The 230,686-nt window shown below is 71.3% G+C and carries 189 protein-coding genes, 3 tRNA genes and 5 pseudogenes (2 of these 197 running past the window's edge); 84 read left to right on the forward strand and 113 right to left on the reverse strand.

Features of this window, described 5'->3' with window-relative positions:
* The 7 genes from ACFY3J_RS01380 to ACFY3J_RS01410 form a co-directional block, all read right to left on the reverse strand.
* Positions 1-4,357: the 5' portion of a ribonuclease E/G gene (locus tag ACFY3J_RS01380; RefSeq protein WP_390839761.1), read on the reverse strand. 209 nt of this gene lie to the left of the window's left edge; 4,357 of the gene's 4,566 nt are visible here — the first part of the coding sequence; it begins with the start codon at positions 4,355-4,357; its stop codon lies off the left edge, out of view.
* A 275-nt stretch (positions 4,358-4,632) separates the two neighbouring features.
* Complete coding sequence (locus ACFY3J_RS01385) at positions 4,633-5,418, reverse strand: TIGR03936 family radical SAM-associated protein (RefSeq protein WP_225075130.1); 786 nt, start codon at positions 5,416-5,418, stop codon at positions 4,633-4,635.
* 140 nt (positions 5,419-5,558) lie between these two features.
* Entirely contained in the window at positions 5,559-6,650 is a 1,092-nt protein-coding gene (locus ACFY3J_RS01390; RefSeq protein WP_390839763.1) for a hypothetical protein, read from the reverse strand.
* Positions 6,651-6,809: 159 nt separating this feature from the next.
* Positions 6,810-7,217 carry a hypothetical protein gene (locus tag ACFY3J_RS01395; protein WP_141360942.1) on the reverse strand — a complete coding sequence of 136 codons (408 nt, stop codon included), beginning with the start codon at positions 7,215-7,217 and terminating at the stop codon, positions 6,810-6,812.
* A 419-nt stretch (positions 7,218-7,636) separates the two neighbouring features.
* A complete protein-coding gene (locus ACFY3J_RS01400; protein WP_390839765.1) occupies positions 7,637-8,767 on the reverse strand; it encodes a catalase family protein in 1,131 nt (376 codons plus the stop codon).
* 57 nt (positions 8,768-8,824) lie between these two features.
* Positions 8,825-10,171, reverse strand: coding sequence for a Dyp-type peroxidase (locus ACFY3J_RS01405; RefSeq protein ID WP_390839766.1), 1,347 nt, complete (start codon positions 10,169-10,171; stop codon positions 8,825-8,827).
* Positions 10,172-10,280: 109 nt separating this feature from the next.
* Entirely contained in the window at positions 10,281-10,733 is a 453-nt protein-coding gene (locus tag ACFY3J_RS01410) for a hypothetical protein (protein ID WP_384173035.1), read from the reverse strand.
* 559 nt (positions 10,734-11,292) lie between these two features.
* On the opposite strand from ACFY3J_RS01410, the gene ACFY3J_RS01415 reads away from it, so the two are divergent.
* Entirely contained in the window at positions 11,293-11,970 is a 678-nt protein-coding gene (locus ACFY3J_RS01415) for a GAP family protein (RefSeq protein ID WP_390839768.1), read from the forward strand.
* A 542-nt stretch (positions 11,971-12,512) separates the two neighbouring features.
* Positions 12,513-12,806: a hypothetical protein gene (locus tag ACFY3J_RS01420; protein WP_390839770.1), complete on the forward strand. Its 294-nt coding sequence runs from the start codon at positions 12,513-12,515 to the stop codon at positions 12,804-12,806.
* Positions 12,807-13,097: 291 nt separating this feature from the next.
* On the opposite strand, the gene ACFY3J_RS01425 is transcribed toward ACFY3J_RS01420, so the two are convergent.
* The 11 genes from ACFY3J_RS01425 to ACFY3J_RS01475 form a co-directional block, all read right to left on the reverse strand.
* Positions 13,098-15,077, reverse strand: coding sequence for a TIGR03960 family B12-binding radical SAM protein (locus ACFY3J_RS01425; protein WP_390839772.1), 1,980 nt, complete (start codon positions 15,075-15,077; stop codon positions 13,098-13,100).
* Positions 15,078-15,171: 94 nt separating this feature from the next.
* The gene (locus tag ACFY3J_RS01430) at positions 15,172-16,686 is read right to left on the reverse strand and encodes a CHAD domain-containing protein (RefSeq protein ID WP_390839773.1); all 1,515 of its coding nucleotides are present in this window, start codon (positions 16,684-16,686) and stop codon (positions 15,172-15,174) included.
* A 60-nt stretch (positions 16,687-16,746) separates the two neighbouring features.
* On the reverse strand, positions 16,747-17,946 hold the full coding sequence (gene rodA / locus ACFY3J_RS01435; protein ID WP_384173023.1) for a rod shape-determining protein RodA: 1,200 nt from the start codon (positions 17,944-17,946) through the stop codon (positions 16,747-16,749).
* Positions 17,943-20,270: a penicillin-binding protein 2 gene (gene mrdA, locus ACFY3J_RS01440; RefSeq protein ID WP_384173020.1), complete on the reverse strand. Its 2,328-nt coding sequence runs from the start codon at positions 20,268-20,270 to the stop codon at positions 17,943-17,945. Before mrdA ends, rodA begins: the two co-directional genes overlap by 4 nt.
* 71 nt (positions 20,271-20,341) lie before the next feature.
* Positions 20,342-21,019, reverse strand: coding sequence for a rod shape-determining protein MreD (gene mreD, locus ACFY3J_RS01445; RefSeq protein WP_384173017.1), 678 nt, complete (start codon positions 21,017-21,019; stop codon positions 20,342-20,344).
* Between the two features lie 14 nt (positions 21,020-21,033).
* The gene (gene mreC / locus ACFY3J_RS01450) at positions 21,034-21,975 is read right to left on the reverse strand and encodes a rod shape-determining protein MreC (protein ID WP_390839776.1); all 942 of its coding nucleotides are present in this window, start codon (positions 21,973-21,975) and stop codon (positions 21,034-21,036) included.
* Between the two features lie 162 nt (positions 21,976-22,137).
* Positions 22,138-23,157 carry a rod shape-determining protein gene (locus tag ACFY3J_RS01455; RefSeq protein ID WP_384174076.1) on the reverse strand — a complete coding sequence of 340 codons (1,020 nt, stop codon included), beginning with the start codon at positions 23,155-23,157 and terminating at the stop codon, positions 22,138-22,140.
* A 314-nt stretch (positions 23,158-23,471) separates the two neighbouring features.
* Positions 23,472-23,885 (reverse strand): nucleoside-diphosphate kinase, encoded by a 414-nt coding sequence (gene ndk, locus ACFY3J_RS01460; protein ID WP_225075143.1) that lies wholly within the window; start codon positions 23,883-23,885, stop codon positions 23,472-23,474.
* 64 nt (positions 23,886-23,949) lie between these two features.
* Positions 23,950-24,312 (reverse strand): DUF4233 domain-containing protein, encoded by a 363-nt coding sequence (locus ACFY3J_RS01465; protein ID WP_384173011.1) that lies wholly within the window; start codon positions 24,310-24,312, stop codon positions 23,950-23,952.
* 6 nt (positions 24,313-24,318) lie between these two features.
* Positions 24,319-25,866, reverse strand: a complete 1,548-nt coding sequence (locus ACFY3J_RS01470; protein WP_390839779.1) for a bifunctional folylpolyglutamate synthase/dihydrofolate synthase — start codon at positions 25,864-25,866, stop codon at positions 24,319-24,321.
* A gap of 79 nt (positions 25,867-25,945) precedes the next feature.
* Entirely contained in the window at positions 25,946-28,576 is a 2,631-nt protein-coding gene (locus ACFY3J_RS01475; protein ID WP_390839781.1) for a valine--tRNA ligase, read from the reverse strand.
* A 137-nt stretch (positions 28,577-28,713) separates the two neighbouring features.
* Here ACFY3J_RS01475 and ACFY3J_RS01480 point away from each other — a divergent pair, with 137 nt between their 5' ends.
* Positions 28,714-29,682 carry a hypothetical protein gene (locus ACFY3J_RS01480; RefSeq protein WP_384173002.1) on the forward strand — a complete coding sequence of 323 codons (969 nt, stop codon included), beginning with the start codon at positions 28,714-28,716 and terminating at the stop codon, positions 29,680-29,682.
* Between the two features lie 90 nt (positions 29,683-29,772).
* On the opposite strand, the gene clpX is transcribed toward ACFY3J_RS01480, so the two are convergent.
* The 5 genes from clpX to ACFY3J_RS01505 form a co-directional block, all read right to left on the reverse strand.
* A complete protein-coding gene (gene clpX / locus ACFY3J_RS01485; RefSeq protein WP_100566838.1) occupies positions 29,773-31,059 on the reverse strand; it encodes an ATP-dependent Clp protease ATP-binding subunit ClpX in 1,287 nt (428 codons plus the stop codon).
* 159 nt (positions 31,060-31,218) lie between these two features.
* The gene (locus tag ACFY3J_RS01490) at positions 31,219-31,899 is read right to left on the reverse strand and encodes an ATP-dependent Clp protease proteolytic subunit (protein ID WP_361408447.1); all 681 of its coding nucleotides are present in this window, start codon (positions 31,897-31,899) and stop codon (positions 31,219-31,221) included.
* A gap of 131 nt (positions 31,900-32,030) precedes the next feature.
* The gene (locus ACFY3J_RS01495; RefSeq protein ID WP_172633231.1) at positions 32,031-32,636 is read right to left on the reverse strand and encodes an ATP-dependent Clp protease proteolytic subunit; all 606 of its coding nucleotides are present in this window, start codon (positions 32,634-32,636) and stop codon (positions 32,031-32,033) included.
* A gap of 247 nt (positions 32,637-32,883) precedes the next feature.
* Positions 32,884-34,260 (reverse strand): trigger factor, encoded by a 1,377-nt coding sequence (gene tig, locus ACFY3J_RS01500; RefSeq protein WP_384172998.1) that lies wholly within the window; start codon positions 34,258-34,260, stop codon positions 32,884-32,886.
* Positions 34,261-34,453: 193 nt separating this feature from the next.
* A tRNA-Pro gene (locus tag ACFY3J_RS01505) sits at positions 34,454-34,530 on the reverse strand.
* Positions 34,531-34,726: 196 nt separating this feature from the next.
* On the opposite strand from ACFY3J_RS01505, the gene ACFY3J_RS01510 reads away from it, so the two are divergent.
* Positions 34,727-34,800, forward strand: a tRNA-Gly gene (locus tag ACFY3J_RS01510).
* A 66-nt stretch (positions 34,801-34,866) separates the two neighbouring features.
* Here ACFY3J_RS01510 and ACFY3J_RS01515 read toward each other — a convergent pair.
* Positions 34,867-35,514 (reverse strand): tyrosine-type recombinase/integrase, encoded by a 648-nt coding sequence (locus ACFY3J_RS01515; protein ID WP_390839783.1) that lies wholly within the window; start codon positions 35,512-35,514, stop codon positions 34,867-34,869.
* Between the two features lie 181 nt (positions 35,515-35,695).
* Here ACFY3J_RS01515 and ACFY3J_RS01520 point away from each other — a divergent pair, with 181 nt between their 5' ends.
* Positions 35,696-37,252, forward strand: coding sequence for an alpha/beta hydrolase (locus ACFY3J_RS01520; protein WP_390839785.1), 1,557 nt, complete (start codon positions 35,696-35,698; stop codon positions 37,250-37,252).
* A 281-nt stretch (positions 37,253-37,533) separates the two neighbouring features.
* On the opposite strand, the gene ACFY3J_RS01525 is transcribed toward ACFY3J_RS01520, so the two are convergent.
* A complete protein-coding gene (locus ACFY3J_RS01525) occupies positions 37,534-37,728 on the reverse strand; it encodes a hypothetical protein (RefSeq protein ID WP_365417378.1) in 195 nt (64 codons plus the stop codon).
* A 487-nt stretch (positions 37,729-38,215) separates the two neighbouring features.
* Between ACFY3J_RS01525 and ACFY3J_RS01530 the strand changes: the two genes are divergently transcribed.
* Positions 38,216-39,400, forward strand: coding sequence for an acyltransferase family protein (locus tag ACFY3J_RS01530; protein WP_384172988.1), 1,185 nt, complete (start codon positions 38,216-38,218; stop codon positions 39,398-39,400).
* On the opposite strand, the gene ACFY3J_RS01535 is transcribed toward ACFY3J_RS01530, so the two are convergent.
* Positions 39,390-39,842: an HD domain-containing protein gene (locus tag ACFY3J_RS01535; protein WP_384174073.1), complete on the reverse strand. Its 453-nt coding sequence runs from the start codon at positions 39,840-39,842 to the stop codon at positions 39,390-39,392. The genes ACFY3J_RS01530 and ACFY3J_RS01535 overlap by 11 nt on opposite strands.
* A gap of 42 nt (positions 39,843-39,884) precedes the next feature.
* Entirely contained in the window at positions 39,885-41,063 is a 1,179-nt protein-coding gene (locus ACFY3J_RS01540; RefSeq protein ID WP_384172985.1) for a PP2C family protein-serine/threonine phosphatase, read from the reverse strand.
* A 162-nt stretch (positions 41,064-41,225) separates the two neighbouring features.
* Between ACFY3J_RS01540 and ACFY3J_RS01545 the strand changes: the two genes are divergently transcribed.
* On the forward strand, positions 41,226-42,467 hold the full coding sequence (locus tag ACFY3J_RS01545) for a GNAT family N-acetyltransferase (RefSeq protein ID WP_384172982.1): 1,242 nt from the start codon (positions 41,226-41,228) through the stop codon (positions 42,465-42,467).
* Positions 42,468-42,477: 10 nt separating this feature from the next.
* On the opposite strand, the gene ACFY3J_RS01550 is transcribed toward ACFY3J_RS01545, so the two are convergent.
* Both ACFY3J_RS01550 and ACFY3J_RS01555 read right to left on the reverse strand, forming a co-directional pair.
* Complete coding sequence (locus ACFY3J_RS01550; protein ID WP_384172979.1) at positions 42,478-43,299, reverse strand: Fpg/Nei family DNA glycosylase; 822 nt, start codon at positions 43,297-43,299, stop codon at positions 42,478-42,480.
* A 362-nt stretch (positions 43,300-43,661) separates the two neighbouring features.
* Positions 43,662-44,147, reverse strand: a complete 486-nt coding sequence (locus ACFY3J_RS01555; protein ID WP_384172976.1) for a ribose-5-phosphate isomerase — start codon at positions 44,145-44,147, stop codon at positions 43,662-43,664.
* Between the two features lie 218 nt (positions 44,148-44,365).
* On the opposite strand from ACFY3J_RS01555, the gene ACFY3J_RS01560 reads away from it, so the two are divergent.
* Entirely contained in the window at positions 44,366-45,841 is a 1,476-nt protein-coding gene (locus tag ACFY3J_RS01560) for an amino acid permease (protein ID WP_384172973.1), read from the forward strand.
* 207 nt (positions 45,842-46,048) lie between these two features.
* On the opposite strand, the gene ACFY3J_RS01565 is transcribed toward ACFY3J_RS01560, so the two are convergent.
* Positions 46,049-46,630 carry a biotin transporter BioY gene (locus ACFY3J_RS01565; protein ID WP_384172970.1) on the reverse strand — a complete coding sequence of 194 codons (582 nt, stop codon included), beginning with the start codon at positions 46,628-46,630 and terminating at the stop codon, positions 46,049-46,051.
* A 406-nt stretch (positions 46,631-47,036) separates the two neighbouring features.
* On the opposite strand from ACFY3J_RS01565, the gene ACFY3J_RS01570 reads away from it, so the two are divergent.
* Both ACFY3J_RS01570 and ACFY3J_RS01575 read left to right on the forward strand, forming a co-directional pair.
* Positions 47,037-48,458, forward strand: a complete 1,422-nt coding sequence (locus tag ACFY3J_RS01570; protein WP_384172967.1) for an amino acid permease — start codon at positions 47,037-47,039, stop codon at positions 48,456-48,458.
* A 258-nt stretch (positions 48,459-48,716) separates the two neighbouring features.
* Complete coding sequence (locus tag ACFY3J_RS01575; RefSeq protein ID WP_384172964.1) at positions 48,717-48,938, forward strand: hypothetical protein; 222 nt, start codon at positions 48,717-48,719, stop codon at positions 48,936-48,938.
* A gap of 9 nt (positions 48,939-48,947) precedes the next feature.
* Here the strand turns inward: ACFY3J_RS01575 and ACFY3J_RS01580 are convergent, their stop codons facing one another.
* On the reverse strand, positions 48,948-49,622 hold the full coding sequence (locus tag ACFY3J_RS01580) for a DsbA family protein (RefSeq protein ID WP_390839789.1): 675 nt from the start codon (positions 49,620-49,622) through the stop codon (positions 48,948-48,950).
* A gap of 135 nt (positions 49,623-49,757) precedes the next feature.
* On the opposite strand from ACFY3J_RS01580, the gene pepN (ACFY3J_RS01585) reads away from it, so the two are divergent.
* Entirely contained in the window at positions 49,758-52,373 is a 2,616-nt protein-coding gene (gene pepN / locus ACFY3J_RS01585) for an aminopeptidase N (protein ID WP_390839791.1), read from the forward strand.
* Between the two features lie 203 nt (positions 52,374-52,576).
* Positions 52,577-53,638: a hypothetical protein gene (locus ACFY3J_RS01590; RefSeq protein ID WP_390839792.1), complete on the forward strand. Its 1,062-nt coding sequence runs from the start codon at positions 52,577-52,579 to the stop codon at positions 53,636-53,638.
* A gap of 137 nt (positions 53,639-53,775) precedes the next feature.
* Here the strand turns inward: ACFY3J_RS01590 and ACFY3J_RS01595 are convergent, their stop codons facing one another.
* A complete protein-coding gene (locus tag ACFY3J_RS01595) occupies positions 53,776-54,222 on the reverse strand; it encodes an NUDIX hydrolase (RefSeq protein WP_384172952.1) in 447 nt (148 codons plus the stop codon).
* Between the two features lie 318 nt (positions 54,223-54,540).
* On the opposite strand from ACFY3J_RS01595, the gene ACFY3J_RS01600 reads away from it, so the two are divergent.
* A complete protein-coding gene (locus ACFY3J_RS01600; protein WP_390839794.1) occupies positions 54,541-57,867 on the forward strand; it encodes a S8 family serine peptidase in 3,327 nt (1,108 codons plus the stop codon).
* A 220-nt stretch (positions 57,868-58,087) separates the two neighbouring features.
* Positions 58,088-59,104 carry an aspartate-semialdehyde dehydrogenase gene (locus ACFY3J_RS01605; RefSeq protein ID WP_384172946.1) on the forward strand — a complete coding sequence of 339 codons (1,017 nt, stop codon included), beginning with the start codon at positions 58,088-58,090 and terminating at the stop codon, positions 59,102-59,104.
* Here ACFY3J_RS01605 and ACFY3J_RS01610 read toward each other — a convergent pair.
* The gene (locus ACFY3J_RS01610) at positions 59,101-59,613 is read right to left on the reverse strand and encodes a DUF1203 domain-containing protein (protein ID WP_384172943.1); all 513 of its coding nucleotides are present in this window, start codon (positions 59,611-59,613) and stop codon (positions 59,101-59,103) included. The two genes, ACFY3J_RS01605 and ACFY3J_RS01610, sit on opposite strands and share 4 nt — an antisense overlap.
* Positions 59,614-59,725: 112 nt before the next feature.
* On the opposite strand from ACFY3J_RS01610, the gene pepN (ACFY3J_RS01615) reads away from it, so the two are divergent.
* The gene (pepN, locus tag ACFY3J_RS01615) at positions 59,726-62,308 is read left to right on the forward strand and encodes an aminopeptidase N (protein WP_384172940.1); all 2,583 of its coding nucleotides are present in this window, start codon (positions 59,726-59,728) and stop codon (positions 62,306-62,308) included.
* A 102-nt stretch (positions 62,309-62,410) separates the two neighbouring features.
* Here pepN (ACFY3J_RS01615) and ACFY3J_RS01620 read toward each other — a convergent pair.
* The 3 genes and pseudogenes from ACFY3J_RS01620 to ACFY3J_RS01630 form a co-directional block, all read right to left on the reverse strand.
* A pseudogene (locus ACFY3J_RS01620) lies at positions 62,411-63,321 on the reverse strand (LysR family transcriptional regulator).
* Positions 63,322-63,379: 58 nt separating this feature from the next.
* The gene (locus tag ACFY3J_RS01625; RefSeq protein ID WP_390839796.1) at positions 63,380-64,339 is read right to left on the reverse strand and encodes a DMT family transporter; all 960 of its coding nucleotides are present in this window, start codon (positions 64,337-64,339) and stop codon (positions 63,380-63,382) included.
* 36 nt (positions 64,340-64,375) lie between these two features.
* Positions 64,376-65,341 carry an EamA family transporter gene (locus ACFY3J_RS01630; protein WP_384172933.1) on the reverse strand — a complete coding sequence of 322 codons (966 nt, stop codon included), beginning with the start codon at positions 65,339-65,341 and terminating at the stop codon, positions 64,376-64,378.
* A gap of 78 nt (positions 65,342-65,419) precedes the next feature.
* Here ACFY3J_RS01630 and ACFY3J_RS01635 point away from each other — a divergent pair, with 78 nt between their 5' ends.
* Positions 65,420-65,947, forward strand: coding sequence for a MarR family winged helix-turn-helix transcriptional regulator (locus ACFY3J_RS01635; protein ID WP_384172930.1), 528 nt, complete (start codon positions 65,420-65,422; stop codon positions 65,945-65,947).
* A gap of 162 nt (positions 65,948-66,109) precedes the next feature.
* Here ACFY3J_RS01635 and ACFY3J_RS01640 read toward each other — a convergent pair whose 3' ends face one another.
* The 3 genes from ACFY3J_RS01640 to ACFY3J_RS01650 all read right to left on the reverse strand — a co-directional run bounded on the left by ACFY3J_RS01640 (position 66,110) and on the right by ACFY3J_RS01650 (position 69,025).
* Positions 66,110-66,379 carry a hypothetical protein gene (locus ACFY3J_RS01640; protein ID WP_384172927.1) on the reverse strand — a complete coding sequence of 90 codons (270 nt, stop codon included), beginning with the start codon at positions 66,377-66,379 and terminating at the stop codon, positions 66,110-66,112.
* A gap of 87 nt (positions 66,380-66,466) precedes the next feature.
* Positions 66,467-68,761 (reverse strand): 4-alpha-glucanotransferase, encoded by a 2,295-nt coding sequence (gene malQ, locus ACFY3J_RS01645; protein WP_390839799.1) that lies wholly within the window; start codon positions 68,759-68,761, stop codon positions 66,467-66,469.
* Positions 68,762-69,025, reverse strand: coding sequence for a hypothetical protein (locus tag ACFY3J_RS01650; RefSeq protein ID WP_384172921.1), 264 nt, complete (start codon positions 69,023-69,025; stop codon positions 68,762-68,764). It lies immediately after the preceding gene.
* Between the two features lie 257 nt (positions 69,026-69,282).
* Between ACFY3J_RS01650 and ACFY3J_RS01655 the strand changes: the two genes are divergently transcribed.
* The 4 genes from ACFY3J_RS01655 to ACFY3J_RS01670 all read left to right on the forward strand — a co-directional run bounded on the left by ACFY3J_RS01655 (position 69,283) and on the right by ACFY3J_RS01670 (position 74,965).
* Complete coding sequence (locus ACFY3J_RS01655; RefSeq protein ID WP_390839993.1) at positions 69,283-72,300, forward strand: beta-N-acetylglucosaminidase domain-containing protein; 3,018 nt, start codon at positions 69,283-69,285, stop codon at positions 72,298-72,300.
* A 93-nt stretch (positions 72,301-72,393) separates the two neighbouring features.
* Positions 72,394-72,927 (forward strand): PadR family transcriptional regulator, encoded by a 534-nt coding sequence (locus ACFY3J_RS01660; protein ID WP_384172918.1) that lies wholly within the window; start codon positions 72,394-72,396, stop codon positions 72,925-72,927.
* Positions 72,924-73,613, forward strand: coding sequence for an ABC transporter ATP-binding protein (locus ACFY3J_RS01665; RefSeq protein WP_384172915.1), 690 nt, complete (start codon positions 72,924-72,926; stop codon positions 73,611-73,613). Before ACFY3J_RS01660 ends, ACFY3J_RS01665 begins: the two co-directional genes overlap by 4 nt.
* The gene (locus ACFY3J_RS01670) at positions 73,610-74,965 is read left to right on the forward strand and encodes an ABC transporter permease (RefSeq protein WP_390839802.1); all 1,356 of its coding nucleotides are present in this window, start codon (positions 73,610-73,612) and stop codon (positions 74,963-74,965) included. Before ACFY3J_RS01665 ends, ACFY3J_RS01670 begins: the two co-directional genes overlap by 4 nt.
* Before the next feature lie 290 nt (positions 74,966-75,255).
* On the opposite strand, the gene ACFY3J_RS01675 is transcribed toward ACFY3J_RS01670, so the two are convergent.
* Positions 75,256-75,792, reverse strand: coding sequence for an HNH endonuclease (locus ACFY3J_RS01675; protein ID WP_141360845.1), 537 nt, complete (start codon positions 75,790-75,792; stop codon positions 75,256-75,258).
* 312 nt (positions 75,793-76,104) lie between these two features.
* Here ACFY3J_RS01675 and ACFY3J_RS01680 point away from each other — a divergent pair, with 312 nt between their 5' ends.
* From ACFY3J_RS01680 to ACFY3J_RS01770, 19 genes are all read left to right on the forward strand, one after another.
* Positions 76,105-77,220, forward strand: coding sequence for a mechanosensitive ion channel family protein (locus ACFY3J_RS01680; RefSeq protein ID WP_384172909.1), 1,116 nt, complete (start codon positions 76,105-76,107; stop codon positions 77,218-77,220).
* Between the two features lie 212 nt (positions 77,221-77,432).
* Positions 77,433-77,591 (forward strand): hypothetical protein, encoded by a 159-nt coding sequence (locus ACFY3J_RS01685; protein ID WP_384172906.1) that lies wholly within the window; start codon positions 77,433-77,435, stop codon positions 77,589-77,591.
* A gap of 89 nt (positions 77,592-77,680) precedes the next feature.
* The gene (locus tag ACFY3J_RS01690) at positions 77,681-78,892 is read left to right on the forward strand and encodes an ROK family protein (protein ID WP_390839804.1); all 1,212 of its coding nucleotides are present in this window, start codon (positions 77,681-77,683) and stop codon (positions 78,890-78,892) included.
* Between the two features lie 70 nt (positions 78,893-78,962).
* Positions 78,963-80,300, forward strand: a complete 1,338-nt coding sequence (locus ACFY3J_RS01695; protein ID WP_390839806.1) for an ABC transporter substrate-binding protein — start codon at positions 78,963-78,965, stop codon at positions 80,298-80,300.
* 6 nt (positions 80,301-80,306) lie between these two features.
* Positions 80,307-81,248 (forward strand): carbohydrate ABC transporter permease, encoded by a 942-nt coding sequence (locus ACFY3J_RS01700; RefSeq protein ID WP_384172898.1) that lies wholly within the window; start codon positions 80,307-80,309, stop codon positions 81,246-81,248.
* Positions 81,249-81,250: 2 nt separating this feature from the next.
* The gene (locus ACFY3J_RS01705) at positions 81,251-82,144 is read left to right on the forward strand and encodes a carbohydrate ABC transporter permease (protein ID WP_384172895.1); all 894 of its coding nucleotides are present in this window, start codon (positions 81,251-81,253) and stop codon (positions 82,142-82,144) included.
* A gap of 5 nt (positions 82,145-82,149) precedes the next feature.
* A complete protein-coding gene (locus ACFY3J_RS01710) occupies positions 82,150-83,415 on the forward strand; it encodes a 6-phospho-beta-glucosidase (RefSeq protein ID WP_390839809.1) in 1,266 nt (421 codons plus the stop codon).
* Positions 83,406-84,377: an N-acetylglucosamine kinase gene (locus tag ACFY3J_RS01715; RefSeq protein WP_390839812.1), complete on the forward strand. Its 972-nt coding sequence runs from the start codon at positions 83,406-83,408 to the stop codon at positions 84,375-84,377. Before ACFY3J_RS01710 ends, ACFY3J_RS01715 begins: the two co-directional genes overlap by 10 nt.
* A 199-nt stretch (positions 84,378-84,576) precedes the next feature.
* Positions 84,577-86,025 (forward strand): hypothetical protein, encoded by a 1,449-nt coding sequence (locus ACFY3J_RS01720; protein WP_390839813.1) that lies wholly within the window; start codon positions 84,577-84,579, stop codon positions 86,023-86,025.
* Between the two features lie 35 nt (positions 86,026-86,060).
* Positions 86,061-87,077 carry a glutamate ABC transporter substrate-binding protein gene (locus tag ACFY3J_RS01725; RefSeq protein ID WP_384172883.1) on the forward strand — a complete coding sequence of 339 codons (1,017 nt, stop codon included), beginning with the start codon at positions 86,061-86,063 and terminating at the stop codon, positions 87,075-87,077.
* Between the two features lie 80 nt (positions 87,078-87,157).
* On the forward strand, positions 87,158-88,465 hold the full coding sequence (locus ACFY3J_RS01730; protein ID WP_384172881.1) for a hypothetical protein: 1,308 nt from the start codon (positions 87,158-87,160) through the stop codon (positions 88,463-88,465).
* A gap of 8 nt (positions 88,466-88,473) precedes the next feature.
* On the forward strand, positions 88,474-91,005 hold the full coding sequence (locus tag ACFY3J_RS01735; protein WP_390839816.1) for a tetratricopeptide repeat protein: 2,532 nt from the start codon (positions 88,474-88,476) through the stop codon (positions 91,003-91,005).
* A 3-nt stretch (positions 91,006-91,008) separates the two neighbouring features.
* Positions 91,009-92,679, forward strand: coding sequence for a PP2C family serine/threonine-protein phosphatase (locus tag ACFY3J_RS01740; RefSeq protein ID WP_390839818.1), 1,671 nt, complete (start codon positions 91,009-91,011; stop codon positions 92,677-92,679).
* Positions 92,680-92,815: 136 nt separating this feature from the next.
* Positions 92,816-94,162 carry a VWA domain-containing protein gene (locus ACFY3J_RS01745; RefSeq protein WP_384172875.1) on the forward strand — a complete coding sequence of 449 codons (1,347 nt, stop codon included), beginning with the start codon at positions 92,816-92,818 and terminating at the stop codon, positions 94,160-94,162.
* 93 nt (positions 94,163-94,255) lie between these two features.
* Complete coding sequence (locus tag ACFY3J_RS01750) at positions 94,256-95,551, forward strand: FHA domain-containing protein (RefSeq protein ID WP_390839820.1); 1,296 nt, start codon at positions 94,256-94,258, stop codon at positions 95,549-95,551.
* Positions 95,552-95,652: 101 nt separating this feature from the next.
* The gene (locus ACFY3J_RS01755) at positions 95,653-96,057 is read left to right on the forward strand and encodes a globin (protein ID WP_365427293.1); all 405 of its coding nucleotides are present in this window, start codon (positions 95,653-95,655) and stop codon (positions 96,055-96,057) included.
* Between the two features lie 180 nt (positions 96,058-96,237).
* Positions 96,238-99,492, forward strand: a complete 3,255-nt coding sequence (locus ACFY3J_RS01760) for an FtsX-like permease family protein (RefSeq protein WP_384174064.1) — start codon at positions 96,238-96,240, stop codon at positions 99,490-99,492.
* Position 99,493: 1 nt separating this feature from the next.
* Positions 99,494-102,244, forward strand: coding sequence for an ABC transporter permease (locus tag ACFY3J_RS01765; protein ID WP_384174061.1), 2,751 nt, complete (start codon positions 99,494-99,496; stop codon positions 102,242-102,244).
* A gap of 58 nt (positions 102,245-102,302) precedes the next feature.
* Positions 102,303-103,262 (forward strand): ABC transporter ATP-binding protein, encoded by a 960-nt coding sequence (locus tag ACFY3J_RS01770; RefSeq protein ID WP_384172869.1) that lies wholly within the window; start codon positions 102,303-102,305, stop codon positions 103,260-103,262.
* Positions 103,263-103,272: 10 nt separating this feature from the next.
* On the opposite strand, the gene ACFY3J_RS01775 is transcribed toward ACFY3J_RS01770, so the two are convergent.
* The 8 genes from ACFY3J_RS01775 to ACFY3J_RS01810 form a co-directional block, all read right to left on the reverse strand.
* A complete protein-coding gene (locus ACFY3J_RS01775) occupies positions 103,273-103,998 on the reverse strand; it encodes a hypothetical protein (RefSeq protein ID WP_384172866.1) in 726 nt (241 codons plus the stop codon).
* Positions 103,995-104,441, reverse strand: a complete 447-nt coding sequence (locus ACFY3J_RS01780) for an acyl-CoA thioesterase (RefSeq protein ID WP_384172863.1) — start codon at positions 104,439-104,441, stop codon at positions 103,995-103,997. Before ACFY3J_RS01780 ends, ACFY3J_RS01775 begins: the two co-directional genes overlap by 4 nt.
* A gap of 9 nt (positions 104,442-104,450) precedes the next feature.
* On the reverse strand, positions 104,451-106,115 hold the full coding sequence (gene ettA, locus ACFY3J_RS01785; RefSeq protein WP_384172860.1) for an energy-dependent translational throttle protein EttA: 1,665 nt from the start codon (positions 106,113-106,115) through the stop codon (positions 104,451-104,453).
* Positions 106,116-106,369: 254 nt separating this feature from the next.
* Positions 106,370-106,687 (reverse strand): hypothetical protein, encoded by a 318-nt coding sequence (locus tag ACFY3J_RS01790; RefSeq protein ID WP_384172857.1) that lies wholly within the window; start codon positions 106,685-106,687, stop codon positions 106,370-106,372.
* 61 nt (positions 106,688-106,748) lie between these two features.
* On the reverse strand, positions 106,749-108,155 hold the full coding sequence (locus ACFY3J_RS01795; RefSeq protein ID WP_390839823.1) for a Cys-Gln thioester bond-forming surface protein: 1,407 nt from the start codon (positions 108,153-108,155) through the stop codon (positions 106,749-106,751).
* A 305-nt stretch (positions 108,156-108,460) separates the two neighbouring features.
* The gene (locus ACFY3J_RS01800) at positions 108,461-108,940 is read right to left on the reverse strand and encodes a single-stranded DNA-binding protein (protein ID WP_390839825.1); all 480 of its coding nucleotides are present in this window, start codon (positions 108,938-108,940) and stop codon (positions 108,461-108,463) included.
* 207 nt (positions 108,941-109,147) lie between these two features.
* Positions 109,148-111,226 (reverse strand): GTPase, encoded by a 2,079-nt coding sequence (locus ACFY3J_RS01805; protein WP_384172848.1) that lies wholly within the window; start codon positions 111,224-111,226, stop codon positions 109,148-109,150.
* A gap of 3 nt (positions 111,227-111,229) precedes the next feature.
* Positions 111,230-112,843, reverse strand: a complete 1,614-nt coding sequence (locus ACFY3J_RS01810; protein ID WP_384172845.1) for a dynamin family protein — start codon at positions 112,841-112,843, stop codon at positions 111,230-111,232.
* 321 nt (positions 112,844-113,164) lie between these two features.
* Here ACFY3J_RS01810 and ACFY3J_RS01815 point away from each other — a divergent pair.
* Positions 113,165-113,240, forward strand: a tRNA-Arg gene (locus ACFY3J_RS01815).
* 176 nt (positions 113,241-113,416) lie between these two features.
* On the opposite strand, the gene ACFY3J_RS01820 is transcribed toward ACFY3J_RS01815, so the two are convergent.
* The 11 genes from ACFY3J_RS01820 to ACFY3J_RS01870 form a co-directional block, all read right to left on the reverse strand.
* A complete protein-coding gene (locus ACFY3J_RS01820; protein WP_390839827.1) occupies positions 113,417-114,811 on the reverse strand; it encodes a tyrosine-type recombinase/integrase in 1,395 nt (464 codons plus the stop codon).
* Positions 114,811-115,008 (reverse strand): helix-turn-helix domain-containing protein, encoded by a 198-nt coding sequence (locus tag ACFY3J_RS01825; protein WP_362347845.1) that lies wholly within the window; start codon positions 115,006-115,008, stop codon positions 114,811-114,813. Before ACFY3J_RS01825 ends, ACFY3J_RS01820 begins: the two co-directional genes overlap by 1 nt.
* A complete protein-coding gene (gene repSA / locus ACFY3J_RS01830) occupies positions 115,005-116,372 on the reverse strand; it encodes a replication initiator protein RepSA (RefSeq protein WP_390839829.1) in 1,368 nt (455 codons plus the stop codon). Before repSA ends, ACFY3J_RS01825 begins: the two co-directional genes overlap by 4 nt.
* Positions 116,373-116,499: 127 nt before the next feature.
* Positions 116,500-116,817, reverse strand: a complete 318-nt coding sequence (locus tag ACFY3J_RS01835; RefSeq protein WP_390839831.1) for a SpdD-like protein — start codon at positions 116,815-116,817, stop codon at positions 116,500-116,502.
* 25 nt (positions 116,818-116,842) lie between these two features.
* A complete protein-coding gene (locus tag ACFY3J_RS01840) occupies positions 116,843-116,998 on the reverse strand; it encodes a hypothetical protein (protein ID WP_390839833.1) in 156 nt (51 codons plus the stop codon).
* 12 nt (positions 116,999-117,010) lie between these two features.
* Entirely contained in the window at positions 117,011-117,202 is a 192-nt protein-coding gene (locus ACFY3J_RS01845; protein WP_390839835.1) for a mobile element transfer protein, read from the reverse strand.
* 19 nt (positions 117,203-117,221) lie between these two features.
* Positions 117,222-117,911: a DUF2637 domain-containing protein gene (locus ACFY3J_RS01850; RefSeq protein ID WP_390839836.1), complete on the reverse strand. Its 690-nt coding sequence runs from the start codon at positions 117,909-117,911 to the stop codon at positions 117,222-117,224.
* On the reverse strand, positions 117,911-118,114 hold the full coding sequence (locus ACFY3J_RS01855) for a hypothetical protein (protein ID WP_390839838.1): 204 nt from the start codon (positions 118,112-118,114) through the stop codon (positions 117,911-117,913). Before ACFY3J_RS01855 ends, ACFY3J_RS01850 begins: the two co-directional genes overlap by 1 nt.
* Positions 118,115-118,197: 83 nt before the next feature.
* Positions 118,198-119,550, reverse strand: coding sequence for an FtsK/SpoIIIE domain-containing protein (locus ACFY3J_RS01860; RefSeq protein ID WP_390839840.1), 1,353 nt, complete (start codon positions 119,548-119,550; stop codon positions 118,198-118,200).
* A gap of 2 nt (positions 119,551-119,552) precedes the next feature.
* Complete coding sequence (locus tag ACFY3J_RS01865; protein ID WP_390839842.1) at positions 119,553-119,909, reverse strand: hypothetical protein; 357 nt, start codon at positions 119,907-119,909, stop codon at positions 119,553-119,555.
* A gap of 138 nt (positions 119,910-120,047) precedes the next feature.
* Positions 120,048-120,827 carry a GntR family transcriptional regulator gene (locus tag ACFY3J_RS01870; protein ID WP_390839844.1) on the reverse strand — a complete coding sequence of 260 codons (780 nt, stop codon included), beginning with the start codon at positions 120,825-120,827 and terminating at the stop codon, positions 120,048-120,050.
* 18 nt (positions 120,828-120,845) lie between these two features.
* Here ACFY3J_RS01870 and ACFY3J_RS01875 point away from each other — a divergent pair, with 18 nt between their 5' ends.
* The 6 genes from ACFY3J_RS01875 to ACFY3J_RS01900 all read left to right on the forward strand — a co-directional run bounded on the left by ACFY3J_RS01875 (position 120,846) and on the right by ACFY3J_RS01900 (position 124,909).
* Positions 120,846-121,310, forward strand: coding sequence for an NUDIX hydrolase (locus ACFY3J_RS01875; RefSeq protein ID WP_390839846.1), 465 nt, complete (start codon positions 120,846-120,848; stop codon positions 121,308-121,310).
* A 367-nt stretch (positions 121,311-121,677) separates the two neighbouring features.
* Positions 121,678-122,061 (forward strand): hypothetical protein, encoded by a 384-nt coding sequence (locus ACFY3J_RS01880; protein ID WP_390839848.1) that lies wholly within the window; start codon positions 121,678-121,680, stop codon positions 122,059-122,061.
* 210 nt (positions 122,062-122,271) lie between these two features.
* A complete protein-coding gene (locus ACFY3J_RS01885; RefSeq protein ID WP_376505601.1) occupies positions 122,272-122,574 on the forward strand; it encodes a hypothetical protein in 303 nt (100 codons plus the stop codon).
* A gap of 257 nt (positions 122,575-122,831) precedes the next feature.
* The gene (locus tag ACFY3J_RS01890; protein ID WP_390839850.1) at positions 122,832-123,377 is read left to right on the forward strand and encodes a YrhB domain-containing protein; all 546 of its coding nucleotides are present in this window, start codon (positions 122,832-122,834) and stop codon (positions 123,375-123,377) included.
* Positions 123,378-123,696: 319 nt separating this feature from the next.
* Entirely contained in the window at positions 123,697-124,173 is a 477-nt protein-coding gene (locus ACFY3J_RS01895; RefSeq protein ID WP_390839852.1) for a hypothetical protein, read from the forward strand.
* Between the two features lie 535 nt (positions 124,174-124,708).
* On the forward strand, positions 124,709-124,909 hold the full coding sequence (locus ACFY3J_RS01900; protein ID WP_390839854.1) for a dehydrogenase: 201 nt from the start codon (positions 124,709-124,711) through the stop codon (positions 124,907-124,909).
* Positions 124,910-125,065: 156 nt separating this feature from the next.
* Here ACFY3J_RS01900 and ACFY3J_RS01905 read toward each other — a convergent pair whose 3' ends face one another.
* Positions 125,066-125,506: a hypothetical protein gene (locus tag ACFY3J_RS01905; protein WP_390839855.1), complete on the reverse strand. Its 441-nt coding sequence runs from the start codon at positions 125,504-125,506 to the stop codon at positions 125,066-125,068.
* Between the two features lie 258 nt (positions 125,507-125,764).
* Between ACFY3J_RS01905 and ACFY3J_RS01910 the strand changes: the two genes are divergently transcribed.
* Positions 125,765-126,253: a hypothetical protein gene (locus ACFY3J_RS01910; protein ID WP_390839856.1), complete on the forward strand. Its 489-nt coding sequence runs from the start codon at positions 125,765-125,767 to the stop codon at positions 126,251-126,253.
* A gap of 502 nt (positions 126,254-126,755) precedes the next feature.
* Here the strand turns inward: ACFY3J_RS01910 and ACFY3J_RS01915 are convergent.
* The 4 genes from ACFY3J_RS01915 to ACFY3J_RS01930 form a co-directional block, all read right to left on the reverse strand.
* Positions 126,756-127,058 carry a hypothetical protein gene (locus ACFY3J_RS01915; RefSeq protein ID WP_390839858.1) on the reverse strand — a complete coding sequence of 101 codons (303 nt, stop codon included), beginning with the start codon at positions 127,056-127,058 and terminating at the stop codon, positions 126,756-126,758.
* A complete protein-coding gene (locus ACFY3J_RS01920; protein ID WP_390839860.1) occupies positions 127,055-127,786 on the reverse strand; it encodes a GntR family transcriptional regulator in 732 nt (243 codons plus the stop codon). Before ACFY3J_RS01920 ends, ACFY3J_RS01915 begins: the two co-directional genes overlap by 4 nt.
* A 7-nt stretch (positions 127,787-127,793) precedes the next feature.
* Positions 127,794-128,018 carry a hypothetical protein gene (locus ACFY3J_RS01925; RefSeq protein WP_390839862.1) on the reverse strand — a complete coding sequence of 75 codons (225 nt, stop codon included), beginning with the start codon at positions 128,016-128,018 and terminating at the stop codon, positions 127,794-127,796.
* Positions 128,019-128,541: 523 nt separating this feature from the next.
* Positions 128,542-128,820 carry a hypothetical protein gene (locus tag ACFY3J_RS01930; protein WP_390839864.1) on the reverse strand — a complete coding sequence of 93 codons (279 nt, stop codon included), beginning with the start codon at positions 128,818-128,820 and terminating at the stop codon, positions 128,542-128,544.
* Positions 128,821-128,899: 79 nt separating this feature from the next.
* Here ACFY3J_RS01930 and ACFY3J_RS01935 point away from each other — a divergent pair, with 79 nt between their 5' ends.
* Both ACFY3J_RS01935 and ACFY3J_RS01940 read left to right on the forward strand, forming a co-directional pair.
* The gene (locus ACFY3J_RS01935; RefSeq protein WP_390839865.1) at positions 128,900-129,655 is read left to right on the forward strand and encodes a GntR family transcriptional regulator; all 756 of its coding nucleotides are present in this window, start codon (positions 128,900-128,902) and stop codon (positions 129,653-129,655) included.
* A gap of 31 nt (positions 129,656-129,686) precedes the next feature.
* Positions 129,687-129,884, forward strand: a complete 198-nt coding sequence (locus tag ACFY3J_RS01940; protein WP_161243597.1) for a hypothetical protein — start codon at positions 129,687-129,689, stop codon at positions 129,882-129,884.
* 363 nt (positions 129,885-130,247) lie between these two features.
* Here ACFY3J_RS01940 and ACFY3J_RS01945 read toward each other — a convergent pair whose 3' ends face one another.
* The 3 genes from ACFY3J_RS01945 to ACFY3J_RS01955 form a co-directional block, all read right to left on the reverse strand.
* Positions 130,248-130,559 carry a hypothetical protein gene (locus tag ACFY3J_RS01945; RefSeq protein WP_390839866.1) on the reverse strand — a complete coding sequence of 104 codons (312 nt, stop codon included), beginning with the start codon at positions 130,557-130,559 and terminating at the stop codon, positions 130,248-130,250.
* A gap of 42 nt (positions 130,560-130,601) precedes the next feature.
* A complete protein-coding gene (locus tag ACFY3J_RS01950; protein ID WP_384172840.1) occupies positions 130,602-130,832 on the reverse strand; it encodes a hypothetical protein in 231 nt (76 codons plus the stop codon).
* Positions 130,833-130,976: 144 nt separating this feature from the next.
* A complete protein-coding gene (locus ACFY3J_RS01955) occupies positions 130,977-132,374 on the reverse strand; it encodes a VanZ family protein (protein WP_390839868.1) in 1,398 nt (465 codons plus the stop codon).
* 1,136 nt (positions 132,375-133,510) lie between these two features.
* Between ACFY3J_RS01955 and ACFY3J_RS01960 the strand changes: the two are divergent.
* The 4 genes and pseudogenes from ACFY3J_RS01960 to ACFY3J_RS01975 form a co-directional block, all read left to right on the forward strand.
* Positions 133,511-133,603, forward strand: a pseudogene (locus ACFY3J_RS01960) (GntR family transcriptional regulator); the annotation flags it as partial.
* 164 nt (positions 133,604-133,767) lie between these two features.
* Complete coding sequence (locus tag ACFY3J_RS01965) at positions 133,768-134,148, forward strand: antibiotic biosynthesis monooxygenase family protein (RefSeq protein WP_384172834.1); 381 nt, start codon at positions 133,768-133,770, stop codon at positions 134,146-134,148.
* Between the two features lie 304 nt (positions 134,149-134,452).
* The gene (locus ACFY3J_RS01970; protein WP_384172831.1) at positions 134,453-134,977 is read left to right on the forward strand and encodes a GNAT family N-acetyltransferase; all 525 of its coding nucleotides are present in this window, start codon (positions 134,453-134,455) and stop codon (positions 134,975-134,977) included.
* A 753-nt stretch (positions 134,978-135,730) separates the two neighbouring features.
* Positions 135,731-136,198 (forward strand): annotated as a pseudogene (locus ACFY3J_RS01975) (GntR family transcriptional regulator); the annotation flags it as partial.
* Between the two features lie 123 nt (positions 136,199-136,321).
* Here ACFY3J_RS01975 and ACFY3J_RS01980 read toward each other — a convergent pair.
* From ACFY3J_RS01980 to ACFY3J_RS02045, 14 genes are all read right to left on the reverse strand, one after another.
* Positions 136,322-137,626 carry an NAD(P)/FAD-dependent oxidoreductase gene (locus tag ACFY3J_RS01980; protein ID WP_384172825.1) on the reverse strand — a complete coding sequence of 435 codons (1,305 nt, stop codon included), beginning with the start codon at positions 137,624-137,626 and terminating at the stop codon, positions 136,322-136,324.
* 133 nt (positions 137,627-137,759) lie between these two features.
* Positions 137,760-138,743 carry an LLM class flavin-dependent oxidoreductase gene (locus ACFY3J_RS01985; RefSeq protein WP_384172822.1) on the reverse strand — a complete coding sequence of 328 codons (984 nt, stop codon included), beginning with the start codon at positions 138,741-138,743 and terminating at the stop codon, positions 137,760-137,762.
* 7 nt (positions 138,744-138,750) lie between these two features.
* Positions 138,751-138,918 (reverse strand): hypothetical protein, encoded by a 168-nt coding sequence (locus ACFY3J_RS01990; protein WP_384172819.1) that lies wholly within the window; start codon positions 138,916-138,918, stop codon positions 138,751-138,753.
* Between the two features lie 5 nt (positions 138,919-138,923).
* Entirely contained in the window at positions 138,924-141,791 is a 2,868-nt protein-coding gene (gene lanM / locus ACFY3J_RS01995; protein WP_390839871.1) for a type 2 lanthipeptide synthetase LanM, read from the reverse strand.
* A complete protein-coding gene (locus ACFY3J_RS02000) occupies positions 141,788-143,980 on the reverse strand; it encodes a peptidase domain-containing ABC transporter (protein WP_384172813.1) in 2,193 nt (730 codons plus the stop codon). The genes lanM and ACFY3J_RS02000 overlap by 4 nt, the downstream gene beginning before the upstream one ends.
* Positions 143,981-143,982: 2 nt before the next feature.
* Entirely contained in the window at positions 143,983-147,003 is a 3,021-nt protein-coding gene (locus tag ACFY3J_RS02005; RefSeq protein WP_390839873.1) for a type 2 lanthipeptide synthetase LanM family protein, read from the reverse strand.
* Between the two features lie 114 nt (positions 147,004-147,117).
* Entirely contained in the window at positions 147,118-147,279 is a 162-nt protein-coding gene (locus ACFY3J_RS02010; RefSeq protein ID WP_376542505.1) for a class II lanthipeptide, LchA2/BrtA2 family, read from the reverse strand.
* Between the two features lie 26 nt (positions 147,280-147,305).
* The gene (locus tag ACFY3J_RS02015) at positions 147,306-147,470 is read right to left on the reverse strand and encodes a plantaricin C family lantibiotic (RefSeq protein ID WP_384172807.1); all 165 of its coding nucleotides are present in this window, start codon (positions 147,468-147,470) and stop codon (positions 147,306-147,308) included.
* Between the two features lie 209 nt (positions 147,471-147,679).
* Positions 147,680-147,841 carry a class II lanthipeptide, LchA2/BrtA2 family gene (locus tag ACFY3J_RS02020; RefSeq protein WP_376542507.1) on the reverse strand — a complete coding sequence of 54 codons (162 nt, stop codon included), beginning with the start codon at positions 147,839-147,841 and terminating at the stop codon, positions 147,680-147,682.
* 28 nt (positions 147,842-147,869) lie between these two features.
* Positions 147,870-148,034, reverse strand: coding sequence for a plantaricin C family lantibiotic (locus ACFY3J_RS02025; protein WP_376542509.1), 165 nt, complete (start codon positions 148,032-148,034; stop codon positions 147,870-147,872).
* Positions 148,035-148,308: 274 nt separating this feature from the next.
* Positions 148,309-149,076: an ABC transporter permease gene (locus tag ACFY3J_RS02030; protein ID WP_384172802.1), complete on the reverse strand. Its 768-nt coding sequence runs from the start codon at positions 149,074-149,076 to the stop codon at positions 148,309-148,311.
* A complete protein-coding gene (locus tag ACFY3J_RS02035; protein ID WP_390839876.1) occupies positions 149,073-150,008 on the reverse strand; it encodes an ATP-binding cassette domain-containing protein in 936 nt (311 codons plus the stop codon). The genes ACFY3J_RS02030 and ACFY3J_RS02035 overlap by 4 nt, the downstream gene beginning before the upstream one ends.
* 119 nt (positions 150,009-150,127) lie before the next feature.
* A complete protein-coding gene (locus tag ACFY3J_RS02040; protein ID WP_384172796.1) occupies positions 150,128-150,454 on the reverse strand; it encodes a winged helix-turn-helix domain-containing protein in 327 nt (108 codons plus the stop codon).
* Positions 150,454-150,960, reverse strand: coding sequence for a hypothetical protein (locus ACFY3J_RS02045; RefSeq protein WP_384172793.1), 507 nt, complete (start codon positions 150,958-150,960; stop codon positions 150,454-150,456). Before ACFY3J_RS02045 ends, ACFY3J_RS02040 begins: the two co-directional genes overlap by 1 nt.
* A 127-nt stretch (positions 150,961-151,087) precedes the next feature.
* Here ACFY3J_RS02045 and ACFY3J_RS02050 point away from each other — a divergent pair, with 127 nt between their 5' ends.
* The 4 genes from ACFY3J_RS02050 to ACFY3J_RS02065 all read left to right on the forward strand — a co-directional run bounded on the left by ACFY3J_RS02050 (position 151,088) and on the right by ACFY3J_RS02065 (position 157,443).
* Complete coding sequence (locus ACFY3J_RS02050; protein WP_384172790.1) at positions 151,088-152,059, forward strand: ABC transporter ATP-binding protein; 972 nt, start codon at positions 151,088-151,090, stop codon at positions 152,057-152,059.
* The gene (locus ACFY3J_RS02055; RefSeq protein WP_384172787.1) at positions 152,056-153,231 is read left to right on the forward strand and encodes an ABC transporter permease; all 1,176 of its coding nucleotides are present in this window, start codon (positions 152,056-152,058) and stop codon (positions 153,229-153,231) included. Before ACFY3J_RS02050 ends, ACFY3J_RS02055 begins: the two co-directional genes overlap by 4 nt.
* A 138-nt stretch (positions 153,232-153,369) precedes the next feature.
* Entirely contained in the window at positions 153,370-154,686 is a 1,317-nt protein-coding gene (locus ACFY3J_RS02060) for a cation:proton antiporter (protein WP_384172784.1), read from the forward strand.
* Between the two features lie 690 nt (positions 154,687-155,376).
* Positions 155,377-157,443, forward strand: coding sequence for a hypothetical protein (locus ACFY3J_RS02065; RefSeq protein WP_390839879.1), 2,067 nt, complete (start codon positions 155,377-155,379; stop codon positions 157,441-157,443).
* Between the two features lie 95 nt (positions 157,444-157,538).
* On the opposite strand, the gene ACFY3J_RS02070 is transcribed toward ACFY3J_RS02065, so the two are convergent.
* The gene (locus ACFY3J_RS02070; RefSeq protein WP_390839995.1) at positions 157,539-160,343 is read right to left on the reverse strand and encodes a SpoIIE family protein phosphatase; all 2,805 of its coding nucleotides are present in this window, start codon (positions 160,341-160,343) and stop codon (positions 157,539-157,541) included.
* A gap of 13 nt (positions 160,344-160,356) precedes the next feature.
* Here ACFY3J_RS02070 and ACFY3J_RS02075 point away from each other — a divergent pair, with 13 nt between their 5' ends.
* Complete coding sequence (locus ACFY3J_RS02075; RefSeq protein WP_384172778.1) at positions 160,357-161,178, forward strand: IclR family transcriptional regulator; 822 nt, start codon at positions 160,357-160,359, stop codon at positions 161,176-161,178.
* 16 nt (positions 161,179-161,194) lie between these two features.
* On the opposite strand, the gene ACFY3J_RS02080 is transcribed toward ACFY3J_RS02075, so the two are convergent.
* The 12 genes and pseudogenes from ACFY3J_RS02080 to ACFY3J_RS02135 form a co-directional block, all read right to left on the reverse strand.
* Positions 161,195-161,704 (reverse strand): hypothetical protein, encoded by a 510-nt coding sequence (locus tag ACFY3J_RS02080; RefSeq protein ID WP_384172775.1) that lies wholly within the window; start codon positions 161,702-161,704, stop codon positions 161,195-161,197.
* Between the two features lie 150 nt (positions 161,705-161,854).
* Positions 161,855-162,136 (reverse strand): hypothetical protein, encoded by a 282-nt coding sequence (locus ACFY3J_RS02085; RefSeq protein ID WP_390839881.1) that lies wholly within the window; start codon positions 162,134-162,136, stop codon positions 161,855-161,857.
* Positions 162,137-162,341: 205 nt separating this feature from the next.
* A complete protein-coding gene (locus ACFY3J_RS02090; RefSeq protein ID WP_384172769.1) occupies positions 162,342-162,581 on the reverse strand; it encodes a chaplin in 240 nt (79 codons plus the stop codon).
* 1,349 nt (positions 162,582-163,930) lie between these two features.
* A complete protein-coding gene (locus ACFY3J_RS02095; protein WP_384172766.1) occupies positions 163,931-164,575 on the reverse strand; it encodes a chaplin in 645 nt (214 codons plus the stop codon).
* 130 nt (positions 164,576-164,705) lie between these two features.
* Positions 164,706-164,933 carry a chaplin gene (locus ACFY3J_RS02100; protein ID WP_384172763.1) on the reverse strand — a complete coding sequence of 76 codons (228 nt, stop codon included), beginning with the start codon at positions 164,931-164,933 and terminating at the stop codon, positions 164,706-164,708.
* Positions 164,934-165,187: 254 nt separating this feature from the next.
* Positions 165,188-165,580 carry a rodlin gene (locus ACFY3J_RS02105; RefSeq protein WP_384172761.1) on the reverse strand — a complete coding sequence of 131 codons (393 nt, stop codon included), beginning with the start codon at positions 165,578-165,580 and terminating at the stop codon, positions 165,188-165,190.
* A gap of 393 nt (positions 165,581-165,973) precedes the next feature.
* Positions 165,974-166,837: an ABC transporter permease gene (locus ACFY3J_RS02110; protein WP_384172758.1), complete on the reverse strand. Its 864-nt coding sequence runs from the start codon at positions 166,835-166,837 to the stop codon at positions 165,974-165,976.
* Positions 166,834-169,485 (reverse strand): CocE/NonD family hydrolase, encoded by a 2,652-nt coding sequence (locus ACFY3J_RS02115; RefSeq protein WP_390839884.1) that lies wholly within the window; start codon positions 169,483-169,485, stop codon positions 166,834-166,836. The genes ACFY3J_RS02110 and ACFY3J_RS02115 overlap by 4 nt, the downstream gene beginning before the upstream one ends.
* A 121-nt stretch (positions 169,486-169,606) precedes the next feature.
* Positions 169,607-171,025, reverse strand: coding sequence for an APC family permease (locus ACFY3J_RS02120; RefSeq protein ID WP_390839886.1), 1,419 nt, complete (start codon positions 171,023-171,025; stop codon positions 169,607-169,609).
* 314 nt (positions 171,026-171,339) lie between these two features.
* Complete coding sequence (gene mmsA / locus ACFY3J_RS02125; protein ID WP_384172749.1) at positions 171,340-172,842, reverse strand: CoA-acylating methylmalonate-semialdehyde dehydrogenase; 1,503 nt, start codon at positions 172,840-172,842, stop codon at positions 171,340-171,342.
* Positions 172,843-172,856: 14 nt separating this feature from the next.
* Positions 172,857-173,051 (reverse strand): annotated as a pseudogene (locus ACFY3J_RS02130) (3D-(3,5/4)-trihydroxycyclohexane-1,2-dione acylhydrolase (decyclizing)); the annotation flags it as partial.
* A gap of 50 nt (positions 173,052-173,101) precedes the next feature.
* A pseudogene (locus tag ACFY3J_RS02135) lies at positions 173,102-173,233 on the reverse strand (5-deoxy-glucuronate isomerase); the annotation flags it as partial.
* Positions 173,234-173,696: 463 nt separating this feature from the next.
* On the opposite strand from ACFY3J_RS02135, the gene ACFY3J_RS02140 reads away from it, so the two are divergent.
* Positions 173,697-173,897 (forward strand): helix-turn-helix transcriptional regulator, encoded by a 201-nt coding sequence (locus tag ACFY3J_RS02140; protein WP_384172746.1) that lies wholly within the window; start codon positions 173,697-173,699, stop codon positions 173,895-173,897.
* Between the two features lie 84 nt (positions 173,898-173,981).
* Here ACFY3J_RS02140 and ACFY3J_RS02145 read toward each other — a convergent pair whose 3' ends face one another.
* Positions 173,982-175,025: a zinc-dependent alcohol dehydrogenase family protein gene (locus ACFY3J_RS02145; RefSeq protein WP_384172743.1), complete on the reverse strand. Its 1,044-nt coding sequence runs from the start codon at positions 175,023-175,025 to the stop codon at positions 173,982-173,984.
* A gap of 226 nt (positions 175,026-175,251) precedes the next feature.
* Between ACFY3J_RS02145 and ACFY3J_RS02150 the strand changes: the two genes are divergently transcribed.
* Together ACFY3J_RS02150 and ACFY3J_RS02155 are read left to right on the forward strand one after the other, a co-directional pair.
* Positions 175,252-175,491, forward strand: coding sequence for a heavy-metal-associated domain-containing protein (locus ACFY3J_RS02150; protein ID WP_384174055.1), 240 nt, complete (start codon positions 175,252-175,254; stop codon positions 175,489-175,491).
* Positions 175,492-175,535: 44 nt separating this feature from the next.
* The gene (locus ACFY3J_RS02155; protein WP_390839889.1) at positions 175,536-177,821 is read left to right on the forward strand and encodes a heavy metal translocating P-type ATPase; all 2,286 of its coding nucleotides are present in this window, start codon (positions 175,536-175,538) and stop codon (positions 177,819-177,821) included.
* Positions 177,822-178,512: 691 nt separating this feature from the next.
* Here ACFY3J_RS02155 and ACFY3J_RS02160 read toward each other — a convergent pair.
* From ACFY3J_RS02160 to ACFY3J_RS02170, 3 genes are all read right to left on the reverse strand, one after another.
* Positions 178,513-179,802, reverse strand: a complete 1,290-nt coding sequence (locus ACFY3J_RS02160; protein WP_141360714.1) for a citrate synthase — start codon at positions 179,800-179,802, stop codon at positions 178,513-178,515.
* A gap of 253 nt (positions 179,803-180,055) precedes the next feature.
* Positions 180,056-182,320 carry an ATP-dependent RecD-like DNA helicase gene (locus tag ACFY3J_RS02165; RefSeq protein ID WP_390839892.1) on the reverse strand — a complete coding sequence of 755 codons (2,265 nt, stop codon included), beginning with the start codon at positions 182,318-182,320 and terminating at the stop codon, positions 180,056-180,058.
* A gap of 105 nt (positions 182,321-182,425) precedes the next feature.
* Entirely contained in the window at positions 182,426-182,638 is a 213-nt protein-coding gene (locus tag ACFY3J_RS02170; RefSeq protein WP_384172733.1) for a DUF4287 domain-containing protein, read from the reverse strand.
* Between the two features lie 198 nt (positions 182,639-182,836).
* Between ACFY3J_RS02170 and ACFY3J_RS02175 the strand changes: the two genes are divergently transcribed.
* The gene (locus ACFY3J_RS02175) at positions 182,837-183,841 is read left to right on the forward strand and encodes a LacI family DNA-binding transcriptional regulator (RefSeq protein WP_390839894.1); all 1,005 of its coding nucleotides are present in this window, start codon (positions 182,837-182,839) and stop codon (positions 183,839-183,841) included.
* Between the two features lie 102 nt (positions 183,842-183,943).
* Positions 183,944-184,846: a ribokinase gene (locus ACFY3J_RS02180; protein WP_390839896.1), complete on the forward strand. Its 903-nt coding sequence runs from the start codon at positions 183,944-183,946 to the stop codon at positions 184,844-184,846.
* Positions 184,847-185,074: 228 nt separating this feature from the next.
* Here the strand turns inward: ACFY3J_RS02180 and ACFY3J_RS02185 are convergent, their stop codons facing one another.
* From ACFY3J_RS02185 to ACFY3J_RS02195, 3 genes are read right to left on the reverse strand one after another with little or no spacing between them, the layout of a single operon-like run.
* Positions 185,075-185,911 carry a sugar phosphate isomerase/epimerase family protein gene (locus ACFY3J_RS02185; RefSeq protein WP_384172724.1) on the reverse strand — a complete coding sequence of 279 codons (837 nt, stop codon included), beginning with the start codon at positions 185,909-185,911 and terminating at the stop codon, positions 185,075-185,077.
* On the reverse strand, positions 185,908-187,059 hold the full coding sequence (locus tag ACFY3J_RS02190) for a dihydrodipicolinate synthase family protein (protein ID WP_390839898.1): 1,152 nt from the start codon (positions 187,057-187,059) through the stop codon (positions 185,908-185,910). The genes ACFY3J_RS02185 and ACFY3J_RS02190 overlap by 4 nt, the downstream gene beginning before the upstream one ends.
* Positions 187,056-188,207 carry a Gfo/Idh/MocA family protein gene (locus tag ACFY3J_RS02195; RefSeq protein WP_384172718.1) on the reverse strand — a complete coding sequence of 384 codons (1,152 nt, stop codon included), beginning with the start codon at positions 188,205-188,207 and terminating at the stop codon, positions 187,056-187,058. The genes ACFY3J_RS02190 and ACFY3J_RS02195 overlap by 4 nt, the downstream gene beginning before the upstream one ends.
* A 288-nt stretch (positions 188,208-188,495) precedes the next feature.
* On the opposite strand from ACFY3J_RS02195, the gene ACFY3J_RS02200 reads away from it, so the two are divergent.
* The 3 genes from ACFY3J_RS02200 (at position 188,496) to ACFY3J_RS02210 (ending at position 191,454) form a co-directional block, all read left to right on the forward strand.
* Positions 188,496-189,545, forward strand: coding sequence for a LacI family DNA-binding transcriptional regulator (locus ACFY3J_RS02200; protein ID WP_384172715.1), 1,050 nt, complete (start codon positions 188,496-188,498; stop codon positions 189,543-189,545).
* 143 nt (positions 189,546-189,688) lie between these two features.
* On the forward strand, positions 189,689-190,621 hold the full coding sequence (locus ACFY3J_RS02205) for a GNAT family N-acetyltransferase (RefSeq protein WP_384172712.1): 933 nt from the start codon (positions 189,689-189,691) through the stop codon (positions 190,619-190,621).
* Positions 190,622-190,653: 32 nt separating this feature from the next.
* Complete coding sequence (locus tag ACFY3J_RS02210) at positions 190,654-191,454, forward strand: sugar phosphate isomerase/epimerase family protein (RefSeq protein ID WP_390839997.1); 801 nt, start codon at positions 190,654-190,656, stop codon at positions 191,452-191,454.
* Between the two features lie 66 nt (positions 191,455-191,520).
* Here ACFY3J_RS02210 and ACFY3J_RS02215 read toward each other — a convergent pair whose 3' ends face one another.
* Positions 191,521-192,471, reverse strand: coding sequence for an EamA family transporter (locus ACFY3J_RS02215; protein WP_390839901.1), 951 nt, complete (start codon positions 192,469-192,471; stop codon positions 191,521-191,523).
* Positions 192,472-192,567: 96 nt separating this feature from the next.
* Here ACFY3J_RS02215 and ACFY3J_RS02220 point away from each other — a divergent pair, with 96 nt between their 5' ends.
* The 3 genes from ACFY3J_RS02220 (at position 192,568) to ACFY3J_RS02230 (ending at position 196,407) form a co-directional block, all read left to right on the forward strand.
* Complete coding sequence (locus tag ACFY3J_RS02220; protein ID WP_390839902.1) at positions 192,568-193,485, forward strand: LysR family transcriptional regulator; 918 nt, start codon at positions 192,568-192,570, stop codon at positions 193,483-193,485.
* Between the two features lie 327 nt (positions 193,486-193,812).
* Positions 193,813-195,642 (forward strand): glycoside hydrolase family 3 protein, encoded by a 1,830-nt coding sequence (locus ACFY3J_RS02225; protein WP_390839904.1) that lies wholly within the window; start codon positions 193,813-193,815, stop codon positions 195,640-195,642.
* A 141-nt stretch (positions 195,643-195,783) separates the two neighbouring features.
* Entirely contained in the window at positions 195,784-196,407 is a 624-nt protein-coding gene (locus tag ACFY3J_RS02230) for a hypothetical protein (protein WP_390839998.1), read from the forward strand.
* Positions 196,408-196,481: 74 nt separating this feature from the next.
* Here ACFY3J_RS02230 and ACFY3J_RS02235 read toward each other — a convergent pair whose 3' ends face one another.
* From ACFY3J_RS02235 to ACFY3J_RS02265, 7 genes are all read right to left on the reverse strand, one after another.
* Entirely contained in the window at positions 196,482-197,933 is a 1,452-nt protein-coding gene (locus tag ACFY3J_RS02235; protein ID WP_384172697.1) for a S28 family serine protease, read from the reverse strand.
* A 98-nt stretch (positions 197,934-198,031) separates the two neighbouring features.
* Positions 198,032-198,418: a hypothetical protein gene (locus tag ACFY3J_RS02240; RefSeq protein WP_384172694.1), complete on the reverse strand. Its 387-nt coding sequence runs from the start codon at positions 198,416-198,418 to the stop codon at positions 198,032-198,034.
* Positions 198,419-198,495: 77 nt separating this feature from the next.
* Positions 198,496-202,224, reverse strand: a complete 3,729-nt coding sequence (locus tag ACFY3J_RS02245; protein ID WP_384172691.1) for an ABC transporter ATP-binding protein — start codon at positions 202,222-202,224, stop codon at positions 198,496-198,498.
* Positions 202,225-202,321: 97 nt separating this feature from the next.
* On the reverse strand, positions 202,322-203,188 hold the full coding sequence (locus ACFY3J_RS02250) for a serine hydrolase (protein WP_384174049.1): 867 nt from the start codon (positions 203,186-203,188) through the stop codon (positions 202,322-202,324).
* A gap of 183 nt (positions 203,189-203,371) precedes the next feature.
* A complete protein-coding gene (locus tag ACFY3J_RS02255; protein WP_390839906.1) occupies positions 203,372-205,057 on the reverse strand; it encodes a thiamine pyrophosphate-binding protein in 1,686 nt (561 codons plus the stop codon).
* Positions 205,058-205,062: 5 nt separating this feature from the next.
* Positions 205,063-206,034 (reverse strand): agmatinase, encoded by a 972-nt coding sequence (speB, locus tag ACFY3J_RS02260; protein ID WP_384172685.1) that lies wholly within the window; start codon positions 206,032-206,034, stop codon positions 205,063-205,065.
* Positions 206,035-206,090: 56 nt separating this feature from the next.
* Complete coding sequence (locus ACFY3J_RS02265; protein WP_384172683.1) at positions 206,091-207,551, reverse strand: sodium:solute symporter; 1,461 nt, start codon at positions 207,549-207,551, stop codon at positions 206,091-206,093.
* A 207-nt stretch (positions 207,552-207,758) separates the two neighbouring features.
* On the opposite strand from ACFY3J_RS02265, the gene ACFY3J_RS02270 reads away from it, so the two are divergent.
* Together ACFY3J_RS02270 and ACFY3J_RS02275 are read left to right on the forward strand one after the other, a co-directional pair.
* Positions 207,759-209,351 carry a PucR family transcriptional regulator ligand-binding domain-containing protein gene (locus ACFY3J_RS02270; RefSeq protein ID WP_390839908.1) on the forward strand — a complete coding sequence of 531 codons (1,593 nt, stop codon included), beginning with the start codon at positions 207,759-207,761 and terminating at the stop codon, positions 209,349-209,351.
* Positions 209,352-209,413: 62 nt separating this feature from the next.
* Positions 209,414-210,202, forward strand: a complete 789-nt coding sequence (locus ACFY3J_RS02275) for a phosphatase (RefSeq protein WP_384172677.1) — start codon at positions 209,414-209,416, stop codon at positions 210,200-210,202.
* A gap of 161 nt (positions 210,203-210,363) precedes the next feature.
* On the opposite strand, the gene ACFY3J_RS02280 is transcribed toward ACFY3J_RS02275, so the two are convergent.
* From ACFY3J_RS02280 to ACFY3J_RS02290, 3 genes are all read right to left on the reverse strand, one after another.
* Positions 210,364-211,263: an acyl-CoA thioesterase gene (locus ACFY3J_RS02280; protein ID WP_390839910.1), complete on the reverse strand. Its 900-nt coding sequence runs from the start codon at positions 211,261-211,263 to the stop codon at positions 210,364-210,366.
* 14 nt (positions 211,264-211,277) lie between these two features.
* Positions 211,278-212,435 carry an acyl-CoA dehydrogenase family protein gene (locus tag ACFY3J_RS02285; protein WP_141360667.1) on the reverse strand — a complete coding sequence of 386 codons (1,158 nt, stop codon included), beginning with the start codon at positions 212,433-212,435 and terminating at the stop codon, positions 211,278-211,280.
* Positions 212,436-212,752: 317 nt separating this feature from the next.
* Positions 212,753-213,361, reverse strand: a complete 609-nt coding sequence (locus tag ACFY3J_RS02290) for a TetR/AcrR family transcriptional regulator (protein WP_390839912.1) — start codon at positions 213,359-213,361, stop codon at positions 212,753-212,755.
* Between the two features lie 107 nt (positions 213,362-213,468).
* On the opposite strand from ACFY3J_RS02290, the gene ACFY3J_RS02295 reads away from it, so the two are divergent.
* From ACFY3J_RS02295 to ACFY3J_RS02340, 10 genes are all read left to right on the forward strand, one after another.
* Positions 213,469-215,085, forward strand: coding sequence for a carboxyl transferase domain-containing protein (locus ACFY3J_RS02295; protein WP_384179212.1), 1,617 nt, complete (start codon positions 213,469-213,471; stop codon positions 215,083-215,085).
* 17 nt (positions 215,086-215,102) lie between these two features.
* Positions 215,103-217,040, forward strand: a complete 1,938-nt coding sequence (locus ACFY3J_RS02300) for an acetyl/propionyl/methylcrotonyl-CoA carboxylase subunit alpha (protein WP_384179625.1) — start codon at positions 215,103-215,105, stop codon at positions 217,038-217,040.
* Positions 217,037-218,005, forward strand: coding sequence for a hydroxymethylglutaryl-CoA lyase (locus tag ACFY3J_RS02305; protein WP_384179214.1), 969 nt, complete (start codon positions 217,037-217,039; stop codon positions 218,003-218,005). Before ACFY3J_RS02300 ends, ACFY3J_RS02305 begins: the two co-directional genes overlap by 4 nt.
* Positions 218,006-218,011: 6 nt before the next feature.
* Entirely contained in the window at positions 218,012-219,172 is a 1,161-nt protein-coding gene (locus tag ACFY3J_RS02310) for an acyl-CoA dehydrogenase family protein (RefSeq protein WP_384179216.1), read from the forward strand.
* A 227-nt stretch (positions 219,173-219,399) separates the two neighbouring features.
* A complete protein-coding gene (locus tag ACFY3J_RS02315) occupies positions 219,400-220,449 on the forward strand; it encodes an ABC transporter substrate-binding protein (protein ID WP_384179218.1) in 1,050 nt (349 codons plus the stop codon).
* Positions 220,450-220,519: 70 nt separating this feature from the next.
* Positions 220,520-221,383 carry a siderophore-interacting protein gene (locus ACFY3J_RS02320; protein WP_390839915.1) on the forward strand — a complete coding sequence of 288 codons (864 nt, stop codon included), beginning with the start codon at positions 220,520-220,522 and terminating at the stop codon, positions 221,381-221,383.
* 125 nt (positions 221,384-221,508) lie between these two features.
* A complete protein-coding gene (locus ACFY3J_RS02325) occupies positions 221,509-222,951 on the forward strand; it encodes a pyridoxal phosphate-dependent decarboxylase family protein (protein WP_390839917.1) in 1,443 nt (480 codons plus the stop codon).
* Entirely contained in the window at positions 222,935-224,245 is a 1,311-nt protein-coding gene (locus ACFY3J_RS02330; protein WP_384179225.1) for a lysine N(6)-hydroxylase/L-ornithine N(5)-oxygenase family protein, read from the forward strand. The genes ACFY3J_RS02325 and ACFY3J_RS02330 overlap by 17 nt, the downstream gene beginning before the upstream one ends.
* Positions 224,242-224,772, forward strand: coding sequence for a GNAT family N-acetyltransferase (locus tag ACFY3J_RS02335; RefSeq protein ID WP_390839919.1), 531 nt, complete (start codon positions 224,242-224,244; stop codon positions 224,770-224,772). Before ACFY3J_RS02330 ends, ACFY3J_RS02335 begins: the two co-directional genes overlap by 4 nt.
* Positions 224,769-226,538 (forward strand): IucA/IucC family protein, encoded by a 1,770-nt coding sequence (locus ACFY3J_RS02340; RefSeq protein WP_390839920.1) that lies wholly within the window; start codon positions 224,769-224,771, stop codon positions 226,536-226,538. Before ACFY3J_RS02335 ends, ACFY3J_RS02340 begins: the two co-directional genes overlap by 4 nt.
* A gap of 77 nt (positions 226,539-226,615) precedes the next feature.
* Here the strand turns inward: ACFY3J_RS02340 and ACFY3J_RS02345 are convergent, their stop codons facing one another.
* On the reverse strand, positions 226,616-228,205 hold the full coding sequence (locus ACFY3J_RS02345; RefSeq protein WP_390839922.1) for a beta-N-acetylhexosaminidase: 1,590 nt from the start codon (positions 228,203-228,205) through the stop codon (positions 226,616-226,618).
* 125 nt (positions 228,206-228,330) lie between these two features.
* On the opposite strand from ACFY3J_RS02345, the gene ACFY3J_RS02350 reads away from it, so the two are divergent.
* The 3 genes from ACFY3J_RS02350 to glmS all read left to right on the forward strand — a co-directional run.
* On the forward strand, positions 228,331-229,239 hold the full coding sequence (locus ACFY3J_RS02350; RefSeq protein WP_384179233.1) for a DUF4429 domain-containing protein: 909 nt from the start codon (positions 228,331-228,333) through the stop codon (positions 229,237-229,239).
* Between the two features lie 112 nt (positions 229,240-229,351).
* Complete coding sequence (locus tag ACFY3J_RS02355) at positions 229,352-229,609, forward strand: hypothetical protein (protein WP_361415479.1); 258 nt, start codon at positions 229,352-229,354, stop codon at positions 229,607-229,609.
* Between the two features lie 13 nt (positions 229,610-229,622).
* Positions 229,623-230,686 carry the 5' portion of a glutamine--fructose-6-phosphate transaminase (isomerizing) gene (gene glmS, locus ACFY3J_RS02360; RefSeq protein ID WP_384179236.1) on the forward strand. Its footprint extends 754 nt past the window's final position, so 1,064 of the gene's 1,818 nt are visible here — the first part of the coding sequence; the start codon lies at positions 229,623-229,625; its stop codon lies off the right edge, out of view.

The raw sequence follows: 230,686 nt of genomic DNA on the forward strand, positions 1-230,686 counted from the left end.
TGGCCGTCTTGCGGGCCGTCGCCTTCTTCGCCGGAGTCGCCTCCGAGACGGTCTCCTCGGCGGGCTCCTCCGCGGCGGCGGCCGACTCGGCCTCCTCCGCCGGGCCCGACGGGACGACCACGACGGCCGTGTCCTCGGACGCGGTCGGCGCGGTCGCCTTGCGCACGGCGCGGCGGCGCGGACGGGCCGGGGCGGCGGGCTCGGCGGGGGCCTCCGGCTGCTCCGCCGGAACCGGAGCCTCGTCGACCGCGACGTCCTGCGGCTCGGCGGCTGCCGCCGGCGCGGCCTCGGACACCGTCACCACGGTCTCCTCGGCACCCGCCGGGGAACCGGCCGGCGCCGACACCTTGCGGGTCGCGCGACGACGCGTACGGCCCTTGGGGGCGGTCTCCTCGACCGGGGCCTCGGCCGCGGGCGCCGGGACTGCCGGGTCCTCTACGGCCACGGGCTCGGCCAGAGCCTGTTCCGCCGGCTCCGGGCGCACGGCCTCCTCGGCCGCCGTGACGCCCTGGGCCGTAGGAGCCGGGGTGCCACCGTTGGCGTGGGCCTTCGGCGCGCCCGCGGGCGCGGACACCCGCCGGCTCGCACGGCGCCGCGTACGGCCACGGCTCGCCGCGGCCTCCGCCTCGGCGACGCTGCTGTACAGCTCCTCGTCCGGGGCCATCTCCAGCGCGGGCAGCGCGATGGGCTCGGGGACCTCCGTCTCGGTCTCCGCCTCCTCCTCGGCGGTCGGGGCGACCACCTCGGCGGCCACGGCCTCGTGCTCGTGCGGCTGCTCGGCACCGGCGCGGGCGCGCTTGCGGCGCTTGCTCCCGCCGCCACCGGCGGCGCTCGCCTGCTCCAGGTGGACGATGACACCGCGGCCGTTGCAGTGCACGCAGGTCTCGGAGAAGGACTCCAGCAGGCCCTGGCCCACCCGCTTGCGGGTCATCTGCACCAGGCCCAGCGAGGTCACCTCGGCCACCTGGTGCTTCGTACGGTCGCGGCCCAGGCACTCCAGCAGACGCCGCAGCACCAGGTCGCGGTTGGACTCCAGGACCATGTCGATGAAGTCGATCACGATGATGCCGCCGAGGTCGCGCAGCCGCAGCTGACGCACGATCTCCTCGGCCGCCTCCAGGTTGTTCCTGGTGACCGTCTCCTCCAGGTTGCCGCCCTGGCCGGTGAACTTGCCGGTGTTGACGTCGATGACGACCATCGCCTCGGTCCGGTCGATCACCAGCGAACCGCCGCTGGGCAGCCAGACCTTGCGGTCCAGCGCCTTGGCGAGCTGCTCGTCGATCCGGTACGTGGCGAAGACGTCGACCTCGCTGGTCCAGCGCTGCAGACGCGGCGCGAGGTCCGGGGCGACATGCGAGACGTACCCGTGGATCGTCTGCCAGGCCTCGTCACCGCTGACGATGACCTTGGAGAAGTCCTCGTTGAAGATGTCGCGCACGACCCGGACGGTCATGTCCGGCTCGCCGTACAGCAGCGACGGTGCGCTCGAGCTGCCGCCGTTCTTGGCCTTCTTCTGGATGTCCTCCCACTGCGCCTGGAGCCGCTCGACGTCCCTGCGCAGCTCGTCCTCGCTCGCGCCCTCGGCGGCGGTGCGCACGATGACGCCCGCGTCCTCGGGGACGATCTTCTTGAGGATGGTCTTCAGCCGGGCCCGCTCGGTGTCGGGCAGCTTGCGGCTGATGCCGGTCATCGAGCCCTCGGGGACGTACACGAGGTAGCGGCCCGGGAGGGAGACCTGGCTGGTCAGACGGGCGCCCTTGTGCCCGATGGGGTCCTTGGTGACCTGGACGAGGACGGACTGGCCGGACTTGAGGGCGGACTCGATGCGCCGGGGGCCGTTGGCCATGCCGAGCGCCTCGAAGTTGACCTCACCCGCGTACAGCACGGCGTTGCGGCCCTTGCCGATGTCGATGAAGGCGGCCTCCATCGAGGGCAGGACGTTCTGCACCTTGCCGAGGTAGACGTTGCCTACGTACGAGGTCGACTGCTCCTTGTTGACGTAGTGCTCGACGAGCACGCCGTCCTCCAGGACGCCGATCTGCGTACGGTCGCCGTGCTGCCGGACCGCCATCACGCGCTCGACGGCCTCGCGGCGGGCCAGGAACTCGGCCTCGGTGATGATCGGCACCCGGCGGCGGCCCTGCTCGCGGCCCTCGCGACGGCGCTGCTTCTTGGCCTCCAGGCGGGTCGAGCCCTTGATGGACTGCACCTCGTCGGACGGCTCGGCGGCCTTGCGGGGCTCGCGCACCTTGACGACGGTGCGCTCGGGGTCGTCGGCGGACGGCTCGTTGTCCGTGCCGCTGTCACCGGCCCGGCGACGACGCCGACGGCGACGGCGGCTGCTGCTGGAGCCACCGCCTCCCTGCCGGCCCTCGTCCTCCTCGGCCGACTCCGCGGTCCCGGCCTCGTCCTCGTCGTCCTCGTCGAGCTGCTCGGCGGTGTCCTCGGCGTCCTGCGCGGCCTGCTCGGCGGCGAGTTCGTCGCTCTCCTCCGTGTCCTCGTCCCCGCCGGCCTCGGCGGACTCGCCCCGGCGACGGCGGCGGCCACCGCGACGGCGGCGACGGCGCGAACCGGACTCCTCGCCGTCCTCGCCCTCGGCGGCTTCCTCGGCCGACTCGGCGGCCTCCTCCTCCGTCTCGTCCTCGGCGGACTCGTCGGCGGTCCCGGCCGCCCGGGTCTCGGGCTCCTCGCCACCGGAACCCCGGCGGCGACGGCGGCGGCGCGAGCCGCCCTGCTCAGCCTGTTCAGCCTGCTCGGGCTGCTCGGGCTGCTCGGCCTGCTCCTCCGGAAGCTCCTCGACCTCCGCGGCCTCGGCCGCCGCCGCGGCGGCGGCCCGCTCCGGGGTCTGGAACATCGGCTCGGTGAAGACGGGCGCCTGGAACACGGCGACAGCGGGGCGCGCGGGCCGGCGCGACGACTCGCCGTCGCCGGCGGCGGACTCGGCGGCGGGCTCGGAGAACCCGGTCGCGGCACGCCGCACGACCCGACGCCGGCTCCGCCGCGTCCCGGTCTCCTCGGCCCCGGCCTCGGCGGCGGGCGCCTTGGGCGCCTGCGACTCGTCGGCGGCAGGGGTGGTGGGGGCGGCGACAGCGGGGACCTGGTCCTCGCCGGGAGCCTCGGTGGACCGGGCCGCGGGGGTCTCGGTGACGCCCGTGGTCTGGGCGGCGGGCTCGGACACGCGGCGCGTGGCACGCCGACGGGCACGCCGCGGAGCAGCGTCCTCCACGACCTCGGCGGCGGGCTCGGGCTCGGCGGTCGCGGCTTCGGCGACGGGCTCGGGGGTCGTGGCCTCTTCGGCGGCGGGGGCCTCGCTCCCGGACTCCGCCACGCCCTCGGGCGAGGCGGCGGGCTCGGACACGCGGCGCGTGGCACGCCGACGGGCACGCCGCGGAGCAGCGTCCTCCACGACCTCGGCGGCGGGCTCGGGCTCGGCGGTCGCGGCTTCGGCGACGGGCTCGGGGGTCGTGGCCTCTTCGGCGGCGGGGGCCTCGCTCCCGGACTCCGCCACGCCCTCGGGCGAGGCGGCGGGCTCGGACACGCGGCGCGTGGCACGCCGACGGGTACGCCGCGGAGCAGCGTCCTCCGCGACCTGGGCAGCGGGCTCAGGCTCGGCGGTCGCGGCTTCGGCGACGGGCTCGGGGGTCGTGGCCTCGGGAGCGGCGTTCACCGCGGGGGCCTCAGGGGCCTCGGCCGGCGCGGGGGCACCGGCGGGCGTGGACACACGCCGGGTCGCACGGCGCCGCGTACGAGCGGCGGGCGCGGGCGCCTCCGCCGCCGGCTCGGCGACAGCCTCGGCACTCTCCTGCCGCTCCGCGCTCTCCGCGGACGTGGCGGGGACGACCGTCTCGACCGTCTCCACGGCCGCGGTGGGCGCGGACACACTGCGGGTGGCACGCCGGCGGGTACGCCGCGGAGCGGCGGCCTCGCCGACCTCCACGGACCCGGCGGACGTCTCGACGGCACCGGACCCGGTGGCCGGCGTCTCGGCGACGGCCGCCGCCGGCACGACGGTCTCGGCTGCGGCCTCGCCCTGGGCGGTCGTGGGGGTCCCGGCGGGCACGGAGACACGGCGGCGCGCACGGCGCGCGGGTGCGGCGGCCTCGGCCGCCTCCTCCGTCTCCTCGCGGGTGACCGCCTCGGCCCCGGGAGTCTCCTGCTCCTCCACCTGCTCCGCGAGCTCCGCGGAGGCGGCGGCCGGTATGGCCGGAGCGGTGATCTCGGCCGCGGCCTCGGAGGTCGCGGCGGCGGGCGGACCCGCCGGGCGGGACGCGGCACGGCGCCGACGACGCGGCGGCAGGGTGTCGCTGGGAGTGTTCAGTTCTTCGGAACCCTCGATGGGTTCGGTCGGTTCGAGCATGCGGGCGTATCTCCCGTCAGGCTCCCGGGCGCCGCGCCTGGTCCGGTGCCGATCACGTAGATCGGCACCGTTGACGTCCGCGGCCGTGCCATGGGGCCGGCCGCCGTCCGGGGCGCGAGCGCCGCACGGGAGCTCTCTGTGTCCTGTCTCGCCGGTTCCGTACCCCTTGTCGTGTACGGCCTGGCGAAAGTCTTCTGGTCGGTGCGCTGCCCGACCCAGGTGGCTCCCGAGTACGAGGGCGGCGCTTCGACGTCCGTCCCGGTGCGGAACCGTCCCTACGCGGGCGCCTTCGCGGCGGCAGGAACGGCGGCCCCCACTGAATCGGCCGGGGCGGCCAGGTCTGCCTCGCGGTCGGGCGCGAGCGGGTCGGTCACCGTACCGGTCTCTTCATCGAGCAGCCCCTGCGCCAGCCTGGTCACCGCTGCGGGGACCGGCGGCGCCAGGTCGGCCACGGCGCGGAGACCGGACAGGACGTCGTCGGGTCGTACGGCAGGCGTCACGTGCCGAACAACCAGCCGCAGTATCGCACAAGGCTGGTCGCTCGGCCCATCAGCCGCCGAACCGTGCGTTTCCGCACTCTCCAGGTCCACCACCGCGGACCGGGCGTCGAAGGTGCGCATGCCGTTCTTGGTCAGGCGCTGCACTTCCACGGTCTCGGCCCCGTTGAAGGCCGCGACCGCACGTTCGGCCTCGGCCGGGTCCACACCGTCCAGCCGCAGCTCCCACACGGAAGCGGTCAGCCGGTCGGCGAGCCCCGACGTACGGGCCTCGACCGCCTCGACGACGTCCAGCCCGGCGGGCAACGACTCGTCGAGAAGCTCACGCAGACGCTCCGGGTCGCGGGACGCGGTGAGCGCGATCTCCAGGTACTCCGCCTCACTGCCCGTGCCGGTGGGTGCGGCATTGGCGTAGGACACCTTCGGGTGCGGCGTGAACCCAGCCGAGTACGCCATCGGCACCTCGGCACGGCGCAGCGCACGCTCGAAGGCGCGCTGGAAGTCACGGTGGCTGGTGAACCGGAGGCGGCCACGCTTGGTGTAGCGCAGTCGGATGCGCTGCACCGCGGGTGCGGGCGGTGGGCCTTCGGGCTGTCGCTTGCCCAGTGGAACTTCTCCTCGTGTACGGCGGACGGTCCGTGGCACCACCCCGCGTCGGCGGGGAGCGTCCGGTCCGGCACCTTTCCGGTGCCGTCCCGTCCGGATCACCCCCGCGTCGGCGGGGAGACTTCGCGCCCGGTCCTTGTCTCTAGAGTACGCGTCTCGGCCACCACAGGTTCCCGACGGGCCACCGGCCGGGGTTCCCCGAGGAGCGCCCGGCGCAGGTCGGCGCGGGCCTGCCGGGCGATGTCGCGCGCCGCGGCGAAAGCCTGCCGGGTGCCACGGCCCACTTGGCGCGCGACCCGCGCCGCGGGGCGCAGGACGGCGTCCCGGACGGCGTGCCCGACCGGCGTGAGCACCCGGCGGTACGCCCAGCGCACCGGCTCCACGACGAGTCGGCGCAGGACGGCCCCCAGGAACCGCCCGACGGCGAGGGAGATCCGCCCGGCCACCCGCCAGGCGTGCCCGAGGGCGTCCGCCACCTCCCGCCCGACGACGGCCAGGGCGCGACCGACGGGGACGAGCACCCACCGCCACAGCGCCCTCCCGCACCAGGCGAGCCCGCGGCCGGCCGGCGTGAGGACCCACCGCCACAGCGCGAGCGCGGGCAGGACGAGCAGGACACGGCAGGTCCAGTACAGAACCGCACCGACCCCGGCGGCCACCGCCGCGAGAACCCACCACAGTCCCCTCGCACACCGGGCGAGCGCACGGCCGGCCGGCGTGAGGATCCACGTCCAGCACCACTTGCCGGGGGCCACGAGGAGCCACCGGACGAGCCGGGCAGCGCCCGCGAACACCGCTGCTCCCACGGCGGCGAGCACGAGCCCGACCCTCCGGAGCACCCACTCGGCCGCACGCCCGATCGGCGCGAGCACGCGCGCGTACACCCACGCCAGCATGTCCCCGGCTCTCCGCGCGAGCCACACGAGCGTGTGCCCGATCGGCGTCAGCACCCACCGGTACGCCCCTACAAGTGGTACGACGACCAGTACGCGCCCGAGCCATACGAGCGCCCGGCCGAGCGGCCGCAGCACGGTGTCGCGCAGCAACCGCCCGCCGACGACGAGCGCGTCCCACGCCATGCGCACCGGCACGACCAGCACCAGCACCACGATCCGTACGGGCATCCGGATCGCCACCACGAGGCACCCCTCGGGCGACCGCTCCCCGACCCCCCGCTTCTCCAGCTCCATACCGGAGAGGACGCGGCGGCGCCCCCGCCGGATCCACGAGGCTCACGCGTCACTCGACAGGAATCCGCAGAGGCCGGACCCCGATCCCCCCTGGCCGCACACGACGACGGAGCGGACCGAACCGGCCCGCTCCGCGCCTTGGATCACTGGTGAATCGTCTTACTTGTGAATCGTCGCGCAGGCCTTGGTCCCCGGGTAATTGTGCCAATACCCGCAGATCTTGCTGCCGTCCGCCGCCGAAAGCCCCCAGGTGGTTCCGACCGTCTTCTTCTCGACCCGCGCGGCGCTGACGGTTTGACTCATGAAACCGCCCGACCCGTCCGTGAAGTCGATGTGCGCGTAATCGGTCCAGGCCCGGTTGTTCGACTGCTTGGACAGGTAGAAGCTGTCCACCTTGAGCCCGGTCCCGTTCACCGTGATACAAACCGACCCGGACCCGTCCGTGGATCCCGCGTTTCCGGTGCAGTTCGTGGCGCTGAACGGAGTGACATCCACCGCCTGGGCATTTCCGCCGAACATCGTGACACCCATGACAGCGGCGGCGATTGCGGTCAGAACCTTCTTCAAGTGGCTTCACACCTCAAGCGATTGAGCGGCAAGTGACAGGTCATATAAACAATCCGCCGCACACCGCAGCCACTCATTTCCGGCCTTGATCTGACCGGTTCCCCACTTCTCAAACACGTTGAAGCCCCCTCCCGTTCAACGGGAGGGGGCCGACTCGACCCGGACGGAACCGCCACCGCTGACCGGTCGTCAGCGGCAGTGACCATTCAGGAGCCGCTCCTGCTCAGTGCGCGTAACCGCTCGACGCAGGCGCCGGGGCCGCGTTCTTGACCGTCAAGAAAAAACAACTTCTTGCCGGTCGGGCAGATTTGGATGCGGGTGTCCATTTTCGTCCCGCGCTGTTGGCGTTTCCCTGCTCTACAGCAGGGATTGTGATCGAGGGCAGTGACCGGGGGCGCTTGCCGTTGCATCAGCCGGCCTCATTGGGCCGGGCCAAGTACGTCGTCGACGCTGCGCGGCTCCGTGCGCGGCTGTTGGTTGAGCTTGTGGCGCGCGATGGAGGATCGCCGGTAGACCTCCTTGCGGGCCCGCATGATGTTGCCCAGGGGCGCGTGCTCGGCGGTGACCCGCCAGGGCGTGAAGGACAGCGCGTCCATCTTCTCCAGATTCCCCGGCTCGGAGATGTCCTGCTGCGGCAGCCGCAGCTTGGCCACGGTGACGGATGGCGACAACTGCTCGGGCCACTCCACGGTGGTGTCCTCCACCGGCATGCGCTCCAGGTCGGTGCAGAGCTGGACCTGGATGTCGAAGGCGTAGGGCCGCTCCTGCAACTCGGCTTGCAGGGCGGGCCGGAAGACCTCCGCCCCCGAGGTCGGGTCGATGGCGCGCCGGACCACCGCGGCAGCGGAGGACGGGTCGGGGGTGATGCGCACCTTGGCGATGTAGTCCCCGTGCCGGACCGCGCCCATCGTCCAGTAGCTCGAAAGCAGCAGGTTCGCCGGAGGGGTCTTGGACAGACGCAGGAATGCCAGGAACTCGTCCCATGCCCAGTTGTCCTGGTCCAGTGTCCCCTTTCCGGTCACGAACTCGGTGAAGAAGCGATGTGCTCCGGTACGGCCCTGGGAGAAGTAGGCCGGCGCGTTCAGGAACAGTTCCTGGATGAACAGGTAGTGCTCGACTGTGTTGCAGAAGAAGATCGGTCCATTGATGTTGGCGTAGTCGAATGTGCCCGTGTCCGGTTCGTCTTCCAGCAGGGTCGGGCCGGGGATGTCGAACATCTTCAGCGCCAGTCCGGTGGCGGCGCCCAGTCGCGCGTCGGCTCCGGCGTGAGGCGAGCCGTTGGAGAAGCGGATGAGCGCATCGTGGGTTCCCGGGGTCGCGTAGATTCCTTGGGCGTACTCGGGGGGCAGCCCGTCCAGGATCTCCACTTCCCCTCGGACCAGCCCGTAGCCCTTGGCATGGGCGTCGCGAAGGGCCCGTCCGGTGCCGCCGGCCTCGACCGACTCGGCGATGTAGCTTTCGGTCTTCTCGATCACCGTCTGCACGTTGCGGTCGAAGTCCGGGTCGTCGTCTTCTATGTCCGGTGTGTAGCGGACGAACTGTGCTGCCATGACTTCGACCTCTCCTCTCGGAGACCGTGATCGCACCTCAGGGGCTTGGAATTGGTCTCAGCCCTCCAGGTCTGCGAGCCAGCGCAAAGCGCGCAGCCCCGGCACAAAGCAGTACTCGCCGCCCCGGGTGACCACGAAGCTGGGCAGGTTCTGCAGACGGCGCCGGACCGGCTTCTCCGGGATGGTGACGCTGCCGGTGCCGCCGTGATGCCCGGCTACCGGGTCCTTCTCGCCGGGGTAGCCGATGAAGTTGCCGTCGTTGACCCATTCGGCCTTGATGAACTCAAACTGCCGTTCCAGGTGGGCTCCGAGGAAGACTCCGACCCGGTCGGCGCCGTCGTCCTCAAGCACGCCTTCCGGCAGCGGCGGGCCGTAGGTGGTGCCACGGCGGATGAGGCGGTGCATCCGCGCATCGCCGATGATGGTGGAATCACGGGGGTTGGTGCGGCGGATGTGCGCACCGGCGGGGCACTTGTACCCCCGGTCGTCGTTCTCCCGGTACAGGAAGTTGTTGACGCGGTGCGCATCGGCCGCCAGCTCCGGATCATCGTGCTCCGGGGTCAGCGTCAACGGCGCTCCGCTCGGCCAGCGCCCGACCATCTTGGCCGCCAGGAGTGCCTCCTCCTCGGCGCTGGAACTGTTCGCGCGCAGGTACCGGCGCCAGGCCGCCACGTTGGTGTGGATCTTGCGGACGGCCGCGTAGGTCCCGTTGCGCCCCAGCACATCGGGGCTGGGCATGGGCGGCAGGCTGCCGGTTTCATCGGGGTAGCCGAGGATGAACTCGCCGGCCTTGATGGGGGCTTCCTGCGGGTTGGAGCCGGGCAGTCCGACGCCCTCGATGTTCGGATGGCTGATGCCGTCACGGAAGCCGAACGTGGTGCGCCCGGTCGGGAACTGGTGGACGTCCTGCTGCCAGATCACCTGGACACCGGGTGTCTCCTCGTAGGCGACACGGGCCCGCTCCAGCTCCTTGTCCAGCTCTGCCGTATCGGAGGAGAGGGCACTCAACGCGATGTGGACATCGCCCGTTCCGAACGGTGCCTCCCAGTGGGCCGGTGCGCTCTCGCCCACGTCGCCGATCAGCTCCGCCCGAGCGGCCATGCCCTCACGAAACGCCCGCGGAAAGCTGTCCAGCGACTCCTGGGGCACCCCCAGGGCCCTCAGCCCCTCGTAGGTGAACGCCACGGCGACCCAGGCATCCTGGCTCCGGTCCGCGCTGGGCAGACCACCCGAGGTCACCGGGAGCAGCCGCCGCAGCAGGGCGCGCCCGGCATGACGGTCATCGACACGCAGGAAGACGAACTTTCCCTCGTACGGCACGGGCCTCGGACGCAGCGCCCCGCTCTGGACGTCGTCGATCTCGATGCTCACGCCGGCCGCGCTGCTGCTGTCCGCGATGTTCATGATCGCTTGTGCCTCCACATCGGTCTCTGCCTGGGCAGCCCCGCAGCGGCCGCACCCACCGACGCGGTCCGGCGTTGGGTCGGTTCCGAGGATTGGTTGTGTCCGGGTTCTAGGCCGAGGCTTCCTCCAACAGCTTCTGGAAGGCAGGCGTGGCCACCAACTCCGCGTTGGCCGGGTTCTCCAGGGCCGACCGGAACTCGGGGGTGTCCAGCACCTCCTGGAACGCGTCGTCCACGCGGTGGTCCTTGAAGATCTGCTGAACGGTCAGATCGGGATAGGCGCTGACGAAGACCCCCGCGGGTGCCTGGTGGGCGATGAACCAGTCCTTCACCCCTGGATCCTTGACGCCGGGGAACCCCTCGCTGTGCGAGAAGACCTTGTCGAAGCGTTCCCCGACCACCGTCTTGGCGAAGTCGTCGATGTACGTGTCCCAGGAGCCGTCGAAGACGCTGGCGAACATGAAGCGGGTGTCGTTGTCGAAGATCACGTGCCGTGCGTCATGCAGGGTGCCGATCTGGCGCAGCGCCGCATGGACCCTCTCGTCATCCGCCGTGTCGGCCATCGCGGCGAGATCCTCACGCAACGCATCCGCATGGCCCGGCTTGATCTCGGTGAAGACGGTGAACTCGCTGCAGACCCCATCCGACCTGCCTGGCCGCTCGGGGTGAGCTGACTGGGTTGCACCTGTCGTCGCAGTCATCGTGTGATTCTCCTGCCACGGATCGGTGCGAGGGCCGCCAAGCGCCCGAACATGAGGCGCCATCGCCCCCACACATCAATCCTCACTACGGATGCAGTGCCTCGCATCCCGGGCCCTGGGCACTGCGGTCGCCTGAGGTGGATTCCCGGGAGAGTCCGGCGCTGCGGCGGCCAGCCTGATCCCTCCCGCCCCGAAAGGCTCCCGAGGACAGATCCGGCCAGGCGCAGGAAGATGGAATGAGTGGGACGTGCCGAGTACGCCGTCGTCACCATTCGGGCAGCCACTTCTTCCGCACGGCCGTGGAGACAGTGGCTCAGCCGATCGCACACCACCCCGTTGCGCCGCCGAGGCGGTCGGGGCACCCTCTCGCGCCAAGCCCTACTCATCTGGATCGCCACCCTGACCTCACACGGAGGCAACCATGGGCGCAGTTCTCGGTGACGTGCTGGGTTTCGCGGCGGCCGTCGCGGTCAGTCCCCTCCCGATCATCGCCGTCATCCTCATACTCGCCACGCCCCGAGGACGTCTCAACGGCGTCCTCTTCACCGTCGGCTGGATCCTGGGACTCGCGGCACTGGGTGCGGTGATGCTGGCGATCGCATCCCCGGCCGGTGCCTCCGCCCGCAACCACCCGGCCACCTGGGTGGGAGCCCTCAAGCTCGCCCTGGGCCTGCTCCTCGTCCTCTTCGGCGCCCGGCAATGGCACCGGCGCCCAAGGGATCCCTCGCAAGCTCGGCTGCCGAAGTGGATGAGCGCGATCGACCGCCTCACGCCGGTCAAGGTCTTCGCACTCGGACTGGCCCTGGCCGCGCTCAACGCCAAGAACGCCCCGCTGACCATCGCCGCGGGGGCCGCGATCGGCTCGGCCGGCCTGCCGGTAGGGCAGCAGATTGCATCTCTGGCGATCTTCGTCCTGATCGCCACCCTCGGCCTGCTGGCCCCGCTGGGAGTTTTCCTGCTCGGGGGAGAGCGAGCCAGGACCACGCTCGGCAGCTGGAAAAACTGGGCAGCTCAGCACAATGTCGCCGTGATGGCGGTCTTGTTCTTCGTCCTCGGGCTGAAGCTGCTCGGGGACGGCATCTCCATCCTCACCTCCTGACAGGCTCACTCGCGTCGCCCGGATGCCGGCGAGCCCCCTCCCCATCAGGGAGGGGGCTCAACAGGCCACGCGGACGAAGGCAGCGGCCACCTCGTCCTCGCTCGCCCCTACCAGCGCCTCAACCACCCGATCGAGTGCCTCGCGCAGCTCAGTGCGCGTGACCGCTCGACGCAGGTGCCGGGGCCGCGTTCTTGACCGTCAGGGGCAGCAACTTCTTGCCGGTCGGGCCGATTTGGATGTGGGTGTCCATCTGCGGGCAGACGCGGCACGCCGATCGGGCACGAGACGCCGATCCCGCCCAGCCCGCAGTAGTCGGCAGGATTCTTGTCGAGGTGGCAGTCGGCCGCGTAGAAGTCGCCCCCTGCGGCGACGACCCGCAGTGCCGTCGCGGAAGCTGAGCTAGGCGAGCTTCCCGATCACGAGGAAGTCCCCGTCGTCGGCCTCGATGAGGTCCGGACAGGATTGCCCCGTCGCACCGCCCCTCTCGGCGGGCGTCGATCCGATCCGGCGCATGAGGGCTCCTTGGTGACAGGATCGGTGCCATGGGCACCGAGAGGGTGTGGGCGTACCGAGTGGAGGAGCCACACGGCTCGCACGGCTGGCGATCCCACAGCGGCCCCTCCCACCGGTGGCGGGGAAGGGTCAACACCGAGTCCCGGAGCGAGGACGCCAAATACGTCGCCGCCCTCGTCGTCACCGACCTTGTGACCGAGTGGAAGGTGAACGGCGTCAGCGAGCAGCACGTGCGCGTGATCGTGTGGGCGGGCGAAGAAGGCACCGGCCCCGAGGACGCGGCCTTCACGCTGGAGATCCAGCCTGACGTCGACGGAAAGTGACCAATCGCGGCCGGATCCGCGCACTGCCGGGGTACCGGCCCGGACGTCGAGTCGATCTCCTGGTGTCCGGCCAGTGCAGATCGACGTCGGACACCGCAGCGAGCTCAGACCCACTCCACCTCTGAGCGAATGCGCGAGCAACCTTCCGGCTCCGGCAGGGGCGTACGGAGGCTCCGCTTCGGGGCCGCCGGCCGACCTCCAGAAACGCCGACAGCAGCCAGCGCAGCCGCTACCTCCTCCTCACTCACCCCGGCCAGGGCCTCAATCACCCGATCGAGTGCCTCGCTCACCTCAGTGCACGTGACCACTCGAAGCCGGCGCCGGGCCAGCGTTCTTGACCGTCAGAGGAAGCAACTTCTTGCCGGTCGGGCCGATTTGTATGGCCGTATCCATCTGCGGACATACCCCGCAATCGAAGCAGGGGGTCCAGCGGCAGTCCTCGACCTCGGTTTCGTCGAGCGCGTCCTGCCAGTCCTCCCAGAGCCAGTCCTTGTCGAGGCCGGAGTCGAGGTGGTCCCAGGGGAGGACCTCCTCGTAGGTGCGCTCGCGGGTGGTGTACCAGTCGACGTCCACGCCGAAGGGGACGAGGGCCTTGTCCGCGCAGGCCATCCAGCGGTCGTAGGAGAAGTGCTCGCGCCAGCCGTCGAAGCGGCCGCCGTCGTCGTAGACCGCGCGGATGACGGCGCCGATCCGGCGGTCGCCGCGCGAGAGCAAGCCCTCGACAATGCCGGGCTTGCCGTCGTGGTAACGGAAGCCGATCGAGCGGCCGTACTTCTTGTCGCCGCGGATCTTGTCGCGGAGCTTCTCCAGACGGGCGTCCGTCCCCTCGGAGGAGAGCTGGGGCGCCCACTGGAACGGGGTGTGCGGCTTGGGGACGAAGCCGCCGATCGAGACCGTGCAGCGGATGTCGTTGGAGCCGGATACCTCGCGGCCCTTCTGGATCACGCGGGTCGCCATGTCGGCGATCTGGAGGACGTCCTCGTCCGTCTCCGTGGGCAGACCGCACATGAAGTACAGCTTCACCTGGCGCCAGCCGTTGCCGTAGGCCGTGGCGACGGTGCGGATCAGGTCGTCCTCCGAGACCATCTTGTTGATGACCTTGCGGATGCGCTCCGAGCCGCCCTCCGGGGCGAAGGTGAGGCCCGAGCGGCGGCCGTTGCGGGTCAGCTCGTTCGCCAGGTCGATGTTGAAGGCGTCCACACGGGTGGAGGGCAGCGAGAGGCCGATCTTGTCGTCCTCGTAGCGGTCGGCGAGGCCCTTGGCGACATCGCCGATCTCCGAGTGGTCGGCCGAGGACAGGGAGAGCAGGCCCACCTCCTCGAAGCCGGTCGCCTTCAGGCCGGCCTCCACCATGTCGCCGATGCCCGTGATGGAGCGCTCGCGCACCGGGCGGGTGATCATGCCGGCCTGGCAGAAGCGGCACCCTCGCGTGCAGCCGCGGAAGATCTCGACCGACATGCGCTCGTGGACCGTCTCCGCCAGCGGCACCAGCGGCTGCTTGGGGTACGGCCACTCGTCCAGGTCCATCACCGTGTGCTTCGACACACGCCACGGGACGCCCGACTTGTTGGGCACCACGCGGCCGATACGGCCGTCGGGGAGGTACTCGACGTCGTAGAAGCCGGGCACGTACACCCCGCCCGTCCTCGCCAGACGGAAGAGGAGTTCCTCGCGCCCGCCCGGGCGGCCCTCCGCCTTCCAGGCGCGGATGATCTCCGTGACCTCCAGCACCGCCTGCTCGCCGTCACCGATGACCGCGCAGTCGATGAAGTCGGCGATCGGCTCGGGGTTGAAGGCCGCGTGGCCGCCCGCCATCACGATCGGGTCGTCGATCGTGCGGTCCCTGGCCTCCAGCGGGATACCGGCCAGATCCAGGGCCGTCAGCATGTTCGTGTAGCCCAGCTCCGTGGAGAAGGACAGGCCGAAGACGTCGAAGGCCTTCACCGGACGGTGGCCGTCCACCGTGAACTGCGGGACGCCGTGCTCCCGCATCAGCGCCTCCAGGTCGGGCCACACGCTGTAGGTGCGCTCGGCCAGGACACCCTCGCGCTCGTTGAGGACCTCGTAGAGGATCATGACGCCCTGGTTGGGCAGGCCGACCTCGTAGGCGTCCGGGTACATGAGCGCCCAGCGGACGTCGCAGGACTCCCAGGGCTTGACCGTGGAGTTGAGTTCTCCGCCGACGTACTGGATCGGCTTCTGCACATGTGGGAGCAGAGCTTCGAGCTGCGGGAACACGGACTCGACGGTCTCGGCGGCTTCGGCAGGCATCTCGACGGACCTTCGTGAGCTGACAGGGGTGACCATCAAGCGTAACCCGGTCCCGGACCTGTCCCGAACGCCCGGAAGGCGGTCGCGGGAGCGCTCAGAGGGCCGTCCCCTTCTCGATCGCCCGCCAGGTTTCCGGCAGCCGCGCCTCCAGCTCGGCCGCACTCTGCTCCTCGCGTCCGTGGAGCACCCCGTACGTGAACGCGCTCTCCCCCGCCGCGTGCGCCTGGCCGGCCAGCTCGCGCAGGGTCCGGCGGGCCATGACGCTGTCCTGGTGGTCGCCGAGCAGGCTCTGCAGCGACTTCCCCGCCTTCACCAGGCCGGCGGCCGGATCGCCGAGGGCGGGTACGGCCGCCTCGGCCGCGTACCGGGTGGCCTTGGCCTTCTTGCGGGCCTCGTGCAGGGCGAGGTCGCGGTCGTGGCCGGGTGGCAGGTCGAGGGCGTGCCGGAGCAGGGCGGAGAGCGCCGCGAAGTCCTTGTGTACGGCCTTGGTGATCACCTTGGCCGGTTTCCGGGCGGCGGCCGGGCGCAGCGGCGGGTCGGCCAGCAGGGCGTCGAGTGTGTCGAGGAGCGCCAGGTGGCGGTCGCTGTCGAGGTCGGCGAGGAGGCGTCGGCGCGAGTCGCTGCGGGCGGTCTGCGACCAGGTGCGCAGCCGGGTGCGGACGGGGCCGGTGACCAGGGTGTAGGGCAGGTCGTCGAGGTCGGCGGTGAGGCGTTCGGCGAGGACTTCCTGGTCGCGGCCGAGCCCGAGTTCGGTGCCGAGCCATTTCAGTTCCGCGCGGACCGGGTCGGTGGCGGTCCGGTCCAGGACCTTGCGGTAGGTGCGCAGGGCGCTGCGCAGGCGGCGGGTGGCGACGCGCATTTGGTGGACGGAGTCGTACTCGTCCCGGCGCACGGCGGGGTCGAGTGCGACGAGGGCGTCGCGCTGGGCGCGCAGGTAGGCGAGGACGTGGTCGCCGGCCGTCGTGGGGGCCGCGTGCCCGGCCGCGGTGGGGCGGGGGCGGTCGGGCGGGGCGGTCTCGGTCAGGGCGCGGGCCAGTTTGGAGGCCGCCGGGGAGGGGCGTACGCCCGCCTTGCGCAGGCGTTTGCCGACGGCGTCGAGGAGCGCCGGGTCGCCGTCGTCGGCGAGTTCCACCTCGATCTCGGTCCACTGGGCGGCGCCGCCGTGACCGGTCAGCCGTTCGGCCCGTACGGCGTCGACGGCGACCTCGGCGAGCGGGGTGCCGTCGGCGTCGACGAGGTGGCTGATCCCCCGGCGGGAGCGGATGCGGACCAGTGGGAGCAGTTCGGCGTCGCGGACGCGGGAGCGGACGAGTCCGGCGAGGGCGGGGGGCACGGTGTCGGAGAGGGGGGCGTGGATCTCGTCGCGTACGCCGGGGCTGACCGGGAACTTCAGGTGCCAGCCGGCGTCGGTGCCGCCGGTGCGGCGGCGCAGGGTGAGTCCGTCGGCGGTGAGGCGTTCGTCGGGGGTGTCGTAGTAGACGGCGTCGAGTTGGGCGACGCCCTGGTCGACGACGGCCGCCACCGGACCGACGCCTGTCAGGTCGGGCAGTCCGCCGTCGCCGGCCTCGTACTTGCGCTCGATCTCCCTTTTCGCCTTCATGTCCGCCATGACCCGAATCTAGTGCGGGTCCGGCCCCGGCGGGAGGGGTCCGGGCGCGGGTCGCCGCCGCTACGCCGACATGGGCCGCTGCACTCTGATCGACTGGAGCAGTCCGACCGCCACCCAGACCGCGAACATCGACGAGCCGCCGTAGGAGACGAAGGGCAGGGGCAGGCCGGTGACCGGCATGATGCCCAGGGTCATGCCGATGTTCTCGAAGGACTGGAAGGCGAACCAGGCGACGATTCCGGCGGCGACGATGGTGCCGTACAGCTCGGTCGTCTCGCGGGCGATGCGGCAGGCGCGCCAGAGCACGATGCCGAGCAGCAGGATGATCAGGCCGGCGCCGAGGAAGCCGAGTTCCTCGCCCGCGACCGTGAAGACGAAGTCGGTCTGCTGTTCGGGGACGAACTGGCCGGTGGTCTGGGAGCCGTGGAAGAGGCCCGCGCCGGTCAGGCCGCCGGAGCCGATGGCGATGCGGGCCTGGTTGGTGTTGTAGCCGACGCCGGCCGGGTCGAGGCTGGGGTTGGCGAAGGCGGCGAACCGGTTGATCTGGTACTCGTCCAGGATGTGCAGCTGCCAGACGGCGATGCAGCCGACGACACCGGCGGTGAGCAGGCCGAAGACCCAGCGGTTGGAGGTGCCGGAGGCGAGCAGCACGCCCAGGATGATGGTGAGCAGGACCAGGACCGTGCCGAGGTCGGGCATGAGCAGCACGACCATGATCGGTACGGCGGCGAGGCCGAGCGCCTGAAGGACCGTGCGGTGGTCGGGGTACATCTTGTCGCCCGCGTCGACCCGGGCCGCGAGCAGCATCGCCATGCCCAGGATGATCGTGACCTTCACGAACTCGGAGGGCTGGAGGGAGAAGCCGCCGCCGAGGACGATCCAGTTGCGGTTGCCGTTGATGGTGGCGCCGAGCGGGGTGAGCACCAGCAGCACGCCGAGGACCGAGAGCCCGTACAGGATGGGCACGACGTTGCGCAGGGTGCGGTGGCCGAGCCAGACGGTGCCGATCATCAGGGCGAACCCGATGCCGGTGTTCATGAGGTGCCGGACCAGGAAGTAGTACGGGTCGCCCTGGTTGATGCCGGTGCGGTTGCGGGTGGCGGAGTAGACCAGGGCGGCGCCGATCGCGGACAGCGCCAGCGCGCAGAACAGAATCGGCCAGTCGAGCCGGCGGGCGGCCGAGTCGCGGGCGAAGACCCGTGTCCAGCCGCCCTTTTCGGGGCCGTACCCGGAGATGGAGAAGCTGTTCGCGCCGGTCATGCGGTCATCCTCCGGCTTCCCCTTCGGCGCTGGCGCCTGCGGGTGTCGCGGTTGCCTGTGGGGGGCGAGGCGGTGGTCGCCGGCGGCTGCTGGTCGTTCGGTGCGGTGCCGCCCTGCTGATCGTTCGCGGTGGTGCCGCCCTGCTGGTCGTCCGGCGCGGTACCGCCCTGCCCGGCCTGCTCGGCGGCCTGCTTGGCGATCTCCTCCTGGTCCTTGGCCGGGTCGGCGGAGACCTTCGCGGCAGCGATCGAGCCGTCGGGCCGGATCTGCGGCAGGCTCTTCTGCGGGGTGGGCAGCAGGGCCTTCTTGTTGTCGATGGAGCCGTCGGCCTGGACGCCGTACATGGCGCTGTAGATGTTGCGGACGGCCTCACCGGAGGCGCCGGAGCCGGTACCGGCCTGGGCGATGGTCATGATGACCGTGTAGTCCTTGCTGTAGGTGGCCAGCCAGGACGTGGTCTGCTTGCCGTAGACCTCGGCGGTACCGGTCTTGGCGTGCAGCGGGATCTTGTCCTGCGGCCAGCCGGCGAACTTCCAGGCGGCGGTACCGCGGGTGGCCACGCCGGCCAGGGCCTGGTCCATCATGTCGCGGGTGGCCTTGGTGATGGGCAGCTTGCCGTGGGACTTCGGCTTGATCTCGGTGACGTGCTTGCCGTCGGGGCTGACGATCGCCTTGCCGATGGTCGGCGTGTACATGGTGCCGCCGTTGGAGATCGCGCCGTAGATGACGGCCTCCTGGATCGGGGTGAGGAGGGTGTCGCCCTGGCCGATGGAGTAGTTGATCGAGTCGCCCTCGCGCAGCTTGTTGCCCTCGAGGCAGTTCTCGTAGGCGATCTTCTCGACGTAGCTGCCGTCCTTCTTGCCGGTCTCGCACCAGTTTTCCTTGTTGGCCTCCCAGTACCGCTGCTTCCACTCGCGGTCGGGGACGCGGCCGGTGACCTCGCCCGGCAGGTCGATGCCGGTCTCCTTGCCGAGGCCGAACTGGTGGGCGGCCTTGTAGAAGTAGTCCTTCGGCTTGCCCTTCTTGGGGTTGATGCCGCCGTCCTTCTTCCACTCGTTGTCCGAGAGGTAGTAGAAGACGGTGTCGCAGGAGACCTCCAGGGCCCGGCCGAGTGAGATCGGACCGAAGCTCTCCCCCTCGAAGTTCTTGAAGACCTGGCCGCCGACCGAGTAGGAGCTGGTGCAGGGGTAGTTGCCGTTGAAGTCGTAGCCGGCCTCGACCGCGGCGGCCGTGGAGACCACCTTGAACGTCGAACCGGGCGCGGACTGCCCCTGGATGGCCCGGTTCAGCAGCGGGTAGTCGGAGTTCTTGCCGGTGAGCGCCTTGTAGTCCTTGGCGGAGATGCCGCCGACCCAGGCGTTCGGGTCGTATGTGGGGGCGGACGCCATGGCGACGATGCGGCCGGTCTTGGCCTCCATCACGACGACGGCCCCGGAGTCGGCCTTGTAGTTCTTCTCGGTGATCTTGTCCCACTGGGCCCGGGCGGCCTTCATCGCCTTGTCCAGCTCGTACTCGGCGATCCGCTGGACGCGGGAGTCGATGCTGGTGACCAGGCTGGAGCCGGATTCGGCGGCGTCCGACTTGGACTTGCCGATGACGCGGCCGAGGTTGTCGACCTCGTAGCGGGTGACGCCGGCCTTGCCGCGCAACTCCCGGTCGTACTGCCGTTCGAGCCCGGAGCGGCCGACCATGTCGGAGCGCAGGTAGGGCGAGTCGGTGTCCTTGGCCTTCTGGATCTCTTCGTCGGTGACCGGTGAGAGGTAGCCGAGGACCTGCGCGGAGTTGGACTTGCCGGGCCCGACATAGCGGCGCACGGCCTGGGGGTCGGCGGTGATGCCGGGGAAGTCCTCGGCGCGTTCGCGGAGTTGCAGGGCCTGGCGCGGGGTGGCCTCGTCGGTGATGGGGATGGGCTGGTACGGAGAGCCGTTCCAGCAGGGCTGCGGGGTCTTGGAGTCGCACAGCCGGACCTTCATCATGACCTCGTCGACGTCCATGCCGAGGACGCCGGCGAGCTTGGTGAGGACCGCCTTGCCGTCGTCCTTCTGCTTGAGCAGGTCGGTGCGGGAGGCGGAGACCACCAGCCGGGTCTCGTTGTCGGCGAGCGGCACACCGCGGGCGTCCAGGATGGAGCCGCGCACGGCGGGCTGGACGACCTGCTGGACGTGGTTGCCGGAGGCCTCCTTCTGGTACCGGGCGCCCTCACGGATCTGGAGGTACCACAGTCGGCCGCCGAGCGTGCCGAGCAGGGAGAGGACGAGGATCTGGATGACGACGAGCCGGGTCTGGACGCGTGGGGTCCGACCGGTCTCAGGGATGTTGGTCACGGGTACTGCCTCCCCCTCTCAGTGCGTGCAACGGACCTGCGCGGCCGGCAGGGCGGCCGACTGCCGTGGTGTCACAGCCGCTTGACCCCCTTGATGCGGCCGACCCGGGTGGTGCGGGTGCGGGCCTTGGCCTTCAGACTGCCGAGCGTGCCGCGCCGGCCCCCGATGCTCAGTCCGGTGCCGGAGGAGAGCCAGCCGGAGGAGATGTCGGTCTTCTTGGCGGCGGAGCCGGACTCGGCGAGCGGATCGTTCTCCGCGCGCCTGGCCAGCCACATGACCCCCGGCACCACGAAGGGGGCGAGCAGCAGGTCGTACACGGCGGCCGTCAGCAGCAGTCCGCCCAGGCCGACATGGCGGGCGGCGGTGTCGCCGACGAGGGCGCCGACGCCCGCGTACAGCAGGGTGGAGCCAATGGCGGCGGCCACCACCACGGCCATGGGGCCGGTGGCCGACTTGACCTGGCCGGTCTCGGGTTTGATGAGTCCGGCGAGGTAGCCGATGACGCACAGTACGAGGGCGTAGCGGCCGGCGGCGTGGTCGGCGGGCGGGGCGACGTCGGCGAACAGTCCGGCGCCGAAGCCGACCAGGGCGCCGCCTACGTGGCCGTAGACCATGGCCAGGCCGAGGACGGTGAGCAGCAGCAGGTCGGGGACGGCTCCGGGCAGGTGCAGCCGGGACAGGACGCTCACCTGGATCACCAGGGCGACGACGACCAGCGCGGTGGAGAGCAGGATCCGGTTGGGGCGCATGGGACGTGAAGCTCCTACTGCTGCGGATAGTCGTTGGCGTAGGCGTCGGCGGACGGGGTGACCGTCACGGTCACCGTGGGCGTCGGGGTCGGCTTGGGCTTCGGCGGCAGGACCTCGTCGCGCGGGTCCTTCTTCGGGGCCTGGACGACGACGCCGACGACGTCGAGCTTGGTGAAGCCGACGAACGGCGTGACGTAGACGGTGCGGGTCAGGTCCCCGCCGGAGGGGTCGACGCGGGAGACGACACCGACCGGGACGCCCGGCACGAAGGGCCGGTTGCCCTGGGAGCCGAAGGTGACCAGGCGGTCGCCCTTCTTCACGTCCGCCTTGCCGTTGAGGAGTTGCACGCGCAGCGGCCGGTCGCCCTGGCCGGAGGCGAAGCCGAGTTCGTCGCTGCCCTCCATGCGGGTGCCGACGGTGAAGTCGGGGTCGTTGGCGAGCAGCACGGTGGAGGTGCTGGGGCCCACGGTGGTGACGCGACCGACCAGTCCGTCGGCGTTGAGGACGGTCATGTCGCGCTGGATGCCGTCGTCGGCGCCGGCGTCGATGGTGATGGTCCAGGAGAAGCCCTGGGTCGCCCCTATGGCGATGACCTGGGCGCCCTTGATGCCGTACTGGCCGTCGCCGGACAGCTTCAGCATCTTGTTCAACTGGGTGAGGCGGCTGCGTTTGCGGTCGTCACTGCCGAGTTCGGCCTTGAGGGCGGCGTTCTCCTTCTCCAGCGCGGCGAGCCGGTCGTGGCGCTCGCCGGAGTCGCGGACCGCGGAGACCGCGTTGCCGACCGGGTTCACCGCGGCCGACACGCCGTTCTCGATCGGGCCGAACACGGTGGCGGCGGCCTGCCGGGCACCGTCCACCGGGGAGTTCTCCCCGCCGCGGATGTCCACCGTGATCAGCGCGAACGCGATGGCGATCAGCAGCACCAGGAGCAGCCGGCTCTCTTTCGTGTCCCTCACGTGCGGCGGCCGTGCCCTTCCTCATAGGAACCGGGTGGCCCCGTCGAAGCGCCGTCTGCGCGCGCAATCCCAAGGGGCCCGTTTGCGGGAGCTTATGCCTCTATATCAACGATCCGCCGCACGAGAAAAGATCATCTCGTACGGCGGAGTCGCTGAGTTGTGTCATCTGCGGGGCTGGGCGTCCAGGACCTGCTGGAGTGCCTCGAACTCCTCGACGCACTTGCCCGAGCCGAGCGCCACGCTGTCCAGCGGGTCCTCGGCGATGTGGATCGGCATGCCGGTCTCACTGCGCAGCCGCTCGTCCAGGCCGCGCAGCAGTGCTCCGCCGCCGGTCAGAACGATTCCGCGGTCCATGATGTCGCCGGACAGCTCCGGCGGGCACTTGTCGAGGGTGGTCTTGACCGCGTCGACGATCGCGTTGACCGGCTCCTCGATCGCCTTGCGCACCTCGGCGGCCGAGATGACGACGGTCTTCGGCAGCCCGGACACGAGGTCCCGGCCGCGGATTTCGGTGTGCTCGTCGGAGTCGAGGTCGTACGCCGAACCGATCGTGAGCTTGATCTGTTCGGCCGTCCGCTCGCCCAGCAGGAGCGAGTACTCCTTCTTGACGTGCTGGATGATGGCGTTGTCCAGCTCGTCGCCCGCGACGCGGATGGACTGGGCGGTGACGATGCCGCCGAGCGAGATGACCGCGACCTCCGTGGTGCCGCCGCCGATGTCCACCACCATGTTGCCCGTGGCCTCGTGGACCGGCAGGCCGGAGCCGATGGCCGCGGCCATCGGCTCCTCGATGATGTGCACCTGGCGTGCGCCGGCCTGGGACGAGGCCTCGATGACGGCGCGGCGCTCGACGCCGGTGATACCGGAGGGCACGCAGACGACGACGCGCGGACGAGCCAGATACCGCCGCTTGTGGATCTTCAGGATGAAGTAGCGGAGCATCCGCTCCGTGATCTCGAAGTCCGCGATCACGCCGTCCTTGAGCGGACGCACGGCGACGATGTTGCCCGGCGTGCGCCCGATCATCTTCTTCGCCTCGGCACCGACCGCGAGGATCCCACCGGTGTTGGTGTTGATCGCGACGACGGACGGCTCGTTGAGTACGATCCCGCGACCCCTGACGTACACCAGCGTGTTGGCGGTCCCGAGGTCGACAGCCATGTCACGGCCGATGAACGACATTGAGTTCCCCATCAGGATTCGTCTGGCCTTCCCTGGGAGCGTTTGACGGCAATTCAGGTACGGCGAGGTGGGTGCTGTGACGTGAAGGCTTCCATCGTAGACGCGCCTGCACGAACACTGTGCGAGGGTCTTCGCCATTGTCAGCAGATGGCGTACCGCCTCGCTTCTGGAGACGGTCCATCGGGGGCACTCGTTCCCCCGATCGGCACCGCGTATGCAACCGGGCGGCCGGGTTCGTGCGGCCGCCCAGGTCAGGCGAACGGCCGAGCTGACGGGGCGTCAGCTCGGCGGCGGTCGGGGAGGGCGCTCGGGGGTCAGCCGCGGCCCGGGAAGAAGATCTTCACCTCGCGCTCGGCGGACTCCTCGGAGTCGGAGGCGTGGATCAGGTTCTCCCGGACGATCACTCCGTAGTCGCCGCGGATCGAACCCGGAGCGGCGGCGATCGGGTCGGTCGGGCCGGCCAGCGCGCGCACGCCCTCGATGACCCGCTCACCCTCGACGATCATGACCACGACCGGGCCGGACGACATGAACGCCACCAGCGGCTCGTAGAACGGCTTGCCCTTGTGCTCGCCGTAGTGCTGCTCCAGGGTCTCCGTGTCCAGGGCGCGCAGGTCCAGCGCGGTGATCTGCCAGCCGGCCTTGCGCTCGATACGGCTGATGATCTCGCCGGTCAGGCCACGACGGACTGCGTCGGGCTTGAGGATGACGAGGGTGCGCTGGGTCACGGGTGGCTCCTTCTCCTGGCAGATGTGCGGTGGGACGAGGTTACAGGGCGTGTCGCCGCTGCTGTCACGCAGCGTCAGCCGGAGGGCCGACCTCGGCGGCCTGGGCCGCGAACCTGGCCTTCGCCTCCTCGATCTTCCGCCCGAAGTGCACCGACGCCCACCACAGCGCCGCGAAGACCGCACCGAGGAAGTACATCATCGGCACGACCAGGCCGGACGCGATCAGCGCCAACTGGAGCACCCAGCCGAGGACCACACCGGCGGGCCGGGTCACCACGCCGCACAGCAGCAGGCACAGCAGCATCGCGATGCCGCTGACCGTCCACACGGTCGCCATGGACAGGCCGGGGTCCTTCATCGCGACCAGCGCGGCGAAGCCGATGACGAAGAACTCGCCGATCAGGGTCGAGGAACACAGCGTACGCACGAGAAGTCAGCCTCTCCCCAGGAGCAGTCGGGCCTCACCGACGGTGATGACGGAGCCGGTGACGAGCACACCGCCGCCGGCGAACTCGCCCTCCTCCTCGGCGAGCGTGATCGCGGCCTCCAGCGCGTCCGGCAGCCGCGGCTCGACCTGGACCCGCTCCTCGCCGAACACCTCGACGGCGAGCGCGGCCAGCTCGTCGGCGTCCATCGCGCGGTGGCTGGAGTTCTGCGTGACCACGATCTCCGCGAAGATCGGCTCGAAGGCCTCCAGCAGGCCGCGCACGTTCTTGTCGCCGCTGGCCCCGACCACCCCGATCAGCCGGCTGAAGTCGAACGCCTCCCGGACCGCCTCGGCGGTCACCCGCGCGCCCGCCGGGTTGTGCGCGGCGTCCAGCACCACGGTCGGCGAGCGCCGTACGACCTCCATCCGGCCCGGCGAGGCGACGGACGCGAACGCCTTGCGCACGGTGTCCACGTCCAGCGGCTGGGCGCGCTGCGCGCCTACGCCGAAGAACGCCTCGACGGCGGCGAGCGCCACGGCGGCGTTGTGCGCCTGGTGGGCGCCGTGCAGCGGCAGGTACACCTCGGTGTAGTCGCCGCCCAGGCCGCGCAGGGTCAGCAGCTGGCCGCCCACGGCCACCCGGCGGGCCACGACACCGAACTCCAGCCCCTCGCGGGCGACCGTCGCGTCGACCTCCACGGCCTTCTTCAGCAGGACCTGCGCGGCGTCCACCGGCTGCTGGGCCATGATCACCGTGGCGTCCTGCTTGATGATGCCGGCCTTCTCCCCGGCGATCTCGCCGGGCGTGGTGCCCAGCCGGTCGGTGTGGTCCAGGTCGATGGGGGTCACCACGGCGACGTCACCGTCGATGACGTTCGTGGCGTCCCAGCTGCCGCCCATCCCGACCTCCACGACGGCCACGTCGACCGGCGCGTCGGCGAAGGCGGCGTACGCCATGCCGGTCAGCACCTCGAAGAAGGACAGCCGGTACTCCTGCGAGGCGTCGACCATCTCCACGTACGGCTTGATGTCGTGGTACGTCTCGACGAACCGCTCGGCGGAGATCGGGACGCCGTCCAGGCTGATCCGCTCGGTGATCGACTGCACGTGCGGGGAGGTGTACCGGCCGGTGCGCAGTTCGAAGGCGCCGAGCAGGGACTCGATCATGCGGGCGGTGGAGGTCTTGCCGTTGGTGCCGGTGATGTGGATGGACGGGTAGGACCGCTGCGGCTCGCCCAGGACGTCCATCAGCGCGGCGATCCGGCTGACCGAGGGCTCCAGCTTGGTCTCGCCCCAGCGGGTGGCCAGCTCCCCTTCGACCTCGCGCAGCGCCTTGTCGACCTCGGGGTCCTCCGGGCGCCCGGGTACGTCCGCCTGCGACGGGCCGCCCTGGGTCCGCAGGGTGCGGCTGCCGGCCTCGATGACCGCGAGATCGGGGTCGCGTTCGGTCTCCGTGGCGATGATCTCGTCGAAGGTGTCGAGAGGGTCTGGCTGGCCGCTGCTGTCCGGGGGGAACTCACTCACGGGGCCAAGTGTACGGAGGGTCGCCGACATACGTGGGCGAAGGCCCCCGGAGTCGAGTGATTCCGGGGGCCTTCGTCACCTTCGCGTGGATCCGTCCGCCGGCCGCGCGCTAGCCCTGCGGCAGCCGCTCCAGCTGCGCCGCGATCCGTGTGATGTCCTCCTCTGCCTTGGCCAGCCGCGTACGGATCTTCTCGACCACGTGGTCGGGCGCCTTCGCCAGGAACGCCTCGTTGCCGAGCTTGCCGTTCGCCTGGGCCTTCTCCTTCTCCGCGGCCGCCAGATCCTTCGCCAGCCGCTTGCGCTCGGCGGCGACGTCGATCGCCCCGGACAGGTCCAGCGCCACCTCGACACCCGCGACCGGCAGAGTCGCCGTGGCGGTGAATCCGTCGCCCTCCGGCTGGAGCCGCAGCAGCTGCCGGATGGCCGGCTCGTGCGTGGTCAGCGCAGTGCCGTCCAGGACCAGGCGGGCCGGGACGCGCTGGCCCGGCTGGAGCCCCTGGTCGGCGCGGAACCGGCGCACCTCGGTGATCACGGACTGGAGGGTCTCGATCTCCCGCTCGGCGGCCGCGTCCCGGAAGCCGCTGTCGGTGGGCCACTCGGCGATGACGACGGACTCGCCGCCCGTCAGCGTCGTCCACAGCGTCTCCGTGACGAACGGGACCACCGGGTGCAGCAGCTTCAGCGTGACGTCCAGGACCTCGCCCAGGACGCGCTTGGAGACCTCGGCCGGCTCGCCGCCCGCCTGGAACGTCGTCTTGGACAGCTCGACGTACCAGTCGAAGACCTCGTCCCACGCGAAGTGGAACAGCGTGTCCGAGAGCTTGGCGAACTGGAAGTCCTCGTAGTACGCGTCGACTTCGGCGACGACCGAGTTCAGCCGGGACAGGATCCAGCGGTCGGTCGCCGACATCTTCGAGGCGTCCGGCAGCGGTCCGTCCACCGTCGCGCCGTTCATCAGCGCGAAACGGGTGGCGTTCCAGATCTTGTTGGCGAAGTTGCGCGAGCCCTGGACCCAGTCCTCGCCGATCGGCACGTCGACACCGGGGTTGGCGCCGCGGGCCAGGGTGAACCGGAGGGCGTCGGAGCCGTACTTGTCCATCCAGTCCAGCGGGTTGACCGCGTTGCCGAAGGACTTCGACATCTTCTTGCCGAACTGGTCGCGGACCATGCCGTGCAGGGCGATGGTGTGGAACGGCGGGGTTCCGTCCATCGCGTACAGGCCGAACATCATCATCCGGGCGACCCAGAAGAAGAGGATGTCGTAGCCGGTGACCAGGACGGAGTTCGGGTAGAACTTCGCGAGGCTCTCGGTCCGCTCGGGCCAGCCGAGGGTGGAGAACGGCCACAGGCCGGAGGAGAACCAGGTGTCGAGGACGTCGGTGTCCTGCTTCCAGCCCTCGGCCTCGGTACCGGGCGGCTGCTCGTCGGGTCCGACGCAGACGACCTCGCCGTTCGGCCCGTACCAGACGGGGATCCGGTGGCCCCACCACAACTGCCGCGAGATGCACCAGTCGTGGAGGTTGTCGACCCAGTCGAAGTACCGCTTCTCCATCTCCTGCGGATGGATCTTGACGCGGCCGTCCCGGACGGCGTCGCCGGCGGCCTGTGCCAGCGGGCCGACCTTGACCCACCACTGCATGGACAGGCGCGGCTCGACGGTGGTCTTGCAGCGCGAGCAGTGGCCGACGGAGTGGACGTACGGGCGCTTCTCGGCGACGATCCGGCCCTCGGCGCGCAGTGCGCCGACGATGGCGGAGCGGGCCTCGAAGCGGTCCAGGCCCTGGAAGGGGCCGTGGACGGTGATGACGGCGTGCTCGTCCATCACGGTGATGGCGGGCAGGTCGTGGCGCCGGCCGATCTCGAAGTCGTTCGGGTCGTGGGCCGGGGTGACCTTGACGGCGCCGGTGCCGAACTCGGGGTCGACGTGCTCGTCCGCGACGACCGGGATGGAGCGGTCGGTGAGCGGCAGATTGATGAGCTTGCCGACGAGGTGGCGGTAGCGCTCGTCGTCGGGGTGAACGGCGACGGCGGTGTCACCGAGCATGGTCTCGGCACGGGTGGTGGCGACGACGATGGTGTCGTCCCCGTCGCCGTACTTCATCGAGACGAGCTCGCCGTCGTCGTCCTGGTACTCGACCTCGATGTCGGAGATGGCGGTCAGGCACCGGGGGCACCAGTTGATGATGCGCTCGGCGCGGTAGATGAGTTCGTCGTCGTAGAGCCGCTTGAAGATGGTCTGAACGGCCTGCGACAGCCCTTCGTCCATGGTGAAGCGCTCGCGCGACCAGGCGACGCCGTCGCCGAGGCGGCGCATCTGGCCGGAGATCTGCCCGCCGGACTCGTTCTTCCACTGCCAGACGCGCTCGACGAAGGCCTCGCGCCCGAGGTCGTGCCGGGACCTGCCCTCCTTGCCGAGTTCGCGCTCGACGACGTTCTGGGTGGCGATGCCGGCGTGGTCCATGCCGGGCTGCCAGAGCGTCTCGTGACCCTGCATGCGCTTGCGGCGCGTGAGGGCGTCGATGAGCGTGTGCTCGAAGGCGTGCCCCAGGTGGAGCGAGCCGGTGACGTTCGGCGGCGGGATGACGACGGTGTACGGCGGCTTGTCGCTCTTCTCGTCCGCCTCGAAGTAGCCCCGCTCTACCCAGCGCTCGTACAGCGGCCCCTCTACGTCGGCCGGCGCGTACTGGGTCGGCAGTTCGGTGTCGGGCGCTGGTGTCTGCTGCTGAGCGTTGTCGGTCACGGGGCCAGTTTAGAGGCGTCACGGCGCTGTCCCGAACCGCATTTGTTTCGTAACGGTGGCGACCCCCATGACATGGCATCGCCGTACCTGGGCCAGGATGTCAGGGACACATAAGCATCGGGAGGGGAACCCAGGAAATGAGCAACAACCAGCCGGGCCCGTACGGCGGGCAGCCCCAGCAGCCCGGGCCGTACGGCCAGCCTGGTCCCTACGGCCAGCAGCCGCCGCAGGGACCGCCCCAGCCCGGCTACGGCTACCCCCAGCAGGCCCCTCCCGCCCAGCCGCAGCCCGGGTACGGCTACCCGCAGCAGCCCGCCGCCCCGGGCGTCCCGCCCCAGCCGAACCCCTACGGCCAGCAGCCCCCGTACGGCCAGCCTCCCTACGGCGCCGCCCCGCAGCCCCCGGCCCCCGGTGGCGGCGGCAAGAAGACGGGCCTGATCATCGGCGTGGTGGCGGTCGTCGCGGTGATCGCGGTGGGCGCGTTCTTCGTGATCGGCCTGATCGGCGGGGGGGGCAGCTCGGTGGCGGACGACGGTCCGCACAAGCTGATCACGCCCGCGACGGTTCTCGACGGCCAGTACAAGAAGGCCGAGGACTCCGGGAACGACGGCATGTCCAAGTCGGACCTGAAGGACGCCGAGAGCTGGGGGGTGAAGAACCCGAAGGACGTCAGCGCCAATTACCAGTCCGGGGACAAGAGCAACCCGCTCGCCCTGAAGCAGATCACCTTCGGCGGCGTCTACGGCACCATCGACGACCCTGAGAAGGCCGTCGACAACATGTTCGCGGACATGAAGAAGAACGCCGAGAAGGAGAAGAGCGACGGCGGAGAGCTCCTCGGCAGCCCGAAGGCGTACAGCCCGAGCGGCCTCGACGGCGCCGTCCTCAAGTGCCAGGAGATCAAGGTCGACCTGGGCTCGTCGGGCGGCACGGCCGGCGCCCCCAAGGACATGACGATGCCGGTCTGCATCTGGGGTGACCACAGCACCCTCGGACTGGTGATGCCGGTCGACTTCGCGTCCGCCATGACCGGCAAGGCGAGCAGCCCCGAGGACGCGGCCGCGACCGCGGCCAAGCTCCGCAAGGACGTGCGCGTCAAGGCCTGACGCCGGCACCCGGCAGACGAGGAAGGGGCCCCGGTCGGTCGACCAGGGCCCCTTCCTCGTTCGTGCGGATTCCTCGTTCCCGCGCGGCCGTTACGCCGTCTTCTGCTCGCCCGGACCGCGGCCGCGCGCGTCGCGCGGGATCAGGGTCGGGTTGACGTTGGAGAGGACGACGTCGGCCGTGATGACCACCCGGGCCACGTCCTTGCGGGACGGGACCTCGTACATCACGCCCTGGAGCACCTCCTCCATGATGGCGCGCAGACCGCGGGCGCCGGTCTGGCGGAGGATGGCCTGGTCGGCGATGGCCTCCAGGGCCTCGCGCTCGAAGTCCAGCTCCACGCCGTCGAGTTCGAACAGGCGCTGGTACTGCTTGACCAGGGCGTTGCGCGGCTCGACCAGGATCTTCAGGAGCGCCTCGCGGTCCAGGTTGTGGACCGAGGTGATCACCGGCAGGCGGCCGATGAACTCCGGGATCATGCCGAACTTGACCAGGTCCTCGGGCATGACGTCCTCGAACTGGTCCTTGGTCTCCAGCTCCCGCTTGGAACGGATCGTCGCGCCGAAGCCGATGCCCTTGGCGCCCGCCCGGCCTTCGATGATCTTCTCCAGGCCCGCGAAGGCACCGCCCACGATGAACAGGACGTTCGTCGTGTCGATCTGGATGAACTCCTGGTGGGGGTGCTTGCGGCCGCCCTGGGGCGGAACCGAGGCCGTGGTCCCCTCGAGGATCTTCAGCAGGGCCTGCTGGACGCCCTCGCCCGACACATCCCGCGTGATGGACGGGTTTTCACTCTTCCGCGCGACCTTGTCGATCTCGTCGATGTAGATGATCCCGGTCTCGGCCTTCTTGACGTCGTAGTCGGCCGCCTGGATCAGCTTCAGCAGGATGTTCTCGACGTCCTCGCCGACGTACCCCGCCTCCGTCAGCGCCGTGGCGTCGGCGATGGCGAACGGGACGTTCAGCATGCGGGCCAGCGTCTGGGCCAGCAGGGTCTTGCCGGAGCCCGTGGGGCCCAGCAGAAGGATGTTGGACTTGGCGAGCTCGATGCCGTCGTCACGGCCCTGCGCGCCGCCGTTCTCGCCGGCCTGGACGCGCTTGTAGTGGTTGTACACCGCGACGGACAGGGCTTTCTTCGCGGCCTCCTGGCCGACGACGTACCCGTCCAGGAACTCGTAGATCTCGCGGGGCTTGGGCAGTTCCTCCCAGCGCACCTCGCTGGTCTCCGCGAGTTCCTCCTCGATGATCTCGTTGCAGAGATCGATGCACTCGTCGCAGATGTACACACCGGGCCCTGCGATGAGCTTCTTGACCTGCTTCTGGCTCTTGCCGCAGAACGAGCACTTGAGCAGATCGCCGCCGTCACCGATGCGTGCCACGGTGTGCTTCCCCTTCGCCTGGGAGACGCCTACGTCCAGCGGCTCCTGGTGCTGCCTTATGTCGACGGTACCTTGCCGGGCCCCTCGTTCGGGCCCCCCTTGGCACGGTTCGCTTTGACGTGCACCGTGCCAAGGAGTGGCAGACGATACTGCCTCCCGTCAGCGGACGGACGCGTTGTTCATCTTCCGGGTCGAGATGATCTGGTCGATCAGCCCGTACGACAGAGCCTCCTCGGCCGTGAGGATCTTGTCGCGCTCGATGTCCTCACGGATCTTCTCGATCGGCGTGCTGGAGTGCTTGGCCAGCATCTCCTCCAGCTGCGAACGCATCCGGAGGATCTCGTTGGCGGCGATCTCCAGGTCGGAGACCTGACCGCGGCCGGTCTCGCTGTACGGCTGGTGGATCAGCACCCGGGCGTTGGGCAGCGCCATGCGCTTGCCCGGCGTGCCCGCGGCCAGCAGGACGGCGGCGGCCGAGGCGGCCTGGCCCATGCACACGGTCTGGATGTCGGGCTTCACGAACTGCATGGTGTCGTAAATGGCGGTCAGCGCCGTGAAGGAACCGCCGGGGCTGTTGATGTAGACCGAGATGTCCCGGTCGGGGTCCATCGACTCCAGGCACAGCAGCTGCGCCATGACGTCGTTGGCGGAGGCGTCGTCGATCTGGACGCCGAGGAAGATCACACGCTCCTCGAAGAGCTTCGCGTACGGGTCGTACTCGCGGATGCCCTGGGAGGTGCGCTCCACGAAGCGCGGGATGACATAGCGGGACTCGGCCGTGGGGCCGGTGTACTCGGCACGCGTACGGTCGTAGAGGCCGCTGCCGGGGAAGTCGTTCACGGTGTCTCCTGGAAAAGGGCTGGGCGGTCGGCTGGGGCTGGCTGGGCTGCGCGGAGGTCTCGGACACCCGCACGGGGCCGGGAACTCCGCGGGAGCGGCTCAGAGGGCCTCGTGGGCCCCGTGGGAGCGGCTCAGGCCCCGGTGCCGCCGCCGCCCGGCATGCCGGCGGCCGAGGTGATGACGTCGTCGATGAGGCCGTACTCCTTGGCCTCGTGGGCGTCGAACCAGCGGTCGCGGTCGGAGTCGCGGGTGATCTGCTCGACCGACTGGCCGGTGTGGAAGGAGGTCAGCTCGGCCATGCGCTTCTTGGTGTGGAGCAGCCGCTCGGCGTGAATCTTGATGTCCGAGGCCGAGCCGGCCAGACCGGCGGAGGGCTGGTGGATCAGGATCTCGGCGTTCGGCAGCGCGAAGCGCTTGCCGGGGGTGCCCGCGCTGAGCAGGAACTGGCCCATCGAGGCCGCGAGGCCCATGGCGATGGTCACCACGTCGTTCTTGATGTACTGCATGGTGTCGTAGATCGCCATGCCGGCCGTGATCGAGCCGCCGGGGCTGTTGATGTACAGGTAGATGTCCTTGTCCGGGTCCGCGGCAAGGAGCAGCAGCTGTGCGGTGATCTTGTTCGCGATGTCGTCGTCGACCGGCTGGCCGAGGAAGATGATCCGCTCGTTGAGCAGCCGGTTGTAGACCTGGTCGCCGAGGCCACCACCGATGGAAGGCTCGCCGGCGGCGGAGGGCATCAGATTCGTCACGTATCCACCTGCTCGTCTTACGACGGCGCCGGGCCGTCTCACGTGTTCCTGCCAGGGGCTGGGGACTCCCCTGCCCCCGTACTCATGGACCCTAACGCGCGGCCCCCTTCGGCGAATCCCGCTGAGGGGAGTGTTCGCCGGGGGCGTAGCGCGCGGCCTTCGGAAAAGCGAACGGGCCCCAGGTCACCAACGTACCCGGGGCCCGCCCTCCGCGCGCATCCGTATGCCGTACGGATCAGGCCTCGGCCTTCTCCTCGCCCTCGCCCTCGGCGGCGGCGTCGGCGGTCTCCGCCTCGTCCTCTTCGTCGTCCAGGTCGACGATCTCGCCGTTGGTGTCCTTCACGGTCGCGGCCTCGACCACGACGGCCAGGGCCTTGCCGCGGGCGACCTCGCCGACCAGCAGCGGAACCTGGTTCTGCTCGACGACCGCCTGGGCGAACTGGTCGGGGGACATGCCGGAAGAGGCGGCGCGCCGCATGAGGTGCTCGGTGAGCTCCTCCTGGTTGACGTTGAGCTTCTCCGTCTTGACCAGCTCGTCGAGGACGAACTGGGTCTTGATGCCCTTGACCGCGGCGTCGCGGGTCTCGGTCTCGAACTCCTCGGCGGTCTTGCCCTGGATCTCCAGGTACTTGTCGAGGGTCAGGCCCATCTGGCCGAGCTGGTGGTGCTCCAGGTTGTGCTTGCGGGTGTTGATCTCGTCCTCGAGCAGCTTCTCGGGGACCGGGACCTCGACCAGCTCGAGCAGCTTGTCCAGGACGCGCTCCTGGGCCTGCGTGGCCTGGTCGTACTGCTTCATGTTCTCCAGGCGCTTGCGGCTGTCCGCGCGCAGCTCCTCGAGGGTGTCGAACTCCGAGGCGAGCTGCGCGAAGTCGTCGTCCAGCTCGGGCAGTTCGCGCGCGGCGACCTGGGTGACCTTGACGGAGACCTCGGCCTCCTTGCCGGCCGCGGAGCCGCCCTTGAGCTCGGAGGTGAAGGTGGCCTCGCCACCGGCCTCCAGCCCCTTCACGGCGTCGTCGATGCCGTCCAGCAGCTCGCCGGAGCCGATGGTGTAGGAGACGCCGTTGGCCACGCCGTCCTCGAGGACCTCGCCGTCGACCTTGGCCTCCAGGTCGATGGTGACCACGTCGCCGTCCTCGGCGGCGCGCTCGACCGGGCTCGTCGAGGCGAAGCGCTCGCGCAGCTGCTCGACGGCCTTGTCGACGTCCTCGTCGCTGACCTCGACGGCCTCGACCTCGACCTCGATGCCGGAGTAGTCCGGGATCTCGATGGCCGGGCGGACGTCGACCTCGGCGGTGAAGTTCAGTGTCTCGCCGTCCTTCAGCTCGGTGATGTCGACCTCGGGCTGGCCCAGCGGGTTCAGCTCCGCCTCGTTGACCGCCTCGGTGTAGAACTTCGGCAGCGCGTCGTTGACGGCCTCCTCCAGAACCGCACCGCGGCCGAACCGCTGGTCGATGACGCGGGCCGGGATCTTGCCCTTGCGGAAGCCCTTCACCGTGACCTGCTGGTTGATCTTCTTGTACGCCGCGTCGAGGCTGTCCTTGAGCTCCTCGAAGGGCACCTCGACAGTGAGCCGAACCCGGGTCGGGTTCAGGGTCTCCACGGCGCTCTTCACGGTTCGGTCTCCTTGTGGCTGACTGCTTGGATTCTGCCGGGGCCAGACGGGTCCGGCGGATTTCGCCCCGCCCGGAGGAGTTCGCAGGCCCAGCAGGACCGGACACACGGGCGCGCAGTTTGCATAGTAACCGCAGCCACTCCGCGCCCCCAAAGGCGATCACGCGTGGTGACGCCGACCGGCGGCCGGCGGATGGTCGGGGTGGCGGGATTTGAACCCACGGCCTTCCGCTCCCAAAGCGGACGCGCTACCAAGCTGCGCCACACCCCGTCTGGTGCGACAGGTAGGGTACATGCCCGCAGGCAGTGCGGACGCCGCATTCCACGACCACCGGGAACGCGCCGGGCGCGAACGCGGTACGGCAGTGGCTCGCGGGGACCTCGCGGGAACGGAGTGTGCGTACACGGCACACGACCCGCTACGATGCCTTGTGTGCCGCGGTCGGCAGACCAGCGGCGCCTTGTGTGCGGGCGTAGCTCAATGGTAGAGCCCCAGTCTTCCAAACTGGCTACGCGGGTTCGATTCCCGTCGCCCGCTCCAGATGATTCAGGGCCAGGTCAGAGGACGTTTCCTCGGCCTGGCCCTGATCGTTTCCGGGGGTCGCGATCAGTCCGCGGTGTCCCCCGCGTGCCCCTTGCGCTTCCGCCCCTTGTCGACGAGGCCGCTCAACGCGTCAGCGATCAACCGGTCACGGTCGGCGCCCGCGTGCTGGTGGATCAGCGCGGCCCGCGCGGTGCTGTGGCCCATGCGCGCCATCAGCTCCCGCGTGCCGGCCCCGGTCGAGGCCGCGAGGGTGTTGCCGGTGTGCCGAAGATCATGGAAGTGCAGGCCCTTGATCCCGACTTGACCACACGCCTCGCGCCACACGCGGTTGAAGTGGTTCCAGCGAGCAGTCGCGTCCTCGGCACCGACGAACACGCGCCCGTCCGAGCCCGGTTCGGCGTACCGCGCCAGGTGACCGCGGATGTCCGGGACGATCGCGGCGGGAATGGACACCGTCCGCTTGCCCGCAGCGCTCTTGGGCGCCTTGATCTCGCGTTGCCCGTCGTCGAGTTCGGCGACGGCACGACGGACGCGCACGGCGCCGTGGTCGAGGTCGAGGTCACGGCGGCGCAGGCCGAGGAAGCCGGCCCGGTGCGCTCGGTAGTCGTTGCGAAAAGAGCAGGTCAGAGAGGTCTCATCACCCGTGACCCCGCCATGGCGGCGGGAACTTGTGGCGGGGCCTCGTATGAAACGTGAAGCAGCACGGTTCACGCATTCGGCTCAGTCGAGCGGTCGCACGAACACGACCTGTGGTGACCTGGTTACACATCGCGAGGCGGATCGGCGAGAGCGCCGCTCGAGGACGGGTCCCGGCGCCAGGGTCGACGATCGCGGCCCCACCCTCCATCCCCACAAGTCCCGTGTCCCGCGCGGGCGGAAGCGAAGGCTGGCGATGAACGCTGACCCGACCAGTGACCGAATACTTCGGCGCAGGCTCCGCGGCGCGCTTGCGGTGCTGAGCGCCTGCGGGCTGCTGCTGACCTCGTGCATGGCCACCCACCTGCGGCTGAGCCCGGCACATACCCCTGCCGGAACGGAGGCCACCGCCGCCGTCCCGGCAGGTCTGCTGCGCTATTACCAGCAGCAGCTGGACTGGAAGCCCTGCCCTGACAAACCGGCCTTCCAGTGCACGACCCTGAAGGCGCCGCTGGACTACGCCCACCCCGACGCGGGCGACATCACGCTGGCGGCCACCCGCAAACGGGCCACCGGGACCGGCGCGCAACGGATCGGCTCCCTGCTGTACAACCCCGGTGGTCCGGGCTTCCCGGCCATCACCGGACTGTGGGCCGCCGCTGATACCTTCTCGCCATCGGTGCGCGCCGCCTACGACCTGGTCGCGGTCGACCCGCGCGGGGTCGGCGGCAGCACCCCGGTGGACTGCGACACCGGCACGGCCCTGGCCCTCCCCAAGGCTGGTGTGATCGCCACCGCCGGGAAACCGGACTTCGGGGGCGTGGACGCGTTGAACGCAAAGATCGCCGATGCGTGCCGACTGCACTCCGGACGGCTGCTGCCCCACGTCGGCACCCTGGAAGCGGCACGGGACTTGGACCTCATGCGCGCCCTCGCCGGAGACGAACGGCTGCACTTCCTCGGCCTCTCCTACGGCACCTACCTCGGGGCCACCTATGCCGAACTCTTCCCCTCCCGTGTGGGCCGCATGGTCCTGGACGGAGCCGTAGACCCCGCCATCAACGGCTACCACCGCTTCCTGGACGCCGCGCACGGACACCAGGTCGCCTGGGAGTCCTTCGCCGCCGACTGCGCCGCCCGCACCGACTGCCCCGTCGGCCGCTCCGTCGAGAAAGCCAACCGCACCCTCGACGCCCTGGTGGCCGCCCTCGACCAGAACCCGCTCCAGCCAGGCAAGGACATCACCTTCACAGGGCAATCCCTCCTGGCTGTTGTCGCGATAGCGCTGCGGGCGCCCGCGTGGGAGGACCTGCGCGTGTTGCTGAGCGAGGTGACGCACCGCGACACCACCGGGCTGCAGAAACTCTTCGCCGCGGACCAGAAAGGCTCCGTCTTCGGCGAATTGGGTTTTACGGCGGTCAACTGCCTCAGCGCCCCGCTCGGCCCGCGGTTCACCCCCGCGCAGGCTGAGGCGGCACTTCCCGAGTTCGTCCGTGTCTCAACCCAGTTCGGGGCGTTCTACTCCACTTTCCTCCAGGGGTGCGCGCACTGGCCGGTCGGGCCGACCCAGTCCTCGCATCGCATCACCGCACCCGGCACCCCGCCGATCCTGGTCGTCGGCACCACCCGCGACCCGGCCACGCCCTACGCCTGGGCCCAGGCGCTCGCCCGCCAGCTCTCCTCGGGCCGCCTCCTCACCCGGAACGGCGACGGCCACACGGCCTTCTTCCAGAGCAGCACCTGCGTCCACACCACCATCGACCGCTACCTGCTGAGCGGTCGGCTCCCGCCCGTGGGCACCGTCTGCACCTGACGCAGGGGCAGGAAGCGAGTCTCGAAGATCGGGGCCCATCGGGCCATTGCGGACTCGTCTGAGAGGCGGAGAGTCCGCCGCGTGCCCGCCGCGTTCCCGATGCCGCGGGATGTGCCGGGGACTCACGGGGAACAGTGAACGCGGGTTCGATTCCCGTCGCCCGCTCTGTACGGCTCAGGGCCAGGTCGGAGGGTGTTTCCTCCGACCTGGCCCTGATCGTTTCCGCGAGCACGGACGGCGCGCGTCCCATCCCGCCGGGTCAGCGGCACGTCACCTGCCCGTCAGAAGCTGATCGAGTTGATCGTGTGCGCTATCGAGTTCAGGAAGCGGTTGATCGACGGCGCCATTCCGGTGGAGGCGAGGAAGAAGCCGAAGAGTATGGCGACGATGGCCGGGCCCGCCTTGATGGAGCCCCCTCGGAGCAGCACCACCAGGATGATCGCCAACATCAGCACCACTGACAGTGAAATGGCCACAACTGATCACACCCTCGGTCGGTCGCTCTCCCGGCCCGCGGACGCCAGCCCCGCGCACCCCGCTGGAACCATCGTGCCACCAACCAGGCTCCCCCATGCGGCGGCTGACGCATCATCGGCCAAACCTTCGCTCCCGGGATCGCGCCCCTTGGGGCGGGACGCTTCTCCGACCGTGATCCGTACGGCAATTCGGCGCCGTTCGCCGCACCGCCTCCACAGGGAATTCAACGAGATCTTTTACACGCCTGCACATTATGTTCGCAAGGAATTCGAATCGTCGCCCAGAACGTGAACCCGTGCGCCAACTCATCAGGATGAGTCCGGACATTGGGGGTGCGACTTCCCGCACGACGGGCATGTGAGATGTGTCGACCATCACCCGTGAAGGCATGCCGACTTCGCCGAATACGGGGTAGCCGCAGCGAATAACCGACGTATGACGTCGGTGCTTTTACGGAACCCCGCGGACAACACTAGGGTGCCTCAGATGTTCCACGCTGCCTCGTCCCCCGGTCAGAACAGAACGCCGCTCCCTCCGGCACAGTCGCCGGCCCCTGCGGTACCGAGTCCGCGCCGATCGGGCGAGTCGGACGGAAGACCGGCCAAACAGCGCGACGCGTTCTTCGACAACGCCAAATACCTGGCGATCGTGCTGGTGGCAGCGGGTCACTCCTGGGCGCCGCTCATGGACGACAGCCGCGTCCTGCGAGGCCTGTACATGTTCGTGTACACCTTCCACATGCCGGCCTTCATCGTCATCTCCGGCTACTTCTCGCGCAGTTTCGACGCCAGGCCCGACCGGCTCAAGCGGCTGATCACCGGTGTCGCGGTTCCGTACGTCGTCTTCGAGACCGCCCTCTCCCTCTTCAAGCGCTACGCCGGCCACAGCCCCGAACAGGACATCAGCCTCCTCGACCCCTGGTACCTGACCTGGTTCCTGTGCGCCCTGTTCATCTGGCGGCTGACCGCCCCCATCTGGAAGCTGGTCCGCCGGCCGCTGCCGCTCGCGCTCGTCATCGCCATGCTGGCGTCGGCCGGCTCGTCCATCGGCGACGACCTGGACCTTCAGCGGGTGCTGCAGTTCCTGCCGTTCTTCGTGCTGGGGCTGTCGCTGAAGGCCGAGCACTTCCGGCTGGTGCGCCGCCGTTCGGTGCGGATCGCGGCGGTGCCGGTGTTCGCGGCGGCGCTGGTCACCGCCTGGTGGGCGGCGCCGCGGATGAACTCCTCCTGGTTCTACCACCGTGACGCCGCGCAGGATCTGGGCGCGCCCTGGTGGGCCGGCCCGGTGATGACGCTGGCGCTTTTCGGCTGCTCGCTGGTGCTGACCGCCTGTTTCTTCGCCTGGGTGCCGGGCCGGCGGATGTGGTTCACGGCGCTCGGCGCGGGCACGCTGTACGGCTACCTGCTGCACGGCTTCGTCATCAAGGGCGCCGGGTTCCAGGGCTGGTTCGACCACGCCTGGCTGCACCGTCCGCTCGGCGAGATCCTCGTCACCGTCCTGGCGGCGACGGTCGTCACCCTGCTGTGCACGCGCCCCGTGCGGCGGGTCTTCCGCTGCGTCATGGAGCCCGAGATGAAGTGGGCCTTCCGGCAGGACGCGGGCGAGCAGGCCCGCGAGCGCCGGGGGGCACAGTGGCCGCAGTGGGAGAAGGCCGGCTCGGTCAGCGCCTGAGAGGGCCGGCCGGGAGCCCGAGAAGTGCGCGCATCCGTGCGTACTTCCCGGTCAGCCGGGTGCGGGTGGCCTCGTCGAGGACCGCGAGGCGGACCGGGTCGGCGTTGTGCGCCAGGTCCGCCTCCTTCACCAGCAGTGCGCCGGGCGTGGCGAGGATCCGCCGCGCGTACGCCTCCGGGTCCTCCCCCGCCCGCTTGGTGACCGCCAGCACGATGTCCTTCGTACGGCGGCTCAGCGCGGCCTCGCGCAGCCACCCTTCGGACAGGGCGCCGTCCTCCACGGAATCGTGCAGCCAGGCCGCCGCGATCTGCTCGCCGTCGCCGCCCCGGGCCCGTACGCCCTCGGCGACGGCCCGCAGGTGCTCTGTGTAGGGCCGGCCCGCCTTGTCGGTCTGCCCCTGGTGAGCGGCCCTGGCGACGGTCTCGACCTCGGCCAGGGACATGGTGCGCGGGGTGCGGGGCGTGTCGGTCACCTGCCCAGTGTGTCAGCGTGCCGCCAGGGCCGTGGGGCCCTCGCGGCAGATCAGGAGCAGGGCGCGGTCGTCGTTGACGTCCTTCGCCACCGCTTCGATCAGGTGCCAGGCGGCGCCGTGAAAGCCGCCGGCGACATAGCGGTCGGCCTCGCCGGTGAGGCGGTCGATGCCCTCGACGATGTCGCGGTCGGACGTCTCCACCAGGCCGTCGGTGAACAGCATCAGGACGTCCCCGGCGCGCAGGGAGCCCTTGACGGGGTCGAACTGGGCGCCGTCGTACACGCCGAGGAGCGGGCCCTCGGCGGCCTTCTCCTCCCAGCGGCCGCTGCCCGCACTGAGCTGGAGGCCCGGCGGGTGCCCCGCGGAGTACAGCTCGTAGTCGCCGGAGTCCAGGTCCAGCACCAGATGGATGGAGGTCGCGAAGCCCTCGTCCCAGTCCTGGCGCAGCAGGTAGCCGTTGGCGGCGGGCAGGAACGCGTGCGGGGGCAGGCTGCCGAGCAGACCGCCGAACGCGCCCGACAGCAGCAGTGCCCGCGAGCCCGCGTCCATGCCCTTGCCGGACACGTCCGTGAGCACGACCTCCAGGGTGCGGCCGCCGTTCGTACGGGCGGCGACCACGAAGTCGCCGGAGAAGGACTGGCCGCCGGCCGGGCGCAGCGCCATCTCGTGGTGCCAGCTTCCGGGCAGTTGCGGCAACTTGCTCTGGACGCGGATGCGTTCGCGCAGGTCGAACAGCATGGTGCCGCCGCGCCGCCAGGGCACGCCGACCCGGCTGCGGAACTGGGCGATGAGCAGCCCGAAGAAGCCGCAGGCGGCCACCACGAGCACCACGCCCGGGGTCACCCGGGACGGGCCCTCGGTGTACGGTCCGAGCCGCACCGACTCCACGATCAGCGCCGTGGCCGCGGCGGCGTACAGGCCGAGCAGGCTCGCCGGGCGCAGCAGCAGCCCGCCGGCGACGATGGGCAGCACCAGCGCGACCGGGGAGAACCACACCGAGTTGGCGAGCGTCAGCAGCAGGATCAGCGGGATGGTCAGCAGCAGACCGCCGAGCGCGATCCAGTCCGAGCCGTCCCCGCGGAAGTAGTCGACGGCGGCTCTGCGCACGCCGACGCGGGCCCGGTGCCACTGCATCTTCAACCGGGCCGTGAACGTCTCGGCTTCCGCGCGCCGCTGTCGTCCTGCTGCCATTAGTTGGGGACCCTATCCATCGGACCTGACGCTTGGCACGGGAGGTCCCACTTGTCCCCCGTCCGAGGCTCGGATTCACAGTGAACTTCACCGGCGGCCGTCTCGCTGCCACCTGGGCGAAATTCGTTCGCCCGTTCCGTGGCGCGCTGGTAGGCATGGCGCATGGCGACTGAGCGTGCGACCGAGCCGAGGGTGCTGCGGCGGGACGAGTGGGACCGCTGGTACGACAACCTGATCCGCGCCTTCGGAGGGGTCCCGGAGCCGGCCGAGGAGCGGGAGGCCTGGGACTCCCTCACCGAGCCGGACCGTTCCCTGGGTGTCTGGGACGGGGACATGTGCGTGGGCACGGCGGGGGCGTTCCGCTTCCGGATCACCGTGCCGGGCGGCGACTCGCTGCCGGCGGCCGGCATCACGATGGTGAGCGTGGCCGCCACGCACCGGCGGCGCGGCGTGCTGACGTCGATGATGCGTCGGCAGCTGGACGATGTGCGCGCCTGGGGCGAGCCGCTGGCGGTGCTGACCGCCTCCGAGCCGGCGATCTACGGCCGCTTCGGGTACGGCGCGGCGACCTTCCAGCTCAGCGCCGAGATCGACACCGACCGGGCCGGTCTGACGGTCCCGGCCGGCACGGACGACGTACGCCTGCGGTACGCGGCGCCCGCCGACGTGCTGGACGACTGCGAGGCGGTGTACGCGCGGCTGGTGCCCGGCCGGCCCGGGATGCTGGCCCGGCAGCCCGGCTGGGAGCGGCTGGCGCTGATCGACCCGGAGAGCGCACGGGACGGCGCCTCGCCGCTGCAGTGCGTGGTCGCCGAGCGGGCGGGCGAGGTCACGGGGTACGCCCGCTATCGCGTCAAGCCCGGCTGGGGTGTCGGCGGGCACGAGGGCACGGTGCTCCTGAACGACCTGGCCGCGCTGGACCCGGAGAGCGACGCGGCCCTGTGGCGTTTCCTGTTCGGCATCGACCTGACCTCGACGCTGATCGTGCGGGAGCGGCCGGTCGACGACGCCTGGCAGTACCTGGTGTCCGACATCCGGCGGTGCCGGCCGCGGCTGCGGGACGTGCTGTACGTACGGCTCGTGGACGTGGGCGCCGCGCTCGCCGCGCGGACCTACCAGACGCCGGTGGACGTGGTGTTGGAGGTCGCGGACGACTTCTGCCCCTGGAACGCCGGGCGGTGGCGGCTGACCGGAGACGCGAAGGGGGCGTCCTGCGAGCGGACCTCGGACGCGGCGGACCTCTCCTTGTCCGTACGGGAGTTGGGGGCGGCGTACCTCGGCGGCGTGCCGTTGTCCGGGCTGGCGGCGGCCGGGCGGGTACGGGAGCTGCGGCGCGGGGCGCTGTCCGAGGCGTCGGTGGCGTTCGGCTCGGCGGTGGCGCCGTGGCTGCCGCACGGATTCTGAGACGGGCGTCTCATCCCACCTTCGCGGGCTGCTGGCAGGTGGGGCACCAGAAGAGGTTGCGGGCGGCGAGGTCGGCGGTGCGGATGTCCGTGCCGCAGATGTGGCAGGGCAGGGCGGTCCGGCGGTAGACGTAGACCTCGCCGCCGTGGTCGTCGACGCGGGGCGGGCGGCCCATGGCCTCGGGGGTGTGCTCGGGGCGCACGGTGTCGATGCGGTTGTTGCGGACGCCCTCGCGCATGAGGGCGACGAGGTCGGCCCAGATGGCGTCCCACTCGGCCGAGGTGAGGTCCCTGCCGGGGCGGTAGGGGTCGACGCGGTGCCGGAAGAGGACCTCGGCGCGGTAGACGTTGCCGACGCCGGCGACGACCTTCTGGTCCATCAGCAGGGCGGCGATGGTCGTACGGCTGCGGCGTATGCGGGCGTAGGCCTGGTCCGGGTCGGCGTCGGGGCGCAGGGGGTCGGGGCCGAGGCGGTCGTGCACGGCCTGCTTCTCGGCGTCGGTGATCAGGGCGCAGGTGGTGGGGCCGCGCAGGTCGACGTACGAGGTGGCGTTGGCGAGGCGGAGGCGGACGGTGTCCGTGGGCGGGGGTGCGGGGGCGTCGCCGAAGGTGACCTTGCCGAAGAGGCCGAGGTGGATGTGGATCCAGTCGCTGTCGCGGAAGCGGAGGAAGAGGTGTTTGCCGTGGGCTTCCGTGCGGGTGAGCTCCGCTCCGGTGAGGAGGGTGGCGGAGGTGGAGAACTTGCCCTGGGGGCTGGTGACGTGGGCCTGCCGGCCTTTGAAGTGGGCGGCGTAGTCCAGTGCGAGGCGGTGGATGGTGTGCCCCTCTGGCACGGGGTGTCCCTTCTTGCGGTTCTTTGCCCACCCGTCCGCCCGACGCGGTGGGTGGAGGGGGCACCGGCCCTGGTGCCGCGCCCCGGACCCCGTCGCCCACCCTCCCGTCTCGGTGGGTGGAAGAGGTACCGAGCCCGGGGTCCGCCCCAGAACCCCCGGGAACTGCGTAGACCCCGCAGGAATGCCCAAGGCCCCGCGGAGATCCCTGAGCCCCACGGGGACTCCGTCCCCCGCACCCCTGGCAGCGCTCGGGCGGGATCTCCAGCGGGACTCCGTCCCCCTGCGCCGGGGCCGACCAGCGAGCCTGCAAGGAGGCGGCACGGCTCCCCCTGAGGGCGCCGTGCCTTGGGGTGGTACGTCGGTTACTGCTGGGGGTGGTGGGGCGGGATCGGGGGGAGGTCGCCCGTCGATTCGTAGGCCGTGAGCATGTCGATGCGGCGGATGTGACGTTCGTCGCCGGAGAAGGGCGTGCCGAGGAAGGTCTCGACGAACTTCGTCGCCTCCTCCGTGGTGTGCATGCGCGCGCCCACCGCGACGACGTTCGCGTTGTTGTGCTGGCGGCCGAGGGAGGCCGTCTCCTCGCTCCAGGCGAGGGCCGCGCGCACGCCCTTGACCTTGTTCGCCGCGATCTGCTCGCCGTTGCCGGAGCCGCCGATCACGATGCCGAGGGAGTCGGGGTCCGCGGCCGTGCGCTCCGCGGCGCGCAGGCAGAAGGGCGGGTAGTCGTCCTGGGCGTCGTAGATGTGCGGTCCGCAGTCGACGGGCTCGTGGCCCGCCGCCTTGAGCCACTCGACGAGGTGGTTCTTGAGTTCGAAGCCCGCATGGTCGGAGCCGAGATACACGCGCATGGTCCGAGTGTGACATGGCGGAATGTCCGCAGCAGCGCCGGGTCACGTGCACTATCACATCCGCAAGAAAAATGTGGCTAATCTTTCAAAGCTCAAAGAAACCTCAAGTAACAATTACATTTCGAAGGTTCACGGATTCCATTGCCTCCGTTTCACTGGAGCATCCCGTACACCGCTCGTACGGGGCACCGCTCCACCCGAGCAAAGGAATTCCCCCCATGACTTCGCAGCCGACCCTGTCGGAGACCGGAAGCGGCCATACGAACCCCGAGGGCCACGGTTCGGGGCTCCAGGCCGGGCTCAAGAACCGCCATCTGTCGATGATCGCCATCGGCGGTGTCATCGGCGCCGGTCTCTTCGTCGGTTCCAGCTCGGCCATCGCCACCGCCGGACCGGGCATCCTCCTCTCCTACGCCCTCGTCGGCACGCTCGTCGTCCTCGTGATGCGCATGCTCGGCGAGATGTCCGCCGCCAACCCCACCTCCGGTTCCTTCTCCGCGCACGCCGACCGGGCGCTCGGCGGCTGGGCCGGGTTCTCCATCGGCTGGCTGTACTGGTTCTTCTGGGTCGTCGTGCTGGCCGTGGAGGCGACGGCGGGCGCCAAGATCCTCTCCGGCTGGGTGCCGGCCGTGCCCCAGTGGGGCTGGGCCCTCATCGTCATGGTGGTGCTGACCGCCACCAACCTCGTCTCCGTCGGCTCCTACGGCGAGTTCGAGTTCTGGTTCGCCGGGATCAAGGTCGTGGCGATCGCCGCGTTCATCGTCGTCGGCGGGCTGGCGATCTTCGGCGTACTGCCCGGCGTGCACAGCGACAAGGCGGGGCTCGGCAACCTCACCGACCACGGCGGGTTCCTGCCGAACGGGCCCGGCGCCATCCTGACCGGTGTACTGCTCGTCGTCTTCTCCTTCATGGGCAGCGAGATCGCCACCCTCGCGGCGGGCGAGTCGGAGGACCCTCAGCGCGCCGTCACCAAGTCGACCAACAGCATCATCTGGCGTATCGGCGTCTTCTACCTCGGTTCCGTCTTCGTCGTGGTCGCCCTGCTCCCCTGGAACGACAAGGCGATCACCGAGAAGGGCTCCTACGTGGCCGCCCTCGACTCCCTCGGCATCCCGCACGCCGGTCAGATCATGAACTTCATCGTGCTGACGTCGGTGCTTTCCTGCCTCAACTCCGGCCTCTACACCGCCTCCCGGATGGCCTTCTCGCTCGGCGAGCGCGGGGACGCGCCGAAGGCGTTCGCACGGACCACCCGCCGCGGTGTGCCGATGGCCGCGATCGTCTCGTCGGTCGTGTTCGGCTTCGTGGCCGTGTTCTTCAACTACAGGTTCCCGGACTCCGTGTTCCTCTTCCTCGTCAACTCCTCCGGCGCGGTCGCCCTGTTCGTCTGGCTGGTGATCTGCTTCTCGCAGCTGCGGATGCGGAAGATCATCCAGCGGGAGGCGCCGGAGAAGCTGGTCGTGAAGATGTGGCTGTACCCGTATCTGACGTGGGCGGCGGCCGCCCTGATCGTCTTCGTCTTCGGCTACATGCTGACCGACACCGAGCACGACGGCCGCGAGACCGTGCTGCTGTCGATGCTGGTCGCGGCGATCGTGCTGGTGATCTCCTTCGTCAAGCAGAGGCTCGGCAGCGGCCGTACGGCGGTCGCGGCCCCGGCCGCCGAGGAGACGGACAAGGTCGCGGCCGGCTGACGACGGTCGCGGCAGGGCCCGGCAGGCGCAGGCAGGTCTGACGGTCCGGAACGCGAAAGAGGCCCGCCGGGGGACGTCGCAGGGCGACGCGGCGGGCCTCTTCCGTAAGGTTCGCGGGGTGTCCCTCGGGGTGTCCGCGGGATTCTCGCGTGCTTTCGCGGGTTTTCGCGGGAACCGGCGGGAACTACGGCATCGCGAAGCGGACGGTCACTTCCCGACCAGCTTCCAGGCGGTGGGCAGCAGGCCCATCGCCAGGGCGGCCTTGAGGACGTCGCCGATCAGGAACGGGGTGAGGCCGGCGGCGAGCGCGGCGGACGCGGACATGCCGGTGGCCAGGGCCAGGTAGGGCACGCCGACCGCGTAGATGATCGCCTGGCCCAGCACCATCGTGGCGGCCGTGCGCCAGACGTTGCGGTCACCGCCACGGCGGGCCAGGGCACCCACGACGGTGGCGGCGAGCAGCATGCCGAGGACGTAGCCGAAGGAGACGGAGCCCGCGCCCGAGGCACCGCCCGCGAACCACGGCACGCCCGCCGCGCCCGCGAGCGCGTACAGCGCGAGGGCGAGGAAACCGCGGCCGGCGCCCAGCGTGGTGCCCACGAGCAGCGCCGCGAAGGTCTGACCGGTCACCGGCACCGGGGAGTGCGGGACGGGCACCGAGATCTGGGCGGCGAGTCCGGTGAGCGCGGCACCGCCCACCACGAGGGCCACGTCCCGGACACGGGACGCAGGCAGCAGGTCGGCGAGGACGACCCCGGTACGGGCGGGGGTGGCGGCAGCGGTACTCATGGGGACTCCGCGGGGTGAGGGCAGTTCGGGACAGCGTGACGCTATCCCAGCGGCGGCGCGGTGATCACCGTCAGCGCTCGACAAGGGGGGAACGGGCGCTTGGTCGGTTTCACACAAAGGAAACGCCGTATACCCTGCGGGACGTGACGCCTGTCACTGAGGTGGCGCGGTTTCCGACACTCGGGCCGAGGGCACGGCGACTGTAGGGTCCCGCCAAACGGCTCGGCGACTGGATCAAGGGCGGTGCCGCGCGCCGTACACCGGTCGCGACAGCCCGCGCGGGTAATCGCCGTCTCACTCTGCGCACAGAGCGCGTCCGGATGGTGAGCGGGCGCTCCGTCGCGGTGGAGCGGCCGCCCAGACTGTGGGCGTTTTCGCATCTGCCCCCCACCGGACGAGCCTCCCCATGCCAAGCGACACCACCTCCCCCGAGCTCTCGGCTTCACCGGAGCAGGGGGGATCCCCATCGGCGCCCCCGCGGGCGGACGACGCCTCCCTGTCCCACGGCCTCAAGCAGCGCCATCTGTCGATGATCGCCCTCGGCGGTGTGATCGGCGCCGGACTCTTCGTCGGCTCCGGCGCGGGCATCGCCGCCGCCGGCCCCTCGATCGTCGTCGCCTACGCCCTGTCCGGCGCGCTCGTGATGCTGGTCATGCGGATGCTGGGCGAGATGTCGGCCGCGTATCCGTCGTCGGGCTCGTTCTCCGCGCACGCCGAGCGGGCGTTCGGTCCGTGGGCCGGGTTCACCGCGGGCTGGTCGTTCTGGGTGCTGCTGTGCACCGCGGTCGGGCTGGAGGGCATGGGCGCCGCGAAGATCGTCACCGGGTGGCTGCCGGGCACGCCGGAGTGGGTGTGGGTGGCGCTGTTCATGGTGGTGTTCTGCGGCACGAACCTGGCCGCGGTGAAGAACTTCGGCGAGTTCGAGTTCTGGTTCGCCGCGTTGAAGGTCGGCGCGATCGCCCTGTTCCTGGTCCTCGGTGTGCTGGCCGTCGCGGGCGTGCTGCCCGGCACGGACTCCCCGGGCGCCTCGAACCTCACCGACTTCCTGCCGCACGGCGGCCACGGCCTGGTCGTCGGCCTGCTCGCCTCGGTCTTCGCCTACGGCGGCCTGGAGACGGTCACCATCGCGGCGGCCGAGTCGGAGAACCCGATCCGCGGCGTGGCGAGCGCCGTGCGTACGGCGATGTGGCGCATCGCGCTGTTCTACGTCGGCTCCATGGCGGTGATCGTCACGCTCGTCCCCTGGGACTCCGAGGAGGTCGTCGCGAAGGGCCCGTACGTCGCCGCGCTGGACCACCTCGGCATCCCGGGGGCCGGTCAGCTGATGAACGTGGTGGTGCTGGTCGCGCTGCTGAGCGCGATGAACGCCAACATCTACGGCTCCTCGCGCATCGCGTACTCGCTGGTCGAGCGCGGTCAGGGCCCGAAGGCACTGGCGAAGGTCTCCGGCGGGGTGCCGCGGATCGCGGTGCTGGCCAGCTCGGTCTTCGGTTTCGTCTGCGTGCTGCTGAGCTACTGGCGGCCCAACGACGTCTTCCCCTGGCTGCTGAACATGATCGGCGCGGTGATCCTCGTCGTCTGGATCTTCATCGCCGTCTCGCAACTGCGGCTGCGCCGCAGGCTGGAGCAGGAGGCTCCGGAGAAGCTGGTGGTCCGGATGTGGGCGTTCCCATGGCTGACCTGGGTGGCCCTGGCCGGCATGGCGGCGGTCTTCGTCCTGATGGCCGGCGAGTCCGGCACGCGGGTGCAGCTGTACTCGACGGGCGCCATGACGCTGTTCCTGGCGGCGGCCGGGTACATCCGGCAGCGCAGGCGCACCCAAGGCTGACGCATCCCGGAACGCCGTCCGGGACCGTCCGGCCTCGTGACCGTCTGCTCACCCGTCGCCCTTCACCCGACAGGCCTAAAGAAGGAAGCCCCCGCGAGAACGTGTCTCGCGGGGGCTTCGCGTTCGGATGCCGCCCCGGCGGGACCGGTTCCGGGCCGCGGTGGGACCGGTTCCGGGCTCGCGGCGCGACACCCGCGCCCTTACGATCCCAATTCCGGCGAATCGTACAGCGATCCGACGACCGGACCGGAGGCGCGCATGCCCGACTACATCCACTGCCCCAACTGCCCCGAGAAGAAGCCGCACCCCTTCGGCAAGGTGGGCCCGGACGAGGCGAAGCACATCAACGAGGCACGCGGAGTGCGGGACGGCCACGGCTGGTGGCGGTGCGAGAGCCAAGGCCCCAAGGGACGCTGCCTGTGGGTCCAGCCACGCTTCGCCCAGGCGAAGGGCTTCAGCCTCCCCGAGAGCTTCCGCTGACCGGCCGGGTCACAGGTTGCCGAAGTCCGGTCCCACCGTGCGGGTGCGCTTGATCTCGTAGAAGCCGGGGACGGAGGCGACCGCGAGGGTACCGTCCCAGAGCCGGGCGGCCTGCTCGCCCTTGGGGGTGGGGGTGACGACCGGGCCGAAGAAGGCGATCTGCTCGCCGTCCGGGCCGGGGACCGCGATGACCGGGGTGCCGACGTCCTCGCCGACCTTCTCGATGCCCTCCTTGTGCGAGGCACGCAGTTCGGCGTCGAACTCGAAGTTCTCCTGGTCGGCGTAGTCGATCAGGTCGGCGGGCAGGCCCACCTCGTCGAGCGCGGCGACGACGGCCTCGCGGGTGGGGCCCTCGCCCCGGTTGTGGAAGCGGGTGCCGAGCGCGGTGTAGAGCGGGCCGAGGACGTCCTGGCCGTGCTTCTGCCAGGCCGCGGTGACCACCCGTACCGGCCCCCACGCCTTGGTGGTCAGCAGCTCCCGGTATTCCTCGGGCAGTTCGTCCAGCCTCGGCTCGTTGAGCACCGCGAGGCTCATGATGTGCCAGCGGACCTCGATGTCCCGCACCTTCTCCACTTCCAGCACCCACCGGGACGTGATCCAGGCCCAGGGACACAGCGGGTCGAACCAGAAGTCGACGGGAGTCTTGCCGGACGACGGGGTCGCGGCGGAGGCGGTCTCGGACATGGCTCTCCTCGGTAAAGGGTCGTTGAACTGCCAACATCGACGGTCGTGCACCGCATTCCCGGCTGCCGTGCGGCAAACGCGCATGGCAGGATCGGTGCTGTCCACATCGTGAAAACATCCGAGGGAGTGCCGCCTGTGCCCGGTGAGAATCTGTCCCGCGACGAGGCCCGGGAGCGGGCCGCCCTGCTGTCCGTCGACGGGTACGAGGTGTCCCTGGACGTGCGGTCCGCGGTGGGCGAGGACACCGGGAACGGTCCGCGGACGTTCCGGTCCGTGACGACGATCCGGTTCCGCTGCAACGAGCCGGGCTCGTCGAGCTTCGCGGACCTGCTCGCGCCGAGCGTCACCGCCGTCTCGCTCAACGGCAGGGACCTCGACCCCAGCGAGGTCTTCGACGGCTCCCGGATCCTCCTGGAGGACCTGTCCGCCGACAACGAGCTCGTCGTGGACGCGCAGTGCGCCTACTCGCGCACCGGTGAGGGCCTGCACCGCTTCGTCGACCCGGAGGACGGTGAGGTCTACCTCTACACGCAGTACGAGCCCGCCGACTCCCGCCGGGTCTTCGCCAACTTCGAGCAGCCCGACCTCAAGGCGCCGTTCCGCTTCGAGGTGCGCGCGCCCGAGGACTGGACGGTGTGGAGCAACGGGGCCGGGGAGCGGCAGGACGGGGTGTGGCGGTTCGCCGAGACCAAGCCGATCTCGACGTACATCACCTGCGTGGTCGCGGGCCCGTACCACCGGGTGACGGACTCCTACGAGCGGGTGTTCGAGGACGGTACGCGGCTGGAGATCCCGCTGGGCGCGCTGTGCCGCAAGGGGCTCGCCAAGCACTTCGACGCCGACGACGTCTTCCTGGTCACCAAGCAGGGCCTGGACTTCTTCCACGACCACTTCGACTACCCGTACCCGTTCGGCAAGTACGACCAGGCGTTCGTGCCCGAGTACAACCTCGGCGCGATGGAGAACCCGGGCCTGGTCACCTTCCGGGAGGAGTACATCTTCCGCGGGAAGGTCACGCAGGCCTCCTACGAGGCCCGGGCCAATGTGATCCTGCACGAGATGGCGCACATGTGGTTCGGCGACCTGGTCACCATGGAGTGGTGGGACGACCTGTGGCTGAAGGAGTCCTTCGCCGACTTCATGGGCTCGTTCTCGCTGGTCGGCGCGACCCGCTTCACGGACGGCTGGATCACCTTCGCCAACCGCCGCAAGGCCTGGGCGTACCGCGCGGACCAGCTGCCCTCCACGCACCCGGTCACCGCGGACATCCGCGACCTCCAGGACGCCAAGCTGAACTTCGACGGCATCACCTACGCCAAGGGCGCCTCGGTGCTCAAGCAACTGGTGGCCTACGTCGGCCAGGACGCGTTCCTGGAGGGCGCGCGGCGCTACTTCAAGCGGCACGCCTACGGCAACACCCGGCTGGGCGACCTGCTCGCGGTGCTGGAGGAGACCAGCGGCCGGGACATGGGCGCGTGGGCGCGGTCGTGGCTCCAGACGGCCGGGGTCAACTCGCTGACCCCGCAGGTGGTGCTGGGCGCCGACGGCCGGATCGAGGAGCTGGCCGTGGTGCAGGAGGCCGCCGGGCCCGCTCATCAGCCGGCTGCGCCGGCGGGCATCCTCGAACTGCGCCCGCACCGGGTGGCGGTGGGCCTGTACCAGCGGTCCCAGGTGGGGGCGCTGGAGCGGTACGCGCGCGCCGAGACCGACGTGGCCGGCGCCCGTACGGTGGTGTCCGAGCTGGCGGGTGCGGACGCGCCCGATCTGGTGCTGGTCAACGACGACGACCTGACCTACTGCAAGATCCGCTTCGACGAGACCTCGCTGGCGACCCTGCGGGAGCACCTGGGCGGCCTGACCGACCCGCTGGCCCGGGCGCTGTGCTGGTCGGCGCTGTGGAACCTGACCCGGGACGCGCTGCTGCCGGCGCGGGACTTCGTGGGCCTGGTGCTGCGCTTCGCCGGCCGTGAGACCGACATCGGCGTGCTCCAGATGCTGCACGCCTGGGCGGAGTCCGCGCTGGTGCACTACGCGGCTCCGCGGTGGCGGGAGACCGGCGGGCGGGCGCTGGCCGAGGGCGCGCTGGCCGAGCTGCGGCAGGCCGAGCCGGGCAGCGAGCACCAGCTCGCGTGGGCGCGCTTCTTCGCCACGGCGGCCTCGGCGCCGGACGACCTGGAGCTGCTGAAGGGCCTGCTGGACGGCACGGAGGAGATCGCCGGCCTGGAGGTCGACCAGGAGCTGCGCTGGGCGTTCCTGGAGCCGCTGGCGGCGCACGGGGTGGCGGACGAGAAGGCGCTCGCCGCCGAACTCGCCCGGGACGACACCGCCTCCGGCAAGCGGCACCAGGTGCGCTGCCTGGCCGCGCGGCCCTCGGCCGCCGTCAAGGCGCGGGCCTGGGAGCAGGTGGTCGACTCGGACGCGTTGTCGAACGCGCTGGTGGAGGCGACGATCGCGGGCTTCGGGCAGGCCTCCCAGCGGGAGCTGCTCGCGCCGTACACGCCGAGGTACTTCGAGGCGATCGAGCGGGTGTGGACGGAGCGGTCCATCCAGATCGGCATGGACGTCGTACGGGGGCTGTTCCCGGCGTTGCAGGACTCGCCGGAGACCCTGGAGGCGGCCGACGCGTGGCTCGCCGCGCACGAGGGCGCCGCTCCCGCTCTGCGCCGCCTGGTGCTGGAGGCCCGGGACGACCTGGCCCGGGCGCTGCGTGGACAGGCGTGCGACGCGGCGGCCGGAACGTCCGCCGGCTGACCCGTAGTTCTGGCCAAGGGTCGGGCGCGCCGTAACTGTTACAAGACGCGTGCCCGACTCGCCGTAACCCCTGGTCCAACCATGACGGGACCAGGGGTTTTCGGCATCCGAACAACCGTCCTTTAGGGCGAGCTTGTCCAGGTTTGTCAACGGGCGTGTAACACCGGTTGAGGGCCGGTCACGGCGCGGGAAACGTGCCGGACATGAACCACGAAACCCCGCTCTCCCCCCGCCCCCTGCGCCACCTCGCCGAGGCGCCCCGCCGGGTCCTGACCACCGCTCAGCTGCGCGAGCACGGAGTACCGGCGGCCGAGACGGCCGTGCGGTGCCGTGCCGGAGGACCCTGGCAACAACTGCTGCCGGGCGTGTTCCTGCTGCATCCGGGACCACCGACCAGTGAGGAGCGGCTGCACGCGGTGCTCCTGTACGCGGCGCGCGAACCGCTCCCGCGCACGGCCGCCGGGGTGCCGGCGCAGCCGACCGCCGAGGATCCGCACCGCCCGGTGTACGCGGAGGTGATGGTCACCGGTCTGGCGGCGCTCACCCTGCACGGCTTCGCCACGTCGCCCGGCCTGCCGGCCCTGGAGAGGATCGACGTCCTGGTCGAGCGCGGCCGGCCGCTTCGCTCGGCCGGCTGCGCGCGGATCGTCCGGGCGGCCGTCCTGCCCGCCGCCGAGGCGGTCACGGGTCTGCCGGTGGCCCCGGTGCCGCGCGCCCTGGCGGACGCGGTCGCCGGTCTGTCCGACGCGGGCACGGTACGGCGGCTGCTGACCGAGGCGGTGCGCGGCGGGCACTGCGAACCGTCCGCCGTGGTCCGCGAGCTGGCCGGGGCCGGGCTGCTGGGCCGGCCGCACGTGGTGGACGCGGTGGGCCTGCTGCTGGCCGAGGGACGGGTGCTCGCGGAGGACCGGCTGTACCGGATGGTGCGTGAGCACGGCCTGCCGGACCCGGTCTGGAACGTGGACCTGCGGCTGCCGGGCGGCCCCCGTCTCGGCGGCGTGGACGCGTACTGGCCGGAGCACGCGGTCGCGCTGGAGCTGGACACCCGCGCACCCCGCCTGGGCGGTCGGCCGGACGACGAGACCCTGTGCTCCGAGTACGCGCGCAAGCGCGAGCACCTGGAGCGGCTGGGCATCACGGTCGTCCACCTCACCCCCAGGAAGCTGCGGGAGTCCCTGGACCAGCAGGCGACCGTCGTCCGCACCGCCCTGATGGCAGCCACCGACCGCGACCCGGCCGCGCAGGTGGTGGCGCTTCCCCGGTAGTGCCCGAGCGCCCGACGGGGGCACGTCAGGAGGGGGAGAGGAGAGGCCGCCGGACCACGTCCCGGCGGCCCCTCCTCGCACACCACAAGACGTGCGGGCGTGTGCCGCGGACAGCCGGGGCGGCAGGCGGGGGCACGTCAGGAGGGGTTCCCCGCAGGTGGACGGTCGTGCCACAGGCGTAGGCCCACGTCGACCAGGCCGACGCGGCGCAGTGCGGGTACCGCGTCCAGGGGGTGCCAGGCGGCCCGGTCCGTGGAGCCGCCCGTCTCGTGGCGCAGTTCGCCGCCGGTGACACGGCCCTCGTAGAGGATGCGCAGGCCGTGGAAGTCGGCGTGGGCGCCCAGGGGGCGCGGGTAGTTGCGGCGGACGGAGTCCAGGCCCAGGAGGGCGACCGGTTCGACGGTGTAGCCGGTCTCCTCCTCGGCCTCGCGCACCACCGTGTCGTAGGGGTCCTCGCCGTGCTCCATGCCACCGCCGGGCAGGGTCCACCGCCGGGTGCCGTCGCCCGCCACCCAGCGAGCCAGCAGCAGCCGTCCGTCCCGCACACACACGGCGTAGGCCGCCACCCTCAACTCCTTGTTCATGGGTGGACGTTACGGCAGGAAGGGGGCTGTCCGGTGTGAATCGGCGAGGACGGGGCCCAGCGCGCGGCCAGCTGAACGCCCGTTCCGGGCAGGGGTGGTTGTCCTCCTGCGATGCCGAGGGAAGCGCCACGGTTTGGGCCTCTATGCCCCTCGTGGCGCATGGCGGAAGTACGCCATGCTTCCATCCCGCCAGGACCAAGTCTCGTCAAACATCTTTCCTTTGGGTAAAGCTGAGCGATCATCCGACTCCGAAATCCGGACGATCGCGATCGATCCCGATCGCACCTCGCTTGGTTCCTTTACCTGCAAGGGATGCCGATGACCCCCGACCCTCAGCGCGCACCGCTCACGGGCGCGAGACGCCTGGCCCGCATCGCCATGGCCGCCGGCGTGGTGGCCGCGCTCTCCGTGGCCGGCCCGATCCCCCTGGCCGTCGCCCAGGACGGCCCCGCGGCCACCGAACCGACCGTCAAGCCGGCGGGCGACAAACTCGGTTCGGCCGACGCCGAACTGCTCGCCGAGGCCAAGGCCGAGGGCGCCAAGAACGTCACCATGATGATCGCGACCGCGCCCGGGCAGACCGCGCAGGTCGCCGAGCAGCTGGACGCGGTCGACGGCGGCGCCGTGGGCCTCACCTACGACAAGCTCGGCTACGTCCGTGCCACCGTGCCGACGGACAAGGCGGACTCGGCGATCGCCGCCGCCGCGAAGCTGTCCTCCGTGCAGGCCATCGACCTCAAGCAGGACATCCCGCTCGACGACCCGAGGCCCGAGGCCGACGCCCCCCAGGGCAAGGACAAGGGCAAGGGGAAGGACAAGGGCACCTACCCGGCGCCGGACAAGAACACCCCCGCCGAGAACCCGTACAACCCGTCCTTCGAGACGGGCGCCGTCGACTTCGTGAAGAAGAACCCGAAGGCGGACGGCCGGGGCGTCACCATCGGCGTCCTCGACTCCGGCGTGGACCTCGGCCACCCGGCGCTCCAGAAGACCACCACCGGTGAGCGCAAGATCGTCGACTGGGTCACCGCGACCGACCCGATCGTCGACAGCGACGGCACCTGGCGCCCGATGACCGCCAACGTCACGGGCCCCCAGTTCACCTCGGGCGGCAAGACCTGGAAGACCCCGGCGGGCTCCTTCCTGTTCAACACCTTCAGCGAGTCCGCGACCAAGGGCGGCGACGCCGACGGCGACCTGGACCGCGACGGCAGGACCACCAGCGTGTGGGGCGTCCTGTACGACCCGGCGAACGGCACCGTCCGCGTCGACCTGAACAACAACAACGACTTCACGGACGACGTCCCGATGAAGCCGTACAAGGACGGCTACCAGGTCGGCTACTTCGGCCAGGACAAGAAGGACCCGGCGACCGGCGCCGACCTGCGCGTGCCGTTCGTCGTGGAGATCCGCAAGGACGTGGCGATGGACCCCTACGGCGGGTCCTGGATCGGCAAGAAGGCCGACTTCGTCAACATCGGCGTCATCGAGTCCGAGCACGGCACCCACGTCGCCGGCATCACGGCCGCCAACAGCCTGTTCGGCGGCAGGATGAACGGCGCCGCCCCGGGCGCGAAGATCGTCTCCTCCCGGGCCTGCACCTGGAGCGGCAGCTGCACCAACGTCGCGCTCACCGAGGGCATGATCGACCTCGTCGTCAACCGCGGCGTGGACATCGTCAACATGTCCATCGGCGGCCTGCCGGCGCTCAACGACGGCAACAACGCCCGCGCGGAGCTGTACACCCGGCTCATCGACACCTACGGCGTGCAGCTCGTGATCTCCGCGGGCAACAGCGGCCCGGGCCTGAACACCATCGGCGACCCCAGCCTCGCCGACAAGGTCATCTCGGTCGGCGCGACCATCTCCAAGGAGACCTGGGCGGCCAACTACGGCTCCGTGGTGGACAAGTCGTACGCCATGATGCCGTTCTCCTCGCGCGGTCCGCGTGAGGACGGCGGCTTCACGCCGATCATCTCGGCGCCCGGCGCGGCCATCAACACCACCCAGACCTGGCTGCCCGGCGGCCCGGTCGCCGAGGCCGGCTACTCGCTGCCGGCCGGCTACTCGATGCTCCAGGGCACCTCGATGGCGTCCCCGCAGGCGGCCGGCGCCTCCGCGCTGCTCCTGTCGGCGGCCAAGCAGAAGCGCATCGACCTCACCCCGGCGAAGCTCCGCACCGCGCTGGTCTCGACCGCGCAGCACATCAAGGGCGAGCAGCCGCACAGCGAGGGCGCCGGCCTGATGGACATCGTCAAGGCCTGGAAGTCGATCGAGAAGGGCGCCTCGGCGCACGAGTACACGGTCAAGGCCCCGGTCAGCACCTCGCTGTCCTGGGCGCTCAAGACGCCCGACTTCGGCACCGGCCTGTACGACCGCGAGGGCGGCCTGAAGAAGGGCCAGAAGAAGACCTACGAGGTCCAGGTCACCCGTACGACGGGCCAGGCCGGTTCGGTCAAGCACAAGCTGAGCCTGAAGAACGACGACGGCACCTTCAGGATCCTCGGCGACGACGAGGTCTCGCTGCCGCTGAACAAGCCGGTGACGGTCAAGATCGAGGCGCGCCCCGCCTCCGCCGGTGTGCACAGCGCGATCCTCGAGGTCGACGACCGCCGCACCGAGGGCGTGGACAAGCAGATCATGCTGACCGTCGTGGTCTCCACGGAGATCGCCAAGCCGTCCTACACCTACTCGGTGTCGGGTGTGGCGCAGCGCAACAGCACCACGTCGTACTTCGTGACGGTCCCGGAGGGCGCGAAGACCCTCGAGGTCTCGATGAGCGGTCTCAAGGACGGCAGCCAGACCCGCTTCATCGCGATCCACCCGTACGGCAGCCCGGTGGACCCCACCTCGACGCCCAACTGCTACCCGAACTACAACAACCCGGCCAACACCTGCCGTCCGGACGTGCGTTCGTACGCCAAGCCGATGCCGGGAGTGTGGGAGATCGAGGTCGAGTCGCGTCGTACCTCGCCGCTGCTCGACAACCCGTACACGCTGAACGCGGCGGCCTACGGGCTGGACTTCAGCCCCGCGGTGCAGACGGTCGACGAGGCGAAGGCCGGTACGCCGGCCCCCGTGTCCTGGACGCTGACGAACAAGCTCGCCGGGCTGGACGCCAAGCTGAAGGGCGGCTCGCTGGGCTCGTCGAAGACGGACCGGCCGACCATCGCCAACCATGACACCCACACCAGGACGGTCGTCGTCCCCGCCGGTGCCGAACGCCTGGACGTCGCCATCGGCAACGTCTCGGACGCCGGGGCCGACCTGGACCTGTTCGTGTACAACGCCGCCGGCACGCGCGTGGCCTACTCGGCCGCGGGCGGCTCGGAGGAGTCCGTCTCCATCGCCAAGCCCGCCGCGGGCACGTACACCATCCTGATCGACGCCTACTCGGTGCCGGCCGGCACCACGGCCTACGACTACCGGGACGTGTACTACTCGGCGGCGCTCGGCTCGGTCAAGGTCGACGAGGCGAAGGTGTTCACCCTCGCCCCGAACGGCACGGCGCAGATCTCCGCCGACGTCATCGCGAACGAGCCGGCCCCCGCGGGCCGCGAGTTCTTCGGCGAGGTGCAGGTGCTGAACACCCGCGGCACCGCCGCGGGCCTCGGCAGCGTGAAGATCGGCAAGGTCGTCCAGTAACGGCGGTCTCCACCTCCGGTACGTGACGGCGGGGCGGGCTCCACTTCGGAGCCCGCCCCGTGCGTTTCCTGCGGATCCCGCCCACCGGGCCGTCCCACGCCGTCCCACTCCGTGGGCAATGATTGGACAGACGGACCCGGGACAGACGCATGATGGAACCGTCCTGCGCGTACCGCGTACCGCGTACGCAGAGCCAGTGAAGTGAGCAGAAGGAGTCACCGTGAGGATCGGAATCGTCGGAGCCACCGGTCAGGTCGGCACGGTCATGCGCGGGATCCTCACGGAGCGCGATTTCCCGGTCACCGAGCTGCGCCTGTTCGCCTCGGCCCGCTCGGCGGGGACGGTCCTCGACGGGGTCACGGTGGAGGACGCGGCCACCGCGGACTACACCGGCCTGGACATCGTGCTGTTCTCGGCGGGCGGCGCGACCTCGAAGGCGCTGGCCGAGAAGGTCGCCGCGCAGGGCGCCGTGGTGATCGACAACTCCTCGGCGTGGCGCAGGGACCCTGACGTCCCGCTGGTGGTGTCCGAGGTGAACCCGCACGCGATCACCGACCGTCCCAAGGGCATCATCGCCAACCCGAACTGCACCACGATGGCCGCGATGCCGGTCCTCAAGCCGCTGCACGCGGAGGCGAGCCTTCAGGCGCTGGTCGTCGCCACCTACCAGGCGGTGTCCGGCTCGGGCCTCGCGGGCGTCGCCGAGCTGCACGGCCAGACCCAGAAGGTCGTCGCGGACGCCGACAGGCTGACCCACGACGGCGCGGCCGTGGACTTCCCCGAGCCGTCCGTCTACAAGCGCCCGATCGCCTTCAACGTGCTCCCCTTCGCGGGCAACCTCGTCGAGGACGGCCTGAATGAGACCGACGAGGAGCAGAAGCTCCGCAACGAGTCCCGCAAGATCCTGGAGATCCCGGAGCTGAAGGTGTCCGGCACCTGCGTGCGCGTGCCCGTCTTCTCCGGTCACTCCCTCCAGGTCAACGCCCGTTTCGCGCGCCCGCTCAGCGTGGAGCGCGCGACCGAGCTGCTGGGCGGGGCCCCCGGTGTCGCCCTCTCGGACATCCCGACGCCGCTCCAGGCGGCCGGCCAGGACCCGTCGTACGTCGGCCGCATCCGCCGCGACGAGACGGTGGACAACGGCCTGGCCCTGTTCATCTCCAACGACAACCTCCGCAAGGGCGCGGCCCTGAACGCGGTGCAGATCGCGGAGCTGGTGGCGGCGGAGCTCAAGGGCTAGTCGCCGGTCACCCGATCCCTGCGCACCTCGTAGAGGAAGCAGCCGTACTCGACGGCCCGGACGTGGACGAGCGCCACGGCCGGGTCGTCGAACGCTTCCGCGAAGGCCGCGTCGAACCGGGGGGAGCCCTCCCCGACCAGCCGCCCGCCCAGGATGTGCCCGTCGGCGCCGTAGCGCCGGACCACACGGTGGGCGTTGGTGAACGGGTGGCCTTCACCGGCCGGCCCCGCGCACTCCCGCGCGTGGATGAAGACCGGCCCCTGCTCGTCGTACGCGCCCAAAGCGGCGCCCGTCCGCGCCGCCCAGCGCCGCAGCGGGGCGTAGGAGACCAGCGCGATCCGCTCCCCCGGCTCGCTCCTGCGCAGACAGCAGCGCAGGGGCGCGCCGCCCTCCTCGTCGGTGAACGGGGCCGCCGGACGTCCGGCGTCGTCCCGTTCCCGCAGCCGCGCCAGCACGGCCGGGGCGATGGCACGCGCGCTGTGTCCCGTCGTTCCGCTCGCTGTCGTCATGCCCTCAGGCTCGCGCCCCGCCGCCCCGGTCACCGGCGGGATCCGGTCGTCGCGTTCCGCGCGGGTCACGTGGAAGGATGGCGCAATCCACACATCACGAGGAGATGACCGCGTGCCTGGCACAAACCTGACTCGCGAAGAGGCGCAGCAGCGGGCGAAGCTGCTCACCGTTGACTCGTACGAGATCGATCTCGACCTCTCCGGCGCGCAGGAGGGCGGCACCTACCGGTCCGTGACCACGGTGCGCTTCGACGTCGCCGAGGACGGCGCCGCCTCCTTCGTCGACCTGGTGGCCCCGGCCGTCCACGAGGTGACCCTCAACGGCGACTCCCTCGACCCCGCCGAGGTCTTCGAGGACTCCCGGATCGCCCTGCCGGGCCTGCTCCGGGGCCGCAACGTGCTGCGTGTCGTCGCCGACTGCGCGTACACCAACACCGGTGAGGGCCTGCACCGCTTCGTCGACCCGGTCGACGACCAGGCCTACCTCTACACCCAGTTCGAGGTCCCGGACGCCCGCCGGGTCTTCGCCAACTTCGAGCAGCCGGACCTGAAGGCCACCTTCCAGTTCACGGTCAAGGCGCCCGAGGGCTGGACGGTCGTGTCCAACTCGCCGACCCCCGAGCCCGAGAACAACGTCTGGGTGTTCGAGCCGACGCCGCGCATCTCGACGTACATCACGGCGCTGATCGTCGGCCCGTACCACAGCGTGCACAGCGTGTACGAGAAGGACGGGCAGTCGGTCCCGCTCGGCATCTACTGCCGGCCCTCCCTCGCCGAGTTCCTCGACGCGGACGCGATCTTCGAGGTCACCCGGCAGGGCTTCGACTGGTTCCAGGAGAAGTTCGACTACGCCTACCCGTTCGAGAAGTACGACCAGCTCTTCGTGCCCGAGTTCAACGCGGGCGCGATGGAGAACGCGGGCGCGGTCACCATCCGCGACCAGTACGTCTTCCGGTCCAAGGTGACCGACGCGGCGTACGAGGTGCGCGCCGAGACGATCCTGCACGAGCTGGCCCACATGTGGTTCGGCGACCTGGTCACCATGGAGTGGTGGAACGACCTGTGGCTGAACGAGTCGTTCGCCACCTACACCTCCATCGCCTGCCAGGCGTACGCCCCCGGATCGCGCTGGCCGCACTCGTGGACCACGTTCGCCAACTCCATGAAGACGTGGGCGTACCGGCAGGACCAGCTGCCGTCCACCCACCCGATCATGGCGGAGATCCACGACCTGGACGACGTGCTCGTCAACTTCGACGGCATCACCTACGCCAAGGGCGCGAGCGTCCTCAAGCAGCTGGTGGCCTACGTCGGCATGGACGAGTTCTTCCGCGGCGTGCAGGCGTACTTCAAGCGGCACGCCTACGGCAACACGCGCCTGTCCGACCTGCTGGGCGCGCTGGAGGAGACCTCCGGGCGCGATCTGAGGACCTGGTCGAAGAAGTGGCTGGAGACAGCCGGCATCAACATCCTGCGCCCGGAGATCGAGACCGACGCCCAGGGCGTCATCACCTCCTTCGCCATCCGCCAGGAGGCCCCCGCCCTGCCCGCCGGCGCGAAGGGCGAGCCGACCCTGCGCCCGCACCGGATCGCGGTCGGCCTGTACGACCTCGACGAGGCGACCGGCAAGCTGGTGCGCGCCGCGGACGGCCGGATCGAGCTGGACGTGGACGGCGAGCTGACCGCCGTGCCGCAGCTGGCCGGCCGGCCCCGCCCTGCGGTGATCCTGCTCAACGACGACGACCTGTCGTACGCCAAGGTGCGCCTGGACGAGGGGTCGCTGGCCGTCGTCACCGAGCACCTGGGCGACTTCGAGTCCTCACTGCCGCGCGCCCTGTGCTGGGCGTCGGCCTGGGACATGACCCGGGACGGGGAGCTGGCGACCCGCGACTACCTGTCGCTGGTGCTGTCCGGGATCGGCAAGGAGTCCGACATCGGTGTCGTGCAGTCGCTGCAGCGCCAGGTGAAGCTGGCCGTCGACCTGTACGCCGACCCGGCCGCCCGCGAGGCCCTGCTCACCCGCTGGACGGACGCCACGCTGGCCCATCTGCGCGCGGCGGACGCGGGCAGCGACCACCAGCTGGCGTGGGCGCGCGCCTTCGCGGCGACCGCCCGTACTCCGGAGCAGCTGGACCTGCTCGAGTCCCTGCTGGACGGCTCGCACACCATCGAGGGCCTGGCCGTCGACACGGAGCTGCGCTGGGCGTTCGTGGAGCGGCTCGCGGCCGTCGGCCGGTTCGACGAGGCGGAGATCGGGGGCGAGTACGAGCGCGACAAGACCGCGGCGGGTGAGCGGCACGCGGCCACCGCCCGCGCCGCCCGCCCGACCGAGGAGGCCAAGGCGGAGGCCTGGGCGTCGGTCGTCGAGTCCGACAAGCTCCCGAACGCCGTCCAGGAGGCGGTCATCGCGGGCTTCGTCCAGACCGACCAGCGCGAGCTGCTGGCGACCTACGCCGACCGCTACTTCGAGGTGGTCAAGGACATCTGGGGCGCCCGCTCCCACGAGATGGCCCAGCAGATCGCGGTCGGCCTCTACCCGTCGATCCAGGTGTCCGAGGGCATCCTGCGCAAGACCGACGAGTGGCTGGCCTCGGCCGAGCCGAACGCGGCGCTGCGCCGGCTGGTCTCGGAGTCGCGGGCGGGCGTCGAGCGCGCCCTGAAGGCCCAGGCGGCGGACGCGGCGGCCCAGCCCTAACACCGCCGGTACGGCGACGCCGTACCACCGCCCGTGCGGCGAGAGGGGGCGCCCGGTGTTCGACCGGGCGCCCCTTTCCCTTCCGGTCTCCGCCTTCTCCGGTCACTCGGGGCGGGCGAGCCCGGCGGCCGCGGACCGCAGTGCCTCCAGCACCCTCGCCGGCGCGGGCGCGTCCCGCGCCCCCTTGCGCACGGCCGCCACCACATGCCGGTAGGGCCGGTCGGCGGCCAGGGCGCGCATCACGACGCCCTCCCTGCTCACCGCCGCCATGCGCGGGACGAGTGCCACGCCCATGCCCGCCTCCACCATCGCCAGGATCGCCGTCCAGCCGGCCGCCGAGTGGCCCTGGTACGGGCTGAACCCGGCCGCCTCGCAGGCCGCGCGCGTGATGTCCGACCAGGGGCCGCTGCCGCCGAAGATCCACGCCTCCTCCGCCAGCTCGGCGAGCCGTACCCGGGCCGCCGCGGCCAGCCGGTGCCCCGGCGGCAGAGCGAGGTCGAGCGGGTCGGCGAGCAGCGGCACCAGCGTGAACCGCGGGTCCACCGCGCTGGGCGCCTGCGCGGCCAGGGACAGCGCGAGGTCGACCTCCCCGGCCGCCAGCAGCTCGTAGGCCTCGCCCGCCTCCGCCTCCCGGACCCGGACGGTCACCGCCGGATGCGTGCCGCGCAGCGCCCGTACCGCCGGCACCACGAGCGCGGGCACCGCGGTGGAGAAGGCGGCCACCCGCACCTCACCCGCCTCGCCCTTGGCATACGCGGCCAACTCTGCATCCGCGCGTTCCAGTTGTTCGAACACGGCCTCGGCGTGCCGCAGCACGAGCCGCGCCGCGCCGTGAGCCGAACCCGCCGCCCCTGCGCCCGCAGCAGTTCCACCCCGAGCTGCTTGGACAGGTTGGTCAGCTGCTGCGAGACGGCGGACGGCGTCATCCGCAGCGCCTCGGCCGTCGCGGTCACGGTCCCCTGCTCCCGCAGGGTCCGCAGGATCAGCAGCTTCCGGATCTCCCACTCGGCCATGGCGGCAACCTATACGGGCTGTACGGGGCCGCCGGGCGAAGTTCCCGCGCGAGTGCCCTCAGCGGCGCGAAGCCGTGCCGAGGACCACCCCGCCCAGGATCAGCGCCATGCACAGCGCCTGCCGGGGGCCGATCGCCTCGCCGAGCAGGGCCCACGACAGCAGGGCCACGCATACCGGTTGCAGGTAGTAGACGAGTCCGGCGCGGGTCGGGCCGACGAGGGCGATCGCCTTGCCCCAGGCGAAGAACGCCACGGCGGAGGACATGACGCCGACGTAGAGCAGGGGCAGCACCGTGCCGGGGGCCGGTTCGAAGCCGCCCTGGACGGCGAGGCTGACGGCCTGCGCGGGCAGGAGCAGCACGGTCCCGAACAGGAACGTGGTGAACAGGAAGGCGACGCCGTCGAACTCGGCGGGGCGGCGGCGCAGCAGGGCGCTGTAGGAACCGAAGCAGCAGGCCGCGACGATCATCCACAGGTCCCCTGCCGTGAACGACGCCACCCCTCCCCCGCCCACGAGCAGCAGCACGCCCGCGCAGGCGGTCAGCAGCCCCACGACCCGGCGCGCGCCGAGCCGTACACCGCTCGCCCGTTCGAAGACCGCCATCAGCACCGGCGAGGCCGCCATGATCATGCCCATGTTGGCCGCCGGGGTGGTCAGGCCTGCCTGGTTGACCAGGGTGTTGTAGACGGCGACGCCGAGGAGGGAGGTCAGCAGCACATGGCCGAAGTGGCGCCGGATCAGCTTCCGCTGCCGCCAGGCCGCGCGGGCGCCGAACGGGGCGACGGCGGCCAGTGCCACCATCCAGCGCCAGAACGCGTGCTGCACCGGCGGCACGCTGTCGTGCAGCGCGCGCGAGGTGACGAAGCTGCCGGCCCAGACGACGGTGGCCAGGGCGGCGAGCGCGGTTCCGAGAGCGGGGGCGCCCGTCCTCGGGCCGCTCGTGGCGGTGGGGCGGGCGGTGGTGCGGCTGCCGGTGGCTGGGGGCGATGCGGTGGTCCGAGGGCGGACGTCGACCACGTAGGTCCTCTCGCTGGTGGGTGAGCGGGGTCCGCTCTACCGTCGCAGCACCGAACCGGTCAGGTCCATCGAATCCTTTCGGGCATTCCTTTCAGGAAAGCTGAATGGTTGCGATGGCACGGCCGCCGGACGGGCGGCGCCGAGCTGTCCCGCCAGCGTCGCCCCGAACGCCAGCGCCATCCCGACCAGCTGGACCGGGGTGAGTGCCTGCCCGAGGGCGGCCCAGCCGACCACGGCGGCGGTGAGCGGTGACAGCGGGCCGAGGAAGGTGACCCGGGTGGCGGAGAGCCTGCCGATGCCGCGGAACCAGAGCCAGTAGGCGAGCGCCGTGTTGGCCAGGGCGAGGTAGGCGTAGCCGCCGAGGGTCCGGACGTCCAGCGCGGGCGGCGGCCCCTCGGCCAGCAGGGCGAGGGGCGCGATCAGCAGTCCGCCCGCGGTGAGCTGCCAGCCGGTGAGCGCGAGCGGACCCACGCCGGCCGGGCGGCCCCACCTCTTGGCCAGCACGGTCCCGGTGGACATCGAGGCGGTGGAGGCGAGGGCGGCGGCGACACCCACGCCGTCCAGCGCCCCGGCCGCCCTCAGCACGACGAGGCTGACCCCGAACGCGGCCACGACCCCGGTGAGCAGCGCCCGCCCCGTCGGCCGCTGCCCCAGCAGCGGTGCCGACAGTCCCACGACGAACAGCGGTCCGACCGAGCCGACGACCGCCGCCATGCCGCCCGGCAGGCGGTACGCGGACAGGAACAGCAGCGGGAAGAAGGCGCCGATGTTCAGCGCGCCGAGGACCGCCGCCTTCCACCACCAGGCGCCCTTCGGCAGCACCCGGGCCAGCGCGAGCAGCAGCAGCCCGGCGGGCAGCGCCCGGGCCAGCGCCGTGAAGAGCGGCCGGCCGGGCGGCAGGAACTCGGTGGTGACGGCGTAGGTGGTGCCCCAGGAGACGGGGGCGAGGGCGGTGAGGGCGACGAGGGACCAGGTGGCGGCGGGACGCTGGGAGACGGCCATGTCATTAGCTTAGCCACAAGCTACTTACCGTCAAGCTACTTTCTTGCGGTCGACCGTGGGGCGGCGGATACTCGGTCCATGAGTGAACGCCCCCAGCAGCGCAGGGACGCCGTCGACGCGATCATCGACCAGTGGGCGGCCGCGCGGCCCGATCTCGACACCGCGGGGATGGAGGTCTTCGGGCGGATCTTCCGGCTCTCGCGGGCGATGGGAGACCGGATGGAGAAGGCGTACGCGCCGTTCGGGATCTCGCGGGGCGAGTTCGACGTGCTGGCCACGCTGCGCCGGGCCGGCGAGCCCTACACCCTCTCGCCCCGGCAGCTCTCGGCGACGCTCATGCTCACCACGGGCGGGATGACCGGGCGGCTGGACAAGCTCGAGACCGCGGGGCTGCTGCGCCGCTCGCCGGATCCGCACGACCGCCGCGGTCTCAAGGTCACGCTGACCGACAAGGGGCTGCGGCTCATCGACGAGGCGGTCGGCGCGGGACTGGCCGCGCAGACGGAGGCGCTGTCCGCCCTGGACGCCGAACGGGCGGGCGAGCTGGCCGCTCTGCTCAGGGAGCTGCTGGCCGGGACGTCGGAGTCACCGGGGGCACCGGCGTAGAGGGCGGCCGGTGATCCCGCGGTCGCCCGGCCCGCCGGGCCCGCAACGCACCCAGGGCGCCCACCTCGCCCACGTACGGCGGCTGTGCGCGTACGTACGGTGAGGTCGACGCCCTCGGAGGGAGTGTGCTGCGGACGGGCCCGCGGCGGGAGGAGGACTCGGTCAGGCCTTGGCCTTGACGTCCACGTCCCGGCTCGCGCGCGGCTGCCGGTCCTTGGACTTGTCCAGGACCATGACCAGGCCGGTGATGACCAGGAACAGCAGGAGGGGGAGACCGACGAACAGACCCAGCGTCTGGACGACGCTCAGGCCCTGGCCGGGGTCGTCGCCGTCGTCGCGGGTCAGCGCGAGCGCGGGAGACGACATGAGCAGCATCATCAGCGTCGTACCGGCGGCCAGAGCGCCGGCGCGCAGGGCGTTCTTCTTGTCCACGGTGCAAACGTAGCGAACCCCGAAACGGGTCGCGCGCCCGGGGTGCCGTATCCGCGCTGTTCGGCACCGGCGTGAGGGGCCCGGCGGTCAGCCCGCGTCGCCCGGCGCGGCCCGTGCGTCCGTCCGCAGCACGTCCGTCAGGGCGCGCAGCCGGGGGGACGCGGCGAGGTCCTCCAGGGTCACCGGGCGGCCGTCGGCGTCGGCGACGGGCAGGCGCCAGTTCGGGTACTGGTCCCAGGTTCCGGGCAGGTTCTGCGGACGCCGGTCGCCGACCGTGTCGGGCAGCCACAGGCCGATCATGCGGGCCGGGGTGCGCAGCAGGAAGCGGTGGACGGCCTGGATCCCGGCCTCCTCCGAGGAGGCGCCGGCACCGCCGTCCGTGCCCCGCAGCAGGCCCAGCTCCGCCAGCAGCGCCAGCCATTCGCTCGTGTCCGCGGCGGCCTCCGCGCGCTCCTCCTCCAGGGGGCGGGTGAGCAGGCCGAGGCGGTGCCGCAGTTCGACGTGTTCGCCGGTGAGGCGGGCGGCGGTGGACGGCAGGTCGTGGGTGGTGGCGGTGGCCAGGCAGTCCGCGCGCCAGCGTTCGGGGGGCAGCGGGCGGCCCGACCCCTCCCAGTCCCGTTCGAACCACAGCACCGAGGTGCCGAGCACCCCGCGCCGGTCCAGGGTCTCCCGCACTCCGGGCTCCACCGTCCCCAGGTCCTCGCCGATCACCACGGCCCCCGCCCGCGAGGCCTCCAGCACCAGCACGGCGAGCATGGCCTCGGCGTCGTAGCGGACGTACGTGCCCTCGGTCGGCGGCAGGCCCTGCGGGATCCACCACAGCCGGAACAGGCCCATGACGTGGTCGATGCGCAGGGCGCCCGCGAAGCGGAACAGGGCGCGCAGCAGCCGGCGGAAGGGCGCGTAGCCGGAGGCGGCGAGGCGGTCGGGGCGCCAGGGCGGCAGGCCCCAGTCCTGGCCGCGCGCGTTGAAGGCGTCCGGCGGCGCGCCGACCGACATGCCGGCCGCGAAGTGGTCCTGCTGCGCCCAGGCGTCGGCCCCGCCGGGGTGCACGCCCACGGCGAGGTCGTGCACGATCCCGATCCCCATGCCCGCCTCGCGGGCCGTGCGCTGGGCGGCGGTGAGCTGGGCGTCGGTGAGCCAGGCGAGCCAGGAGTGGAAGTCGACGCGGTCCGCCAGCGCGGCGCGGGCGCGGGCCGTCTCCGTCGAGCGCGGGTCCCGCAGCCCCTCGGGCCACCGGCTCCAGTCCGAGCCGTGCACCTCGGCGAGGGCGTACCAGGTGGCGTGGTCCTCCAGGGCCCGGCCCTGCCCGGCGAGGAAGTCGGCGTAGGCGGCGCGGCGGCCGGGACCGAGCGGCACCCGCCGCACCAGCTCAAGCGCCTCCCGCTTGAGCTCCCACACCGCGTCCCGGTCGATCAGCGCCCCCTCGTCCAGTACGGCGGCGCGCAGCCGACCGGCTCGCTCGGGCAAGGGCCGCAGCCGGTCCTGCTCCTCGACGTACGCGAACTCCGGGACGTCCTCGACGCGCAGGTGCACCGGGTCGGGGAAGCGGCGCGAGGAGGGGCGGTAGGGGGACGGGTCGGCGGGTGGTCCGGGCACGGCCGCGTGCAGCGGGTTGACCTGCACGAATCCGGCACCCAGCGCCCGTCCGGCCCAGCCGCTCAGCTCGGCGAGGTCACCGAGGTCGCCCATGCCCCAGGAACGGTGGGAGAGGAGGGAGTACAGCTGGACGAGCAGCCCGTACGAGCGTCCCGCCGGGGTGGGCAGCCGGGGCGGGGCGGCGATCAGGTGCGCCTGCCCGGTGCGGCCGTCGGGGGCGGTGGCGGTCAGCCGGTGGACGCCCGGCGGAAGGCGGTCCAGGCGGTCCGTCCCGTCCACACCCTGAACCCAGGAGCGGGTCTCGCCCCGCTCGGTCTCCACGTCCAGCCGGGTGCCGGGCGGCAGCCCGGCGAGGACGGCCGGCGGCAGCCCGGCGTCCGCCTCGGCCGCGGGGTCGCCGCCGGTGGCAGGATCCGCCGTGGGGCCGTCCGTTGGGCCGTCCGTGGGGCCGTCCGTGGGGTCCAGCCAGCACACCACCGTCGGCGGCAGCAGCCGTTCGTCCCGTTCCCGTTCGCGGGCGGTGAGCGCGGCGCGGGCGGTCACGGGGGTGCTCGCGTCGACGTCCAGGGCGGCCAGAGCCGCGACGACCGCGGTGGCGGAGGCGGTGACCGTACGGCCCGGGGAGGGGCTGTAGGAGGTGGCGACGCCGTGCAGCGCCGCGAGCCGGGTCAGCTCGTCACCGAGAGGTCCGGGAGATCCGGGAGATCCGGGAGATCCGGGAGCTTCGGAAGGTCCGGGAGCTTCGGAAGGTCCGGGAGGTTCGTCCGGCCGCGGTTCCGTCACCTACGACTCCGCTCGACAGGGGTCCTGTTCGGCCGCCTCGGCGACCGATTCGCTGGTCAGGGGGGCCGTCTCGGCGAGCGGCGGCTCGCTGGTCAGCGGCTCGGCGTCGGGCAGCGGCGGCTCGCTGGTCAGCGGGACGTCGGCGCGGGTACCCTCCGCGCTGAACACGCTCAGGCCGGGGTCGGCGGGCAGCGGGTGGTCGGCGGGCGGCTCCGCCACGTGTTTGGACAGGGCCGAGAGCAGAAGGTGTGCCGGTGCGGCCACGGGGGCCTCCTTGTCGAGTACGGCATCAAGGGGATTACCGCAGCCCTACCCAGTGCTCGCCGCGGCAGACGTAGGAGAACGACCTACGTGCCGCTGGTCACATTCCCCTTCACCAGGTTGGGGCAATCACGGCACAACGGCCACTCTCGTTGACACCTTCCCGCAGGGATGGTGTGGTCAGGACTCTTCGACACTGCCTTCGGCTCAGCCCGGCGAAGGCCGATCGACGAGGAGGGGCCGTGCGGCGTCGGCGCGGTATGGGGCACGGGAAGAGCGCGGCCGCACTCGCGTTCGCCGTCATGGCCGGAACACTGGGAGCCGCACCCGCGGCCGTCGCGGCGCCGTCCGCACCCGACCCGGGCGCCGGCCTCCCGGCCGCGAAGCCGGAGCACCCCGCCGCGGACTCCTCCGGCCTCGCGGTGTGGCCGCGCCCGCAGTCCCTGCGGACGACCGGCGGCGCGGTGAAGGTCGCCGACCGGGACGTCGCCCTCGTCACCGACACGGAGGCGGACCCGTACGCCCTGAGCGCGCTGCGCTCGCTGCTGTACGGGACCGGGGCCCGGGCGGTCACGGACCTCGCCGTGACGGACCCGGTTCCGGCGGACGCCCTGGTGGTGCGCGCGTACACCGAGCGGGCGCACGGCGACCCGCGGCACGCGCTGCCCTCCGGCGGCTACCTCATCACCACCGGCGGCGGCGCCCTGACGCTCACCGGCGCCGGCGAGGACGGACTGTTCCACGCCGTGCAGACGCTGCGGCAACTGCTGCGCCCCGACGGGACCGTCCCCGGCGTGACCGTCCGGGACTGGCCGGGCACCGCCGTGCGCGGCACCACCGAGGGCTTCTACGGCACCGCGTGGACGCAGCAGCAGCGGCTCGGCCAGCTGGACTTCATGGGCCGCACCAAGCAGAACCGGTACCTGTACGCCCCGGGCGACGACCTCTACCGCCAGGAGCGCTGGCGCGAGCAGTACCCGGCCATGCAGCGGGCCGCCTTCCGGGAGCTGGCCGACCGGGCGAGCGCCAACCACGTCACGCTCGGCTGGGCGGTGGCGCCGGGCCAGTCGCTGTGCTTCTCCTCGGACGACGACGTACGGGCGCTGACCCGCAAGCTGGACGCGATGTGGGAACTCGGTTTCCGGGCGTTCCAGCTCCAGTTCCAGAACGTCAGCTACAGCGAGTGGCACTGCGACGCGGACCCGGCCCGTTTCGGCTCCGGCCCGGACGCGGCGGCACGGGCGCAGGCGCGGGTGGCCAACGAGGTCGCCCGCCACCTGGCGGAACGGCATCCGGAAGCGGCGCCCCTGTCGTTGATGCCGACGGAGTTCTACGAGGACGGCGCGACGCCCTACCGGCGGGCGCTGGCGACCGCGCTGGACGCGTCGGTGCACGTCGCCTGGACCGGGGTGGGCGTGGTGCCGCGGACCATCACCGGCGACGAACTGGCCGACGCCCGCGCCGCGTTCGCACATCCGCTGGTCACCATGGACAACTACCCGGTCAACGACTACGCCGAGGACCGGATCTTCCTCGGCCCGTACACCGGGCGTGAACCGGCCGTCGCCAGCGGCTCGGCCGCCCTGCTGGCCAACGCGATGGAGCAGGCGGAGGCCTCCCGCATCCCGCTGTTCACGGCGGCCGACTACGCCTGGAACCCCCGCGACTACCGCCCCGAGGAGTCCTGGCGGGCGGCCATCGCCGACCTCGCGGGGGGCGACGCGCGGCGCCACGAGGCGCTGTCGGCCCTGGCCGGCAACGACGCGTCCTCGGTGCTCGGCGGCACCGAGTCGGCGTATCTGCGCCCGCTGATCGCGGACCTGTGGCAGGCCCGTACGACGACGGACCGGGCCGCGAACGAGCGTGCCGAGCAGCGACTGCGCGCCGCCTTCACGGTGCTGCGCGAGCTGCCGCGCGGACTGGCCGGCGAGGGCACCCTGGCGGCCGAAGTCGCTCCGTGGTCCGCGCAGTTGGCCCGCTACGGCAAGGCGGGCGAGGCGGCGCTGGACATGCTCCGCGCCCAGCGCGCGGGCGACGCGGCGGGGGCCTGGACCGCGTACCGGACGCTGGACCGGCTGCGGGCCGAGGCCAAGCAGGTCGATGTGACGGTCGGCAAGGGCGTACTGGACCCCTTCCTCGACCGGGCGCGGCAGGAGTACGAGACCTGGGCGGGCCTGACGCACGAGCCGGCCGAGGACCCGGACGGGGCGCCGGACGGCCGCACGATCCGTTTCCCGCGCGCCCGCGCCCTCACCGCCGTGACGGTCCTCAGCGACCCCAAAACCACCGGTGACGTCGAGGTCCACGTCCCCGGACAGGGCTGGCTCCGGGTGGGATCGCTGGCGCAGCGGGGCGCGACGGAGCTGGAAACCACGCAGTCCCCGTCCCCGGGCGGCCCGGTGACACACCCGCCGGCCCTCTGGCCGCCGGTCTCCCCGGTTCCGGGCCTCTGGACGCGCCCGCCGGCCCTCGTGCAGCCCACTCCCCCGCCGGCCGGCACCCGCGTCGACGCCGTCCGCGTGACCGGCGCCTACCCCTCCCGGGTGCGCCACCTGGTCCCCTGGTTCGCCGACACCCCGGTCGCGGACCTGGAGCTGCCGCGCGCCGAGGCCGACGCGGAGATCGGCGGCACGGAGCGGCTGACCGCCCGGCTGTCCTCCGGCCGTCCGGCGGACGTGCAGGGCAAGGTCACCGTCGAGGCCCCCAAGGGCATCGAGGTCCGTGTTCCGGCCGCCTCGCTCACCGTGCCCCGCGGCACCACGGTGGACGTTCCCGTCGAGGTGACCGTGCCGCCCGCAACGCCGGCGCGCGCGTACGACATCCGCGTCACCTTCGCCGGGGTGACCCGCACCCTCACGGTCCGCGCCTTCCCGCGCACCGCCGGCCCCGACCTGGCGCGCACCGGCACGGCGAGCTCCTCCGCCGACGAGACCCCCGACTTCCCGGCCTCCGCCGCGATCGACGGCAACCCGGACACCCGCTGGTCCTCCCCCGCCGACGACGGCGCCTGGTGGCAGGTGGAGCTGCCGCACTCGGTGCGCCTGGGCAAGGTCGCCCTCCACTGGCAGGACGCCCACCCCTCCGCCTACCGCATCCAGGTCTCCCCCGACGGCCGCCGCTGGCGCACCGCCACCACCGTCCGCGACAGCACCGGCGGCCGCGAAACCCTGCGCATGGACGCGCGGGACGTCCGCCACATCCGCGTGCAGGGCGACAAACGAGCCACCCAGTACGGCTATTCGCTCTGGTCGGTGGAGGCGTACGCGGTCGCGGACTGAGCCCACCGGGCAGCCGACGCGTTCGGATCGTCCGGCGAGATTCCCCGGCGATCACTATTCACTCAGTACATGTACTCAGTACATACTGAGCGCATGAGCACCCGCCACATCCTCCTGGGCCTGCTCGCCGGAGGGCCGAGCCATGGCTACGACCTGAAGCGACGCCACGACGAACACTTCCCGCAAGCCCGCCCGCTGGCCTACGGGCAGGTCTACACGACCTTGCAGCGGCTGGTCCGCGACGGACTGGCCCAGGTGGAGGGCACCGACTCCGACGGCGGCCCGGAGCGCACGCTGTACCGCCTCACGGCCGAGGGCTCCCGGGACGTGGCCGTCTGGGCCGGGCAGGTCACGCCTCCCGCGCCCTTCGTGACGAACGAGATCTTCGCGAAGGTCGTCGTGGCGATCCTCACCGGCGGCGACCCCGCCGCCCACCTGCTCGCGCAACGCGCCGCGCACATGGAGCGGATGCGGGAGCTGACGGCGGTCAAGACCGCCCCGGGCGCCGATCTGGCGACCGTGCTCTCGGCGGACTACGCCCTCAACCACCTCGACGCCGACCTGCGCTGGATGACCACCACCCAGGCCCGGCTCACCACTCTGACCGTGGAGGTCGACCGAGCATGAGCAACCCTCCGGTGCCCCTTCTGGTGGCCCGAGACCTCGTCAAGTCCCACGGCAGGACCCCGGCGTTGCGCGGGGCGTGCCTGGAGCTGCGCGAGAGCGAGATCGTCGCGGTGACCGGTGCCAGCGGCAGCGGGAAGTCCACACTGCTGCACTGCCTGGCGGGCATCGTCCGGCCGGACGCGGGCTCGGTGACGTACCGCGAGGAACGCGTCGACGGGCTGCCGGAGCGGCGCCTGAGCGAGCTGCGCCGCACCGACTTCGGGGTGGTGTTCCAGTTCGGCCAGCTGATCCCCGAGCTGACCGCCGTGGACAACGTCGCGCTGCCGCTGATGCTGGCCGGGACCGCGCGGGGGGCGGCCCAGGAGCAGGCGGGCGCATGGCTGGAGCGGTTCGGCGTGCGGGAGCAGGAGGCCGCGCGGCCCGGGGAGTTGAGCGGAGGACAGGCGCAACGTGTGGCGCTGGCACGGGCGTTGGTGACCGCCCCGAGGGTGGTGTTCGCGGACGAGCCGACGGGGGCACTGGACTCGCTGGCGAGCGAACAGGTGATGACGGCCCTGGTGGGAGCCGTCCGGGAGGCGGGCACGGCGGTGCTGCTGATCACGCACGACGCCCAGGTGGCGGCGTACGCCGACCGCGAGGTGCGGTTGCAGGACGGCGTGACGGTCGCGTCGGGGGTGCTCGCGTGAGGACCGATCTGCGGCTGGCCTGGCTGCTCGTGCGGGGTTCGGACCGGCGGGAGTGGCGGCGGATCGCGCTCACGGCGGTGGGGGCGATGTGCGCGACGGGACTGGGACTGGCGGCCGCCGTCCTGGCCACGGTACGCGGGCAGTACCACATCTCCTTCGGCAACGGCCTGCTCGACCAGCCCGGCGAGCGCTCCGGAGTGATCGTCACGCTGTTGCTCCTGCTGGTGCCCGTCCTCGGCTTCCTCGGGCAGTGCGCCCGGATCGGCGCGGTCCACCGCGACCGGCGGACGGCCGTGCTGCGGCTGGCGGGCGCGGAGCCGGGCCGGGTGCGGCGGATCGCCGCGCTGGAGACCGGGCTCGCCTGCCTGCTGGGCTCGGCGCTCGCCACGGCCGGGGCGGTGGCGGTGCTGGTGGCCGTGTGGGAGCGGCCGACCGCGTCGGCCTGGGCCGGGATGGCGCTGGTGGCGGTCGTGGTACCGGCTCTGGGCATGACGGCCGGGGTGCTGGCGCTGCGCCGCGTGGTGGCCTCACCACTCGGGTGGGTGCGGCGGAGCCATACGCGCTCGGGGCGTGGTCCGGCACTGCTGTTCGTGGGCGGACTGCTGGTCGTGGGCGTGGTGGCACTGGGGGCGGTGGCCGGTACGTCCGCCGACTCCCGGAATACGGGCCTGGCGAGGGGCCCGGTCATCGTCATGGCGGGGGTCCTGGCCGTCGGCGCGGGCGCGGTGTGGCTCACGGGCGCCCTGTCCCGGCTGACCGGCCGGCTGCTCGCGGCCCGGACCGGCTCCCCGGCGGTGCTGATCGCGGCGGAGCGGCTGCGGGACGATCCGTGGGCGGCGGCCCGCACCCATGCGGCGGTGCTGCTGGTGACGGTGGTCGGGGCCGGGTACGTGGGGGTGCGGCAGGCGCTGCTCGCCCATCTGGAGACCATGGACGGCACATACGGTTTCGCCGAGGACGTCTCCTTCTACACGACGGGCCTGAACCTCACGGCCGCGGCCATCGTCCTCGCCCTCGCGATCACCCTCGTCGCGCTGGCCGTCGGCACCGCCGAGTCCGTCGCCACCCGGCGCCGGGCCCTGGCCGCGCAGGTGGCCGCCGGAGTACCCCAGCGGGTGCTGGCCCGGGCCCTCCTGCTGGAGACCGCCCTGCCCCTGGCCCCGGCCGTCCTCGTGGCGGGTGCGGGCGGCCTGGCGATCGGCGTCTGGTACGGCCTCCTCGCCGCCGGGACCGTGCCGTACACGGCACTCCTGGTCCCGGTCGGCGTGTACGCCACCTGCCTGCTGGCAGCGGCCGCCTCGCTGCCGCTGCTGCGGCGCTCGGTCCGCCCCGCGGAGCTGCGGTACGCGTGAGCCTTGCGTATCAGCTTGATGCGCTTGCGGGAGGTCAGGGATCGGCATGCGTGCCGCCCGGCGACTACGCCGCCGCGGCCGGACAGCTCGGTGTCGGCGACGAAGAGGCGCTCGCGGCCGCCCGGCACGCCCTCGCGAGCCTCGGCACCACCTGATCGTTCCGGTCTTCGCGACCGGCCCCGGTGACACGCGCCGCCCACGGCCCGCGTCCGGAGCGTGATCCCCCGGCGGGTGCCGTGGGGACCGCGCTCCGGGCGGGTGGCCGTGGGCAATGCGAAGGCCCGGAGTCGTCAGGCGGAGATGCCGTCGATCCGGGCCAGGGCGTCGTCCGCGCCGTACGGCTGCAGGTAGGGCAGCCAGCGCGGGTCCCTATGCCCGGTGCCGATGATGCGCCAGGCCAGGCCCGTGGGCGGGGCCGGCTTGTGGCGCAGGCGCCAGCCGAGCTCGACCAGGTGGCGGTCGGCCTTTACATGGTTGCAGCGGCGGCAGGAGGCCACCACGTTGTCCCAGACGTGCTTGCCCCCGCGCGAGCGCGGGATGACGTGGTCGACGCTGGTGGCGATGCCACCGCAGTACATGCACCGGCCCCCGTCGCGCGCGAACAGCGCCCTTCGGGTCAGAGGAACGGGCCCCCGGTAGGGAACCCGTACGAAACGCTTGAGCCGGACCACGCTGGGTGCGGGGACGGTGACGGTTGCGCTGTGCAGATAGGCGCCGGACTCCTCGAGGCAGACTGCCTTGTTCTCGAGGACGAGGACGAGCGCGCGGCGGAGCGGTACGACGCCGAGCGGCTCGTACGACGCGTTGAGGACCAGGACATGCGGCACGGATGCCTCCTTGTACGCCGGCGGCGCGTGGCTCGCGCCGGGGCTGCCTGCAGTCAGTTTCCCCTCATGCCTGGTGAACGCGCCACCATGTCCCGGTAACGGGCTGGGAGTGTTTTCGACCACACCGCATTCATCCCCCGGATCACGGCCCCTTCACACGGCCTGATCAGAGGCCGGTGGTCACCGTGTCCCCATGCGCCCTTCCCCGAACTTCACGGGAACCCACACACCCTGCCCCGTTAGTGTGGTGGTTCTGCCCGTCCGGTGATCTCCTCGTGACCCAGTCGATATTGACCCCGTGCCGGAGGGCGGATGCACCTGGAGGTACCTGCCGTGTCCTTGCCCGCCGCCCTGCCGGCCGCCGGTCCGTCGCCGTCGCCGTCGCCCTCCGAGTCGCCGGCTCTGACGGTCCCGACGTTCCAGGACGCCCACGAGACCGCGACGAACGCCGCCAGCTGGGTCGAGCAGAACTGGTCCACGTGGCTCGCCATCGGCCTGAAGATCCTGCTGATCCTGGTGATCGCGGCGGTGCTGAGAGGCGTGGTCCGGCGGGCGATCACCAAGGTCATAGACCGCATGGCCCGTACCGCCCAGGCGGTGGACGGCACCGCGCTGGGCGGGCTGCTGGTCAACGCCGAACGCCGCCGGCAGCGCTCGCAGGCGATCGGCTCGGTACTGCGCTCGGTGACGAGCTTCCTGATCATGGGCACGGCGGCGCTGATGGTGCTGTCCACCTTCGAGATCAACCTGGCCCCCCTGCTGGCCTCGGCCGGTGTGGCCGGTGTGGCGATCGGTTTCGGCGCCCGCAACCTGGTCACCGACTTCCTCTCCGGCGTCTTCATGATCCTGGAGGACCAGTACGGCGTCGGCGATTCGATCGACGCGGGCGTCGCAGCCGGCGAGGTGATAGAGGTCGGACTGCGCGTGACCAAGCTGCGCGGGGCGAACGGCGAGATCTGGTACGTCCGCAACGGCGAGATCAAGCGCATCGGCAACCTCTCCCAGGGCTGGGCCACGGCCGGCGTCGACGTCACCGTCAGGACGGACGAGGACCTGGACAGCGTGAAGGCCACCCTCGACGAGGTCGCCGAGCGGATGAGCAAGGAGGAGCCCTGGAACGAGCTCCTGTGGAGCCCGATCGAGGTGCTAGGCCTGGACAGCGTGCTGATCGACTCCATGGTCGTCCGCGTCACCGCCAAGACCATGCCGGGTAAGTCGGTGACCGTCGAGCGGGAGCTGCGCTGGCGCGTCAAGCGCGCCTTCGACGCGGCCGGCATCCGGATCGTGGGCGACGCGACGGCCCCGGCGGACGAGGCCCCGGCAGCCGACCCGACGGCGGGCATGTCGGCCCCCTCGGCATTCGCCAGCACCACCTCACCGCAGTCCCTGGCGGCCTCGCCGATCCCGCCGCAGTCGCTGTCGAAGTAGCACCACCGCGCCTAACGGCGAGAAGAGGCGGCGCCCGGAAAGCCCCGGGCGCCGCCTCTCGCGTGCACGGAAGAGGGACGGAACGGTTCAGCACACTCGTTCGAGCGAAGGGGTGCGGATTCCGCCGTGCGATGCGCCCCGCGCGCTCCATCGTTCCGCCGGGGCACCCGGCGCGGGCATAGCCTGACACCAGCGCGACAAGGAGATCAGCGATGAGCGCCGAACCGATCATGGAGCCGGTGATGACGCAGGTGGACCCCATCGACCTGTTGAACGCGATCGAAGGACTGACCGGACCGGGCTCCCGCCGCGCGCACCCCTCGCCGCCCCCGCAGGCAACGGCTCCGACGCCGGGGGCGCTTTTCTCTTGACGTTCGCTTCGCCCCGGGCATACCTTCCTCCCACCCGAATAGGAAACTTTCCTAACAGTGATCTCAGGGGAAGGCAGGTGCCGACACGTATGTCAGGAACCGCCGGCACGCCGGGCACCCCGCGGGTCCTGCGCGCCATGAACGACCGCGCCGCCCTGGACCTCCTGCTGGAGCACGGGCCGCTGTCGCGCACCAGGATCGGCAAGCTGACCGGCCTGTCCAAGCCGACCGCCTCCCAGCTCCTGGCCCGCCTGGAGGCCGCCGGGCTCGTTCTCGCCACGGGGACCAGCGAGGGACGCCCGGGTCCCAACGCCCAGCTGTACGCGGTCAATCCGGCCGCCGCCCACGCCGCCGGGCTGGACGTCACTCCCCTGCGCATCCGCGCCGCCGTCGCCGACATCACCGGCCGCACCGTCGGCGAGTACGAGCTGCCGACCCCCGGCCGGCGCCCGTCCCAGCCCGTCGTACGGCAGGTCACCGACGCCCTCGACGGCGCGGTGAAAGCGGCGGGGCTGGCCCGCGGCGACGTGCACCGGCTGGTCATCGGCACCCCCGGCGCCTTCGACCCCAACACCGGCCGCCTGCGCTACGCCTCCCATCTGCCCGGCTGGCATTCCCCCACCCTGCTCGACGAACTCGCCGCCGCCCTGCCGATGCCGGTGGAGTACGAGAACGACGTCAACCTCGTGGCCATGGCCGAGCAGCGGCTCGGCGCGGCCCGCGGCCACCGTGACTTCGTGCTGCTGTGGAACCAGGAGGGCCTGGGCGCCGCCCTGGTGCTCGGCGGCCGGCTGCACCGCGGCTGGACCGGCGGCGCCGGCGAGGTCGGCTTCCTGCCGGTGCCGGGCACCCCGCTGGTCCGCCAGGTGACCAGGGCCAACAGCGGCGGCTACCAGGAACTGGCCGGCTCGCAGGCGCTGCCGAAACTGGCCCGCGAGCTGGGCATCGAGGACCTGCCCACGGGATCCTCCGCCGAGGCCGCCGCCGAACTCGTCGCCCGCGCCGCCGACCACGCCACCGGCCCCCACCGCACGCTCCTGACGACGTACGCGACCCGGCTCGCGACCGGTCTCGCCTCCCTCGTCTCCGTCCTCGACCCCGAACTCGTCGTCCTCAGCGGCGCCTCGCTCACCGCCGGCGGCGAGGTGCTGCGCGCCCTGGTCCAGGCCGAACTGGAGGAACTGGCCGCCTCCCGGCCCCGCCTGGTGGTCGGCGACGTCCGTGAACACCCCGTGCTGCGCGGCGCGTTGGAGAGCGCGCTCGCGACCACCCGCGACGAGGTCTTCGACACCTCGCGCTGACCCCCGTACCGGCTGCCGTACCCGCCCCACCCCTTCCCTCACCGCCCGCCCGTCCCAGGGAGATCCAGCCATGCCCGAAGTGTCCCGGAAAGCGGCCCTCGCCCTCGCTGCCTCCGCCGCCATGGCACTGCTCGCCACCGCCTGTACCGGTCAGCCCGACGCCGGCGCGAACGACGACGCGTCGAAGGACACGACCATCAACTTCTGGCACGCCTGGAGCGATCCGAGCGAGGTGAAGGCCGTCACGTCGCTGATCGACGGCTTCCGGAAGGCGCACCCCAACATCCGTGTCAACGTCGTCGGCAACATGACCGACGACAAGATCAACCAGGCGCTGCGCACCGGCGGCGACAAGGCGCCCGACGTGATCTCCTCCTTCACCACCAACAACGTCGGCAAGTTCTGCTCCTCGGGCGCGCTGGTCGATCTCAACCCGTTCTTCGAGAAGACGGGCACAGACCCGGAGAAGACCTTCCCGAAGGCGATGAACGAGTACACCCAGTTCGACGGCAAGCGCTGCACGGTGCCGCTGCTGGGCGACGCCTACGGCCTCTACTACAACAAGGACGCCTTCGCCGCCGCGGGCATCGAGAACCCCCCGAAGACCTGGTCCGAGTTCGAGGCCGACGCCAAGAAGCTGACGATCCCCCAGGGCGACGGCTACCGGCAGCTCGGCTTCATGCCGAACTACCACGGCTGGGAGTCGACGACCGAGCACTACTTCGCGCAGTTCTCCCCGGCGTACTTCGACTCCAGCGGCAAGTCGAACCTGGCGAAGGACCCCGCGTTCGAGAAGGGCTTCACCCTGCAGAAGCGGCTCGTGGACGAACTGGGCGGCTACCGGAAGCTGGAGAAGTACCGCGCCACCCTCGGCGACGAGTGGGGCCCCGAGCACCCCTTCCACACCGGCCAGGTGGCCATGCAGCTCGACGGCGAGTGGCGGCTGGGCATGGCCGAGGCGGCCCAGCCGAAGTTCGAGACAGGCGTCGCCCCGCTGCCCGTCCCCGACGACCAGGCCGACCAGTACGGCAAGGGCTACATCACCGGCACCGTCGCCGGCATCGCCGCCACCAGCAAGAAGCAGAACGCGGCCTGGGAGCTGGTGAAGTACATGACCACGGACACCGACGCGGTGGTCGGCTTCGCCAACGACATCCACAACGTGCCCTCCACACTGGCCGCGCTGAAGTCCCCGAAGCTGAAGTACGACCCGCGCTTCAAGACCTTCCTGGACATCGCCGCCAACCCGGACTCGACCACGACGCCCGCCTCCGTCAACGGCGGTCAGTACCTGGTGACGATCCAGCAGTTCGGCTACGACTACGAGAGCGGCCGGGCGAAGGATCTCAAGGCCGGCCTGCGCAAGGCGGCCCAGCAGATCGACACGGACATCGCGCAGGCGAAGTAGGCGCGCATGACCACCGTCACCCTGGCGTCCAAGCGCCGCCGTTCGGCGCTGAAGACCCTCGCCTTCATGTCGCCGTGGCTGATCGGCTTCGCGGTCTTCTTCGCGTACCCGCTGATCTCCACCGTCTACTTCTCGTTCGTGCGCTACGACGGCTTCCAGCCGCCGACCTGGCGCGGCACCGCGAACTGGACGTACGTCTTCCAGAACTACCCGCTGTTCTGGCCGGCCCTGCGCAACACCCTGTGGCTGGTCCTGGTGATGGTGAGCCTGCGCGTGGTCTTCGGGCTCGGCGTGGGCCTGCTGATCACCAGGATCAGGACGGGCACGGGTGTCTTCCGTACCCTGTTCTACCTGCCCTATCTGGCCCCGCCGGTGGCGGCGACCATGGCCTTCGCCTTCCTCCTCAACCCCGGCACGGGCCCGGTCAACTCCCTCCTGGAGCGGGTCGGGATCTTGGCGCCCGGCTGGTTCAACGACCCCACCTGGTCCAAACCGGCCCTGACGATGCTCGCCCTGTGGGGCGTGGGCGACCTGATGGTCATCTTCATGGCCGCGCTGCTCGACGTGCCCACGGAGCAGTACGAGGCCGCGGAGCTGGACGGCGCCTCGCCCTGGCAGCGCTTCCGGTACGTCACGCTGCCGAACATCTCGCCGATCGTGATGTTCGCGGTGGTCACGGGTGTGATCCAGACGATGCAGTACTACACCCAGCCGCTGATCGCCGGAAAGGTCGCCTCGGGCGTGATCCAGGGCGCGGGCACCCAGTTCGAGCCCGGCTACCCGGACAAGTCCACCCTCACCCTCCCCCAGCTCGTGTACAACCTCGGCTTCCAGCGCTTCGACTACGGCTCGGCCTGCGTGGTGGCGCTGGTGCTGTTCGCCCTGTCGATGGTGTTCACCGCGTTCCTGATGCGCCGGCGGGGCGGTCTCATCCAGGCAGGTGACTGACGATGGCCCAAGTGCTCAACAAGCCGGTGGGGTTGAAGACGCGGCCCTCCCCCGCCGAGCGCACGGCCCGCCGCAGGGCGGTGCTGGAGTGGATCGCGGTCCACTCGCTGGGCGTGGCCGCCGCCCTGTTCTTCGTCCTGCCCTTCGTGTTCGTCCTGCTGACCTCGCTGATGAGCGACAGCCAGGCCCTCAGCCGCGACCTGGTCCCGCACACCTGGGAGTGGGGCAACTACAAGAGGGTCCTCGACACCCCGGGTTTCCTGACCTGGTGGAGGAACACGCTGGTCTACGCCGGTCTCGGCACGGTCCTGACGGTCGCGTCCTCGCTGCCCGTGGCGTACGCGCTGGCGAAGTTCCGGTTCCGGGGGCGCAACCTGTCGCTCATGCTGGTGATCTCGATGATGATGCTGCCCCCGCAGGTGATCATCATCCCGATGTACCTGTTCTGGGCCAAGCAGCTGGACCTGTCCGGCACGCTGTGGCCGCTGATCATCCCGATGGCGTTCGGCGACGCGTTCTCCGTCTTCCTGCTGCGGCAGTTCCTGACGACCATTCCGAACGAGTACCTGGACGCGGCGAAGGTCGACGGCTGCGGCGAGCTGCGCACCTTGCTGAAGGTCGTCGTCCCCATGGCCAGACCCGGTCTCGCGGCTGTCGCCCTCTTCCAGTTCTTCTACGCCTGGAACGACTACTTCGGCCCGCAGATCTACGCCTCGGAGAACCCGGGCGCGTGGACCCTGTCCTACGGCCTGGAGTCCTTCAAGGGGGCCCACCACACCGACTGGAACCTCACCATGGCCGCGACCGTTCTGGTCATGGCCCCAGTGATCCTCGTGTTCTTCTTCGCCCAGAAGGCGTTCGTCGAGGGCGTCACACTCACCGGAGTGAAGGGTTGAACAGCATGAAACTCACCGTGGTCGGCGGCGGCTCGACCTACACCCCCGAACTCGTCGACGGTTTCGCGCGGCTGAGGGACACCCTGCCCGTCGAGGAACTCGTGCTGGTGGACCCGGCGACGGACCGGCTGGAGCTGGTGGGCGGACTGGCCCGCCGCATCTTCGCCCGCCAGGGCCACCCCGGCCGTGTCGTCACCACCTCCGACCTGGACGCGGCCGTCGACGGCGCCGACGCGGTGCTGCTCCAGTTGCGCGTCGGCGGCCAGGCGGCCCGGCAGCAGGACGAGACATGGCCCCTGGAGTGCGGCTGTGTCGGCCAGGAGACCACCGGCGCGGGCGGTCTGGCCAAGGCGCTGCGCACGGTCCCGGTGGTCCTGGACATCGCCGACCGGGTCCGCCGCACGAACCCGAACGCCTGGATCATCGACTTCACCAACCCGGTCGGCATCGTCACCCGCGCCCTGCTCCAGGCCGGCCACCGGGCGGTCGGCCTGTGCAACGTGGCGATCGGCTTCCAGCGCAAGTTCGCGCAGATGCTCGGCCTCGCGCCCGCCGACGTCCACCTGGACCACGTGGGCCTGAACCACCTCACCTGGGAGACGGGGGTGCGTCTGGGCGGCCCGGAGGGCGAGGACGTACTGCCCGCGCTCCTGGCCGAGCACGGCGAGTCGATCGCCGGCGGTCTGCGCCTGCCCCGCCCGCTCCTGGACCGCCTGGGTGTGGTGCCCTCCTACTACCTGCGCTACTACTACGCGCACGACGAGGTCGTGGAGGAGCTGCGCACCAAGCCGTCCCGGGCGGCCGAAGTGGCGGCGATGGAGCGGGAGCTGCTGAGGATGTACGGCGACCCGGCCCTGGTGGAGAAGCCCGCCCTGCTGGCCGGGCGGGGCGGCGCCTACTACTCGGAGGCGGCCGTGGACCTGGCGGCGGCCCTGCTGGGCGGAGGGGGCAACCCGTACCAGGTGGTGAACACGTACAACAAGGGCACCCTGCCCTTCCTCCCGGACGACGCCGTGATCGAGGTGCAGGCGGCGGTGGGTTCCAAGGGCCCGGTCCCCCTCCCCGTCCCCGACGTGGACCCGCTGTACGCGGGCCTGATGGCGGACGTGACGGCGTACGAGGACCTGGCCCTGGAGGCCGCCCTGCGCGGCGGCCGGGACCGGGTCTTCCGCGCCCTCCTCGCGCACCCCCTGATCGGCCAGTACGCCTACGCCGAGGCCCTCACCGACCAACTCGTCGCGCACAACCGGGAGTACCTCGCGTGGGCCTGACCGCAAGCGTCCTCGCCATCGACGCGGGCAACAGCAAGACCGACGTGGCGGTGGTGGCGGCCGACGGGCACGTCCTCGCCACGGCCCGCGGCGGCGGGTTCCGGCCGCCGGCCGTGGGCGTCGGGACCGCGGTGGACGCCCTGGAGGAAACGGTCCGGCGGGCGTACGCGCAGGCCGGCGTCACCGCCGCCGGCCATGTCTCGGCATGCCTGGCCAACGCCGATCTTCCGGTGGAGGAGGAGCAGTTGGCGTCCGCCCTGCACGCACGCGCGTGGGGCACGACGGTAGAGGTCCGCAACGACACGTTCGCGATCCTGCGCGCGGGCGTGGCCGAACCGCGCGGGGTCGCGGTCGTCTGCGGCGCCGGCATCAACTGTGTCGGCATGCTCCCGGACGGCCGCACCGCGCGCTTCCCCGCGCTCGGCCGCGTCTCCGGCGACTGGGGCGGCGGCTGGGGCCTGGCGGAGGAGGCCCTGTGGTACGCGGCCCGCGCGGAGGACGGCCGCGGCGCGCCCACCGCCCTGTGCCGCACCCTCCCCGCCCACTTCGGGCTGGCCTCCGTGTACGCCCTCATCGAGGCGCTCCACCTGGGGCACGTCGACCACCACCGCCGCCACGAACTGGCCCCGGTCCTGTTCGCCACGGCCGACCAGGGCGATCCGATCGCCCGCACGATCGTCGACCGCCAGGCCGAGGAGGTGGTGGCCATGGCCACGGTCGCGCTGACCCGCCTCGGCCTGCTCGACGAGGAGACCCCGGTCCTCCTCGGCGGCAGTGTCCTCGCCGCCCGCCACCCCCTGCTCGACGACGCCGTACGCGGCCTCCTCGCCGCCCGCGCGCCCAAGGCGGTCCCGCGGGTCGTCACGGCCCGTCCGGTCCTGGGCGCCGCCCTGCTGGGCCTGGACCACGTGGGAGCCCCGGCGGCCGCCCGGGAAAGGGTGCGGGCCCACTTCGAACAGTGAGAGACGGTGGGCATCCCGACGGTGGGCATCCCGCGGACGCGGCCGGGGGAACCGAACTGGTTCCCCCGACGTATTCATGGGCAAGGGGTGGTACGGGGCGAGCGCACTGCGGCCCGGCCGAGTTCCAGTGAAGGTCGGTGCGGATGTCGGTCCCGGCAGCGATACTTGCGGCGACGGATGACCACGGGGGAGGTCAGCAGTGACACAACCGCCGACGAGCAGCTCGGCACCGCCGGGCCCGGGCCTGCCCACCCTGCCGGCGGTCCCGCCGCAGCCCGCGGCCCCCGTCCCCGCCGCGCGGCACCCGGCGCCCCCGCGCCGCACCGCCTTCGCGGAAGGCGCCGAACGCCTGCGCGCCGCCGCCACCACGGAGCCCGGCCGCCTCCGCGTCATCGGCGCCGTCCTCGCCCTTCTCGTCCTGGCCTTCGGCGCCGTCACCGCCCTCCAGGCCACCGACCGCGCCTCGGCCGCCGACGACGTCCTGCACCGCAGCCAGCCGCTCAGTTCCGACGCGGCGGACATCTACCGTTCGCTCGCCGACGCCAACACCATGGCGACCAGCGGCTACCTGGCCGGTCTCCAGGAGACGACGGCCACCCGCGAGCGCTACGAGTCCGATGTCCGCACGGCCGCCGCCAAGCTGGTCACCGCCGCCGCCAACTCCGCCCCCGGCAGCCCCTCCGCGGCCACCATCACCAAGCTCAACCAGCTCCTGCCGCGCTACAAGGGCCTGGTCGAGTCCGCCCGCGCCAACAACCGCCAGGGCTTCCCGGTGGGCGGCGCGTACCTGCGCGCCGCCAACGACACCATGCAGAACGAGATGCTCCCGGCGGCCGAGGACCTGTACCAGAAGGAGAACCAGCGGCTGCGCTCCGACTACGGGGACGCGACACCGTACCCGTGGGCCGCGATCGCCCTCGGCGTCGTCGCCCTGGCCGCTCTCGCCTGGACCCAGCGGCGCAACTACCGGCGCACGAACCGGGTGCTGAACCACGGCCTGGTCGCCGCGACCGCCGCCACCACCGTCGTCCTGCTGTGGCTGGTGATCGGTCACAGCGTCGCGCGCGCGGGACTCAACGGCTCCTACACGCACGGCGTGCGCTCGCTGAACGTGCTGCACGACGCCCGTATCGCCTCCCTCAAGGCACGCAGCGACGAGAACCTGACCCTCGTCAGCCGCGGCGCGGAGACCAAGACGCTGAAGGACGGCACGGTCATGGACGCCTACGACTGGGCGTACGACCAGGAACTCGGCACCCTCGCCCGGACGCTGTCCCGGGCCGGCGCCCTCGCCGAGGACCCGGGGGGCAAAAAGCCGGTGGACACGGCGAACGAGTCGATGAAGGTGTGGAAGCAACGACACGAACTGGCCCGCCAGGCCAACGACTCCGGCGACTACCAGAAGGCACGCGACCGCGTCATCGGCACCACCGCCAAGGACCGGACGGAGTCGACGGGTGAGTGCTTCGACAACGTGGACGCCTCCCTCGCGTCGGCGCTCACCCATGAGACGGGCCGGTTCCGGCAGGCCGCGGAGGACGGCCGGGCCGCCATGACGGGCCTGCCGGTCGGCTCCGCGGTGCTCGCGGTGTTCGGCGCGGCCGGCGCGGTGCTGGGCATCGGGCGCAGGCTTTCGGAGTACCGGTGAAAGGGAGCGTGGCAGCGGTGAAAGGGGGCGTGGCGATGCGAGCACGACGTCTGCGGGCCGGCCTGAAGGGCTGGGGCGGTGTCGGCGCGATGGCGGCCGTCTGCGCCCTGGCACTGGCGTTCGTCCTGCTGCTGCCCCGCACCCAGCCGCAGGGCGCCGGCGGCCCCGCCGCAAGCGGCTCGCGAGCCGCGCAGGGCACGCAGTCCAAGGCGGACAACTGCCAGGACAGCCAGGCGCAGAACCTGAGCCCGTCCCCGTCCGGCGCCGGCGGCCCCACGCTGAGCGCCATCCGATCGCGCGGCTATCTGACGGTCGGCGTCGACCAGAACAGCTACCGCTGGGGCTACCGCAACCCGAACAACGCCTCCGGCGCGCTGGAGGGCTTCGACATCGACCTCGTGCACCGCATCGCCGAGGACATCCTGGGCGACGCGAACAAGGTCCAGTTCAAGGCCATCCCCACCAACGAACGGATACCCGCGATCCGCAGCGGCCGGGTGGACATGGTGGTGCGCACCATGACCATCACCTGCGACCGGCTGAAGCAGGTGGCGTTCTCCGCCCCCTACTTCCTGACCGGCCAGCAGGTCCTGGCCCCCAAGACCTCCGCCATCACCGGCTACGACGGCTCCCTCGCCGGGAAGAGGATCTGCTCGGCGACCGGCTCCACGGCCTACGACCACCTGTCCGCCGACACCAAGGACGGCCGGCTTCCCGCGTCCACCGACATCACCACCACCGTCCCCAACCAGCTGGACTGCCTGGTGCGGCTCCAACTCGGCGAGGTGGACGCGGTGGTGACGGACGGCGCGCTCGCCGCCAGCCAGGCCGCGCAGGACCCCACGGTGGCCTTGAAGGGCGCCTCCTTCACCAAGGAGTTCTACGGTGTGGCCATGAAGCTCGGTGCCGACGATCTGGTCCGCCAGGTCAACCGGACACTGGAGAACTACCGCAAGGACGGAGGCTGGAAGGCGTCGTACGGGACGTGGCTGTCCGCCACGCTGGGTAAGGACTCACCGTCGGCCACCGCGCCGACGCCGAGCTACCGGTGACCGGTCACCGGCCGGCGCGGCACCGACGGAACAGCAGAACCGGCAGCACACAGGCGACACGCAGCAGCGAGAGGTGATCGATGGGCGTCACGGACCCCGCCGGGCCCGTCATGGACCGGGACGAGGTGGACCGTGCGCTGGCGCGGCTCGGCGCGGAGCACGAGGCCATCGAGACCTCGCTGCTCGCCCTTCAGGACCACGCGGGCCGCAGACTCCTTGAGGGCGCCGAGCTGACCGGCGTCACCGAGGAGCGCTGGGCGGCCACGGAGGCGTCGATCACGCTGCTGTGGGCGTACTTCGACGCCTACAGCGGCGCCCTGCGCACCGCCCGTGAGATCCGCGCCCGCCGCCGCTGGTCCAGCCGCGAGGACCTGGTGGAGCTGACCGGGCTGCTGCGCGGCGAGTCCGTCACCGTCTCCGGCGCGGCCGCCGCGGGCACACCCGCCCTGCCCGGTCCAGGCCGGCTCAGCCAGAGCTTCTCCCTGGCCACGCTGGTGGACCGGATGAACGAGCTGTACGCGACCGGTCTGGACATGGTGGTCGCCGCCGACGCGGTGTGGTCGGCGCTGCCCGCGCGGATCGATCTGCTGGCCGCGGAGCTCCAGCGCACCCGCCGGCTCGCGCACTCGGTCGGCGTCCGCCCGGGCGAACACCCGGCGGGCGACGACCTGGAGCGCGTCACGCGCACGCTGACGAGGCTGCGCGCTGAGGTGATCTCCGATCCGCTCGCCTTCTGGGTGCCCGCGCAGGGCAGTTCGGCGCCGGGCGGCGGACGGCCGGACACCACGGTGTACGACCGGGAGGCGCGGGCGCTGGACGAGGTGCGCCGGGAGATCGACGCCGTGCTCGGGGTCCGGCAGGACGCCGAGCAGCGGCTGATCAGGCTGCGGGACGTGCTCTCGCGCGCGGACCGCACGCTCGCCGAGGCGCGCACCGCGCGCGGTGAGGTGCTGGCGAAGATCGCCGCCACGGAGGTACCGGTGGTCAGCGGTCCGCCGACCGCCCTTCAGGAGCAGCTGGCGACGGCCGCCGAGTACCGCAGGCAGGCCCGGTGGCACCGGCTGTCGCCGCTGCTGGAGTCGCTGGAGCAGAAGGCGGAGGACGAACTTCAGCGCGCCCGTGAGTCGTTGACGGCGGTCACCGCGCCGCTGGCGGTCCGTGCCGAGCTGCGCGGGCGGCTGGACGCGTACAAGGCGAAGGTCGCCCGGCACGGCCTGGCGGAGGACCCGCTGCTGGTCGAGCGGTACGACGCGGCGCGCCGCATGCTGTGGAGCGCGCCCTGCGACCTGCGGGTGGCCGAACAGGCCGTGCTGCGCTACCAGCAGGCGGCGGCCGAGTCGCTCGGCGGCTCACGGGTGCCGGAGCACGGCGGGCCCGAGGGACGGTAGGGGGAGTCATGAGTCAGGCGGGGCAGACCTGTCAGCGGCCGGACTGCGGCGGGGCGTACGAGGACGTCGGCGGCGGCGAGCTGTACTGCGACACGTGCGGTCTCGCGCCGGTCGTCTCGGCGACCGGCATGGTGGGCTCGCCGCCCACCGGCGTCACCGGCGGCGGGGACTCGCGGGGTTCGGTGGGCAGCGGCGGTTCGGCGTCCAGCGCCCGCAGTTCCCGTACGTCGTCGCAGTCGTCGAAATCGCGCCGCTCGGTGTCGGGACGGCTCTCGCGCTCGTTGTCGGGCAGGGCGACCGGCCGGTCGGTGTCGGTACGCAGCTCCGGTTCCACGACGGGCTCCTCCGGCCGCGGCCGGCTGGGCGCGGGTCTGGTGCAGGTGCCGCAGGTACCGCGGCCGGACCCGCGTTCGATGGTGCTGGAGAACCCGGAGGTGCCGGAGCGCAAGCGGTTCTGCTCGCGCTCGGACTGCGGCGCGCCGGTCGGGCGCGCGCGGGGGGACCGTCCGGGCCGTACGGAGGGCTTCTGCACCAAGTGCGGGCACCCGTACTCCTTCGTGCCCAAGCTGAGGGCCGGGGACATCGTCCACGGCCAGTACGAGGTCGTGGGCTGTCTGGCGCACGGCGGCCTGGGCTGGATCTACCTCGCCGTGGACCGGGCCGTGTCCGACCGCTGGGTGGTGCTCAAGGGCCTGCTGGACACCGGCGACCAGGACGCGATGGCGGCGGCGATCTCCGAGCGGCGGTTCCTGGCGGAGATCGAGCACGCCAACATCGTGCGGATCTACAACTTCGTCGAGCACCTCGACCAGCGCACCGGCTCCCTCGACGGCTACATCGTGATGGAGTACGTCGGCGGCAAGTCGCTGAAGGAGATCGCCAACACCCGCCGCACCCCGGAGGGCAGACGCGACCCGCTGCCGGTGGAGCAGGCCTGCGCGTACGGGATCGAGGCGCTGGAGGCGCTCGGTCATCTGCACAGCCGCAACCTGCTGTACTGCGACTTCAAGGTCGACAACGCGATCCAGACCGAGGACCAGCTCAAGCTGATCGACATGGGCGCGGTGCGCCGTATGGACGACGACGAGTCGGCCATCTACGGCACGGTCGGCTACCAGGCGCCCGAGGTCGCCGAGGTCGGCCCGTCGGTGGCCAGCGACCTGTACACGGTGGGCCGTACGCTCGCCGTCCTCACCTTCGACTTCCAGGGCTACACGAACGTCTTCGCGGACTCCCTGCCCGACCCCGACAACATCGAGGTCTTCCGCCAGTACGAGTCCTTCTACCGCCTGCTGGTCCGTGCCACCGACCCCGACCCGGCCCGCCGGTTCGCCTCGGCGCAGGAGATGTCCGAGCAGCTCACGGGCGTGCTGCGGGAGGTCGTGTCCCTCCAGACCGGCCGGGCGCGGCCTGCTCTTTCGACGCTGTTCGGCCCGGAGCTGCGGGTGACGGACACGGAGTTGTTCCCGAGGCTGGACGGGGACGTGTCCCGGCTGGGGGCGCGGGCGACACGCTCGCGCGGATCGGCCCCGGCCCTCGCGGCCGGTACCGCGCACGGCCAGGGCGCCCCGAGCACGCCGAACGCCCGGGCTCTCCCGGCGCTCGTCAAGCCCGTCGACACGCCCGCCGCCGCGCTCGCCCTGCCGGTCCCCCACGTCGACCCGAGTGACCCGAACGCGGGTTTTCTGGCAGGCCTGTTGACGTCCGCGCCCGGGGAACTGGCGCACGCGCTCGCGGCGGCGCCCACGCAGTCGGCCGAGACCCGGCTGCGCCAGGTCAGGGCCCGGTTGGAGACCGGCGAGCCGGCCACCGCGCTGGAGGTCCTGCGCCAACTGGAGCAGCGGAACCCGGACGACTGGCGGGTCGTCTGGTACCGGGGCGTGGCCTCCCTGGTCACCGGCGACCACGAGGAGGCGGCCCTCGCCTTCGACGCGGTCTACGACGCCTTCCCCGGAGAGGTCGCGCCGAAGCTGGCGCTCGGCCTGTGCGCCGAGGTGCTCGGCCAGCTCGACAACGCCGCCGAGTACTACCGCCTGGTGTGGTCGACCGACCCGAGCCAGGTCAGCGCCGCTTTCGGGCTGGCCCGCGTGCAGCTCGCCACCGGCGAACGGCCCGGCGCGGTACGGACCCTGGAGTCCGTGCCGGAGTCCTCGATCCACTACACGGCGGCGCGCGTGGCGGCCGTACGGGCACGGCTGCGGCACCGTACGGCGGCGGCGTCCGACACGCCGTTCCTGGACGATCTGACGGCCGCCTCCGGGCAGGTCGAGGCACTTCAGGCCTACGGTCTGGACCCGGCGCGGCGCGAGCTGTTGTCGGCGGAAGTCCTCGGCTGCGCCCTGGACTGGGTACTCTCCGGGGGCCGGGCCACCGACCCGGCCGCCCGGCGGGTGCTGCTCGGGAGCGACCTGGACGAGCGAGGACTCCGCTTCGGCCTGGAGCGTTCGTACCGCACGCTGGCCCGGCTGGCGCCCGGTGGCGAGGAGAGGATCGACCTGGTGGAACGTGCCAACCGTTACCGCCCCCGGACGTGGGTGTAGTTGATGTCGCAGATGCACCAGCAGGCCGCGCTGCCGAAGTGCCCGAGCTGTGCGGAGCCGCTCGAATCGGGTGACCGCTTCTGCGGCGCGTGCGGGTACGACCTGTCCGCGGCCGCCGAGGGACCGGGCGACACGCCGACGCTCACCATGGAACGCGGCGCGGTGCCGCGCCCGGCCGGACCCGGCGAGCGTGCCGACGACGCCGTATGGCCGCGCGCACCGCACCCGGACGCCTCCGAGGCCCCGCCACGGCTGCACCTGCCGACGGACCTGCCGGGCACGGACTCGAGCGGCTCCCCGCTGCCGGCACCGGCACGGCAGGCACAGGCGCAGGCTCAAGCCCAGTCCCAGGCGCAGGCCCGGGCGGCGGTTCAGCAGCGGCCGCATCCGGTGGCGCAGTCCCCGCAGCAACCACAGACGGCTCAACCCCATCCGCAGCCGCAGCCACCAGCCGAGACCCGGGCCGCGGTCCGGCCGCAGCCGCAGGCTCAAGCACAGGCCGCAGGTCAGCAGCAGCCGCAAGGACAAGGGCAGACGCAACCACAGCCTCAGCAGCACCCGCAGCAGCAGCAAGGCCAGGGTCCGCAGCCGCAGGGACAGCCGCAGCAGCAAGAGGCGTCCGCCTCGGGCGTGCGGTTCGACCGGCCGGCGGAGCCCGACGAGTACCCGTTGCAGGCGCCGGACCCGCGCGTGCCCGCCGACTCCGACGCCGCCGCTCCGGCCGAGGGCGCCCCCGGCGACGGCACCCCGGACGAGGCCACCGCGGTGTGCGTGGCCTGCCGGGCCGGCCGGGTCGACAGCGACGGCTACTGCGAGAACTGCGGGCACGCCCAGCCGCGCGAACGCGACCACATGGAACAGGAGTCGGGCCCGATCGCCGCCGTCAGCGACCGCGGCCTGCGCCACCACCGCAACGAGGACGCCTTCGCCCTCGGCCGCACCACGCTGCCCGACGGCTCTCCCGCCCTCGCGGCGGTCGTCTGCGACGGCGTGTCCTCCGCTACCCGCCCCGACGACGCCTCCCTGGCCGCCTCACGAGCGGCGAGCGAGTCGCTGCTGGCCGCGCTGCCCCGCGGCACGCACCCGCAGCAGGCCATGCACGACGCGATCGTCGCCGCCGCGCAGGCGGTCGACGCGCTGGCCGGGGAGCCCGCGTCGGCCGGCCGGCACTCCGCCCACCAGAACGCGCCGGCCTGCACGTTCGTCGGCGCGGTGGTCACCTCCGGACTGCTGGTCGTCGGCTGGGTCGGCGACAGCCGCGCCTACTGGGTCCCGGTGGACCGCGGCGCGCCCCCGGCCCGGCTCACCGAGGACGACTCGTGGGCCGCGCAGATGGTCTCCGCGGGCCTGATGTCCGAGGCGGAGGCGTACGCCGACGAGCGCGCCCACGCGATCACCGGCTGGCTCGGCGCGGACGCCTACGAACTGGAGCCGCACACCGCCTCCTTCAAGCCGGACCGGCCGGGAGTGGTCGTGGTGTGCACGGACGGGCTGTGGAACTACGCCGAGACGGCCCGGGAGATGGCCGAGGCCATCCCCCTCGACGCCGCCGTGCGCCCGCTGCACAGCGCCCGGGTCCTGGTCGGCCACGCCCTGGACGGCGGGGGCCACGACAACGTAACAGTGGCCGTCCTGCCGTTCCCGGCCGCGCCGCAGGGGGCAGGATCGGCCTGAGGGACGTACGCGGGGGCGCGTGACGAGACCCCCCGGCCGAGCCCTCAGCGCGGGGTAGCTCCGCGGGCCGGCGGGGGCCGGTCCGTTCACAGTCGTCGTCCCCGTTCACGGGGTCCAGAGGGGGATCTGGGACAGCATGGCGAATTTCTCGAAGTCCAGCGTGCCGCAGTTCTCGGTGGACGTGTACCAGAACGAGTACCTGCCGGAGGGCGGCCGGGAGGTCAACTCGATCGTCACGGTCAGCGCGACGGGCGGCGGCACGATCGGCAGCGCGGTCGCGGCACCGCACCTGTACACGCCCGGGCAGGGACCGTCCGCCGCGGTGGCGATCATGGTCGACTGCTCGGGTTCGATGGACTACCCGCCGACCAAGATGCGCAACGCCCGGGACGCCACGGCCGCCGCGATCGACACCCTGCGCGACGGTGTGCACTTCGCGGTGATCGGCGGCACGCACGTGGCCAAGGAGGTCTATCCGGGCGGCGGCCGGCTCGCGGTCGCCGACGCGACCACCCGCGACCAGGCCAAGCAGGCGCTGCGCAGGCTCAGCGCGGGCGGCGGCACGGCCATCGGCACCTGGCTGCGGCTGGCCGACCGGCTGCTGTCCTCGGCCGACGTCGCCATCCGGCACGGCATCCTGCTCACCGACGGCCGCAACGAGCACGAGTCGCCCGAGGACCTCCGGCGGACACTCGAGGAATGCGCGGGACGCTTCACATGTGACGCGCGGGGCGTGGGCACCGACTGGGAAGTGAAAGAAGTCACACAGATCGCCTCCGCGCTGCTCGGCACCGCCGACATCGTCGCCGACCCGGCGGGCCTGGCCGCCGACTTCACGCGGATGATGGAGACGGCGATGGGCAAGGAAGTCGCGGACGTCTGGCTGCGGGTGTGGACGCCGGTGGGCACGACCATCAAGTTCGTCAAGCAAGTCGCCCCATCCGTCGAGGAGTTGACCGACCGCCGGGCCGAGGCGGGCCCGCGCGCAGGGGACTATCCCACCGGATCCTGGGGGGACGAGTCCCGCGACTACCACCTCTGTGTGGAGGTGCCCGCGGCCGGCATAGGGCAGGAGATGCTCGCCGCCCGGATCTCCCTGGTGGTGCCCAAACCGGACGGTACGGTGCAGAACCTCGGCGCCCAGGGCCTGGTACGGGCCGTGTGGACCGACGACATGACCGCCTCCACCTCGATCAATCCGCAGGTGGCCCACTACACCGGGCAGGCCGAACTGGCGCAGGCCATCCAGCAGGGCCTCGACCTCCGTAAAGCAGGCGATTTCGATGGAGCAACGGCCAAACTCGGCCGCGCTGTTCAGCTCGCCGGAGCCTCGGGGAACGCGGACACTGCGAAACTGCTTGCGAAGGTGGTGGACGTGGTCGACGCCGCGACCGGTACTGTGCGACTGAAAGCGAAGGTCGACGAGGCCGACGAGATGACTCTCGAAACCCGGTCCACCAAGACCGTTCGTGTGAAGAAGTGACGCGGGAAGACCGCACAGGACAGCGAGCCCGACCCCTCGGGGTGGGAGAAATCCGGCCGCACCGGCCGGAAAAGGAGAGGGGGAAGCGCCGACATGCCGACCTGCCCGAACGGACACCAGTCGGGTTCCGACGACTGGTGCGAGGTGTGCGGTCACCGCATGGCCGGTGCCGTGCCTCCGCCTCCCCCGCCGCCCCCGGTCGGGGGCTACGGCTTCCCGCCCGCGCCGGGGCCCGGCGGTCCCGGTCAGCCGGGTGCGCCCGGCGCGCCCGGTGGGCGCCCGCACCTGTCCGCCGTGCCGGACCCCGAGCCGGAGCTCTGCCCGCAGTGCCGTACGCCCCGTGAGGGCGGCGCGCCGTTCTGCGAGGAGTGCCGGTGGAACTTCCTGACGAACACGGCGACCTCGTACACGCCGGCCGCGCCGCCCGGTCCCGGTCCCGGCCCTGGTCCGCGTTTCCCGCAGCCGCCCGGCCCGGCCTTCGGCGGCGACACGTTCGAGTACCAGGGCTCCCGGCCGTCCCAGGTGAACCGACCCGCCGAGCCGATCCCGCACGCCCCGCCCTTCGGCACCGAGCCCCCGGGCCGCCCCGGCCCCCCGCCCTTCGGCACCGAGCCCCCCGGCCGCCCCGGCCCCCCGAACTTCGGCACCGAGCCCCCCGGCCGCCCCGGCCCCCCGAACTTCGGCGGCGACCCGTCACGGCCGGTTCCACCGCCGCCCGGTGTCCCCGGAGCGCCCGGTGGTGCCCCACAGGCGTTCCAGCAGCCCGGCCCGCCGGCTCCGCCCGGGTTCCCGCAGGAGACCGGCCGGCCGCAGCACGGCGGTGACGACGACTGGGTGATCTCCCCGCCGTCGTCCGCGGGCCCCTCCGGTCCGGGTGTCCCCGGCCGTCCCGGCCCCGGCCAGGCGGGCGGCTACGGCTACCCGCAGCCGGGTGCCACCCAGGCCCCGCCGGGACCGGCCTTCCCGCAGCAGCCGCAGCAGCCCGCGACCTGGACGGCGACGATCGGTCCGGACCGCGACTACTTCATGGCGATGATGCACCGCTCCGGCCCCGAGGCCGCGGGCCTGAACCTGCCCGCGTACTCGCCCGAGCAGCAGCGCACGCTCACCGGCAACCAGGTCACCATCGGCCGCCGCCGGCACTCCACCGGCGACACCCCCGACATCGACCTGTCGGTCCCGCCGGAGGACCCGGGCGTCTCCCACCAGCACGCGGTGCTGGTCCAGCAGCCCGACGGCAGCTGGGCGGTGGTCGACCAGAACTCGACCAACGGCACCACGGTCAACGGCTCGGAGGACCCCATCCAGCCCTTCGTGCCGGTCCCCCTCCAGGACGGCGACCGCGTGCACGTGGGCGCCTGGACGACGATCACGATCAGGCGCGGCTAGGCCTCCTGTCCGGAACACGTCGGGACCGGCGGCCCAGGCCCTGTCGTCGGGCAGGTCCTAGGCCTCCGGTCCTCCGTCCGGCCGTCTGAGAGCATGGACGGGTGAATGAGATTCGGCGTGGCACGCTTCAGGAGCAGACCTTCTACGAGCAGGTCGGCGGCGAGGAGACCTTCCGCCGGCTGGTCCACCGTTTCTACGAGGGGGTGGCCGGGGATCCCGAGCTGCGGGCGATGTATCCCGAGGAGGATCTGGAACCGGCCGAGGAGCGGCTGCGGCTGTTCCTGATCCAGTACTGGGGCGGTCCGACGACGTACGGCGAGCGGCGCGGCCATCCGCGGCTGCGGATGCGGCACGCGCCCTTCCAGGTCGACCGGGCGGCGCACGACGCCTGGCTGCGGCACATGCGGGTGGCCGTCGACGAGCTCGGCCTGTCGCAGGAGCACGAGCAGACGCTGTGGAACTACCTGACGTACGCGGCGGCGTCGATGGTGAACACACCCGACTGAGCCGCCACACAGGAACCTGAGTGCCGGATTCCGGTCATCCGGCGCCGGATTCCGGTCACGATCCGGTCAAGCTCGGCCCACCAACGCTTACCCGCGCCGTACTCCCTCTGACAACATCACCGAAAAGGTCTGGACAACGGCAGGGGGAGCCGGGTGGCGGGGTTCACGGGATTCGTCCTGATGCGTGCGCGGGCGCACCGGCTGCTGCTGGCCGCCGCGTTGCTCACGGTCCTGCTGACCACGGCGGTACTGGCGACACTCACCGCCTACTCGGGCGCGATCGGCGACGCGGCGTTGCGCCACTCCCTGCGGGACCCGCGCAACGCCGCCGACGCCACCTTGGTCGTCCGCGTCGACACACCGTCCGAGAAGCGCGCGGCCGCCGACACCGCCGTACGCGAGCAGGCCCGCAAGGCCTTCGACGGGCTGCCGGTCACCGTGCGCACCCTGGTGCGCTCCGGCCCCTACGGCCTGCCCCTGTCCCTGCGGCCCCCGGCAGAGCGCTCGGGCGACCCGGACCTGACGTACCTCGCGGCGATGGACCGCACCCAGGTGCGGCTCGTCTCCGGACGCCTGCCCGGCGAGACGGCGACGGGTGACCTCGAGGTCGCGCTGCCGCAGACCGCCGCGCAGCGCCTCGGGCTGAAGCCCGGCGCCCGGCTCACCCTCACCGACCGCCTCGACGGCCGGAAGGCCCAGGTGCGGATCACCGGGCTCTACCGCCCCGTCCGCGCCGACGCTCCGTACTGGCGGCTGGACGATCTGGGCGGCCGCGGCGTCCGCAAGGTCGGCTTCACGATGTACGGGCCGCTGCTGGCCGACCCCGCCGTCGTCACCGGCGGCAGGGTGAGCGCGGGACAGACCGCGTGGCAGGCGTCGGCGGACTTCTCCACGCTGACGACCGGACGGATCGGGGCGCTGCGCGACGCGGTGCGCGAGAGTGCCGCGTCCCTGCGGAAGTCCACGGCGGTGAGCGGCACACCGGAGGTCACGTCCTCGCTGCCCGCCGTCCTGGACCGGATCGACCGCTCCCTGCTCGTGGCCCGCTCCACCCTGATGATCGCCGTGCTCCAGCTGGCGTTGCTCGCCGGCTACGCGCTGCTGCTGGTGGCCCGGCTGCTGAGCACCGAACGCGGCGGGGAGACCCGCCTGCTGCGGGCCCGCGGCGGCTCCCGCGCCCGGATCGCCGGCCTCGCCGCCACCGAGGCGCTGCTGCTCGCCGTGCCCGCCGTGGCCTGCGCGCCGCTGCTGGCGGGACCGCTGACCGGACTGCTGGCCGGGCAGGGCGCCCTGGCCCGGATCGGACTGCACCCGGACGTCTCCGCGACCGGGCGGCCAGGGGTCTGGCTGGTGGCGGCGGCCGTGGCGCTGGGCTGCGCTATGGCGGTGACGCTGCCCGCGCTGACCTCGTCGTTCACGACCGGCTCGCGGGCCCGTGCGCTGCCCGCGCCGCTGCGCGCCGGCGCGGACCTGGGGCTGCTGGCGGTGGCCGGTGTGGCGTACTGGCAGCTGAACCGGCAGCCCTCCGGCGCGGTCGGCGGCGACCTCACGGGCGCACTCGGCATCGACCCGCTGCTGGTCGTCGCGCCCGCGCTGGCCCTGCTGGCCGGAACGGTGCTGACCCTGCGGCTGCTGCCGCCGGTGGCCCGGCTGGCCGAGCGCCGCGCGACCGGAGGCCGCGGGCTGCCGGCCGCGCTGGCGGGCTGGCAGTTCAGCCGCCGCCCGATGCGCGGGGCCGGGCCGGTGCTGCTGCTCGTACTCGCCATCGCGCTGGGCATGCTGGCGATCGGTCAGGAAGCTTCCTGGGACCGCTCGCAGGACGACCAGGCGGACTTCCGGGCGGGTGCGCCGGTGCGCGTGCCGGCCGCCGGGGAGGGGGACCTCGGCCGCACCGAGCAGTACGCGGCCCTCCCGCACGTGAGCGCCGCCGCCCCCGCAGTTCGCACCACGCTGCCGCTGTCCGGCAACCGCGCCGCGACCGTGCTCGCGCTGGACACCGCGAACGCGGCGGACACGATGCTGATGCGCCCCGACCTGGCCTCCGATTCCGTACGGCCACTGCTGGCGGGGCTCGCGCCCAAGAGCCCGACGGCGGGGCTGAAGCTGCCCGCCGGGACGGCCCGCCTGCGGTTGACCGCAGGCATCCACGGCTCCGGCACCAGGATGCCGGTGGACATGGGAGCCACCGTCGAGGACAGTCGCGGAGTCCCGTACCGCATGCCGCTGGGCACGCTGCCCGCCGACGGCCGCTCCCGCCCCCTGGACCTGGCCCTCCCCGCGGACGCGGGCCCCCTGACCCTGATCGGTCTCGATCTGTCCCTCAACCAGCCCGTCGACGTCGCCGAGCGGCACCGCCTCACCGTCTCCGAGGTGACCGCCACCGGCGCCGACGGGACAGTACGGCGACTGAGTGCGCCGACGGCCTGGAAGGCGACCTCGGTCGGCAACAACATCGCCTCCACTCCCGACGGCGACGACGGCACCTCCCCGGCCAAGGCGGCCGTGACGTCCACCCGCCCGCTGACCGTCACCTACGGCACCGGCTACGTGCCGCACGACCAGCCCTGGGTGACGGGCTCGGTGACCGTGCGGCTCCAGGTGGCGCAGCCCGCGCAGACGGAGGTCGCGGCCGTGGCGACCGACCGCTTCCTGGACTCCACGGGCGCGCGCGAGGGGCAGCGGGTGGACGTGACCTTCGGCGGCCAGAACGTTCCGGTCCGGATCGTGCGTTCGGTACGGGCGCTGCCGACCACGGGCACTGCCGATCAGGGCGGTTCCCCGGACGCCGCGCACGACGGCGGAGGTCTGCTGATGGACCTGCGGTCGGTCAACCGACTGCTCCAGTCACACTCCGGCGACCGGGCCGCGCCCACCGAGTGGTGGCTGCACGCCGACGCCCACCGGTCGGCGGCCGTGGCCGCGGCCCTGCGGGCCCTGCCCGACATCGACCCGGCGCGAGTGATCGTGCGGGACGAGATCGCCGCCCAGTTGCACGACGACCCGTTCGGCGCCGGGCCCGCGGCCGCCTTCACCGCGGCTTCCGCGGCCGCGGCGGCGCTGGCCGCTGTCGGCTTCGTGGTCGGGGCTGTCGGGGCCCGCAGGGAGCGGGACGCCGAGTTCGCCCTCCTGCGTGCCATGGGCGCCCCGCGCCGCCAACTGGCCCGGACGCTCGCGGCCGAGCAGGGCGTGCTGGTGGCCCTGGCGCTGGCCGTCGGCGTGGTTCTGGGCACCGTACTGGCCCGCACGGTGATCCCGCTGATCGTGCTGACCGGGCAGGCCACGAAACCGCTGCCGACCGTCCTGGTCGAACTGCCGGCCGCTCGGGTGGTCCTGCTGCTGGTGGCCGTCGCCGCCGCGCCGCTCGTCGTCACGGCGGTACTGACCCTGCGCCGGCCCGACCCGGCGCTGTCCCTTCGAGACCGCGGAGGTGAGTGAGCTGAACGCCGTCACTCCCGCCTGGGTCCGGGTACGCCTGCGCACCGCGCCGGGTGCCGCGGCCGCCCTCGCTCTGCTGGTCGCGCTGACCGCGTGCCTCGCGGCCGCGTTCCCCCGCGCGCTCGACCGGTACGAGAACGCCGGTCTGGCCCAGGCCGTCGAGCGGGCCACCCCGCCACGCACCACCTTGACGGTATACGCCCAGGTGCCCGAGGCCCCGGACCGGCAGCGGGAACAGGCGCTGCTCCCGTCGACCCTGGGCCGGCAGCACACCAAGGTCCTCGGCACCATCCCGCGCCCGCTCGTCGCCGACCCCGGCCAGTCGTCGTACGGGGTGGTGAACGGCACCGACCTCCCCGTCCCCGACCGCTGGATCCCCCAGCCCAGCGGGCTGCCCGCGAAAATGCGCCTGGTCGCACCCAGTGGACTGGCCGAGCACTCCTCGCTGCGCGCGGGCCGGATGCCGCGGGCGAACGGGCGGGTGACGGCCTCGACCCCGGACGTGGAGGCCGCCGTGAGCGCCGCGACGGCCAAGAGTCTGCACATCGAGGTCGGTTCGGTCATCCACGTACCCGCCGTGTCCGGCCCGGCGCTCGCGGTCCGCGTCACCGGCATCGTCACCCCGCGCGAGCCCGACGGCGCCTACTGGTCGACCGCGCCGCTGCTGCGCACCCCGGCCCTGGTGCAGGTGCCCTCGGACGAGCCCGAACCGCCGATGTACTGGCTCGGCGCACTGCTCCTGCCGTCCGAGGCCGCCCCCGCTCTGCTGGGCACCGTGGGAACCCCCATGCGCTACTGGCAGGTGGCTCCCGAGACCCGCGCCCTTCAGGCCCACGACCTTGAGGGCCTGAAGTCCGCGATCGCCAACCTGAAGTCCGGGCCGGGCCTGGTACAAGTGCGTGCGGCCACCGACCCGCTCACGCAGGTGGACACCGACCTCGACGACGTCCTCATCTCCTACGGCCGCCTGAGTTCCGGCATCACCCCGCTGGTCGCGGTCGCCGCCTTCGGCAGCGGGACGGTCGCCGCGGTGGTCCTGCTGATGGCCGGTGGCCTGGCCGCCGACCGCCGCCGCTTCGAACTCACCCTGCTGCGCGCCCGCGGCGCCTCCCTGCCCGGTCTGGCCGGCCGGCTGCTCGCCGAGACGGCGGTGGTCGCCGTGCCCGCCGGCGCACTCGGACTCGGTGCGGCCCTGCTCGCGGTCCCCGAGGGCCGCCTGGGTTACGCGGTCCTCGCGGCCGCCGCGGTCACCGCCGTCGCCTGTGCCGCGCTGCCCGTGCGCGCTGTGGTCGCCCACCGCGCGGTCAGCGTCCACGGACCGCGCGAGGACACGGTGTCCGTACGTCCCTCCCAGCGCCGCACGGTCGCCGAGTTGACGCTGCTGGTGATCGCGGCGGGAGCGGTGGAGGCGCTGCGGCGGTACGGGGTCTCGGGGCCGTCGGAGGATGCCGGTGCCTCGGGCGGGTCGGAAAACCAACTGGTGTTCCTGGCCCCGGTGCTGGTGGGCGTGATCGCGGCACTGCTGCTGGTCCGCCTGTACCCGTTGCCGCTGCGCTGGCTGATGCGTCCGGCCGGCCGGCTGCGCGGGGCGGTGGGCCATCTGTCCCTGGCCCGTGCGGGCCGTACGTCCGTCCCGGCGATGCTGCCCCTGCTGGCGCTGCTGACCGCGCTCACCACCGCCGCCTTCGGAGGCTCCGTACTGGCCGGGGTGGCCGGGGCCCGCGACCAAGCGGCTCTCCTCGCCGTCGGCGCCGAAGCCCGCGTCGAGGGAACCGAAGCGCTGCCGGCCGGACTGTCCGACCGGGTCCGCCGGACACCGGGCGTGCGGGAACTCGCCGAAGTGAGCACGGACTACCAGGCCAAGGCGGGAACGGACCTGACCCGGGTGCCCCTGGCGGGCGTCGACCCGGCGTCCTACGCGTCCCTGGCCAGGAGCACCGGCCTCGGCGACTTCCCCGAGCGGCAGTTGCGGCGGCCGGCCGACGGTCCCCGGGGCCCGCTGCCGGCGCTGGCCTCCCCCTCCATCGCCGAGATGTTCGGCAAGCAGCCCTTCAGCGTGATGCTGGGCGACGGGACCTACGTCACCGTCCGGATCGTCACCGTCCGGGACCGGACCCCGGCCGTGGTCGGCACCAGCTTCCTGGTCGTGGACCGGACCGGGCTGAGCCGCGAGACGGCCCGTACGAACACGCTGCTCCTGACCGGCGGCCACCCGGACGCCGGCGCCCTGCGCCGGACGGTGGGCGAGTCGGCGTCCGTGCACCTGCGTTCCGAGGAACGGGCCCAGTACGTCGACTCGCCTCTCCAGTCCGGCGCCGAGCGCGTCTACGCGGTGGCGGTGGCCGCAGGCGCCGGCTACGCCGTCCTGGCCCTGCTGCTCGCCCTGCTGCGCGCCGCGCCCGAGCGTGCCGCGCTCCTCGCCCGCCTGCGCACCATGGGCCTCACCCGCGCGCAGGGCCGCCGCCTGCTCGTCCTGGAGTCCCTACCCCAGGCACTGCTCGCCGCGGCGGGCGGAGCGCTGACGGGCTGGGCGACCGTCCTGCTGCTCTCCCCAGGTATCGACCTGACGGCCATCGCGCTGCCGTCGACGACGGTGGTCACCGGTGGGAACGCGCTGCGGACGGACCCGCTCTCGCTGGCCCTGCCGGCGGCGGCGGTGCTGCTGCTGACCGTGGGGATCGCCGTGAGCCAGGCGTGGTGGACGGGACGCAATGGATCGGTACGGGAGTTGAGAGCGGGGGACGCGAGATGAACCGACCGGACCGCCACAGCCGCCACAGCCGCCGTAGCCGCCGCGCAGGAGAGCCCCGATGACGACGAACCCCACCCTGGCCGACCTGGCCGAGCGCGCCACCGCGAACCGCACCCGCCCGGCCTACGGCCACGACGCGCTGATCAGCTGCGACCGCCTGGTCCGCATCTTCACCGCCGACGGCGTGGAGGTCCAGGCCCTCCAGGGCCTGGACCTGCTGGTCCGCGAGGGCGAGCTGATGGCCCTCGTCGGCGCGTCCGGCAGCGGCAAGTCCACCCTGATGAACATCCTCGCCGGGCTGGACACCCCCACGGCCGGCGCGGCCCGGGTCGCGGATCACGACCTGCTCGCCATGACCGCGAAGGACCGCCTGCGCTACCGCCGCGAGGTCGTCGGCTTCGTCTGGCAGCAGACCTCCCGCAACCTGCTGCCCTATCTGACGGCGGCGCAGAACGTCGCCCTGCCCATGCAGTTGTCCGGCGCCCGGGGGCGCAGCCGTCGCGCCAAGGCCGAACGCGCCGTGGAACTGCTGGAGCTGCTGGAGGTGGGCCACTGCCGGGACCACCGCCCGCACCAGATGTCGGGCGGCCAGCAGCAGCGCGTGGCGATCGCGGTGGCCCTCGCCAACAACCCCGCGGTGCTGCTCGCCGACGAACCCACGGGAGAACTCGACTCCCACACCGGCGAGCAGGTCTTCGCCGCGTTCCGCACCGCCAACGAGCATCTGGGCACGACCATCGTCATCGTCACCCACGACCAGGCGGTCGCCGGCGAGGTCCGCCGCACGGTCGCCATCCGCGACGGCCGCACCTCCACCGAGGTGCTGCGCCGCAGCGAGGTGGACGCGGCGACCGGCGACGAGAAGCTGGTGAGCCGCGAGTACGCGATGCTCGACCGGGCCGGGCGTCTGCAACTGCCCGCCGACTACACCCAGGCCCTGGGGATGCGCGACCGGGTGGCGCTGGAGCTGGAGCCCGACCACATCGCGGTGCGGCCGGACGACAGCGAGGGAAGCTGAGCCGCCGCGTTCAGCGGACGCTGACGTCCAGGGAGGCGAGTCCGGCCTCCGCCCGCCGTACCGCGATCGAACCGTAGGGGGTCCGCAGCCGCAGCCACGTCCCCGACGACAGCAGCGCGAGGTCCTCCTCGCCGGAGGCCGCCGGGGGCCTCGCGGAGTCCCCCTCGCCGACGGCGGCGGGGGGCCTGAGGAACCGCAGCGACTGTGCCGCGTGCACGGCCCGCACGGGCAGTTGGGTCTCGCCGACCAGCCGGGACCAGATCTCCCGCCCGATCCGGTCGAGTTCGGCGCGCGTGCGGTGCTCCTGCGCCAACTCCCGCGTACGGGAGCGGAACTCGGCGACCGCGGCGGCCACCGTGGCGCCCAGGGCCCCGGCCGGAGGCAGCCCCGGCTCCGTCCGCCAGCCGCCGCGCGGCGGCAGCACGCCCGCCCACGGCGGCCCGGTCACCGCCGCCGGGACAGCGGCCGTGGCCTCCGACTCGTCGACGGACTCCAGCAGTTCACCGGCGGAGACGGTCACGTCGAGGGTGGCGTCGGGCTCGTTCCGGTACGGCTCGGCGAGCCGCACCGCGCGCACCGCCAGCACCTCGAAGGACGCCGGCCGCCCGAAGACGGCCAGCGCCGTGCCCGCCGCCTGGAGCCGCACCGCGGCGGAACGGTCGTAGTGCAGCAGCCGGGAGAGGAAGGCGGCGAGGTCGGCCGCCTCCGTCTCGTCGGCGAGGTGGAGGACCGTCATGCGGCGACGGCCTCCTCCTTGTCGCCCGCGCCCGCGGCGTCGTCACCGGTGCCGGCGTCGTCGGTGTACTCCTGGAGGAACTCGCGCTCCTCCGCGGTGATCCGGCGCGGACGCTGCGCCTCGAAGTCGAACGGCACGATCACCGTCGAGGCGCGGACGTAGACCTGGTCGCCGTCCTTGACCTCGTAGGCGAGGGTGAAGGACGCCGCCCTGATCTCGGTGACCCACAGCTCGACGTCCACCGGCGCGTGCCGGTGGACGAGCTGGCGCTTGTAGTCGATCTCGTGACGCGCCACCACGGACCCCTGCTTGAACTCCTTGTCCGGGCGGAACAGGAAATCGATGCGTGCCTCCTCCAGGTAGCGGAGGAACACCACGTTGTTGACGTGGCCGTACGCGTCCATGTCCGCCCAGCGCAGCGGGCAGCGGTAGATGTGGCGCATCTGCTTCGATCAGCCCCGGGTCAGCTTCTTGTAGGTGGCGCGGTGCGGCCGGGCGGCGTCCGGGCCGAGCCGCTCGATCTTGTTCTTCTCGTACGACTCGAAGTTGCCCTCGAACCAGAACCACTTGGAGTCGCCCTCGTAGGCGAGGATGTGCGTCGCCACGCGGTCCAGGAACCAGCGGTCGTGGGAGACGACGACGGCGCAGCCGGGGAACTCCAGCAGCGCGTTCTCCAGGCTGGACAGGGTCTCGACGTCGAGGTCGTTGGTCGGCTCGTCGAGGAGCAGCAGGTTGCCGCCCAGCTTCAGGGTGAGCGCCAGGTTGAGGCGGTTGCGCTCACCGCCGGAGAGCACGCCGGCGGGCTTCTGCTGGTCCGGGCCCTTGAAGCCGAACGCGGACACATACGCCCGGGACGGCATCTCGACCTGGCCGACGTTGATGTAGTCCAGCTCGTCGGAGACGACGGCCCACAGCGTCTTCTTCGGGTCGATGTTCGCGCGGCTCTGGTCGACGTAGGAGATCTTGACGGTCTCGCCGACCTTGATGCTCCCGGAGTCCGGCTGCTCCAGGCCCTGGATCATCTTGAACAGCGTGGTCTTGCCCGCGCCGTTCGGGCCGATGACGCCGACGATGCCGTTGCGGGGCAGCGTGAAGGAGAGGTCGTCGATGAGGACCTTCTCGCCGAAGGCCTTGTTGAGGTTGTTGACCTCGACGACGATGCTGCCCAGACGCGGGCCCGGCGGGATCTGGATCTCCTCGAAGTCCAGCTTCCGCATCTTCTCGGCCTCGGCGGCCATCTCCTCGTAGCGGGCCAGACGCGCCTTGGACTTGGCCTGCCGCCCCTTGGCGTTGGACCGCACCCACTCCAGCTCGTCCTTGAGCCGCTTCTGCCGCTTGGCGTCCTTCTGGCCCTCGACCTTCAGACGGGCGGCCTTCGTCTCCAGGTACTTGGAGTAGTTGCCCTCGTAGCCGTGCAGCCGGCCGCGGTCCACCTCGCAGATCCAGCCGGCCACGTTGTCCAGGAAGTACCGGTCGTGGGTGACGGCCACGACGGTGCCCTCGTACTTGGCCAGGTGCTGCTCCAGCCAGTTCACCGACTCGGCGTCGAGGTGGTTGGTGGGCTCGTCGAGGAGCAGCAGGTCGGGCTGCTCGAGGAGCAGCTTGCACAGCGCGACACGGCGGCGCTCACCACCGGAGAGGGTGGTGACGGGCCAGTCGCCGGGCGGGCAGCCCAGGGCGTCCATGGCCTGCTCGAGCTGGGCGTCGAGGTCCCACGCGTTGGCGTGGTCGAGCTCCTCCTGGAGCTTGCCCATCTCCTCCAGCAGCGCGTCCGAGTAGTCGGTGGCCATCTGCTCGGCGATCTCGTTGAACCGGTCGAGCTTGCCCTTGATCTCGGCCACGCCCTCCTGGACGTTCTCCAGGACCGTCTTGTCCTCGGTCAGCGGGGGCTCCTGCAGCAGGATGCCGACGCTGTAGCCGGGCGACAGGTACGCGTCACCGTTGGACGGCTGCTCCAGCCCCGCCATGATCTTCAGCACGGTCGACTTACCGGCACCGTTCGGGCCGACGACGCCGATCTTGGCACCCGGCAGGAAGTTCAGGGTGACGTCGTCGAGAATCACCTTGTCGCCGTGCGCCTTGCGCGCCTTGCGCATGGTGTAAATGAACTCAGCCAAGAGAAACCGTCCGGCAGCTTGAAATCAGGCAGTGGGCAGATACACCCCATCTTGCCGTACCGCCACCCCTACGCGGAAACCCGTTAGGTCTGAGGGCGCTGACCTGGGGTTTCGCTACCGGCGGCGGTGGCTCGCCTGTCACTGTCGGTTGCCGTCGGGCCCCCTCGGGCGCCTTCCCACGTCCCACGGACGACCCGGTGGCGATCACTCTGCTCGTCCGGCGCCGAGGCCCCGTGCCGGCCGGGGGTGCGCGCTCAGGCCTGTTCCAGCGCGTCGCCGAACTCGCGCAGGGTTTTGCCGCGGTGGCTGCGGGCCAGTTCGTGGCCGACGGCGATGACGAGCGCGACAGGCCATTCGATGACGTCGAAAGCCGTGAGGAGACCGAGGCCCGCGAGGTAGGCGAGCTGGTCCCGAGGCGGCAGTTCGAGCCGGAGACCGCCCAGGGAGACGGTCACCGAATCACCCGAGACGACCCGCTCGGCCGCGGCGCGGGCGCCGTGGGACTTCGTGATCGGAGCCGGTGCGCCGGCAGCCGCCGTGCCGGGGTCTGTCCTGCTCGCTTGCACGGTCATGTCACACCCCGTTCGACGGCCGGTGCCGGGCATCCGCTCGATGTCCCTCCACCACGCTAGGTCAGTTCCCGGCGCTCTTCCTCTTGTGGACGATGCTCAGGGCCGTGGCACCCAGAACCAGCAAGCTGAGGCCGGTGGCGGCGATCAGCGGGGTGGTGCTGGTGCCGCCGGTCTCGGCGAGGTTGGGGTTGGGCGAGGTGCCGCCGCCCGCCGTGACGGGGCTCGGTTCGCCGACGGTCTGGGTCACGGCGCCGCCCGGGCTGCCCTGGGTCCGGCAGTCGAGGACGCCGGTGAAGCGCTCCGCGTGGCCGCCCGGGCCCCTGATCGTGAAGTCGTAGGCCTGGTCCTCCTGGAGCGGGATGGTGATCGTCTCGGACGCGCCCGCGGCGATGCCGTACCGGGTGTCCATCAGCTCGAAGGTGAACGGCTCGTCGCCCTTGTTGGCCGCGGTGATGTCCAGGGCGCCCTTGGCGCAGTTCTTCACCGCGGACAGGGCGGGTATCGCGCCCTCGGCGGCCCAGGTCGCGCCGCTGGTGGCAGCGACCGTGGACTCGCTGGAGCCGGCCAGGATCTGGGTCTGGCTGCGGCTGTCGGAGGTGAAGGCGCGGCCGACCGGCACGGAGGTGGAGGCCTGCGCGGTCAGCGTCGCCGAGCCGTCCCCGGCGTCCTCGGGCACGTCGAAGAACACCTGGCTGCCGTCCCTGGCGGACGTGATCTCCTTGCCGTCCTTGCCGACGATCCGCACGCCGCTCGTGGCGGCGCCCGCGGGAGGTGTCAGGGTCACGCTGCTCGCGTTGGTGTGCACGGTCACCGGGCCGACCCGCTCGCCCGGACGACCGGAGACGGCGGGCGGGTGGAGGGTGAGCGAGGCCCGCGGCTCGGGCAGGGCCCGGGCGCTCTCCTCCAGGTAGTCCGCGAGCTTCTCGGCCCGCGGGTCGACCGCGTCGACGTCCGCGCCGTCGGAGTAGCGCCATATGGCCACCTGGGTGCCGGCCGCCGCGTCCTGCTCGGTGAGGTTCCCGACGCCGGCCTTGGCGGCGAGCGCCGCGAGATCGTTGACCTGGGGGTAGGAGTTCTCCAGGATCCAGCGGATCTTTCCGGCGTTCTTGTTGGCGGCCAGCGAGGTGCCGCTCCAGGGCGTCTCTCGGTACTTGGCGTCCCGCTGCGTGGGGTTGTGCACGTCGATGCAGTAGGTCTGCAGGGTCCCGCCGCCGTCGACGGACATCTCGAACAGGCCCGCGGAGACCTGGTGGTCACCGCCGTCGTCATGGATGACGGCGGTGCCGTAGGTCTTCAGGCCGCCGATGGTGGCGGTCGCGCCGCCCGGACTCTGCGGCATGCCGTCGGCGACGGCCGGGCCGGCGGCGGCCAGCACACCGGCGGCAACGAATCCGGAGACCAGGGTGGCGGCGGCGAGCCGGGCCGCCCCCCGCCTGCGCGCGGACGGCGCAGAGTACCAAGCACACACAGAATTCCCCTTCGAGTAGGACCCGTTGACGTGGGGGTGTGGTCCCACCGGCAGAAACCTCAAGCCCAGAGACAAGCCCAGCGAGCTGTGTCCGGCATCCTATGGATCCCGCACACCAGGACTTCGCTGTCGTATCGTCAGATCGCCGATCCGAATCGCAATCGTTATCGCCAAGATCACCGGGCCCCTCTGAGCGGGGCCCGTCGAGGAGTCCCCTGGGGAGTTCCCGGGCGCATCCCGGGCGCGTGCGCCGACGAGCGGCAGTGACGAGCAGCAGTCCGGCCGGGGGGCTCGGCACACTCCCTTCAGCACACCGCCGCGACCGGCTCCGGCTGTGGCTCCGGCTCCCGCGGAACCTCCGAGTTCGCGGAGGCCGTCTCCCACGTGGGCTCCGGCCGCGGAGGCGGACTCTCCGTCTGCGGCTCCGTCCTGACCGTGCGCCGGAAGGCCGACGTGCCCCGCGCCAGGTCGTGGCCGATCGCCAGGGCGTCGATGTCCGCCCAGGTCCGGCTGGTGCCGTCGCGGCTCTCGGTACGCACCTTCAGCCGGCCCTGCACGATGACGGGGTCGCCCACGGCCAGCGACGCCACCGCGTTGGCGGCGAGCTGGCGATTGGCCCACACCGTGAAGAAGTTGGTGTGACCGTCCGTCCAGGCGCTCTTCTCCCGGTCCCAGTAGCGCGAGGTCACCGCCAGCCGGAACCGCACCGAGGCGCCCGAGGGCAGCTCCCGGTGCACCGGCTGCGTCGCCACGTTGCCCACGGTGCAGACGATCGTCTCGTTCATCGTCGATTCCCCTCCCTCGCCCGGCCGCTCGGTCCGGGCGGACACGCGTACGGGCCCGTCCCGTACGGCTGCGTCTGCCGTGACGACCGCGTCCGTCGCGATCGCCGCGGAACCAGACTGCCTCCGTCCGGGCCGAGCCCGCCGAGCCCTGTGGGCCACCGCCCGCCTGGGGAAAACCCCGTCACCCTCGCGGGCGATGACCGCCCGTCATCCGACCCCCGCTCCCCGCACCAGCGCGTACTGCTCCCGAACTTCCCGATACCGCAAGAGTTCCGCCGCCACCGGATCCAGCACCCGGGCCCGGCCGCATCCCGAGGCCGCCTCCCGTAGTCGGCGCTCGGCATCCTGGCCGTACCGCCGTGCGGGTCCGCGCGCCGCGATCCGGCAGCTCCATTCCACGAGCGGCCCGCCCACGATGCCCGCCAGCATGAGCAGCACCGGCACGCCCAGGTTCGGCGCCGTCACCCCGACGATCTGGCCCACCAGCCACAGACCGCCGGCGACCTGAAAGATCGTCATCGCCGCCTGCGCGAGGACCGCGAGGGGCCACCAGCCCGGGCGCGGGGGCCGCCCCGAGGGCAGCCCGGCCCGCGCCGCCAGCTGGTCCAGCGCCTCGGGCAGCCCGTGCGCACCGCGCACGGCGGCCTCACGCACGGCCTGCGCCCACGGCCCCGGCATGCCTGCCGAGGCCTGGTCGGCCACCGTGCGCACCGCGTGTTCGACACGCTGGCGCGCGGTGGCCTCCTCGTCCTGCTGGTTACCCAGCAGGAACCGTCCGGTGGGCGCCTCGCGCCGGCTCCGGCACCACCGCCACAGCCGCAGCCAGGGCGTGCCGCAGGCCTTGTTGGCGTTGCGCAGCCAGGCCCGCTCGGCCGCCTCGCCGGCGGCGGTGGCGCCCACCGCGTCCGCGAGCCGGGCCGCGAACTCCTCGCGCGCCTCCTCGCTGAGCCCGGCGTTCGACCGGGCGGCGTAGACGGGCCGCAGGCGCTGAGCCGCGGCGTCCACGTCGGCCGAGATCCGCCGCACCGCGGCTCCGCGCTCGGCCACGAACTGACCGAGCGCCTCGCGCAGTTCACCGACGCCGTGCCCGGTGAGCGCGGACAGCGCGAGCACGGTCGCGCCCGGCTCGCCGTACTCGCCGAGGGCGATCCCGTCCTCGTCGAGCAGCCGTCGCAGATCGTCGAGGACCTGGTCGGCGGCCTCGCCGGGCAGCCGGTCGACCTGGTTGAGGACGACGAACATGACCTCCGCGTGACCGGCCATGGGCCGCAGGTAGCGCTCGTGGAGGACGGCGTCGCCGTACTTCTCCGGGTCGACGACCCAGATGACGGCGTCGACGAGCCGCAGGATGCGGTCCACGTGCTCGCGGTGCTGCACGGCCGCCGAGTCGTGGTCGGGCAGGTCGACCAGGACCAGGCCGCGCAGCTGCGGGTCGGCGTCCTGGGCCTGCACCGGGCGCCTGCGCAGCCGTCCCGGGATGCCGAGCCGGTCGATGAGACCGGCCGCCCCGTCGCTCCAGCTGCACGCGATGGGCGCCGCGGTGGTCGGCCGCCGTACTCCGGTCTCCGAGATGGCGACACCGGCGAGGGCGTTGAACAGCTGGGACTTGCCGCTTCCGGTGGCACCGGCGATGGCGACGACGGTGTGCTGCCCGGAGAGCCGGCGCCGCGCCGCGGCCTCGTCGAGGACACGGCCCGCCTCCGCGAGGGTCTGGCTGTCGAGCCGGGTGCGGGACAGGCCGACCAGCTCGCGCAGCGCGTCGAGTCGGGACCGCAGCGGTCCGTCGTACGCCAGCGGGGACACGCCCGGCTGCCGGGCGGTCCGGGGCTCCACGGGTACGAGTTCGGCGGCGGTGTCCGTCTCGGTGACGCGGCGCGCGATCAGCCCGTCGTCCCAGGCGCCCTCGGCCTCCGTACTCCTCGATGTGCCGTCGTACGTCCCGCGCGCGTCGCCGTCGTCATGCTCCACGCGCGCGTGGGCGACGGCGGCCTCCTTCGCCATGCCGACCTGCCCGGTCACCAGGTGGTCGGAGGCGGCCGCCCCGGGGACCCGGTGGCCCTTGGCGTCCCCGGACGTCGCCGCGTCTCCGGTCTCGGGCACGCCTTCGGTGCCGTGGCCGCCCTCGGCCCCGGCGTCTGCCGCCCTGTCGCGGATCCAGGTCTCCCCGCTCGCCCCCTCCCCGTCCGTCCTTTCGTCCGTCCTTCCGTCCGTCTCTCCGTCCGTGAGGACGGTGCCCTGCGTCTGATCGGTGTGTTCCGTTCGGTCCTGGTCAGTGACGGCGGTCACCGGTCACCTCTCCTTCAGCAGTACGGACAGCGCGGCGATGAGTTCGGCCTGGGGCTCGGGGTGTACGTCGAGGGCGTCCAGCGGGGCCATACGGCGCTCGCGCTCGGCGTGGATCACCCGGTCCAGCTGTTCGGTGAGCAGCCGCCCGGCGCGGTCGCGCAGCCGCAGTGCTCCGTGCGCGCCGATCCGTTCGGCGAGGCCCTCTCCCGCCGACCGCGCCCGGCGGCCTCCCAGCAGCCCGGTGGCGGCCAGGGCGGCGACGACCTCGGCGTCCGGCGCGATGTTCCGGTCCAGCCGACGCACCTCGTCCTCGGCGTACTCCTCCAGCTCCCGCCGCCAGCGCCGTACGGCCAGCCCGATGCGTTGCTCGGCGCTCTCCGAGGCGCGGTCGCGGTCGGTGAGCCCCGGCGCCGTGGCGGCTTGCTCGTGCCGCCAGGCATCGTCCACGCGCTCGTCGGCGGCGGTGACCGCACACAACAGCAGGGAGCCCAGACTCTCCACGAGCGCGTCGAGCAGTTCCCCGGCGGAGCAGTCCAGGGGGAAGGCACGCCACCTCTTCAGGGCGTCCCCGGCGAGCACCGCCCCGGCCTGGAGCCGCCCCCGCACGCGCGTGTGCTCGCTCTCGTAGGCGGTCTCGACGGCCGAGGTGAGCCGCAGCGCGGCGGCGTACTGGGCGGTGGCGGCACTGGCCAGCTCGGGCATCCGGGACTTCAGCGAGTCGAGGAGCCCCTGGGCCGTGCGGGCCATGACGTACTGCCGGGCCGCGGAGTCCTGGGTCTGGTGGACCAGCCAGGTGCGCAGATGCGCGACGGCGCTGGCGGGCAGCAGGCCCCCGCCCCAGGCCGACTCGGGCAGCTCGGGCACGGTGAACCGCGGTACCTCGCCGAGTCCGGCCTTGGTGAGCAGTGCCCCGTACTGGCGGGAGACCTCGGAGGCGACCTGGTGCGGCACCCGGTCCAGCACGGTCACCAGCGTGGCGTCGTACTCCTTGGCCGTGCGCAACAGGTGCCACGGGACCGCGTCGGCGTACCGGGCCGCCGTGGTGACCATGACCCAGATGTCGGCGGCGCAGATCAGCTCGGCGGCCAGGACGCGGTTGTCGGCGATCAGGGAGTCGACGTCGGGCGCGTCGAGGAGCGCGAGCCCGGGGGGCAGGGTGTCGACGGTCTCCACGCGCAGCACCCGGGAGGGGGTGCTCTCCTGCATCAGCAGGTCGTCGCCGGCCCCGGGGTCGCCTCTGGGCACCCACACGCGCGTGAGGTCCGGCAGGACGCGCATCCCACTGAACCAGTGGTGGTCCTCCGGATGGCAGACCAGCACCGGGGTCCGTGTGGTCGGCCGCAGCACGCCCGCCTCGCTGACCCGCCGTCCGACGAGCGAGTTGACGAGGGTCGACTTCCCGGCGCCTGTCGATCCCCCGACGACCGCCAGCAACGGCGCTTGGGGCCTTCTCAACCGGGGCACCAAGTAGTCGTCGAGCTGTGCGAGCAGTTCGTCGCGGTTGGCACGCGCGCGCGGAGCCCCCGCCAGGGGCAGCGGGAAGCGTGCGGCGGCGACACGGTCGCGCAGGGCGGAGAGTGCGTCGAGCAGCTGAGGCCGTACGTCCAAGGTCACCACATGCGAAGAATGCCCAATTTTAGGGGAATTCTGAAGCATATGAGCATGTCTGCGCGCCGATTGGACACAACGGACGGAAGGGGCGACTGGGGCGCGGGTACAGTCCAGGCATAACGAGTGCACAACACCAGGTGCGCCGGGCGTCAAAAGCGATGCACGATTCGTACCCGCCTGCGATTATCAGGACCGCTTCACCGAACCTCCACATTGAGCCACGGAGGCGAAGCAACCGGGACATGGATCCGGGAGCCCTATCCTTGTCCCCGGCGATGTCACGGATCAGCCCCCACCAGGGCACCGCGACAGAGGCCACCACACCAGGCCCCCGTAGCTCAGTGGATAGAGCAGGCGCCTTCTAAGCGCTTGGCCGCAGGTTCGAGTCCTGCCGGGGGCGCCAGTCTCCGCCCTCCCTCGCGGGAGGGCTTTTCGCTGGTCAGGCCGGGTTTCTCTGCGCACGACGAAGCCCCGGGCACTCCCCCGACGATCATGGGAGGGCTCCGGGGCTGTCCGGCTGTCACCGGGTTTTCGCGGGTGGCCGTGTCGAATACGTGTCGAAGTTCTCAGCCGGGACGGTCAGCCGACGTCCGGCAGCTCCGGGAGATCCCCCGCGGCTTCGAGCCGCCTCTTGAGATCGGGAAGCTGCCCCTCGACACAGCGGGCGTACGTGGCCAGAAGCACGGGGACGCTGTTGCCGGCCCAGTCCGCCACCTGAGCGGGCGGTATCCCGTCGTTGAGCCACTTCGTCAGGCGCGTGTGCCGGTTGTCGTACACGCGCTTACCCGTCGGCGACTCGAAGACGTGGGGAGCCAGCACCGCCTTGCGCGCGCCGTGCCAGGCCCGGCGGATGACGGAGCCCGCGAGGATGCCGCCGTTCTCCCCCTGGAAGAGCAGGTCACCCGGCTGGAGCAGCTCGTCCTCGATGTGCTGCCGCTGGGTCCGCGTCAGAGCGGGATGCCCCGGCACGGTGCGGGTCTCCCCCTCGGCACGGCCCTTCAGATCGCGCTCTTCGTGGATCTCCCCTGTGTCGGTCCACTGCTTGCCGACCTCCGGCGTCGCAGTGTGGATCAGAAGTTCACTCCACTGGTCCTCGGCACCAGGAGCGGGCAATGTCACATCTTTCACCCGAATGGCCACTGCTTCCTCGGGACGCGGGCCGCAGTAGTACAACGTGGCGAAAAACGCGTGCAGGCGCTTGCCTCCGCGCGGCCGACGCCGGATCCAGTCGAGGAGCGCTGCGGCCTGGTCCGGACCCATCAGGGACCGCTTGTCCACGGCGTTGGTGGTCTTGGTGGCAGCGGTCGTGTCCTTCCCCTTGGGGAGGGGGTTGTCCCGCAGGATGCGCCGCCGCATCGCATGCTTCATGGCGACGTTCAGGATCCGGCGATGCCGCTTACGTGACCATGTGGCGGCCTGCCTGCCGTCGAGACGTGTGTCGAGGGCTCGTAAGACCTCGTCGACCTTGTCCGGGTCCTCCCAGGCCGAGACGGGAAGCGAGTTCCGCTCCACCCACCTGAGGATGCTCTCCACGTCCCGGGGAGCCGCGCCGCGCCGGTTCGTGTTGAACGCCCATTCGCGCAGGGCGGTACGCACCGCAGCGGGTTCGAACTGGGCCGGCTTGACACGCAGGAACGCCACGGTGGTCGCGGTCAGGGTCTTGGCGAGGTTCTTCCGGCTGTTGCCGCCGAGTTGGGCCCAGCGCGCGTCCACGTACTCGACGGCGAACTTGTACCAGCTCATGGCGGCCGACTTGGAACGATGCGATACCGGCAGGCCGGTCGCGATGACGAACGCCTCGCCCTTGCCGGTCGCCGTGATGAGCTCGGAGCGGAAGCCCTCGGCAAGCGCGACAGTGCCGAACGGCTCACGCCAGCGCTTGCCCGCCACCACCCAGCGCACCGTGTAGGTGGTCTTCCGGGCGCCCTTGTACGTGAGGATCTTGTAGATCTTGACCTCGTACGTCGTCTCCATCAGGCGGCGTCCTCACGGTCGTCGAGCCAGTGTTCGAGGTCGCTCCGCCGGATCCTGAGGTCGCCGTTCGGGAGCTTGATGCAACGCGGGGCACGGCGCTTCGCCCGCCAGTCGTAGAAGGTCGAGCGCGAGACGGCCAGTTCCTCGCAGACCTCCGCGAGGGTGAGCATGCTGCGTGACCGGATGGCCGTGGTCATGTCGTGCTCCCTTCGCTCAGGAGGGCGTCGCGAGCGGTCTCGCGGTTGGTCTGGAGGTCACGCGCGACGGTCGCGGCGAGGGCGGCTTCGCCCGGTGTGTGGCCGTGACCGGCGTACTGCCAGTCCGTCAGGACGAGGACCGTGTCCGCCTCCCGGTCGTCGAGGCCCAGGGCGGATGCTTCCTGGGCGGCGCGGTAGTCGGCGCGTTCCTGGCGGAGGGCGCCGAGGGTGGTGGAGTAGGTGCGCGACTTGGACGAGAAGTGCCCGCGGAAGCCGAGCATGTGCGCCCAGGCCCAGAGGCGCCGGTCCGGATACAGGGCGTCCAGGTCGCGGCACGCGGTGATGAGCCGACGGGTGTGGTCGGGGACCCGGTGGCGGTCGAGTTCGGCGAGTTCGCCGATGCGGCGGTCCAGGGTGCCGGTGTTCTCGGCGGCCTTGGTGGCGTACTTGGCCACGTACGAGGCGACGGCCTGTTCGGTGATGTCGGAGCCGTCGCCGAAGGCCTTGACCGGGCGGACGTCGAGCTGTCGACCCCATCGGAACGTCCTGGTCGGCTGGTCATCGGCTGCCGGGACCGAGACGGACGTGTACGAGTGCGCGGCGGCGGCGCGCATCGCGTCCGTGAGGAGGTGGACCGTGGCCCAGGCGGGCGGCGGAGTGCCGGGACCCTCCGGGCCGTCGAGGCGCACGACGGCGTGGAAGTGCAGGGCCCCGCGCTTCTGGAACTCGGCGACTTTGCCGTACGAGACGCGAAGGTGTTCGGCGAGTTCTCGGCGGGGAAGGCCGGCACGGGCGGCGAGTTCACGGCGCAGCCGGGTGGTGAAGCGCTGCCAGAGCTGTCCGGCGTGGTTGTTGAACAGCACGGCGCCCGCGTAGTCGTAGGTGTCCGGGTCGAGGGCGGTGCCCAGCTCCAGGGCGTCGGAAGCGTGCCGGGTGCCGCAGCGGCAGGTGCCGTGGTCGGGGCGGTTGTGGACCGGGCCGAACGAGGGGGCGGTGAGGGTGGCGAAGACGCGCGGGTGATCACGTACGGCGGCGGGGATGTCGCGGCGGTCGTCCCCGGCCAGGCCGGCGCGGATCAGGTGGTAGGTGTCGCCCGCGTAGGTCCAGGCGCAAGCCGGGCAGCGGGAAGCGCGGCGGTTGCCGCAGGCGAGGCGGAGGCGTCCGCCCGGCTCGTTCGCGGTCGAGTAGTGGTGCAGGGTCTCGCCGGTGGTCTTGTCCTTGTGGAGGATCCAGCCGGTGAGATGGATCGGGTCGGCGCAGCCGCCGGTGCGGCGGATCTGGTCTTCCCAGCGGGCGTAGTCGGAGGCCGAGGCCACCCGGAGCACGTCCCGGAGGGTGGTGGGGTCGAGCAACGTGTCTGGCATGGGCGCGCTCGGTGTCGCGGGTGAGGCGCGGTGGGCCATGCTGGGGGTTCCTTCCGGTTGCGAGATCGGACAGGGACGGCGCCCGGGCGGCGGATGCTTGGCGGTATCGAGGCCGCCCGGGAGCCGGTCAGCGTCGCTTGGCATCGGACGCGAGCAGGGAGCGCAGGACGACCGCGCAGACGGCGACCGAGGCGCCGGTGATGGCGACCGCCAGGAGCAGGGAGACCAGGACGGCGCCAAGGACCAGGACGACGGCCGTGCCACCGCCGACGAGGGCGAGCGCGGTGCCGGGCGTGACCTGGACAACCGGGCGGGACGAGGCGGCGGCGACGGGCACCGGCGGCGGGACCGGGGTGCCCGGGGTGATGCTGGTCGGCTCGACGACCGTAAGCGGGGTGGCCGGGCCGGTGGGCTGCGGCATGACCGGGAGCTTGGGCCGGAACATGGGCGGATCTCCTTTCGCGGGCGGGTTACCTGACAGCGGTGTCGATGACGGGGGCCAAGAGGCTGTCGGCGAGGAGGTAGCCGCCGAGGAGCAGCACGGCGATGAGCCACCAGGGCGGGCGAATGAGCTTGACGCCGAGGTAGCCGACGGCCAGCAGGGCGAACCAGAGGGGGACGTCCATGGGCTGTGTCTCCTAGCGGACGGCGCAGCGGTGGGTGCGGGCGGCGAGCTGGGCGGCGGTGTGGCTGGAGTAGTCGGCGGACCAGCCGCAGCGGTCGGCGGTGCAGACAGCGGCGTGCGTGGTCCGGCCGTTGCGGTCGCAGTGGGTGCCGATCTGCACGGGGCCGATCCGCATCACGGAGTGGAAGTTGTCGCGGGCGGGCATCGCGGTGTCTCCTTCCTGGTCAGGCGAGATGGGCGGCGATGGCGTCGGCGAGGTGTGGCGGAACGCCGAGGCGGGAGCGCAGGGTGTCGGGGTCGATCGGGGATCCGGTGCGGGTGCGGTACTCGTCGGCGACCTTGCGGGCGTGGTCGACCAGCACGGCCGGGACCGGAGGAGCAGGCACCGGGGCGGAGGAGACGTGGGCTTCCTGGGCTCTTGCGGTGTCGGGTACGGGTAGGGCTTCCGTGAACGTCGCGCGTTCGGTGTCCGGTACCGACTGCTCGGCCGGGGGCTCGGCGTCCCGCGTGTCCACGACGGGTGCCGGCGGAACCGGCTCCGACTCCGCAGCCGACGAGTGAGCGAGGAGCGTTCCACCCAGGAAGGCGACTGCGGGCCATCCGGCGATGCCGAGGCGGAGCAGGGCGGGCGGGTCGGTGAGGTCGAGGAACCCGGCGGTGGCGACGTTGGCACCGAGCGAGGCGAACAGCGCGACGACGAACCAGCACCAGGCCAGGCGGGACGGGCCCTCACTGCGCAGGCGCCGCCAGGCCGCGACCAGGAGCAGATCGACACTGACCGGGTAGGCCCACGCCTTCCAGCCGTTCTGTCCGGCAGCCGCGGCGAGGTCGTGCAGGTGGGCGAAGGACAGGGCACCGGCGATCACGGCCTGAACCAGGACCGCGTCGACCCGGAGACCGTGACGGGCGCCCATCAGGAAACACCCGGGGAGTCGGGGCCGCTGTCGGGGTCGTCGTCGGACAGGAACGTGCCGAGCGGCGGCTCGGGCAGCGAGACGGCCAGGGACGGGCTGACGGCTTCCACGAAGTCGAGGTCGGCGCCGGCCATGTCGGCGTACAAGGCGAGTTGGCCGAGCAGGAGCACGGTCCGAGCGAAGTCCTCGCAGTTCGGGCACATGGCGGGTTCTCCCTTCTTTGGGCATGGCGGGGGTAGGGACTTGGCGCGATGGCGGTCACGCCGACCGGTGAGGATCGGAGAGATCAGGCAGCGGCCGAGGAGGGCTTGACCAGCGGCAAGGGCACGGCATCGGAGCCGAAGGCGGGCCGGAAGGGGCCCAGTTCGGGCAGGTCCGGGGTCTGGTCGGCGTGCCGGTTGCAGATGTTCACGGCTTGGCGGAGCGAGGTGTGCGGGGCGCGGATGCGGTGCCATCCTCCGGAGGAGTCGCCCGCGATGGCGAGCCCCCGCATCTCGGCCGGGATCTGGATGGCGGCGAGGACGGCGTCCGGGGAGATGTCGCCGAAAGCCATGTTGGCGGATGTCTCGTCGTTGACGCGGTGGGCGGTGCGGCTGGTGAGTTGGGCGCGGAGCATCGTGATGCCCTTGCCGAGTTCAGAGCCGAAGCGCTGCCCGCAGATCTCGAGGTAGATGCCGGCCGCGCGGCCGAGTTGGGCGAGGCGGACCAGCGCGGTGATGACGCGGTCCCGGCGCCTCTCCTCCTCCTTGTTGGCGTACAGGGCGAGTTCGGCGACCTCGTCGACCAGGACCACAACCGGGACCGGGCGCACGTCAGCCGGCAAATCCCAGATGTCGGCGGCGATCTCCGCATCCGGCACGTCAGCGGTGACGCGTTGCTGAGCCCGGATGAGCTGATAGACGCGTTCCATCCGGGCCACAAGCGCATCGAGTACTTCGGCGGCGGTGTCGGGGTCGTCGGCCAGCGCGGAGAACCGGCGGGCCAGCGGGAACAGTTCGACCCCCTGCTTACAGTCGATGCCGACGAGGGCGACGTCCATCGGTGCGAGTCCGGCGACCAGGTTGCGTTGGTAGACGGACTTACCGGACTCCGTGGCTCCGAGGGTGAGGGCATGGGGTACCGCCCGGTAGTCGCGGTAGTGCACCGAACCGTCCTGCCGCAGGGCGACCGGTACTCGCATGGGCCGGGTGTCGATAGCGGCCGGCATCTGCACCCGCTTGAGCACGTCGTAGCCGGTCATACGCACCTCTACGACACCGGAGCGCAGCTCACGCGAGGTCACGCCGTACATCGAGAACGAGTGCCGGAGCCGGTCCGAGGCGGCGGCGATGTCGAAGGCGTCCTGCCCGGGGCGGAGCTTGAGCCGGAGCACCAGGCCGGTGCGAGTCGGTCGCAGCCGCAAGATGCGCGGCGGGCGGGACTCCGGCATCGGCCGGTTGGTGGCTCGGGCAAGGACGAGCCGCCACCGCGCGGGCGGGACGGTCAGTCCGCAGGCGTCCATGACAGAGCCGTAGCGGACCAGGACCCGCACCACGGCCAGCGTGACCCCGAAGGTCAACCAGTACCAGGCGGGGCGCCGCCACCGCAGGAGTCCCACGGCGGCGGCGACCAGCACCAGGGCGACCGTGAAGCCGGTCATGATCAGGCCGCCTCGGGCCTTGCGGCGACGTCGGCGAGCGAGGTGACCGCGACCGCACGGAACGCGATGCCGTGCCGCTTCTGGCCGTTGAAGTCGTTCTCCCAGGGCCGGGCGATCAGGCCGGTGAGCGCGACCGGCGTGCCCATGGACAGCTCGCCGCTGATCCCGGGCTCCGGGACCGTGATGGAAAGGATCTCCACCTCCCCGTTCGCCGCGAACATCACGTCGACCGTCATCAGCTTCGCTCCGGTCTCGATGTCGGTGGCGATCTCGCCGGTACGGCGGTCACGCACCTTGACCTGCGGGGACTTGGCGACCATCGCGATCGCGCCGGAGGTGTCGACGGGAATCTGACGCACGGAAACCACTCCTCTATAGATGCGGGACTCCGTCACTCATGTACAGGAGTGACATGAAGAAGAGTGCCCGACTCCTATACATGAGTCAACCCGCCACGAAGAAGAACCCGTGACGGGCTGCAGGAAGTTGAGGGCGTGTCAGTCGGCGGCAGGGATCCGGTACTCGAAAACGAACTGGTCAGCGGCCATGAGGGTGTCGCACACCTCGACCACGAGACCCGCGGTCGTACGAGCCTCCCGGATCAGGTGGACCACGGGCGCCCCCGGGCTCAACGCCAGCTCCGATGCTTCCACCTTGGAGGCCGGCCGCGCTTGGAGCGTCTCCACGAACTCCGCGAACTCATACCCATGGTCTTCGAGTCGGGCGTAGATGCCACCACCGCCGGGATTCTCGGCGAACAACTCCGGGATCTCCTTCACGACGTCCCAGGGGAGGTAGGACGTGGCAGTCTCGACCGGGGTGCCGTTGCGGAAGTAGAGGCGGCGGCGGGCAAGCACCTGTGTGCCGGCGGGGACGCCCAGACGGTCGGCGGCGTCCTCGGGCGCCTCCACGGGACCGGTGTAAAGGACGCTGACCTTGGCGGTGGCGCCGGACTGCGTGGACTCCGCAAGGTAGGCCGCTTTCCCTCCCTGCCGGAGCGAACGCCGGAAGCGATCGGAGGAGCGGTGCCGCACGGGAGGCCGGTTCTTCACGATCGAGCCCTTGCCGTGCCGGGTCTCGACCAGTCCGCTCGCCCGCACCTCGACCATGGCCTTACGGATCGTCCCGCCGGACACGCCGTAGCGCTCCACCAGCTCGGACTCGCTCGGCACCATGTCGCCGGGCTTCAGGACACCCGCCCGGATCTGCTGCATGATCTCGTCCGCGATCTGCACGTACCGAGGCCCGGAACCGACCCCTCCAGCCGCAGTTCCCATAGTCCTTCTCTGCCTCCTATGCTCCTCTACATGAGTCAACCACAGGAAGCGGCACCGTCTCCCCTGCACTCCGTATCCGTGGCCGGAGTGGTAGTGCGCGAGGACGGCCGCCTCCTGGCGATCCGCCGAGCCGACAACGGCACCTGGGAACTCCCCGGCGGCATCCTCGAACTCGACGAGACCCCCGAGGCTGGCGTGGCCCGCGAGGTCCTGGAGGAGACCGGCATCCACGTCGAGGTAGACGGACTCACCGGCGTCTACAAGAACATGACCCGCGGCGTCGTCGCCCTGGTCTTCCGCTGCAAGCCCTCCGGCGGCTTCGAGCGCACCTCCAGCGAGTCCACGGCCGTCTCCTGGCTCACACCCAACGAGGTCAGCGAGCGCATGACGGAGGCCTTCGCAGTCAGGCTCATGGACGCACTGGACGGCAACGGCCCCCACGTACGCAGCCACGACGGCAAGCACCTCATCCCAGCGGGATAAAACCTTCTCTCCTTCATCAAGCACCCGTCGTCGCTTCGCTCCTCCGGGCGGGCGCGGGCGGCCGGCGGCGCCCGCGCTCATGTCTCCGCCCCGCTCGGCACCGCCGGCCGCCCGCGCCCGCCCAAGAGGGAGGCGCACGGAGCATGGGGTCAGAACACGTCGTGGCTGGGGCGGTCGGCTCCGCGACTTTAGCCAGCCACTTTGGCGCGAGCCTCGAAGATCATGGCCCCAACGTCGTGCTTTAGCGGGCAGGTCCACAGACTGCCCGACGCGCCGGAAGCTTACGGGGCCATGATCACTCGCGCCAAAGCAGCTCCAGGCCAAAGTCGCTACGCCGACCTCGTGCGGACCCTGCCACAATTCGCAGGTGGCGGATCAACCCCTGAGTCTCGAGTTCGCGTCGCTCAATGAAGCCAGAGCGCTGCACAAGATGTTGTTCGAACACAAGTTTGATACGCCTGAGGGGGTCTTCTTTGGGAGCCCGTTGATCGCCGCTATCCAGCATCGCCTCCTGGAGCTCGTCATCGATGCTGACTCCGCCGATGGGCGAGCTGCCGCTCGTCCTCAATGGGAGCAATGGAGGCAGGCTGAGGCTCACCCTCACCTCCTGACCGTCGTGTGCCGTCACCTGACCGAGAACGCCGCGACCGTGGCCGCATGGACACCGGAGCAGCGTGAGGCATACGTCCGGACCATCCTGGCACCACTGATTCCTTCGGCAGCCTTGCTACGCGAGCTGATTACGGCATGACTGGCGCACCGGTCTACTGGCGCGATGTCTGGGCCGTCTGTGGGCCGTGCGAGGCGAACCGGCGTTGACAGATGGTGACAGCTAGTCCCGGCACCCACGCTGGTCACAGGCTCAGCTACAGTGAGCCGCCGCACGTGACAGACTTGGGTCATCACTTCCAGAAGAACTGATCGAGTGCTGCATGCGCCCTTGGCTGGATACCGTGCACGCATGAATCCTGGCGAGCTGGCCTCAACACGTGCCCACCGTGATCCGCTCCTGAGCACACTGGCAGAGGCCATGGCCCATCTCGTGGCAGCAGTGGACACCAGCACGGATGAGGAAGCCTCGCCGGACGCGGCGTCCAGATGGTTCGAGTATCCGGCGTACCTCTTCGACCGCCTCGGCTCGGAAGATCGGCGCCGACTCGCAGACCTGTTCCGCGAAGCGGCCTTGAAGGAGCCGCAGGGTCCGTGGCGCGAGGCCCTGCTGGCTGTGCCGGACGGGTTCGGCCTCGATGAGGACGAGGGCTGAGTCCCAGGCACAACTGACGGCAGTCTGACGGCAACGTCCGCGAACGGGCCGTGTGCCCGCCGCGTGCCCGATGCCGCGGGATGTGACGGGGACTCACGGGGAACAGCGGCGTCACATGCGCTCCCGCACAGGTCAGAGTCCTGCCAGGTCGGCCGTCGTCCGCATACGCACTCTTCCAAACTGGTGCTACTCCACCGACCGCGACTGGTCCGGTCGGGGATCGAAAACCGGTTGCGCCGTAGTACAAGATGAAGGACGTGGTCACCAAGGAACGCGCCGTGGAACTGGTCGAGGCCCTGCTGTCGAGAGAGCGGCAGGAGTCGCCATGGATGGCACGGCTGCCCGAGCTCGCTGTTCTCGACGTGAAGGAGCACGCGCTCGGGTGGCTGGTCACCTGGCAGTCGGTTGAGTACATCCGCAGCCGCGATATCAAAAAGATGTTGGTGGGCAGCGGGCCCTACCTGGTGGACCGCCAGGATGGGAGCATCCACCACATCCCTGTCACCACATACGGGCGCGAGGGCTGGGAGAAGCTCTATCTCCAGCAGGTCAGGGGGGTCCAACCGCCCGATCCGCTGATCACTGCTGTCCAGGCACTCGTGCACTCCGACGGGACGATGGCCGCGATACGCCACCTACGGAAGCAGGCCCCCCGGTTGGGACCACAGCAAGCGAAGGCCTATGTGATGGCCGTCCGGGACGGAAACGAACCTCCGGAGGAACTGGTACTGGTCAGCCTCACCCGGAAGCCGGAGAAGTGTCCTCCATTGCCCATCACCACGCTGGCGGGCCCGGCTTGGTAGCGGTCCGGCAAAGGCGGGGCAGTCTTGTCAAGACCACGTGCGGCGGCTGACACCAGCGGTTGACACCAACAAGCGCGAACAGCAGCGGTCGGCGCCGGACCTCAGTGGACGATCGACCGAGGCGCAGCGGCCGTTGGTCGACGTTGACAGACCCCCGTGATCGACCTGATAAGGATGAGGCCAGATTTCTCGCAGCCGGCATCCGGCACGGCGCCCGGCAGATCACGGAAGCGCAGCGAGTCACAACATAGGCACAGCAACTTCACACACCACGCACGCTAAGCATGATGCGCCTACCGCATCTACACATGGGGGAACCATGCACACCCGCACCATCGCCGTCATCACGGCCGTCCTGCTCGCTGGGCTGGCCGGCTGCGGAACCAGCGACGACGCCGAGGTCAAGAAGTCGACCACGGATATCCGCGCCTCGGTTGAACACCTCCGTCACGCGATAGACGAAGAGACCAAAGCGGTCAAAGGGAAGAGGGACGACGTGCGCGCCCAGGCGGAGAATGTCCGCCTCGTCGCGCAGATCGAGTCCACGAACCTCACGAAGTACGCCAGCCGCGCCCCGGCCGAAACGCAACGCTTCGCCAACGCCGCAAAAAGCTGGGCTGAGAGCGTCGCCACCGCACGCGAGGCGATGCTCAGCGACCAGGAAACCAGCACCATCGCCCTCGCCAACTCCATTACCGAGGAACGGTTCATGGACTCGGCCGCCGCGGACCTCCACGTCACACCATGGACGCCGAGGCCCCCGTGGACGCCGAGCCCCGAAGCCGACAGCAAATAACCCAGCAGCCGGGCAGGCCTCAGCGACCGTCCCGCCCGTAGTTCGCATCGAGGGACGCACCGCGACACCCCCGCTCGGGCCGTCTCTGGGCCGTGCGGGGGTGCTCAACGATGACAGATGACGACAGTCGACGACGGCTCTTTCCCTGCTCAGAGACGGTGCTTCGGGTACCGGCGCAGGTACCGGTCAGTGAAGCAGAGTTGTGGCTGAACTGAGCGCGGTCGGTACGGCTCCGAGTGCGCCAGTGACGGCAACCGTGACGGCAACGACGATGGACGGCGGCAGCACCCGGCAGCCCTGGGCGGCACCGGCAAGGGCTCGTCAGGGCCACACCCACCACGGCGTGCCCGCATCTTCTAAGCGCCGGGTCGCATCCCGGGTGAGTGTCTAACTGCGTGACAACGCCGACACACAGCGGCGGACGAGCGCGGACGGCTGTGGACGCTCACAGCAGGTGAGAAGCCCACCGACCCGTGGTCGGCCACCCGCGCAAGTTCCTTCGGGACGAAGCGGTCGCTCCGTTAAGGTGCGCGGCATGACCGACGAAGCCCCGGCCTGTCCCGAGTGCAGCCAGCCCATGAAGTCCGGCGGCTTCATCCTCTCTCAGCGGGAGGACGATGGCCGGCGGACCTGCCGGACGCTATGGAGGTGTACCGGTCGGCATGTCTGGTGGCGGTGGGCCGACCGGCCGGACGCGCCGTTGGAGGTCTGCCCGGTGCCGGAACTGTTCCGCTGACATCCAAAGCTGACATCAACGACCCCGGACAGCGGCAACACACAGCAGCCAGTCATGGCACCGGTGCACGAGACGGGAGCCGACCAGGCCGAGGGGAGACCGAACTCCTAAAGCTGAGGTCAGCGCGGCATCAGCCTCAGCACGCAGGTAGGCATTTCACCGGGTGGTGGTCCGCCTTACGCGCAGGGGGACACACTGTCGCTCCCGTTTCAGCTGGACCAGGATCGACGCTGCGGTTTCGTCCGTGATCGGCCACTGGTTGTCGTCCCACTCCGGCTCGAAGTAGGGCTCAAGTGCTGCTAGTTGCTGGCGCATCTCATGCATGGCATCTGCCAGTCGCTCGAACCCTCGGATGGCGAGCTGCGCGTTGAAGTCGTCTGCCCGCTGCCGATCGGGACCCAGTTCACCCGGGTCGACGTGCCGCGGGTAGTGCCGGGCCAAGTCTGCTGCCTTGACCGCGGCAATGGCTCGATCGAAGGCCTCACGACGTGCGGTTTGCCAGGACTGACGACGAGTCCCCCAGGGGTTGAGGAAGGCGCCGACCGCCACGCCGGCGAGCGCGAACGTTGGCGCGATCCAGGGTATGAGCCCGGCCAATTGGTCCCCCGATGGTCCGAGTGTCGCAAGTGGAGGGTAGCCCAGGAGCCCCCTAGCTGGGCCGTCTCTTGGCCGTCCGAGGCCGCTCGGCAGTGGCCAACTACGACCAACGACGACTGCTGAAGCGCCCGGGATCACTGACCCGACCAGAAAAAACGCAGGTCACCAAGATCCCCGGCAAGACTGAGGGCACGAAGAAGCCGGGGCCACAGCAGCAATCGACTGGCCAGGGCGTCTCGTCGCCCCCACGATGGGCGCATGGACCGGTTGCAACAAAGCGCTTGGCAGTACATGGCGGAGGTACTCCCAACCGAGGAGCTCCCGATGCTGGCTGCTCATGCGCTCGTCGACGGGCGTGATTCCCCTGCCCTGCGCGAACTGGCTGGCCTGCCGCGCAGGAGCGACGAGACCGAGATCCGTGAACTGTACGTCCAAGCCCTGCACGAACTCGGCATACCCATTCCCGACGAAGAGGCAGCCGGCCGATACCTCCTCGTGGGCCTCGCGTTCGGTCTCGCACAAGGCGAGCTGAGCCCCAAGGACGTGGTCGACCGGTTGTCAATGACGGTCGCAGCCCACACTCAGGAGGAGACGCGGTTCCTCTCCGTCGCAGCGGACTACAGCGAATGGATCGGCCCCGACGAGCTCCCAGGATGGGAGAACGATCTGAGAACCGCGGCCCACTCGTTGACCACCTCCACCGACCTCGGCCCCGGCATCAGCGTGCCGGGTCCGCGGCGCGACTGACTCACCCGCCTGAACGTGCTCCCGTGCCAAAACTCGTGCCAGATAGTGCGGGGAACCACGGGGAACATCGGTCCCCCACCCAGCACGCCCGCAGATCGTGAGGCCGCTCCGCAGCAGGTCAGCAAGCCTATCGACCCCGTAGAACCCGAGCTTCCCAAGCTGATGGCCCCGGAGATACAGAGCTCCGCTCCGTCCTCACGGGCCCGCCGTCGTGCTGTGCTGTGGTCGACGGCGCACGGCAGCGTGGCTCAGCCGGGCGGGGATGCAGCGAGGCACACGCGTGCGTGCTCGGTCGGTGCGCCCATCGTCGTGGCGGACTGTCGTCGGCTGATGCTCAGACGGTGGGGCGAGGACGTCTCTCTGTATCGGTGAGCGCACGGCGTATCGATCGGGGCCGGCATGACGCGACGGGGAGAGGAGCCCGGGTGGGTGACCGGGCTTCTCTCCCCGTGAAGGTGGAACGGAAGGTCGCCGCCGGCGGGCGCCGTTTGCGGCCGCCGCTTCAGAAGTGGTGAGGCTCGCTCACCGCCAGGAGGTGGCCGCGGCTGGTCGCAACGCGGAGTACGTCCCTCAAAGCCCTGGTCAGTTCCTCTGTCAGCCGTCGCAGGTCCTCCGGGCCCGCGTCCTGGTCATCGAGGGTTTCCGAGGCATGCTTCAGCAGCTCAGCCGCCGTGCCGAGTTGGACTGCTTCGATGTTGTCCGCCAGGCGGGACATGTAGCCGTCCCTGTCGTCGGTGCTCAGGTAGCAGGGTTTGCCTTCCGGTCCCACCCACGGGAGGAGGCGCAGTTCGTTCGGTGCGGTCATCCTTGCGTCTGCCTCTCATCGGTCACGTGGTGGGTGGTGAAGACCGCGTCGGCGCGATCCCCGGGGAACACCAGGAGCGCGGCTTCGACGACTCGCCCGGTGGAGTCGGTCGCGATGCGTGTGATCGCGAGGACTGCCGCTGCAGAGCTGGTCCGGAGGGTCGATGCTTCGTCCGGTGTCGGTGGGCGGGCGCAGACCGTCTCGCGGACAGCAGCCGGCGGCGGGCCGAGGACGGCAAATCTCGTGGCCGCCTCCTGGAACGAGGATTCGTCGTCGAGTCCTCCGGCCGGTGCCAGGTCGCGCGGGATATAGATGCGGGCCAGTCCGTGCGGCAACTCTCCCTCGTGGCTGATGCAGCAGAACTCGGCGAGAGGGCTGCCGGTTGGCACGTTCAGCAAGGTCGTCAAATGCCCGTCTGCCTGGACCGTGGTACTGCGAACGGTGACGCGCAGAGCCGCATCAGCGGCGGTCCACGGGTCCAGCGTCCCCCATCCGCCGACGTACATGATCTTGCGGAGCGGGTGACGGACGAAGTTTCCCTTGCCGTGGATCTTCTCGACGAGGCCTTCACCCTGGAGGACCGCGAGGGCACTCCGTAGTGTCACCGTGCTGACCTGGTACCGGTCGGCGAGGCCGGCCTCGGACAGCAGGCGCTCGCCGGGCTTGATGCGGCCGGTCGTGATCTGGTGGCGGAGATCGTCGGCGATGTCGTGATGGCGAGAAGACACGGACCGGTCACCGCCTTCTCAGCGGCCGCGCGGTGACGAGCCGCGTTCGCGTGTGTATGGTCAGCAGCTCGCCCGACTCGAAGAGGAGTTGCTTGGCGCCTTGAGGGAGTTGGAAGAGGTCCCTCACCCGGCAGGCGTGGCCGCCGAGTTGGATGATGTCGCCGCGCTGCACGGTGGTCGCGGTGACCTCGATGTTGGAGACCAACGCGCCGCCGAGCGCCCGTTCGCTCACCGCTTCACCTCCGCAGTCGTGGACCGGTCGAACGCCGAGTGGCACGGGCAGTCGCACGCCTCGTACACCACCGGGAGGTCGACCGGCGCCGAGGCCGGGGAGGACTCCGCGCAGGCAAGGTGCGTTCCGATCCGGCATGCGGTCGATCGGTAGGGGATGGCGGAGGTGTCTGTGAGGTAAGGCCGTTGGCGAGGAGGCATCAGTGGGCCCCCGCGAGGGCCGACCAGGCGTCGGTCGGCAAATGGGGAGCGACGACCACTGAGCGCGTCCGCACGCGCTTCTCCCAGGCCAGCACGTACGGGCGGACGAGAGCGATGTCCTCGCCCGTGAGCGAGTGCCGGTGGTTCGCGCTGTCGGAGGCCCACCCGAGGATGACGGTCGCCCCGTCAGCGGACGCGGAGGAGGCGGGAGCGGCCAGCGGCCGGGCGGGTGTTAAGGGCCGGCGGTGCCTGCCCTTGGGGATGTACCGCGCTCTGGTGAGCCAGACGGCACGGCGGATACGGTTGAGCACGCTACTCAGCTCCTATCGCTGACGGCTCGGTCCCCCGACATCGCCCGTCGTGGGGACCGCTTTGCGTACGACCGCCCAGAGGGTGCGGCCGTTCAAGCTGGTGGCGAGGAGCCCGAACCGATCGGCCTCGGCCACCACTTCCAGGACCTCCCGCCATGACTCGGCAGAGAGCGATTCCGGCACCTCCGCTTCGACCGACGTGTGTCGGGGGTGTTCCTCCACTCGCGTGAGAAGCCCGAGGGCTGACAGCCGGGCGGCGATGGCCGCCGCGCTAACTCCCGAAGCGGGCACAGGGCAGCCTCCGACAACCGGCGATCACTTTGAGTGAAGCTAGTTAACTAGATTAGAGCTAGTGGACTAGATTTTCCATATGCCTGAGCAGCCGCCCTATCTCCGCATCGCCGACGAACTCCGGCGGCGGATCGCGGAGCACGAGTGGGAACCGGGAGACCGCCTGCCCTCCCGCGCCCAGATCGGCCAGGAGTGCGGCGTGGGCGAGAACGTGGTCCGCCGGGCGCAGGAGTTGCTGATCTCCCAGGGTGTGTTGGAGGGCCGTGCCGGTTCGGGCACGTATGTCGCCGAGCCCCGGCAGCGGGTGCGGGTGGTCCGTTCGTCGGCGCGGGAGCGGCCCGACGGGTCGCCGTTCCGGGCGGACATGAAGGCCGTGGGCAAGCAGGGGGATTGGGAGAGCCGGACCGACGCCAAGGTGCCGGCACCGGCAGAGATCACGGCGCGACTGGGCATCGCCGAGGGCGAGCTATGCGTCCGGACGACGTACGAGTTCCTGGCTGACGGCAGGCCGGTGCAGTTGTCGACGAGCTGGGAGCCGTACGACCTCACCGCCGGCAGTCTCGTCGTCCTCCCCGAGGGAGGGCCGCACGCCGGGTCGGGTGTCGTGAACCGAATGGCCGCGATTGGGATCACCGTCAGCCATGCCGTGGAGCAGCCGGAGCCGAGGCAGGCGACCGCCGAGGAGGCGTCGCTCCTGGGTATCCAGAAGGCGGCGCTCGTCACTCACATCCGGCGGACGTACTACAGCGACCAGGGACGGCCTGTGGAGACGGCGGACATCGTGGTGCCCGCCGCTCACTGCGAGATCGTCTACGAGATCCCCATCAACCGTTAACGTTCCACCCCTCGGCTCATATCGTGACCGCATGCGCAACGAGAGGCACGATGAGCGGCTGTCGGACGCGGAGTTGGAGTTGTTCCTCCAGTATCTGCACCGGTTCGCCAACCACGATGTGGATCAGTTCGCCAACATGCAGGTGGGCGATCCTGAGTACCCCGTCTATGTGAGCTTCTCCAGGTCGCCCGGGGAGGGAGTCGACCCAGAGGTCTTCCGGCGACCGTAGCGAACCCCGGGCCCTGTCGAATGCGTGTCGAGGGTCAGCCGATGGGGAGTCGGGGTGGGGGAGCGGTGCAGGTCAGAGGGGGTGCTCCGCGCGACGCGGCAGGCGCCTTCTAAGCGCTTGGCCGCAGGTTCGAGTCCTGCCGGGGGCGCCAGTCTCCGCCCTCCCTCCCGGGAGGGCTTTTCGCTGGTCAGAGCGGGTTTCACCGCGCACGACGAAGCCCCGGCACTTCCCCGACGATCACGGGGAGGCTCCGGGGCTGTCCGGCTGTCGCCGGGTTTTCGCGGGTGGCCGTGTCGAATACGTGTCGAAGTTCTCGGCCGGGCGGTCAGCCGATGTCCGGCAGTTCGGGGAGGTCCCCCGCGGCTACACCCGCTCCCCCGTGGGCGACTCGAGGACGTGGGGAGGCAGCACCGCCTTGCGCGCGCCGCGCCAGGCCCGGCGGACGACGGAGCCCGCGAGGATGCCGCCCCTCTCCCCCTGCAAGAGCAGGTCACCCGGCTGAAGCCGCTCGCCCTCGATGTGCTGCCGCAGCATGCGCGTGAGAGCGGGATGCCCCGGCACGGTCCGGGTCTCCCCCTCGGCACGGCCCTTCAGGTCGCGCTCCTCGTGGATCTCCCCCGTATCGGTCCACTGCTTGCCGACCTCCGGCGTCGCCGTGTGAAATGAGCAGTTCACTCCACTGGTCGTCGGCGCCCGCGGCAGGCAACGTCACATCTTTCACCCGAATGGCCACTGCGGGCCGCAGTAGTACAGCGTGGCGAAAAACGCGTGCAGGCGCTTGCCTCCGCGCGGTCGGCGCCGGATCCAGTCGAGGAGGGCCGCGGCCTGGTCCGGATTCATGAGGGACCGCTTGTCCACGGCGTTGGTGGTCTTGGTGGCAGAGGTCGTGTCCTTCCCCTTGGGGAGGGGGTTGGCCCGCAGGATGGGCCGCCGTATCGCGTGGTTCATGGCGACGTTCAGGATCCGGCGATGCCGCTTGCGGGACCATGCGGCGGCCTGCCTGCATCCCGCTACACCCTCCTCCTGATGCTGTGGCGGGACCTCGGTGAGGCCGGTGGTCGGCGTGATCGACTCACAATCGGTCTCTTGCTCTCAGTCCAGCTCGGCCGAGTCGGGATCTGTCGTCGCGACGGCTCCGGTGATGGCGTCCAGCATGAGTACCTCCTGGATGGAGGGGGCAGTCGAGGACTGTGAGGAGCCTTCGTCGAGGGGGCCATCCTGGGCAACGCCGTCCCGGGGGGCGGCCGTGGCGCCAGGGGGGCCGACGCTCAGCATCCAGTACGGGCGCCAGCGGCCGGCGTTGTCGGTGCGAGCCAGCAGTTCACCGGAGTGGACGACGTCACCGGGGAACTTGCGCGTCGCGATGGCCTGAGCCTGCCGCCGGTCGACGCGAACCGAGGGCAGTTCGGGGTCGGGAATGTGACGTGCGGTGAACGAGATGATCTCGCGGTCGGGACCGACGAGGACGTCCATCCGCATGGGCATCAGCACGCCGTCCCTGCGGGAGCGCCAGGAGACCAGTTTCGAGGGTTGCTGGGGTCCGGCGGCGCTGACGTTCGTACGGCCGGCGAGCGCCCAGGGAAAGTGGTCCTGCACGAAGGCGGTGCCGGCCTTGAGGGCGGCACCGTCGCTGACAGGTGCGGTATCGGGACCGAGGGCCAGACTGGTGGACCGCAGCAGGCCGGACAACACCTCGCGGGAGGGCCACTCGATTTCGAGGACACCACGGTCGGTGTTGGCCGAGATCTGCCCAGGACCTCCAGCCGGCCCGGGGAAGAACTGCACCGATGCGACATGGGCCTGCTCGCCGAGGAAGTCGGCGACGGCTTTCCGGGCGGCTTCCTGCTGTTCAGCGGAGGCGGTGTTCGCCCATGCCACCTCCGCCATCACGAAGGTGACGGTGAAGGCGCTGGTGAGACCGATCGCGGCGATTCCGGTAGCGAACCCGATGAGGGAGCGGCGGACCTGCCGCCTGCTGATCAGGACGGCGGCGTCACGTCCGCCACGGGCGGTGCCCCAGTACAGCCCAGCACTTGCGACGCCGGCACCGGCAAAGGCGCCGATGCTGTTGGTCCACAGGTCGGTGCTGTCACAGGCGCGCCCCATGCCCGGCGCGAGCGCCTGCGTGACCTCGATGGTGGCCGAGAGGGCAACGCAGGCCAGGGTGACCGGAATCGGGCGGGGGGTCAGCCAGGTGGCCAGGGCCGCCAGAGGGATGAAGAGGAGAACGTTCAGCAACCCCTGGGTAGCGAACGTCCCTGTGATGACGTCGCGTTCAATAAAGCAGGTTGCCGAGGCGGGCGCATCAGGAGAAATAGGGTAGAGCGTGGCAGTTACTACACCGGCGAGCGCCGCGCCCGTCAGAGCGCACAGAACTCCGGGCTTTCCGAGACGGCGCCCCAGGAAATAGGACACCAGAGCCGCAATCAAAGAGAAGGCGACACCGGCCACCAACAATCCTTTATTACCATTGAATATTGCCTGAATCATGCGGTCGCTTCCTAAGCTCGCACGGGAGGATCAATACGGATGCGGGGCCCGCCCACGAGCGAGCCCCGCGTTCAGATCATCAGCAATTAGCGACCGCCGCATTGTTGAAGGTCCGCTGACCCTGAACCTCCATCCAGCCGATGATGGGGTCACAGGTGTGCTGAGCTTGGTGCGGGACGTGCCGTAATCGAAGTCACCGCAGGCCATGACGGCCGGGGCGATGGCACCCATGCCAATGAGCACGGCTTCCGAAATGGCGGCAATACGTCAAGCTACAGTTATTTCCCAAACCTTCTTTCCAGAAGATCCACGAAGATCATCTTCTCGGATGCAGAGGAATCTAAAGGCCTCATTGAAGAGACTGCAATGACTTTGTGAAAGTGTGGCGTGGCTCACACGAGAAAGCCGCAAAGGGGAGGTTTGACACACAGTCGACCATAAGTCTTCTTTAATCTCGACTCGCCAGGCCGCTTCTCCGATATTCGCCTCGGATTTTGTCTTTAATTAGCCTTGCCTCGTCAGGCGTGAGTGGCTGCTGCTTGGTTTGGTGATTCGCCCGTTTCCGGCTGCCCACGAGCCATGTTCCTTGTCGGCTGCCTCGTCCCCCGCCTGGTGGTGGTCCAGAGGCGTATCGGCTCCAGGTGCCTCCGGTCCCGGAGGCCGACTTGGCCGTGGTGACCCGGCGATAGCCCAGAGCCTCCGCGAGCCCGGGGTGGGCATCTCCAGCACGTGCCGCCGGATAGTGGCGGTGCGGCCGGCTGTGGTGGGGATGGCGACGTCGTTGAGGAGGGCCGCAGGGACGTCGGGGTGGAGCGGTTGCCCGGCTCGGTATTCGCGGCCGGAATCAGAACAGGTCGGTGGTGCCGACGGCTGCGCGGGGCCTGTTGCGTGCCCATCGTTAGTAGCACCCCAGGCGCCCTGCGGCAGCGCGGCAGCGCTCCGTTCCTGGGCCGTCTGTGAGCCACGGCGTCCGGCTCAACCGAGTAGTAGCGCCCCTCACCAGCAGTGTTCCTACTGTGAGGGGTTGTGTTCGGCGGCGTGGGCCGTCTTTGGACCGTCGTGGGCGTGACCGGCGGCCCGGAACATCGCGGAGATGGCTTTCCGGGTCCGCGCCTCGCTGGACGGCATGTACCCAAGTTGCTTCGGGACGAAGCAGTCAGGGCGCCGAACCCCGGCAGCGGGTGCGGGTGGTTCGGTCATCGGCGCGTGAGAGGCCCGACGTTCGCCCTGGTGTTCCCCGTCCCTCGCGCCGTTCTGTGAGCCGGTAGGCTCGTGGCCGTTTCCGGGAGCTGGAGGAAAGCTCGGACAGCGTTCATCAAGAGCCCGATCCCTCATGTATCCCGTTCAGGAACGACGCTGGATCGTTGGGCGTATCCCGCCTTACGGTGGCGCCATGAGCGATCACTCGGAAACGCCTGTCGCGCCGGTCGAGGCCTATGAACCTCCCTACTACGTGGCTGTCTTCACTACGGTGCGAACCCAGGACCAGAGCGGCTACAGCGAGACCAACGCACGCATGGAAGACCTGGTGAAGGACGTCCCCGGGTTCCTGGGGATGGACCACGCGCAGACTCCTGGCGGGCTGGGCATCACCGTCGGGTACTTCCGCGACGCCGACGCCCTCACGGAGTGGCGGAGCAACGCCGAGCACCGCGCGGCGCAAAAGCGCGGGCAAGCCGAGTGGTACCAGAGCTACACGCTGCATGTGGCGAAAGTGGAGCGAAGCCACGGGTTCACGCGAGCGCAGGTCCCGCAGAACCCGACAGCAGGCTGACCAACCGAAGGGCAAAGGTTCTCTGACACGGCACTGGTCCTGGCTTCGACTCTGCCGCCTGTCGAATGTAGCTTGACGACGTCGCACTGCAGTAGCTCCTCACGGACCGCGTGCTGGAGCGCGTTCCGCAGCACCGCGTGCAGGTACTGGACCATGCGAGGCGACAGCCGACGCTCACAGCACCGCTTGGGTGCCGCAGCGCAGCAACGACGCTTGCCCGCCGGGCGGGTGGCATCCATGGTTCACTGCCCTCGCAAGCAAAATGCGCTGGAGGCGCCGCACACGTCGTGCTGCAATGCACGCCATGATCCTCGGAAATCTTGTACGACTGCGCGCGCTGGCACCGTCCGACGCGGAGTCCTTGTGGCGGTGGAACAACGACCCCGACGTGATGCGCTGGATGGACGCGTATTACGACCAGCACCTGGAGGGGGTGCGCAAACGCCTCGAGGAGCGGGGGCCGAACACGTACGGGGACACGCTGTACGGGATCGAGGTGCGTGACGACGGGACGCTGATCGGGTTGGTGCGGCTGCGGGATGCCGAGCCGGAGACGGGCTGCGCCGAGCTGGACATCTACCTGGGCGAGAAGGACCGCTGGGGCCGAGGCTATGCCACCGACGCGCTGCGCACCATGTGCCGGTACGGGTTCGACACCATGCGGCTGCACAAGATCTCCCTGACAGTGGTCACGGAGAACCATGCGGCTCACCGCATCTACCAGAAGGTCGGCTTCGTCGAAGAGGGCCGGCTGCGGCAGGCGTTCCACCGGGACGGACGTTGGTACGACCAGTACGCCATGGGAATGTTGGAGGGGGAGCTGCGCTAGAACAGGCCCCGAGCCCCAGGCGTGCTTTTACCTTGGTCAGCGGAGCCCCGGCCTGATCTCCGAAACCAGCAGCGTGAAGCACGGTGGCGAAGTCGCGGCCATCTGTCAATAGAGAGGGATGGCGCGTGGCCAGGAACGACCTCTTAGGCAGCCACTTTGGCGCGAGCCTCGAAGATCATGGCCCCAACGTCGCGCTTTAGCGGGCAGGTCCACAGACTGCCCGACGCGCCGGAAGCTTACGGGGCCGTGATCACTTGAGCCAAGGCAACTCCAGCCCAAAGCCGCTCCGTCGACCCATAAGCACGCCAACCCGCCACTCTAGGCTTGCAGTTGATCAATATCATGCCCAGGTCAACAGGCCTCACGGAATCGCGTTGGCCTCGCACGAGCACTGGTTAGGCTGCACAGTTCCGCTTATTCACAAAATTCCCGCCTGAGGAGGACCGTGTACTCCACGAGTGAGAGTTATTACGACGGCAAGGGTCATATGAGGAGGCCCGGAGAGAACTTCGACGATTATGCCGGTTTCAGCAGGAAGCCCGGCGAAGCCTTCACTGACAGCAAGGGTTTCAGCAGGAGGTCCGGCGAATCCTTCTACGACGGCAAGGGTTTCAGCAGGGGGCCCGGCGAATCCATTCCAGCGGTCGTCACGCAGGCCACGATGTTCACGGACAGCGCATCCAGCAGATGCTGCCTACGACGCACTGCTGGGCGGTCGGCCGCAACCTCCCCGTCGCCGGCTGAGGCGAGAGCGTGGTGCGCCGGGCGCAGGAGTTGCTGCTCTCCCAGGGTGTGCTGGAGGGCCGTGCCGGTTCGGGCACGTATGTCGCCGAGCCCCGGCAGCGGGTGCGGGTGGTCCGTTCGTCGGCGCGGGAGCGGCCCGACGGGTCGCCGTTCCGGGCGGACATGAAGGCCGTGGGCAGGCAGGGAGATTGGGAGAGCCGGACCGACGCCAAGGTGCCGGCACCGGCGGAGATCGCGGCGCGGATGGGCATCGCCGAGGGTGAGCTGTGCGTCCGGACCGCGCACGAGTTCATGGCGGACGGCAGGCCGGGCCAGTTGTCGACGAGTCGGGAGCCGTACGACCTCACTGCCGGCAGCCTCGTCGTCCTCCCCGAGGGAGGGCCGCACGCCGGGGCAGGTGTCGTGAACCGGATGGCCGCGATCGGCATCACCGTCAGCCACGCCGTGGAGCAGCCGGAGCCCAGGCAGGCGACCGCTTCCTCGGGACGCGGACCGCGGTGGTGCGGCGTGGCGGAAGACGCGTGCGGGCGTGTGCCGACGGAGCGTAGGACCGACGCGTTCCGGCACACGCCCCGTCGGAGTCCTCACGCTCCGGCGACCTCAGTCACCGGCCGTGCTGCTCGCGGCGGCGGTCTGCTCGTCCCAGTCCTGCATGACGTCCTCGACGTCCTCGACGTTCATCGGGTCGAAGTCCACGACGTCCGCGATGGCACTCACACCCGAGATCATCGAGATGAACCCGACACGCGAGTTCTGCGTGACCATCTTCTGGATCTGCAGGGCCCGCTCCTCGTACTCCTCGCGCAACCGGGTCGGGTCCATGAAGAAGCGCACGTAGGCCAGGATGTCCTTGAACATCTGGCGGTACAGCGCGTCGAACCGCTCCAGGGCGAGCTGCTCCTGCCCCGCGTCCTCCAGTGCGGCACCGATCGCCCGCGCCGCCAGCCAGGCCGCGGAGGTGCCGAGCCACACGCCGGAGGAGAACAGGGGGTCGATGAACGCGGCGGAGTCGCCCACCGCGACCCAGCCCGGACCGTGGAAGGTGTCGCACACATGGGACCAGTCACGTGTGGTCTTCAGCTCGCCGACGGCCCCCAGGTCGACCATGGTCCTGGCGAGGTGACTGGCCTCCAGGCAGTCGAGGAAGACGTCACGCTGGGTGCGGCCGCGACGGGTCTCCTCGGAGAGCTTCCCGGCGGACAGCACGTAGCCCATGCTCAGCCTGGTGTCCGAGAGCGGGATGCCCCAGACCCAGCCGCCGCCCTGAATGGCCTCGACAAGGATGTCGTCCTTGTGCTCGATAGGGGTGTAGGAGTCGAAGTAGGTCCACACCGCGACGTTGCGCAGGTCCTCCTGCCAGGTGGTCTCCGTCATCTGACGGGTCAGCACACGGCCCTGTCCGGAGGCGTCGACCACGAAGCGGCCGGTGGCCCGACGGGGCTCACCGTCCTGCGTGTAAGCCACCCCGGTCACCCTGCCGGTTTCGTCGCGCAGGATCTCGGTGACCTGGGCCGCCTCGTGGACCGTGGCGCCGAGCTTCCGGGCGTTGTCGAGCAGCAGTTGGTCGAACTCGCTCCTGGTGACGTGCCAGGCGTGGGTGAAGTGGCTGCCCGTCGCGGAGAAGGCCGCCGAGAAGTCGCTGCGCCAGGGTTCGGGGTCCCTGCCCCACCGCAGGGAGATTCCGCTCTTGTGCTGGAAGCGCGCGTCCAGCTCTTCTATGAGGCCCAGCTCCTCCATGAGCGGAGCCATGCCGGACACCATGGACTCCCCGATGTGGTAGCGGGGAAAGGTCTCCCGTTCCAGGATGAGCACCGCGTGGCCGGCCTTGGCGAGCAGGCTTCCGATCGTGGAACCGGCGGGGCCCCCTCCCACGACGACGACATCGACGTTCTCGGTACGGGACATGCGGTCACGCCCTCTCTGCTGACGAATGGACAAGTTGTGTGATCAGGGGATGGGAGATGACGCCGTCCCCGGCCGGGAGGACCCGGCTCCTGCGCGCCACGCCGGGCAGGCGCAATGCCCGGCTGCCCACGCGTCATGTCAGTCCGACGTCCGATGCCGACACGCCCGACGCACCGCCCAGGATCTGCAGGAGATCCTGGGCAGCCGCCTTCGGACCGTGGACCTGCGCGACACCGATCGTGTTCAGGACCACCTCGTCCACCCCGGCCGCGCCGAACTCGGCGAGCCGCTCGTGGATCTGCTCGACGGTGCCGTACAGGAACGCGCCCGCGTCCACGACCCGCCCGGCGTCCTGCGCGTCGCCCTGGTCGGACACCGCAATTCCGGCCTTCCGCAGTGCGTCCTGATAGTGGGGCGCCTGAAGGTGGTTTCCGCAGGTCGCCTGAACCAGGGCGGTGACGTCGCGGTCCGGGCGCGCGACCGCCAGCGGCACAATGGCCGTGGTACGCACCGGCTGTTCGAGCTTGCGGTCGGCGCCGCGCATCGCCGGGACCAGCGTTTCGGCGAGATAGCCGGCCGGCAGCAGCCAGGTGATGGCCCGGTCGGCCACCTCGCCCGCGAGGGCCGCCATCTTCGGGCGCAACACCCCCAGGCCCACCTCCACTTGTGGCGCCGGGCGCGGCAGCAGCCGGGCGGCCACCGAGAAGTACTCGCCCTCGACCATGGCGTCTTCACCCGACACCAGGGCCCGCACGATCGTCGCGTACTCCCGGGAGGCCTGCAGCGGTCTGGCGTACGGCCGGCCCAGAAGGGCTCTCTGGAACGACACGGGACCCGGCCCGAACCCGGCCACGACGGAATGACCGGTGGCGAGCGCGACCGAGCGCGCCTCGAAGGCCGCCTGGTAGGGCGACCGCATCGGCATCAGGGACACCCCGAATCCGATCGGGACGCGGATGCCGATTCCGGCGAGCCACTGGGCCAGGTGGTGGGAGTCGAGGACCAGCGACTGCCCCTGCCACAGGCGCTCGGCGGCGGTCCACTGCACGAGGTTCGCGAACATCACCGCCGGCTCGGGGCGGGCCGGCACCACCGGAAGTAACACGGAGTACTTCATCGTCGTCTCACCGCCTCCGCCGACGTGCCGACACGATCAGTGAGATGACGGCGCCGGCCGCCACACCGAGCGCGGCACCGCCCCAGTTGTCCTGCGAGATGGCGACGGTCGCGATGACAACCCCGATGAACAGAGGAAACGCGGGTGCCATACCGCCTTGCTTGTCCTTCTTCATGACTGCTACTTCCTTGCTTCCGGTCGTGATCGCCAGTCTTCCGCAACGACGTTCGCGCCACGCTGCCGCGGCACGGCAGGGACCGGTACGCGCGGTGCGGTCAGCGCGACCGGCACGAAGGCCGGGTCGGTACCGTCGAGTGCGGTGCTCAGCATCAGATCGGTGTGGCCGATGCCCGACCAGCCGAACATGTAGCCCAGCAGCGAGGTTCTTCCCGGGCATCCGGTGTGGAACCCGTTGTCGCGGGCCGTCCGCGCCACTCGCCGCCGGAAGCCGGCCGCCCGGTCGAGCAGGGACCGGTCCCCGAGGGTCCGGCTCGCCGCGATCAGCGACTGGATCACCCCGCTGGTGCCATGACACACCGACAGGTCCACCGGACCCCGGGCCGGCAGCCGTGTCGCCCCGTCCGCCAGCTCCGGCAGGCGGCCGTCCGTCAGTACCTCCGGCCGGCCCGCCGACGTGAGGATCTCCGCCGCGACCAGCAGCAGACCCGCGTGGCCGTTGCACCAGCCGGGAACCGGGGGCAGCTCGCCGTCGGCCAGCTGTTCCGTCAGCCAGTCCCCGGCCGCGGCGGTCAGGCCCCGGTCACCCGTATGGCGGCCGATCCGTGCCAGGGCCCACTGCATCCCGAGGTCGCCGTGCGCGACGTCGAACCACGCGCGGTCCCGTGCCGCCTTGGCCTGATCGAGCACCAGGTCGCACAGACGCGTCAGCCGGCCGTCGTCGAGCAGTGCGTCCTGGCCCGCTTCCAGACGGGCCAGCACGGCCATGAGGAATCCGGCGGGACCGTTGGCCAGGTCCGTCTCCAGCGTGCCGGCCTCGGTCCGCTCCGGGATTCTCCGCAGGAGCTGCCCCACCCAGTCCCGGTCCTGCTGGTCGGGCCGGATGAGCAGCGTCGAGGCCGCGCCGGTGAACACACTCTCGGGGGCGGTCAGCAGCGCCTCCCCGTACGTCTCGAGGAGCGCGTCCAGACCGCGGTCGGCACTCAGGTACAGCTCCCGAAGCCCCGGGTCCCGCTGCGCGGCGTCCTGAAGGAAGGTGACGATCCCTCCGGTGTCGTGGAACGAGAGGTAGTTCCCCGGGATGATGGTGGGCACCCCGCGGTCGGGACCCACTCCGCCGATCCAGCCGGCCTCCGGACCGTGCTCGCCCTGGTGGGACACCCGCGTGTCCTGGAGGATACGGGCCACACCGGGCCACCAGGCCTCGTCCGCGGCGGTGTGGACGACGGGGGCGAAGACGCTGTGGGAGGACATCACGTCCGGTGCGGCGTCGGCGAGTTCGCCGAAGCACTCCTCCAGCACGAACCGGTGGTACACGTCGCTCTGTCCGGCGTTGAGCGCGAGGCCCGCCCGGGCGAAGTCCGCCGGTGACGACCCGTGGGCTCCGTCGAACCGCGAGGTGCCCGAGGCCAGTTCGGTGAAGCCGGCCCGTACCGTGAAGTAGGGCACGTTCCCGGTGTCCATGGCGGCGCGCTCCGCCTCGGCGACGTAGGCGCGGGCCTCGGGCGACAGGTGTCTGGGGTACTGCTTCAGCAGCCCCAGGAGGCGCTGGTTCTCGGCCGTGTCGCGGAGGTAGCGCGGCTGTGTGGCCGCGTCGAGGAAGCGGCCGTACACCATCGTCGAGCGGATCAGGCACCGTACGGGCAGCTCCGCGTACCGGTCGAGCACGCTCTCGATCGCGTCGCGCTCGCGGACGGCCCGGAGCGCGTCGGTGTACCCGGCGACGATGTCCCCGAAGTACCGGACGGACGCCAGCTTCTCCTCGCCGAGCCGCGGCACGTTCTCCTTGTGCTGGTACACAAGGGGTTCCCAGCGCAGGCGGACGGCGTCCGTGCCGGCGTCCTGGATCACGGTCTTCTTCATCTTGCCGGACACCTGCTCGCCGCCGACGCCGACGCCCGCCATGATCACGTCGATCGGCGAGTCGGGCCTGACGTTCGGGACCAGCATGGTCGCCGAGACGGACAGCTCGACGTGGTTGATCAGCCGGTGCTCCAGCGAGTCGTTCTCGGGGCCGACGCCCGGCCGCAACATCATCTCCGAGTCGATGACGCACGGGTGCTCGCCGGCGGCCAGCAGGTTCTCGTCGTGGAGATCGGACGCGCCGATGGCGCCGAAGAGCGCGCACAGCGCGCCGAAGCGGTAGAAGTACCGGGCCGGCTGGTCCGGCGTGGTCATGGCCCGCGGGGTGACGAACTGCTGCCATCCGTGGTCACCGACGGACAGCGACTTCGGCACACATCCGTCGAGGGTGTGGACGAGATAGGGCTCGGCCACGGCATACAGGTCGCGGACGAAGGTGTCGGTGTCCAGCGTGCGCGGCTTGTAGACCAGCTTTCCGCCGGAGGCCAGGCGCACTCCCATGACCCGCCGGTTGTCGTTGTGGGGGTCGCCTCCCGTGGCGAGCAGGCCGGCGAGCAACTCGTCCTCGCTCTCCAGCAGCCCGCGCGCCACGAGCTCCGGCCGGTCCTGACGCCAGGCGGCGAACAGGTCGTCGTAGGCGTCGAGGAAGTGGTCCAGGACCACGGTCAGCCGACGACCGAGCACCTCGTACCGGGCCAGGAGGTCACGGCAGTTGCCGGGATCGGCCAGGTGCCGGCGGAACTTCTGGAGCGCCTCCTCGCTCCGAGCGGACATGGGGAGTCCCCGGGACTCCCGGAATTCGTGGAACTCACCGACCAGCACGCGAAGGGAGTGTCCCTCCACGGTGGTCACCAGGTCTTCCCAGATCTGGTCGACCAGTCCTTCCGCGTGCTCGGGTGCGGCCACCCGGGAGATGCCGGCGAGCAGCCGGTCGGCCACCGTACGGCGGGGTATCCGGTTCGTGTAGAACGGCAGGAACTCGGCGACTGCCACCTGCGGGTCCGTCATGCTCGCTCGCCTCCCACCAGCGTTTCCTCCCGGCGGTCCTCACCGTAGAGATCCGCGTACACGGCGCCTTCGCCGAGGAGTTCCTCGTGTGTCCCGGCCTCCGTGATCGTGCCGTTGTCGAGGACATAGATCCGGTCGGCCGACTGCACGGTGGCGAGGCGGTGCGCGATCACGACCTGAGTGGCCCCGATGTCCTCGATGACCCGCATGACACGGCGTTCGTTGATGTTGTCGAGTGCCGCCGTGGCCTCGTCCATGACCAGGATCTTCGGATTTCCCAGCAGCGCCCGGGCGATGGCGATCCGCTGCCGCTGACCGCCGGAGAAGTTGGCTCCCATGTCGGAGACCAAGGTGTGGAACCCCATGGGCAGTTCGTTGACGAAATCCAGGATGCCCAGCTTGTCGCAGAAGTCGCGGACGTATTCCTCGGACAGGTCCTTGCCCAGCGTCAGGTTCTCCAGGATGGTGCGGTTGTGCATGTGCACCTCCTGGGGGATGTAGCCGATGGTGCGGCGCAGGGAGCTCCTGTCGTACTCCGTCAGGTCATGGCCGCCGAACTCGATCGTGCCGGCCGTGGCCTCGTAGAGACCGCAGATGATCCGGCCGAGCGTGCTCTTCCCCGAGCCCGAGGGGCCGACCAGGGCGATGCGTTCCCCCGCGCCGATGGTCATGGTGACGTCCCGGACCACCAGGTCGCTGTGTTTGGTGAACCGGAAGCCGACGTTCTTGAGGCTGATGGACGGGACGTCGAGCTCGGTACGGCTGCCGCCCGTCGACTCCGGCTCCTCCTCGGAGATCTCCGACAGCCGGGCCACGTACCGGGACACCTCGTTGAACGAGGTGTACGTCTGGAACACCGAACTCGCCAGGGCGAAATAGGTCGCGGAGATGGCCTGGACCGACACGGCGGCCCCGAGGGAGATACGGCCGTGACCGACCAGGTAGAGGCTGAGCAGCAGCAGGACCAGCGGCCCGAACATCTGCGTGGTGGTCGACAGCCCCGCGATGCGGCCCTGCTGGAGACGCATCCGCGTCCTCATCGCGTTCAGCGAGTTGCTGAACGTCTCGTTCCAGCCGTTCAGGAACTCCTGGGCGTAGCCGCCCATCTTGATCGCCGGAATCGACACGATGGCGTCGAGCTGGGTGCCCTGGCTCTTGGCGAGATACGCGATCTCCGAGTCGACGGCCTCGGTGACCCGGTACCGGGTCTTCATCAGGTACAGGGCGTTCAGCAGAAAGACGCCGACGGCCACCGAGCCCAGGCGCCATTCGGTGACCAGCAGATACACCGTGACGCAGATCAGTGTCCCCACGTCGAGCACACCCTGGGCCACCCGGGACGAGATCAGGTCCCGTACCGACGTCACACTGTTGAGCCGGTAGATCAGTTCGCCCGGTGGCCGTGTGGTGAAGAACTTGAACGGCAGGTTGAGGAGCCTGGCGAACGTCTGGCTCATCAGGTCCTTGCCGAGAACGGCGATCAGCGAGGACAGCAGGACGATCCTCGTCAGGTGCAACGCGAAATAGCAGAGGGCGGCGCCCAGCACGGCCCCCAGGAGGACGGCCGAATCGCCGAGTCCGTGCCAGTCGGCGTACCGGTCGACGGCCCACCGGGTGAGGACGGGAATGCCGAGCACCGTCCCGTACCCGCTGAGCGACAGCAGCGCCACCAGGCCTATGCGCTTCTTGGCCTCCGGCGTGATCAGCAGGAACTTGCGCCAGTCGGAGAGCGGTCTGGCCCGCTTCCTCTCGAACCGCTCGCCCGGCTCGGCGGCGATGACGACCTCGGTGAAGCTGCTCTCCAGCTCGTCACGGCTGATCCGGCGCCGTCCGACCGCCGGGTCCATGAGGACCGCCGTCCGGCCGTCGAAGCTCTCCATGACGACGAAGTGGTAGTTCTCCCAGTAGAGAATCACCGGCGAGGTGAACTTCTCCAGGGCGGCGATGTTCCTGACCCGGTACGCCTTGACCCGCATCCCGCGTGATTCCAGGAACTGCGCGAGCTGACTGGCCGACAGACCGTCACGTCCCGCCTCCATGACCTCGCGGGCGCTGACGATCTCCTCCGCGCGCCCGTAGTACCGCAGCACGGCGACGCACGAGCACAGCCCGCACTCCGTCTGCGTGACCTGGGTGACGGTCGGCACCCGGCGGGCCGTGAAGACCTTTGTCCGCTTGTCCGTCGTCATGGTCAGCGCCCTCCCGCGGTGAGCGTGAGCGGGCAGACGCGCAGGTCCGGCTCGATGCGGTTGAGCAGGTGCAGCGCCAGGCCGGCACTGCCGACCATGAGGCTGTTGGTGTGCGCGTAGCGGCTGTGCGGGTCGGCCATCTTGCGGTGGAACACGTCCGGCTGGAGCCACCTGCGTTCCTGCTCCCGCACGTCGGCGTGCAGCGGTGCGCCGGCCGGGCCGGCGATGGAGCGCAGGGCGCCGTGGCTCCCCAGGTCGCCGTGGCACCAGGTGAGATTGCGCCCGAAACCGAGGCTCAGGACGTTCCCGACCGCCTGGTCCAGCGTGGCCGTGACGTCCTCGCCGCCGGGCACGGTCGCGTATGCGGACAGGGCCAGGGCGATACCCGTCGAGCCGTGGCACCAGCCCGTCGCGAAGGTTCCCTGCCCCGACGCCCGGGACGTCCAGTTCCGCTCGTCCGCGTCGAAGAACACGTCGAGCCGCTCCACGAGCGAGGCCAGCGCCGACTCGACCAGTGGTCTGCGTTCCTCCGGCAGCAGGGGATGAGCACGGCTGAGGGCGTGGACGACACCGCTGATGCCATGGGCGAACCCCGACTGGTCCAGTACCGACCGGACGAAGAGTCCATCCCGCTGGAGGGCTTCGACGAGCAGGACCGCCACCTCGGTGACCGCTTCCGGCGCATCAGGGCCACCGATGGCGATCACGCAGCTCAGCACACCCGCGAGGCCACCGATGACGTCCAGCATCAGCCTGTCGGGCCGCTCCCCGCGGATCTGGTCGAGGACCAGCGGCACCGCTCCCTGGGCGGCGCGCACCCAGTCGTCCTCACCGATCAGGCGGCCCGTCGCGGCGAGGCTGAAGAGGGTGCCCGCCATGCCGGTGTAGCCGCCGTAACCGGCCTGTTCGACGCTGCGGGCCTCATAGCGGTGCGAGGACAGGATCTCGGCGGTCGCCGAGAAGATCTGCCGGGACACGTTCAGGTAGCGGTCGTCGTCCAGGACACGTCCGGCGGCGCCCAGGGTGAGGGCGAGTCCGGTCCGCCCGGTGTAGAGGTCGTAGCCGAGCACGCCGGGAGGCCAGGGGCGGTCCGCCTCCGCGGACGCCAGCGGGCCGATCCAGGTCCGGGGCAGATGGGCGAAGCGGTCGGGCAGGGAGGTCTCGACCAGGACGTCGCAGAGTTCACGCGCGAGAGAGACCAGGGCCTGGCGCTCGCCGGAGCCGGCACCGCCGTCCGCGGGGACTCCCGTGTGCTGTGCGGGAATCAGATGGTTGTCCGGGAACTGAGCGGTGAACGCCGAACGGATCAGATGCAGTTGCTGCGCGAGGTCGAACTCGCCGAGTCCGGCTGCCTTCTCGAGGGCGAGGTCCAGAGGGGAGCTGTCGAGCGCGGCCCCGACCTCCGTGCCGTCTCCGTCGCAGACCTCCGTGCCGGTGGCGCCGACCGTGAAGTACGGCACGTCACGCTCGGCCATCTGACGGAGCTCCGAGACGATGATCTCCCGGGCGGAGTTCTTGCTGGCTATGGAGATGCGCTTGAGCAGCGCGAGATAGGTGGCCGGATCGTCGAGCGCGCTCGGTCCGGTGGTCATGCGCAGCGTCTGCCCGTAGAGCGCGGTGGGATTGTGGATGTAGCGGATCCGCAGGCCGTCGGCCGTCGTGCGCAGCAGATCGGTCCATGTGCCGGGTGCCGCCAGGACGGCGCGGTACACCCGGGTGAAACCCTCCGCCATCTTCTGACCGAGCTGGAGGATCTCCTCCTCGGTCCGCTCGCCCACGACGGTCTTCCGCGCGGTCACCTCCTGCTGCTTGAGGAGCAGCCTGATCCGGTCGGTGTACGGATCCTCGAAACTCACCTGCTTGAAGGGAGAGGTACCGGCTCCCGGCCCGCCGAGGAATCCGAGGTCCACATGGCCGGCCCGGTCCTTCTTGCCGGCCATCACCAGCGGCAGGATGCCCACGCCGTAGACCGAGTGCGCGATGGTGTCGTACGCGTTTCCGTCGGCCTCCGGGACCTTTGCGACGTGGATCCGGTCGGGATGGAGGATGGTCTCCAGGTCCACCGGAACGGGGCCGCGCCGGGTCGGCACGATGTTCTCGAAGTGCATGTCACGCGCGTTCAACAGATAGAGGACAGCTCCGAGTTCGCCGCTGTCCCGCATGAAGCGCTCGGACATGTCCGACACGTTCTCGGCCTCGATGTACTCGACGTACCCGTAGCCGTCGCGGGCGAGCACCTTCGCGGCGACGAGACGGGTGCCGAAGGCCGCGTTGAATTCGTCCGCGAGCTTCGCGAAGCCCGCCTCGCAGGACACGTCGCGCGGTTTGCAGACCAGTCGCTTTCCGGACTCGAAGGTGAGCACGCAGACCGCGCGCCCGTGATGGTGGGTGTCGCCTTCGGGGGCGCCGAACGAGGTCAGCCGGTCCTCCGGCGCGAGGCCGAAGGCGTCGCGGAGCGCCTCCCGGTCGGCGACCAGCCTGGCGCAGAGTTCGACGACGCTGTCGACCGTGCCGGCCAGTACGACCGGCGTGAGGTTCCGCAGCACGGGAAAGCTGAGGCCACCGATGTCGGTGAACGAGGTGCGGATCGCCTCGTCCAGGAAGTACCGGTAGCGCTCGTGCGGGGTGTCTCCTTCGAGGAGGCCCTTCTCGCGGGCGTGGTTGACCGCTGCCACCAGCGGGCGGGTGTACATCTCGCGAATGCGGATCTCCGCCCGGCCGAGCAGTTCGACCAGCACGTCGTCCGGGTCGGCGAACAGGTCCGGGAAGGCGGCCAGCGGATCACCGTCCGCGACGCCCGCCGCGACCGCCCTGATCACATGCTGGAAGGAGTATTCCTCCGGCTGTGACACCCAGTCCTTGACGACCGCGGGCCTGCCTGCCGCCGCGGAACCCCCGGCCGGCTTCTGCGGCTCCTCACCGACAACAGCAAGAACATGCTCGTCGAACGACGCCAGCGGTGTGATCGTTTCCTCGATCTCCGTGTCGTCGAACTCCGGATAGAAATTGATCGCAGGTGTCATTGCCTGTCCTTCTGCACGCGATGTCAAGTGACCCCCAAAAGACGGGGCGGGAATGGGATCCTTGGGGGTCCAGACCCATTCCGCCCCGTCCGCTTACACCGACCTACAGAGAACTCAGCAGCTGCTGGTGCACTTGGTGGTCGGGCAGAAAGCGACGCTGGCCGCGACGGTGATCGCCACGGAGACCGGCGTCGTACCGCCGGTGACGTCGGCCTCGCTCAGCTCGATGAGCTCGGCCTCGTCGTACATCCCGAGAATGTTCTTCTCGTCCTTCATGATGCTTTTCCTTCCGTAGACGAGGGTCAGCTGCAGCTGGCCTGGCATTCCTTGGTGAACGTGCACCAACCACCGGTGTTACCCAGGACGTTCGAAAGGGAGAAGGTGTTCGTGGTGCACGCACCGTACGCAACACCCTCGAAGTCCTGCTCCTCGATCTCCTCGAGGAGAGACAGGTCACCCTGGTACATTGGGGCCTCCTTGTGAGATGGGGTTTCGGACGCCGTGCCGGCTGTTCGACCGGCGCCCGAAACCCATCCTGGGAGGGCGACATTCGACTCCCGCGCTCCCGACGACGGGAAGCGCGCATCAGCCGCGCATACGGTCCGCATGCCGGACCACCGCCCGGCCGAACCGTCGGATGTCCCGCTCCCTCCGCTTACACCGACCTACAGAGAACTCAGCAGGACTTGGTGCACTTGGTGGTCGGGCAGAAGGCAACGCTGGCCGCGACGGTGATCGCCACGGAGACCGGCGTCGTACCGCCGGTGACGTCGGCCTCGCTCAGCTCGATGAGCTCGGCCTCGTCGTACATCCCGAGAATGTTCTTCTCGTCCTTCATGACGGTTCTTCCCTTCCCTGGACGAGGGTCAGCTGCAGTTGGGCTGGCATTCCTTGGTGAGCGTGCACCAGCCACCGTGGTTGCCGAGGAAGTCCGAGAGGGAGAAGGTGTTCGTGGTGCACGCACCGTACGCAACACCCTCGAAGTCCTGCTCCTCGATCTCCTCGAGGAGAGACAGGTCACCCTGGTACATTGGGGCCTCCTTGTGTGATGGGGTTTCGGACGCCGTGCCGGCTGTTCGACCGGCGCCCGAAATCCATCTTGGGAGGGCGACATTCGACTCCCGCACTTCCGGCGAAGGGGAGCGCGCATCGGCCGCGCATACGGTCCGCATATACCGGACCGGGAAACTCGCCCACCGGCCCCGGCCCAGCAGGACGACCGATCACGGCTCCGCAGGGCGAGCGGCCCCGGCCCACCACGGCGACCGGTCCCGGCTCTGCCGGACCACCGCCCGGCCGCCGCCGTCAGACGTCCCGGCGCCGCATCGTCAGATACCCGGCCACCGCCGCGGCCGCGGTCCACGCCGCGAGGACCGCCAGCCCCGACCACGCGTTCAGCACGTACCCCTTGGGCGCGTCCCGGTAGAGGACCATCCCGCCGGCCACGTCGGGCAGGAACTGCGCGGCCTTGCCGACGCCGGGGATGCTGGTGAGGATCGTCGAGACCGTGAAGAAGAGCGGCACCAGGATGCCCATGGTGAGCGCGGAGGAGCGCAGGACCGTGGCGACGCCCATGGTGAAGAGGCACAGCATGGTCATGTACAGCACCGCCCCAACCAGCGCGCGCAGCACACCGTCATCCGTGAGAGACACCCTCTGCCCCGCGCCCATGGTCGCCTGGGTGGCGAAGAAACTGGTGACCGCGACGACGACCGACGTCCCGAGCGCCGTCAGCCCGCCGGTGAGCATCTTGGCCGTGTAGAAGGCCCCGCGCCGCGGCACCGCGGCCAGCGAGCTGCGGATCGTCCCGGACGAGTACTCGCTGGTGACGATCAGCACGCCGAACACCACGAGCCCCATCAGGCCCAGCCGCAGCCCGCTGAATCCGGTGGAGATCGGATCGAAGGAGGCACGGGCCGGCTTGTCGGGGTACTGGTGCTGTACGAGCAGTCCGGTCACCACGGCGAGTACGAGACTGAGTACGGCGAAGAGGACAAGGCTCCACACCATGGAGCGCAAGGTGCGCACCTTGGACCATTCGAAGGCGACGGACGCGCTCACATCGCTGCTCATCGCACTGCCTCCTGCTCGGCCTGCGCGGCCCGCTCTGCGCGGAACTCCACGGAACCCGCGGTGAACTGCATGAACGCCTCCTCCAGTGAGGCCGTCCTGGGGCTCACCTCGTAGACCGGGATCCGGTTCTCGGCCGCCAGGGTGCCCACCGTCCTCGGGTCGGTGCCCACCGCCTCGAGGGACCCGTCGGCCCCCTGGTCCACGTGGATGCCACGCGCGGCCAGGAGATCGCGCATACGCTCGGGCTCGGGCGTGCGGACGAGGACGTAGGAACGGGAGTTGCCCGCGATGAACTCCTCGGCGGGGGTGTCGGCCAGGAGCCTGCCGCGTCCGATCACGACCAGATGCCCGGCGGTCAGCGCCATCTCACTCATCAGATGGCTGGAGACCAGAACCGCACGGCCCTCGTCCGCCATGTGCTTCATCAGATCGCGGATCCACTTCACGCCCTCCGGGTCGAGGCCGTTGACCGGTTCGTCGAGCAGAAGTGCCTGTGGGTCACCGAGAAGCGCGGCGGCGATACCGAGACGCTGAGCCATGCCCAGCGACAGCCCCTTGGCCCGCTTGCCGGCCACGCCGGCGAGCCCGACCATCTCGAGGAGCTCGTCGACACGCCGCAGCGGCAGACGGTTGCTGCGGGCCAGACCCGTCAGATGCCCCCGCACGCTCCGTCCACTGTGCACCGCGCGTGCGTCGAGCAGCGCACCCACGGTGGTCAGGGGGCGGGGCAGGTCCTCGTAGCGCTTGCCGTCGATGAGGACTTCTCCCGAGGTGGGGCGGTCGAGACCGATCATCGCGCGGATCGTCGTGGACTTCCCGGCGCCGTTGGGTCCCAGGAATCCGGTCACCCGCCCCGGCTCGACCCGGAAGGTGAGCCCGTCGACCGCCCGGGTCGTTCCGTAGTCCTTTGTCAGCTCTCGAACCTCGATCATTACGATAAGTCTCCCATCGATTACTCTCCGTACATAAGGCGTGGCGCGAAAGAGGAAGGCCTGGCGCGAAAAGGGAAGGCCTGTGGATCACGCCAGGCGTCCGGCGGGAAACGCGCGTCCTACGGCTGGTCGGACTCGTCGGCCGGCATGGCGTGCGCCGTCGCCGCGATCCGCTGCAGTGCCGCCGCATGCCGCACGAAGGCCTCCCGGCCCTTCGGAGTGAGCCGTACGAGCGTGCGCCGCGTCCCGGTGCCGAACTGCTTGCGCACCTCGACATATCCTTCGCCGGCGAGCGCCGACAGCTGCTTGGACAGCGCGGAGTCGCCCATCGCGAGCGAATCCCGGATGAACGCGAACTCGGTCCACCCGGCGGGTGCCAGCAGCGCGACGATCGTCAACCGTGGTACGGCGTGCAGGAACTCGTCGAAGTCGCTGCCCGTGTCCATCAGCCCCGCCCGCCCGTCCGGCGGCGCAGGCGCGCCTCGGCGACCCCTCGGGCGCGGGGGGCCACCAGCAGGCCCGCGCCCACCACGACCACCGCCGCGATGAGATGCGGCACCGGCGCCCCAGCCGCCTCGATCGCCGCCGCCAGGCCGCTGAACACCGCGAACACCGCGATCCCGCCGACGATCGCGACCAGCCACGCACCGGCGCCCGGCTTGCCGCGGACCGGCGCCCGGTACGCCCAGCGGGACGCCATCAGCGCCACCAGGACCAGCCCCGGGAGCAGCACCGCCCCGCCCCAGGGATTGGGCAGGTCGAAGGAGGCGAAGGCGGCGAACAGCAGCAGCGCCGCCGCCAAGAGATAGAAGCGGGACAGACCGTGCCGCAACTCGGCCATGCCGGACTGTTCCCGCCGCCTGCGGATGTCGTCGAGCGCGGCCTGCGCGGCGGCCGGCGTCACCTCCTGCCGGTCCGGGTGGCTGCTGCCCTGCGTGTCGTCGGATCCCATGGCCCCTCGCATCCTCCTCGGGAGCACTCCTACTTTCCTCTTGGGAAAGTAGCAGGTACTTTCCCAAGAGGAAAGTACGCTCCGCGGAAGACCATGCGACTGGGAAGCAGAAGGAGGGGGTGGGCTCGTGAAGCCTCTCGGACTCGAGAGCGTGTCGAAGAGCTTCGGATCCCAACAGGCACTGGACTCGCTGACGTTCACCGTCAGACCGGGTGAGATCTTCGGTTTCGTCGGCGGCAACGGGGCGGGCAAGACCACCGCCATGCGCATCGGCGTCGGGGTCCTCGCACCGGACCACGGGCAGGTGCTCTGGGGCGAAGCGCCCGTCGGACGGTTGGAGTCGGCGCGGTTCGGCTACATGCCGGAGGAGCGCGGACTGTATCCCAAGATGACCGTCGCCCGGCAACTGATCTATCTCGGCCGGCTCCACGGCCTGTCCCGGGCCGACGCCCAGGACGCGATGGTGCGTTGGACGGAACGGCTGCGGATCGCGCACCACCGCGAGAAACCGGTGGACAACCTCAGCCTGGGCAACCAGCAGCGCGTCCAGCTGGCCGCCGCCCTGGTCCACGACCCCGAAGTCCTCATCCTGGACGAGCCCTTCTCCGGTCTCGACCCGATTGCCGTGGACGCCATGAGCGAGGTCCTGCGCGACAAGGCAGCACAGGGCGTGCCCGTGCTCTTCTCCAGCCACCAGCTGGAGCTGGTCGAGCAACTCTGCGACCGGGTCGGAATCGTGCGCGCCGGGCGCCTCGCGGCCTGCGGCTCCCTGGAGGAACTGCGGCCCACGGAGGCGAACAGCCAGGTGTACGTCGAGGTCGAGGGCGCCCCCGAGGACTGGCCCGCGCATTGCGCGGCGGTCGCCGGGTTCCGGGCTCACCAGCAGGGTGTCCTGGTCGACCTCGCCGCGGAGCGTGTCGAGAACGACCTGCTGGCGCAGGCCATGCGGCACGGCACCGTACGGCGGCTGCAGCGGCAGACGCCCAGTCTTGCCGAGCTGTTCCGGGACCTGATCGAACCGGCCAAGGACTTACCGTCGGCGAACGCCGAGGCCCCTCAGAAGCCCCGTATCGCCGAGCTGGACGAGGTGTCCTCATGAAGCGCCCCGACACCGAGCAGCGCTCGCTGCGCCCCTCCCGTGTCCGCCTGGTCTACCTCCGGGAACTGAGGGCGCGGATGATGACCAGGGGCTATCTCATGAGCCTGGTCTTCCTGTCCCTCATCACCTTCGGTCTGGTGTTCGGCTTCAACCTGATCGGGAGGAGCAGCTCCGCCGATGTGGCCGTCTGCGGCGCTCCGGCCTCGTCTTTCGGTACCGCGCCTCCCGACGTCCGGCTGAAGACGTGCGCCGGCGCGGGAGAGGCGCGGAAGCTCGTCGAGGACAAGCACGTGGACGCGGCCGTGGTCGTCGCGGGCGGCCGCACGTCCGTACTGGTCCGCGCCGACACCGGCGACCAGGCACGGGCCGGAGCCGCCGCACTGGCCGGGAACCGGGCCACCACCCAGGCCCTGATCCGGCAGAAGGTGGACCTGGGGCAACTGGCCCAGGACACCGCGGCCGCGGCGCCCACCACGGTGACCGTGGGGAACGCCGCCGGCGGCCTCCAGGTGGGCGTCGCCGCCAGCCTGATCGTGATCCTTTTCATGCAGATCGTCGGTCAGGGATCGATGATCGCGCAGGGCGTGGTCGAGGAGAAGTCCACGCGTGTGGTGGAGGTGCTGCTCGCCACGCTCACCCCCCTGGAACTGCTCATCGGCAAGGTCTCCGGCATCGCCACGTCCGCCATGGTGCAGGTGGGCACGATGCTGGGCGGGGTGGTCGCGGCCCAGTCGATGGTGTCCGACCAGGTCGCCGCGATGCCGGGGCCGAAGGACATGATGGTGACGGTGCTGTGGTTCCTCCTGACCTTCGCCATGTTCGCCTCGCTGTACGCCGCGGCGGGGTCACTGGTGTCAAGGCCGGAGGACCTGCAGGGTGTGCTGACACCGGTGATGGTGCTCGCGCTGGCCCCGGTGGGCGTCGCGACGGCGGCCGCCGCCCATCTGTCCGCGCCCTGGGTGTCGGTCGTGCAGTACATACCGCCCTTCTCCGGTCTGGTGATGCCGCTCAAGTCCTCGGTCGGCACGGTGACGACGGTCCAGCAGCTCGCCGCCGCCGGCGCCCTGCTCATGGTCACGGCCTGCTGCATGGCCCTCGCCGCGCGGATCTACCGCAACTCGGTACTGAGGGTCGGTGCGCCGGTCCGGTGGCGGCAGGCTCTGGCCGCCTGACCGGTGTTTCCGGCGGCAGGAGGCAGGGGCCCGGCGGCGAACCACCAGGCCCCTGCCCTGCCCTCGATGCCGGTCCTTCGCCCCGCCCCTCCCATGGGTGGGCGGGCCGTTCCCTCTTCCCGAGAGCCGGAGGATGCCATGGGCACCAACCCTGACCTTGTGCACCTGTTAGTGGGACTCGCCGCCGCCGTGCTGCTGTCCCGGATCGCCGGACGGGTCGCCGTCCGGCTGCGGCAGCCACCCGTGGTCGGCGAGATCGCCGCCGGCGTGCTGATGGGCCCCACGGTCCTCCACGGCGCCGTCGGCGAGTTCCTCTTCCCCCATGACGTACGCCCGCTGCTCACCGCGGTCGCCGACATCGGGCTCGCCCTCTTCATGTTCGGCGTCGGCCTGCACCTGCAACCGGCAGCGCTGCGGGGCCAGTTGAGAGTGGCGGGAGTCGTCGCGGCCGGTGCGACGGCTCCCGTGTTCCTGCTCGGCACCGGCCTTGGACTGCTGTTCGTACCGGAAGGCGCCGGCGACCGGACCGGCGGCGGTCAGGCCGGTGCCGTCATCTTCCTCGCCCTCGCGCTCTCCGTCACCGCCCTGCCCGTTCTGGCCCGGATCCTCGTCGACCGGGGCCTGGCCACCACCCGCGAGGGTACCGTGGCCATGGCGTCCGCCGCGGCGGTGGACGTGCTGGCCTGGATCGGGCTCGCCGCCGTCACCGCGGCCGTGTCGGGCGGCGGGGCCGGTGCCCTGCTCTTCGTGCCGTATCTGCTGTTCATGCTGTTGGTGGTACGGCCGCTGCTCGCGCGTACCACCTGGCGGCCCGGGCCGCTCCTGCTGATCGTCGGCGCGTTGCTCTCGGCTGCCGCCACCGAGGCGATGGGAACGCATCTCGTCTTCGGTGCGCTCCTCTTCGGCCTCGTCGCCCCGCGCGACCACGGCAACTCCGGCTCCGCGTCCCCGGGCTCCGCGCCCTCCGGCTCCGCCCCCTCGGCGTACGACCGGCTGCGCGACACCGTGGAACAGTCCTCCTCCCTCCTGATGCCGGCCTTCTTCGTGCTCAGCGGCCTCACGGTGGACCTCACCGGCCTGAACGGCCACGGGTTGCTCGAGCTGGTGCTGATCCTGGTGATTGCGGTGGTGGGCAAGACGGGCGGCACCTACGCCGCCGCACGGCTCGGCCGCCTGCCGGCCCGTTCGGCTGCCGTGCTCGCCATCCTGATGAACACCCGCGGCCTGACGGAGCTGGTGATGCTCTCCGTCGGCCGCCAACTGGGCCTGCTCGACCAGGACCTGTACTCGATCATGGTGGTGATGGCCCTGGTCACCACTGCCATGACCGGCCCGCTCCTCACCCTCCTCGAACGCCGTCACCCGACATCGGATCCGGCGCCCGAAGACGCCGGATCCGACGACAGGCCCGTGGCCGACGCCGGGCACCCGACGCCCTCCGACACCTTCGGCTGAGGCCCACGGCACCTTTCGCTCGACGCCTCACGGATGGAGGGCCGAGTAGGACCGGCGGAATGCTCGTGCTCACTCGCACCAAAACCGCTCGGCCGACCGCCGGTCCGCTCTCCCCCACACAAAGGCGACGGAGGCGAAATCCGATCACGGCCCAGATCTCCCATGTGCCCGATGCGAACTCTTCACTTGTGGTGAGATCCCGCGTATTCAATGTCCCATCCACCCATGGAATACAAAGACTGGTCACAGCGTCGGCAAATTCACCCCACAGCCGCGACTCATCGGGTTCGAAGACAGAAACGAACCCGGATTCCGCACAGCACGGACTGTCAGCGCAGCTCAGCGGCGCGCGCACCCGAGGCGCCGGCCCGCCACCCCTCGGCCCTTTGGTCCTCGCTCTTTCAATCAATCCTGACCGCAGGCGCGCTTCGCACAGCCACGCCATGCATTTCGCGAGGAGATCCACCCGGTTGCTTGAACGTCACATCGGGCACAACGATGCACTGTTCCTTCAAACAAAATCCTCCTGCCCTCCCTGGAGTCGAGGATGTGACGTAGGTAAAGTCCGCTGAAATTTGAAGGAAAACATCCGTACGCATCGGCTTCCGGCCCGCGGTCATCTGAGCGCGCAAGTCAGCAAGTCCGTGCTCAGGGATGGTGATCGGCCTGGAGCCCCCGAAGTTGTCAGCAATGCCCCCGCCCGCTCGGTCGCGCACCGCCGCGGCGCGCCTCCTCCTGCCCGCAGTGCTCGCCCTGTCGTTCGCCGCTCAGGCAGTAGGTGCCCTTCTCCCCAGCGTTCCCCTGCTCGTGGCCTCCACCGCTGTCGGGCTGGCGGCGGACATGGCCCTGCACCGGTGGCAGCGGAACGTGACCACCGCCCTCGGGAAGCTGCACGCGACCGTGACCGTGCGCCAAGTCCTCCGGGACCTTCTGCTGGTGACCGGCCTGATCCGCATCAGCAACGAGGACTACGAGACGAAATACCTGGCTCTGGTCTGCGGCCTGCTGCTCTTCTACACCCTGCATTTCGCATCCCAGGCGCTTGCGATCCTCGTACGCCGCACCCGCACCCTGCCCGTGGTGACCCGGAACATCGACGCCTCGCCACTGCTGCTGAGCCCCGCTCCCCCGGCGCTGCTGACGCAGCGCTCCGGGCAGCGGCTCCTCGCGTTCGGTCTGCCCTCGGCCGCCGGACTGCTGGCCACCGCGGTGGGAGGCTCGGCCTGGTGGGCCGTCGCGGGAATCGCCCTGTCCGCCGCCCTCGCCCTGGTGGCCATCGGCGTACTGCTGCTGCGGCTGCTCCCGGGTCGCAGGCCGGTGACGAGCGAGCAGGCTCTGGAGTGGTTCGACGCCTGGCTCGCGGAGTACCGGCCGACGGTGGGCATGTACTTCTCCGGCGGTACGAGCTCGGCCTATCAGGCGAACATGTGGCTGGAGCCGCTGGCCCGGCTGGAGGGCCGCCCGCTGATCGTGCTGCGTGAGCGCTTCATGGTGAACCAGATCGCGTCCACCGACATCCCGATCGTGTGTCTGCCGAAGGTCGCCGACCTGATGAGGCTGGAGCACTCGACCCTGACGATGATGATCCACCCGTCGAACTCCGGGAAGACCTCGCAGGTGTTGCGCATCCCCACCATCAAGCACGCGTTCGTCAACCACGGCGAGAGCGACAAGCTGTCCAGCTGCAATCCGTATGCGAAGGCGTACGACGAGGTGTGGGTGGCCGGTCCCGCGGCGCGCGAGCGGTACGCCCTGGCCGACGTGGGTGTCGACGACGACGACGTCGTGGAGATCGGACGCCCGCAGCTGGACGCGATCGAACCGTACGCCGGTGCGCCCGTGGGCCCGTACACCACGGTTCTCTACGCCCCCACGTGGGAGGGGTGGGACGGCAACCCGGGCAACACCTCGGTCATCGAGGCCGGCGAGAACATCGTCCGCGCCCTCCTGGCCGACCCGGGGGTCCGGCTCCTGTACAAGCCGCACCCGCTGACCGGCTCGGTCGATCCCCGGGCGGCAACGGCGAACGCCCGGATCCAGGAAATGATCCGCGCCGCGAACATTCTCCGTGCCGCGGAACACTCCGATGAGCGGCCGGCGCCCTCCGCGGCGACGGAACTGGCCCGGCGGACCGCCGAACTCGACCGGCTGACCACGTCCTCGTTCCGGGCGAGCGCGGACACCGCGGAGCGGATGCTGCTTCAGACGGTCCCGGAATCCGGTCGGGCCGAGGCCGTGGCAGCCGCGACCACCGCCTGGGAGACCGCGTACTGGGCCTCGTTCCCCGCGTGGGAGCACCGGATCATCACCGAGGCGCGGCCGACCGTCTACGCCTGCTTCAACGTGGCCGACCTGCTGGTCAGCGATGTCTCCAGCGTCATATCCGACTACCTGGCGAGCGAGAAGCCGTACGCCGTCGCCAACACCAGCGGCCTTCCGGAGCAGGAGTTCCGCGACACCTTCCCCACTGTTCGGGCAGGCGCCGTCCTCGCTCCGGACGCCTCCGCCGTACCGGCCCTGCTGGAGTCCGTGCGCCACCCCGAGAAGGACACCCACGCCGAGGCCCGCGCCGAGCTCAAGCAGCACCTGCTGGGCCCGTCCGATCCGCCGTCCACCGTCCGCTTCAACGAGGCGGCCCGCGCGCTGCGCGCGGTCACCGACGGACACCGGGCGGGTATGGCGGTGCGAGCGCTCGCCGCCATCCCGGCACAGCGGGACACCAGGTCACCACTGGACAGCAAGCGCGTCAGGCGCTGATTCCGCGGGTGTGCGCGCCGGTGCCGCCCGTGGGGCGGACATCCCCGCGGACAAGAAGCCCTTGCCCAAGCGGGCAGCGGGCGGTCAGGGACGTGTCACAGCGACCCGTCGTCCCACTGGTCGAGCAGGTCGTCGCCCACGGGGCCGTCGGCCGACCCCGCCCCGCCGTGCAGGGGCTGCTCGGTCCAGATGACCTTGCCGGTGGGGGTGTACCGGGTTCCCCAGCGCTCGGCGTACCGGGCGACCAGGAACAGACCGCGTCCGCCCTCGTCCGTCGTCGCCGCGTACCGCAGGTGGGGCGAGGTGCTGCTGCCGTCGGAGACCTCGCAGATCAGCTTGCGGTCGCGCAGCAGGCGGACGTGGATGGGGGCACTGCCGTAGCGGATGGCGTTGGTGACCAGTTCGCTGAGGACGAGTTCGGTGGTGAAGCTCGCGTCCTCCAGGCCCCAGTCCTTCAGCTGCCGGGCGACGTCGGCGCGGACGCGGGAGACGGCCGCGGGGTCGGCCGGCACGTCCCAGTCGGCGACCAGATCGGGATCGAGTACGCGGGTACGGGCCGCCAGCAGCACGATGTCGTCGATGGCGTGGTCCGGGGGAAGGGCGTCGAGCACCGCCTGGCAGGTCTGCTCCGGGGGCCGGTCGGGATGGGCCAGTGCGGCACGCAGGAGTTCGAGGCCGGCGCCGATGTCCCGTTCGCGGTCCTCGACGAGCCCGTCCGTGTAGAGGACCATCTGGCTCCCCTCGAGCAGCCGCAGTTCGGTGGCCTCGAAGGGCAGGCCGCCCAGGCCCAGGGGCGGTCCCGCGGGCAGGTCGGGGAAGGCCACGGTGCCGTCCGGGCGGACGAGGGCGGGCGGCGGGTGGCCGGCCCGGGCCAGGGAGCAGGTGCCCGAGGACGGGTCGTAGACGGCGTACAGGCAGGTGGCCCCCACGAGCCCCTCCTCACTGCCTCCGGCCGCGCCGTCCCGGTCGAGCCGGGCCACCAGGTCGTCCAGGCGGGCCAACAGCTCGTCCGGGGCGAGGTCCAGGGAGGAGAAGTTGTGCACAGCGGTGCGCAGCCGTCCCATGGTGGCCGCCGCGTGCAGCCCGTGTCCCACCACGTCGCCGACCACCAGGGCCACCCGGGCACCGGACAGTTCGATCACGTCGAACCAGTCCCCGCCCACCCCCGCCCGGGCCGGCAGATAGCGGTAGGCCACCTCCAGGGCGCTGTATTCGGGCAGGCGCCGGGGCAGCAGGCTGCGTTGCAGGGTGACCGCCATGGTGTGCTCGCGGGTGTAGCGGCGGGCGTTGTCGAGGGCGACGGCGGCCCGGGCGGCCAGTTCCTCGGCGAACGGTACGTCCTCCGCGTCGAAGGCCTCCTCCCGGCAGCGCCAGAAGTCCACCACCCCCAGTACCGTGCCGCGGGCGCGCAGCGGCACCGCGATCAGGGAGTGGATGCCGCGCTCCAGGACGCGCCGCGCGCGATCGGGATCCGCCGCCCGCCACTCCCGGGCTTCCGTCAGCTCCGCCTCGAGCACCCCTCGGCCGCTCTCCACACACCGGGCCTGCGGCGAGCTGGGCGCGAAACTGAGCCGTCGGCCCACCTCCACCAGCGGCTGGTGCCCGGGACGGCCCCGCACCGCGGCCCGGAGCATCTCGCTGATCGCCCCGGTCGGCTCCTGGCCGCGCAGGACCTCCTCGACCAGTTCGACGGTGACGGCGTCGGCGAAGCGGGGAACGGCCACGTCCGCCAGTTCCTGCGCGGTGCGCGACACGTCCAGGGTGGTGCCGATCTTCATGCCCGCGTCGTAGAGGAGTTTCAGGCGCTCGCGCGCCACCTCGGCGCGTCCCGACAGCGCCCGCAGTTCCGTGGTGTCCCTGAGTGTCACCACACTCCCCTCGTACCCGCCGTACGGGGCGGTGGGCCGCTTGTTGACCGCGAGGAGGCGGTCGGCCGTGAGGTGGACCTCGTCGCTGGCCGTGCGCTCCGACGTCAGCAGTTCGGCGATTCCGGCGTCCAGGGGCAGGTCGGTGACCTTGTGCCCCTCCGCGTCCGGCGGCAGTTCCAGCAGCCGCAGCGCCTCGTCGTTGGCGAGCAGCAGCTGTCCGTCGCCTCCGACGATCAGCACTCCCTCGCGCACCGCGTGCAGCACGGCGTCGTGGTGGTCGTACATCCGGGTCATCTCGGCCGGTCCCAGGCCGTGGGTCTGGCGCAGCAGCCGCCGGCTCACCAGCGCCGTGCCGGCCGCGGCCAGGACCAGCGCCCCGGCCGCCGTCCCCAGCAGGACGGGAAGCTGCCGGCCCGCCGTGGTCTCCACCTTCTGGACCGTGATCGCGACCGCGACGGTGCCGACGGCCCCGCCGCCCGGCTTGGTGACGGGGACGTACGAGACCACCGAGCGTCCCTGGGTGGTCTGGAGGGTCTGGGTGACGGGGGAGGGCGGCGGCTTGCGGGGGCCGAGGACCGGTTTGCCGATGAAGGTCGGGTTGGCGTGGGTGTAGCGGATCCCGTCCTTCGAGAAGATGACGACGAGGTCGACGTCGGCCCCCTTCATGATCTTTTCCGCGACGGGCTGAAGCACCTTGGTGGGGTTGGGACCGGTCATGGCCTTCAGCGTGTCCGGCGCGTACGCCAGCGTCTCGGCGATGCCCAGGGAGCGTTCCCGGGCGTCCTTGGTGCTGTCGTCCCCGGCCTGGAGCACGAGGGCGACCAGTGCGGCGGCGACGATCAGTACCGCGATGACCACTTGCAGCAGGAACACCTGGCCCGCGACGGTGCGCGGCCTGAACAGTGACCGCAGCCGCCCCGTGGGCGGCGTCGGCGAGTTGTCGCGCCCGCCGCGCCGGAGGGATCGACGGGATTGTGCGATCACCCCTCCATTTTGCTCCCTGTGTCCCGGTCGGCATTCCGGCAAGGGCATGATGGAGCGCACCATGGCAGGCAATACGACGGACGAGATCCCCGACAACGGTGCGGCCGGCTCCGGGCGCGGTATGACCGTGCTGCGCAACGGCATCGGGGTGCTGCGCACCTTCAGCGTCGACGAGCCCGAGCTGGGCGTCACCGAGATCGCCACCCGGGTCGGACTGCACAAGTCCACCGTGTCCCGCATCCTCGCCACGCTGGAGCAGGACGGCCTGGTCGAGCGCGACCCGGGCTCCCGGCGGTTCCGGCTGGGGCTCGGCGTGATCGCGATGGCGGGTCCGCTGCTGGCCGACCTCGATGTGCGCCGGGCGGCGTATCCGGTCCTCCAGGAACTGAGCCACCGCACCGGGGAGACCGCGGCGCTGCTGGTGTGGAACGGCGCCGAGGCGGTCTGCGTGGAGCAGGTGGCGAGCCGGCACGAGGTCAAGCACAGCACTCCGCTGGGGACCCGCTACCAGACGGCGGCGAGTTCCTCGGTGCAGGTGTTCCTCGGCCGGCTGCCCTCCGAGCGCGTACGGGCCCTGGTCACCAGCGGGGCCGTGGTCCACCCCGGGCTCAGCGACGCCGCGGTCGACGCCTATCTGCTCCGCCTCGCGGAGAGCGCCGAGCGCGGCTACGCCGTCAACTACGGCGAGACCTCGGTCGAGGAAGTGGGCGTCGCCGCCCCGGTCTTCGACCACCGAGGCGAGGCGGTCGCCTCGGTTCTGGTCTCCGCGCCCCGGTTCCGGGTCTCCCCCGAAGGGCTCCCGGTTCTGGGCGAGACGGTGCGCGAATCCGCCGCCCAGGTCACCGAGCGCCTCGGCGGACGCCGGCCCACGTCGGACGGCTGACGTCTCTGCGTGGCCGCTACAGGCCGGGACCGGCCGTCAGGTCGGCTCCCGGGGCGGTGCGCAGTACGGGGGCGAGGACGGACAGCTCCGGCTGCTTCAGGGTGGGCAGTTCGCCGGGGTCCGGGGCGGTCAGGGGGGCGTCCAGGGCGAGGCCCGGGGTCAGGGTCCGCACGTCGGAGGCGGGCAGGCCGACGCCGACGTGGTCGAAGCCGTCGTCGAGGGTGTGGGCCAGCGGGGCGCGCAGCTCCAGGCCGGGCAGCCCGCTGTCGACCGGCAGCCGTGGCACGGCGCGCTCGGGCAGGAGCCGTCCCTGGACGAAGCGCGGGGGCTCCGGCACGCCCGCCGTGGGCATCGGCAGCTGTCCGCCGACCTCGGGCAGTTCCGTGCCGAGGGCCGCCTCCGCGCCGCCCAGCGGGACGGGGACGGGAACCGTGCCGGCCGCGGCGGCGGGGGTCGCTGCCGCGCCCATGGCTGCGGCGACGCCCGTGATGAGGGCGGCGAGGGTTCCTCGAGTGGTCGACTTCATGTCAGGTACGGTCCCTTTCCGGGTTCGGGGCTCGACGTCCGTACCGCCCAACGATCCTGACGCCACCAACAGCACGGGATTCCCCCGAGTGCCGCAGTAGTACGACGGGTCCGGCCGGTACGGTGGCGCCGAGTTCACGCCTCGCGCGGCTCAGCGCTGCAGCGCCAGGCCGCCGAGCAGCGGCTTGGGGGCGTTCAGGGTCTGGGTGGCGCCGTTCACCGTGTGGAGCAGCGAGTGCTGGTTCTCGGTGTCGAGGGCGTTGGACTGGTGCTGGAGCGGCATGACGTCGACGGGGCCCTTGGTGAGTGTGTTCACGGCGCCGTTGAGGCTGTTGGGCGTGAGGTCGGCGGCGTTCTGGGCGAACGCGGGCACGGCGGCGGCGGTGAGGGCAAGGGATCCGGCGAGGACGGCGGCAGCCTTCAGGGACTTCATCGTGTTCCTTTCTTCGGCGACGTCGGTCACCGCGGGGGATTGCGTCGCCCTGCCCAACGAGCCCCGGCCGGACCGGAAACCCCGGCGGCCCGAATTCGCCGCGTTCTGATACGGGATCTGCGACACAGGGATCTGCTACGCGTCCGGCCGCCGTCCCACGGAGGAACCCGGGGGCGGCGGCCGGACGGAGGAACGCGCGCGGATGTCAGCCGTTGACGCAGGCGTTGCCGAACGTCGGGTTCAGCACGCCGATGACGTCGATGGTGTTGCCGCAGACGTTGACCGGGACGTGCACGGGAACCTGGATGACGTTGCCCGACAGCACGCCCGGGGAGTTGGCGGCGCCGCCGGTCGCGCCGCTGCTGGCGGCGGCGATGCCGGCACCACCGGCGACGGCCGCGGCGGCGACGGAGGTAAGGACCAGGCCCTTGGCGATACGCGACATGGAGAAGTGCTCCTTGGGTTGACGCAAAAACACCCGGGCGGGGATGCCCGGCGTTGTGTCAACGCGTGGCAGTCCCGCGAGTTGTGCCGCCAAAGGGGTGATCTCAAAAGTTTCCTCGAACACGGCGGGCCGGTCCGCGTCCCGACTCCGGGGACGGACCAGGACCGAGTGCCGACCGGGGGCGGGGGCGAACCAGGACCGGAAACCGGCCAGGACCGAGGGCGCACCAGGACCGGCAGCCGGCCGGGACCGGGGCGGCCGGAGACTGAGGGCGGGCCACGGCCGGCAGCGAACCAGGACCGGGAGCGGACCAGGACCGAAAGCCGGCCAGAACCGAGGGCGAGTCAGGACCGGCGGCAGGCCGGGACCGGGGCGGGGGCGGGCCATGACCGAGTGCCGGCCGGGGCGGGGGCGAACCAGGACCGGAAACCGGCCAGGACCGGAGGGCGGCCGAGGACTGGGGCGGCCGGGGACTGGGGCGGCCGGGGACTGGGGGCGGGCCACAGCCAGCAGCGAACCAGGACCGGAAACAGACCAGGATCGGAGGCCGACCGGGAGCGGCAGCCGACCGGGAGCGGACTAGGACCAGCAGCGAACCAGGACCAGCAGCGGTCGGGGGCCGGCCAGGGGCAGAGGTGCGGCAGGGTCGGCGCCGACCCAGGACCGGAAGCAGGCCGGGGACTGGGGGCGGGCGACGACCAGCAGCGAGCCAGGACCGGCAGCGAGCCAGGACCAGCAGCAGACCAGGACCGGAGGCCGGCCGGGACCGCAGCGGCCGGAGACTGGGGGCAGGCCACGGCCAGCAGCGAACCAGGACCGGAAGCAAGCCAGGACCAGCAACGGTCGGAATCCGGGGGCCGACCAGAGCCAGAGGCGGGCCAGGACCGGCGCGGGCCGAAACTGTTGGCCGGCCGGCCGCGGGCGGCCGCTCCGGACGTCGGCAAGACAAGTGCGCCCGGACGCCAGGCAGGTGAGCGCGCGGCCGTCGGCAAGACGAACGCGACGGCTGGCAGGAAGACGAACCCGCCGGCCCCAGCCAGACGAGCCCGTCGGCCTTCAGGAGGACAAGCGCGAACCCGCCTGCCGCCAGAAAGACGAGCCCTGAGCCCACTGACAGCCGGCAAGACGCGCACGCCGGCCAGCAGGAAGACGAACCCGCCGGCCGCCAGCAGGACGAGCGCGACGCCCGGCAGGAAGAAGAGCCCTGAGCCCACCGGCAGTCAGCCAGACGCGCACGCGACGGACGTCGGCAAGACGGGCACGCCAGCCGGCAGGGAAGACAGGAACGGGTGCCGGACATCATGTCCGGCACCCGTTGGGCGCCGCTTCGCCGGCCCGGCGATCCAGCCCTAGCGGTGCGTCGCCGCCCGGCCGCGGCGGTAGAGGATCACGCCGCCGGCGATCAGGGCCGCGCTTGCCGCCGAGGACGCCAGCAGGGCGCCGGTGCCGGTCTCGGCCAGCTGCGGGGCCGCGTCAGGCGTGGCGTGCTCGAAAGCCGCCGGAGCCGGCAGGGTCTGGGCACGCTGAGGCTCGTCCACCGGCTCGCCCGGCTCGTCCACCGGCTCGCCCACCGACTCGCCCGGCTCGTCCACCGGCTCGTCCACCACGCGCGGCGGGGTGCCCGTGGTCGGCGTTTCGGCGGCCGGCGTGGGCGTCGGCGTGGCTGGGGAAGGCGGAGTCGTGGAGCCGCCGTCGGTCGGCGGCGTGACACCGGGTTCCGGCACCGTGACGGGCCCGGGCCGGGGCGCCGGTGAGCCGTTGGCGCAGCCGTTGCCGAACGCCGGGTTGAGCACCGCAACCACGTCCACGGTGTTGCCGCAGACGTTCACCGGCACCGAGACCGGTGCCTGGATGGTGTTCCCGGACAGCACGCCGGGCGAGTCGGAGGCGACACCGTCGGCCTGCGAGTCGGCCAGGGCGGAGCTGCCGCACAGGGTCAGCATGCTCGTCGCGGCGGCGGCCGCGAACACTCCCCTGCTCAGAGTCTGTCGCAATCTCGTTGTCTTCCTGCTTGCAGCCGCTCGGTCGATGCGGCTTGAAGAAGTGGGAAGGCCGGCCTTGGGCAGGAGATCGATGTCCAAGGCCGGCCGTGACACAGCCGGTGCGGCTGGGTGCGCCGGACGGTCAGCCGTTGGCGCAGACGTTGCCGAACGTCGGGTTCAGCAACGCGATGACGTTGACGGTGTTGCCGCAGGCGTTGACCGGAACGTGCACGGGAACCTGGATGACGTTGCCCGAGAGCACGCCCGGGGAGTTCGTGGCGGTACCCGTGGCCCCGGAGTCGGCGAAGGCGGGGCCGGCCATGCCCAGGGCCACGAGGGCGCCGGTGACGACAGCAACGCTCTTCTTCATGAAATGTTCCCTTCTTGGGGTCGACGCCCCGATGACGGTCAGAAACCGATTGAACACAACCGATACGGTCGTGATGCTGAACGAGGAATAGCCGTAATGGGAAAACGCGCAACGTGAGTCGCCGAGCACTTCACTCGATTGACCCTCGCGACCATACGATTCACCCTCGACTGCATTGCCGGAAAGAGTTCTTCGGAAAGGTACGGGCAGTCCTCGGCCGAAGCGGCGAAGGACCATGGGCCACCTGACTCGGCTCAGCTCCCGGTATTGGCGGAGAGAACCGACAGGTTGTCCAGGAGGTGCGAAAGCGCGGCGTCCCGCTTGGCCCGGGTGGAGGTGTCCGAGCACTGCTGGTTCTGCCGGCCCGACAGAACCGCATCGTCCTGGACGTTGACGGCCTGCAGCACGCCGGCGCTGGTGTCGCCCACGCCGAGGCACGGCTTGTCGAGCGCCCCCTGGGTCAGCGAGAACTGCGGACTCGTAGTGCCCGTCGTGGCCGAGTCACCGAACGACGTCGAGGCTCCGGCGCCGTTCGAGACGGTCGGGCCACTGCCGTTCCCGACGGCAAGCGCCGCGGGAGCGACCGCCACCGGCGTACCGACGACAGAAGCGGCGGCCGCCGCGGCGACCTCTGCCCTCTTGAGCACTGCGCGTTCCTTTCCTCGTAGCGACGCAAGTCCTACGCCCTCATCAACCCGGCGCCGCATGTTTGGTTGCGGGGGTTCACCCGCTTGGACGCCACCGCATTCAAAACTCCGGAAAATCACGGAGTCCAAAAAACACACAAGCAGTCCGCACCCTCGACCGGCGGAGTGAACGGGGAAACCAGGGTGTGGCCGCGCAGTAGGCCGGAGCACTCCGGTGTGGACGGGCTTATTCGGAAAGGACTGATGAGCGATCAGGAAAGCGGGACGGTACGCCGGCACATCTGCTGGAGGACATGTCGATCCTGTCGCAGAGCTCCGAGCCCCGCGCCTGACTCCGGCGGGTACGCGGCGGGACGCCCGATGGTTCGGGCGGGCCCGCCGCGACGTCTGCCGCTACGACACCACGTCCTTGCGGGCGAACCCGCGGAAGGCCAGGGCGAACAGCACCAGCGCGTAGCTGACGGAGACCGCCGTGCCCTGGATCATCCCGGACCACTCGGGGTGCGGCTGCACGGCGTCGGCCCAGGCGTACTGCCAGTGCGCGGGCAGGAAGTCGCGCCAGTGCCCGAGGGCCGTGACGGCGTCCAGGACGTTGCCCACGATGGTCAGGCCGACCGCCCCGCCCACGGCGCCGAGCGGCGCGTCCGTCCTGGTGGACAGCCAGAACGCCAGTGCCGCGGTGACCAGTTGCGACACGAAGATGTACGCCACGACCACCAGCAGCCGCTGCGCTGCCGTCCCCGCGTCCAGCGCGCCGCCGGTGGGGATCTCCAGCGGGCCCCAGCCGTAGACGGCCGTGCCGACGGCGAGCGCCACCAGCGGCAGCAGCAGCATCGCCGCCAGGCTGAGCCCGAGTCCGACGACGAGCTTGGACCACAGCAGCCGGGCCCGCGGCACGGGCGCGGCGAGCAGGTAGCGCAGGGAGGACCAGCTCGCCTCCGAGGCCACCGTGTCCCCGCAGAACAGCGCCACCGGGATCACCAGCAGGAAGCCCGCCGAGACGAACAGGTTCACCGCGGCGAAGTTGGCCGCGGACGCGGTGGCCGTGTCCATCAGCGTCACCCGGCCGCTGCGGCCGCCCGGACCGCCGCCGATCGCGAAGGCGACGGCCAGCACGAAGGGCAGCGCGGCCAGGATGCCGCCCATGACGAGCGTGCGGCGCCGCTTGAACTGCCGCACCAGCTCCACCCTCAGGGGCAGGGTGCGGCCCGCCCGGTAACCGGAGGCGACCTCGGTGCTCTCGGCGAGCGTGCTCATGCGGAACCTCCGATCAGGGTGAGGAAGGCGTCTTCGAGCCGGCGGTGGGGGCCGACCGAGACGACGGGCACCTCCAGCCGCACCAGCTCCACGACCAGGTCCCGCGCCGTGCCGCCGGTCTCCAGCCGGACCAGGAGGCCGTCCTCGGTCCGCAGTGCCGAGGCGACGCCCGGCAGGGCGGACACCTTCTCCACGACCGGGTCCTCCACCGGGGTGGCGGTGCCGACCAGCAGGGTGTCCCCGGAGCCGACGATCTCGCCGACCGGACCCGCCTGCACCAGCCGTCCCCGGTCCATCACGACCAGGTGCGTGCAGGACTGTTCGACCTCCGAGAGCAGATGGCTGGAGACGATCACCGTCCGGCCGGCGGCCGCGTAACGGATCATCACCTCGCGCATCTCGCGGATCTGGGGCGGGTCGAGGCCGTTGGTCGGCTCGTCCAGGATCAGCAGGTCCGGCAGGCCCAGCATGGCCTGCGCGATCGCCAGGCGCTGGCGCATGCCCTGCGAGTAGGTGCGTACCGCGCGGGCCAGGGCGTCGCCGAGGCCGGCGATCCGGAGGGCCTCGTCCAGGTGTGCGTCCTCGGGCGGGCGGCCGGTGGCCCGCCAGTACAGCTCCAGGTTCTCCCGGCCGGACAGATGGGGCAGGAAGCCGGCGCCTTCGACGAAGGCGCCGACCCGCGACAGCACGGGCGCGCCGGGCCGGACGGCGTGGCCGAAGACGCGGATCTCGCCGGCGTCCGGCTGGATCAGGCCCATCAGCATGCGCAGGGTGGTCGTCTTGCCCGCGCCGTTCGGCCCGAGCAGGCCGAGGACCTGGCCCTTGTCCACCTGGAACGACAGGTCCCGTACCGCGTACCGGTCCGCCGACCTCGCGTACCGCTTGCTCAGGCCCGTGATCCGCAGCGGGACGTCGGCCGACTCCGGGTCGGGAGCGGGCGCGGCGGTGCGGCGGCGGGCGGTCAGCAGCAGGGCGAGCGCGACCGCCGCGCCGGCCGCCGGCAGCCACCACACCCAGCCGGGCAGCGGCGCCGCCGCGGTGGTCACGCCCGGCGCGGTCGGCACCTTCAGGTCGCTCTTCAGGCCGACGGTGTACGTCGCGGGGGCGGCCGGTGAGGCGTAGCCGAGGTCGGTGGAGGCGAGGACCAGGCGGAGCCGGTGGCCCTTCTGCACCTCGTGGTCGATCGCCGGGAGGGTGAGGGTGACGTCCTTGCCGGCCTTGGCGCCCTCGACGCGCACGGGAGCCACCAGCTGGGCGGGCAGCACCGGCTGCTCCTTGCCCGGTCCGACGTCGTACAGCTTGGCGAAGAGCACCGCGTCGTCGGTGGTCGAGGTGACGTGGACGGTCACCGTGGGCGAGCCGGTGATGCGCAGGCCGCCGCCGAGCGGCGCGGAGTCGAACCGCGCGTACTGTCCGGGGAAGTCCAGGGACACCCCGACGCCGAGCGAGGACAGCTGGGCCAGACCGCCGAAGCCGCCGAGGCCCGGCAGGGAGGACACGGCGGGCGGGTTGGCCCCGGCGGGGTTCTCGAAGCGCCGCTCGCCTCCGCGCAGGGCGATGGACCGCTGCCCGCCGTCCAGTCCCGGGTACGCGCTGCCGCTCGCGCCCCGCAGCAGGGCCCGGCCGTCGGTGGAGTCGACCCCGCCGGTGCGGGTGATGCGGAAGGCGGGGCCCGTGCCGGCGTTCTTGTCGCCCTTGAGGTACCGGTCGAACCAGTTCTTCACGCGTTCCTGGACCCGGCCGGTCTCCATGTCGCCGCCGTCGTGGCCGCCCGCGATCCAGTCGACGTCGACCGGGGCGCCGTTCGCCCGGATCGCCCTGGCGGCGGCGTCGGCCTGGCCGAGCGGGAAGAGGGAGTCGGTCTGGCCCTGCACCAGCAGCGTCGGCACCTTGATGCGGTCGGCGACGGCGGACGGCGAGCGCTCCTGGAGCAGTGCGCGCGCCTCCGCGTCCGGCTTGCCCGACTCGGCGACCCGCTCGTACATCCGGCACAGCACGGGCTCGAACCTGGCGCATCCGCCGCCGGAGTTGATGAAGGCGCCCGCCCACAACTTCTTGAAGACGCCGCCCGGGAAGAGCGCGTCCGCGAGGTTCCAGTAGGTGATCGCCGGGGCGATGGCGTCCACCCTGCGGTCGCGTCCGGCGGCGAGCAGGGAGATCGCTCCGCCGTAGGAGGCTCCGGCCACGCCCACGCGCGGGTCGCCGGGCCCGTCGAGCCGCACCTCGGGCCGCCGCGCGAGCCAGTCGATCAGCCTGGAGACGTCGGCGACCTCGCCCTCGGGATCGTTCAGCCCGATCTTGCCGGTGGATCTGCCGAAGCCGCGCGCCGACCACGTCAGCACCGCATATCCGTCCCTGGCGAGGTCCTGGGCCTGCCGTCGTACGTCGTCCTTGCTGCCCCCGAAGCCGTGCCCGAGCAGGACGGCGGGGTGGCGGCCGGACGTGGCCGGGGTGAAGTACGAGGTGTCGATCCGCACCCCGTCGCCCGTGGTCATCATCCGGTCGGCGCGGTGCACCGGGGGCGGGTCGTCGGAGGCGACCGCCGTCCACGTGCCGGCACCGGCCAGCACGACGACGGCGGCCCCGGCGGCCAGCAGGCGCCGGGGCCTCCGCGGCAGCCCGCGCAATCCGGGCAGTCGAAGATCCATGTCCTCCACGGTACGGGCCGCCGCCGGCAACCGAAGCCGCCGCCGGACCGAACCTCCGCACCTACTCGGGGAGTACGGGGCCGCCGCGGCGTACCGCGGACGCGGTACGCGGCCCGTCGTCCTACGGCTGGGTGTCCTCCGGGATCGACACCAGCCAGCGGGTGTCGCGGCGGGGACGGAGGTAGAACGCCCAGTAGAGGGTGGCGACCGCCATGATGCCGCCGGTCCACAGCAGGTAGGTGACCTCCTGCCGGCTGAGGATGTAGGCGAGGAGCGCGATGAGCAGCACGGGCACGGCCGGCCACAGCGGCATCCGCCAGGCGGCCGTGTGCTTGTGGGAGCCGCGGCGGGACAGCAGCGCGGCGACCGCGACGAGCAGGTACATGCCGGTCACCGAGACGCCCGTGACGCCGTACAGGGTGTCCAGGTTGACGAAGCACAGCAGCGCGCCGGGGACGCCCACCGCGAGGGTGGCGACCCAGGGGGAGCCGAAGCGGCCGAGCCGGGAGAAGACGTTGTTGACCGGCGAGGGCCAGGCCTTGTCGCGGGCGGAGGCGAACAGCACGCGGGAGTTCTGGATGACCATGACGATGCCGGCGTTGATGATCGCCAGGGCCACGCAGAGGCTGACGAAGGTGCCGACGGCGGAGTTGGACCAGGCGGTCACCATCGAGCTCAGGTTGCCGTCGGTCAGCTGCTTGATGTCGGAGGCGCCCATGGTGATGGCGGCGACCGGCACCAGGATGATCACGGACGAGATGGCGAGGGTGGCGAGCACGGTGCGGGCGACGTTGCGGCGCGGGTTCTCCAGTTCCTCGGAGAGGTAGACGGCCGTCGAGAAGCCCTGGGTGACGAAGAGGGCGATGGCGAGACCGGAGACGACCAGCATGGCCGTCACGGCGTCCGTGTGCCCGTCCGCGCCGGCCACCTGCATGGAGATCAGGCTGCCGGGACCGCGGTGGCTGTGCGCGAAGCCCAGCAGGGCGACCACGCCTGCCGCGATGACCTCCAGGACCAGGAAGATGCCGGTGATCCAGGCGTTGGCACGCAGGTCCAGCAGACCGGCGAGGGTGGCCAGCAGCATCACGCCGGCGCCGGTCCAGGCCGGGTCAAGGTGCACGATCGGCGCCAGGTAGTCCGCGGTGCCCATCGCGATCACCGGCGGGACGATCATGACGACGAGCAGGGACAGCACGAAGACCAGCCAGCCCGCCAGCCGCCCGGCCATGGTCGACACCATGGCGTACTCGCCGCCCGCGCTGGGGATGAGGGTGCCCAGCTCCGAGTAGCAGAACGCCACGGCGATGCACAGCAGGGAGCCGATGGCGATGGTGAGGGCGGTGGCGGTGCCGAGCGTGCCGAGGAGGTCGGGCACGACCACGAACAGCGTGGAGGCGGGGGTCACGCACGAGAGGGTGAGGAGGGTGCCGCCGACGACCCCGATGGAGCGCTTGAGCTTGGTGGGGCTGTCCGTCGCCTCTGTAGGACTGCCGGCCACTTCGGGGGCGGCGTTCTCGACAGAGCGGAGCATGTCGGTCATGCGGCGGTTCCGATCGACTTGTGCAACAGGTGAGGGGCCGGGGAGCGCGCTATCGCCTCCGGCGGTTCGCGGTCGTCTCTCGTCCGCTCCCGGCCCGGATATCGAACATCAACGAAAACCGCTGAGTCAATGGTCGTTAACCTACGGAATTCGTGGCGGAACAGCGATCTACAACTGATTCACTCGTCGAACGGTCCGATTGTTCGGGCCCTTACGGGCGTGCGGGAACCGCAGCCCGCACCCGAAAAAAGATGAGGCCGTCCGCATAGCGGACGGCCTCGTCATCGCCTGCGGCGACGGTCGGGGGTCGACGGTCAGTGGTTGCGCGGGAACCCGAGGTCCACGCCCGCCGGGGCCTCGGACGGGTCCGGCCAGCGGGTGGTGACGACCTTGCCGCGCGTGTAGAAGTGCGTGCCGTCGTTGCCGTAGATGTGGTGGTCGCCGAAGAGCGAGTCCTTCCAGCCGCCGAAGGAGTGGTAGCCCACCGGCACCGGAATCGGCACGTTGACGCCGACCATGCCGGCCTCGATCTCCAGCTGGAAGCGGCGGGCGGCGCCGCCGTCCCGGGTGAAGATCGCGGTGCCGTTGCCGAACGGCGAGGCGTTGATGAGCGCCACGCCCTCGTCGTAGCTGTCCACGCGCAGCACGCACAGCACCGGGCCGAAGATCTCGTCCTGGTAGGCCTTGGCGCTGGTCGGCACCCTGTCCAGCAGCGAGATGCCGACCCAGTGGCCGTCCTCGAAGCCCTCGACCGTGTAACCGGTGCCGTCCAGGACGACCTCGGCACCCTCGCTCGCGGCGTTCTCCACGTACGAGGCCACCTTGTCGCGGTGCGCCTTGGTGATCAGCGGGCCCATCTCGGAGGACGGGTCGTTGCCCGGGCCGATCTTGATCTTCTCGGCGCGCTCGCGGATCTTCTCCACCAGCTCGTCGCCGATCGCGCCGACCGCGACGACGGCCGAGATGGCCATGCAGCGCTCGCCCGCCGAGCCGTACGCGGCCGAGACGGCGGCGTCGGCGGCCGCGTCCAGGTCGGCGTCCGGCAGCACCAGCATGTGGTTCTTGGCGCCGCCGAGGGCCTGCACGCGCTTGCCGTTGGCGGAGGCGGTGGTGTGGATGTAGCGGGCGATCGGGGTGGAGCCGACGAAGGAGACCGCCTTGACGTCCGGGTGCTCCAGGAGGCGGTCCACGGCCACCTTGTCGCCGTGGACGACGTTGAAGACGCCGTCGGGCAGCCCGGCCTCGGCCAGCAGCTCGGCGATCTTCAGGGACGCCGACGGGTCCTTCTCGCTCGGCTTCAGCACGAAGGTGTTGCCGCACGCGATGGCGATGGGGAACATCCACATGGGGACCATCGCCGGGAAGTTGAACGGCGTGATGCCGGCGACCACGCCGAGCGGCTGCCGGATCGCGGCCACGTCGACGCGGGTGGCGACCTGCGTGGACAGCTCGCCCTTGAGCTGCACGTTGATGCCGCAGGCCAGGTCGACGATCTCCAGGCCGCGCGCGACCTCGCCGAGCGCGTCGGAGTGGACCTTGCCGTGCTCGGCGGTGATCAGCTCGGCGATCTCGTCGCGGTGCGCGTCCAGCAGCGCGCGGAACTTGAACAGGATCGAGGTCCGCTGGGCCAGCGAGGACTGGCCCCAGGTCAGGTACGCGTCCTTGGCGGCGGCGACCGCGGCGTCCACCTCCTCCACGGAGGCGAACGCGACCTTCGTGGTGACCTCGCCGGTCGCCGGGTCCGTGACCGGCCCGAACGTCCCCGAGGCGCCTTCGACGGCCTTCCCGCCGATCCAGTGGTTGACGATCTTCGTCATGCCCGGTTACTCCTTCACAGATGGCGGCGACGGGTCGAAGCGTGCCGTTCGTTGAGCTCGTGTGCCGTGACCGGCGACGGGCGCGTCGCGGTTTCGGCCACAGGTACATCCCACCAGGCACGCGCCCAGCACGCGCCCGACACTGTGTCTGCGGTTTCCGTCTCCGCGTAGACACATGTGGGAGTGTCCGCCGCACGCGCCCCGCGGAGGACGGCATGCGGATTCCGCGGTCGGGCGGAGTGCGGGCGGCCGCCGCCTCGCGGTGGGTTGTCGGGACCTCCGGCGCGGGGCCGTAGCGGGCGGGGAGTCGACGCTCGCACTTCGCTCCTGCCAGGGCGAAGCGGCGTCCCGCGCCGGAGGCGTTCTGTGCCCGGGCGCCACGGGGCGCGTGCGGGTCTGCACCCAGCGTGCCCTCGCCGCTCGGGTGGGGAAACTCTTGGCCGGACGGGCCGTCCCGGGCGCGTCGGCGAGTACGGCCCGGCGGTGATCAGGTCGCACGCCATCGGCTGCCCTCGGCTTCCCTTCGCCTCGACTCCCCCGGCTCCCCCGGTTCTAGTGCCGGGCACGGACCCCTGTCAATGCTTTGTCCGGACATACGGACGAGAGGATCCGCCATCCGGTCGCGTAAACCCCCGGCAGGCAGGTCGCCTGCTTCAGCTCTGTCACAAAAACCTCTGCCGTGTCACGCATGTCGCGGGTACGCGGCCCCCCGGTCACACCCGGCCGACAGCCGCTTGCCGGTGCGCACTCCGTGTCGTTCACCGGTCACAGGCTTGAAGATCGCCAGCGCGGCGCCCGGCTCCCCCGACGGCCTCTCCGGCCGCCGCCGTGGTGCGCGCGGGGAGGTGCACGTCATGACCGACCGAAAGCTCTGGTCGTACAAGGAGATCGCGGCGCACATCCGGGTGCAGCCGGACACCGTGCGGTCCTACCGCAAGCACGGTCTGCTGCCGCCGCCCGACCACGTGGAGAGAGGCAGGCCCTACTGGTACGCGGACACCGTCCGCGCCTGGGTCGCCGCCCGGCCCGGCAACCGCGGCCGCAGAGCCGACTGAGACACCGCCGCCGGGCCGCGGGCCCGACCCCCTTCCCCGTTCGCCGGCATGACGGTGCCCCACGCGAGGTGGGGCACCGTCACGTCAGCTCCACGGCTCGATGACCGTGACCCCGGATCCCGGTGCCGTGCCCATCGCCGCGAGCGCGTCCGGGACGGCCGCCAGCGGGATGGCCGACGTCACCAGCAGGTCGGGGCGCAGCACACCGGCCCGTACCAGCTCCAGCATCTCCGGATAGGCGTGCGCGGCCATGCCGTGGCTGCCCAGGAGTTCGAGTTCCAGGGCGATCGCGCGGGCCATGGGCACCGGGGTGGTGCCCGTCGTGGAGGGCAGCAGACCGACCTGGACGTGACGGCCCCGGCGGCGCAGGCCGTTCACCGAGGCCGCGCAGGTGGCGGGCGAGCCGAGCGCGTCGAGCGAGAGATGGGCGCCGCCGCCGGTCAGCTCGCGCACCCGCTCCGCCGTGTCCTTGACGTCGGACGCGTCCACGCACTGCGCGGCGCCGAACCTCCGCGCCAGGTCCAGGGCCCGGGCGGACACGTCCACCGCGACCACCCTGGCCCCCGCGGCCGCCGCGATCATCACCGCCGACAGGCCCACGCCCCCGCAGCCGTGCACGGCGACCCAGTCGCCGGCGGCGGCCCGGCCCTGCTGGACCACCGCGCGGTACGCCGTGGCGAACCGGCAGCCGAGCGAGGCCGCCGTGGCGAAGGACAGACCCTCGGGCACGGCGACCAGGTTCACGTCGGCGTGGTCGAGCGCCACGTACTGGGCGAAGGAGCCCCAGTGCGTGAAGCCCGGCTGGGTCTGCCGCTCGCACACCTGCTGGTCGCCCGCCGCACAGGCGGGGCAGGTGCCGCAGGCGCAGACGAAGGGGACGGTCACCCGGTCGCCGGGTCGCCAGCGGGTCACCCGGGGGCCCACCTCCTCGACGGTCCCGGCGAGTTCGTGCCCCGGCACGTGCGGCAGCGCGACGTCGGGGTCGTGGCCCTGCCAGCCGTGCCAGTCGCTGCGGCACAGGCCGGTCGCCTCGACGCGTACCACGACCCCGTGCTCCGCGGGCCTCGGGTCGGCCACCTCGCGCACCTCGGCCCGCTCCCCGTACCGCTCGAACACCACAGCCCGCATCCCGCCGCCTCGCCTTCCGTCCGGTTCACCGCGGCTCACCGCCGCCGGCGAAACCGTAGTACGCGGGCACATCCCGGGCACGGGCGGCCTGGAGGGTGGCCTGCCACGACCCGGCTCCGGTCATCGGCCGCGGTTCCTTGGATGAATACCCCCTAGGGGTATAGTCTGGGAAATGGCGGGCCCCCGCGGCCCCCTGTGCCCCACCCACCACGACGAGGAGAACGACATGACCACCCAGACCGGCACCCCGGACACCGTCACCACCGTCTACAAGGTGAGCGGGATGAGCTGCGGACACTGCGAGGGTTCCGTGTCCGCCGAGATCTCCGAACTGCCGGGCGTCAGCTCGGTGAAGGCCGTCGCCTCCACCGGCGAGGTCACCGTCGTCTCCGCCTCCCCGCTGGAGACGGAGGCGGTGCGCGCCGCCGTGGACGAGGCCGGCTTCGAACTCGTCGGCGAGGCCTGACGAGGGCCGGCCCACCCGCCCGTACGTCGTCTGGAGTTCCGAGGATGAACACCCACGCCGCCCCGCAGACGCCCACGGCCGACCGGCCGGGCGCCGCCGAGGTCGAGCTGCTCATCGGGGGAATGACCTGCGCCTCCTGCGCGGCCCGCGTCGAGAAGAAGCTCAACCGCATGGACGGCGTCACCGCGACGGTCAACTTCGCCACGGAGAAGGCCAGGGTCTCCTACCCCACCGAGGTATCGGTCGCCGATCTGATCGCCACCGTGGTCAAGACCGGTTACACGGCGGAGGAGCCCCCGCCGCCGGCAGCCGAACCGGCGGCGGACGCGGAGTCCCGGCCGGACGCGGAGCGGGCGCCTCGGGATCCCGAAGCGGCCTCCCTGCGCGGACGCCTGATCGTCTCCGCGCTCCTCGCCGCCCCCGTCGTGCTGCTCGCGATGGTCCCTGCCCTTCAGTTCACGTACTGGCAGTGGCTCTCGCTCACCCTCGCCGCGCCGGTCGTCGTCTGGGGCGGACTGCCGTTCCACCGGGCGGCCCTGGCCAACGCCCGGCACGGCGCGGCCACCATGGACACCCTCGTCTCGATCGGCACCCTGGCCGCGTTCGCCTGGTCGCTGTGGGCGCTGTTCCTGGGCGACGCGGGCATGCCCGGCATGCGCCACGAGTTCCGACTCACCGTCTCCCGGGTGGACGCGGCCTCCACGATCTACCTGGAGGTCGCCGCCGGGGTCGTCGCGTTCATCCTGCTCGGCCGCTACCTGGAGGCCCGCTCCAAGCGGCGGGCGGGCGCGGCGCTGCGGGCGCTGCTGGAACTGGGCGCGAAGGACGTCTCCGTACTGCGGGACGGAGTGGAGACGAGGATCCCGGTGGCCGCGCTGGCGGTCGGGGACCGGTTCGTCGTACGGCCCGGTGAGAAGATCGCCACCGATGGCACGGTCGTCGAGGGCAGCTCGGCGGTGGACGCCTCGATGCTCACCGGCGAGTCGGTGCCCGTGGACGTCGGCCCCGGCGACACGGTCACCGGCGCCACGGTCAACGCGGGCGGCCGGCTGGTCGTCGAGGCCGGCCGGATCGGCGCGGACACGCAGCTCGCGCGGATGGCGCAGCTCGTCGAGGACGCGCAGAGCGGCAAGGCCGAGGTGCAACGGCTGGCCGACCGCATATCGGCGGTCTTCGTGCCGGTCGTCCTGCTCATCGCCGTCGGCACCCTGCTCACCTGGCTGTTCGCCACCGGTGAGGTGACCGCCGCGTTCACCGCGGCCGTCGCGGTGCTGATCATCGCCTGCCCGTGCGCGCTGGGCCTGGCCACGCCGACCGCCCTGATGGTCGGCACCGGCCGGGGCGCCCAGCTCGGCATCCTCATCAAGGGGCCCGAGGTGCTGGAGTCCACCCGCCGTGTGGACACCGTCGTCCTGGACAAGACCGGAACGGTCACCACGGGCCGGATGACCGTGCAGGAGGTGTACGCCGCCGAGGGCACCGACGAGAAGCAGCTGCTGCGCCTCGCGGGCGCCCTGGAGCACGCCTCCGAGCACCCGATCGCGCGGGCCGTGGCCGCCGGCGCCGAGGAACGGGTCGGACCGCTGCCCCCGGTCGAGCACTTCGAGAACGTCCCCGGACGTGGCGTACGCGGACGCGTGGAGGGCCACGACGTGGCCGTGGGACGGCTCGTCGAGCTCACCGCCGAGCTGCCGGAGGAGGTGGCCCGCGCCCGGCGCGAGGCGGAGAGCGAGGGCCGTACGGCGGTCGTCGTCGGCTGGGACGGGGCGGCACGCGGTGTCATCGCCGTCGCGGACGCGGTCAAGGAGACCAGCGCGCGGGCGGTCGCGCAGTTGCGCGCGCTGGGGCTGCGGCCCGTCCTGCTGACCGGCGACAACCGCGCCGTCGCCGAGGCCGTGGCACGGGCCGTCGGGATCGCCCCGCAGGACGTGGTCGCCGAGGTGCTGCCCGAGGAGAAGGTCGAGGCCGTCAGGCGGCTGCGGGCCGAGGGGCGCACGGTGGCGATGGTCGGCGACGGGGTCAACGACGCCGCCGCGCTGGCCACCGCCGACCTGGGTCTGGCCATGGGAACCGGGACGGACGCCGCCATCGAGGCCGGCGATCTGACCCTGGTGCGCGGGGACCTCCGGGCGGCCGCGGACGCCATCCGCCTGTCCCGGCGGACGCTGGCCACCATCAAGGGCAACCTCGTGTGGGCCTTCGGCTACAACGTGGCCGCGCTGCCGCTGGCCGCCGCCGGACTGCTCAACCCGATGATCGCGGGAGCGGCGATGGCGTTCTCGTCGGTGTTCGTGGTGACGAACAGTCTGCGGCTGCGCACGTTCCGCTGAATGAAAAGCAGTCGAGACCGAAGTAAGAGTCCCTCTAGAGTCCAACGCGCGCCTCACATAAGCTCTTCACAAGGCTCGCGCATCATCCTTACGCTTGGGTTCCTGTCGCCATACTTGGGCTCTTGCGTACCTAACGGACATATGCAAGAGACGCAGATCACAGTGATGTGAACGTAACCATCGAAGGGGTTCGAAGGTCTAAGTTGGCGATGTCGGGCAGCGTCTTGGGGGGCGCTGACCGGCATCTGGGGATGTCTTGGGGGACTTCCTCAGAGGTGCGTTGCCGGGGCACGTACACCGGGGAGCTTTGAGCGGCCCTCCCGCGCGTGCGCGTCCCGGCAGACCGCACAGCACCAGGTGCGACGAGTTCTGCTCGTTGTGCTCACAGCGATTCAGGCGCTGGTCCTTGAACGCCCGGCCGGATCCCGTGGGGGGAATCCGCACCGGGACATGGGAAGGCGCCCTGGCCGTCGGCCCGTGGGGGGACCGGCACGCCGGGGCGCCTTCCGCTTCTCTCGCGACCTTCCTTCCGCGGTGCTCTTCCGGGCCGCGTGTCCCCTGTGGTCCGCTCCCGCACCGGTACGCATCCGGGGCGCTCCGCGCAGCACGAGGCCCCGCACCCGCGAGCTCGCGCGGGATACGGGGCCGGTGGGCCGGTGAGGCTACGGGGCCGGTGGCGCCGCCGGGAGGCTCAGCGCTCCTCGACCGGGACGAAGTCGCGCTCGACCACGCCCGTGTAGATCTGGCGCGGGCGGCCGATGCGGGAGCCCGGCTCCTTGATCATCTCGTGCCACTGGGCGATCCAGCCCGGCAGCCGGCCGAGGGCGAACAGGACCGTGAACATCTCGGTCGGGAAGCCCATGGCCCGGTAGATCAGACCGGTGTAGAAGTCGACGTTCGGGTAGAGCTTGCGCTCGACGAAGTAGTCGTCGGACAGGGCGTGCTCCTCCAGCTTCAGGGCGATGTCGAGGAGCTCGTCCTCCTTGCCCAGCGCGGAGAGCACGTCGTGCGCGGCGGCCTTGATGATCTTGGCGCGGGGGTCGAAGTTCTTGTAGACCCGGTGGCCGAAGCCCATCAGGCGGACGCCGTCCTCCTTGTTCTTCACCTTGCGGATGAAGGTGTCGACGTCGTTGCCCGAGTCGCGGATGCCCTCGAGCATCTCCAGGACGGACTGGTTGGCGCCGCCGTGCAGCGGGCCCCACAGGGCGCTGATGCCGGCCGAGATCGAGGCGAACATGTTGGCCTGCGAGGAGCCGACCAGGCGGACCGTCGAGGTCGAGCAGTTCTGCTCGTGGTCGGCGTGCAGGATCAGCAGCTTGTCCAGCGCGGCGGCCACGACCGGGTCCGGCTCGAACTCCTGTGCGGGCACCGAGAAGGTCATGCGCAGGAAGTTCTCGACGTAACCGAGGTCGTTGCGCGGGTAGACGAACGGGTGACCGATCGACTTCTTGTACGCGTACGCCGCGATCGTCGGGAGCTTGGCGAGCAGGCGGATCGTGGAGAGGTTGCGCTGCTTCTCGTCGAACGGGTTGTGGCTGTCCTGGTAGAAGGTCGACAGCGCCGAGACGACCGACGACAGCATCGCCATCGGGTGGGCGTCGCGCGGGAAGCCCGTGTAGAAGTTCTTGACGTCCTCGTGCAGCAGGGTGTGCTGCGTGACCTCGTTCTTGAACGAGGAGAGCTCGTCGACGGTCGGCAGCTCACCGTTGATCAGCAGGTAGGCCACCTCCAGGAAGGTGGAGCGCTCGGCCAGCTGCTCGATCGGGTAGCCGCGGTACCGGAGGATGCCCTGCTCACCGTCGAGATAGGTGATGGCGGATTTGTAGGCGGCCGTGTTGCCGTATCCGCTGTCCAAGGTCACGAGACCGGTCTGGGCGCGCAGCTTCCCGATGTCGAAGCCCTTGTCGCCGACGGTGCTGTCGACCACCGGGTAGGTGTACTCGCCGCCGTCGTACCGCAGAACTACAGAGTTGTCGCTCACGTCTTCCCTCACCGACGTAGTGCCTCATCTTCGAGGTGCCCTGACTGTCTCTACCATCCCCCATTTGGCTCAGGAGAGTGCACTCGGGGTCGACCGTTGGGCCCATTGGCGGCACTCAGTGCCGTCAACCTGTTCATCCTGCCCCCTCGCTCCGGCCACGGGAAGTGCTGTGTGACCTTTACGACTCATTTGATCGATCATTTTTTGTGACGCGGTGTCAGACAGCGGCTTCAGGCCCGCCGGACGGCGGTTTTCAGCCGCCGCCGAGGCGGAAGTCCAGCGCCGTGCAGCGCCGCCCCGCCGACACCGTGCGCACCGCCTGGCCGATCGCCCTGCGGGAGCCGACGAGGACGACCAGCTTCTTGGCCCGGGTCACCGCCGTGTAGAGCAGGTTGCGCTGGAGCATCATCCAGGCGCCGGTGGTGACCGGGATCACCACGGCCGGATACTCGCTGCCCTGCGAGCGGTGGATGGTCACCGCGTACGCGTGCGCCAGTTCGTCCAGTTCGTCGAACTCGTACGGCACCTCCTCGTCCTCGTCCGTCAGCACCGTCAGACGCTGGTCGACCGGGTCGAGCGAGGTGACCACGCCCACGGTGCCGTTGAAGACGCCGTTCTTCCCTTTCTCGTAATTGTTGCGAATCTGGGTGACCTTGTCTCCGACGCGGAAGACCCGGCCGCCGAACCGCTTCTCCGGCAGGTCGGGCCGGCCCGGGGTGACCGCCTGCTGGAGCAGGCCGTTCAGCGTGCCGGCACCCGCCGGGCCCCGGTGCATGGGCGCGAGCACCTGCACGTCCCGGCGCGGGTCGAGCCCGAACCGGGCCGGGATCCGGCGCGCCGCCACGTCCACGGTGAGCCGGCCGGCCTCCTCGGTGTCGTCCTCGACGAAGAGGAAGAAGTCCTTCATGCCGTCGGTCAGCGGGTGCTGCCCGGCGTTGATCCGGTGCGCGTTGGTCACCACACCCGACTGCTGGGCCTGGCGGAAGACGCGCGTGAGGCGGACGGCGGGCACCGGGCTGCCGTCGGCCAGCAGATCGCGCAGCACCTCGCCGGCGCCCACGCTGGGGAGCTGGTCCACGTCCCCGACGAACAGCAGGTGCGCGCCCGGGGGCACGGCCTTGACCAGCTTGTTGGCCAGCAGCAGGTCCAGCATGGACGCCTCGTCCACGACCACCAGATCGGCGTCCAGCGGGCGGTCCCGGTCGTAGGCCGCGTCCCCGCCGGGCCTGAGCTCCAGCAGGCGGTGCACGGTGGAGGCCTCGGCGCCGGTGAGCTCCGACAGGCGCTTGGCGGCCCGGCCGGTGGGCGCGGCCAGCACCACCTTGGCCTTCTTGGCCCGCGCCAGCTCCACGATCGAGCGCACCGTGAAGGACTTGCCGCAGCCGGGGCCGCCGGTCAGCACGGCCACCTTCTCGGTCAGCGCCAGCCTGACCGCCGCCTCCTGCTCGGGGGCGAGGTCGGCCCCCGTACGGCCCTTCAGCCAGGTCAGCGCCTTGTCCCAGGCGACGTCCCGGAAGGCGGGCATCCGGTCGGCGTCGGCGCGCAGCAGGCGCAGCAGCTGGGCGGACAGGGACAGCTCGGCCCGGTGGAAGGGCACGAGGTAGATCGCCGTCACCGCCTCGCCGCCGTCCGGGCCTGGCACCTTCTCCCGTACGACACCGGGGTCGGCGTCGTCCTCGGGGGGCTCGGCGAGTGCGGCGAGGCACTCGATGACGAGCCCGGTGTCCACCTGGAGGAGCTTGACCGCGTCCGTGATCAGCCGCTCCTCGGGCAGGAAGCAGTGGCCCTGGTCGGTGGACTGCGACAGCGCGTACTGGAGGCCCGCCTTGACCCGCTCCGGGCTGTCGTGCGGGATGCCGACCGACTGCGCGATCTTGTCGGCGGTCAGGAAGCCGATGCCCCAGACGTCGGCGGCCAGCCGGTACGGCTGGTTCTTCACCACCGAGATCGACGCGTCGCCGTACTTCTTGTAGATGCGCACCGCGATCGAGGTGGAGACCTCGACGGTCTGGAGGAAGAGCATCACCTCCTTGATCGCCTTCTGCTCCTCCCAGGCGTCGGCGATCTTCCTGGTCCGCTTGGGGCCGAGGCCGGGCACCTCGATCAGGCGCTTGGGCTCCTCCTCGATGACCTTCAGGGTGTCCAGGCCGAAGTGCTGGGTGATGCGGTCGGCGAAGACCGGTCCGATGCCCTTGACCAGACCGGAGCCGAGATAGCGGCGGATGCCCTGGACGGTGGCCGGGAGCACGGTGGTGTAGTTGTCCACCTGGAACTGCTTGCCGTACTGCGGGTGGGAGCCCCAGCGGCCCTCCATCCGCAGCGACTCGCCGACCTGGGCGCCGAGCAGTGCGCCGACGACCGTGAGGAGGTCACCGGCGCCCCGTCCGGTGTCGACGCGGGCCACCGTGTAGCCGTTCTCCTCGTTGGCGTACGTGATCCGCTCGAGCACGCCCTCCAGCACGGCCGGACGCCGCTCCCCGGCACCGGCCTGCCCGCTCCGACTCGCCTCCGTGGTCATGACCCGACGGTACCGCCGGGCTGTGACAGCTCCGCCGGGCGAGCCGGGGCGGTCCGGCTCCGCGCCGACGGATCCGCCGTCCGGGCCGCCGGCGGAGCCCGCCGCTCACCCGGCCTTGCCCTCGGCGAGCGTGTGGGCCACCAGGGCGTTGGCGTGGCCGTGCCCCAGGCCGTGCTCGGACTTGAGCCAGTTGACCAGTTCCATGTGCTTGGTCAGCGGCGAGGAGCGGATGAGGTCCTTCCACTCGGCGATCGGCCGGCCGTACTTCTTCTCGATGGAGGGGAAGTAGCTCGCGGGGCCCTTGGCGGCGGCGGTCATGGCGGATGCCTTCCTGTGACGGACGTTGTCGCAGGTGATGACTGACGCCGGAGGCCGGCCTCATCGCTCGGGCGGAGGCGATTTCGCGCCACTTCCGGGCCCCGAAGGGCAACGATCCGGCAACGGGCCCTTGCGGCCGGCGTGTGTAATCGTTTCCAATCGATTGTGTAATCGATTCCACGAGGAGGTGGAACGGCGATGGCGAGCATCAAGGACGTCGCCGCCGCGGCAGGCGTGTCCGTCGCCACGGTCTCGCGCGTCCTGAACGAGCACCCGTCGGTCAGCGCCGACGCACGCGCACGCGTGCTGGCCTCCGTCGAGGCACTGGGCTACCGCCCGAACGCCGTCGCCCGGTCCCTGCGCACCCACCGGACCCGCACCCTCGGCCTGGTCATCAGCGATGTGCTCAACCCGTACTTCACCGCGCTGGCGCGCTCCGTCGAGGAGGAGGCCCGCGCCCTCGGCTACAGCGTCGTCATCGGCAACGCCGACGAGCGGCCCGGCCTCCAGGACCACCACGTACGGACCCTGCTCGACCGCCGTATCGACGGTCTCCTGGTCTCCCCCACCGACGGCGGCTCCCCGCTGATGCTGGACGCCGCACGCGCGGGCACGCCGATGGTGTTCGTGGACCGGTGGATCGAGGGCGTGGACGTGCCCGTGGTCCGTTCGGACGGGCGGGCGGCGGTGCGGGATCTCGTCGCGCACCTGCACGGGCTCGGCCACCGGCGGCTGGCGATCATCGCGGGCCCCGCGGCCACCACCACCGGACGCGAGCGCGTCGAGGCGTTCCGCGAGGCGCTGGCCGCCCACGGCCTCCCGCTCCCGGACGCGTACGTCGGCCAGGGCGACTTCAGGGCCGGGAGCGGCCGGCGGGTCACCGAGGGCTTCCTCGGGCTGCCCGAGCCTCCCGAGGCCGTCTTCGCCGCCGACAACCTGATGGCGCTCGGCGCGCTGGACGCCATCCGCGCGCACGGGCGGCGGGTGCCCGACGACATCGCGCTGGCCGCGTTCGACGACATCCCGTGGTTCCCGCACACCGACCCGCCGATCACCGCGATCGCCCAGCCCACCGACGAGCTGGGGCGGGCCGCCGTACGCGCCCTGGTCGACCGGATAGCGGGACGGCCCGCGCGGTCCGTCACCCTCCCCGCCCGGCTGGTCGTACGCCGCTCCTGCGGCGAGCCGGGGGCGGCGCGGTGACGGCGACCTGACCGGTTTCCACCAGTCGTCCGGGCCCGCCCCCTCATGAGTCAGCCCCCGTGGCGGCCCCCTCGTGAATCACCCCGTAAGGAGAAAGCGCACATGTACGACTACGACCTCCTGGTCGTGGGGTCGGCCAACGCCGACCTGGTGATCGGTGTCGAACGGCGGCCCGCCGCCGGGGAGACCGTGCTCGGTTCCGATCTGAGCGTCCATCCCGGCGGCAAGGGCGCCAACCAGGCCGCGGCCGCCGCCCGGCTCGGGGCCCGGACGGCCCTGCTGGCCCGGGTCGGCGACGACGCCCACGGCCGGCTGCTGCTCGACGCCCAGCACGCGGCCGGGGTCGACCCGGCGGGCGTGCTGGTCGGCGGGGCGCCCACCGGGGTCGCGCTGATCACGGTGGACCCGTCCGGCGACAACAGCATCGTGGTCTCGCCGGGCGCCAACGGCCGGCTCACCCCCGAGGACGTCCGCGCGGCCGGCGACCTCCTGCGCGCCTCCCGGGTGGTCTCGGCGCAACTGGAGATCCCGCTGGAGACGGTCGTGGAGGCCGTGCGGAACCTGGCGCCGGGCAGCCGCTTCGTGCTGAACCCGTCGCCGCCGCGCCCCCTGCCGCAGGAACTCCTGAAGGCCTGCGACCCGCTGATCGTGAACGAGCACGAGGCGAAGGTGATCCTGGGCGGCGCCGAGGCGGGCGACACCCCCGAGAGCTGGGCGCGGGACCTGCTCGCCCTCGGCCCGCACTCGGTCGTGATCACCCTGGGCGGCGAGGGCGCGCTGGTGGCGTCCGCCGAGGGGATCGCCCGGGTCCCGTCGGTGAAGGTGGACGCCGTGGACACCACGGGCGCGGGCGACGCGTTCACCGCGGCGCTGGCCTGGCGGCTGGGCGCGGGCACGTACCTGGAGGAGGCGGCGGCCTACGCGGCCCGGGTCGGCGCGGTCGCCGTCACCCGGCGGGGCGCGCAGGAGTCCTACCCGACGGCGGCGGAGGTCGACGCTCTGTAAGCGGGGCGGGGTGTCCGACGTGAGCCGTGCGGGGCGTTCGGCTCGAGCCGGTGCAAGGTGTCCGACGTGAGCCGTGCGGGGCGTTCGGCTCGAGCCGGTGCAGGGTGCCCGACGTGAGCCGTGCGGGGCGTTCGGCGGGGGGCCTGTCCGGGGCGCGGCGGCCGGACGGCTTCGAGGGGGCCGGGTCCGTCGGCCCGGCCCCCTCGCCTCTTCGCCCGCGTCAGACGGTCATCGGATCGCGTGCTCCACGAACCGGTCCGCCGTCTCCGCCAGTACCTCCCGTCCGTCCCGGGCCCACAACTCGTCGTTGAACAGCTCGACTTCGATGGCGCCGGTGTAGCCGGCCGCCTCCACGTACCGCTTCCACTCCCGCATGTCGATCGAGCCGTCGCCGATCTGGCCGCGGCCGTTGAGCACGCCCTCGGGCAGCGGGGTGGTCCAGTCGGCGAGCTGGAAGGTGTGGATGCGGCCGCCCGCGCCCGCCCGCGCGATCTGCTCCGGAGCGGTGTCGTCCCACCAGATGTGGTACGTGTCGACGGTGACGCCGACCTGGTCGGCGGGGAAGCGCTCGGCGAGGTCGAGCGCCTGGGCGAGCGTGGAGACCACGCAGCGGTCGGCGGCGTACATGGGGTGCAGCGGCTCGATGGCCAGGCGGACACCGCGCTCGGCCGCGTACGGGCCGAGGACGGCGAGGGCGTCCGCGATGCGCTCACGAGCGCCGCGCAGGTCCTTGCTCCCGGCGGGCAGTCCGCCGGAGACCAGCACCAGCGTGTCCGTGCCGAGCGCCGCGGCCTCGTCGATCGCCGCGTGGTTGTCGCCCAGCGCCTCGGCCCGCTCGACCGGGTCGATCGCCGTGAGGAAGCCGCCCCGGCACAGGGTGGTGACGGCGAGGCCCGCGTCCCGTACGAGCTTGGCGGCGGCCTCCACCCCGTACGCCCGCACCGGTTCGCGCCACAGGCCTACGCCCGGCACACCCAACTCCAGGCAGCCGTCCACCAGTTCCGGCAGTGACAGTTGCTTGACCGTCATCTGGTTGATCGAGAAGCGTTCCAGGCCCGTGCTCATTGGTTCACCCCGTACAGCGACAGCAGGTTCCTCATCCGCTCCTCGGCGAGCTTCGGATCCGGGAACAGGCCGATTCCGTCGGCGAGTTCGTAGGCGCGGGCGAGGTGCGGCAGGGAGCGGGCCGACTGGAGGCCGCCGACCATCGTGAAGTGCGTCTGGTGCCCGGCGAGCCAGGCCAGGAACACCACGCCGGTCTTGTAGAAGCGGGTGGGGGCCTGGAAGAGGTGCCGGGACAGTTCGACCGTGGGGTCGAGCAGGCCGCGGAACCCCTTGACGTCCCCGGTGTCCAGAACCCGTACCGCCTCGGCCGCCAGCGGTCCGAGCGGGTCGAAGATGCCGAGCAGCGCGTGGCTGAAGCCCTGCTCGTCGCCGGCGATCAGCTCCGGGTAGTTGAAGTCGTCGCCGGTGTAGCAGCGCACGCCCTGCGGCAGGCGGCGGCGCAGGTCGATCTCCCGCTGGGCGTCCAGCAGCGAGATCTTCACTCCGTCGACCTTGTCGGGGTGGGCGGCGATGACCTCGAGGAAGGTGTCGGTGGCCGCGTCCAGGTCGGCCGAGCCCCAGTAGCCGTCGAGGGCCGGGTCGAACATGGGACCGAGCCAGTGCAGGATCACCGGGTCGGCGGCCTGGCGGAGCAGGTGGCCGTAGACCTCCAGGTAGTCCTCCGGGCCCTCGGCCGTGGCCGCCAGGGCGCGCGAGGCCATCAGGATCGCCTGGGCGCCCGCCTCCTCCACGACGGCGAGCTGCTCCTCGTACGCGGCGCGGATCTGCGCGAGCGAGCCGCCGGTGAGCTGGTCGGTGCCGACGCCGCAGGCGATCCGCCCACCGACGCCGCGGGCCTCGGCCGCGGACCGGCGGATCAGCTCGGCCGCGCCCGCCCAGTCCAGGCCCATGCCGCGCTGCGCGGTGTCCATCGCCTCGGCGACGCCGAGCCCGTGGGCCCACAGATGACGGCGGAAGGCGAGGGTGGCGTCCCAGTCGACGGCGGCGGGCGAGTCGGGCGACACATCCGCGAACGGGTCGGCGACGACGTGCGCCGCCGAGAGGACCGTGCGGGAGGTGAAGGGCGTGCCCGGGGTGGGGGCGAACGGCTCGGTGCGGGGCTCGTAGGCCCGCAGCGTCCCGCCCGCGCCGGGCAGTCGGATGGTCACGGCTGGATCTCCGGTACGTCGAGGCGGCGGCCCTCGGCCGAGGACTTCAGGCCCAGCTCGGCGAGCTGGACGCCGCGGGCACCGGCGAGCAGGTCCCAGTGGTAGGGGGCGTCCGCGTAGACGTGCTTGAGGAACAGCTCCCACTGGGCCTTGAAGCCGTTGTCGAAGTCCTGGTTGTCGGGCACCTCCTGCCACTGGTCGCGGAAGGCCTCGGTGGCGGGGATGTCGGGGTTCCAGACCGGCTTGGGGGTGGCGGAGCGGTGCTGGACGCGGCAGTTGCGCAGCCCGGCGACGGCCGACCCCTCGGTGCCGTCCACCTGGAACTCGACGAGTTCGTCGCGGTTGACGCGGACCGCCCAGGAGGAGTTGATCTGGGCGATCACGCCGCCCTCCAGCTCGAAGACGCCGTAGGCGGCGTCGTCGGCGGTGGCCTCGTAGGGCTTGCCGTTCTCGTCCCAGCGCTGGGGGATGTGGGTGGCGGTGAGGGCCTGCACGGAGGTGACCCGGCCGAACAGCTCGTGCAGCACGTACTCCCAGTGCGGGAACATGTCGACGACGATGCCGCCGCCGTCCTCGGCCCGGTAGTTCCAGGACGGGCGCTGGGCGTCCTGCCAGTCGCCCTCGAAGACCCAGTAGCCGAACTCGCCGCGCACGGACAGGATCCGGCCGAAGAAGCCGCCGTCGATCAGCCGCTTCAGCTTGAGCAGTCCGGGCAGGAAGATCTTGTCCTGGACGACGCCGTGCTTGACGCCGGCCTCGCGGGCGAGCCGGGCGAGCTCCAGGGCACCCTCCAGGCCGGTGGCCGTGGGCTTCTCGGTGTAGACGTGCTTTCCGGCGGCGATCGCCCTCTTGATCGCCTCCTCGCGGGCCGAGGTGACCTGCGCGTCGAAGTAGATGTCGACCGCCGGGTCGGCGAGGACCGCGTCCAGGTCGGTCGAGACGTGCTCCAGGCCGTGCTGCTCGGCGAGCGCCCGCAGGGCGTGCTCGCGCCGGCCGACCAGGACCGGTTCCGGCCACAGCACGGTGCCGTCGCCGAGGTCGAGTCCGCCCTGCTCGCGCAGGGCGAGGATCGAGCGGACCAGATGCTGGCGGTACCCCATGCGACCGGTCACGCCGTTCATGGCGATCCGCACCGTCTTGCGTGTCACGTCAGTCCCTTCGTACGCGGTCCACGCGCCGCGTACGCCCCCGGTGGTCGCACTGGTGAGCGTTGCAGCAAGCGCTTTCTATACACAGAGAAGCTAGCCTCTGGACAGCGGTCCGGACAAGAGCGCGTCCAGGACGTGGTCGTTCGGGGGGGCGAACGGGCGGGCCGGGTGGCCGTAAGGTCTGCTCGACACCCTGAGCGGCCGCATCCCCGCGGCGGACCGCGGGTGGTGCGTACCGGCTGAGCACGGCACGTACGACGACGAGACGCGCGACCGGAGGACGACGAGATGACGGTGACCCTGGCGGACGTGGCGGCCCGCGCACAGGTCTCTCCCGCGACGGTGTCGCGCGTGCTGAACGGCAACTACCCGGTCGCCGCCTCCACCCGGGAGCGGGTGCTGAAGGCGGTCGACGAGCTGGACTACGTGCTCAACGGCCCCGCGAGCGCGCTCGCCGCCGCGACCTCCGACCTGGTCGGCATCCTGGTGAACGACATCGCCGACCCCTTCTTCGGGATCATGGCGAGCGCCATCCAGTCGGAGATCGGCGGCCCCGGGGGCCGGGCCGGCGGGGAACGGCTGGCGGTGGTCTGCAACACGGGCGGCTCACCGGACCGCGAGCTGACCTACCTGACCCTGCTGCAACGGCAGCGGGCGGCGGCGGTGGTGCTCACCGGCGGGGCCGTGGAGGACGAGCCGCACGCGGCGGCGGTCTCGGCGAAGCTGCGCAAGCTGGCCGACGCCGGGACGCGCGTGGTGCTGTGCGGGCGGCCGCCGGCGCCCGGCACCCAGGCGATCGCGCTGGCCTTCGACAACCGGGGCGGCGGACGGCGGTTGACGGAGCATCTGATCGCCCTGGGCCACCGGCGGCTCGGCTACATCGCGGGCCCCGAGGAACGGACGACCACCCGCCACCGGCTGGAGGGCCACCGGGAGGCGCTCGCGGCGGCGGGCATCGAGGACGACCCCGGCCGTACGGTCCACGGCCGGTACGACCGCTCCTCCGGCCACGAGGGCACCCTGGAGCTGCTGCGTCGCGACCCGTCCCTCACGGCGGTCGTCGCCGCGAACGACTCCGTCGCCCTGGGCGCCTGCGCCGCGCTGCGCGAGTCCGGTCTGCGCATCCCCCAGGACGTCTCGGTGGCGGGCTTCGACGACCTGCCCTTCAGCGTCGACACGGTCCCCGCCCTCACGACGGTCCGGCTGCCGCTCGCGGAAGCGGGTGCGCGCGCGGGCCGCATCGCGATGGGCCGCGAGGAACCGCCGTCCGGAGGGGTCGCGACCGTCCCGGGGGAACTGATGGTGCGCGGGTCCACGGGGGCACCGCGGGGGGCGTGAGGCGGGTGGGAGTCGTGGACGGGTGGTCGTCGCGGGGATAGCCTCGGGGTGAGCGGTTTCTCTGACTGGGTCAAGTATCTGTGTTGTCCGGGCCGGCGGCGGAACCGCGCCCGTCTCCCACCCCCTCACCCACGGGTCCCGACATGACCGTCCAGGACATCCGCGCCTTCAACCGCTTCTACACCAACGCCATCGGCGCCCTCGACTACGGCCGCCACCTCTACGCCCCCTACACGCTCACCGAGTCCAGGGTGCTCTACGAACTCGCCCACACGCCCCGGACCGACGCGGCCGACCTGCGCGCCGAACTCTCGCTGGACGCCGGGTACCTGAGCCGGATCCTCAACAAGTTCGAGCGGGAGGGGCTGGTCGAGCGCGGGCCGTCCGAGCGTGATCCCCGGCGCCGGAGCGTCACTCTCACCCCGCGGGGCAGGGAGGCCGCCGGCCTGCTGGAGGAGCGGGCGCGGGAGTCCGTCGGCCGGCTGCTGCTCTCCGTACCGCCGCCGGACCGGCCGCGACTGGCGGACGCGATGCGCACCGTACGGGAGATCCTGTCCGAGGGGCGGGCGCCCCGGCCGGAGGACGTCGTGCTGCGCGGGCCCGGACCCGGCGACCTGGGCTGGATCGTGCAGCGCAACGGCGCGGTGTACGCCGCCGAGTACGGCTGGAACGCCGACTACGAGGGCCTGGTGGCGAGGATCGTCGCCGGCTTCGCCGAGGACCACGACCCGGCCCTGGAGCGGGTGTGGATCGCCGAGCTCGACGGGCGGCCGGTGGGGTGCGTGATGTGCGTACGGGACGAGGCCCCGGGCACCGCCCGGCTGAGGCTGCTGCTCGTCGGGCCCGAGGCGCGCGGGCTGGGCATCGGCGACCGGCTGGTGCGTGCGGTGGTCGACTTCGCGCGCGGGGCCGGCTACCGGGACCTGGTGCTGTGGACCAACGACGTGCTCGGCGGCGCCCGCCGCATCTACCAGCGGCACGGGTTCGTCCTGGTCGCCGAGCAGCCGCACCACTCCTTCGGCAAGGACCTGGTGGGGCAGGACTGGCGGATGAATCTGGGCGAACCGGGCGCATGACATGACGCGACGAGGGAGTAGGGTCCGTGCCCATGAAGTTCGCCTACTCCACTCTGGGAGTGCCCGGTCTGCCCGTGCCGGACGTGGTCCGGCTCGCCGCCGCGCACGGCTACCACGGTGTCGAACTGCGCGCCCACCCCGAGGAACCGGTGCACCCCGGGCTCGGGGCCGGTGAACGGGCCGAGGTGGCCGCCGAGTTCGAGGCGGGCGGGGTCGAGATCCTGGGGCTCGCCGGGTACCCGCGGGTCGCCGCGCCCGGCGACGACGCGGCCGTGGACCGTGAGCTCCGCGAACTACTTGAGCTCGCCGGGGACTTGGGCGCTTCCTTCGTACGGGTGTTCCCCGGCGCGGATCCGCGGCGGCCGGCCCCGGAGGGCGACGCCGTCGCCGCGCGGCGGCTGGCGGCCGTCGCCGGACACGCCGCCGACCTGGGCGTCCGCATCCTCCTGGAGACCCACGACTCGCACCGCACGGGCGCGGACGTCCTGCGCGTCCTCGGCCCGGTCGGCCACCGCCGGATCGGCGCCCTGTGGGACGTGATGCACACCTGGCTGGGCGGCGAGCAGCCTCCGGAGACCTTCGCCGCCCTCTCCCCGTACCTCGGCTACGTCCAGGTCAAGGACATCGCCTCGGCCGACGACACGACGCCCCTCCCCCTGGGCGCGGGCGCCCTGCCGCTCGCCGAGTGCGTGGAGGTCCTCGCCCGCCACGGCTGGGACGGCTGGCTGTGCTGGGAGTACGAGAAGCGCTGGTACGAGACGGCGGCACCGTTGCCGGACCTGCTCGGTCCGGGGCGGGAGCATCTGGCCCGGCTGCTGACCGAGTCGGCCTGACCCCGGCCGGGCCGGACGGCCACCGTGGTGCCGCCGGCCGCACCGCGGCTGCCCGGCGAAGTGGTCTCACCGCGGCTGCCCGGCGGGGTGCGACCGCGCGGGGCCTTCGGCGTGGACGGTGGCCTCCGGGGCCGGGACCGGGGCCGGCGGCTGCTCGCGGCGGCGGCTCGGTGCGAGCGACGTCAGCGTCACCCCGCCGACCAGCAGCGCCGCCGCGCACCAGCGCAGGGGGCTCACCGATTCGCCGAGGAAGAGCGCCGCCGAGGACATGCCGAAGACCGGGACCAGCAGCGAGAACGGCGCGACCGTGGATGCCGGGTGGCGGCGCAGCAGCCAGCCCCAGGCGCCGAAGCCGAAGACCGTGGTGATCCAGGCGACGTAGAGGACCGTGCCCGCGCCCTGCCAGTCCAGGGCGCGCAGCGCGGCCAGGTCCCGGGAGGGGCCTTCCAGCAGCATCGACAGGCCGAGCAGCGGCAGGACCGGGACCGTGCTGACCCAGACCATGAAGTTCAGCGCGTCCGGGGAGGCCGCCTTGCGGGTCAGGACGTTGGAGACGCCCCAGCAGGCGGCCGCGGCGACGACGAGCGCGAAGGCACCGAGGGGGCCCGCGGCGCCCTCGTCCACGGCCGCGACGCCGATGCCGGCGAGCGCCACGCCCATGCCCAGCACCCGTACGCCCGAGGGCCGTTCGCCCAGCACCAGGAAGGCGAACAGGGCCGTGAACACCGCCTGGATCTGCAGCACCAGGGAGGAGAGCCCGGCGGGCATCCCGGCGTCCATCCCGACGAACAGCAGCCCGAACTTGGCGACGCCGAGCACCAGTCCCACCGCCACGATCCATTTGCACGCCACCTTCGGCCGGCCCACCAGGAAGACGGCGGGGAGCGCGGCCGCCAGGAAGCGCAGGGCCGAGAAGAGCAGGGGCGGGAAGTGGCCGAGGCCGACCTCGATGACGGTGAAGTTCACACCCCAGACGGCGGCGACGAGGACGGCGAGCAGGACATGGACAGGTCGCATGTACCGAGGATCACTTCCGCGGACCATGAAGCACCAGCGATGATTGCTGCACCATTGAGTGAAGCACCGCTAACCATTCGGCCCGTCGGAGGAACCGTGCTCGATCTCCAGCGTCTGCGCGCCCTGCACGCCGTCTCCGTGCACGGCACCGTCGGGGCGGCCGCCGCCGCGCTCGGGTACACCTCGTCGGCGGTGTCGCAGCAGATCGCCAAGCTGGAGCGGGAGACCAGGACCGTACTCCTCGAACGCGAGGGACGCGGGGTGCGGCTCACCGACGAGGCACACCAACTGGTCGCCACAGCCGGGGAGTTGCTGGCGATCGTGGAGCGCGCCGAGACCGAGCTGGAGGAGCGGCGCGGGGTGCCCGCCGGGCGGCTGCTGGTGGCGGCGTTCGCCTCGGCCGCGCGCGGGCTCATGCCCCGCGTCCTCGCGGACCTGGCCCGCCGGCACCCGACCCTGGACGCCCGGCTCAGCGAGGTCGATCCGCATCTTTCGGTGGACCTGGTCGCCAAGGGCGCCGTCGACCTGGCCGTCGCGCACGACTGGGACATCGCCCCGCTGCCCGCGCCGTCCGGGGTGGAACAGGCGGTCATCGGGGACGACTTGTGCGACCTGCTGGTGCCGGCGGGGCACCCGTTCGCGAGGCGGACGGGGGTACGGCGCGAGGAGCTGGGCGGCGAGCGGTGGATCTGCCAGCCGCCGGGCCGGGTGTGCAGCGACTGGCTGCTGCGTACCCTGCGCGCCGCCGGGCACGAGCCGGACGTGGTCCACCAGGCCGACGAGAACCCGACCCTGGTCGCCCTGGTCGCCGCGGGCCTGGGTGTCGCGCTGATCCCGCGCCTGGGCCGGGGCCCGCTGCCCGAGGAGGTCGTGGAGGTGCCGCTGGACCCCATGCCCGTACGGCGGTTGTACGCGCTGTGGCGCACGGGCGCCGCCCGCCGGCCGGCCATCGCGGAGACGGTGCGCACCCTGCGGGAGCACTGGCCCGAGGTGTCCGCCCACACGCCCCGCTGAGCCCCGCTGCCGCATCCGCACCGACATGCGGGAATCCGGGCCCGGCCGGGAACCCGGCCCCGCTCCCGCCCGTCCAACCGGTGAGCTGCCGGAGGAGTCCGCGCGGTGCGGTGTCGGCCTCGACGGCTGCGATCGCCGACCACCCTCTCCTCCGCACCGCGACCGGCAGCCCGCCGCCGTCGGCGCGCCCCCCTCCGGCAGCGCCGGCGGCGGCCCTCACCGGTTCCTGTGCACTCCCTTGACTGGCAGAAACTTCCCGGATATTGGTGACTCCTCGGAAGTTTCCTTCAGTGGTACTCCAGCGGATCTCCTCCGGAAGGGGCGCACGTGCACGACACCAGCACGGGAACCACCGCACTTCCCTCCAGACGTACCCTCCTCGCCGCCACCGCCGGCATCACCGCCGCCCTGGCGGTCCAAGGCACCGGCACCGCCCACGCCGCTTCCTCCAACGACAAGAAGCTGCGTGCCCTCATCTCCCGGATGACGCTCGAGGAGAAGGTCGGCCAGCTCTTCGTGATGCGGGTCTACGGCCACTCGGCCACCGCCCCGACGCAGGCCGACATCGACGCCAACCTCAAGGAGATCGGCGTCCGCACGGCCGCCGAGCTGATCGCCAAGTACCGTGTCGGCGGCATCATCTACTTCGCCTGGGCCAACAACACCCAGAACCCGCACCAGATCGCCGACCTGTCCAACGGGATCCAGCAGGCGGCCCTCGGGCAGCCGCGCGGCCTGCCCCTGCTCGTGGCCACCGACCAGGAGCACGGCATCGTGTGCCGCGTGGGCAAGCCCGCGACCCTCTTCCCGGGCGCCATGGCGATAGGCGCGGGCGGCTCGCCCGCCGACGCCCACACCCTGGGCCGTGTCTCCGGCGCGGAGCTGCGCGCCCTCGGCATCAACCAGGACTACTCCCCCGACGCCGACGTGAACGTCAACCCGGCCAACCCGGTCATCGGCGTACGGTCCTTCGGCGCCGACCCGGACGCGGTGGCGGGGCTGGTGGCCGCGGAGGTGAAGGGCTACCAGAGCTCCCGGGTGGCGGCGACCGCCAAGCACTTCCCGGGGCACGGGGACACCGCGACCGACAGCCACTACGGCTTCCCGGTCATCACGCACAGCCGCGAGCTGTGGGAGAAACTGGACGCGGTGCCGTTCCGGGCCGCGATCAAGGCCGGCATCGACTCGATCATGACCGCGCACATCCAGTTCCCGGCGCTGGACGACTCCGGCGACCCGGCCACCCTCTCCCACCCGGTCCTCACCGGCATCCTGCGCGGCGAACTCGGCTACGACGGCGTCGTGGTGACCGACTCGCTCGGCATGGACGGCGTGCGCACCAAGTACGGCGACGACCGGGTGCCGGTGCTGGCGCTGAAGGCGGGCGTGGACCAGTTGCTCAACCCGCCCTCGCTGGACGTGGCCTGGAACGCGGTGCTGAACGCGGTGCGCGCCGGCGAGCTGACCGAGGCCCGGCTCGACGAGTCGATCCTGCGCATCCTGCGGCTGAAGGCGAAGCTGGGACTGCTCGACGACCCCTACGTCAGCCAGGCGAACGTCGACCGTGTCGTGGGCATCGGCACCCACCTGGCGGCGGCCGACCGCGTCGCCGAGCGGACCACGACCCTGCTGGCCAACGAGGGCCGCCTGCTGCCGCTGTCCCGCCGCAGCCACAAGAAGCTGCTCGTCGTCGGCGCCGACCCCGCCTCCCCGTCGGGCACCACGGGCCCGCCCACCGGAGTGCTCGCCGCCGCCCTCAGCGAACTCGGCTTCCAGGCCACGGCGTTGTCGACGGGCACCGCCCCGTCGGCGGCGACCGCCGACAAGGCGGTGGCCGCGGCGCAGGACGCGGACGCGGTGGTGGTCGGGACGTACAACGTCACGGCGGGCAGCTCACAGAAGACGCTGGTGGAACGGCTCGTAGCCACCGGCCGCCCGGTGATCGCGGTCGCGATCCGCAACCCCTACGACATCGCGCAACTACCCACGGTTCCGGCCCACTTGGCGGCCTACTCCTGGACCGACGTGGAACTGCGCGCCGCCGCACGGGTGATCGCGGGGCAGGTGCGGCCGCGCGGCAGGCTCCCGGTGCCGGTCCAGCGGGCGGACGACCCGACGCAGGTCCTGTATCCCATCGGGTACGGCCTGTCGTACTAGCCGCCCTCGCGCGCCGGGCGTACGGCGCTTACGACGCACCCCCGGCGCGCCACCGCCAACTGGCCCGAAGCACCCCGCACGCCTGGCGTGGCCCCGCTGTGGCGGGCCACGCTGGGCCGGGGGGTGGACCGGGGGATGGCGATGCGCGGGAAATGGTCCGTGGGGGTGACGTGCGCCCTGCCGGCGCTGCTCGTGGCTCTGTTGACGGGCTGCGGGCAGCCGTCCGGGTCCACGGGCGGCCAGGAGCGGGGCGGTGTCCCGGCCTCCGCGAGGCCCTCCGGTCACGGCGCGGTGTTCCTCGGCCTGGGCGAGTGCAGTTCCTTCGGCACGACGAGCTTCACCGAGGTGCCGTGCTCCGGGGAGCGGGCGGCGGCCCGGGTGATCGCCCGCCACGACGGCCCGCCCGGCGACGGCCCGCCCTGCCCGCCGGACACCGACTTCGTCCTGCACATCGGCGCCCAGCAGGCCGCCGCCGGCCAGGAGGGCGGCGCGATCCCGCGGGGCTACGCCTGCATGCGCAATCTCCAGCCGCCGCACCCCGGCGACCCCGGCGGCGGGGGCGGCCCGCGCACCGTCGTCGGCGACTGCCTCTACGGCTCCGGCCGCGGCCAGGTCCGGGAGACCGCGTGCGACGGCACGGGCGGGAGGAAGCCGGAGTACCGGGTGACACGGGCCGTGCGCGACCGCGACCAGTGCCCGGCGTCGACCGCCCTGTACGTCCGGCTCGGCGGCGACGAACCGGTGGGCTGCGCCCGGAAACTGTGACTCCGGGCGCAGCCCACCGGTGGATCAGCGCCTTTCGGCCGGCGCGTGTGTGTCAGCGGGTGCCTGCCGGCGCCTCACGGCCTGAGCGCGGGCTCGCGCTCCACGTCCCGCACGTCCAGCTTCGCGTCGAAGCCGGCCAGCGGCTTGGCCACCGACGGGTTCACCTGGACCGCCGGGGTGGCGACTCCGGCCCACTCGAGGATCCTCGCCGTGGCGAGCGCCTTCTCGTCCGGCACGAGACCGGCGACGTTCGCCCCGTGGTTCATGCCGGGCGCCGTGAACACGTACGAGTCCCGTGCCCCGTTGCCGAGCCGGAACGGCTCCGCGCCCCACGGGTCGTTCTGCCCGTAGACGAAAAGCATCTGGTTCGCGTGCTGGCGCACCCAGGTGTCCACGTCACGCATCGCCGACGGCTGGAACTTCATCGGGATGGACTGCGGCACGAAGTTGCGCGGCGGCTGGTAGCCGTAGCGGATCAGCTTCTTCTCGATGTGCGGGAACTGGATGGTCGGCGCGCCGAGCTGCGTGCCGGCCTGGTAGTAGTACGGCGTGTAGGTCTCGAGGCCCTGGTCCGTGTATGCGTCGAACCCGGAGATGGTGTTGACGGAGTCCCAGATCTGCTGGTCGGTGGCGTTCTTGGCGTCACCCGGGATGGTGCCGCAGTCCTTCAGCAGGCTGTACTGCCAAAAGCCCCACACGTAGTCGAGGACGACGGCCTCGTACGCCTTGTCCAGGTTGCCGATGGTGGTGAAGGTGTAGCCGTTGTCGGCGGCGAACTTCGCGTACTTGTTCTCCAGCGACTCCCGGCGCACCAGCGCCTCCCGCTGCACGCCGTTCAGCCGGTCGCGGCACTCCTTGGTGCCGACGGTGGCGAAGAAGCGGTCGTAGGCGGAATCTTCCTTGTTGACCACGTCGTTGGGCGCGACGTAGGCGACCACGCCGTCCATGTCACCGGGGTAGAAGCGCTTGTAGTAGGTGGCCGTCATGCCGCCCTTGGAGCCGCCGGTGGCGATCCAGTTGTGGGAGTAGACCGGCTTCAGCGCCTGGTAGATGCGGTGCTGGTCGCTGGCGGCCTGCCAGATGTCGAGCTTGGACCAGTCGGCCGGGGCGGGCCGGGACGGGGTGAAGAACCGGTACTCCATGGAGACCTGGTTGCCGTCCACGATCTGGGTGGGCTCGCGGCGGCTCGGGGTCGTGGAGACGTTGTAGCCGCCGGTGTAGAAGACCGTCGGGCGGTCGACTCCCTTGTGCAGCACGGTGATCCGCTGCTGGAAGGTGCCCTTCGACGGATTGCGGTGGTCGACCGGCTGGGTGTAGTTGAGGACGAAGTAGCGGTAGCCGGCGTAGGGCTTCTCCTGGATCAGGCTCATGCCCGGAATGGCCAGGAGCTGGTTCAGGATGTCGGCTTCCGTGCTGCTTGCGGGGCCGTTCGTGGCCTCCGGCTGGGCCGCGGTAGCCACCCCCGCCGTGCTCAGCGTGCCGATGGACACTGTGAGCGCGAGCAGCCATCTGAGCGCCTTGCGCATGCACCCTCCCTATGAGACAGATGTTCGCCGGAAGCTATCGGAGCAACTCGGGTGCACACCAGGGGAGCAGGGAAAATACCTGAACGCGTTTCAGGGGCTCAGCACAGGATCCAGTCCGTGTGCACCGACTTCGACCCCACCGATCCGGCGACCCGCACGCACCGGTGGCCCGCGTGCACGGTGACCGGGCCGGCGTGCCGGGAGTAGCGGCCCTTGTCGGTGACCGGACGGTTGCCGCGGGCCTGCACCGTCACCGACATCGGCCGCTTGGGACCGGGTTTCCTGGCGACGGTGAGGGCGCAGACGTAGCCGTCGCGCTTGTGGACGTGGACGGTGCCGGTGGCGAAGGAGAGCGTTCTGACTTCGCGGCCGGCGCAGGCGGTGGCCGCCTGGGCGGTGCCGGGCGCGGCGAACGCCAGCAGCACCGCCCCGGTCAGCACGGCCACCAGCGCCAGCGGCCTCCGGCGTGTCGCACCACTGTCCACAGTCCCCCCTGACGCGAGCGTACAAGTGTACGGATGTACGGACGCGGCCCGCAGGCCGGTTGGTTGCGCCCGCGGGCTCAGCGGGACGCGCTGACCGGCTCCTCCGGTTCGGCCGCGCCGACGAACGTCCGCCACAGCTCGGCGTACCGCCCTCCGCGGGCCAGCAGCTCCTCGTGCGTGCCGTCCTCGGCGACCCGGCCGTGGTCCATCACCACCACCCGGTCGGCGCGGGCGGCCGTCGTCAGCCGGTGGGCGACCACCAGTGTCGTACGGCGGCCCGCGAGCCGGTCGGTGGCCTGGTTGACCTGTGCCTCGGTGGCCAGGTCGAGCGCGGCGGTCGCCTCGTCGAGGAGCAGCACGTCGGGGTCGACGAGTTCGGCGCGGGCCAGCGCGATCAACTGACGCTGACCGGCCGACAGATTCCGTCCGCGCTCGGCGACCTCGTGCAGATAGCCGCCCTCGAGGGTGGCGATCATCTCGTGCGCGCCGACCGCGCGCGCCGCGGCCTCCACCTCGGCGTCGGTGGCGTCGGGGCGGCCGTAGGCGATGGCGTCGCGGACAGTGCCCGGGAAGAGGTACGCCTCCTGCGGCACGACCCCGAGCCGGTGCCGGTACGCGGTGAGGTCCAGCGCCCTGAGGTCCGTGCCGTCGACGGTCACCCGGCCGCCGGTCGGGTCGTAGAACCGGGCCACCAGCTTCACCAGGGTCGACTTGCCCGCGCCGGTCTCGCCGACGAAGGCGACGGTCTGTCCGGCCGGGACGCGCAGGTCGACGCCGGTGAGTGCCGCCTCGCCCGCGTCGGCGGCACCGTACCGGAAGTGCACGTCCTCGAAGGCGATCTCGCCACGCAGGGCGGGCACGTCGAGGGGCTCGGCGGCGGACTTCGTGGACGTGGGCTCCCGGAGCAGCTCCCGGATGCGGCCCAGGGAGACGGTCGCCTGCTGGTAGCCGTCGAAGACCTGGGAGAGCTGCTGGACGGGCGCGAAGAACAGATCGATGTAGAGCAGGTACGCCACCAGGGCGCCCGTGGTCAGGGTGGCCGCCTCCACCCGGCCCGCGCCCGCGATCAGCACCGAGGCCGCCGCGACCGAGGACAGGAGCTGCACGAACGGGAAGTAGACCGAGATCAGCCACTGGCCGCGGATCCGCGCCTGGCGGTAGCTGTCGCTGCGCCCGGCGAACCGCAGCCCGCCGTCCCGCTCGCGCCGGAAGGCCTGCACGATCCGCAGCCCGGCCACCGACTCCTGGAGGTCGGCGTTGACCACCGACACCCGCTCCCGGGCGAGTTCGTACGCCTTCACGCTCGCCCGGCGGAAGAAGAACGTGCCGACGACCAGCGGCGGCAGCGTCGCGAAGACGACCAGCGCCAGCTGTACGTCGATCACCAGCAGGGCGACCATGATGCCGAAGAAGGTGACGACCGAGACGAACGCCGTGACCAGACCGGTCTGCAGGAACGTCGACAGCGCGTCCACGTCCGTCGTCATCCGGGTCATGATCCGGCCGGTCAGCTCGCGCTCGTAGTAGTCCAGGCCGAGCCGCTGGAGCTGGGCGAAGATCTTCAGGCGCAGCGAGTACAGCACCCGCTCGCCGGTCCGCCCGGTCATCCGGGTCTCGCCGATCTGCGCCGACCACTGCACCAGCACGGCGAGCAGGGCGAGCAGCGAGGCCGCCCAGACGGCGCCCAGGGCCATCCGCGTGACGCCCTGGTCGATGCCGTGCCGGATCATGACCGGCAGCAGCAGGCCCATGCCGGCGTCCACGGCGACCAGGCCCAGGCTGACCAGGAGCGGCAGACCGAAGCCGCGCAGCAGGCGGCGCAGGCCGTAGGAGTCCTCCGGGCTGACGGCCCGCCGCTCGTCGATGTCGGGGGTGCCGTTCGCGGGCGGCAGCGCCGCGACCTGGGCGAGCAGTTCGGGGGTGGCGGGCATGCCGGCCATCGCCGTGTCCCGGGGTTCGCGGTCCCCCGCCCACAGCGTGGGCGTGATGCCTCGCTCGGCGTCGAACTCGGCGTCCAGTTCCTCCCGGACGGAGACGTCCTCCGGGGGAGCGGCGGGCTGGGCGTGGCCCGGCGAGACGCCGCCGAGCTCGTCGGGGTCGGTGAGCAGGCGCCGGTAGAGAGGGGACCGCTCCTGGAGTTCGTGGTGGGTGCCGATGTCGGCGAGGCGGCCCTGGTCGAGGACGGCGATGCGGTCGGCGAGGTTCAGGGTGGAGCGGCGGTGGGCGATGAGGAGGGTCGTGCGGCCCTCCATGACCTGTGCCAGGGCCTCGTGGATCTCGTGCTCGACACGGGCGTCCACGGCGGAGGTGGCGTCGTCCAGGACGAGCAGGCGCGGGTCGGTGAGGATCGCGCGGGCCAGTGCGACGCGCTGGCGCTGGCCGCCGGAGAGGGTCAGACCGTGCTCGCCGACCTTGGTGTCGTAGCCCTCGGGCAGCTCCGAGATGAAACGGTCGGCCTGGGCGGCGCGGGCGGCGGCCTCGATCTGCTCCGGGGTGGCGTCGGGGCGGCCGTAGGCGATGTTGGCGCGGACGGTGTCGGAGAACAGGAAGGAGTCCTCGGGCACCAGGCCGATCGCGGCCCTGAGCGAGTCCAGGGTCAGCTCGCGCACGTCGTGGCCGCCGACGAGGACGGCGCCGTGGGTGACGTCGTAGAACCGGGGCAGCAGCAGCGAGACGGTGGACTTGCCGGAGCCCGAGGAGCCGACGACGGCCAGGGTCTCGCCGGGGCGGATCTCGAAGGACAGCCCCTGGAGGACGGGCCGGCCGTCCTCGTAGCCGAAGGAGACGTCGTCGAACTCGACGGTCGCGGGGGCGTCGGCGGGCAGCTCCTTGGTGCCCCCGGTCAGGGTGGGCTCGGTGTCGATCAGCTCCAGGACGCGTTCGGTGCCCGCCCGGGCCTGCTGCCCGACCGTGAGCACCATGGCGAGCATGCGGACCGGGCCGACGAGCTGGGCGAGGTAGGCGGAGAAGGCGACGAACGTGCCCAGCGTGATGTGCCCGCGCACGGCGAGCCAGCCGCCGAGGGCCAGCATGGCGACCTGGCCGAGTGCGGGCACGGCCTGGAGGGCGGGGGTGAACCTGGCGTTCAGCCGGATGGTGCGCAGCCGCCCGGCGAACAGCCTGCGGCCGACCTCGCGCAGCTTGGCGGTCTCCTGCTCCTCCTGTCCGAAGCCCTTCACCACGCGTACGCCGCTCACCGCGCCGTCGACCACGCCGGCCACGGCGGCGGCCTGTGCCTGGGCATACCAGGTGGCCGGGTGGAGCTTGGTGCGGCTGCGCCGGGCGATCCAGCCGAGGGCCGGGGCGACGGCGAGGGCGACCAGGGTCAGCGGCAGCGACAGCCAGGCCATGATGACCAGGGAGATCAGGAAGAGCAGTACGTTGCCGATGGTCATCGGCAGCATGAAGAGCAGGCCCTGGATCAGCTGGAGGTCGCTGGTGGCGCGGCCGACCACCTGGCCGGTGGACAGCTCGTCCTGGCGTCTGCCGTCGAGCCGGGTGATCGTCTCGTACATCTCCGTCCGCAGGTCGTGCTGGACGTCGAGGGCGAGCCGGCCGCCGTAGTAACGGCGGATGTAGGTGAGGACGTAGACGACGAGCGCGGCGGCGATCAGGGCGCCCGCCCAGGGGGTCATACGGCGGCTGTGGTCGCCGATCACGTCGTCGATGATCACCTTGGTGATCAGCGGCACGAGCGCCGTGACGGCCATGCCGGCGAGCGAGGCGCCGAGGGCGAGGACGACGTCCTTGGGGTAACGCCAGGCGTACCCGGCCAGTCTCCGCGCCCACCCCGGCTGCGCTGCCACGTCGGTGCCTCCCTCAAGAGCTGATCTTCCGGAAGACACCAACGCCGGCGGCGGCGGATTTCATCCCTCCGTAACAGCGCGCCCGGCGGCGCGGGAGTCACCCGCCGGAGGGGACCGCCACGAACGCCTCCTTCGGAGTGGTGGTCGGCGCGTAGCGCACCGTGTTCGTGGTCGTGGGGACGAGGTCCTTGTGGATGGCCTTGGCGATGTTCTGGATGGTGGTGACGCCGTAGTTCATGGTGCTGTTGTCCTGGGTGAGCACCGTGATCATGTAGTCGCGGCCGGCGCCGTTGAAGGTGCCGACGCTGTGCACCCGCCAGCCGTGGGTGGAGCGCGACAGCCAGCCGTTCTTGACGTGCACGGCGACGGAGGACGGCGCCCCGGCGGGCGTGCCCCAGCGCTGGGAGGAGACGACCTGGCCCATGAGCTTGAGGAGGTAGGCGCGGGAGTTGTCGCTCAGCACGGAGTTCTTCGCCGTGATCAGGGCGAGCAGCTTCTGCTCGTCGCGCACGGTGATCTGGGTCAGGCCCCAGTAGCCGTTCGCGCCGGGTTTGGTCTGGGTCATGCCGGCCGCGGTCAGGAAGCCCTTCACCTTCGTCACGCCCAGCTGCTTCCAGAGGGTGGAGGTGGCGTTGTTGTCCGACTTGGTGATCATGGCCTTGGCGAGCGTGGTCTCGCGGGTGGTGAGGTAGCGGTTGTGCTTCTTGGCGTCCCACAGCAGGGTGGCGAGGACGGTGACCTTGACCACGCTCGCCGAGTCGTAGGCGGTCGACTGGCGCAGCGTGCACGTCGTGTTGGTGCCGCGGTCGCGCAGACCGACGGCGATGGTGCCCTTGCGGCTCTTCATGGCCGCGGTGATGTCCTTCTGCAACTTGGCTGCCAGGCCCGCCTTGCCGGACGTGCAGCTGACCGTGGGTGTGGCGGCCGCGGCAGGCGTCGCGGCGGCGATGCAGGGAATCAGCATCCCGGCGCCCACGCCCGCCGCGAGCACTCTGGCGCGTCGGGTTGTCGAGTGAGTCATGCACCCTTGACATACGGACTGCGGGGCATGGTTGCGCGAGTTGGCCGAGATTTGACCGGCCGTTACCCGAATGCAGTCAGGGGCTCGCGCACACGAGCACGAGCCCCTTCCGGTTTCGCCGCGGCCTCAGTCCAGATGCGTGGGCGCGAACATCCGCAGGACGGCGGGGAGGACGACGACCGAAGGGCCCGGCTCGGCAAGGGCGTTGGCCAGGTCGGCCGTCAGGGTCTCAGGGGTCGTGCGGACGCCGGGGACGCCGAAGGACTCGGCGAGGGCCACGTAGTCGGGGCGGGTGAGCTCGGTGGCCGTGGCCTGGCCGAAGGCGTCGGTCATGTACTCGCGGAGGATGCCGTAGCCGCCGTCGTCGACGATCAGCCAGGTGACGTCGAGGTCGTACTGGCGGGCGGTGGCCAGTTCCGCGATCGAGTACAGCGCGCCGCCGTCGCCCGACACCGCCAGGACCGGGCGGGTGCGGTCCGCGGCTGCCGCCCCCAGCGCCGCCGGGAAGCCGTAGCCGAGGCCGCCGGCGCCCTGGGCCGAGTGCATGGTGTTGGGGGACTTCGCGTCGAAGGCCGACCAGGCCCAGTACGCCAGGATCGTCATGTCCCAGAAGGACGGCGAGCCGGCGGGCAGGGCGCGGCGGACGGACGCCAGCACGTCCTGCTCCAGGGTGAGTTTCTGGGCGGCGATCCGGTCGCGGACCTTGGCGAGGACCTCGCGCACGCGCTCGGCGGCGGCCTCGTCGGGGCGCTCGTCCACCGTCTCCAGCAGGGCCTGGAGGGCCAGGCGGGCGTCGGCGTGGATGCCGAGCGCCGGGTGGTTGGACTCCAGCTTGCCGAGGTCGGCCTCGATCTGGATCACGCGGCCGCGCGGCTTGAACGTGTGGTAGTTGGAGGAGAGTTCGCCGAGGCCCGAGCCAATGACGAGCAGCACGTCGGCGTCCTCGAGGAAGTCCGTGGTGTGCCGGTCCTCCAGCCAGGACTGGAGGGACAGCGGGTGCTCCCAGGGGAAGGCGCCCTTGCCGCCGAAGGTCGTGACGACGGGGGCGTTCAGCCGCTCCGCGAGGGCCAGCAGCTTGCCGGACGCGTCGGCGCGGACCACCCCTCCGCCCGCGATGATCGCCGGGCGGGCGGCCCCGGACAGCAGGCCGGCCGCCACCGCGGTGAGTTCGGGACGCGGGACCAGTTCCTCCGGGGTGGCGTCCAGGGCCGTCACCACCGGCAGGCTCGTCCGGTCGAGGAGCACGTCCTGCGGGATCTCCACCCACACGGGCCCGTGCGGGACCGTCAGCGCCGACTTCCAGGCGGCCGCGATGGCGGAGGGGATCTGGGACTGGGTACGGACCGTGTGGACCGACTTCACCACGCCACGGAACGAGGCGGCCTGGTCGGGCAGTTCGTGCAGGTAGCCGTGGCGGCCGCCGCCGAGCCCCGCCGTCGGGATCTGGCTGCTGATGGCCAGGACGGGGGCCGAGGCCGCCGCCGCCTCCTGGAGCGCGGCCAGCGAGGTCAGCGCTCCCGGGCCGGTCGACAGCAGCAGCGGTGCCGCCTCGCCCGTGATCCGGCCGTACGCGTCGGCGGCGAAGCCCGCGTTGTTCTCCACCCGCAGGCCCACGTACGTGAGGTCCGAGCGGCGCAGCGCGTCGAACATGCCGAGGGCGTGCTGGCCGGGCAGGCCGAAGACGGTCGTCGCGCCCAGCCCGGCCAGGGTCTCCACGACCAGGTCTCCGCCGTTGCGGCCGGGGGGAGGATTGAGGGCGGCCTCCGTCTGCTCGGGTGTCGGGCGGAGTACCAGGTCGTGGTCGTGCGTCACGTCGCTTACGCGTCCTTCCGGGCCGCCGCGATCTGGCGGGTCATGATCGTGGTCAGTTCGTACGCCGTGTGGGAGGCGGCCACCGCGGTGATCTCGGCGTGGTCGTACGCCGGGGCCACCTCGACGACGTCGGCGGAGACCAGGTTGCAGGAGGCCAGGCCGCGCAGGATCTCCAGCAGTTCGCGGGAGGTCATGCCGCCGGCCTCGGGGGTGCCGGTGCCGGGGGCGTGCGCGGGGTCGAGGCAGTCGATGTCGATGGAGATGTACAGCGGGCGGTCGCCGATGCGCTGCCGCAGCTGGTCGGCCACCTCGTCGGCGCCGCGGCGGTAGACGTCGGCGGAGGTGACGATGCCGAAGCCCATCTTCTCGTCGTCGCTGAGGTCCTGCTTGCCGTACAGCGGGCCGCGGGTGCCGACGTGGGAGAGCGCCTCGGTGTCGAGGATGCCCTCCTCCACCGCCCGCCGGAACGGGGTGCCGTGCGTGTACTCCGCGCCGAAGTAGGTGTCCCAGGTGTCGAGGTGGGCGTCGAAGTGGAGCAGCGCGACCGGGCCGTGCTTCTTGGCGACGGACCGCAGCAGCGGCAGCGCGATGGTGTGGTCGCCACCGAGGGTCATCAACCGGGCGCCGGTGCCGAGGAGTTCGTCGGCAGCGGCCTCGATGGTCTCGACGGCCTCGTTGATGTTGAACGGGTTCACGGCGATGTCGCCGCCGTCCGCGACCTGGGCGAGGGCGAACGGGGAGGCGTCCTGCGCCGGGTTGTAGGGGCGCAGCAGCCGGGACGCCTCACGGATGGCGTTGCCGCCGAAGCGGGCGCCCGGCCGGTACGAGACGCCGGAGTCGAACGGCACGCCCACGACGGCGACGTCGGTGGTGCCCACCTCGTCGAGGCGGGGCAGCCGGGCGAAGGTCGCGGGGCCGGCGTACCGCGGGACGCGGGAGGAGTCGACGGGACCGCGGGGCGTCTCGGTGCTGCTCATGGTGAAATGCCTTCTTTCTTGCGTTTCGTCGCGTATGTGATGGCTCGTGATCGACTCTACTGGTGAGCGGGGGCCGGTTCGGACGCGAGTTCGGGGGTGCGCCCGGCGAGCCTCTCGCGCCAGGCGGCGAGGACGGCGGCGTCGGTCGGCTTCGTCGCCAGGGAGACGACGACGTAGGCGGCCAGGGAGGACAGCAGGCCGTAGTAGACGGGCTCGTTGGCGAGGATGCCGAAGGCCGCCATGAGACCGATGACCGCGACGCCGCCGACGACCACGGAGGCGAGGGCCCCCTGCGCGGTGCCGCGCTTCCACAGCAGTCCGCCGAGGATCGGCACGAGCAGCCCGCCGACGAGCAGGTTGTAGGCGACGGTCAGCGCCTCGACGACGTTGTTGAGCGCGATGGCGGTGCAGATCACGCCGACACCCATGATCAGGATGAAGACGCGGTTGCCCTTGACCTCGTCGTGCGCCTCCCCGTCGCGGCGGACCGCGCCGCGCAGCCGGGACCAGATGTCGTTGTTGGCGACGGTGGCGCAGGCGATCAGCGCGCCGGAGGAGGTGGACATCACCGCGGCCAGGGCGGCGGCGAGCACCAGGCCGCGGATGCCGATGGGCAGGTCGTCCTTGACGATGGTGGCGAAGGCGTCGTCGGCGCTGCCGAGATTGGGGTAGAGCACCTTGGCGGCGGTGCCGATGACCGCGCCGGCGATCGCGTAGACCAGGCAGTAGGTGCCGGCGACGGTGCCGCCCCACTTGGCGGTGGTGTCGCTGCGGGCCGTGAACACGCGCTGCCAGATGTCCTGGCCGATGAGCATGCCGAAGGTGTAGATCAGGACGTACGTGAAGATCGTCTCGCCGCCGATGCCCAGCGGGTCGAAGTACGAGGTCGGCAGCTTGGCCTTCATCTCGCTGAAGCCGCCCGCCTTGACGACGGCGATGGGCAGCAGCAGGAGCAGCACGCCGATCGTCTTGACCACGAACTGCACCATGTCGGTCAGCGTGATGGACCACATGCCGCCGAGGGTGGAGTAGGCGACGACGATCGTGCCGCCGAGGATGATCGCGACGGTGCGGTTCAGGTCGAACAGGACGTCGAAGATCGTGGCGTACGCGATGGTGGAGGTCACCGCCAGCATCAGGGTGTACGCCCACATCACGACGCCCGAGATGATGCCGGCCCGGCCGCCGTAGCGCAGGTCGAGCATCTCGGAGACGGTGTAGACCTTCAGGCGGGCGATGCGGGCGGAGAAGAAGACCGAGAGGGCGAGGATCCCGAGGCCGATGGTGAAGACCATCCAGGCGCCGGAGAGGCCGTACTTGTAGCCGAGGCCGACGCCGCCGATGGTGGACGCGCCGCCGAGGACGATCGCCGCCATGGTGCCGGAGTACATCACGGGACCCAGGCGGCGGCCCGCGACCAGGAACTCGCTCTTGGACTTGGCGCGGCGCATGCCCCACCAGCCCATGGCAAGCATGCCGGCGAGATAGACGACGATCACTGTGTAGTCGACGGCCATGTGGGGCCCTCCTTCGCGCACATCCGGGTGGCGGTGTCGTGCAGATGTGTGGGGTCGTGCAGATATGTGGGGACGTCGGCAAGGGCTCGCGGGGACATCGCCCGTACCCGTGGCTGCCGGTCCTCTAGACACTAGGTGGCCGAAAAGCGACTGCGAAGTGTACTTTTCATCCATTCGAGTCGCGACGGTATGGAGGGAATGCACATCATGCCGGACGCATCTGTGTCACTGGCCCCGGCGGTCCCACCGACCCCACCGATCCCGCTGTCCGCGCTGCTGGCCCGGGAGGACCTCGCGCTGCGCCTGATCGCCGGCCCGGCCGACCGGGACACCGTGATCCACTGGGCGCACACCTCGGAGATGACCGACCCCTACCCGTACCTGCTCGGCGGCGAGCTGCTGCTGACGGCCGGCGTGCACGTCACCCCGGCGGACGCCACCGGCCCGTACTTCGACACCTATGTCTCCCGGGTGGCCGCGGCGGGCGGCGCGGCCATCGGCTTCGGCCTGGCGCCGGTGCACGACTCGGTACCGCGCACTCTGGTGGCGGCCTGCGAGGCCCACGGCCTGCCGCTCCTGGAGGTCCCGCCGCAGACCACGTTCTCCGGCGTCGCCCGCGCCGTCTGGCAGCTGATGGCGCAGGCCCGGCTGGCGGAACTGCGCCGCGTCACGGAGACGCAGCAGAGGCTCGCGGCCGCCGCCTCACGCCCCGACCCCGTCCCCTCCGTCCTGCGTCAGCTGGCCCAGCGCCTGACCGGCTGGGCGGCCCTGTACGGCCCGGACGGCGCGGAGATCGCCTCGGCGGGCCGCGCCCCGCACGACGCGGCCCGCCAGGCGCTCGCCCATCTGACGGACGTGGTCCGCCCGGCCCCGACGGCCACGGCGCCTCCGGGCACGACCCCGCCGGGCACGCCCGTCCGGACGCCCACGACCCCGACTCCGCCCCCTACCGGCCGTCCCGTCCCGGCAATCGCCCCCGCGGGCCGGCCCGCGCCCTCCTCCGCCACCGACACCGTGGCCGGCAGCCATCTCGCCGCCTACGCCCTCGGGACCGGGCAGGGCTTCGTGCTCGGGGTGTCCTCGCCGCGCCGTGAACCCGGGGACCACACCATCGCGTCCGTGGCCGCCGTGCTGCTCTCGCTGCTCACCGGGGAGCACCGCAGCGGTACGGGGGCGGCCCGCTCCTCGGCGCTGGTGCGGGTGCTGCTGGGCGCGGCGCCCGAGGACGTGGCACCGCTGCTCGGGACCGGACGGTGGGTCGTCGTGCACGCGCGGCCGGAGAACCAGGCGGCCGACGCCGTGGCCGCCGCCGCGCTCGGCGCCGCGCTCGGCTCGGCCCTGGTCGACCTCGCCGACGGGGTCGTACGGGTCCTCCTGCCCGCCGAGCGGGAGCCGGGCCCCCAGCCCGGCTGGGCCCTCGGGGTGAGCACCGCCGTGGGCCCCGGCGACTGGGCGACGGCCGACTCCCAGGCGGCCCGCGCCCTGGCCCGCGCCCGCGCCACCCGCGCCGCCCTGGTCGGCCACGGCACCCGCCCCGGCCTGACCGACCTGCTCCCTCGGGACGAGGCCGACGCCCACGCCCAGGCGCTGCTCGCCCCCCTCGGCGCGGCTCCCACGCTCATCGAGACGCTGCGCACCTGGCTGTCCCTGCACGGCAGTTGGGACCGCACCGCGGTCGCCCTGTCGGTGCACCGCAACACCGTCCGCCAGCGCATCGCCCGCTGCGCCGCCCTCCTCGGCACCGACCTGGACGACCCCGACGTCCGCATGGAACTGTGGTTCGCCCTGCGGCGGGCGTGACCCGCGTCCCAGCGGCCGGGACACCGGCGACGCGGGCAGTGCGCTGCACCACAATGGGAGCCATGCCGATATCCGGGACACCCAGCCGCGCCGAGCTCGTCGACCACCTCGTGAGGACCCGTATCGCCGGGGACGTCGCCACCCCTCGCGAGAACAACCTCTCCCACTACCGCAAGCTCGCGAACGGCGACCGCCACTTCTGGCTCGGTCTGGAGCTCGGCGACCGCTGGAGCGACGAGCAGGACGTGCTGGCGGTGATGGCGGAGCGCGTCGGCGTCAACGACGACCCGGAGCACCGCTACGGCCAGGACACCATCGACCCCGAGCTGACCGTCGACGCCCTGGAGCGGATGGCCGGCCGGCTGCGCAAGGCGGCCGACAGCCGTCAGCGGGTCCTGTTCGCCACCGGTCACCCCGGCGGCCTGCTCGACGTGCACCGCGCCACCGCCACCGCCCTGCGCGCCGCCGACTGCGAGATCGTGGTGATCCCGGACGGGCTCCAGACGAACGAGGGGTACGTCATGCAGTTCGCGGACGTGGCCGTCCTGGAACACGGCGCCACTCTGTGGCACACCCACTCCGGCGAGCCGATGCGGGCCATCCTCACCGGCCTGGAGCGCGAGGGCCGCCCGCTGCCCGACCTGGTCGTCGCCGACCACGGCTGGGCGGGATACGCCGGTCAGCACGGCGTGGACTCGGTCGGCTACGCCGACTGCAACGACCCGGCCCTGTTCGTCGCCGAGGCCGAGGGGACCGTCCAGGTGACCGTGCCGCTCGACGACCACGTGGTCAGCCCCCGGTACTACGACCCGATGACGGCGTACCTGCTGGACCGGGCGGGCCTGGCCTAGTGCCGCGGCAGGCAACGTTTGCCCGTAAAGGAGCGGCGTCCGGTGCGTGCTCTCGGTGTGCCGGCCGGAAGTCCTCGTACTGGACGTACTTGGGCTTTCGGCCGGTGCGGCGAGAGGGCGTGCCGGGCGTCGCGACGGGGCAGACGTTGCCTGTCGGGGCACTAGGAGCCGGCGGCAGGTCCTTCGGAGCGGGGCACGCGGACCACGCCCTCCTGGACCACCGAGATCGCCAGCCGGCCGTCCTGGGTGTAGATGCGGGCCTGGCCGAGGCCGCGCCCGCCGTGCGCGGAGGGGGACTCCTGGTCGTACAGCAGCCACTCGTCGGCCCGGAACGGCCGGTGGAACCACATCGCGTGGTCCAGCGAGGCCCCCACCACGTCACCGACCGCCCAGCCGCCGCGGCCGTGCGCGAGCAGCACGGAGTCCAGCAGCGTCATGTCGGAGACGTAGGTGGCGAGGACGACGTGCAGGAGCGGTTCGTCGATGTCGCCGTCGAGCTTGCCGTCGGCGCGGAACCACACCTGGGAGTGCGGCTCGCGCGGCTCGCCGAACCTGCCGTACGGCGGCTCCTCGACATAGCGCAGGTCGACGGCCTCGCGGGCCTCCAGGAACCGCTCCACGACCTGGCGCGGGAGGTGGTCGTAGCCGCGCATCCGCTCCTGCGAGGTGGGCAGGGTCTCCGGGTCCGGGGCGGGCGGCATGGGCGCCTGGTGCTCCAGCCCCTCCTCGTACGCCTGGAAGGACGCCGACAGGTGGAAGACGGGCTGCCCGTGCTGGACCGCGACGACCCGGCGGGTGGTGAAGGAGCGGCCGTCGCGGATGCGGTCCACGGTGTAGACGATGGGCGCCCCCGGGTCGCCGGGGCGCAGGAAGTACGCGTGCAGCGAGTGCGCGTGCCGGTCCCCGGGGACCGTACGCCCGGCGGCGACCAGCGCCTGCGCCGCGACCTGCCCGCCGAAGACGCGCGGGACGACCGCGTAGCGGGACCGGCCGCGGAAGATGTCCCGCTCGATCCGCTCCAGGTCGAGCAGATCGAGCAGGGACCGAAGTGCTGGGTTCATGCGCCGTCCTGCCCTTACAGGCCCATGTCCTTGGCGATGATCGACTTCATGATCTCGCTGGTGCCGCCGTAGATGCGGTTGACGCGGTTGTCCGCGTACAGGCGGGCGATCGGGTACTCGTTCATGTAGCCGTAGCCGCCGTGCAGTTGGAGGCAGCGGTCGATGACGCGGTGGGCGACCTCGGTGCAGAACAGCTTGGCGGAGGCGGCCTCGGCGGGGGTGAGTTCGCCGGCGTCGAGGGCGTCCAGCGCGCGGTCGGCGACGGCCTGCGCCGCGTCCACCTCGGCCTGGCAGGCGGCCAGCTCGAACTTGGTGTTCTGGAAGTGGGCGACCGGCTTGCCGAAGACGGTGCGCTCCTGCACGTACTGCTTGGCGAACCGGACGGCGGCGCCGGCCTGCGCGTAGGCGCCGAAGGCGATGCCCCACCGCTCGGAGGGCAGGTTGGCGCCGAGGTAGGAGAAGCCCTTGTTCTCCTCGCCGAGCAGGTCCTCGACCGGCACCTTGACGTCGACGAACGCCAGCTCGGCGGTGTCGGAGGCCTTCAGGCCCAGCTTGTCGAGCTTGCGGCCCACCGAGTAGCCCTCGGACCGGGTGTCCACGGCGAACAGGGAGATGCCGTGGCGGCGGTCCTCGGCCGTCGGGGCGGCGGTGCGGGCGCAGACGATGACCTTGTCGGCGTGGACGCCGCCGGTGATGAAGGTCTTGGCGCCGTTGAGGACGTAGTGCGTGCCGTCCTCGCTCAGCCGGGCGGTGGTCTTCATGCCCGCGAGGTCGGAGCCGGTGCCGGGCTCGGTCATCGCGATGGCCCACATCTCCTCGCCGGAGACGAACTTGGGCAGGTAGCGCTTCTTCTGCTCGTCGGTGGCGAGCATCTTGAGGTAGGGCAGCGCGAGCAGGACGTGGACGCCGGAGCCGCCGAAGGTGACGCCCGCGCGGGCGGTCTCCTCGTACTGGACGGCCTCGAACCGGTGCGTCTGGAGTCCGGCGCCGCCGTACTCCTCGGGGACGTTGATGCCGAACAGGCCGAGCTCGGCGAGCCGGTGGTAGAACTCGCGCGGGACCTGGCCGGCGGCGCACCACTCGTCGTAGACCGGTACGACCTCGGCCTCGATGAAGGCGCGGAGGGTCTCCCGGAACGCCTCGTGATCCTCACTGAACACCGTACGGCGCACGCCGCCACCTCCACACACGGACTGTCTAAGCGCTTGCTCACACCAACGTACCGGCGAGTACACAACGCCGTAAAGAGCAGCCCGGGTAACGCAGGTCACGGAGGCGGCGAGCCGGAGCGGGCGGGGGCGAAGCCCCTCGCCCACCAGGGGCGCGGGGAACTGCGCGCCCAGCCGCCACGAACCCGCAGGCAACCACGGGGGTCCGGGGGCGAAGCCCCCCGGGACGGACGGGCAGGGGGGGCGGGGCGAACCAAACACCACACCCCCGGGGCATGGGGCAGAGCCCCATCACAAGCCGGGCCGCACCCACAAACCGCTCAGCCCGTCGCAGGCGAAGGTGCCGACGCGAACGCCCCCCGAGCCATCCGATGCAGCAACTCCGCCGTGGCCCCCCGCCCCGGCAGAGAGCCGGCCCGCCCCAGATGCGGTGTGGAGTTCAGCAGCCCGAACACCGAGTGCACGGCCGACCGCGCGGCCGGCTCGGCGAGATCCGGGTGGACCTGGCGGACCACCTCCACCCACAGCTCGACGTACTGCCGCTGAAGCTGGCGCACCAGCTTGCGGTCACTGTCCCGCAGGCGGTCCAGCTCCCGGTCGTGCAAGGTGATGAGGGGACGGTCGTCGAGCGCGAAGTCGATGTGCCCCTCGATGAGGGAGTCGAGCACCGCCTCCGGCCCGGCCACCCCGTCGGCCTCGGCCAGACGCCGCTTCGCCCCCGTCAGGAGCTGACCGCTGATGCCGACCAGCAGCTCGGCGAGCATCGCGTCCTTGCCCGCGAAGTGCCGGTACAGACCCGGCCCGCTGATACCCACGGCGGCGCCTATCTCGTCGACGCCGACACCGTGGAAGCCGCGTTCGGCGAAGAGCCTCGCGGCTGCCTTGAGGATCTGTTCGCGGCGGGTGGGGGCATCGGTTCGGGTGGCCATGGAAGTAATTCTAGACAGGGAGGTTAGCGCTCGTTAACCTGGAGGCAAACGCGTTAACGCTCATTAACAGCCGGGGGCACCGACCACCGGGTGAGGGGACCGCAAGGATGCACGAGGCACCGGAGCTGACGAGCGCGGCCGATCCCGCGTCGGAGGCCTGGCGGGCCAACGAACAGGCACACCGCGCGCTCGCCGAGGAGCTGCGCGGCAAGCTCGCCGCTGCACGGCTCGGCGGCGGCGAGAGGGCGCGCGCCCGGCACACCGCGCGCGGGAAGCTGCTGCCGCGCGACCGCGTGGACACCCTCCTCGACGCCGGGTCGCCCTTCCTGGAGCTGGCACCGCTGGCCGCCGACGGGATGTACGAGGGCCAGGCCCCGGCCGCCGGGGTCATCGCCGGCATCGGACGGGTCGGCGGCCGCGAGTGCGTGATCGTCGCCAACGACGCCACCGTCAAGGGCGGGACCTACTACCCGATGACGGTGAAGAAGCACCTGCGGGCCCAGGAGGTGGCCCTGGAGAACCGCCTGCCCTGCCTGTACCTGGTCGACTCCGGCGGCGCCTTCCTGCCCATGCAGGACGAGGTCTTCCCCGACCGGGAGCACTTCGGGCGGATCTTCTACAACCAGGCCCGGATGTCGGGCGCCGGGATCCCGCAGATCGCCGCCGTCCTCGGTTCCTGCACGGCCGGCGGGGCCTACGTCCCGGCGATGAGCGACGAGGCCGTGATCGTCCGCAACCAGGGCACGATCTTCCTGGGCGGCCCGCCGCTGGTGAAGGCGGCCACCGGCGAGGTCGTGACCGCCGAGGAGCTCGGCGGCGGCGAGGTGCACTCCCGGATCTCCGGCGTCACCGACCACCTCGCCGAGGACGACGCCCACGCCCTGCGCATCGTGCGGAACATCGTGGCGACCCTCCCCGCGCGCGGCACCCTGCCCTGGGAGGTCACCGAGGCGGTCGAGCCCAAGATCGACCCCTACGGGCTGTACGGGGCGGTGCCCGCCGACCCCCGCACCCCCTACGACGTCCGCGAGATCATCGCGCGCGTGGTCGACGGCTCCCGCTTCGCCGAGTTCAAGGCCGAGTTCGGGCAGACCCTCGTCACCGGCTTCGCCCGGATCCACGGCCACCCGGTCGGGATCGTCGCCAACAACGGCATCCTGTTCTCCGAGTCCGCCCAGAAGGGCGCCCACTTCATCGAGCTGTGCGACCAGCGCGGGATCCCGCTGCTGTTCCTGCAGAACATCTCGGGCTTCATGGTGGGCAAGGACTACGAGGCGGGTGGCATCGCCAAGCACGGCGCCAAGATGGTCACCGCGGTCGCCTGCACCCGCGTGCCCAAGCTGACCGTCGTGGTCGGCGGTTCGTACGGCGCGGGCAACTACTCCATGTGCGGCCGGGCCTACTCCCCCCGCTTCCTGTGGATGTGGCCGAACGCCAAGATCTCCGTCATGGGCGGCGAGCAGGCCGCCTCCGTGCTCGCCACCGTCAAGCGGGACCAGCTCGAAGCCCGCGGCGAGGAGTGGCCGGCGCGGGACGAGGAGTCGTTCAAGGCGCCCATCCGCGCCCAGTACGAGCACCAGGGCAACGCCTACTACGCCACCGCCCGCCTCTGGGACGACGGCGTGATCGACCCGCTGGAGACCCGTCAGGTGCTGGGCCTGGCCCTGACCGCGTGCGCCAACGCCCCGCTGGGTGACCCCCAGTTCGGCGTCTTCCGGATGTGAGGGGGGACCTCGTGACGATGTTCGAAACGGTTCTGGTGGCCAATCGGGGCGAGATCGCCGTCCGGGTCATCCGTACGCTGCGCGCGCTCGGCGTGCGCTCGGTGGCCGTCTTCTCCGACGCCGACGCCGGCGCCCGGCACGTCCGGGAGGCCGACACGGCGGTCCGGATCGGCCCGGCGCCCGCGGCCGAGAGCTATCTGTCCGTCGAGCGGATCCTGGAGGCCGCCGCCCGCACCGGCGCGCAGGCCGTCCACCCCGGGTACGGCTTCCTGGCGGAGAACGCCGGGTTCGCGCGCGCCTGCGAGGAGGCCGGGCTGGTCTTCATCGGCCCGCCGGCCGACGCGATCTCCCTCATGGGCGACAAGATCCGCGCCAAGGAGACGGTGAAGGCCGCCGGGGTGCCGGTGGTCCCCGGTTCCAGCGGCTCCGGGCTCACCGATGCGCAGCTCGCCGACGCCGCCCGCGGGATCGGTATGCCGGTGCTGCTGAAGCCGTCCGCCGGCGGCGGCGGCAAGGGCATGCGGCTGGTGCGGGACGCCGGCCTGATCGACGAGGAGATCGCCGCCGCCCGCCGTGAGGCCCGCGCCTCCTTCGGCGACGACACCCTGCTGGTCGAGCGCTGGGTCGACCGCCCCCGGCACATCGAGATCCAGGTCCTGGCCGACGGCCACGGCAACGTGGTGCACCTCGGCGAGCGCGAGTGCTCCCTCCAGCGCCGCCATCAGAAGATCGTCGAGGAGGCGCCGAGCGTGCTCCTCGACGAGGAGACCCGGGCCGCGATGGGCGAGGCCGCGGTCCAGGCGGCCCGCTCCTGCGGGTACCGGGGCGCGGGCACGGTGGAGTTCATCGTCCCCGGCAAGGACCCGGCGTCGTACTTCTTCATGGAGATGAACACCCGCCTCCAGGTGGAGCACCCGGTCACCGAGCTGATCACGGGCCTGGACCTGGTGGAGTGGCAGCTGCGGGTGGCGGCGGGCGAGCCGCTGGCGTTCGCCCAGGAGGACGTCCGGCTGACCGGTCACGCGATCGAGGCCCGCCTGTGCGCGGAGGACCCGGCACGCGGGTTCCTGCCCTCGGGCGGCACGGTGCTCGGGCTGCGCGAGCCGGAGGGAGACGGCGTGCGTACCGACTCCGGGCTCAGCGAGGGCACGGAGGTCGGCAGCCTGTACGACCCGATGCTGTCCAAGGTGATCGCCCACGGCCCGGACCGCGCCACCGCGCTCAGGAAACTGCGGGCGGCCCTCGCCGGGACGGTCACGCTGGGGGTGCAGACCAACGCCGGGTTCCTGCGCCGGCTGCTGGCCCACCCGGCCGTGGTGGCGGGCGAGTTGGACACCGGGCTGGTGGAGCGGGTGGCGGACGAGCTGATCCCCGCGGAGGTGCCGGAGGAGGTCTACGAGGCCGCCGCGGCCGTACGGCTGGAGGACCTGCGGCCGAAGGGCGGGGGCTGGACCGACCCGTTCTCCGTGCCGAGCGGCTGGCGACTGGGCGGGGAGCCGAAGCCGATGGCGTTCCCGCTGCGGGTGACGGGACTCGAACCCGTCACTCACCAGGTGCGCGGCACCCACACAGTCACCGACGACACGGTGTCCGTCACTCTCGACGGCGTCCGCCACACGTTCCGCCGCGCCGCCGACTGGTTGGCCCGCGACGGCGACGCCTGGCACGTGCGCGACCACGACCCGGTTGCCGCCTCCCTCAGCCGCGCGGGCCACTCCGGCGCCGACTCGCTCACCGCCCCCATGCCGGGCACGGTCACGGTGGTGAAGGTCGCGGTCGGCGACGAGGTGGCCGCGGGGCAGAGCCTGCTGGTGGTCGAGGCGATGAAGATGGAGCACGTCATCTCCGCGCCGCACGCAGGCACCGTCACCGAACTGGACGTCACACCGGGCACGACGGTCGCCATGGACCAGGTCCTGGCGGTCATCGCCCCCGTGGAGGAGGAGACGGCATGAGCGCCTCGAACGGCTCGAGTACGTCGGACACCGGCCTCCCGATGGTGGTCCCGGCCCCCGACCTGCCCGCGCGGATCAGGATCCACGAGGTCGGACCGCGCGACGGACTGCAGAACGAGAAGGCGACCGTGCCGACCGAGGTCAAGGCGGAGTTCATCCGCCGCCTCGCCGACGCGGGCCTGACCACCGTGGAGGCCACCAGCTTCGTCCACCCGAAGTGGGTCCCCCAACTGGCGGACGCGGAGGCGCTGTTCCTCCAGGTCAAGGATCTGAAGGGAGTGCGTCTGCCGGTACTCGTGCCCAATGCGCGCGGGCTGGAGCGCGCGCTCGCCCTGGGGGCGGACCGCATCGCCGTCTTCGCCAGCGCCACCGAGTCCTTCGCCAAGGCCAACCTCAACCGCACGGTGGAGGAGTCGCTCGCGGTCTTCGAACCCGTCGTGGCCCGCGCGAAGGAGAAGGGCGCCCATGTCCGCGGCTACGTCTCCATGTGCTTCGGCGATCCCTGGGAGGGCGCCGTCCCGCTCCACCAGGTCGCCCACGTGTGCGGGGCGCTGCTGGACATGGGCTGCGACGAGCTGAGCCTCGGGGACACGATCGGCGTCGCCACCCCGGGCCACGTCCTGGAGCTGCTGGCCACGCTCAACGAGCAGCACGTGCCGACCTCCGCGCTCGGCGTGCACTTCCACGACACCTACGGCCAGGCCCTCGCCAACACCCTGGCCGCCCTCCAGCACGGCGTCACCACCGTCGACGCCTCCGCGGGCGGCCTCGGCGGCTGCCCGTACGCCAAGTCCGCCACCGGCAACCTCGCCACCGAGGACCTCGTGTGGATGCTGCGGGGTCTCGGCATCGAGACCGGAGTCGACCTCGGCCGCCTGACCGCCACCAGCGCGTGGATGGCCGATCAGCTGGGCCGCCCCAGCCCTTCCCGCACCCTCCGTGCCCTCTCCCACAAGGAGCAGTGATCGACGATGAACCACCGTCTCTCCCCCGAGCTGGAGGAACTCCGCCGTACGGTGGAGCAGTTCGCCCACGACGTCGTCGCCCCGAAGATCGGAGACTTCTACGAGCGGCACGAGTTCCCGTACGAGATCGTCCGGGAGATGGGCCGCATGGGCCTGTTCGGGCTGCCGTTCCCGGAGGAGTACGGCGGCATGGGCGGCGACTACCTGGCGCTGGGCATCGCGCTGGAGGAGCTGGCCCGGGTGGACTCCTCGGTCGCCATCACGCTGGAGGCCGGAGTCTCGCTCGGCGCCATGCCGATCCACCTCTTCGGCACCGAGGAGCAGAAGCGCGAGTGGCTGCCGCGGCTGTGCTCCGGCGAGATACTGGGCGCCTTCGGCCTCACCGAGCCGGACGGCGGTTCGGACGCGGGCGCGACGCGTACGACGGCCCGGCTGGACCCGGACACCAACGAGTGGGTGATCAACGGCACCAAGTGCTTCATCACCAACTCGGGCACGGACATCACCGGGTTGGTGACGGTGACCGCGGTGACCGGCCACAAGCCCGACGGGCGCCCGCAGATCTCCGCGATCATCGTCCCCTCCGGCACGCCCGGCTTCACGGTGGCGCCCGCCTACTCGAAGGTCGGCTGGAACGCGTCCGACACCCGTGAGCTGTCCTTCGCCGACGTCCGGGTCCCGGCGGCGAACCTGCTGGGCGAACCGGGCCGCGGCTACGCCCAGTTCCTGCGGATCCTCGACGAGGGCCGGATCGCCATCGCGGCGCTGGCGACCGGGCTGGCCCAGGGATGTGTGGACGAGTCGGTGAAGTACGCCAAGGAGCGGCACGCCTTCGGCAAGCCCATCGGCTCCAACCAGGCCATCCAGTTCAAGATCGCCGACATGGAGATGAAGGCCCACACCTCCCGCCTGGCCTGGCGCGACGCCGCCTACCGGCTGGTGGCCGGCGAGCCCTTCAAGAAGGAGGCCGCGCTCGCCAAGCTCTACTCCTCGACGATCGCCGTCGACAACGCCCGCGACGCCACGCAGGTCCACGGTGGCTACGGCTTCATGAACGAGTATCCGGTGGCCCGTATGTGGCGCGACTCCAAGATCCTCGAGATCGGCGAGGGCACGAGCGAGGTGCAGCGGATGCTGATCGCGAGGGAGCTGGGCCTGACGAGCTGACGCCGCGGCAGCGCACGGGCCGCCGACCGGCACGGACACGGCGGCCCGCCCTGCCGACCGGCACGGGTACGGCAACTCGCCCCGCCGACCGGTGCGGATGCGTCAACGCACCCCACTGACCGGCACGGACGTGGCGACCCGCACCCTGGACAGGAACTGAGGTTAGGCTAACCTACCTTCGAACCTGTCCGGCGGGCGCTCCGCCCCGTTCGAAAGCAGTCACACCCATGCCCAACGCCCGTGCCACTCATCTCTCCCGCCGCGGCATCCTCGCCGCGGGCGGCGCCCTCGGCCTCGGTGCCGTACTCGCAGCCTGCGGTGACGGCGACGCGAAAGGCGACGGCTCGGGCGGCAAGGGGGCGGCCGGCGCGTCCGGCCCCTGGACCTTCAAGGACGACCGCGGGCAGACCGTGAAGACCGACAAGGCCCCCTCCCGCATCGTCGCCTTCGTCGGGGTCGCCGCCGCGCTGCACGACTACGGCGTCCGGGTCGAGGGCGTCTTCGGTCCGACGACGACCAAGGACGGCAAGGCCGATGTGCAGGCCGGCGACATGGACGTCAGCAAGGTGACGGTCCTCGGCAACGAGTGGGGCCAGTTCAACATCGAGAAGTACGCGTCCCTCGCCCCCGACCTGCTCGTCTCCACCATGTTCGACGACGCGGGCACCCTCTGGTACGTCCCGGAGGAGTCGAAGAAGAAGATCCTCGCCGTCGGCGCCCCCACTGTGGGGATCTCCGTCTACGACCGGCAGCTGACGGAGCCGCTGGAGCGCATGCTCGCGCTGGCCGAGTCGCTCGGCGCGGACGTCACCGGCGACAAGGTGAAGCAGGCCAGGAAGCGGTTCGAGGACGCGGCCGTCCGGCTGCGCGCCGCCGCGCGGTCGAAGCCGGACATCAAGGTGCTGGCGGGCTCCGCGAGCCAGGACCTCTTCTACGTCTCCGGCACCAACCTCTCCATCGACCTGGAGTACTTCAAGGCCCTCGGCGTGAACTTCGTCGAGCCCCCGGAGAGTGCCAAGAAGCAGGGCGGCGGCTGGTACGAGTCCCTGAGCTGGGAGAACGCCAACAAGTACGCGGCGGACATCATCATGATGGACAACCGCACCTCGGCGATCCAGCCCGCCGACATCACCCAGGGCACCTGGAAGAAGCTCCCCGCGGTCAGGGCGAAGCAGGTCATCGCCCGCAATCCCGAGCCGATCCTGTCGTACGACAAGTGCGCCCCGCTGCTCGAGGACCTCGCGAAGGCCATCGAGACGGCGAAGAAGGTCGCCTGACCCGACCCGCGCCCCCGCGCACGCACCACCCCCCACACACAAGCACCCTGACGATGACTCAGGAGCACCCATGACGACGGCCGTGGCCGCCCCGTTCCGTTTCTTCTCCCTCCAGGTCGTACGGACGAGGCGGCTCGGCCCGTCTCTCGTCCGGGTCACCTTCGCCGGGCCCGACCTGCACGCCTTCCACTCCGACGGACGCGACCAGTCCCTCTCCCTGTTCCTGCCGCACCCGGGCCAGTCCGAGCCGGTGGTGCCGCTCGAACTCGGGGAGGGGTGGTGGCAGGGCTGGCGCGAACTCCCCGACGACGTACGGGCGGTGATGCGCTCCTACACCCTGCGGTCCCTGCGCCGGGGACCCGACGAGCCCGACGAGATCGACATCGACTTCGCCCTGCACGGCATGGAGCCCGGTGCCGCGGTGCCCGCCGGTCCCGCCTCCCGCTGGGCCGCCCGCGCCACGCCGGGCGACCGCGTCCTGCTGCTCGGTCCGGCGGTCGCGGACAACCGGGCGATCCGCTTCCGCCCGCCCGAGGACACCGATCTGGTGGTGATGTGGGGCGACGAGACCGCCGTTCCCGCGGCGACCGCGACCCTGGAGTCCCTGCCGGCCGGCACGCGGGTGCGCGCCTGGCTGGAGGTGGGGCACACGGGCGACATCCAGGACGTGGTGACCGAAGCCGACGCCGAGGTCACCTGGCTGGTGCGCGAGCCGGGCCGCCCGGAGGGGCCCCCGATGGCGCTCGACGCCCTGCGCGGCATCCGGTTCCCGGCCGGCGCGCGGCCCTACGTCTGGCTCGCGGGTGAGTCCGGGTGCGTCCGGGCGCTGCGCCGGCACTTCGTCGGCGAGCGCGGGACCGACCGGCGCCGCGTCACCTTCGTGGGCTACTGGCGGCACGGCCTGAGCGAGGAGCAGTTGCGCGCGCAGGAGTGACACCGGTCACGGCGGGGCAGCGCTTGACCTAGATCAACTTAGGTTAGGCTAACCTAAGTTGCGTGCGAACGGCGCCGCTTTCCCGTCCCGCTCGGACCGTCCCCACCCACCGGAGGGCCCCCCACATGCGCTCACACCTGCTCAATGACCTGACCGCGGAGCACTACCGCCGGTCCGTGAAAGAAGGAGTGGAGCGGGTGGCCGCCCGACTGGCCACCACCGACCGGCCGTTCACGGGCGTGACCGCCGACTCCCTCGCCCCCCGCATCGAGCGGATCGACCTCGACCGGCCGCTGAACGACACCACGGCGGCCCTGGACGAGCTGGAGGAGGTCTACCTCCAGGACGCCGTCTACTTCCACCACCCCCGCTACCTCGCCCACCTCAACTGCCCGGTCGTCATCCCGGCGGTGCTCGGCGAGGCCATCCTGTCCGCCGTCAACTCCTCCCTCGACACCTGGGACCAGTCGGCGGGCGGCACCCTGATCGAGCGCAAGCTCATCGACTGGACGGCCGCCCGCATCGGCCTCGGCCCCGACGCCGACGGCGTGTTCACCTCCGGCGGAACCCAGTCCAACCTCCAGGCGCTGCTGCTGGCCCGTGAGGAGGCCAAGAGCGACGCCCTCTCCAAGCTGCGGATCCTCACCTCCGAGGCAAGCCACTTCAGCGTGCGGAAGTCAGCCCGGCTACTCGGACTGGGCCCCGAGTCGGTGGTCTGTGTCCCGGTCGACCACGACCAGCGCATGCAGACCCTCGCGCTCGCCCACGAGCTGGAGCGCTGCCGCCGCGACGGACTGGTCCCGATAGCCGTGGTCGCCACCGCCGGCACCACCGACTTCGGCTCCGTCGACCCGCTGCCCGGGATCGCGGAACTGTGCGAGCGGTTCGGCACCTGGCTGCACGTCGACGCGGCCTACGGCTGCGGCCTGCTGGTCTCCCCCACCCGGCGCGACCTGCTCGCCGGCATCGAACGCGCCGACTCGGTCACCGTCGACTACCACAAGTCCTTCTTCCAGCCGGTGAGTTCCTCCGCCGTGCTGGTCCGGGACGCCTCGGTCCTGCGGCACGCCACCTATCACGCGGACTACCTCAACCCGCGTCGCGCGGTGACCGAGCGCATCCCCAACCAGGTCGACAAGTCCCTCCAGACCACCCGCCGCTTCGACGCCCTCAAACTGTGGATGACCCTGCGCGTGATGGGCGCCGACGGCGTCGGGCAGCTCTTCGACGAGGTGTGCGACCTGGCCGCCGCGGGCTGGAAACTGCTTGCCTCCGACCCGCGCTTCGACGTCGTCGTGGAGCCGGCGCTGTCCACCCTGGTCTTCCGCTACGTCCCGGCGGCCGCCACCGACCCGACCGAGATCGACCGCGCCAACCTCCACGCCCGCAAGGCCCTGTTCGCCTCCGGCGCCGCGGCCGTCGCGGGCACCAAGGTCGCCGGCCGCCACTACCTGAAGTTCACCCTGCTCAACCCCGAGACCACCACCGACGACCTCACCGCCGTCCTCGACCTGATCGCCGGCCACGCCGAGCAGTGCCTGGGAGAGTCCCTTGACCGCGCGTCCTGAAGCGACCGAAGCCCCCGAGGCCCCGGAACAGCCCCAGACCGCCTACGACTTCGCGGGCATCGGCCTGGGCCCCTTCAACCTCGGCCTGGCCTGCCTCACCGAGCCGATCGCCGAACTGAACGGCGTCTTCCTGGAGTCCAAGCCGGACTTCGAGTGGCACTCGGGAATGTTCCTCGACGGCGCCCACCTCCAGACCCCGTTCATGTCGGATCTGGTCACCCTGGCCGACCCGACCTCCCCGTTCTCCTTCCTCAACTACCTGAAGGAGAAGGGCCGCCTGTACTCGTTCTACATCCGGGAGAACTTCTACCCGCTGCGCGTCGAGTACGACGACTACTGCCGCTGGGCGGCGTCCCGGCTGAGCAGCGTCCGCTTCGGCACGACGGTCACCGAGGTGACGTACGACGAGGGCGACGAGCTGTACACCGTGCGGACGCACACCGGAGCCGCGTACCGCGCCCGCCGGCTGGTGCTCGGCACGGGCACGCCCCCGTACCTCCCCGAGGCCTGCCGCGACCTGCCCGGCGACCACCTGCACAACTCCCGCTATCTGGAGCACAAGGCGGCACTCCAGCGCAAGGAGTCGATCACGCTGGTGGGCAGCGGCCAGTCCGCCGCCGAGATCTACTACGACCTGCTCGGCGAGATCGACGTCCACGGCTACCGGCTGAACTGGGTCACCCGCTCCCCGCGCTTCTTCCCGCTGGAGTACACCAAGCTCACGCTGGAGATGACCTCCCCGGAGTACATCGACTACTACCACGCGCTGCCGGAGGAGACCCGCTACCGCCTCACCGATCAGCACAAGGGCCTGTTCAAGGGCATCGACGGCACCCTGATCGACGACATCTTCGACCTGCTCTACCAGAAGAACCTCGGCGGCCCGGTCCCCACCCGCCTGCTCACCAACTCCGCGCTCACCGGCGCGACCCACCACGACGGCGCGTACACCCTCACCTTCCGCCAGGAGGAGCAGGGGAAGGACTTCGAGCTGCGCTCCGAGGGCCTGGTCCTGGCCACCGGCTACCGGTACGCCGAACCGGAGTTCCTGAAGCCGATCCGGGGCCGGCTGCGCTACGACTCCCACGGCAACCACGACATCGGCCGCAACTACGCCATCGACGTCACCGGCCGCGGCGTCTTCCTCCAGAACGCCGGCGTGCACACCCACAGCGTCACCAGCCCCGACCTGGGCATGGGCGCGTACCGCAACAGCTGCATCATCCGCGAGCTGCTCGGCACCGAGCACTACCCGGTCGAGAAGACCATCGCTTTCCAGGAGTTCGCCGTATGACCTTCACGATCCGTCCGCTCGACCCCCTGAAGGACGCCGAGCTGCTGCACGGCTGGGTCACCCATCCCAAGGCGGCGTTCTGGATGATGCAGGACGCGAAGCTCACGGACGTCGAGCGCGCCTACATGGAGATCGCCGCCGACCGCCACCACGACGCCTTCCTCGGCCTGCACGACGGCGAGCCCGCCTTCCTGATGGAGAGGTACGACCCGGCCCACCGCGAGCTGGTGGGGCTGTACGAGCCGGAACCGGGCGACGTCGGCATGCACTTCCTGGTCGCGCCGACCGACACTCCGGTGCACGGATTCACCCGGGCCGTGCTCACCGCCGTGCTGCGGCACCTGTTCGAGGATCCGGGGACGCGCCGGGTCGTGGTGGAGCCCGACGTGCGCAACAAGGCCGTGCAGACACTGAACACGGCCGTCGGGTTCGTGCCGGAGCGCGAGATCGACAAACCCGAGAAGACGGCGTTGCTGAGCTTCTGCACCCGGGAGCAGTTCACCGCGGCGACGGGGGTGACGGCATGACCCTCGCCGACGCCGTGTCCCACCTCTCACCGGAGCGCTGGGAGACCGCCAACCGCCTGCTCATACGCAAGGCTCTCGCCGAGTTCACGCACGAGCGGCTGCTCGCTCCCCGGCCTGACGGAGACCACTGGGCCGTCCACACCGACGACGGTCTCACCCGCTACCGCTTCACCGCCGTCCGCCACGCCCTCGACCACTGGCAGGTGGACCCGGACTCGATCACCCGCCACCGCGACGGCGCCGAACTGCCGCTTGCCGCACTGGACTTCTTCATCGAGTTCAAGGCGTCGCTGGGGCTGAGCGACGAGATCCTCCCGGTCTACCTGGAGGAGATCTCCTCCACCCTGGCGAGCACCTGCTACAAGCTCGCCAAGCCGCGGGTCACCTCGGCCGAGCTGGCGAAGGGCTCCTTCCAGGACATCGAGAGCGGCATGACCGAGGGCCACCCCTGCTTCGTCGCCAACAACGGGCGGCTCGGCTTCGGGGGCCACGAGTACCTGTCGTACGCCCCCGAGACCGCGAGTCCCGTCCGGCTGGTGTGGCTGGCCGCGCACCGCTCACGGGCGGCTTTCACGGCGGGCGTCGGCATCGAGTACGAGGCCTTCCTGCGCAAGGAGCTGGGCGCGGAGACCGTCGAGCGCTTCCACGCCCGCCTCACCGGCCAGGGCCTCGCCCCCGCCGACTACCTGCTCATCCCCGTCCACCCCTGGCAGTGGTGGAACAAGCTCACCGTCACCTTCGCCGCCGAGATCGCCCGCCGGCACCTGGTCTGCCTGGGCGAGGGCGACGACGAGTACCTGGCCCAGCAGTCCATCCGGACCTTCTTCAACCGCACGAACCCGCACCGGCACTACGTCAAGACCGCGCTGTCCGTGCTCAACATGGGCTTCATGCGCGGACTGTCGGCCGCCTACATGGAGGCCACCCCGGCCATCAACGACTGGCTGGCCCAGCTCATCGCCGACGACCCGGTGCTGAAGTCGACCGGCCTGACGATCATCCGCGAGCGGGCGGCCGTCGGCTACCGGCACCTGGAGTACGAGGAGGCGACGGACGGCTACTCGCCGTACCGGAAGATGCTGGCCGCGCTGTGGCGCGAGAGCCCGGTGCCCTCGCTGCGCGACGGCGAGTCCCTGGCCACCATGGCCTCGCTGCTGCACGTGGACCATGAGGGCACTTCCTTCGCGGGTGCGCTGATCGAGCGCTCCGGACTGTCCCCGACGCAGTGGCTGCGCGGTTGTCTGCGCGCCTACCTGACTCCTCTGCTGCACAGCTTCTACGCCTACGACCTGGTGTTCATGCCGCACGGCGAGAACGTGATCCTGGTGCTGGAGGACGGTGAGGTGCGGCGGGCGGTCTTCAAGGACATCGCCGAGGAGATCGCGGTGCTGGACCCGGACGCCGCGCTGCCGCCCCAGGTGCGGCGGATCCGGGTGGAGGTCCCGGACGACCAGAAGCTGCTGTCCCTCTTCACGGACGTCTTCGACTGCTTCTTCCGCTTCCTGGCCGCGGGCCTCGCCACCGAGGGGATCCTGGAGGAGGACGGCTTCTGGCGGACGGTCGCCGAGGCGGTCCGCGAGTACCAGGAGTCGGTGCCCGAACTCGCCTGGAAGTTCCGGCAGTACGACCTGTTCGCCCCCGAGTTCGCGCTGTCCTGCCTCAACCGGCTCCAACTGCGCGACAACCGGCAGATGGTGGACCTCGCGGACCCCTCCGGGGCGCTCCAGCTGGTCGGGACCCTGCGGAACCCCCTCGCGGGGCGGTGAGTCCCGGCGCGGACGGACGGGCACCCCGGAGTACGGTCCTCCGGGGTGCCCGTCGTCGTTCGTTCCTCCTGCTGTTCCTACCGCGCGGGCCAGGGCACCTGCGGGGAGCGGTAGTACCCGATCCCGAGCGCGTCCCAGCGCGGCGCCTGGGCCGCCAGGCGCGTCCTGTAGGTGTTCCAGTCGTGCGTGGCCGCGGGCGACCAGCCGAGTTCGGCGACGCCGGGCAGCCGGGGGAAGGCCATGGCGTCGATGTGCGCGGAGGTGGACAAGGTCTCCGACCACAGCGGGGCCTCGACACCGCGCACCGCTGAGGCGGGCGCGCCCGGCAGGTAGCTGCCCGGGTCCCAGTCGTAGGACCGCTGCACCTCGACGTAGCCGGCCCAGGCCAGTCCGAGCGGGGTGTCCTTGGTGTACTTCATGTCGAGGTACACCCGGTCGGCCGGGGACAGGATCAGCCCGGTGCCGTTCTGCGCGGCCTGGGCGACCTGGGCCTTCTCCGCGGCGCTGGTGGAGTCCAGGCCCCAGTACTGGGCGAGCGCGCCCTTGGCCGGGGTGGTGCCGGTCAGCTGGTGCCAGCCGATCACCGTCTTGCCGTACTTGGCGACGATCGGCTGCACCCGGTTCATGAACTTCACGTAGTCGTCGTGGCTCGTGGAGTGCGCCTCGTCGCCGCCGATGTGCAGGTAGCGGCCGGGGGTGAGGGCGGCCAGCTCGCGGATGACGTCGTCCACGAAGTCGTACGTGACGTCCTTGGACACGCACAGCGAGCTGAACCCGACGTTGGTGCCGGTGTACAGCGGCGGTGCCACGCCGTCGCAGTTCAGCTCCGCGTAGGAGGAGAGGGCCGCGTTGGTGTGGCCGGGCATGTCGATCTCGGGCACGACCTCCAGATGGCGGGAGGCGGCGTAGCGGACGATCTCCTTGTAGTCGGCCTTGGTGTAGTGGCCGCCCTCGCCGCCGCCGACCTGCGTGGAACCGCCGTGGGTCGCCAGGCGCGGCCAGGAGTCGACGGCGATGCGCCAGCCCTGGTCGTCGCTCAGGTGCAGATGCAGCTTGTTGATCTTGTAGAGGGCGAGTTCGTCGATGTAGCGCTTGACCTGCGTGACGGTGAAGAAGTGCCGGGAGACGTCGAGCATGGCGCCCCGGTAGGCGTAGCGCGGGCTGTCCTTGATGGTGCCACCGGCGACCAGCCACGGGCCCGGCTGCACGGATTTCCTCTCGACGGCCGGGGGCAGCAGCTGCCGCAGGGTCTGCACACCGTGGAAGAGGCCGGCCGGCTCCCCGGCGGTGATCGTCACCCCGCTCGCCGCGCTGTCCAGCCGGTAGCCCTCGGCGCCGTACGCACCCTTGGCCAGCCGCAGCCGAATGCCACCCTGGCCCTGTGTGGTCAGCGGCAGGCGGTAGCCGGTGGAGGGCCGCAGGACGTCCGCGAGGTACTGGCCCACCTGGCGCGCCCCGCGGGAGCCGTCGACGCGGATGTGGGTGCCCGCCGTGATGCGGTACGGGGATCCGCCCGCCTGGACGGAGGCGGGGGCCGGGACCACCTGGCCCAGCGGCGTCGCGGCCGCTGCGGGCGCCGCCTTCCCGGCGGGCGCGGCGCCCACGGTGAAGGCTCCGGCGGCCGCCACGAGCAGCAGCGCGCCCAGGGCCCGGCTCGTCCTGGGCATCCGGATTCTGCGGGGAGTCGTGCTGTGGTGCCGTCTCACATGCGCTCCCTTCGTTCGGCTCGGGGACTCCATGAGCCCCGACGGTATAGACCACTCTCTCGCAGATGGGGTGAAACAATCTCCCCATGACGGAAATCATCCAGAGCGACGGCACGTGGGTCCTGGACGGCGACGCCCTGAGACTGACCCCGGGACGGGACAAGAACGTCGGTCTGCTGCGCCGGACCCTGGGTGAGATCCGCGTACCGCTCGCCGCTCTGGCGGGCGTTTCGTTCGAGCAGGGCAAGCGGGCCGGGCGGCTCAGGCTGCGGTTGCGCGACGGCGCCGATCCGCTGCTGCACGCGACGGCGGGCCGGCTGACCGAGCCGCACGACCCCTATCAGCTGCTGGTCGAGTCCGAGCGCTACGGGGTCGCCGAATACTTCGTGGACGTGGTCCGTGACGCCCTGCGGCTGGAGCAGGTGCCCTCGGACCCGGTGACGGAGTACCTGCTGCCCGGTCCCGCGCTGCCGCTCTCGGCGTCGGCCGGGGACGGCACGGCGAGCTTCGACGGCGAGCGGGTGCGTCTGGTGTGGAACTGGAAGACGGAGGACACCAAGGCCGCGGGCGGGGCCCGCACGATAGCGCTCGCCGACATCACCGCGGTGGAGTGGCTGCCCGCCGCCGGGCTGGAGAACGGCTTCCTGCGCCTCACCGTGCGGGGCGCGCCCGCCGGCGTCCCGCCCAAGCACGACCCGAACGCCGTGGAGCTGTGGGGTTTCAAGAAGGACCCGCTGATGGCGCTGGTCGCGGCGGCCGTGCAGGCCCGGCTGCCGCATCCGTCCGCGCCGTTGGACGCGGCCGTGGACGGGGCCGTGGACGGCGGGCCCGCCGCGGTGGAGGCCGCGGCCCCCGGCCGGGGCGCGGACGGGGCCGAGGAGGACCACGACGCCCTGCTGAGGCGGCTGCGCGAGCTGGGCGAACTGCACCGCACGGGAGTGCTCACGGACGAGGAGTTCACCCTGGCCAAGCAGGCGGTCCTCAGACGCATGTGAGAACCGCTCCGGGCACCACCGCCACCTCGCCCCTACGGCCTCACCGACACCCCCTGCCCGAAATCGGGCAGGTTTCTTGCGAAAGCCCGCCCCTTACTCCAGAATCCACCGGGTGCACGACGAACTTGTTGATCACCTGACGCGGTCCACACCCCTGAACCGGGGCGAGGCGCTGCGGGTGGTCCAGGACGTGCTCGCCTACTTCGACGAGACGACCGAGGGGTTCGTCCGTCGCCGCCACCGCGAGCTCCAGGCCCAGGGCCTGGTGAACGCGGAGATCTTCGAACGGATCGGGGCGGACCTGAAATACCGGGCGGTGGCACCGCCGGAACTCTCCCTCCGGCAGCTGCGCCGGATCGTCTACGGCTGAGGGATACCTGTACATGTGCGGAATCGTCGGATACATCGGCAAGCGTGACGTCGCCCCCCTGCTCCTGGAAGGCCTTCAGCGCCTGGAGTACCGCGGCTACGACTCCGCGGGCATCGCCGTCACCTCGCCGAAGACGGCCGGCCTGAAGATGGTCAAGGCCAAGGGCCGGGTCCGTGACCTGGAGGCCAAGGTCCCGGCGCGCTTCAAGGGCACCACCGGCATCGCCCACACCCGCTGGGCCACCCACGGCGCCCCCTCCGACGTGAACGCCCACCCGCACATGTCGGCCGACAACAAGGTCGCCGTCGTGCACAACGGCATCATCGACAACGCCTCCGACCTGCGCCGCAAGCTCCAGGCGGACGGCGTGGAGTTCCTCTCCGAGACGGACACCGAGGTGCTCACCCACCTCATCGCCCGCTCCGAGGCCGAGACGCTGGAGGAGAGGGTCCGCGCCGCCGTCCGCCAGGTCGAGGGCACCTACGGCATCGCCGTCCTGCACGCCGACTTCAACGACCGCATCGTGGTGGCCCGCAACGGCTCGCCGGTCGTGCTCGGCATCGGCGAGAAGGAGATGTTCGTCGCCTCCGACATCGCCGCGCTGGTCACCCACACCCGCCAGATAGTCACCCTCGACGACGGCGAGATGGCCACCCTCAAGGCCGACGACTTCCGTACGTACACCACCGAGGGCACCCGCACCACCGCCGAGCCGACCACCGTGGAGTGGGAGGCCGCCTCCTACGACATGGGCGGCCACGACACCTACATGCACAAGGAGATCCACGAGCAGGCCGAGGCCGTGGACCGGGTGCTGCGCGGCCGGATCGACGACCGGTTCGCCACCGTGCACCTCGGCGGCATCAACCTCGACGCCCGCGAGGCGCGCGCGGTGCGCCGGGTCAAGATCCTCGGCTGCGGCACCTCCTACCACGCGGGCATGATCGGCGCCCAGATGATCGAGGAGCTGGCCCGCATCCCCGCCGACGCCGAGCCGGCCTCCGAGTTCCGCTACCGCAACGCGGTGGTCGACCCCGACACGCTGTACATCGCGGTCTCCCAGTCCGGTGAGACGTA

The sequence above is a fragment of the Streptomyces sp. NPDC001231 genome (assembly GCF_042896885.1).
In the GTDB taxonomy this organism is placed as follows: Bacteria; Actinomycetota; Actinomycetes; order Streptomycetales; family Streptomycetaceae; genus Streptomyces.

Excerpts from the sequence above, each read along its gene's own strand:
- repSA (WP_390839829.1), bottom strand. The coding sequence starts at position 116,372 with ATGCCAGACACGTTGCTCGACCCCACCACCCTCCGGGACGTGCTCCGG.
- rodA (WP_384173023.1), bottom strand. The coding sequence starts at position 17,946 with ATGACCGGCGCGAACAGCTTCTCCATCTCCGGGTACGGCCCCGAAAAG.
- ACFY3J_RS02345 (WP_390839922.1), bottom strand. The coding sequence starts at position 228,205 with ATGCCCAGGACGAGCCGGGCCCTGGGCGCGCTGCTGCTCGTGGCGGCC.
- ACFY3J_RS02120 (WP_390839886.1), bottom strand. The coding sequence starts at position 171,025 with ATGACCGACATGCTCCGCTCTGTCGAGAACGCCGCCCCCGAAGTGGCC.
- ACFY3J_RS01520 (WP_390839785.1), top strand. The coding sequence starts at position 35,696 with ATGAACGCTGACCCGACCAGTGACCGAATACTTCGGCGCAGGCTCCGC.
- ACFY3J_RS02180 (WP_390839896.1), top strand. The coding sequence starts at position 183,944 with ATGTACGACTACGACCTCCTGGTCGTGGGGTCGGCCAACGCCGACCTG.
- ACFY3J_RS01775 (WP_384172866.1), bottom strand. The coding sequence starts at position 103,998 with ATGACGGTCCTCCACCTCGCCGACGAGACGGAGGCGGCCGACCTCGCC.
- ACFY3J_RS01950 (WP_384172840.1), bottom strand. The coding sequence starts at position 130,832 with ATGAACCACGCGATACGGCGGCCCATCCTGCGGGCCAACCCCCTCCCC.
- ACFY3J_RS02325 (WP_390839917.1), top strand. The coding sequence starts at position 221,509 with ATGCGCTCACACCTGCTCAATGACCTGACCGCGGAGCACTACCGCCGG.
- ACFY3J_RS02210 (WP_390839997.1), top strand. The coding sequence starts at position 190,654 with ATGAAGTTCGCCTACTCCACTCTGGGAGTGCCCGGTCTGCCCGTGCCG.
- ACFY3J_RS02115 (WP_390839884.1), bottom strand. The coding sequence starts at position 169,485 with ATGGATCTTCGACTGCCCGGATTGCGCGGGCTGCCGCGGAGGCCCCGG.
- ACFY3J_RS01840 (WP_390839833.1), bottom strand. The coding sequence starts at position 116,998 with ATGGACGTCCCCCTCTGGTTCGCCCTGCTGGCCGTCGGCTACCTCGGC.
- ACFY3J_RS01660 (WP_384172918.1), top strand. The coding sequence starts at position 72,394 with ATGAGCACCCGCCACATCCTCCTGGGCCTGCTCGCCGGAGGGCCGAGC.
- ACFY3J_RS01390 (WP_390839763.1), bottom strand. The coding sequence starts at position 6,650 with ATGGAGCTGGAGAAGCGGGGGGTCGGGGAGCGGTCGCCCGAGGGGTGC.
- ACFY3J_RS02215 (WP_390839901.1), bottom strand. The coding sequence starts at position 192,471 with ATGCGACCTGTCCATGTCCTGCTCGCCGTCCTCGTCGCCGCCGTCTGG.
- ACFY3J_RS01980 (WP_384172825.1), bottom strand. The coding sequence starts at position 137,626 with ATGTCCCGTACCGAGAACGTCGATGTCGTCGTCGTGGGAGGGGGCCCC.
- ACFY3J_RS01495 (WP_172633231.1), bottom strand. The coding sequence starts at position 32,636 with ATGCCCTCCGCCGCCGGCGAGCCTTCCATCGGTGGTGGCCTCGGCGAC.
- ACFY3J_RS01405 (WP_390839766.1), bottom strand. The coding sequence starts at position 10,171 with ATGAACATCGCGGACAGCAGCAGCGCGGCCGGCGTGAGCATCGAGATC.
- ACFY3J_RS02060 (WP_384172784.1), top strand. The coding sequence starts at position 153,370 with ATGGGCACCAACCCTGACCTTGTGCACCTGTTAGTGGGACTCGCCGCC.
- ACFY3J_RS02145 (WP_384172743.1), bottom strand. The coding sequence starts at position 175,025 with ATGCGGGCTGTGGTGTTCGAGCGGTACGGGGAGCGGGCCGAGGTGCGC.
- ACFY3J_RS02030 (WP_384172802.1), bottom strand. The coding sequence starts at position 149,076 with ATGAGCAGCGATGTGAGCGCGTCCGTCGCCTTCGAATGGTCCAAGGTG.
- ACFY3J_RS01850 (WP_390839836.1), bottom strand. The coding sequence starts at position 117,911 with ATGGGCGCCCGTCACGGTCTCCGGGTCGACGCGGTCCTGGTTCAGGCC.
- ACFY3J_RS01800 (WP_390839825.1), bottom strand. The coding sequence starts at position 108,940 with ATGAACGAGACGATCGTCTGCACCGTGGGCAACGTGGCGACGCAGCCG.
- ACFY3J_RS02250 (WP_384174049.1), bottom strand. The coding sequence starts at position 203,188 with ATGCTGATTCCCTGCATCGCCGCCGCGACGCCTGCCGCGGCCGCCACA.
- ACFY3J_RS01955 (WP_390839868.1), bottom strand. The coding sequence starts at position 132,374 with ATGATTCAGGCAATATTCAATGGTAATAAAGGATTGTTGGTGGCCGGT.
- ACFY3J_RS02100 (WP_384172763.1), bottom strand. The coding sequence starts at position 164,933 with ATGAAGAAGAGCGTTGCTGTCGTCACCGGCGCCCTCGTGGCCCTGGGC.
- ACFY3J_RS02090 (WP_384172769.1), bottom strand. The coding sequence starts at position 162,581 with ATGTCGCGTATCGCCAAGGGCCTGGTCCTTACCTCCGTCGCCGCCGCG.
- ACFY3J_RS02035 (WP_390839876.1), bottom strand. The coding sequence starts at position 150,008 with ATGATCGAGGTTCGAGAGCTGACAAAGGACTACGGAACGACCCGGGCG.
- ACFY3J_RS02045 (WP_384172793.1), bottom strand. The coding sequence starts at position 150,960 with ATGGGATCCGACGACACGCAGGGCAGCAGCCACCCGGACCGGCAGGAG.
- ACFY3J_RS02270 (WP_390839908.1), top strand. The coding sequence starts at position 207,759 with ATGCCGGACGCATCTGTGTCACTGGCCCCGGCGGTCCCACCGACCCCA.
- ACFY3J_RS01915 (WP_390839858.1), bottom strand. The coding sequence starts at position 127,058 with ATGACCGCACCGAACGAACTGCGCCTCCTCCCGTGGGTGGGACCGGAA.
- ACFY3J_RS01870 (WP_390839844.1), bottom strand. The coding sequence starts at position 120,827 with ATGGGAACTGCGGCTGGAGGGGTCGGTTCCGGGCCTCGGTACGTGCAG.
- ACFY3J_RS02170 (WP_384172733.1), bottom strand. The coding sequence starts at position 182,638 with ATGACCGCCGCCGCCAAGGGCCCCGCGAGCTACTTCCCCTCCATCGAG.
- ACFY3J_RS01555 (WP_384172976.1), bottom strand. The coding sequence starts at position 44,147 with ATGCGCGTGTATCTCGGCTCCGACCATGCGGGCTTCGAACTCAAGAAC.
- ACFY3J_RS01430 (WP_390839773.1), bottom strand. The coding sequence starts at position 16,686 with ATGGCGGACATGAAGGCGAAAAGGGAGATCGAGCGCAAGTACGAGGCC.
- ACFY3J_RS01470 (WP_390839779.1), bottom strand. The coding sequence starts at position 25,866 with ATGTCGGCGACCCTCCGTACACTTGGCCCCGTGAGTGAGTTCCCCCCG.
- ACFY3J_RS01985 (WP_384172822.1), bottom strand. The coding sequence starts at position 138,743 with ATGAAGTACTCCGTGTTACTTCCGGTGGTGCCGGCCCGCCCCGAGCCG.
- ACFY3J_RS01940 (WP_161243597.1), top strand. The coding sequence starts at position 129,687 with ATGCGCAACGAGAGGCACGATGAGCGGCTGTCGGACGCGGAGTTGGAG.
- ACFY3J_RS02290 (WP_390839912.1), bottom strand. The coding sequence starts at position 213,361 with ATGGCCACCCGAACCGATGCCCCCACCCGCCGCGAACAGATCCTCAAG.
- ACFY3J_RS02010 (WP_376542505.1), bottom strand. The coding sequence starts at position 147,279 with ATGAAGGACGAGAAGAACATTCTCGGGATGTACGACGAGGCCGAGCTC.
- ACFY3J_RS02265 (WP_384172683.1), bottom strand. The coding sequence starts at position 207,551 with ATGGCCGTCGACTACACAGTGATCGTCGTCTATCTCGCCGGCATGCTT.
- ACFY3J_RS01990 (WP_384172819.1), bottom strand. The coding sequence starts at position 138,918 with ATGAAGAAGGACAAGCAAGGCGGTATGGCACCCGCGTTTCCTCTGTTC.
- ACFY3J_RS01895 (WP_390839852.1), top strand. The coding sequence starts at position 123,697 with ATGCACACCCGCACCATCGCCGTCATCACGGCCGTCCTGCTCGCTGGG.
- ACFY3J_RS01565 (WP_384172970.1), bottom strand. The coding sequence starts at position 46,630 with ATGAGTACCGCTGCCGCCACCCCCGCCCGTACCGGGGTCGTCCTCGCC.
- ACFY3J_RS02000 (WP_384172813.1), bottom strand. The coding sequence starts at position 143,980 with ATGACGACGGACAAGCGGACAAAGGTCTTCACGGCCCGCCGGGTGCCG.
- ACFY3J_RS01835 (WP_390839831.1), bottom strand. The coding sequence starts at position 116,817 with ATGTTCCGGCCCAAGCTCCCGGTCATGCCGCAGCCCACCGGCCCGGCC.
- ACFY3J_RS01425 (WP_390839772.1), bottom strand. The coding sequence starts at position 15,077 with ATGCCTGCCGAAGCCGCCGAGACCGTCGAGTCCGTGTTCCCGCAGCTC.
- ACFY3J_RS01610 (WP_384172943.1), bottom strand. The coding sequence starts at position 59,613 with ATGACGACAGCGAGCGGAACGACGGGACACAGCGCGCGTGCCATCGCC.
- ACFY3J_RS01415 (WP_390839768.1), top strand. The coding sequence starts at position 11,293 with ATGGGCGCAGTTCTCGGTGACGTGCTGGGTTTCGCGGCGGCCGTCGCG.
- ACFY3J_RS01590 (WP_390839792.1), top strand. The coding sequence starts at position 52,577 with ATGAACCACGAAACCCCGCTCTCCCCCCGCCCCCTGCGCCACCTCGCC.
- ACFY3J_RS02080 (WP_384172775.1), bottom strand. The coding sequence starts at position 161,704 with ATGAAGTCGACCACTCGAGGAACCCTCGCCGCCCTCATCACGGGCGTC.
- ACFY3J_RS02305 (WP_384179214.1), top strand. The coding sequence starts at position 217,037 with ATGAGCGCCTCGAACGGCTCGAGTACGTCGGACACCGGCCTCCCGATG.
- ACFY3J_RS02205 (WP_384172712.1), top strand. The coding sequence starts at position 189,689 with ATGACCGTCCAGGACATCCGCGCCTTCAACCGCTTCTACACCAACGCC.
- ACFY3J_RS01665 (WP_384172915.1), top strand. The coding sequence starts at position 72,924 with ATGAGCAACCCTCCGGTGCCCCTTCTGGTGGCCCGAGACCTCGTCAAG.
- ACFY3J_RS02110 (WP_384172758.1), bottom strand. The coding sequence starts at position 166,837 with ATGAGCACGCTCGCCGAGAGCACCGAGGTCGCCTCCGGTTACCGGGCG.
- ACFY3J_RS01910 (WP_390839856.1), top strand. The coding sequence starts at position 125,765 with ATGGACCGGTTGCAACAAAGCGCTTGGCAGTACATGGCGGAGGTACTC.
- ACFY3J_RS02020 (WP_376542507.1), bottom strand. The coding sequence starts at position 147,841 with ATGAAGGACGAGAAGAACATTCTCGGGATGTACGACGAGGCCGAGCTC.
- ACFY3J_RS02310 (WP_384179216.1), top strand. The coding sequence starts at position 218,012 with ATGAACCACCGTCTCTCCCCCGAGCTGGAGGAACTCCGCCGTACGGTG.
- ACFY3J_RS01535 (WP_384174073.1), bottom strand. The coding sequence starts at position 39,842 with ATGTCCCTGGCCGAGGTCGAGACCGTCGCCAGGGCCGCTCACCAGGGG.
- ACFY3J_RS02300 (WP_384179625.1), top strand. The coding sequence starts at position 215,103 with ATGTTCGAAACGGTTCTGGTGGCCAATCGGGGCGAGATCGCCGTCCGG.
- mreD (WP_384173017.1), bottom strand. The coding sequence starts at position 21,019 with ATGCGCCCCAACCGGATCCTGCTCTCCACCGCGCTGGTCGTCGTCGCC.
- ACFY3J_RS02175 (WP_390839894.1), top strand. The coding sequence starts at position 182,837 with ATGGCGAGCATCAAGGACGTCGCCGCCGCGGCAGGCGTGTCCGTCGCC.
- ACFY3J_RS01820 (WP_390839827.1), bottom strand. The coding sequence starts at position 114,811 with ATGGAGACGACGTACGAGGTCAAGATCTACAAGATCCTCACGTACAAG.
- ACFY3J_RS01685 (WP_384172906.1), top strand. The coding sequence starts at position 77,433 with ATGAGCGCCGAACCGATCATGGAGCCGGTGATGACGCAGGTGGACCCC.
- ACFY3J_RS01680 (WP_384172909.1), top strand. The coding sequence starts at position 76,105 with ATGCACCTGGAGGTACCTGCCGTGTCCTTGCCCGCCGCCCTGCCGGCC.
- ACFY3J_RS01760 (WP_384174064.1), top strand. The coding sequence starts at position 96,238 with ATGCGTGCGCGGGCGCACCGGCTGCTGCTGGCCGCCGCGTTGCTCACG.
- ACFY3J_RS01845 (WP_390839835.1), bottom strand. The coding sequence starts at position 117,202 with ATGCCCGCCCGCGACAACTTCCACTCCGTGATGCGGATCGGCCCCGTG.
- ACFY3J_RS01730 (WP_384172881.1), top strand. The coding sequence starts at position 87,158 with ATGGGCGTCACGGACCCCGCCGGGCCCGTCATGGACCGGGACGAGGTG.
- ACFY3J_RS01965 (WP_384172834.1), top strand. The coding sequence starts at position 133,768 with ATGAGCGATCACTCGGAAACGCCTGTCGCGCCGGTCGAGGCCTATGAA.
- ACFY3J_RS02315 (WP_384179218.1), top strand. The coding sequence starts at position 219,400 with ATGCCCAACGCCCGTGCCACTCATCTCTCCCGCCGCGGCATCCTCGCC.
- ACFY3J_RS02280 (WP_390839910.1), bottom strand. The coding sequence starts at position 211,263 with ATGAACCCAGCACTTCGGTCCCTGCTCGATCTGCTCGACCTGGAGCGG.
- ACFY3J_RS02185 (WP_384172724.1), bottom strand. The coding sequence starts at position 185,911 with ATGAGCACGGGCCTGGAACGCTTCTCGATCAACCAGATGACGGTCAAG.
- ACFY3J_RS01970 (WP_384172831.1), top strand. The coding sequence starts at position 134,453 with ATGATCCTCGGAAATCTTGTACGACTGCGCGCGCTGGCACCGTCCGAC.
- ACFY3J_RS02320 (WP_390839915.1), top strand. The coding sequence starts at position 220,520 with ATGACGACGGCCGTGGCCGCCCCGTTCCGTTTCTTCTCCCTCCAGGTC.
- ACFY3J_RS02150 (WP_384174055.1), top strand. The coding sequence starts at position 175,252 with ATGACCACCCAGACCGGCACCCCGGACACCGTCACCACCGTCTACAAG.
- lanM (WP_390839871.1), bottom strand. The coding sequence starts at position 141,791 with ATGACGGACCCGCAGGTGGCAGTCGCCGAGTTCCTGCCGTTCTACACG.
- speB (WP_384172685.1), bottom strand. The coding sequence starts at position 206,034 with ATGAGCAGCACCGAGACGCCCCGCGGTCCCGTCGACTCCTCCCGCGTC.
- ACFY3J_RS01690 (WP_390839804.1), top strand. The coding sequence starts at position 77,681 with ATGTCAGGAACCGCCGGCACGCCGGGCACCCCGCGGGTCCTGCGCGCC.
- ACFY3J_RS02015 (WP_384172807.1), bottom strand. The coding sequence starts at position 147,470 with ATGTACCAGGGTGACCTGTCTCTCCTCGAGGAGATCGAGGAGCAGGAC.
- ACFY3J_RS01400 (WP_390839765.1), bottom strand. The coding sequence starts at position 8,767 with ATGGCAGCACAGTTCGTCCGCTACACACCGGACATAGAAGACGACGAC.
- ACFY3J_RS02235 (WP_384172697.1), bottom strand. The coding sequence starts at position 197,933 with ATGCGCAAGGCGCTCAGATGGCTGCTCGCGCTCACAGTGTCCATCGGC.
- ACFY3J_RS01725 (WP_384172883.1), top strand. The coding sequence starts at position 86,061 with ATGCGAGCACGACGTCTGCGGGCCGGCCTGAAGGGCTGGGGCGGTGTC.
- ACFY3J_RS01735 (WP_390839816.1), top strand. The coding sequence starts at position 88,474 with ATGAGTCAGGCGGGGCAGACCTGTCAGCGGCCGGACTGCGGCGGGGCG.
- ACFY3J_RS01545 (WP_384172982.1), top strand. The coding sequence starts at position 41,226 with ATGGCGACTGAGCGTGCGACCGAGCCGAGGGTGCTGCGGCGGGACGAG.
- ACFY3J_RS01790 (WP_384172857.1), bottom strand. The coding sequence starts at position 106,687 with ATGACCGTGCAAGCGAGCAGGACAGACCCCGGCACGGCGGCTGCCGGC.
- ACFY3J_RS01825 (WP_362347845.1), bottom strand. The coding sequence starts at position 115,008 with ATGACCACGGCCATCCGGTCACGCAGCATGCTCACCCTCGCGGAGGTC.
- ACFY3J_RS02065 (WP_390839879.1), top strand. The coding sequence starts at position 155,377 with ATGCCCCCGCCCGCTCGGTCGCGCACCGCCGCGGCGCGCCTCCTCCTG.
- ACFY3J_RS02005 (WP_390839873.1), bottom strand. The coding sequence starts at position 147,003 with ATGACACCTGCGATCAATTTCTATCCGGAGTTCGACGACACGGAGATC.
- ACFY3J_RS01745 (WP_384172875.1), top strand. The coding sequence starts at position 92,816 with ATGGCGAATTTCTCGAAGTCCAGCGTGCCGCAGTTCTCGGTGGACGTG.
- ACFY3J_RS02140 (WP_384172746.1), top strand. The coding sequence starts at position 173,697 with ATGACCGACCGAAAGCTCTGGTCGTACAAGGAGATCGCGGCGCACATC.
- ACFY3J_RS01700 (WP_384172898.1), top strand. The coding sequence starts at position 80,307 with ATGACCACCGTCACCCTGGCGTCCAAGCGCCGCCGTTCGGCGCTGAAG.
- ACFY3J_RS02230 (WP_390839998.1), top strand. The coding sequence starts at position 195,784 with ATGCGCGGGAAATGGTCCGTGGGGGTGACGTGCGCCCTGCCGGCGCTG.
- ACFY3J_RS01630 (WP_384172933.1), bottom strand. The coding sequence starts at position 65,341 with ATGGCCGTCTCCCAGCGTCCCGCCGCCACCTGGTCCCTCGTCGCCCTC.
- ACFY3J_RS01935 (WP_390839865.1), top strand. The coding sequence starts at position 128,900 with ATGCCTGAGCAGCCGCCCTATCTCCGCATCGCCGACGAACTCCGGCGG.
- ACFY3J_RS02295 (WP_384179212.1), top strand. The coding sequence starts at position 213,469 with ATGCACGAGGCACCGGAGCTGACGAGCGCGGCCGATCCCGCGTCGGAG.
- ACFY3J_RS01695 (WP_390839806.1), top strand. The coding sequence starts at position 78,963 with ATGCCCGAAGTGTCCCGGAAAGCGGCCCTCGCCCTCGCTGCCTCCGCC.
- ACFY3J_RS02165 (WP_390839892.1), bottom strand. The coding sequence starts at position 182,320 with ATGACCACGGAGGCGAGTCGGAGCGGGCAGGCCGGTGCCGGGGAGCGG.
- ACFY3J_RS01410 (WP_384173035.1), bottom strand. The coding sequence starts at position 10,733 with ATGGCCGACACGGCGGATGACGAGAGGGTCCATGCGGCGCTGCGCCAG.
- ACFY3J_RS01530 (WP_384172988.1), top strand. The coding sequence starts at position 38,216 with ATGTTCCACGCTGCCTCGTCCCCCGGTCAGAACAGAACGCCGCTCCCT.
- ACFY3J_RS01635 (WP_384172930.1), top strand. The coding sequence starts at position 65,420 with ATGAGTGAACGCCCCCAGCAGCGCAGGGACGCCGTCGACGCGATCATC.
- ACFY3J_RS01770 (WP_384172869.1), top strand. The coding sequence starts at position 102,303 with ATGACGACGAACCCCACCCTGGCCGACCTGGCCGAGCGCGCCACCGCG.
- ACFY3J_RS01860 (WP_390839840.1), bottom strand. The coding sequence starts at position 119,550 with ATGACCGGCTTCACGGTCGCCCTGGTGCTGGTCGCCGCCGCCGTGGGA.
- ACFY3J_RS01575 (WP_384172964.1), top strand. The coding sequence starts at position 48,717 with ATGCCCGACTACATCCACTGCCCCAACTGCCCCGAGAAGAAGCCGCAC.
- mmsA (WP_384172749.1), bottom strand. The coding sequence starts at position 172,842 with ATGACGAAGATCGTCAACCACTGGATCGGCGGGAAGGCCGTCGAAGGC.
- ACFY3J_RS01540 (WP_384172985.1), bottom strand. The coding sequence starts at position 41,063 with ATGGCAGCAGGACGACAGCGGCGCGCGGAAGCCGAGACGTTCACGGCC.
- ACFY3J_RS02155 (WP_390839889.1), top strand. The coding sequence starts at position 175,536 with ATGAACACCCACGCCGCCCCGCAGACGCCCACGGCCGACCGGCCGGGC.
- ACFY3J_RS02075 (WP_384172778.1), top strand. The coding sequence starts at position 160,357 with ATGGCAGGCAATACGACGGACGAGATCCCCGACAACGGTGCGGCCGGC.
- ACFY3J_RS01710 (WP_390839809.1), top strand. The coding sequence starts at position 82,150 with ATGAAACTCACCGTGGTCGGCGGCGGCTCGACCTACACCCCCGAACTC.
- ACFY3J_RS01885 (WP_376505601.1), top strand. The coding sequence starts at position 122,272 with ATGAATCCTGGCGAGCTGGCCTCAACACGTGCCCACCGTGATCCGCTC.
- ACFY3J_RS01560 (WP_384172973.1), top strand. The coding sequence starts at position 44,366 with ATGACTTCGCAGCCGACCCTGTCGGAGACCGGAAGCGGCCATACGAAC.
- ACFY3J_RS02200 (WP_384172715.1), top strand. The coding sequence starts at position 188,496 with ATGACGGTGACCCTGGCGGACGTGGCGGCCCGCGCACAGGTCTCTCCC.
- ACFY3J_RS02055 (WP_384172787.1), top strand. The coding sequence starts at position 152,056 with ATGAAGCGCCCCGACACCGAGCAGCGCTCGCTGCGCCCCTCCCGTGTC.
- ACFY3J_RS01705 (WP_384172895.1), top strand. The coding sequence starts at position 81,251 with ATGGCCCAAGTGCTCAACAAGCCGGTGGGGTTGAAGACGCGGCCCTCC.
- ACFY3J_RS01740 (WP_390839818.1), top strand. The coding sequence starts at position 91,009 with ATGTCGCAGATGCACCAGCAGGCCGCGCTGCCGAAGTGCCCGAGCTGT.
- ACFY3J_RS01750 (WP_390839820.1), top strand. The coding sequence starts at position 94,256 with ATGCCGACCTGCCCGAACGGACACCAGTCGGGTTCCGACGACTGGTGC.
- ACFY3J_RS02350 (WP_384179233.1), top strand. The coding sequence starts at position 228,331 with ATGACGGAAATCATCCAGAGCGACGGCACGTGGGTCCTGGACGGCGAC.
- ACFY3J_RS01780 (WP_384172863.1), bottom strand. The coding sequence starts at position 104,441 with ATGCGCCACATCTACCGCTGCCCGCTGCGCTGGGCGGACATGGACGCG.
- ACFY3J_RS01580 (WP_390839789.1), bottom strand. The coding sequence starts at position 49,622 with ATGTCCGAGACCGCCTCCGCCGCGACCCCGTCGTCCGGCAAGACTCCC.
- ACFY3J_RS01455 (WP_384174076.1), bottom strand. The coding sequence starts at position 23,157 with ATGTCGTTCATCGGCCGTGACATGGCTGTCGACCTCGGGACCGCCAAC.
- ACFY3J_RS01855 (WP_390839838.1), bottom strand. The coding sequence starts at position 118,114 with ATGTGCCCGAACTGCGAGGACTTCGCTCGGACCGTGCTCCTGCTCGGC.
- ACFY3J_RS01480 (WP_384173002.1), top strand. The coding sequence starts at position 28,714 with ATGAGCAACAACCAGCCGGGCCCGTACGGCGGGCAGCCCCAGCAGCCC.
- ACFY3J_RS01875 (WP_390839846.1), top strand. The coding sequence starts at position 120,846 with ATGCTCCTCTACATGAGTCAACCACAGGAAGCGGCACCGTCTCCCCTG.
- ACFY3J_RS01420 (WP_390839770.1), top strand. The coding sequence starts at position 12,513 with ATGGGCACCGAGAGGGTGTGGGCGTACCGAGTGGAGGAGCCACACGGC.
- ACFY3J_RS02340 (WP_390839920.1), top strand. The coding sequence starts at position 224,769 with ATGACCCTCGCCGACGCCGTGTCCCACCTCTCACCGGAGCGCTGGGAG.
- ACFY3J_RS01595 (WP_384172952.1), bottom strand. The coding sequence starts at position 54,222 with ATGAACAAGGAGTTGAGGGTGGCGGCCTACGCCGTGTGTGTGCGGGAC.
- ACFY3J_RS02275 (WP_384172677.1), top strand. The coding sequence starts at position 209,414 with ATGCCGATATCCGGGACACCCAGCCGCGCCGAGCTCGTCGACCACCTC.
- ACFY3J_RS01655 (WP_390839993.1), top strand. The coding sequence starts at position 69,283 with ATGGGGCACGGGAAGAGCGCGGCCGCACTCGCGTTCGCCGTCATGGCC.
- ACFY3J_RS01570 (WP_384172967.1), top strand. The coding sequence starts at position 47,037 with ATGCCAAGCGACACCACCTCCCCCGAGCTCTCGGCTTCACCGGAGCAG.
- ACFY3J_RS01600 (WP_390839794.1), top strand. The coding sequence starts at position 54,541 with ATGACCCCCGACCCTCAGCGCGCACCGCTCACGGGCGCGAGACGCCTG.
- ACFY3J_RS02070 (WP_390839995.1), bottom strand. The coding sequence starts at position 160,343 with ATGCCCTTGCCGGAATGCCGACCGGGACACAGGGAGCAAAATGGAGGG.
- ACFY3J_RS01900 (WP_390839854.1), top strand. The coding sequence starts at position 124,709 with ATGACCGACGAAGCCCCGGCCTGTCCCGAGTGCAGCCAGCCCATGAAG.
- ACFY3J_RS02085 (WP_390839881.1), bottom strand. The coding sequence starts at position 162,136 with ATGAAGTCCCTGAAGGCTGCCGCCGTCCTCGCCGGATCCCTTGCCCTC.
- ACFY3J_RS02040 (WP_384172796.1), bottom strand. The coding sequence starts at position 150,454 with ATGGACACGGGCAGCGACTTCGACGAGTTCCTGCACGCCGTACCACGG.
- ACFY3J_RS02025 (WP_376542509.1), bottom strand. The coding sequence starts at position 148,034 with ATGTACCAGGGTGACCTGTCTCTCCTCGAGGAGATCGAGGAGCAGGAC.
- ACFY3J_RS02335 (WP_390839919.1), top strand. The coding sequence starts at position 224,242 with ATGACCTTCACGATCCGTCCGCTCGACCCCCTGAAGGACGCCGAGCTG.